Source organism: Aquihabitans sp. McL0605, assembly GCF_049993875.1.
Taxonomy (GTDB): Bacteria; Actinomycetota; Acidimicrobiia; order Acidimicrobiales; family Iamiaceae; genus Aquihabitans.
In genome coordinates this window covers 686252-916937 of sequence record NZ_CP188252.1, presented here as the reverse complement: position 1 = coordinate 916937, position 230686 = coordinate 686252, and the positions used below count along the sequence as shown (strand labels likewise).

At 72.2% G+C, this 230686-nt stretch carries 198 protein-coding genes and 1 tRNA gene (2 of these 199 cut by a window edge); 114 read left to right on the top strand and 85 right to left on the bottom strand.

The window, feature by feature from the left end; all coding sequences use genetic code 11:
* Together ACPPVX_RS04085 and ACPPVX_RS04080 are read left to right on the top strand one after the other, a co-directional pair.
* Window positions 1-253: the 3' end of an AMP-binding protein gene (locus ACPPVX_RS04085; protein ID WP_426573617.1), read on the top strand. It extends 1685 nt beyond the left edge of the window; 253 of the gene's 1938 nt are visible here — the last part of the coding sequence; its start codon lies beyond the left edge, outside the window; it ends in the stop codon at window positions 251-253.
* Between the two features lie 21 nt (window positions 254-274).
* The gene (locus ACPPVX_RS04080) at window positions 275-883 is read left to right on the top strand and encodes a GNAT family N-acetyltransferase (protein WP_426573616.1); all 609 of its coding nucleotides are present in this window, start codon (window positions 275-277) and stop codon (window positions 881-883) included.
* A 51-nt stretch (window positions 884-934) separates the two neighbouring features.
* On the opposite strand, the gene ACPPVX_RS04075 is transcribed toward ACPPVX_RS04080, so the two are convergent.
* Genes ACPPVX_RS04075 through ACPPVX_RS04065 form a run of 3 tightly spaced genes read right to left on the bottom strand, consistent with a single transcriptional unit; the run spans window position 935 to window position 4111 of the window.
* Window positions 935-2479: a sensor histidine kinase gene (locus ACPPVX_RS04075; RefSeq protein WP_426573615.1), complete on the bottom strand. Its 1545-nt coding sequence runs from the start codon at window positions 2477-2479 to the stop codon at window positions 935-937.
* 5 nt (window positions 2480-2484) lie between these two features.
* Window positions 2485-2943: a GtrA family protein gene (locus ACPPVX_RS04070; protein ID WP_426573614.1), complete on the bottom strand. Its 459-nt coding sequence runs from the start codon at window positions 2941-2943 to the stop codon at window positions 2485-2487.
* Window positions 2944-2947: 4 nt separating this feature from the next.
* The gene (locus ACPPVX_RS04065) at window positions 2948-4111 is read right to left on the bottom strand and encodes a glycosyltransferase (protein WP_426574987.1); all 1164 of its coding nucleotides are present in this window, start codon (window positions 4109-4111) and stop codon (window positions 2948-2950) included.
* Window positions 4112-4349: 238 nt separating this feature from the next.
* On the opposite strand from ACPPVX_RS04065, the gene ACPPVX_RS04060 reads away from it, so the two are divergent.
* The 8 genes from ACPPVX_RS04060 (at window position 4350) to ygiD (ending at window position 13921) form a co-directional block, all read left to right on the top strand.
* Window positions 4350-5078, top strand: a complete 729-nt coding sequence (locus tag ACPPVX_RS04060; RefSeq protein ID WP_426573613.1) for a response regulator transcription factor — start codon at window positions 4350-4352, stop codon at window positions 5076-5078.
* 317 nt (window positions 5079-5395) lie between these two features.
* Complete coding sequence (locus ACPPVX_RS04055) at window positions 5396-6313, top strand: type IV toxin-antitoxin system AbiEi family antitoxin domain-containing protein (protein ID WP_426573612.1); 918 nt, start codon at window positions 5396-5398, stop codon at window positions 6311-6313.
* 475 nt (window positions 6314-6788) lie between these two features.
* On the top strand, window positions 6789-7934 hold the full coding sequence (locus ACPPVX_RS04050; RefSeq protein ID WP_426573611.1) for a hypothetical protein: 1146 nt from the start codon (window positions 6789-6791) through the stop codon (window positions 7932-7934).
* Window positions 7935-8156: 222 nt separating this feature from the next.
* Window positions 8157-9503 carry an efflux RND transporter periplasmic adaptor subunit gene (locus ACPPVX_RS04045; RefSeq protein WP_426573610.1) on the top strand — a complete coding sequence of 449 codons (1347 nt, stop codon included), beginning with the start codon at window positions 8157-8159 and terminating at the stop codon, window positions 9501-9503.
* On the top strand, window positions 9500-10195 hold the full coding sequence (locus ACPPVX_RS04040; RefSeq protein WP_426573609.1) for an ABC transporter ATP-binding protein: 696 nt from the start codon (window positions 9500-9502) through the stop codon (window positions 10193-10195). Before ACPPVX_RS04045 ends, ACPPVX_RS04040 begins: the two co-directional genes overlap by 4 nt.
* Complete coding sequence (locus ACPPVX_RS04035) at window positions 10182-11414, top strand: ABC transporter permease (protein ID WP_426573608.1); 1233 nt, start codon at window positions 10182-10184, stop codon at window positions 11412-11414. Before ACPPVX_RS04040 ends, ACPPVX_RS04035 begins: the two co-directional genes overlap by 14 nt.
* 2 nt (window positions 11415-11416) lie before the next feature.
* Window positions 11417-13096 carry an HlyD family efflux transporter periplasmic adaptor subunit gene (locus tag ACPPVX_RS04030; protein ID WP_426573607.1) on the top strand — a complete coding sequence of 560 codons (1680 nt, stop codon included), beginning with the start codon at window positions 11417-11419 and terminating at the stop codon, window positions 13094-13096.
* Window positions 13097-13153: 57 nt separating this feature from the next.
* Window positions 13154-13921: a 4,5-DOPA dioxygenase extradiol gene (ygiD, locus tag ACPPVX_RS04025; protein WP_426574986.1), complete on the top strand. Its 768-nt coding sequence runs from the start codon at window positions 13154-13156 to the stop codon at window positions 13919-13921.
* Window positions 13922-13938: 17 nt separating this feature from the next.
* Here the strand turns inward: ygiD and ACPPVX_RS04020 are convergent, their stop codons facing one another.
* Window positions 13939-14217, bottom strand: coding sequence for a hypothetical protein (locus ACPPVX_RS04020; protein WP_426573606.1), 279 nt, complete (start codon window positions 14215-14217; stop codon window positions 13939-13941).
* A 65-nt stretch (window positions 14218-14282) separates the two neighbouring features.
* On the opposite strand from ACPPVX_RS04020, the gene ACPPVX_RS04015 reads away from it, so the two are divergent.
* The gene (locus tag ACPPVX_RS04015) at window positions 14283-16046 is read left to right on the top strand and encodes a DNA polymerase (RefSeq protein ID WP_426573605.1); all 1764 of its coding nucleotides are present in this window, start codon (window positions 14283-14285) and stop codon (window positions 16044-16046) included.
* 92 nt (window positions 16047-16138) lie between these two features.
* Here ACPPVX_RS04015 and ACPPVX_RS04010 read toward each other — a convergent pair whose 3' ends face one another.
* The gene (locus tag ACPPVX_RS04010) at window positions 16139-17707 is read right to left on the bottom strand and encodes a class I adenylate-forming enzyme family protein (protein WP_426573604.1); all 1569 of its coding nucleotides are present in this window, start codon (window positions 17705-17707) and stop codon (window positions 16139-16141) included.
* 575 nt (window positions 17708-18282) lie between these two features.
* Here ACPPVX_RS04010 and ACPPVX_RS04005 point away from each other — a divergent pair.
* The 15 genes from ACPPVX_RS04005 to ACPPVX_RS03935 all read left to right on the top strand — a co-directional run bounded on the left by ACPPVX_RS04005 (window position 18283) and on the right by ACPPVX_RS03935 (window position 38290).
* Complete coding sequence (locus ACPPVX_RS04005) at window positions 18283-20055, top strand: exosortase/archaeosortase family protein (RefSeq protein WP_426573603.1); 1773 nt, start codon at window positions 18283-18285, stop codon at window positions 20053-20055.
* 144 nt (window positions 20056-20199) lie between these two features.
* Complete coding sequence (locus ACPPVX_RS04000; RefSeq protein ID WP_426573602.1) at window positions 20200-20925, top strand: hypothetical protein; 726 nt, start codon at window positions 20200-20202, stop codon at window positions 20923-20925.
* Entirely contained in the window at window positions 20922-21866 is a 945-nt protein-coding gene (locus ACPPVX_RS03995) for a hypothetical protein (protein ID WP_426573601.1), read from the top strand. The genes ACPPVX_RS04000 and ACPPVX_RS03995 overlap by 4 nt, the downstream gene beginning before the upstream one ends.
* 16 nt (window positions 21867-21882) lie before the next feature.
* Entirely contained in the window at window positions 21883-23784 is a 1902-nt protein-coding gene (locus tag ACPPVX_RS03990) for a hypothetical protein (protein ID WP_426573600.1), read from the top strand.
* Window positions 23785-23794: 10 nt separating this feature from the next.
* Window positions 23795-26182, top strand: coding sequence for a glycosyltransferase family 2 protein (locus ACPPVX_RS03985; RefSeq protein ID WP_426573599.1), 2388 nt, complete (start codon window positions 23795-23797; stop codon window positions 26180-26182).
* A 154-nt stretch (window positions 26183-26336) separates the two neighbouring features.
* Window positions 26337-27140 carry a winged helix-turn-helix domain-containing protein gene (locus ACPPVX_RS03980; protein WP_426573598.1) on the top strand — a complete coding sequence of 268 codons (804 nt, stop codon included), beginning with the start codon at window positions 26337-26339 and terminating at the stop codon, window positions 27138-27140.
* Complete coding sequence (gene pstC / locus ACPPVX_RS03975) at window positions 27137-28111, top strand: phosphate ABC transporter permease subunit PstC (protein ID WP_426573597.1); 975 nt, start codon at window positions 27137-27139, stop codon at window positions 28109-28111. Before ACPPVX_RS03980 ends, pstC begins: the two co-directional genes overlap by 4 nt.
* A gap of 2 nt (window positions 28112-28113) precedes the next feature.
* Entirely contained in the window at window positions 28114-29634 is a 1521-nt protein-coding gene (gene pstA, locus ACPPVX_RS03970; protein WP_426573596.1) for a phosphate ABC transporter permease PstA, read from the top strand.
* A gap of 101 nt (window positions 29635-29735) precedes the next feature.
* Complete coding sequence (locus ACPPVX_RS03965) at window positions 29736-30557, top strand: phosphate ABC transporter ATP-binding protein (protein WP_426574985.1); 822 nt, start codon at window positions 29736-29738, stop codon at window positions 30555-30557.
* The gene (locus tag ACPPVX_RS03960) at window positions 30557-32146 is read left to right on the top strand and encodes a substrate-binding domain-containing protein (protein ID WP_426573595.1); all 1590 of its coding nucleotides are present in this window, start codon (window positions 30557-30559) and stop codon (window positions 32144-32146) included. Before ACPPVX_RS03965 ends, ACPPVX_RS03960 begins: the two co-directional genes overlap by 1 nt.
* Window positions 32146-33933: a hypothetical protein gene (locus tag ACPPVX_RS03955; RefSeq protein ID WP_426573594.1), complete on the top strand. Its 1788-nt coding sequence runs from the start codon at window positions 32146-32148 to the stop codon at window positions 33931-33933. Before ACPPVX_RS03960 ends, ACPPVX_RS03955 begins: the two co-directional genes overlap by 1 nt.
* On the top strand, window positions 33930-34856 hold the full coding sequence (locus tag ACPPVX_RS03950; RefSeq protein WP_426573593.1) for a sortase: 927 nt from the start codon (window positions 33930-33932) through the stop codon (window positions 34854-34856). Before ACPPVX_RS03955 ends, ACPPVX_RS03950 begins: the two co-directional genes overlap by 4 nt.
* A 192-nt stretch (window positions 34857-35048) precedes the next feature.
* Window positions 35049-35684 carry a hypothetical protein gene (locus ACPPVX_RS03945; protein WP_426573592.1) on the top strand — a complete coding sequence of 212 codons (636 nt, stop codon included), beginning with the start codon at window positions 35049-35051 and terminating at the stop codon, window positions 35682-35684.
* Between the two features lie 37 nt (window positions 35685-35721).
* Window positions 35722-37122, top strand: a complete 1401-nt coding sequence (locus ACPPVX_RS03940; RefSeq protein ID WP_426573591.1) for a hypothetical protein — start codon at window positions 35722-35724, stop codon at window positions 37120-37122.
* A 499-nt stretch (window positions 37123-37621) separates the two neighbouring features.
* On the top strand, window positions 37622-38290 hold the full coding sequence (locus ACPPVX_RS03935) for a nitroreductase family protein (protein WP_426573590.1): 669 nt from the start codon (window positions 37622-37624) through the stop codon (window positions 38288-38290).
* A gap of 133 nt (window positions 38291-38423) precedes the next feature.
* Here the strand turns inward: ACPPVX_RS03935 and ACPPVX_RS03930 are convergent, their stop codons facing one another.
* The 4 genes from ACPPVX_RS03930 to ACPPVX_RS03915 are packed head-to-tail and all read right to left on the bottom strand — an operon-like array spanning window position 38424 to window position 41717.
* Window positions 38424-38984 (bottom strand): hypothetical protein, encoded by a 561-nt coding sequence (locus ACPPVX_RS03930; protein WP_426573589.1) that lies wholly within the window; start codon window positions 38982-38984, stop codon window positions 38424-38426.
* 4 nt (window positions 38985-38988) lie between these two features.
* Window positions 38989-39762, bottom strand: coding sequence for an enoyl-CoA hydratase (locus ACPPVX_RS03925; protein ID WP_426573588.1), 774 nt, complete (start codon window positions 39760-39762; stop codon window positions 38989-38991).
* Window positions 39759-40808 carry an NAD-dependent epimerase/dehydratase family protein gene (locus ACPPVX_RS03920; protein ID WP_426573587.1) on the bottom strand — a complete coding sequence of 350 codons (1050 nt, stop codon included), beginning with the start codon at window positions 40806-40808 and terminating at the stop codon, window positions 39759-39761. Before ACPPVX_RS03920 ends, ACPPVX_RS03925 begins: the two co-directional genes overlap by 4 nt.
* A gap of 6 nt (window positions 40809-40814) precedes the next feature.
* The gene (locus tag ACPPVX_RS03915) at window positions 40815-41717 is read right to left on the bottom strand and encodes a lysophospholipid acyltransferase family protein (protein WP_426573586.1); all 903 of its coding nucleotides are present in this window, start codon (window positions 41715-41717) and stop codon (window positions 40815-40817) included.
* 83 nt (window positions 41718-41800) lie between these two features.
* Here ACPPVX_RS03915 and ACPPVX_RS03910 point away from each other — a divergent pair, with 83 nt between their 5' ends.
* Complete coding sequence (locus ACPPVX_RS03910) at window positions 41801-42463, top strand: SGNH/GDSL hydrolase family protein (protein WP_426573585.1); 663 nt, start codon at window positions 41801-41803, stop codon at window positions 42461-42463.
* A 15-nt stretch (window positions 42464-42478) separates the two neighbouring features.
* Here ACPPVX_RS03910 and ACPPVX_RS03905 read toward each other — a convergent pair whose 3' ends face one another.
* On the bottom strand, window positions 42479-43450 hold the full coding sequence (locus ACPPVX_RS03905) for a PD-(D/E)XK nuclease family protein (protein WP_426573584.1): 972 nt from the start codon (window positions 43448-43450) through the stop codon (window positions 42479-42481).
* A gap of 64 nt (window positions 43451-43514) precedes the next feature.
* On the opposite strand from ACPPVX_RS03905, the gene dinB reads away from it, so the two are divergent.
* The 4 genes from dinB (at window position 43515) to ACPPVX_RS03885 (ending at window position 45482) form a co-directional block, all read left to right on the top strand.
* Window positions 43515-44729 carry a DNA polymerase IV gene (dinB, locus tag ACPPVX_RS03900; protein ID WP_426573583.1) on the top strand — a complete coding sequence of 405 codons (1215 nt, stop codon included), beginning with the start codon at window positions 43515-43517 and terminating at the stop codon, window positions 44727-44729.
* Window positions 44730-44761: 32 nt separating this feature from the next.
* Complete coding sequence (locus tag ACPPVX_RS03895; protein ID WP_426573582.1) at window positions 44762-45085, top strand: hypothetical protein; 324 nt, start codon at window positions 44762-44764, stop codon at window positions 45083-45085.
* 20 nt (window positions 45086-45105) lie between these two features.
* Window positions 45106-45194, top strand: a tRNA-Leu gene (locus tag ACPPVX_RS03890).
* A gap of 84 nt (window positions 45195-45278) precedes the next feature.
* Window positions 45279-45482 (top strand): hypothetical protein, encoded by a 204-nt coding sequence (locus ACPPVX_RS03885; protein WP_426573581.1) that lies wholly within the window; start codon window positions 45279-45281, stop codon window positions 45480-45482.
* A 2-nt stretch (window positions 45483-45484) separates the two neighbouring features.
* Here ACPPVX_RS03885 and ACPPVX_RS03880 read toward each other — a convergent pair whose 3' ends face one another.
* Window positions 45485-45922 (bottom strand): GNAT family N-acetyltransferase, encoded by a 438-nt coding sequence (locus ACPPVX_RS03880; RefSeq protein ID WP_426573580.1) that lies wholly within the window; start codon window positions 45920-45922, stop codon window positions 45485-45487.
* Window positions 45923-46018: 96 nt separating this feature from the next.
* Between ACPPVX_RS03880 and ACPPVX_RS03875 the strand changes: the two genes are divergently transcribed.
* A complete protein-coding gene (locus ACPPVX_RS03875; protein ID WP_426573579.1) occupies window positions 46019-46492 on the top strand; it encodes a VOC family protein in 474 nt (157 codons plus the stop codon).
* Between the two features lie 99 nt (window positions 46493-46591).
* Window positions 46592-47152 carry a hypothetical protein gene (locus ACPPVX_RS03870; protein WP_426573578.1) on the top strand — a complete coding sequence of 187 codons (561 nt, stop codon included), beginning with the start codon at window positions 46592-46594 and terminating at the stop codon, window positions 47150-47152.
* Window position 47153: 1 nt separating this feature from the next.
* Here the strand turns inward: ACPPVX_RS03870 and ACPPVX_RS03865 are convergent, their stop codons facing one another.
* The gene (locus tag ACPPVX_RS03865) at window positions 47154-47894 is read right to left on the bottom strand and encodes a type 1 glutamine amidotransferase domain-containing protein (RefSeq protein ID WP_426573577.1); all 741 of its coding nucleotides are present in this window, start codon (window positions 47892-47894) and stop codon (window positions 47154-47156) included.
* Window positions 47891-48778, bottom strand: a complete 888-nt coding sequence (locus tag ACPPVX_RS03860) for an LLM class flavin-dependent oxidoreductase (RefSeq protein WP_426573576.1) — start codon at window positions 48776-48778, stop codon at window positions 47891-47893. The genes ACPPVX_RS03865 and ACPPVX_RS03860 overlap by 4 nt, the downstream gene beginning before the upstream one ends.
* A gap of 133 nt (window positions 48779-48911) precedes the next feature.
* On the opposite strand from ACPPVX_RS03860, the gene ACPPVX_RS03855 reads away from it, so the two are divergent.
* The 4 genes from ACPPVX_RS03855 to ACPPVX_RS03840 all read left to right on the top strand — a co-directional run bounded on the left by ACPPVX_RS03855 (window position 48912) and on the right by ACPPVX_RS03840 (window position 54039).
* The gene (locus ACPPVX_RS03855; RefSeq protein WP_426573575.1) at window positions 48912-49805 is read left to right on the top strand and encodes an aminoglycoside phosphotransferase family protein; all 894 of its coding nucleotides are present in this window, start codon (window positions 48912-48914) and stop codon (window positions 49803-49805) included.
* Window positions 49806-49833: 28 nt separating this feature from the next.
* Window positions 49834-50595, top strand: a complete 762-nt coding sequence (locus ACPPVX_RS03850; RefSeq protein ID WP_426573574.1) for a hypothetical protein — start codon at window positions 49834-49836, stop codon at window positions 50593-50595.
* Between the two features lie 259 nt (window positions 50596-50854).
* Entirely contained in the window at window positions 50855-53098 is a 2244-nt protein-coding gene (locus ACPPVX_RS03845) for a DUF4214 domain-containing protein (RefSeq protein ID WP_426573573.1), read from the top strand.
* Window positions 53099-53187: 89 nt separating this feature from the next.
* Window positions 53188-54039 carry a L,D-transpeptidase family protein gene (locus tag ACPPVX_RS03840; protein ID WP_426573572.1) on the top strand — a complete coding sequence of 284 codons (852 nt, stop codon included), beginning with the start codon at window positions 53188-53190 and terminating at the stop codon, window positions 54037-54039.
* Window positions 54040-54052: 13 nt separating this feature from the next.
* Here ACPPVX_RS03840 and ACPPVX_RS03835 read toward each other — a convergent pair whose 3' ends face one another.
* Window positions 54053-54925: an LLM class F420-dependent oxidoreductase gene (locus ACPPVX_RS03835; protein ID WP_426573571.1), complete on the bottom strand. Its 873-nt coding sequence runs from the start codon at window positions 54923-54925 to the stop codon at window positions 54053-54055.
* Between the two features lie 215 nt (window positions 54926-55140).
* On the opposite strand from ACPPVX_RS03835, the gene ACPPVX_RS03830 reads away from it, so the two are divergent.
* Both ACPPVX_RS03830 and ACPPVX_RS03825 read left to right on the top strand, forming a co-directional pair.
* Window positions 55141-55860 carry a septum formation family protein gene (locus ACPPVX_RS03830; protein ID WP_426573570.1) on the top strand — a complete coding sequence of 240 codons (720 nt, stop codon included), beginning with the start codon at window positions 55141-55143 and terminating at the stop codon, window positions 55858-55860.
* Between the two features lie 46 nt (window positions 55861-55906).
* On the top strand, window positions 55907-56581 hold the full coding sequence (locus ACPPVX_RS03825; protein WP_426573569.1) for a pyridoxamine 5'-phosphate oxidase family protein: 675 nt from the start codon (window positions 55907-55909) through the stop codon (window positions 56579-56581).
* Here the strand turns inward: ACPPVX_RS03825 and ACPPVX_RS03820 are convergent.
* Genes ACPPVX_RS03820 through ACPPVX_RS03810 form a run of 3 tightly spaced genes read right to left on the bottom strand, consistent with a single transcriptional unit; the run spans window position 56562 to window position 60253 of the window.
* Window positions 56562-58154, bottom strand: coding sequence for a M28 family peptidase (locus ACPPVX_RS03820; protein ID WP_426573568.1), 1593 nt, complete (start codon window positions 58152-58154; stop codon window positions 56562-56564). The two genes, ACPPVX_RS03825 and ACPPVX_RS03820, sit on opposite strands and share 20 nt — an antisense overlap.
* Window positions 58154-59701, bottom strand: a complete 1548-nt coding sequence (locus ACPPVX_RS03815) for an AMP-binding protein (RefSeq protein ID WP_426573567.1) — start codon at window positions 59699-59701, stop codon at window positions 58154-58156. Before ACPPVX_RS03815 ends, ACPPVX_RS03820 begins: the two co-directional genes overlap by 1 nt.
* A 42-nt stretch (window positions 59702-59743) precedes the next feature.
* Window positions 59744-60253 (bottom strand): hypothetical protein, encoded by a 510-nt coding sequence (locus ACPPVX_RS03810; RefSeq protein ID WP_426573566.1) that lies wholly within the window; start codon window positions 60251-60253, stop codon window positions 59744-59746.
* 41 nt (window positions 60254-60294) lie between these two features.
* On the opposite strand from ACPPVX_RS03810, the gene ACPPVX_RS03805 reads away from it, so the two are divergent.
* Window positions 60295-61191, top strand: a complete 897-nt coding sequence (locus ACPPVX_RS03805) for an LLM class F420-dependent oxidoreductase (RefSeq protein WP_426573565.1) — start codon at window positions 60295-60297, stop codon at window positions 61189-61191.
* Window positions 61192-61204: 13 nt separating this feature from the next.
* Here ACPPVX_RS03805 and ACPPVX_RS03800 read toward each other — a convergent pair whose 3' ends face one another.
* Window positions 61205-61504, bottom strand: coding sequence for a hypothetical protein (locus ACPPVX_RS03800; protein WP_426573564.1), 300 nt, complete (start codon window positions 61502-61504; stop codon window positions 61205-61207).
* Window positions 61505-61643: 139 nt separating this feature from the next.
* Between ACPPVX_RS03800 and ACPPVX_RS03795 the strand changes: the two genes are divergently transcribed.
* The 3 genes from ACPPVX_RS03795 to ACPPVX_RS03785 are packed head-to-tail and all read left to right on the top strand — an operon-like array spanning window position 61644 to window position 63945.
* The gene (locus tag ACPPVX_RS03795; RefSeq protein WP_426573563.1) at window positions 61644-62156 is read left to right on the top strand and encodes a DUF1330 domain-containing protein; all 513 of its coding nucleotides are present in this window, start codon (window positions 61644-61646) and stop codon (window positions 62154-62156) included.
* Window positions 62149-63087, top strand: coding sequence for an alpha/beta fold hydrolase (locus ACPPVX_RS03790; RefSeq protein ID WP_426573562.1), 939 nt, complete (start codon window positions 62149-62151; stop codon window positions 63085-63087). The genes ACPPVX_RS03795 and ACPPVX_RS03790 overlap by 8 nt, the downstream gene beginning before the upstream one ends.
* A 24-nt stretch (window positions 63088-63111) precedes the next feature.
* Window positions 63112-63945, top strand: coding sequence for an MBL fold metallo-hydrolase (locus ACPPVX_RS03785; protein WP_426573561.1), 834 nt, complete (start codon window positions 63112-63114; stop codon window positions 63943-63945).
* A 69-nt stretch (window positions 63946-64014) separates the two neighbouring features.
* Here ACPPVX_RS03785 and ACPPVX_RS03780 read toward each other — a convergent pair whose 3' ends face one another.
* Window positions 64015-64800: an SDR family NAD(P)-dependent oxidoreductase gene (locus ACPPVX_RS03780; protein WP_426573560.1), complete on the bottom strand. Its 786-nt coding sequence runs from the start codon at window positions 64798-64800 to the stop codon at window positions 64015-64017.
* A gap of 53 nt (window positions 64801-64853) precedes the next feature.
* Here ACPPVX_RS03780 and ACPPVX_RS03775 point away from each other — a divergent pair, with 53 nt between their 5' ends.
* Window positions 64854-65750, top strand: a complete 897-nt coding sequence (locus ACPPVX_RS03775) for a TIGR03619 family F420-dependent LLM class oxidoreductase (RefSeq protein WP_426573559.1) — start codon at window positions 64854-64856, stop codon at window positions 65748-65750.
* Between the two features lie 36 nt (window positions 65751-65786).
* On the opposite strand, the gene ACPPVX_RS03770 is transcribed toward ACPPVX_RS03775, so the two are convergent.
* From ACPPVX_RS03770 to ACPPVX_RS03750, 5 genes are read right to left on the bottom strand one after another with little or no spacing between them, the layout of a single operon-like run.
* Window positions 65787-66908, bottom strand: a complete 1122-nt coding sequence (locus tag ACPPVX_RS03770; RefSeq protein WP_426573558.1) for a serine hydrolase domain-containing protein — start codon at window positions 66906-66908, stop codon at window positions 65787-65789.
* A gap of 13 nt (window positions 66909-66921) precedes the next feature.
* Entirely contained in the window at window positions 66922-67977 is a 1056-nt protein-coding gene (locus ACPPVX_RS03765) for an endonuclease/exonuclease/phosphatase family protein (protein WP_426573557.1), read from the bottom strand.
* A 33-nt stretch (window positions 67978-68010) separates the two neighbouring features.
* Entirely contained in the window at window positions 68011-69576 is a 1566-nt protein-coding gene (locus ACPPVX_RS03760; protein WP_426573556.1) for an ATP-dependent DNA ligase, read from the bottom strand.
* A 47-nt stretch (window positions 69577-69623) separates the two neighbouring features.
* Window positions 69624-69902, bottom strand: coding sequence for a hypothetical protein (locus ACPPVX_RS03755; protein ID WP_426573555.1), 279 nt, complete (start codon window positions 69900-69902; stop codon window positions 69624-69626).
* Window positions 69903-69960: 58 nt separating this feature from the next.
* Window positions 69961-71685 (bottom strand): DUF4214 domain-containing protein, encoded by a 1725-nt coding sequence (locus ACPPVX_RS03750; RefSeq protein WP_426573554.1) that lies wholly within the window; start codon window positions 71683-71685, stop codon window positions 69961-69963.
* 141 nt (window positions 71686-71826) lie between these two features.
* Here ACPPVX_RS03750 and ACPPVX_RS03745 point away from each other — a divergent pair, with 141 nt between their 5' ends.
* Window positions 71827-73434, top strand: a complete 1608-nt coding sequence (locus ACPPVX_RS03745; RefSeq protein WP_426573553.1) for an ABC-F family ATP-binding cassette domain-containing protein — start codon at window positions 71827-71829, stop codon at window positions 73432-73434.
* A gap of 352 nt (window positions 73435-73786) precedes the next feature.
* Window positions 73787-74977, top strand: coding sequence for an acyl-CoA dehydrogenase family protein (locus ACPPVX_RS03740; protein WP_426573552.1), 1191 nt, complete (start codon window positions 73787-73789; stop codon window positions 74975-74977).
* A gap of 113 nt (window positions 74978-75090) precedes the next feature.
* Here the strand turns inward: ACPPVX_RS03740 and ACPPVX_RS03735 are convergent, their stop codons facing one another.
* The 3 genes from ACPPVX_RS03735 to ACPPVX_RS03725 form a co-directional block, all read right to left on the bottom strand.
* Window positions 75091-76473, bottom strand: a complete 1383-nt coding sequence (locus ACPPVX_RS03735; protein ID WP_426573551.1) for a phosphotransferase — start codon at window positions 76471-76473, stop codon at window positions 75091-75093.
* Between the two features lie 95 nt (window positions 76474-76568).
* Complete coding sequence (locus ACPPVX_RS03730; protein ID WP_426573550.1) at window positions 76569-77045, bottom strand: hypothetical protein; 477 nt, start codon at window positions 77043-77045, stop codon at window positions 76569-76571.
* Between the two features lie 6 nt (window positions 77046-77051).
* Window positions 77052-78692: a fumarate hydratase gene (locus tag ACPPVX_RS03725; RefSeq protein ID WP_426573549.1), complete on the bottom strand. Its 1641-nt coding sequence runs from the start codon at window positions 78690-78692 to the stop codon at window positions 77052-77054.
* Window positions 78693-78749: 57 nt separating this feature from the next.
* On the opposite strand from ACPPVX_RS03725, the gene ACPPVX_RS03720 reads away from it, so the two are divergent.
* On the top strand, window positions 78750-80168 hold the full coding sequence (locus ACPPVX_RS03720; protein ID WP_426573548.1) for a class II fumarate hydratase: 1419 nt from the start codon (window positions 78750-78752) through the stop codon (window positions 80166-80168).
* Between the two features lie 10 nt (window positions 80169-80178).
* Here ACPPVX_RS03720 and ACPPVX_RS03715 read toward each other — a convergent pair whose 3' ends face one another.
* Window positions 80179-80667, bottom strand: a complete 489-nt coding sequence (locus ACPPVX_RS03715; protein ID WP_426573547.1) for a hypothetical protein — start codon at window positions 80665-80667, stop codon at window positions 80179-80181.
* 106 nt (window positions 80668-80773) lie between these two features.
* On the opposite strand from ACPPVX_RS03715, the gene ACPPVX_RS03710 reads away from it, so the two are divergent.
* From ACPPVX_RS03710 to ACPPVX_RS03690, 5 genes are all read left to right on the top strand, one after another.
* Window positions 80774-81235 carry a hypothetical protein gene (locus ACPPVX_RS03710; RefSeq protein ID WP_426573546.1) on the top strand — a complete coding sequence of 154 codons (462 nt, stop codon included), beginning with the start codon at window positions 80774-80776 and terminating at the stop codon, window positions 81233-81235.
* 29 nt (window positions 81236-81264) lie between these two features.
* Window positions 81265-82059: a hypothetical protein gene (locus ACPPVX_RS03705; protein WP_426573545.1), complete on the top strand. Its 795-nt coding sequence runs from the start codon at window positions 81265-81267 to the stop codon at window positions 82057-82059.
* A gap of 212 nt (window positions 82060-82271) precedes the next feature.
* A complete protein-coding gene (locus tag ACPPVX_RS03700) occupies window positions 82272-83852 on the top strand; it encodes a PQQ-binding-like beta-propeller repeat protein (RefSeq protein WP_426573544.1) in 1581 nt (526 codons plus the stop codon).
* 22 nt (window positions 83853-83874) lie between these two features.
* The gene (locus ACPPVX_RS03695; protein WP_426573543.1) at window positions 83875-85086 is read left to right on the top strand and encodes a DUF885 domain-containing protein; all 1212 of its coding nucleotides are present in this window, start codon (window positions 83875-83877) and stop codon (window positions 85084-85086) included.
* A gap of 137 nt (window positions 85087-85223) precedes the next feature.
* Window positions 85224-86612 carry a pyridoxal phosphate-dependent decarboxylase family protein gene (locus tag ACPPVX_RS03690; RefSeq protein WP_426573542.1) on the top strand — a complete coding sequence of 463 codons (1389 nt, stop codon included), beginning with the start codon at window positions 85224-85226 and terminating at the stop codon, window positions 86610-86612.
* Between the two features lie 140 nt (window positions 86613-86752).
* On the opposite strand, the gene ACPPVX_RS03685 is transcribed toward ACPPVX_RS03690, so the two are convergent.
* On the bottom strand, window positions 86753-88201 hold the full coding sequence (locus ACPPVX_RS03685; RefSeq protein WP_426573541.1) for a hypothetical protein: 1449 nt from the start codon (window positions 88199-88201) through the stop codon (window positions 86753-86755).
* A gap of 169 nt (window positions 88202-88370) precedes the next feature.
* On the opposite strand from ACPPVX_RS03685, the gene ACPPVX_RS03680 reads away from it, so the two are divergent.
* The gene (locus ACPPVX_RS03680) at window positions 88371-89702 is read left to right on the top strand and encodes an alkyl sulfatase dimerization domain-containing protein (RefSeq protein WP_426573540.1); all 1332 of its coding nucleotides are present in this window, start codon (window positions 88371-88373) and stop codon (window positions 89700-89702) included.
* Between the two features lie 71 nt (window positions 89703-89773).
* Entirely contained in the window at window positions 89774-90652 is an 879-nt protein-coding gene (locus tag ACPPVX_RS03675) for a phosphotransferase (protein WP_426573539.1), read from the top strand.
* A gap of 68 nt (window positions 90653-90720) precedes the next feature.
* Here ACPPVX_RS03675 and soxR read toward each other — a convergent pair whose 3' ends face one another.
* Window positions 90721-91164 (bottom strand): redox-sensitive transcriptional activator SoxR, encoded by a 444-nt coding sequence (gene soxR / locus ACPPVX_RS03670; RefSeq protein ID WP_426573538.1) that lies wholly within the window; start codon window positions 91162-91164, stop codon window positions 90721-90723.
* 95 nt (window positions 91165-91259) lie between these two features.
* On the opposite strand from soxR, the gene ACPPVX_RS03665 reads away from it, so the two are divergent.
* Window positions 91260-92243 (top strand): zinc-binding dehydrogenase, encoded by a 984-nt coding sequence (locus tag ACPPVX_RS03665; protein ID WP_426573537.1) that lies wholly within the window; start codon window positions 91260-91262, stop codon window positions 92241-92243.
* A gap of 7 nt (window positions 92244-92250) precedes the next feature.
* On the opposite strand, the gene ACPPVX_RS03660 is transcribed toward ACPPVX_RS03665, so the two are convergent.
* Both ACPPVX_RS03660 and ACPPVX_RS03655 read right to left on the bottom strand, forming a co-directional pair.
* Window positions 92251-93093, bottom strand: a complete 843-nt coding sequence (locus tag ACPPVX_RS03660; RefSeq protein ID WP_426573536.1) for a M15 family metallopeptidase — start codon at window positions 93091-93093, stop codon at window positions 92251-92253.
* Window positions 93094-93354: 261 nt separating this feature from the next.
* The gene (locus tag ACPPVX_RS03655) at window positions 93355-94950 is read right to left on the bottom strand and encodes an acyl-CoA dehydrogenase family protein (RefSeq protein WP_426573535.1); all 1596 of its coding nucleotides are present in this window, start codon (window positions 94948-94950) and stop codon (window positions 93355-93357) included.
* A gap of 85 nt (window positions 94951-95035) precedes the next feature.
* Between ACPPVX_RS03655 and ACPPVX_RS03650 the strand changes: the two genes are divergently transcribed.
* Window positions 95036-95635 carry a hypothetical protein gene (locus ACPPVX_RS03650; protein ID WP_426573534.1) on the top strand — a complete coding sequence of 200 codons (600 nt, stop codon included), beginning with the start codon at window positions 95036-95038 and terminating at the stop codon, window positions 95633-95635.
* Window positions 95636-95644: 9 nt separating this feature from the next.
* On the opposite strand, the gene ACPPVX_RS03645 is transcribed toward ACPPVX_RS03650, so the two are convergent.
* Window positions 95645-98254, bottom strand: coding sequence for a putative bifunctional diguanylate cyclase/phosphodiesterase (locus tag ACPPVX_RS03645; protein WP_426573533.1), 2610 nt, complete (start codon window positions 98252-98254; stop codon window positions 95645-95647).
* 116 nt (window positions 98255-98370) lie between these two features.
* Between ACPPVX_RS03645 and ACPPVX_RS03640 the strand changes: the two genes are divergently transcribed.
* The 5 genes from ACPPVX_RS03640 (at window position 98371) to ACPPVX_RS03620 (ending at window position 103384) form a co-directional block, all read left to right on the top strand.
* Window positions 98371-98886: a MaoC family dehydratase gene (locus tag ACPPVX_RS03640; protein WP_426573532.1), complete on the top strand. Its 516-nt coding sequence runs from the start codon at window positions 98371-98373 to the stop codon at window positions 98884-98886.
* Window positions 98887-98954: 68 nt separating this feature from the next.
* A complete protein-coding gene (locus ACPPVX_RS03635; protein WP_426574984.1) occupies window positions 98955-99791 on the top strand; it encodes an EamA family transporter in 837 nt (278 codons plus the stop codon).
* Window positions 99792-99855: 64 nt separating this feature from the next.
* Complete coding sequence (locus ACPPVX_RS03630) at window positions 99856-100617, top strand: class I SAM-dependent methyltransferase (protein WP_426573531.1); 762 nt, start codon at window positions 99856-99858, stop codon at window positions 100615-100617.
* Window positions 100618-100773: 156 nt separating this feature from the next.
* Window positions 100774-101673, top strand: a complete 900-nt coding sequence (locus ACPPVX_RS03625; protein ID WP_426573530.1) for an A/G-specific adenine glycosylase — start codon at window positions 100774-100776, stop codon at window positions 101671-101673.
* A gap of 94 nt (window positions 101674-101767) precedes the next feature.
* Window positions 101768-103384, top strand: a complete 1617-nt coding sequence (locus ACPPVX_RS03620) for a hypothetical protein (RefSeq protein ID WP_426573529.1) — start codon at window positions 101768-101770, stop codon at window positions 103382-103384.
* Here the strand turns inward: ACPPVX_RS03620 and ACPPVX_RS03615 are convergent.
* The gene (locus tag ACPPVX_RS03615) at window positions 103374-104264 is read right to left on the bottom strand and encodes an alpha/beta fold hydrolase (RefSeq protein WP_426573528.1); all 891 of its coding nucleotides are present in this window, start codon (window positions 104262-104264) and stop codon (window positions 103374-103376) included. The two genes, ACPPVX_RS03620 and ACPPVX_RS03615, sit on opposite strands and share 11 nt — an antisense overlap.
* Window positions 104265-104397: 133 nt before the next feature.
* Here ACPPVX_RS03615 and ACPPVX_RS03610 point away from each other — a divergent pair, with 133 nt between their 5' ends.
* Both ACPPVX_RS03610 and ACPPVX_RS03605 read left to right on the top strand, forming a co-directional pair.
* Complete coding sequence (locus tag ACPPVX_RS03610; protein ID WP_426573527.1) at window positions 104398-105249, top strand: MBL fold metallo-hydrolase; 852 nt, start codon at window positions 104398-104400, stop codon at window positions 105247-105249.
* A 37-nt stretch (window positions 105250-105286) separates the two neighbouring features.
* The gene (locus tag ACPPVX_RS03605; RefSeq protein ID WP_426573526.1) at window positions 105287-105769 is read left to right on the top strand and encodes a flavin reductase family protein; all 483 of its coding nucleotides are present in this window, start codon (window positions 105287-105289) and stop codon (window positions 105767-105769) included.
* Window positions 105770-105787: 18 nt separating this feature from the next.
* Here the strand turns inward: ACPPVX_RS03605 and ACPPVX_RS03600 are convergent, their stop codons facing one another.
* Both ACPPVX_RS03600 and ACPPVX_RS03595 read right to left on the bottom strand, forming a co-directional pair.
* Window positions 105788-109096, bottom strand: a complete 3309-nt coding sequence (locus tag ACPPVX_RS03600; protein WP_426573525.1) for a DUF4214 domain-containing protein — start codon at window positions 109094-109096, stop codon at window positions 105788-105790.
* Between the two features lie 102 nt (window positions 109097-109198).
* Window positions 109199-111337: a S9 family peptidase gene (locus tag ACPPVX_RS03595; protein WP_426573524.1), complete on the bottom strand. Its 2139-nt coding sequence runs from the start codon at window positions 111335-111337 to the stop codon at window positions 109199-109201.
* A 35-nt stretch (window positions 111338-111372) separates the two neighbouring features.
* Here ACPPVX_RS03595 and ACPPVX_RS03590 point away from each other — a divergent pair, with 35 nt between their 5' ends.
* Window positions 111373-111891, top strand: coding sequence for a gamma carbonic anhydrase family protein (locus ACPPVX_RS03590; RefSeq protein WP_426573523.1), 519 nt, complete (start codon window positions 111373-111375; stop codon window positions 111889-111891).
* Window positions 111892-111929: 38 nt separating this feature from the next.
* On the opposite strand, the gene ACPPVX_RS03585 is transcribed toward ACPPVX_RS03590, so the two are convergent.
* Complete coding sequence (locus ACPPVX_RS03585; protein ID WP_426573522.1) at window positions 111930-114275, bottom strand: hypothetical protein; 2346 nt, start codon at window positions 114273-114275, stop codon at window positions 111930-111932.
* A 289-nt stretch (window positions 114276-114564) separates the two neighbouring features.
* Here ACPPVX_RS03585 and ACPPVX_RS03580 point away from each other — a divergent pair, with 289 nt between their 5' ends.
* From ACPPVX_RS03580 to ACPPVX_RS03570, 3 genes are all read left to right on the top strand, one after another.
* Window positions 114565-116367: an ABC transporter ATP-binding protein gene (locus ACPPVX_RS03580; protein ID WP_426573521.1), complete on the top strand. Its 1803-nt coding sequence runs from the start codon at window positions 114565-114567 to the stop codon at window positions 116365-116367.
* Entirely contained in the window at window positions 116367-118151 is a 1785-nt protein-coding gene (locus ACPPVX_RS03575) for an ABC transporter ATP-binding protein (RefSeq protein ID WP_426574983.1), read from the top strand. The genes ACPPVX_RS03580 and ACPPVX_RS03575 overlap by 1 nt, the downstream gene beginning before the upstream one ends.
* A gap of 101 nt (window positions 118152-118252) precedes the next feature.
* Window positions 118253-118933, top strand: coding sequence for an acyltransferase (locus ACPPVX_RS03570; RefSeq protein ID WP_426573520.1), 681 nt, complete (start codon window positions 118253-118255; stop codon window positions 118931-118933).
* 87 nt (window positions 118934-119020) lie between these two features.
* Here ACPPVX_RS03570 and ACPPVX_RS03565 read toward each other — a convergent pair whose 3' ends face one another.
* The 3 genes from ACPPVX_RS03565 to ACPPVX_RS03555 form a co-directional block, all read right to left on the bottom strand.
* Complete coding sequence (locus ACPPVX_RS03565; RefSeq protein WP_426573518.1) at window positions 119021-120079, bottom strand: hypothetical protein; 1059 nt, start codon at window positions 120077-120079, stop codon at window positions 119021-119023.
* 95 nt (window positions 120080-120174) lie between these two features.
* Window positions 120175-121152 (bottom strand): hypothetical protein, encoded by a 978-nt coding sequence (locus tag ACPPVX_RS03560; protein WP_426573517.1) that lies wholly within the window; start codon window positions 121150-121152, stop codon window positions 120175-120177.
* 119 nt (window positions 121153-121271) lie between these two features.
* Window positions 121272-122624, bottom strand: a complete 1353-nt coding sequence (locus tag ACPPVX_RS03555) for an aminotransferase class I/II-fold pyridoxal phosphate-dependent enzyme (protein ID WP_426573516.1) — start codon at window positions 122622-122624, stop codon at window positions 121272-121274.
* Between the two features lie 136 nt (window positions 122625-122760).
* Between ACPPVX_RS03555 and ACPPVX_RS03550 the strand changes: the two genes are divergently transcribed.
* The gene (locus tag ACPPVX_RS03550) at window positions 122761-124248 is read left to right on the top strand and encodes a CoA-acylating methylmalonate-semialdehyde dehydrogenase (RefSeq protein ID WP_426573515.1); all 1488 of its coding nucleotides are present in this window, start codon (window positions 122761-122763) and stop codon (window positions 124246-124248) included.
* 91 nt (window positions 124249-124339) lie between these two features.
* Here ACPPVX_RS03550 and ACPPVX_RS03545 read toward each other — a convergent pair whose 3' ends face one another.
* The 3 genes from ACPPVX_RS03545 to ACPPVX_RS03535 form a co-directional block, all read right to left on the bottom strand.
* A complete protein-coding gene (locus ACPPVX_RS03545; protein WP_426573514.1) occupies window positions 124340-125680 on the bottom strand; it encodes an aspartate aminotransferase family protein in 1341 nt (446 codons plus the stop codon).
* 153 nt (window positions 125681-125833) lie between these two features.
* Window positions 125834-126952 (bottom strand): Gfo/Idh/MocA family protein, encoded by a 1119-nt coding sequence (locus ACPPVX_RS03540; protein ID WP_426573513.1) that lies wholly within the window; start codon window positions 126950-126952, stop codon window positions 125834-125836.
* Window positions 126953-126989: 37 nt separating this feature from the next.
* Window positions 126990-131654, bottom strand: coding sequence for a fibronectin type III domain-containing protein (locus tag ACPPVX_RS03535; protein ID WP_426573512.1), 4665 nt, complete (start codon window positions 131652-131654; stop codon window positions 126990-126992).
* A 177-nt stretch (window positions 131655-131831) separates the two neighbouring features.
* On the opposite strand from ACPPVX_RS03535, the gene ACPPVX_RS03530 reads away from it, so the two are divergent.
* The 4 genes from ACPPVX_RS03530 (at window position 131832) to sufB (ending at window position 136768) form a co-directional block, all read left to right on the top strand.
* Window positions 131832-132770: an aldo/keto reductase gene (locus tag ACPPVX_RS03530; protein WP_426573510.1), complete on the top strand. Its 939-nt coding sequence runs from the start codon at window positions 131832-131834 to the stop codon at window positions 132768-132770.
* Window positions 132767-133837 (top strand): LLM class flavin-dependent oxidoreductase, encoded by a 1071-nt coding sequence (locus ACPPVX_RS03525; RefSeq protein WP_426573509.1) that lies wholly within the window; start codon window positions 132767-132769, stop codon window positions 133835-133837. Before ACPPVX_RS03530 ends, ACPPVX_RS03525 begins: the two co-directional genes overlap by 4 nt.
* Window positions 133838-133850: 13 nt before the next feature.
* Entirely contained in the window at window positions 133851-135245 is a 1395-nt protein-coding gene (locus tag ACPPVX_RS03520; protein ID WP_426573508.1) for a sulfatase family protein, read from the top strand.
* A gap of 125 nt (window positions 135246-135370) precedes the next feature.
* Window positions 135371-136768, top strand: coding sequence for a Fe-S cluster assembly protein SufB (sufB, locus tag ACPPVX_RS03515; protein ID WP_426573507.1), 1398 nt, complete (start codon window positions 135371-135373; stop codon window positions 136766-136768).
* Between the two features lie 27 nt (window positions 136769-136795).
* On the opposite strand, the gene ACPPVX_RS03510 is transcribed toward sufB, so the two are convergent.
* The 3 genes from ACPPVX_RS03510 to ACPPVX_RS03500 form a co-directional block, all read right to left on the bottom strand.
* Window positions 136796-137563 (bottom strand): MOSC domain-containing protein, encoded by a 768-nt coding sequence (locus tag ACPPVX_RS03510; protein ID WP_426573506.1) that lies wholly within the window; start codon window positions 137561-137563, stop codon window positions 136796-136798.
* Window positions 137564-137596: 33 nt separating this feature from the next.
* Complete coding sequence (gene coaA / locus ACPPVX_RS03505) at window positions 137597-138520, bottom strand: type I pantothenate kinase (protein WP_426573505.1); 924 nt, start codon at window positions 138518-138520, stop codon at window positions 137597-137599.
* Between the two features lie 61 nt (window positions 138521-138581).
* Window positions 138582-138959: a hypothetical protein gene (locus ACPPVX_RS03500; RefSeq protein ID WP_426573503.1), complete on the bottom strand. Its 378-nt coding sequence runs from the start codon at window positions 138957-138959 to the stop codon at window positions 138582-138584.
* A gap of 242 nt (window positions 138960-139201) precedes the next feature.
* Between ACPPVX_RS03500 and sufD the strand changes: the two genes are divergently transcribed.
* From sufD to ACPPVX_RS03445, 11 genes are all read left to right on the top strand, one after another.
* Window positions 139202-140278, top strand: coding sequence for a Fe-S cluster assembly protein SufD (gene sufD, locus ACPPVX_RS03495; RefSeq protein ID WP_426573502.1), 1077 nt, complete (start codon window positions 139202-139204; stop codon window positions 140276-140278).
* Window positions 140275-140610 carry a Rieske (2Fe-2S) protein gene (locus tag ACPPVX_RS03490; protein WP_426573501.1) on the top strand — a complete coding sequence of 112 codons (336 nt, stop codon included), beginning with the start codon at window positions 140275-140277 and terminating at the stop codon, window positions 140608-140610. The genes sufD and ACPPVX_RS03490 overlap by 4 nt, the downstream gene beginning before the upstream one ends.
* The gene (sufC, locus tag ACPPVX_RS03485; RefSeq protein WP_426573500.1) at window positions 140610-141407 is read left to right on the top strand and encodes a Fe-S cluster assembly ATPase SufC; all 798 of its coding nucleotides are present in this window, start codon (window positions 140610-140612) and stop codon (window positions 141405-141407) included. Before ACPPVX_RS03490 ends, sufC (ACPPVX_RS03485) begins: the two co-directional genes overlap by 1 nt.
* Before the next feature lie 43 nt (window positions 141408-141450).
* A complete protein-coding gene (locus ACPPVX_RS03480; protein WP_426573499.1) occupies window positions 141451-143505 on the top strand; it encodes a hypothetical protein in 2055 nt (684 codons plus the stop codon).
* Entirely contained in the window at window positions 143498-143761 is a 264-nt protein-coding gene (locus tag ACPPVX_RS03475; protein ID WP_426573498.1) for a 4a-hydroxytetrahydrobiopterin dehydratase, read from the top strand. The genes ACPPVX_RS03480 and ACPPVX_RS03475 overlap by 8 nt, the downstream gene beginning before the upstream one ends.
* 132 nt (window positions 143762-143893) lie before the next feature.
* Complete coding sequence (locus tag ACPPVX_RS03470; protein WP_426573497.1) at window positions 143894-146032, top strand: ABC transporter permease subunit; 2139 nt, start codon at window positions 143894-143896, stop codon at window positions 146030-146032.
* Window positions 146029-149064 carry an MFS transporter gene (locus ACPPVX_RS03465; protein ID WP_426573496.1) on the top strand — a complete coding sequence of 1012 codons (3036 nt, stop codon included), beginning with the start codon at window positions 146029-146031 and terminating at the stop codon, window positions 149062-149064. The genes ACPPVX_RS03470 and ACPPVX_RS03465 overlap by 4 nt, the downstream gene beginning before the upstream one ends.
* On the top strand, window positions 149061-150779 hold the full coding sequence (locus ACPPVX_RS03460; RefSeq protein WP_426573495.1) for a hypothetical protein: 1719 nt from the start codon (window positions 149061-149063) through the stop codon (window positions 150777-150779). Before ACPPVX_RS03465 ends, ACPPVX_RS03460 begins: the two co-directional genes overlap by 4 nt.
* Window positions 150780-150958: 179 nt before the next feature.
* Window positions 150959-151315: an arsenate reductase family protein gene (locus tag ACPPVX_RS03455; protein WP_426573494.1), complete on the top strand. Its 357-nt coding sequence runs from the start codon at window positions 150959-150961 to the stop codon at window positions 151313-151315.
* 76 nt (window positions 151316-151391) lie between these two features.
* Window positions 151392-151985, top strand: a complete 594-nt coding sequence (locus ACPPVX_RS03450) for a SigE family RNA polymerase sigma factor (protein ID WP_426573493.1) — start codon at window positions 151392-151394, stop codon at window positions 151983-151985.
* Window positions 151982-153139, top strand: a complete 1158-nt coding sequence (locus tag ACPPVX_RS03445; protein ID WP_426573492.1) for a hypothetical protein — start codon at window positions 151982-151984, stop codon at window positions 153137-153139. Before ACPPVX_RS03450 ends, ACPPVX_RS03445 begins: the two co-directional genes overlap by 4 nt.
* A 124-nt stretch (window positions 153140-153263) precedes the next feature.
* On the opposite strand, the gene lon is transcribed toward ACPPVX_RS03445, so the two are convergent.
* A complete protein-coding gene (gene lon / locus ACPPVX_RS03440) occupies window positions 153264-155678 on the bottom strand; it encodes an endopeptidase La (protein WP_426573491.1) in 2415 nt (804 codons plus the stop codon).
* 218 nt (window positions 155679-155896) lie between these two features.
* Between lon and ACPPVX_RS03435 the strand changes: the two genes are divergently transcribed.
* On the top strand, window positions 155897-157309 hold the full coding sequence (locus ACPPVX_RS03435; protein WP_426573490.1) for a DUF222 domain-containing protein: 1413 nt from the start codon (window positions 155897-155899) through the stop codon (window positions 157307-157309).
* 75 nt (window positions 157310-157384) lie between these two features.
* On the opposite strand, the gene ACPPVX_RS03430 is transcribed toward ACPPVX_RS03435, so the two are convergent.
* From ACPPVX_RS03430 to sufC (ACPPVX_RS03405), 6 genes are all read right to left on the bottom strand, one after another.
* The gene (locus ACPPVX_RS03430) at window positions 157385-158056 is read right to left on the bottom strand and encodes a hypothetical protein (RefSeq protein WP_426573489.1); all 672 of its coding nucleotides are present in this window, start codon (window positions 158054-158056) and stop codon (window positions 157385-157387) included.
* Window positions 158057-158240: 184 nt separating this feature from the next.
* Window positions 158241-158924, bottom strand: a complete 684-nt coding sequence (locus tag ACPPVX_RS03425) for an enoyl-CoA hydratase/isomerase family protein (protein WP_426573488.1) — start codon at window positions 158922-158924, stop codon at window positions 158241-158243.
* Between the two features lie 49 nt (window positions 158925-158973).
* On the bottom strand, window positions 158974-159354 hold the full coding sequence (locus ACPPVX_RS03420) for a VOC family protein (RefSeq protein ID WP_426573487.1): 381 nt from the start codon (window positions 159352-159354) through the stop codon (window positions 158974-158976).
* A 31-nt stretch (window positions 159355-159385) separates the two neighbouring features.
* Window positions 159386-159874, bottom strand: a complete 489-nt coding sequence (gene sufU / locus ACPPVX_RS03415) for a Fe-S cluster assembly sulfur transfer protein SufU (protein WP_426573486.1) — start codon at window positions 159872-159874, stop codon at window positions 159386-159388.
* 21 nt (window positions 159875-159895) lie between these two features.
* Complete coding sequence (locus tag ACPPVX_RS03410; protein WP_426573485.1) at window positions 159896-161140, bottom strand: aminotransferase class V-fold PLP-dependent enzyme; 1245 nt, start codon at window positions 161138-161140, stop codon at window positions 159896-159898.
* A gap of 10 nt (window positions 161141-161150) precedes the next feature.
* Entirely contained in the window at window positions 161151-161912 is a 762-nt protein-coding gene (sufC, locus tag ACPPVX_RS03405) for a Fe-S cluster assembly ATPase SufC (RefSeq protein WP_426573484.1), read from the bottom strand.
* Between the two features lie 176 nt (window positions 161913-162088).
* Here sufC (ACPPVX_RS03405) and msrA point away from each other — a divergent pair, with 176 nt between their 5' ends.
* Complete coding sequence (gene msrA, locus ACPPVX_RS03400) at window positions 162089-163216, top strand: peptide-methionine (S)-S-oxide reductase MsrA (RefSeq protein WP_426573483.1); 1128 nt, start codon at window positions 162089-162091, stop codon at window positions 163214-163216.
* A 191-nt stretch (window positions 163217-163407) separates the two neighbouring features.
* Here the strand turns inward: msrA and ACPPVX_RS03395 are convergent, their stop codons facing one another.
* Complete coding sequence (locus tag ACPPVX_RS03395) at window positions 163408-163830, bottom strand: hypothetical protein (protein WP_426573482.1); 423 nt, start codon at window positions 163828-163830, stop codon at window positions 163408-163410.
* Between the two features lie 125 nt (window positions 163831-163955).
* Between ACPPVX_RS03395 and ACPPVX_RS03390 the strand changes: the two genes are divergently transcribed.
* A complete protein-coding gene (locus tag ACPPVX_RS03390; protein WP_426573481.1) occupies window positions 163956-165662 on the top strand; it encodes a sigma-54-dependent Fis family transcriptional regulator in 1707 nt (568 codons plus the stop codon).
* A gap of 6 nt (window positions 165663-165668) precedes the next feature.
* On the opposite strand, the gene ACPPVX_RS03385 is transcribed toward ACPPVX_RS03390, so the two are convergent.
* The 5 genes from ACPPVX_RS03385 to ACPPVX_RS03365 all read right to left on the bottom strand — a co-directional run bounded on the left by ACPPVX_RS03385 (window position 165669) and on the right by ACPPVX_RS03365 (window position 169213).
* Window positions 165669-166094, bottom strand: coding sequence for a DUF779 domain-containing protein (locus ACPPVX_RS03385; protein ID WP_426573480.1), 426 nt, complete (start codon window positions 166092-166094; stop codon window positions 165669-165671).
* Window positions 166095-166123: 29 nt separating this feature from the next.
* Window positions 166124-167647, bottom strand: a complete 1524-nt coding sequence (gene adh / locus ACPPVX_RS03380; protein WP_426573479.1) for an aldehyde dehydrogenase — start codon at window positions 167645-167647, stop codon at window positions 166124-166126.
* Window positions 167648-167780: 133 nt separating this feature from the next.
* On the bottom strand, window positions 167781-168398 hold the full coding sequence (locus ACPPVX_RS03375) for an MBL fold metallo-hydrolase (RefSeq protein ID WP_426573478.1): 618 nt from the start codon (window positions 168396-168398) through the stop codon (window positions 167781-167783).
* A gap of 129 nt (window positions 168399-168527) precedes the next feature.
* On the bottom strand, window positions 168528-168932 hold the full coding sequence (locus tag ACPPVX_RS03370; RefSeq protein WP_426573477.1) for a type II toxin-antitoxin system VapC family toxin: 405 nt from the start codon (window positions 168930-168932) through the stop codon (window positions 168528-168530).
* Window positions 168929-169213, bottom strand: a complete 285-nt coding sequence (locus ACPPVX_RS03365; RefSeq protein ID WP_426573476.1) for a type II toxin-antitoxin system Phd/YefM family antitoxin — start codon at window positions 169211-169213, stop codon at window positions 168929-168931. Before ACPPVX_RS03365 ends, ACPPVX_RS03370 begins: the two co-directional genes overlap by 4 nt.
* A 100-nt stretch (window positions 169214-169313) precedes the next feature.
* On the opposite strand from ACPPVX_RS03365, the gene ACPPVX_RS03360 reads away from it, so the two are divergent.
* The 10 genes from ACPPVX_RS03360 (at window position 169314) to ACPPVX_RS03315 (ending at window position 178902) form a co-directional block, all read left to right on the top strand.
* The gene (locus ACPPVX_RS03360; RefSeq protein WP_426573475.1) at window positions 169314-170429 is read left to right on the top strand and encodes an acyl-CoA dehydrogenase family protein; all 1116 of its coding nucleotides are present in this window, start codon (window positions 169314-169316) and stop codon (window positions 170427-170429) included.
* A 158-nt stretch (window positions 170430-170587) separates the two neighbouring features.
* The gene (locus ACPPVX_RS03355; RefSeq protein WP_426573474.1) at window positions 170588-172000 is read left to right on the top strand and encodes a glucosaminidase domain-containing protein; all 1413 of its coding nucleotides are present in this window, start codon (window positions 170588-170590) and stop codon (window positions 171998-172000) included.
* Window positions 172001-172020: 20 nt separating this feature from the next.
* Window positions 172021-172473 (top strand): hypothetical protein, encoded by a 453-nt coding sequence (locus ACPPVX_RS03350; protein ID WP_426573473.1) that lies wholly within the window; start codon window positions 172021-172023, stop codon window positions 172471-172473.
* A gap of 44 nt (window positions 172474-172517) precedes the next feature.
* Entirely contained in the window at window positions 172518-172727 is a 210-nt protein-coding gene (locus ACPPVX_RS03345) for a hypothetical protein (RefSeq protein WP_426573472.1), read from the top strand.
* Window positions 172728-172730: 3 nt separating this feature from the next.
* Window positions 172731-173483, top strand: coding sequence for an alpha/beta hydrolase family protein (locus ACPPVX_RS03340; RefSeq protein ID WP_426573471.1), 753 nt, complete (start codon window positions 172731-172733; stop codon window positions 173481-173483).
* A gap of 107 nt (window positions 173484-173590) precedes the next feature.
* Window positions 173591-174052, top strand: coding sequence for a hypothetical protein (locus ACPPVX_RS03335; protein ID WP_426573470.1), 462 nt, complete (start codon window positions 173591-173593; stop codon window positions 174050-174052).
* A 91-nt stretch (window positions 174053-174143) separates the two neighbouring features.
* Window positions 174144-175763 (top strand): circularly permuted type 2 ATP-grasp protein, encoded by a 1620-nt coding sequence (locus tag ACPPVX_RS03330; RefSeq protein ID WP_426573469.1) that lies wholly within the window; start codon window positions 174144-174146, stop codon window positions 175761-175763.
* The gene (locus ACPPVX_RS03325) at window positions 175757-176731 is read left to right on the top strand and encodes an alpha-E domain-containing protein (protein WP_426573468.1); all 975 of its coding nucleotides are present in this window, start codon (window positions 175757-175759) and stop codon (window positions 176729-176731) included. The genes ACPPVX_RS03330 and ACPPVX_RS03325 overlap by 7 nt, the downstream gene beginning before the upstream one ends.
* A complete protein-coding gene (locus tag ACPPVX_RS03320; RefSeq protein WP_426573467.1) occupies window positions 176728-177573 on the top strand; it encodes a transglutaminase family protein in 846 nt (281 codons plus the stop codon). Before ACPPVX_RS03325 ends, ACPPVX_RS03320 begins: the two co-directional genes overlap by 4 nt.
* A gap of 24 nt (window positions 177574-177597) precedes the next feature.
* A complete protein-coding gene (locus ACPPVX_RS03315) occupies window positions 177598-178902 on the top strand; it encodes a cation:proton antiporter (RefSeq protein ID WP_426573466.1) in 1305 nt (434 codons plus the stop codon).
* A gap of 69 nt (window positions 178903-178971) precedes the next feature.
* On the opposite strand, the gene ACPPVX_RS03310 is transcribed toward ACPPVX_RS03315, so the two are convergent.
* The 4 genes from ACPPVX_RS03310 to ACPPVX_RS03295 are packed head-to-tail and all read right to left on the bottom strand — an operon-like array spanning window position 178972 to window position 181612.
* Window positions 178972-179451, bottom strand: a complete 480-nt coding sequence (locus ACPPVX_RS03310) for a cation:proton antiporter regulatory subunit (RefSeq protein ID WP_426573465.1) — start codon at window positions 179449-179451, stop codon at window positions 178972-178974.
* Between the two features lie 54 nt (window positions 179452-179505).
* Window positions 179506-179844, bottom strand: a complete 339-nt coding sequence (locus tag ACPPVX_RS03305) for a hypothetical protein (RefSeq protein ID WP_426573464.1) — start codon at window positions 179842-179844, stop codon at window positions 179506-179508.
* Window positions 179841-180401, bottom strand: a complete 561-nt coding sequence (locus tag ACPPVX_RS03300; RefSeq protein WP_426573463.1) for a GNAT family N-acetyltransferase — start codon at window positions 180399-180401, stop codon at window positions 179841-179843. Before ACPPVX_RS03300 ends, ACPPVX_RS03305 begins: the two co-directional genes overlap by 4 nt.
* Window positions 180398-181612 carry a family 1 glycosylhydrolase gene (locus ACPPVX_RS03295; protein ID WP_426573462.1) on the bottom strand — a complete coding sequence of 405 codons (1215 nt, stop codon included), beginning with the start codon at window positions 181610-181612 and terminating at the stop codon, window positions 180398-180400. Before ACPPVX_RS03295 ends, ACPPVX_RS03300 begins: the two co-directional genes overlap by 4 nt.
* 168 nt (window positions 181613-181780) lie before the next feature.
* Between ACPPVX_RS03295 and ACPPVX_RS03290 the strand changes: the two genes are divergently transcribed.
* A complete protein-coding gene (locus ACPPVX_RS03290; RefSeq protein ID WP_426573461.1) occupies window positions 181781-182770 on the top strand; it encodes a DUF389 domain-containing protein in 990 nt (329 codons plus the stop codon).
* 127 nt (window positions 182771-182897) lie between these two features.
* Window positions 182898-183527, top strand: coding sequence for a dihydrofolate reductase family protein (locus ACPPVX_RS03285; protein WP_426573460.1), 630 nt, complete (start codon window positions 182898-182900; stop codon window positions 183525-183527).
* 121 nt (window positions 183528-183648) lie between these two features.
* On the opposite strand, the gene ACPPVX_RS03280 is transcribed toward ACPPVX_RS03285, so the two are convergent.
* The 4 genes from ACPPVX_RS03280 to ACPPVX_RS03265 all read right to left on the bottom strand — a co-directional run bounded on the left by ACPPVX_RS03280 (window position 183649) and on the right by ACPPVX_RS03265 (window position 187220).
* Window positions 183649-184323, bottom strand: coding sequence for a PadR family transcriptional regulator (locus tag ACPPVX_RS03280; protein WP_426573459.1), 675 nt, complete (start codon window positions 184321-184323; stop codon window positions 183649-183651).
* A gap of 130 nt (window positions 184324-184453) precedes the next feature.
* Complete coding sequence (locus tag ACPPVX_RS03275) at window positions 184454-185431, bottom strand: aldo/keto reductase (RefSeq protein WP_426573458.1); 978 nt, start codon at window positions 185429-185431, stop codon at window positions 184454-184456.
* A gap of 74 nt (window positions 185432-185505) precedes the next feature.
* The gene (locus ACPPVX_RS03270) at window positions 185506-186363 is read right to left on the bottom strand and encodes an SDR family NAD(P)-dependent oxidoreductase (RefSeq protein WP_426573457.1); all 858 of its coding nucleotides are present in this window, start codon (window positions 186361-186363) and stop codon (window positions 185506-185508) included.
* Window positions 186360-187220 carry a helix-turn-helix domain-containing protein gene (locus tag ACPPVX_RS03265; RefSeq protein WP_426573456.1) on the bottom strand — a complete coding sequence of 287 codons (861 nt, stop codon included), beginning with the start codon at window positions 187218-187220 and terminating at the stop codon, window positions 186360-186362. The genes ACPPVX_RS03270 and ACPPVX_RS03265 overlap by 4 nt, the downstream gene beginning before the upstream one ends.
* A 245-nt stretch (window positions 187221-187465) precedes the next feature.
* On the opposite strand from ACPPVX_RS03265, the gene ACPPVX_RS03260 reads away from it, so the two are divergent.
* Genes ACPPVX_RS03260 through ACPPVX_RS03250 form a run of 3 tightly spaced genes read left to right on the top strand, consistent with a single transcriptional unit; the run spans window position 187466 to window position 189236 of the window.
* Complete coding sequence (locus ACPPVX_RS03260; RefSeq protein ID WP_426573455.1) at window positions 187466-187810, top strand: carboxymuconolactone decarboxylase family protein; 345 nt, start codon at window positions 187466-187468, stop codon at window positions 187808-187810.
* Window positions 187811-187812: 2 nt separating this feature from the next.
* Entirely contained in the window at window positions 187813-188832 is a 1020-nt protein-coding gene (locus tag ACPPVX_RS03255; RefSeq protein WP_426573454.1) for a zinc-dependent alcohol dehydrogenase family protein, read from the top strand.
* A 17-nt stretch (window positions 188833-188849) separates the two neighbouring features.
* Complete coding sequence (locus tag ACPPVX_RS03250; protein WP_426573453.1) at window positions 188850-189236, top strand: (R)-mandelonitrile lyase; 387 nt, start codon at window positions 188850-188852, stop codon at window positions 189234-189236.
* Between the two features lie 22 nt (window positions 189237-189258).
* On the opposite strand, the gene ACPPVX_RS03245 is transcribed toward ACPPVX_RS03250, so the two are convergent.
* From ACPPVX_RS03245 to aceE, 8 genes are all read right to left on the bottom strand, one after another.
* A complete protein-coding gene (locus tag ACPPVX_RS03245; protein ID WP_426573452.1) occupies window positions 189259-189852 on the bottom strand; it encodes an HhH-GPD-type base excision DNA repair protein in 594 nt (197 codons plus the stop codon).
* 111 nt (window positions 189853-189963) lie between these two features.
* On the bottom strand, window positions 189964-193824 hold the full coding sequence (locus ACPPVX_RS03240; protein WP_426573451.1) for a pentapeptide repeat-containing protein: 3861 nt from the start codon (window positions 193822-193824) through the stop codon (window positions 189964-189966).
* Between the two features lie 106 nt (window positions 193825-193930).
* A complete protein-coding gene (locus ACPPVX_RS03235) occupies window positions 193931-194881 on the bottom strand; it encodes a VWA domain-containing protein (protein WP_426573450.1) in 951 nt (316 codons plus the stop codon).
* Window positions 194882-194912: 31 nt separating this feature from the next.
* Window positions 194913-195869, bottom strand: a complete 957-nt coding sequence (locus tag ACPPVX_RS03230; protein ID WP_426573449.1) for a VWA domain-containing protein — start codon at window positions 195867-195869, stop codon at window positions 194913-194915.
* The gene (locus tag ACPPVX_RS03225) at window positions 195866-196771 is read right to left on the bottom strand and encodes a DUF58 domain-containing protein (protein ID WP_426573448.1); all 906 of its coding nucleotides are present in this window, start codon (window positions 196769-196771) and stop codon (window positions 195866-195868) included. The genes ACPPVX_RS03230 and ACPPVX_RS03225 overlap by 4 nt, the downstream gene beginning before the upstream one ends.
* Window positions 196768-197811 carry an AAA family ATPase gene (locus ACPPVX_RS03220; RefSeq protein WP_426573447.1) on the bottom strand — a complete coding sequence of 348 codons (1044 nt, stop codon included), beginning with the start codon at window positions 197809-197811 and terminating at the stop codon, window positions 196768-196770. Before ACPPVX_RS03220 ends, ACPPVX_RS03225 begins: the two co-directional genes overlap by 4 nt.
* A 212-nt stretch (window positions 197812-198023) precedes the next feature.
* On the bottom strand, window positions 198024-198329 hold the full coding sequence (locus ACPPVX_RS03215; RefSeq protein WP_426573446.1) for a hypothetical protein: 306 nt from the start codon (window positions 198327-198329) through the stop codon (window positions 198024-198026).
* A 108-nt stretch (window positions 198330-198437) separates the two neighbouring features.
* Complete coding sequence (gene aceE, locus ACPPVX_RS03210; RefSeq protein ID WP_426573445.1) at window positions 198438-201158, bottom strand: pyruvate dehydrogenase (acetyl-transferring), homodimeric type; 2721 nt, start codon at window positions 201156-201158, stop codon at window positions 198438-198440.
* A 90-nt stretch (window positions 201159-201248) separates the two neighbouring features.
* On the opposite strand from aceE, the gene ACPPVX_RS03205 reads away from it, so the two are divergent.
* The 4 genes from ACPPVX_RS03205 (at window position 201249) to ACPPVX_RS03190 (ending at window position 206635) form a co-directional block, all read left to right on the top strand.
* On the top strand, window positions 201249-202286 hold the full coding sequence (locus ACPPVX_RS03205; RefSeq protein ID WP_426573444.1) for a ribonuclease H family protein: 1038 nt from the start codon (window positions 201249-201251) through the stop codon (window positions 202284-202286).
* Window positions 202287-202442: 156 nt separating this feature from the next.
* A complete protein-coding gene (locus ACPPVX_RS03200) occupies window positions 202443-204254 on the top strand; it encodes a hydantoinase/oxoprolinase family protein (protein WP_426573443.1) in 1812 nt (603 codons plus the stop codon).
* Window positions 204254-205828: a hydantoinase B/oxoprolinase family protein gene (locus ACPPVX_RS03195; RefSeq protein WP_426573442.1), complete on the top strand. Its 1575-nt coding sequence runs from the start codon at window positions 204254-204256 to the stop codon at window positions 205826-205828. Before ACPPVX_RS03200 ends, ACPPVX_RS03195 begins: the two co-directional genes overlap by 1 nt.
* Before the next feature lie 6 nt (window positions 205829-205834).
* Window positions 205835-206635, top strand: coding sequence for a transglutaminase-like domain-containing protein (locus ACPPVX_RS03190; protein WP_426573441.1), 801 nt, complete (start codon window positions 205835-205837; stop codon window positions 206633-206635).
* 9 nt (window positions 206636-206644) lie between these two features.
* On the opposite strand, the gene ACPPVX_RS03185 is transcribed toward ACPPVX_RS03190, so the two are convergent.
* Complete coding sequence (locus tag ACPPVX_RS03185; protein ID WP_426573440.1) at window positions 206645-207502, bottom strand: L,D-transpeptidase; 858 nt, start codon at window positions 207500-207502, stop codon at window positions 206645-206647.
* A gap of 91 nt (window positions 207503-207593) precedes the next feature.
* Between ACPPVX_RS03185 and ACPPVX_RS03180 the strand changes: the two genes are divergently transcribed.
* Entirely contained in the window at window positions 207594-208376 is a 783-nt protein-coding gene (locus ACPPVX_RS03180) for an SDR family NAD(P)-dependent oxidoreductase (protein ID WP_426573439.1), read from the top strand.
* 6 nt (window positions 208377-208382) lie between these two features.
* On the opposite strand, the gene ACPPVX_RS03175 is transcribed toward ACPPVX_RS03180, so the two are convergent.
* From ACPPVX_RS03175 to ACPPVX_RS03160, 4 genes are all read right to left on the bottom strand, one after another.
* Window positions 208383-209060, bottom strand: a complete 678-nt coding sequence (locus ACPPVX_RS03175) for an HAD-IB family hydrolase (protein WP_426573438.1) — start codon at window positions 209058-209060, stop codon at window positions 208383-208385.
* A 47-nt stretch (window positions 209061-209107) separates the two neighbouring features.
* On the bottom strand, window positions 209108-210010 hold the full coding sequence (locus tag ACPPVX_RS03170; protein WP_426573437.1) for a TIGR01777 family oxidoreductase: 903 nt from the start codon (window positions 210008-210010) through the stop codon (window positions 209108-209110).
* A gap of 55 nt (window positions 210011-210065) precedes the next feature.
* Entirely contained in the window at window positions 210066-210587 is a 522-nt protein-coding gene (locus ACPPVX_RS03165; protein ID WP_426573436.1) for a hypothetical protein, read from the bottom strand.
* 92 nt (window positions 210588-210679) lie between these two features.
* Window positions 210680-212965 (bottom strand): DUF4012 domain-containing protein, encoded by a 2286-nt coding sequence (locus ACPPVX_RS03160; RefSeq protein ID WP_426573435.1) that lies wholly within the window; start codon window positions 212963-212965, stop codon window positions 210680-210682.
* A gap of 184 nt (window positions 212966-213149) precedes the next feature.
* Between ACPPVX_RS03160 and ACPPVX_RS03155 the strand changes: the two genes are divergently transcribed.
* The gene (locus tag ACPPVX_RS03155) at window positions 213150-214940 is read left to right on the top strand and encodes a polysaccharide biosynthesis protein (protein ID WP_426573434.1); all 1791 of its coding nucleotides are present in this window, start codon (window positions 213150-213152) and stop codon (window positions 214938-214940) included.
* Window positions 214941-214961: 21 nt separating this feature from the next.
* Here the strand turns inward: ACPPVX_RS03155 and ACPPVX_RS03150 are convergent, their stop codons facing one another.
* The 3 genes from ACPPVX_RS03150 to ACPPVX_RS03140 are packed head-to-tail and all read right to left on the bottom strand — an operon-like array spanning window position 214962 to window position 218556.
* Complete coding sequence (locus ACPPVX_RS03150; RefSeq protein WP_426573433.1) at window positions 214962-216323, bottom strand: FAD-binding protein; 1362 nt, start codon at window positions 216321-216323, stop codon at window positions 214962-214964.
* Window positions 216320-217225, bottom strand: a complete 906-nt coding sequence (locus tag ACPPVX_RS03145; RefSeq protein WP_426573432.1) for a decaprenyl-phosphate phosphoribosyltransferase — start codon at window positions 217223-217225, stop codon at window positions 216320-216322. The genes ACPPVX_RS03150 and ACPPVX_RS03145 overlap by 4 nt, the downstream gene beginning before the upstream one ends.
* Window positions 217226-217269: 44 nt before the next feature.
* Complete coding sequence (locus ACPPVX_RS03140) at window positions 217270-218556, bottom strand: nucleotide sugar dehydrogenase (RefSeq protein ID WP_426573431.1); 1287 nt, start codon at window positions 218554-218556, stop codon at window positions 217270-217272.
* 114 nt (window positions 218557-218670) lie between these two features.
* Here ACPPVX_RS03140 and ACPPVX_RS03135 point away from each other — a divergent pair, with 114 nt between their 5' ends.
* The 4 genes from ACPPVX_RS03135 to ACPPVX_RS03120 all read left to right on the top strand — a co-directional run bounded on the left by ACPPVX_RS03135 (window position 218671) and on the right by ACPPVX_RS03120 (window position 223643).
* A complete protein-coding gene (locus ACPPVX_RS03135; protein WP_426573430.1) occupies window positions 218671-220098 on the top strand; it encodes a gamma-aminobutyraldehyde dehydrogenase in 1428 nt (475 codons plus the stop codon).
* The gene (locus ACPPVX_RS03130) at window positions 220098-221300 is read left to right on the top strand and encodes a saccharopine dehydrogenase C-terminal domain-containing protein (RefSeq protein WP_426573429.1); all 1203 of its coding nucleotides are present in this window, start codon (window positions 220098-220100) and stop codon (window positions 221298-221300) included. The genes ACPPVX_RS03135 and ACPPVX_RS03130 overlap by 1 nt, the downstream gene beginning before the upstream one ends.
* A 23-nt stretch (window positions 221301-221323) precedes the next feature.
* Window positions 221324-222250 (top strand): homocysteine S-methyltransferase family protein, encoded by a 927-nt coding sequence (locus ACPPVX_RS03125; protein WP_426573428.1) that lies wholly within the window; start codon window positions 221324-221326, stop codon window positions 222248-222250.
* Between the two features lie 121 nt (window positions 222251-222371).
* Window positions 222372-223643, top strand: a complete 1272-nt coding sequence (locus ACPPVX_RS03120) for an HNH endonuclease (RefSeq protein WP_426573427.1) — start codon at window positions 222372-222374, stop codon at window positions 223641-223643.
* A 122-nt stretch (window positions 223644-223765) separates the two neighbouring features.
* On the opposite strand, the gene gabT is transcribed toward ACPPVX_RS03120, so the two are convergent.
* The gene (gene gabT / locus ACPPVX_RS03115) at window positions 223766-225133 is read right to left on the bottom strand and encodes a 4-aminobutyrate--2-oxoglutarate transaminase (RefSeq protein ID WP_426573426.1); all 1368 of its coding nucleotides are present in this window, start codon (window positions 225131-225133) and stop codon (window positions 223766-223768) included.
* 22 nt (window positions 225134-225155) lie between these two features.
* Window positions 225156-225923: an SDR family NAD(P)-dependent oxidoreductase gene (locus tag ACPPVX_RS03110; RefSeq protein WP_426573425.1), complete on the bottom strand. Its 768-nt coding sequence runs from the start codon at window positions 225921-225923 to the stop codon at window positions 225156-225158.
* 277 nt (window positions 225924-226200) lie between these two features.
* Between ACPPVX_RS03110 and ACPPVX_RS03105 the strand changes: the two genes are divergently transcribed.
* The 3 genes from ACPPVX_RS03105 to lpdA form a co-directional block, all read left to right on the top strand.
* Window positions 226201-227787 carry a sulfite oxidase gene (locus ACPPVX_RS03105; RefSeq protein WP_426573424.1) on the top strand — a complete coding sequence of 529 codons (1587 nt, stop codon included), beginning with the start codon at window positions 226201-226203 and terminating at the stop codon, window positions 227785-227787.
* A 63-nt stretch (window positions 227788-227850) separates the two neighbouring features.
* Entirely contained in the window at window positions 227851-229740 is a 1890-nt protein-coding gene (locus tag ACPPVX_RS03100) for a TIGR03767 family metallophosphoesterase (protein ID WP_426573423.1), read from the top strand.
* Between the two features lie 77 nt (window positions 229741-229817).
* On the top strand, window positions 229818-230686 hold the 5' portion of the coding sequence (gene lpdA, locus ACPPVX_RS03095; protein ID WP_426573422.1) for a dihydrolipoyl dehydrogenase. Its footprint extends 547 nt past the window's final position; only the first 869 of its 1416 coding nucleotides appear in the window; it begins with the start codon at window positions 229818-229820; its stop codon lies off the right edge, out of view.

Sequence of the window (230686 nt, the reverse complement as noted above, 5' to 3'; positions counted from 1 at the left end):
GTGCTACGTCGTGCTCGCCCCGGGCGCCACCGAGTCCGAGGAGCTGCGGGCGGAGCTCGTCACCACCGTCACCGAGGCGCTCGGCAAGAGCTTCAAGCCCAGCCAGATCCGGTTCACCGACGCCCTGCCCAAGACCCGCTCGGCCAAGGTGCTGCGCCGGGCCATCCGGGCCACCGCGCTCGGAGCCGACCCGGGCGACCTGTCATCGCTCGAAGATCCTGCAGCCGTCGTCGCCGTGCGCGACGCTCGCTGAGATCGAGGGGGAGGGAGCCACGTGGAGAGGACCAGCACGCTGTTCGGACGACGGGTGATGCTCCGGCCGCTCGTGCTCTCCGACTTCGCGGCGTGGCGGGAGGTGCGGACCCGAGGCGCCGACTGGCTGCTCAAGTGGGAGCCGCAGCGCCTGGCCCACCAGCCCGACACCACCCAGGACCGCGACGCGTTCGCCGTGCGGTGCAGCGCCCGCCAGCGCGAGCGCCAGCTCGGCAGCGGGTTCGGGTTCGGGATCTTCGTCGACGGCGTCTTCTGCGGCGAGATCAACCTCTCTTCCATCCAGCGGGGCCCGTTCCAGAACGCCTACGTGGGCTACTGGATCGACGAGAAGTGGGCGGGGCAGGGGATCATGCCCGAGTCGCTCATCGTGCTCGCCCGCTTCGCCTTCGAGGAGCTCCACCTCCACCGCATCCAGGTGTCGATCATCCCCCGCAACGCCCCCAGCCGGCGCGTCGTCGAGAAGCTCGAGCTCCGCAACGAGGGCATCGCCGTGCGGTACCTCGAGATCAACGGCGTGTGGGAGGACCACGTGCGCTACGCGCTCACCTCCGAGGAGTGGGAGCAGCGCCGCGACGACCTCGCCGCCGCCTGGCTCACCGGTCCCGCCTGACCGTCCCGCACGCCGGCCCGGTCTGACCGGTCCGGTCCGCCGGTCCGCCGCTCAGCGGCTGGGGCTCAGCGGCAGCTCGATCGTGAAGACGGCGCCGCCGTCGGGCGCGTTGGTGGCCGTGGCCTGACCGCCGTGCTCGGTGGCGATGCCCGCCACGATGCTGAGGCCGAGGCCGGAGCCCGCCCCCACCCGCGCCGAGTCGGCCTGCCAGAAGCGGTCGAACACGTGCTCCAGGGCCTCGTCGCTCAGGCCGGGGCCGTGGTCGCGGACCGTCACGGTGGCCCGGCGGGTGACGGTGTTGCCGGCCACGGTGACCTCGATGGCCGTGTCCTCGGAGGTGTGCTTCATGGCGTTGTTGACCAGGTTGACGATGGCGCGGTGCAGGTGGTCCTCGACCCCGCTCACCTCGACGGGCAGGGGCGCCTGGAAGGTGATGGGCCGCTCGGGGTGCAGGGCCGCCGCCGCGCTGCAGGCCTCGGACGCCAGGACCGTGAGGTCGACCGGGGCCGGATCGATCGTCCGGGGCTCGTCGAGGCGGGCGAGGAGCAGGAGGTCCTCGACCAGGGCCTTCATCCGGTCGGCGTCCTGCTCGATGCGGGCGAGCATCACCGGCAGGTCGAGGCGCTCGATGCCGCCCGCGTCGCCGGCGGCATCGGCCGCGGCGGCCAGGCGGAACAGCTCGGCGAAGCCCTGGATCGAGGTCAGCGGTGTGCGCAGCTCGTGCGAGGCGTCGGCCAGGAACTGCCGGAGGCGCTGCTCGGTGGCGTCCCGCTCGCGGAACGACTCCTCGATGCCGTCGAGCATGGTGTTGAGCGCCAGGCCCAGCTGGCCCACCTCGGTGTGGTCGTCGGCGGGCTCGACCCGTTCCGACAGGTCGCCGGCGGTGATGGTGGCCGCCGAGTCGGCCATCTCCTCGAGCGGTCGCAGGCCGCGGCGCAGCACGAACCAGGCCCCGGCACCGAGCGCGGTGAGCAGGAAGACGGCGGCGATCAGCTCGATGCGCACCAGCTGGGCCAGCGACGCCTCGAGCCCCTCGGTCCGCACGGCCACGATCACGGTCGCCCTCGTGACGGAACTGGGTGTGGTCGGGCTGGCCTCGCCGTTCCCGGTGGCACCCGGCGGGGTGCCCGGGTGCGTGGCCAGGACCCGCCACGCGCCCGACCCGTCGACCGAGCCCACATCGAAGTACTGCTCCTCGCCCGCCGGGACCTTGATCGTCTCGGGCAGATCGGGCCGGCCCGACTCGGTGACCGGCAGGCTGCACGCCACGATCGTCCCGTCCGAGGTGCGCAGCTCGGCGTAGGCGTCGAGCCCCTGGCCCGGGACGGCGCGCGACCCGAACCCGGGACCGGGATCGATGCCCGTCGTGCCGGTGCTCGTGACCCCGACCGGCGCGCACGTCTCGGGATCGATCTCGTACTGGGCGGCATCGCTGGCCAACCGGAACGACTGGCCCCGCGCGTTGGCCTGGAGGTCCTGGTCGAGCTGCTGCTCGAGCGCACGGCGGTACAGCGTGTACGTCGAAACGCCGAACACGGCCAAGCCGACCGTCGTCAGCAGCACCAGGGCGATCACCAGCCGGGTTCGAAGGGTCATGCGGGTCACGGGGACGGCAGCGGGACCGGCCGATCCTGCCCCACGCCGGCCCGGTCGGCGAACAGCACCCGGTCGAGGAGGACGAACTGGAGCAGCCACAAGATGCCGAAGGCGGCCAGGCTGGCGGCCTGGATCGCCATCGTGCGGTCGGCGCCCACCAGCCCGGCCTGGTCCGTCCACCGGCCGGCCAGGCTGACCGCCAGCGTGGACAGCACCAGGCCGGCCGCCGACATGGCGGCGAACGGGATCACCTCGGCGCCGATCGAGCTGGCACCGTGGCGCCGCCACACCCACCGGCGGTTCAGCTCGAACGAAGGCACGGTCCCCACCGCGGTGGCGGCGACGTTGGCCCAGCCGGGCGTCATCGTGTGCGTCGCCACCAGCACGCCGAGCACCAGCAGGCTCGTGCCCGTGGCGATGACCGAGACCAGGCCGTACCGCAGGAACCGGGCGAGGCGGCGCATCGGCTCAGCGGCCCATCGAGCGGCGCAGGCCGACGAAGCGGACGGCCGTGGCGAGGCCGTTGGCGACCGTCAGCGCCACCAGCAGGCCCAGGGTGGAGGTGACGCCGGCAGCGGCGGCGGCCGCCAGCGCCACCAGGTCGAGCGCGAGGGGGAGGGCCGACACGGCCATGGCACCGGTCCAGTGGCGGCGGCGCCCGCGGCGGCCGCGCTGGGAGAACGTCAGGCGGCGGTTGGCGGCGGTGTTGGCCACCGATGAGATCGCCAGGGCGGCGATGGCGGCCGCCACCGCACCGAGCGGCCCGTAGAACGCAGCGAACAAGACGGCGAAGAGCAGCGTGCTCACCACGCCGACCGACGCGAACCGCACCAGCTGGCTGCCGAGCTCGGTGGGCACGATGCGGTCATCGGCCAGCGCGGCGGGCTCGATCCAGCCCTGGTCGCGGCCGAAGCGGCGGAGCATGCGGCCCACGCCCCTCAGGTCGTCCGTGGCGGTGCGGAGGATGTCGACGCGGGAGTCGGGGTCGTCCACCCAGTCGACCGGGACCTCGTGGATGCGCAGGCCGTTGTGCTCGGCCAGCACCAGCAGTTCGGTGTCGAAGAACCAGCCCTCGTCCTCGATGAGCGGGAGGAGGGCCTGGGCCACGTCGCGGCGCACGGCCTTGAAGCCGCACTGCGCGTCGGAGAACCCGCTGTGGAGGGTCGTGCGCAGGATGAGGTTGTAGGTGCGGGAGATGGCCTCGCGCTTGGGGCCGCGGGTCACCCGGGAGCCGGCGGCCAGGCGCGTGCCGATGGCGACGTCGCTGTGGCCGCTGAGCAGCGGAGCCACCAGCGGGAGCAGCGCATCGAGGTCGGTCGAGAGGTCGACGTCCATGTACGCCACCACCGGCGCCGGGCTCTCGCGCCACGCTGCCCGCAGCGCCCGGCCGCGGCCCTTCTGCGCCAAGCGCATGGCCTGCACGTCGGCGAGGTCGGCGTGGAGGGCGGCCGCCCGCTCCCACGTGTCGTCCGTGCTGGCGTTGTCGACGATGGTGATGAGCCAGGGGAGGGGGAAGCGGTCGGCGAGGTAGTCGTGGAGCGCCCGGACCGAGCGCTCGACGCCGGCCGCCTCGTTGTGCACGGGCACCACGATCTCCACGGCCGCGGTCCGGCGCCGGTACTCCGACGCCATCAGGAACCGCTCGGCGGGCTCGGGCGCCCCGCCCGCGCCGGTCTCGGGCCCGGCCGGGTGCAGGGCGGTGGGGGCGGGCTCGGTGTCGAGCAGGGTGGCGTCGTCGGGGGCGAGGTGGGTGCTCATGGAGACGATCGTGCGGCGATCTGCTCCACGCCCTCTCCGTCGATGCTGGGAGTTCCCTGGGACATTCGCCCTGGTCCTTCCCCCCAGCGCGACCTGCCCGTACGGTGACGCCATGGCCTCCACGAACGTCGGACCCGACACCGACTCCACCGCGCCTCGCATCCTCGTGGTCGACGACGAGGAGCACATCACCGAGCTCCTCGCCATGGCCCTCGGCTACCAGGGCTTCGAGGTGGAGCGGGCCGCAACCGGGCGCGAGGCCCTCGACGCGGTCGGCCGCCGTTCCCCCGACCTCATCGTGCTCGACGTGATGCTCCCCGACCTCGACGGCTTCGAGGTGGCCCGCCGCCTCCGCCTCGACGAAGGAGCCGCCACCCGGGTCCCCGTCATCTTCCTCACCGCCAAGGACGCCACCCAGGACAAGGTCCAGGGCCTCCGGCTCGGCAGCGACGACTACGTCACCAAGCCCTTCAGCATCGAGGAGCTGATCGAGCGGGTGAAGGCGGTGCTGCGCCGCTCGTCGGGAGCCGGCGCCGGCGAGTCCAAGCTCACCTTCGCCGACCTCGAGCTCGACGAGGAGACCCGCGACGTCTGGCGCGACGGCCGCCTGATCGAGCTCACCCCCACCGAGTACAAGCTGCTGCGCTACCTCCTGGCCAACGCCCGCCGGGTCCTCACCCGCGATCAGATCCTCGAAGCGGTCTGGGACTACACCTTCGCCGGCAACGCCAGCGTCCTCGAGACCTACATCAGCTACCTCCGCCAGAAGATCGACGCCACCGAGCCCGCGCTGATCCACACGGTCCGCGGCGTCGGCTACTCCCTCCGCCTCCCCCGCTGACCCCGGCGCCCAGGTCCTCGGCCTGGTCCGAGCCCGGTCCCCGCCCCCGAACTTGTTGCAGCCACTGCTACCTGCGACATCCCTGGCAACAAGTTCGGGAGGGGACTCGGTGGCCGCCGGAACTTGTTGCAGCCATTGCTCGATGCGACATCCCTGGCAACAAGTTCGGGGAGGGGACCGGCGGCCGCCGGAACATGTTGCGGCCAGTGCTGCCTGCGACATCCCTGGCAACAAGTTCGGGGAGGGGACCGGCGAGATGGATCCTCATGGGTGGCACCCCGTTGCCCTGCGTCGACGCATAGTGGCACCATAATGTCATGAAAGATGCTGAAAGATACGTGGCGGGACGGGCGGCGCGGCAGCACGGCATCTTCACCTACAAGCAGGCGATGGATCTGGGTATGAGCGTGGGGGTCTTGCGTCGGCTCGTCGGCTCCGGTTGGTGCGAGCGCGCCCACCAGGGTGTGTACGTGGTCCGCGCCGCTCCACCCAGCGTTCACCAGCGAATCCTGCTGAGCGTGCTGGTCGCGGCGCCGGACGCGGCTGCCTCCCACCGGTCGGGCGGCCAGCTCTGGGCCGTACCCGGCTATGACGGTCGCATCCTCGAGGTCACCCGGCCCCACGGCCGATCGCAACGTACCGACCGAGGCCTGGTCCATGGATCTCTGTGGCTCCCTCCATCGCACGTCACCACCAGGTTCGGGATCGCGGTGACGACGCCCGCCCGCACGGCGTTCGACCTCGGTGGAGTGGTGCCAGCGAAGCGATTCGAGAGGGATGTCGACGATCTGATCCATCGCGGGCTCTGCACCGTTCGGCAGCTCCAGCAGGTGTTCTTCGCGCTGGCCAGGAGGGGTCGACGGGGCACGGTGGCGATGCGGCAGCGGTTGGAGGCGATGGGTGAGGGCTACATCGCCCCAGCGTCGGAGCTGGAGCGGCGAGCGCGCGAGCTGTTCGCCTCGGCGGGCCTGCCGTTGCCACGGTTCGAGGTGGAGGTGGGCGACTCCGAGTGGATCGGTCGGGTCGACTGCTTGTGGGAGGCCGAACGGGTGATCGTCGAGCTCGATGGCCATCGACACCACGGGTCACCGCTGCAGGCGGAGGCTGATCGGAAGCGCGACAACGAGCTCATGGCCAGCGGGTGGCGGGTGATCCGCGTCCGGTGGGACGATCTCAACGACCGACCCGCGCTCGTCGTCACCTGGATCCGGTCGGCCCTCGCGGCCGCCGGCTGACCCACCACCCACCCCAGGCACCGGCTGCTTGGCCACCGCCCGACGACACAAACTTGTTGCAGGGAGTGTCGAGGGGAGCACTGGCTGCAACAAGGTTCGTCAGTGGTGCGGGGCGGTGCGGCGGGGAGCGGGGAACTTGTTGCAGGGAGTGTCGAGGGGAGCACTGGCTGCAACAAGTTCGGGGGCGGAGAGGAGGGGGGTGGAGGTCGCCTGAACTTGGCGGGAGGTCTGCGTCGACGCGGAGGGTTCTCTGAGGGTTCGAGCGGAGAGTGCGGTCCACTTCGACCTGCAGGTGCGGGTCAGCACAAGGAGCGCTCCCACCATGTCCGACCCCACCAACCCGAGCGCCGAGCCTCCGGATCCCTCCGTCGAAGGCCGCGCCGGGCCGGCTCCCGTCTCCCCGTCCTCCCCAACCGAGCCCCCGGCGGCCGGTGGTGTGCCACCCTTCGCGCCACCGGCCGCGGGCGGTTCGTCGATGCCCTCGACCGTGCCGGACGACCCCGCCATCGCGTCGCCCCCCACCTCCTTGCCCCCCACCGCAGACGGTCCCCCCGCGGCGGGCAGCGCCCTCCCCCCGGTCGCGCCCGTCGCGGGCGCAGCGGCCGCGGGCGCGTTCACGGCCCTCCCGCCCACAGGCGCCACCCCCGGCGGCCCGCCGTTCGGTGGCCCGCCCACCGGCGACGGGCCGGGCGCGGCTCCGGCCGAGGACAAGCCGTCGCCCGGCTGGAAGGCCTGGGTGGCTGCGGGCGCGGTGGCCGCAGTCATCGCCGTCGGGGCCGGGTTCGTCCTGGGCCACGGGTCGTCGAGCTCGAACGCGTCGGCGAACGGCAACGTCGCCACCAACGGCGCCGCCGGCACCAACACCGGAGCGCCCGGCTACGGCGGCTTCGGCGGCCCGGGCGGGTTCGGCCGCGGCACCGTCGGCACGGTCAGCTCCAACGAGTCCGGCACGCTCGAGGTCAGCGGTACCGACGGCACCGTGACCACGGTCAAGACCACCGATGACACCACGGTGACGAGGTCCTCCGAGGGCAAGGTCAGCGATCTGGCCGAAGGCGACAACGTCGTGGTCATGGGGTCCACCTCCGGCAGCTCGGTGGCGGCGCAGCGCATCATCGACAGCGGTGACGTGGCCCCGACCGGCCGCGGCGGCTTCGGCGGCGGTACCCCACCTGAGGGCGCGCCGGGCGGCGGCACCGGCACGGGCGGCCAGGCGCCCAACGGGGCCACGCCTCCCACCGGCCAAGGCGGCCCGTCCGGCATGGGCGGCTTCACGTCGGGCACGATCACGAAGGTCGACGGCGGCACCATCACGGTGAAGTCGTCCGACGGCACAACCGTCACGGTGACCACCAGCAGCGACACGGTCGTCTCGATCACCGAGTTGATCAAGGTCAGCGACATCGCCAAGGGCGACACCGTCGTGGTCACCGGCGACACCTCCGGCGACGTCGTCACCGCCACCAACATCCGGGTCGGCGACTTCGAGCGCGGCGGGTTCGGCGCCGGTCCCGGCGGCAACGGGACCGGGACGGGCGGCGCCCCGGGCACCGGCAGCTCCGGCTCCGGTACCGGCTCGTCCTCGGGCGGTACGACCGGCGGATCCATCACCGGCACCTGATCACCACATCCTCGGAGCCCCGACCGCCCCGCCTGGTCGGGGCTCCGAACGGTTCCGAGCTGGGCGCCAGGGCACTGGGGAGCGCCCGGCGCCCGGCTCGAGGACCTTCCCCGCCTCCGGGTGGCCGTCGTCCGTCCGCTCCCCCCAGGTTCCCCTGGGCCCCCAGCGCGGCCCAGGCCCACCCCAGAACACGAAGCACATCCCGCATCCGAGGAGACCACGTTGCGATCGCTCGCACAGCAGATGAAGAAGCCCTGGGTGGTGATGCCCCTCGTGGCGTTGCTCGCCCTCGGAGGGTGGTTCGCCTTCCGTCCCGACGATGACGCGTCGGCCCAGAACACGGCGACCGACCGGGTGGTCACCGCCACGGAGGGGACGATGGCGAAGACCGTCTCCGCCGACGGCACCGTGGCCGCCGCCAAGACCGAGGACCTGAACTTCAGCGCGGCCGGCACGGTCACCGCGGTGAACGTGAAGGCCGGCGACGAGGTCAAGGCCGGCGACGTGCTCGCCGAGATCGACTCCGCCGCCCTCCAGGCCGACGTGAGCTCGGCCGAGTCCACCCTCGCCGATGCCCAGGCGAAGCTCTCCGACGACGAGGACGCCAGCGCCTCCGACGCCCAGATCGAGGCCGACCAGTCGAGCCTCACCTCGGCGCAGGACCAGCTCGACGCCGCCAACGAGGCCCTCGACGGCGCCAAGCTCGTGGCCACCATCGACGGCACGGTCGCATCGGTGGGTGTGACCACGGGCGAGGAGCTCAGCAGCGGGGGCAGCGGCGGCACCGACCAGACCGGGTCGGCCAGCGGCAGCGGCAACAGCGCCAGCTCGCTTCCGGCGAGCGGGGGAACCACCGGCAGCACCGGCAGCACCGGGTCGGGCAGCGACACCACCTCAGCGGCTGACATCTCGCTGGTCAGCACCGGCTCGTTCACCGTCGACCTCGGCTTCGGTGCCACCGACATCGCCAACATCAAGCCCGGTCAGGCGGCGTCGGTCACCATCTCCACCTCGTCGAGCTCCAGCAGCCGCGGCGGGTTCGGCGGCGGCTTCGGCGGGTTCGGGGGCTTCGGCCCACAGCAGCAGCAGCAGGGGTCGACCACCACGACCGCCGCGTCGAGTGCCGGGAGCCAGACCTCCGCTGCCGGCGGCTCCAGCGGAGGCGTGACCGGCGGCGTGCTGACCGTGGGCACCGTCGCCGACGCCAGCTCGGGCGTGGCGTCGTACCCGGTGACCATCGGGTTCAGCGACACCACGGGCGCGTTCAACGTGGGTGCCGACGTGACCGTCGCCATCACCTACGCCCAGGTCGACGACGCCGTGCAGGTCCCGGCCTTCGCCGTCACCACCAACACCGATGGCACGTCGAGCGTGAAGGTCCAGACGAGCAGCGGCACCGAGACCCGCACCGTCACGACCGGCCTCACCTCCGGGACGATGGTCCAGATCACCGACGGCCTCAAGGCCGGCGAGTCGGTCGTCATCGAGCTCCCCGGCCGCCTCGGCGGCACTGGCGGCGGGAACGCACCGACCGGCGGCCCGGCCCTGACGCCGGGCGGTGGCTCGTGAGCGCCGTCATCGAGCTGGTGGGCGTGGGCAAGACCTACGCCACCGGGTCGCTCGAGGTGCACGCCCTCCGAGACGTCTCGCTGACGATCGAGCAGGGCGAGTTCGTCGCCATCGTCGGGCCGTCGGGCTCGGGGAAGTCGACGCTCATGCACATCCTCGGGTGCCTCGACACGCCGACGGTGGGGACCTTCCGCCTGGCCGACGAGGACGTGGCCTCGCTCGACGAGGACCGCCTCGCCGACGTCCGCAACCGCCACATCGGGTTCGTGTTCCAGCAGTTCAACCTGCTGCCGTACCTGTCGGCGTGGCGCAACGTCGAGCTGCCGCTCGTGTACACGGGCACCGATCGGGCTGAGCGCCGCGACCGGGCGCTCGCGGCGCTGGCCCAGGTGGGCCTGGCCGACCGGGCCGACCACAAGCCGGGTGAGCTGTCCGGCGGCCAGCAGCAGCGCGTGGCCATCGCCCGCGCCCTGGTGACCGAGCCGGCGCTGATCCTCGCCGACGAGCCCACCGGCAACCTCGACTCCGCGTCGACCGCGGACGTGCTCGACCTGCTCGACGACCTGCACCGCCAGGGCCGCTCGATCATCCTGATCACCCACGAGCACGACGTGGCCGAGCGGGCCGAGCGGGTCATCCAGATCCACGACGGCCAGGTCCGCACGCTGGAGGCCATCGATGCACTGGCGTGACACCGTCCGCACCGCCACCGAGGCGGTGCGCACCCACCGCCTCCGCTCGGCGCTCACGATGCTCGGGATCCTGATCGGGATCACCGCGGTGATCCTCACCGTGGGCCTGGGCAACGGCGCCAAGGCCGACGTGCGCGACCAGATCAACGAGCTGGGCACCAACCTCCTCGTGGTCTCGCCCGGCAGCACCACCAGCAGCACCGGCGTGCGCGGCGGCTTCGGCTCGTCGTCGACGCTCACCGTCGAGGACGCCAAGGCGATCTCCGACGCCGACGCGGCTCCCGACGTGCAGGCCGTCGCCGCCACGGCGACCAGCTCGGTGTCGCTCACGAACGGCACCGCCAACTGGACGACGACGCTCACCGGCACGACCGAGTCGTGGAAGGAGGTGCGCTCGCGCGACGTGACCTCGGGCCGCTTCCTCACCGCGGCCGACGAGAAGGACGCCGCCGCCGTGGTGGTGCTCGGGCCCGACACGGCGTCGGAGCTGTTCACCACGGGCAACCCGGTCGGCCAGTACGTCACCTACGACGGCTCGAAGCTGAAGGTGATCGGCGTGCTCGAGGAGCTCAGCTCGTCGGACGAGACGTCGAACAACGACCTGGCCATCGTGCCGTCCTCCACGTACTCGGAGCGCCTGGTGGGCGGGTCGACCCGCGACTCGGTCAGCTCGATCTACGTGAAGGCCACCTCGTCGGCCTCGCTCTCGGCCGCCTACCAGGAGACCAACGCCATGCTCCTGAACCTGCACGGCATCACCAACGCCTCCGACGCCGACTTCTCCATCGCCACGCAGGAGTCGATCCTCAGCGCCGCCACCTCGGTCGACAAGACCATGACCGTGATGCTCGGCGGGATCGCGGTCATCTCGCTGCTCGTCGGCGGGATCGGCGTGATGAACATCATGCTGGTGTCGGTCACCGAGCGGATCCGAGAGATCGGCCTCCGCAAGGCGCTCGGCGCCCGCCCCCGCAGCATCCGCCGGCAGTTCCTGGTGGAGGCCTCGGTGCTCGGGTTCGCGGGCGGCGTGCTCGGCGTGCTGCTCGGCGTCCTCGGGGCGGTGGTGCTGCCGCACTTCACCGACACCCGGGTGATCCTCTCCCTCACGGCCTCCCTGGCCGCCATCGCCATGGCCATCGGCATCGGCGTGATCTTCGGGGTCTACCCCGCGTCGCGCGCCGCCCGGCTGGCCCCCATCGACGCCCTTCGGAGCGAGTGAGCATGCGTACCGTCTTCACCCCCAAGCGCCTGGTCGCGGGTGGCGTGGCCGTCGTGGTCCTGGTCGGCGCCGTCGCCGCCGCGAGCGCCCGGTCCGACACCAGCCCCAGCTACCGGACCGCGACGGCCAGCACCCAGCCGGTCGATCAGGTCCTGCACAGCGTCGCCACCGTCGAGCCGGTGTCCCAGGCCAGCGTGGCCTTCCCGGTGGCGGGCACGGTCGATGCCGTCAACGTGTCGGTGGGGGAGCAGGTCACCGTCGGGTCGCCGTTGGCGTCGCTCGACGTCGCCGACCTGGAGGTCACCGTCCACGAGAAGCAGGCTGCGCTCGATCAGGCCGACCTCACCCTCTCCCTGGCCCTGTCGGGTGAGGACGTCGGCTCGGTGTCCGGTGGGTCGCCGTCGAGCGGCGGGTTCGGTCGCCTGGCGGCCTCGGGCTCGTCCGCCGAGCTGAAGGCCGCCCAGCAGGCCGTGCTCGACGCCCAGCAGGCGGTCGACGACGCCGCCGCCGCCGCCCAGCTGGCCTTCGACGACGCCACCGCGGTGTGCTCCAGCGACGCGGTCGCCGGCGCCGTGGACGGCGGCACCACCACGACCACGGCGGCGAACGGCGACGACAGCGCCGCCTGCCTGACCGCCCTCCAAGCCGTGCTCGACGCCCAGGCCCAGGTGACCGCGGCGCAGGAGCAGCTCACCGACGCGGCCGACGCGCTCACCACGCTGCTCGACCAGCTGGCGACGGACGCGGGCACCACCACGACCACCACGCCGACCCAGCCCACCAACCCCGGCGGCGGCAGCGGCGGCGGGAGCACCTCCGGTGGCTCCGGTTCGGGCGGCTTCGGGTCGTCCGGCGGCTCGACGCCCAGCGGCTCGGGCTCGGGTGGGTCGGGCGGCGGCTCCAGCACGTCGTCGCCGTCGGCCGAGGACCTCATCGCCTACCAGAAGCACGTCGACGCCGCCGCCGACGAGCTGGCGGTGGCCCAGCAGGCCGTGGACCAGGCCGCCATCGTCAGCCCCATCGACGGCACGGTGGCCTCCGTGGACCTGGCCGTCGGCGACGCCGTCACGGCCGGCTCCTCCACCGCCACCATCGTGGTGGTCGGCCAGGGCGGCTACGAGGTGACCACGTCGATCAGCGTCAAGCACCTGCCCGACGTCAAGGTCGGCCAGGCCGCCACCGTCACCCCCGACGGCGATGAGCACGCGGTCGACGGAAAGGTGGTGCGCATCGGCGTCGCCCCCGAGTCGTCGAGCTCGACGTCGTACCTCGTGACCATCGCCCTCACCGGCGACACCAGCGCCATGGGCAACGGGTCGACGGCCTCGGTGGTGATCGTGACCTCCGCGGCCGACCGCGCGCTGGCCGTGCCGACCTCGGCCGTCACGGTCGACGGCGCCACGTCCACCGTGCAGGAGCTCGTCGACGGCAAGGTCAAGACCACCACCGTGAAGACCGGGGCGGTCGGCCAGACCTGGACCGAGATCACCAGCGGCCTGACGAAGGGCGACGTGGTGGTGCTCGCCGACATGGACGAGGCCCTCCCCGGCTCGGCCACCGATGGCTCGTCGTCGACCACCGGGAACCGGCAGCTCCCCGGCGGCGGGACCTTCACCTTCCCCGGCGGTGGCAGCGGCGGCCCGCCCAGCGGGCTCGGCGGCGGGACCCGGCCCGGAGGCTGACCCCCGGCGCGCGGGGCGTGGCACGCTGGACACGTGACCGCCCCCGCTCCCGCCCTGATGCCGGCCGCGTTCCTGGGCCACGGCAACCCGATGAACACGTTGGCCGACAACGCCTACACCCGATCGTGGTCGGCGTTCGGGGCCGGCGTCCCGCGGCCCCGGGCGATCCTCGTGGTGTCGGCCCACTGGTACATCAACGCCTCGGCGATCACGGCGATGGCACGGCCCCGCACGATCCACGACTTCTTCGGGTTCCCCGACGAGCTGTTCGCCGTGGAGTACCCGGCGCCGGGCTCCCCGGAGATCGCCGACGAGGTGGCCGAAGCCGTGAAGCCGATGTGGGTCGGGCTCGACCACGACAGCTGGGGCCTCGACCACGGCACCTGGTCGGTGCTCGTCCACGCCTTCCCGGCCGCCGACATCCCCGTCCTCCAGCTGTCGGTCGATGCCGGCAAGCCGATCGAGCACCACCTCCAGCTCGGCGCCGCCCTCGCCCCGCTGCGCGAGCAGGGGATCCTGGTCGTCGGCAGCGGCAACATCGTGCACAACCTGGGCATGATCGACTTCGGTCTGGGCGGGCAGGGCTTCGACTGGGCCCACCGCTACGACGACGCCGCCCGCGAGGTCCTCACCATCGACCCCGGTGCGGTGGCCAAGCTGCTCGAGCACCCCGACCACCGCCGGGCCGTGCCCACCCCCGACCACTTCCTACCGATGGTGTACCTGGCCGGCCTGGCCGCGGCCGCCGGCCAGCCGCTCGACGTGCTGATCGACGGCTACGACGCCGGCTCCCTGTCGATGACCTCGTACACCCTGGGCCTCTAGGCCGAGGGGGCCACGCGTCAGACGCCGTGGCGAAGCATCTTCCACATCGCCGGTGCATCGCGCAGGTGGCGGGCGATGGGGATGCCGATGACCAGGGCCAGCCCGGCCGTGATCACGGCGGCCCAGGGGTCGAAGTGGCGCACGAGCCCGACCACGGCGCTGACCACGATCAGCCCGTAGGCGAGCACCGCGATCCACCAGACGGTTGCAGCGAAGCGGGTGACCACCCGCCGGCGGAACCACAGCTCGGTGGACCCCGGTGGAGTGCGCTGCTCGGGGTCCACCGCATCCGCCATGCGAGCGACGCTAGCGAACGGCCGGTTCCCGAGGTCGCGGCGAGGCGGCACCGTAGGGTCGGGACGTGGATCCCCAGGCTGTCGTCGATCACCTCGTCGACGCCGGGGTGGGGCGGGGGAGCACCGTGGCGCTGGTGGTCGCGCCGGGCCGCGGGCTGGGTCTGGCCTGGGCGGACCGCTCGCTCGCCATCGAGACCGCGGCGCCGGCCGCCGCGGTCCAGGCGGTCGAGGATGCGGTCGCGCCGCGGTGGGCCGTGTGGTCCGCGGCGACCGCGGTGGCGCTGGCCGCCGACGGCGTGCGGCTGGTCAAGAGCTGGGATGCAGTGGCGGTGCACCGCCTGCTGTTCGGTGGGTGGCGAGCTGACCCGGGGCGGATCTGGGCGCGGCTCCACGGGCTGCCGACCTCGGAGATCCCGAGCGCCGGCCCGGTCGACCTGTTCAACCAGGGCGACGACGACCTCGACCCGGAGCAGCCGGTCCGCGCCGATGGCCACCTGAAGCCGGACTGGATCGATGGCGGCTGGGCGGCCTCGCCGGAGCGGATGGCGCGCTGGGCGGCCGTGCTGCTGGAGGTGGCACGCCTCCAGGACGCGGCGGTCGACGAGGTGGCGGCGCGGTCCGACCGGCCCATGGCCCGACGCACCGCCTTCGCCGAGTCGACGGCCGAGCTCCTGTGCGCGGAGCTGATGACCGACGGGCTCCCGATGGACCGCTCGGCCATGGAATCCCTGGTCAGCGCATATGTCGGCCCCCGGCCGCAGTCCGAGCGGGAGGCCGCCGACCTGCGGTCCCAGCGCGACGAGGTGGTCCTCCAGCACGTGCCGCAGGGGATCCGGTTCGACCTGCGCAGCCCCACCCAGGTGAAGTCGATGCTGCGGGTCGTCGGCGTCGAGGTGCCCGACACGCGGGCCTGGCGGCTCGAGGGCCTCCGCGACGTGCACCCCCTCGTCGACGCCCTCCTCACCTGGCGCAAGGCCGAGCGGGTGCAGACCACGTTCGGGTACGCGTGGCTCGACGAGAACCTCGGCGGCGACGGTCGGTTCCGGGGGGAGTGGTCCGGCTCCGACGGCGCCGCCGGGCGGATGACCGCGTCGGCCGGGCTCCACAACATGCCGGCCGACCTGCGCGGCGGGGTGGTGGCCGAGCCCGGCCACGTCTTCATCCGCGCCGATCTGGGCCAGATCGAGCCGCGGGTCCTGGCGTCGGTCTCGGGCGACGGGTCCCTGGCCGCCGCCACCCAGGCCGATGACCTCTACGCTCCGGTGGCCGTGGAGCTCGGCGTCGACCGGGCCACGGCCAAGGTGGCGGTCCTGGGTGCCATGTACGGCCAGACGACGGGGGAGGGGGCTCGCGCCCTGGTGGGTCTGCGCCGGTCGTACCCCGTCGCCATGGCGTACCTCGACGAGGCCGACCGGGCCGCGCAGGTGGGCACCGACCTCCGCACCTACGGCGGCCGCCTGGTCCGCATGGGCTCCGCCGCGCTGGGCGAGCCGGGCCAGCCCGGGTCGATGGGCGAGCGCGAGGCCCGCTCCCGGGCGGCGGCCCGAGGGCGCTACGGCCGCAACGCCATGGTCCAGGGCGCGGCCGCCGAGCTGTTCAAGGTGTGGGCCGTCACCGTGCGGGCGAGGGGCCGGGCCCTCGACGCCCACGTGGTGCTGTGCCTCCACGACGAGCTGCTCGTCCACGTCCCCACCGAGCACGCCGCCGACGCCGCCGCCCTGGTCGACGACGCCCTGCAGGAGGCCGCCGCCCGCTGGGCCCCCGACCGCACGGTCAGGTTCCTCGCCGAGACCAGCACCATCCGCACCTGGGCCGAAGCCAAGGCTTGACCCCCGCCCTCCCCGTCGACCTGGCACCGATCGCAGACTCCGGTGGCCGCAAAGGGTGCCGGGTTGGGAGGGGGTGAGCGGGGGCTGCGGGCTCAGGGCCAGGGCTTGGTGGCGTACTCCTCGCGGAGCTTGAACTTGAGGATCTTGCGGAGCGTCTCGTTGCGGGGGAGGGCGTCGACCACCTCGAGCTGCTCGGGGATCTTCTGGCGCATGAGCTGGGCCTCGGTGAGGGTGGCGACCATCTCGTCGAAGGTGAGGTCGTCGTCGGGCGACGCGTCGGGCACCCGCTCCACCACGGCGCAGACCCGCTCGCCGCGCTCGCGGTCGGGGAGGCCGATGACGGCGATGTCGCCGACCTTGGGGTGGGCGTAGAGGATGTTCTCGATCTCGGCGGCGGAGATGTTCTCGCCCTTGCGGATGATCACGTCCTTGAGGCGGCCGGTGAGGACGACGTGGCCGTCGGGGCGGATGTGGCCGAGGTCGCCGGTGCGGAACCAGCCGTCGTCGTCGAACGCGTCGGCGGTGGCCGCGGGGTCGGTGTAGCCGCCGAAGACCATGGGTCCCTTGAGCCGGACCTCGCCGTCAACGTCGGGGCCGCCGACCGAACCGTCCTCGGTGACGATGCGCATCTGCAGCCCGGTGACCGGCTTGCCCACCGTGTTGGCGAGCTGCTCGTCGGTGTCGTGCGGGGAGCCCTCGCAGATCATCGGGCACTCGGTCATGCCGTAGCCGTGGCAGGTCTTGACCCCGAACTCGCGCTTGATCTCGTCGTAGATCTCGGGCGGCATGGGGGCGCCGCCGCCCGACATCTTGCGGAGCGTGGGGATGATCGGGGTGGCCGGATCCTTGCGCTGCTCACCGAGGTACATCTGGTAGAACGCCGTGCCGCCGCCCACCATGGTGACGCCGTTGGCGGCGAGGACCGGGATGGCGGTGGCGGGCGCGAACGCCTCGAACAGCACCGCGCCGAAGCCGGCGAGGAGCATGGTGCCGAAGTAGTCGGGGCCGGCGATGTGGCTGAACGGGAAGGCGATCGAGCCGACGTCGTCAGGGCTCATATCGAGGGCGACGGCCAGACCGTTGGCGCCGGTGATGAGGGTGCGGTCGGTGTGGCGGACGCCCTTCGGATCGGACGTGGTGCCGGAGGTGAAGTACACCCAGCGGACCTCGTCGCCGTCGGTGGGCGCGGGCACATCGGCCAGGGTGGCCGGGTCGCCGTCGGGCAGGTCGGCGAACACGTCGATCACGACGGGCGGGGCGGGCAGGTCGGCGATGAGCTCGGTCACCATGGCGGTGAAGTCGAAGCCGTTCCACCGGCCCGGGACCAGCACGAACTCGGCCTCGGTGGCTCGGATCGCGTAGCCGACCTCCTTGTGGCGGTAGAAGTGGAGGATCGGGTTCTGGATGGCGCCGAGGCGGGCCAGGGCGAAGCTGGCGATCACCGTCTCGAAGCGGTTCGGCAGCTCCCAGGTGACCCGGCTGCCGGCCTTCACGCCGCGGGCGGCGAACCCGGCCGCGGCCCGCTCGGCCTGGTCGCGGAACTCCGCGCAGGTGAGCTTCCGGCCCGACTCGTCGATCAGCAGGACCGTGTCGGGCGTGGCGGCGGCGCGTCGCTCCACCAGCTCCCACAGCGTGGCGGCGTCGTCGAAGTTCTCGGTCACGTTCGTCCCCTGGCACGTCGTTTCTGATGGACCGTCAGGGAATCTAGGCGCCGGGCACGAGGTCCGCAGACCCTCCGGAACTTGTTGCCGCGGGTGTCGGATGGAGCGCTGGCTGCAACAAGTTCGGCTGGGGGCGGGCGCGGGCCCACTGCGAGGTCCGCCCACCGCCGGGAACTTGTTGCGGTGGCTGTCGAGGGGAGCAGTGGCTGCAACAAGTTCGTGGGGGTGGGGCGACGACACCGGAACTTGTTGCGGTGGGTGTCGAGGGGAGCAGTGGCTGCAACAAGTTCGTGGGGGTGGGGCGACGACACCGGAACTTGTTGCCGTGGGTGTCGAGGGGAGCACTGGCTGCAACAAGTTCGTGGAGGGGTGGGGCGGGGTGGGCGGTTACGGCTCGGGGTGGGTGGGGGTGACGGCTCGGGGTGGGTGGGCGAACGGGAGGCGAACGGTCGGCGAAATGACGCGGGATCGGCCCGATCGACGTTGACCGCGGCTGCGGTGCAGGTCATGGTCGGTGGGCGCGACCGACGCTCGGCGCGCAGATGGAGCACCGTGGCGCCCTGCCAGTACCGACGATGACCGCCCCCGTCGGCACCGTGAAGGCCCTGCTCCACACGGGAGATGCCGCCGATCGGGCGATGACCCACCACGTGCGCACGATCGCGGTGTGCCTGGTGGCGGTGGTCCTGGCGTTCCACTACTCGCTGTCCACGCTGGTGAAGACCCTCCAGGTCGACACGCCGCTGGCGTACCTCGGCCTGGTCCCCGCCATCTCGCTGGTGCTGATCGCCCGGCGGGCCCGGCGCGACACGTGGGAGCCGCCGATCCACGACCGGCAGGTCGACTACATCGTCGGCGTCCCGCTGCTGCTGGTGGCGCTGGCCATCAACCTGCTCCTGCCCGTGCGCCTGTCGGCGATGTTCTGGCTCTGGCGCATCGACCTGCTGGCGCTGCCCCTGTTCGCCAGCGGCGCCATCGTGCTGCTGTTCGGCGTGCGGACCCTGTGGCGCCTGCGGCTGCCGATGCTGTTCCTCTTCCTGGCGTGGCCGCTGCCCTACACGGCCGTGATCCTCCGCCAGATCGAGCTGTTCACGAGCACCACGCTGCTGGGGGTGCGGGCCGGGCTCCACGCCATGCCCGGTGTGGCCAGGCCGCTCCCCGGCGACGGCTCGCTCTTCCAGATCCAGCACGGCCAGGAGGGCTTCCCGGTCGGCGTGGCGTCGGCCTGCTCTGGCGTCAACGGCCTGGTGGGGTACGCCCTGGTCGGCGGGGCGTTCCTGTTCGAGCTGTCGGGCCGCTGGTGGCGGCGGGCGCTGTGGCTCCTCACCGGCCTGGCCCTCGTGTGGGTCCTCAACGTGGCCCGCATCCTGGGCATCTTCGTGGCCGGCCGGTACTGGGGCCAGGCGTTCGCCATCGACGCGCTCCACCCGGTGCTGGGCCTGATCCTGTTCAACGTGGCGGTCATCGCCATGCTCTGCCTGATGGGCCGCTTCGGGCTCAGCTTCGGGGCCGCCGGCACCTCTCTCGCCACCGATGCGGCGACGGCGACGGCGGCTGGAGCGGCCGGAGGTGGTGACCCAGCCGGTGCGGCCCCGCTCCCGCCGAGCCCCGTCCGGCCCCCGGTGGTGCCCCGCACCCGCATGGCGATCGCTGTGGTGCTGGTCATCGGGCTGTGCTGCGGGTTCGCCAACGCCGACCTCCGCAGCTACGACCTGGTCGCCAACCTCGACGGCTCGCCCCGGCTGACCGCGTACCAGGACCGTCCGGGCCACCCGTTCGGCTGGCGGTCGCGCAAGATCGCCGACTTCGGCTGGGGCCGCCAGTTCTTCGGCAAGGACTCCGACTGGGCCCGCTACGACCTGGCCTGGGACGGCATCTCGAAGACCGACTTCAAGACCCGGACCCACGTCACCGTCGACGTGGTGTCCACCACCGACGCCAGCCGCTTCCAGACCTACGGGATCGAGGCGTGCTACCAGTTCCACGGCTACCGGCTGCGGTCCCAGCGCACCGTCGACCTGGGCGGCCTGACCGCCCGGGTGCTGTCGTGGTCGAGCTCCACGCTCGACTCGACCTGGACCACCGTGTACTGGATGTGGCCGGTGAAGAGCCACCTCGGCACGCGCTACGAGCGGGTCGTGATGATGCTGAACGACGGCGCCGACGTCCGGCTGGCCGCCCAGGTGCCGGGTGCGGGGGCGGCCCGCTCGGCGAGCCTGAGCATCACGGATCGGCTCGGTGGCTCGCAGCAGAAGGCGGCCGACAAGCGCGTCGCCAAGATCCAGACCTTCCTGATCTCCTTGGCGGCCTCGACGGTGGCCCGCCAGCCCGCTGCCCCCACGTCCTGAGGGGCGGGCGCGGGTGGCGCGACCCGTCCTCGGCCTGGTCCCACGCGGTCCTGGAGGCGGAATCGGACAGGTTCATCGAGGACCCCGGGCGTGTTCACCGCTGGTTCACGTGACCGCCACCCGGCCCCTTTAGGTTCGCCGGCCATGGACCGAGGCTCCGAAGCTCCCACCTCGTCGCTGGCTCCCGTCCCTGCGTACCCGCGCCGGGCCGTCGAGCAGTACCTCGCCGACGCCCGTCGCGCCTGGGACGAGCTCCAGGTCGCCCTGGGCCGGGCCAAGGCCCGCCACGCCAGCGCGTCGACCGAGCTCCAGTCGGTCGACGAGAGCCACCGCCTGCTGGGGTCGATGCTGCTCGATGCCCAGCGCGACCTGTCCGCCCGCCGGGCCCACGCCGAGGAAGCCGCCATCCAGCTGCTGGCCAGCGCCGACCTCGAAGCCGCCCGGATCCTCAGCACCGCCCGTCGCCAGGCCGCCGAGCTGCTTGGCGAGCTGCGGCCCGACACCACCGGCATCGACCACGTGCTCGCGCCGCCCGCGCCGGCGGCTGGAAAGAAGGGCGACGACGACGAGCTCGACCCGCCGTGGCCGTCGGCCACGCCCATCGGGCTCCTGTCGCGCGACGAGCTCGCCGGCCTGCCCGTGGCCCCCGCCGAGGGTGAGGCGTCGGCGGCCGATGCCTTCGCCTCGCGCGCCGACCACGGTGATGTGGAGCTGTGGCCTGCCCGCCGCCCGGCGTCGGCTGCGCTCGACAGCCTGCGCTGGCGCCAGCGCCGCCGTCGCCAGTCCGGCGCCGACGAGTCGTACTTCAGCCAGCTCCGCGACGAGCTGCGCGCCGAGGGCACCCTCAACACCTGGTTCGAGCCGGCATGACCGGCACGGACGGCCTCGTCCTCCCCGTGCCCGAGCTGGTCGACGTCATCCCCGTCGAGCAGGCCGACGCGATCATCGCCGTCGCCCGGCAGGAGCTCGCCGACCTCAGCCACGAGGTCGACGCCGCGGTGCTGGCCGCCGACGCGGCCGAGCGCCACGCCGCGTCCCAGGGTGCCGACCCGGCCCTGGCGGGGCAGGCCGCCGAGCAGCTGCAGGCGTTCATCGAGCACCGCCGCGCCGAGACCGACGCCGAGCTGAAGCTGCTGCTCGACGAGGCGTCGGCCCAAGCCGGCGCCCGCATCGACGACGCTCGCGCCGAGGCCGACCGCATCACGGCCGATGCCCGCCGGGTGACCGCGGGCCCGTCGACGCCCCGGCCGCTCGCTCCGTCGTTCCTGGCCCAGCCGTTCGAGCCCGAACCGATCCTCCCGCGCCCGACCGATCCGCCGAAGGTGACCCCGTCGGCGGCGGCCCCGTCCGTGGTGCGGACGGCCCCGTTCGTCGAGAGCCCCCCGGCGATCTTCCCCGGTCACGTCTTCCTCGACGACGACATGCCTCCGGCGGTCCCCGATGACCCGGCGACCGCGGCGGCGTCGGTGCTCGCCGCCGCGCCGGGCCCGTCGGAGCCGCTGTGGCTGGAGTCGCCGCTTTTGGGTGCGAGCCGGGCCGCGTCGCCCGAGCCGGTCGCACCGCCCGAGGCGGTCGCACCGCCGGCCCCACCGGCACCCGCAGCACCGGTCGTGACACCCGCTGCGCCCGCCGCCGGGCCGGCCGCCGCGGTCCCAGAGGCGGTCGTGCCGCCAGGGGCCGTGGCGCCCGCGGCCGAGGCGCCGTCCCCGGCCCCCGCCAAGGCCCGCCTGGGATCGGTGCCGGTGTTCGCCGTGCTCCAGGTGGTGGGGCTGCTGGCGGTGCTGGTGATCCTGCTCGTGTTCGTCAACTGAGCCGGGCGACCGAAGCGTGGTCCTCCTCATCCTGATCGGCGTCGCGGGCGTCGCGCTCGTGGCTGCCGGCAACCTGCTCCTCGTCAGCGCCCGGGACCGTCCGGCCGCGGTCCCCGTGGCCGACGTCACCCGCACCGCCACCGGCGCGGCGGCGGGCGCGGCGTGGATCCCGCCGGCCTCGTGGGAGGGGACGGCCTCGCGCCGCACCGCCCGCCACCAGCGCTGGGCGGGCCGGGTGCTGCGCCGCCCGCCGGCGGGGATGGTCCTGTGGTTCGTCTGCTCGACCTTCTACGCGGCGGTGGGCGCCTACCTGGTGATCCACGCCGGGAGCATCGTCGGCGACGCCGAGTCCCGGGTGGCCGACGGCTTCTACGTCTTGTTCAGCCGCGACCCGCACGTGGCGGCGGTCGGGTTCGTGTGGAACCCGCTGCCGTCGTTCGCGGCGATGCCGTTCTTCGCGCTCAAGGGGATCTTCCCGGTCATGACCGAGCGGGCGTACGCCGGGTCGCTCATGTCGGCGCTGTTCATGGCCGGCGCGGTGGTGCAGGTCCGCGGCGCCGTCCGCGAGGCCGGTGCCCCCAAGGTCCTGCGGTGGGTGCTGGTGGGAGCGTTCGCGCTGAACCCGATGGTCGTGTACTACGGCGCCAACGGCATGAGCGAGGCGCCGTACGTCTTCTTCCTCGCCGTGTGCGTCCGGTACCTCGCTCGCTGGGTCCTGACCGGCCGGCTCACCCCGCTGGTCTGGTCGGGCATCGGGCTGGGTGCCTGCTACCTGGCCCGGTACGAGGCCGCGGTCGCCGCGGTGGGGGCCACCCTGGTCGTGCTCGGCGTGTCGTGGTGGCGGGCGCAGGGCCCGACCCGCCGCCGCACGTGGATCGCCCTGTCCGATGGGGCCGTGTTCGTCATCCCGTTCGTCGCCGCGTTCGTGGGCTGGGCGCTCACGAGCAAGGTGATCACCGGCTCCGCGTTCGAGTACCTCACGTCGCAGTACGGCAACACGTCGCAGGTGAAGACCGTCGGCGTCGACAACCTGCCGGGGCACGGCACGGGACTGCCGCTGCCGGTGTTCGTCGGGCTGCAGATGCTGTCGTTCGCCCCGTTGCTGCCGGTCCTGGTGGTCGCCGGCGTGCTGCACGCCCGGCGGTCCCGCGACCTGCGGATCCTCGTGCCGATCCTCGCCCTGGGAACGATCGCCGCGTTCATCTTCCTCACGTTCGTGAGCGGGACGACGTTCGGCTGGCTGCGCCTCCACCTGCCCTCCGCGGTGATGGCGACGCTGTGCATCGCCTACCTGTTCTCGCCGCCGACGCGGAGCGCGGGCATCCCCGCATCACCGGCGCGCCCCACCCGCGCCGGTGCCGCGTCGCGGCCGAAGCCCTCGACGGCCGGCCGCAAGGCGGGCAGCGGGATCGTCCTCGGCTGCCTGCTCGCGCTGGTGGCCATCCCGACCACGGCGTGGGCGATGACCGACCACCGCCTGGGGGTCGGCGAGGTGCCGCAGCTGCGCTGGGTGCTCCAGAAGGACGCGGCGATGAGCGAGGGCGATCGCAACACCAAGGCCATCGTCACCAGCTCGGGTGCCATCGCCGCCCAGATCGACGCCATGCACCTGCCGCCGGGCTCGGTGGTGGCCGACACGTTCACCCCGTGCGTCTCGTCGATGCTGATGCACTCGGACCACCCCCACCAGTTCGTGATCACCAGCGACCGCGACTTCCAGCCGGTGCTGGCCGATCCAGCGACGTTCAAGGCCCACTACCTGCTGATCCCGCCGCCCGAGGGCTACGGCGGTCTCGACGCCCTGACCCGCGCCTACCCGAACCTGTACCGGCAGGGGGCCAAGGGGGCCGAGCTCGTCCGCACCTTCGACGAGCCGGGCTGTCCGCAGCTGAGGCTGTACCAGGTGCTCGGCGCGTGAGGTCCCAGCCGTGACGATCATCCAGGTCCAGCCCGACGACGCCCTGGCGCGCCTCGAGGTCAGCCGCACCCGCCTCCAGCAGGCCGCCCCCGACCTGTCCGCCGAGCGGCTCATGCGCCGGCGCCAGTGGATCGTCCTGCTGGTCGTCGGGCTGCTGGCGCTGGTGTGCGTGGTGCTGGCCCCCAAGGCGACGGTCATCGTCGTCGTCGGCATCTGCACCGTCGTCTACCTGGCGACCGTCGTGCACCGCGTGGCCATGACGATCCTGTCGGCCCAGGGCGGGAGCATCGTCAGCGTGAGCGACGAGGAGGCGAGGGCCGTCCCCGACGCCGTCCTGCCCGTGTACACGGTGCTCGTCCCCGCCTTCCACGAGATGGAGGTCATCGACACGCTCCTCTCCAACCTGGGCGCGCTCGAGTACCCGGCGGACAAGCTCGACCTGAAGCTGCTGCTCGAGGCCGACGACACCGAGACCGTCGACCGGGCGATGCGCCACCCGCTGGCCGACGCCGTCGACATCGTGCTGGTCCCGCCGGGCGACCCGCGGACCAAGCCGAAGGCCCTCAACTACGGGCTCACCCTGGCCCGGGGCGAGCTCGTCACCATCTACGACGCGGAGGATGCGCCCGACCCGCTCCAGCTGCGCCGGGCCGTGGTGGCGTTCGACCGCTCCGAGGACGACGTGGCCTGCCTCCAGGCCCAGCTCACCTACCGGAACCCCGACCAGAACATCATCACCCGCTGGTTCACGGTCGAGTACCTGATGTGGTTCACGCTGTTCCTCCCGGGCCTGTCGAGGACCGACGCGCCGATCCCGCTCGGCGGCACGTCCAACCACATCCGACGGTCGGCGCTCGAGGGCCTGGGTGGGTGGGACCCCTACAACGTGACCGAGGACGCCGACCTCGGCGTGCGCCTCCACCGGGTCGGCTGGCGCTGCGCGGTGCTCGGATCGGTGACCTACGAAGAGGCCAACAGCGACTTCGTCAACTGGATGAAGCAGCGCAGCCGTTGGTACAAGGGCTACCTCCAGACGTGGCTGGTGCACCTGCGCCACCCGGTCCGCCTGTGGCGCGAGCTGGGCTGGTTCGGGTTCCTGCAGTTCAACCTGTTCGTCGGCGGGACGCCGATGCTGGCGCTGCTGAACCCGGTCTTCTGGTCGCTGACGATCCTGTGGTTCCTGGGCAAGTTCGACTTCATCCAGGCGATCTTCCCGGCCCCCGTGTACTACGCCGGCCTGATCTGCTGGGCCCTCGGGAACCTGTCGGTGCTCTACATCACCGTGCTGGCCGCCCGCCGCTCCGAGCGGCCGTCGCTCGTGCTGGCGGCGCTCCTCGTCCCGATCTACTGGGTGATGATGTCGCTCAGCGCGATCAAGGCGGCGATCCAGCTGATCTCGGCGCCCACCTTCTGGGAGAAGACCACCCACGGCCTCGACCAGGCGCAGGTGCGGACCGCGGCGCCGGCGGCCGCGATGACGGGAGCGGGCGCGCGGGCGGCCGGCGCTCCGGCCGCTCCGGGCCCCGCCCTCCCGGTCACCGAGCTGGCGCCGCCCGAGGGCGGGTGGGCTCCCGCGCTGGCAGTGGCCGAGGCCCGGTCCACCACCACGGCCACCCACCTCCAGGCGGCGGCCCGATCGCTGCGCCTGGTCGGTGTGCTCGCCATCGCCCTGGTGGTGTGGCTGCTCGCCGGCACCGCCCTGGCCGCCCGCATCGATGCCGGCGACCGGGCGGACCGCGCCGCCACCGCGGCCGCCGGTTCGGTTCGGCCGCCGCAGGCCGGTGACCCGGTGGCCCGGGTGACCGCCCCGCGCTCGGGGCTGTCGTTCACGGTCCTGCAGGGCACCGGCACCGGCTCGCTCGACCACGGGGTCGGCCACGCGCCGGCCTCCGCGCTGCCCGGCGGCCAGGGCAACTCGGTGCTGGTGGGCCACGCTCGGCTCGCCGGCGCTCCGCTCGGCGACCTCGATCAGCTCGAGGCCGGCGACGCGGTGAAGGTGCAGACCCCGTGGGGCCCGGCGGCCTACGAGGTCACGTCGGTCCGCACGGTGGGCGCCGACGAGCTCGATCTGCACGCGTCGGGCCCGACCCGCATGACGATCGTGACCGCGTCCGGCTCGGCGACGTTCCTGCAGGCGACGGCCACCATGACCGGGACGCCGACCGCGCCGATCCCCGCCGCCGAGAGCGGCTACCCGTCGGTGCCGGGCAGCAACGTCGCCGCCCTGCTGGTGGCCGTGATCTGGGGTGCGCTCGCGCTCGCGGCGTGGCAGGGCGGCCGCCTGCTGGCCCGCCGGTGGGGATCGGTGGCGGGTCTGCTGGTGGCCGCGCCCCTGATCGTCCTGGCCGTGATCCAGGCGTTCGCGGCCATCGGCCACGCCCTTCCCGCCACCCTCTGACCGCGATCCTCGATCAGCGCGGGATCGTTGGGAACCGGACGGCAACCGTTCCGGTGTCGGCCACCTGGCGTTCAGGTTCCACCGGTACGTTCCGCGCCGCGGCCGACGCGGGGTGCGGTCGCCTGGAGGGGAGCATCGGTTGCGGGTCCTGGTCGTGAGCGGTGATGCGCGCTTCGCGGGGTGGCTGACCACGACCCTGGGAGCCGCCGGGTGGACCGTCGAGACCCTCGTCTCGGCTGACGCCATCGGCGCGTCCGCCTCGTGGCCGCCCGAGATCGTCGTCACCGACCACCGGCCGTCGCAGCTCGCAGCCGCGTGGGTCGACGAGGTCCGGCGCGCCGGCGGCGTGGTCGTCGTCGTGACCACGAGGACGGTCGATGGCGAGCTGGAGGACGCGCTGGCGATCGGCGCCGACGGCTTCGTCCGCTGCCCGGTCGGGAGCCACGAGCTGGTCGCCCGGCTGCGGGCGGTCGCCCGTCGCCGGTCGCCGGTGGTGTCCCGGCCGGTCGTGGCGGTGTCGAGCATCACGCTCGGCACGCTGCAGCTCGACCGCCGCACCGGCGACCTGACCCTCGACGGCCTCGCCATGCACCTGCGGCGCAACGAGCTCGACATCCTCGAGGCCCTCATGGTCGCGGCGCCCGGCGTGGTGACCCGGGAGGAGCTGGCCCGCTCGGCGTTCGACGTCGACGCCGCCACCGCGTCGCTCGACATCGTCGTGCGCCGCATCCGCAGCCGGTTGGAGGCCCGCGAGGGCTGGCGCCGGCTCGACACCGTGCGCGGGGTCGGCTTCCGGCTGCTCGACCCGGCGCTGCGAACCGTGCCGGGCCAACCGCTCCCTCCGGTCGAGCTGGCCCCAGGTGCAGCCGCGACGGAGGATGGTCGCCCAGCGTTCACCTCCGCGTCGGCAGCGGGCCACGAATCGTTCGGTCCGCCCCGCGAGCGTGTCTCCCCGTGACCGGGGCGCTCGTCGACGAGGGGATGTTCCCCGACACCCCCTTCCGGCCGGAGGCCTCGCCCACGGCGCCCGACCGGGTCTTCCTGGCCCTGGCGACCATCGCCGCCTGCGTGAGCCTGGCCATCGTCCTCACCACGTTCGTCTTCCTGGTGAAGGAGTCCCGCCCGGCGTTCGCGCAGGCCGGCGTCTGGAACTTCTTCACCGACAGCATCTGGAACCCGGCGGCCGGCCGCTTCGGCGTGTTCGGCCTGATCATGGGCACGGTGATCATCGCCACGATCGCCATGATCCTGGCCGTGCCGTTCGCCATCGGCATGGCGCTGTTCATCAACGAGTTCGCGCCGTCGTGGCTGAGGCCGTCGCTGACCTCGATGATGGACCTGCTCGCCGCCCTGCCGAGCATCCTCTACGGGCTCTGGGCGTTCTTCGCGCTCCAGCCGAAGCTGACGCCCGTGGCCCGGTGGGGGACGAACCACCTCTCGGTCATCCCGTTCTTCCGGTTGTCCACCGAGGACGCGACCCTCACCAGCTCGAGCTTCGTGGCCGGCGTGGTGGTGGCGTTCATGATCATCCCGATCATCACGTCGGTGTCGCGCGACGTGATGGCGCAGGTCCCGCGCGAGCAGTGCGAGGGCGCCCTCGCCCTGGGCGGGACGCGGTGGGGGATGATCCGCGAGGTCATCTTGCCGTTCGGCCGCAGCGGCATCGTCGGGGCCGCGCTCCTCGGGTTCGGCCGGGCGCTCGGCGAGACCATCGCGGTCGCCCTGGTCGTCAGCCTGGTTTTCAAGGCCAACCCGCACATCCTCGAGCTCGGCGCCGGATCGATCGCCGCGCTCATCGCCACCCGCTTCGGCGAGGCCGACTCCATCGAGCGCAGCGGTCTCGTCGGTGCCGGCCTCGCCCTCTTCATCCTCACCTTCGTCGTGAACATCGGCGCCCGGCGGATCGTCGCTCGGACGAAGGTGGCCTGAGGGTGACCGACCTCCTCCCTCCGCCCCCACCCCCTCCGCCTCCCGCCGCCTTCGGGCCCGGCGGGGGCGCGGACGAGCCGACCGGTCGCGTCGACGCTGCGGTCCCTCCTCCCGCGGCGCCCGGCGCGACCGGTGGCGTCGGTCGCTCCGAGATCACCACCACGGCCCTGTCCGTCGCCGTCGCGGTGGTGGTCGGGGCCCTCGCCAAGGTGGTCATCGGGGTCGACAACCTGTTCGTCCTGGTGGCGCTGGCGTACGGCGCCTTCCTCGCCGTCTCGGTCGCGGGTGGCGGTTCCTTCGCCCGGTTCCGCGAGGGCCTTCCGGCCGACGGGGATCCGACCCCGCCGCCGCTCGCCCGCCAAGCCGTCCCGGTGGCGGCGCCGGTGTCGGGCGGGTTCGGAGCGCCGATCGACATCGACCTCATCGCGGAGGAGCTCCACCCGTACGCCCCCGAGGTGCCGGGCGTCCACGGTGACGACCCCGACGACGACGAGCCCCGGCCGGTCCACCTCCTGACCGACCGCGACGCCTGGCAGGCGGTCGGCGCCGCCGCGGGTGCGCTGGCGCTGGCGGGCACGGCCCGCGTGCTCCTCGACTGGTCGGGCGTGATGAGCACGCTCGTCTTCGCGTACCTCGTGTTCCTGGTCCTGTACTTCGCGCTGCTCTGGGACCACAGCGGCCAGGAGATCGCGGGCGACCGGGTCGTGACCGTGCTCGTCTGGTCCACGGGCTTCCTGGTGCTCGCCGGGCTGACCTGGATGCTCGGCCTGCTCCTGGTGAACGGCCTCCCTCGCCTGCGCCCGTCGTTCTTCACCGAGGACCTGAGCACGGTCGGGCCGAACGATCCGGGCGGCGGCGCGTTCCACGCGATCATCGGCACCCTCGAGCAGGTCGGCATCGCCGTGGTGATCGTGGTCCCGATCGCGGTGCTGACCGCCGTGTACCTCAACGAGCTCCACGGCCGGTTGTCGCCGATCATCCGGTTCGTGGTCGACGCCATGACCGGGCTGCCCAGCATCGTGGCCGGCCTCCTGGTCTTCACGGTGTGGGTCAACGGCCGCGGCTTCTCGGGCCTCGCCGGCTCCGCCGCCCTGGTCATCTTGATGCTGCCGACCGTCACCCGGACCTCCGAGGAGATCCTCAAGACCATCCCGGACTCGCTCCGGGAGGCATCGCTCGCCCTCGGCGCGCCGCAGTGGCGGGTGGTGCTGCGCGTGGTGGTGCCCACGGCCCTCACCGGTCTGGTCACCGCCATCATCCTGGGCGTCGCTCGAGCGATCGGCGAGACGGCCCCGATGCTGCTCACCGCGTTCGGTTCCGACTCCACCAACTACAACCCCACCGACGGCCCCCAATCAGACCTGCCGCTGTTCGTGTGGAAGCTCATCCGCCTGCCCAACAAGGTGCAGCAGCAGCGGGCGTGGACGGGCGCGCTGATCCTCGTCCTGCTCGTCCTGTTCCTCTTCATCACGGCCCGGGTCCTCGTGAACCGGGCCAACAAGCGGCTCGGGAGGGCCCGATGACCTCGATGACCGATGACCCCACCGCGTCCTATCCGCTCCCCCCGATGCCGTCCGGTGCCGCGCCGGCCCCGCACGAGAGCGGCTGGGTCCGCGACACCACGATGGCGGTGGACGCGCCGATCGACGACAGCCTCCTGCGCCGCAACGCCAACCCCGCCACCCTCGATGCCGTCCAGCTGAGCGCCTGGTTCGGGGCCCGCAAGGTGCTCGAGCGGTGCAGCCTCACCATGGAGGCCAAGAAGGTGACCGCGCTCATCGGCCCCTCGGGCTGCGGCAAGTCGACCTTCCTGCGGATCCTCAACCGCATGCACGAGACCATCCCCGGCGCCAAGATCGCCGGGCGCGTCGACATCGACGGCGTCGACATCTACGGCCGCGAGCTCAGCGCCACCGAGGTGCGCACCCGCATCGGGATGGTGTTCCAGAAGCCCAACCCGTTCCCGGCCATGACGATCCGCCAGAACGTGCTGGCCGGCCTGAAGCTCTCGGGCACCACGTCGGACCAGAAGGACCTGCTGGTCGAGGAGTCGCTCACCCGCGCCGGCCTCTGGACCGAGGTCAAGGACCGGCTCGACGAGGGCGGGACCACCCTGTCCGGAGGCCAGCAGCAGCGCCTCTGCATCGCCCGGGCCCTGGCGGTCGCCCCGCAGATCCTGCTGATGGACGAGCCCTGCTCCGCGCTCGACCCCATCTCCACCCGGGTGGTCGAGGAGACCATCACCGACCTGGCCGACGACATCACGATCGTGATCGTCACCCACAACATGCAGCAGGCCCAACGGGTCTCGGACAACTGCGCCTTCTTCCTGGTCGAGACCCAGAAGGAGCCGGGCCGGATCGTCGAGTCGGGCCCCACCACCGAGCTGTTCGAGCACCCGCGCGACCAGCGCACGCTCGACTACGTGACGGGACGGTTCGGCTGATGCGCATCGCCACCCACCTCCGGGCGCTCGTGCTGGCCGCCACGGTCGCCGCCCTCGTGGGCGCGACCGCCGGCCCGGCCCGGCCCGCGGCGGCCGACGGCTCGGCCATCAACGGCGGCGGCTCCGGCTTCGCCGCGCTGGAGATCGATCAGTGGCGGGCCGACACCGCCCGCAAGCCGTACTCGCTCAAGATCAACTACGTCTCGCAGGGGTCGAGCTTCGGCCGCGCCCAGTTCATCGCCGGCAACCTCGACTACGGCGTCTCGGACATCACGTTCCTGAGCTCGGAGCTGCCGCAGCTCCAGTCGAAGCGCTGCGGTGGCAAGGACCCGAACTCGTGCTTCGCGTACGTCCCCGTGAGCGCCGGCGGCCTCGGGCTCATGTACAACCTCCTCGACAACGCGGGGAAGCGCATCACCAACCTGCAGCTGACGCGGCGGGCCGCCTGCAAGGTCTTCACCGGGGCGATCCTCAAGTGGAACGACCCCGAGATCGTCGCCACCAACCCGCAGCTGACCACGTTCAACCGAGACATCGTGCCGATCATCCGGGGCGACGGCGCCGGTGAGAGCTACGTGCTCTCGCAGTTCTGCCAGGCGGTGGCGCCCGACGTGTGGAAGGCGTTCATCTCCGACCGGCTGGCGAAGGACCCGGCCAACGTGGCGCCCGACTTCAAGGCCGGCCAGCCGGTGTCGAACTGGCCGCAGGGCTGGGGTCGCGCCAACCCGGCCAACGCCGCCGACGGCGTGGCCAACACCGTGGCCGACGCCGGCACCGGCAAGAACGCCATCACCTACAGCGCCGCCGGCTACGCCAAGGTGCGCAACTTCCCGGTGGCGTCCATGCAGAACGCCGCCGGCGTCTACACCCAGCCCGACGAGGCCAACGTGACGGTGGCGCTCGGCTACGCCACGCCGAACGGCAACGGCACGTTCAAGCTCAACTTCTTGGGCTCGGACAAGCGGGCGTACTTCCCGTCGACGTACTCGTACGTGCTGGCCCAGACCACGGGCTTCGACGCCGGCAAGGGCACCACGCTGGCCCGGTTCCTCTGCTACGCGGTGAGCAAGGGCCAGGAGATCGCGCCGAGCCTGCGCTACGCCCGCCTCTCGGCCCCGATCGTCGACATCGCCATCGACGCCATCGTGCGCATCCCCGGGGCGCCGGCGAAGGCCGCGTGCCCCGTCGCGGGGTCGGCCGCGCCGCCGCCACCAGCCAGCGTCGACCCCGGCAACGCCAACCCCGGCAGCACGAACGACCCCGGCGGCACGGGCGGGACCGGCGGGTCCGGCGGGACGAACGGGACCGGTGGGACGGGCGGCACCGACGGGACCGGGGGGACCGGTGGGACCGGTGATGCCGGGACCAGCGGGGGAGCCGAGGGCGGCGCCGGCGGCGCCACCGCGACGACCGAGCCCGATCCGCTGGGCGGCGGCACGGGCAGCGAGTCCGCCGCGGGCCTCCCCGGTGGCGGGGCCACCACCGACCAGGGCACCGACTACTCGGGATCGATCTGGTTGATCGCCATCGGCGCCGTGCTGTGCACGATCGGCGGCGCCGTCGGCAGCCGCCTGCGGAGGACCGGCTGATGGCCGCGCCCACCCTCAGCCGCTGCGACCGCGCCGCCGCGCGGGTGCGGCCCTGGCTGCCGTCGCCGCGCCGAGCGGTCGGCGGGACCATCCTGCTCGCCCTCTCGCTGCTGCTCGTCACGGCGGGCTGGGCCGGGCAGGGCTCGGCCGAGACGGCGCCAGTGCCGCTGCAGCTCAAGGGCGAGGGCAGCTGGGGGCCGTACAAGGAGGTGGTCACATGGCAGGACGACCTGTACGGCGCCAAGAGCCCGGTCGACCTCGCCTACACCACCACGGCGTCGTACCAGGGCCGCCAGGACTTCCTTGCGGGCGGGCTCGACTACGTCATCTCCGGCGTGCCGTTCACCGCCGACGAGCTCGAGCAGGTGAAGGGGGGCGCCGCCGGCCTCATCGACGTCCCGATCCAGGTCGAGACCATGTCGATGCTCCTGGCGATCCCGCAGCCCGAGGGCTTCGAGACCGTCACGTACCCGTGCGACCCCTACGACCCCGACGTGCCCGACCCCGACGCGTGCATCGTGAAGAAGGCGTACACCGGTCCCGTCCGCATCCCGAACCGCAACATGGCGGCGATGCTGTTCAAGTACCCGGGCCCGGGTCAGATGCCGATGACCAGTTGGAACGACCCCGACGTGCTCGCCGCCATGGGCGTCGACAACTTCACGCTCGAGCCGCTCGCCGGCCCCGCCCCGATCGTGCGATCCGAGGCCTCGGCCAGCAACTACTTCATGCAGCTGTACGTGAAGACCGTGGCCCCCGACGTCTGGTCCGGGCTCGAGGCCCTCCACCCCGACGCCACGTGGGAGCCGCTGACCGAGCGGCTGCCCAAGGTCCTCACCGCCAGCCGCCAGGGCGTCGACCAGCAGGTGCTGCAGCTCGGCCTCGGCGCCGACCCGGCGTCGGGCTCCGTGTCGGGCTTCAGCAAGGGCATCGTCGCGCCGGTCCCGCCATCGGCGAAGGACGAGGTGGAGGAGGCGTTCCCCAACACGCAGCTCACCGACATCGAGCTGCAGAACGCGTCGAAGGAGTGGGTCGCGCCCACCCCCGCGTCGATCGACAAGGCCGTCGCCGCCGGCGGGGACACGCCCTTCTACGCCCTCACCAACCCGGCACCCGGCGCCTACCCGCTGGTCTGGGTGAACCACCTGTACGCGCCGGCCACCGGGCTCACCCCCGAGAAGACCGAGGCGCTCGCCACCACGATCCGCTACCTCGCCACCGACGGGCAGAAGGCAGGCGAGCCGTGGGGCGAGGGCCAGCTGTCGGCAGCGCTGGTGGCCAAGGCGCTGAAGGGCGCCGACGCCCTGGTGACCTCGAACTGCGTCGGCTCGGACCGCCGCACCGTCAAGAGCGCCGAGCCGGGCACCTACGCACCCGACCTGCCGGGGGTCGAGGCGGTCGGGGAGGTCCTCCACTGCGAGCGGGTCGGGGCGGCCCCCACGACCACCACCTCGACCACGACGCCGGTCCCCTACGACACGACGCCGTACGTGGATCCCGGGACGTCGTACGACCCGGGGTTCGGTGACCTCCCCGCCGACACGGGCACCGGGCCCGACGCGGGCGTCACCGACACCACCGCCCCCGCAGCGTCGACCACCGCGCCGGCCAAGACGACGACCACCGCGCCCGGGACGACCGCGCCGCCCGCCGCCGCGCTCCCGATGGCCGTGCCCTCCGGCAAGCCGGAGGGCTACGACCAGATGGCCGCGCTCCTCATGGGCGGCTCGCTGCCGCTCATGTTCGGCTCCGGGATCAAGCGCCTCTTCCTCGGGCTGTTCCTGTGACGCTGATCGAGACCCGGCCCGGCGCCGACCCGGGCCGCGCCGGATCGGCCGGATCGGCCGGCCCGGCCGCCCCGCCGCTCGAGCCCGACGGCCCGCCGGCCGAGTCGCCGGCGGAAGCCGCGATCGAGACGGGCTCGGCCGCGCTGCTGCGATCGCTCGTCGTGCTGCTGCTCATCGCCGTGGCCGTGACGGCGCTCTGGAAGGCGTTCAACCAGGTCGTGGCCCCCGGCTGGTACCGGACCCACCAGCACCACCTGGCCGCCGACCTGGCCCAGCCCCGGCCCGGCCTGGAGCCCGGCCAGGCCGCGGGCGTCGTCCAGATCCCGGGCATCGGCGCCAACCTCGTGGTGATCGAGGGCTCCGACCCGAACGAGCTGCGCGGCGCCCCCGGCCACCGCACCGGGACGCCGCTGCTCGCCAAGAAGGGCAACAGCATCATCGAGGGCCACCGGGACCGGTGGGGTGCACCGTTCGGCGACCTCGACAAGCTCGTGGAGCGCACGCGCATCGTCGCCATGAACCGCTCCGGCATCCCGATCGAGTACCGCGTCACCACCGTCAAGACGGTGAAGCGCGCCCAGCTGGCGCGCTACCTCGCCCCGTCGAGCGACTACCGCATCACGCTCATCACGCAGGCGGGCGGCTCGTTCTCGACCGACCGACTCGTCGTCCAGGCCGTCGCGGGCACCCCGTCGAAGGCCAAGGGCAAGGGCGAGGTGCCCGCGCTCGACCCGCCCGGCGGCTCGGCCCTGCCGGCGCTGCTGGCGCTGGTCCTGGGGACCGTCGGCGCCATCGCGGCCTACGTCGGGCTCCGCCGCGACCACCGGGCCTGGTCGGTCGCGATGGTGGTCGTCCCCCTGGTGATCGGGGCCGTCCTGGCCCTGCTCCTCCTGGTCGACGGGACCCTTCCGCCCCTGCTCTGATCCGGACGTCTCCGCAGGTCAGCGTGGCCGGAACCGGTCGGCTCCGGCGCGCCCGGGTGCATTGGGTGAACGTCCGTCGAACAGTCCCGGAACAGGTCTGGGGCGTCGTTGTCGCCGCCTTTTGGTCCTGTCTGAATGGTCCACGGCGCCACCCCGGCGCCGATGCTCACGTGCGACCAGAAAGGAAACCCGGTGCCCAAGACGCTCCGAGTTCTCGCCACCCTGGGAGGTGCCGCGGTCAGCCTCATGCTGATGGCGGGCCCCGCCTCGGCTGGCTCCGTTACCTCCCCCTCCTCGAACCCCTACACGGTCGCCGGCGACGCCACCGGCACCCCGCAGTCGTTCACCATCTCGGGCACCGGCTTCCCGGTCGGCTCGACCGTCTACGTCGAGCAGTGCGACGGCGTCGCCTCCACCACGTCGGGCTGGTCGCCCACCGACCACTGCGACCTCGGCACCTCGCCCGCCGGCAAGATCGCCGACGCGAGCGGCAACGTGACGTTCACGGCCAAGGACCCCAACTTCGGGTTCGTCCCCTTCAAGGGCCTCAGCCCGCAGGGCATCTTCTCCTGCGGCGCCTCCAGCGACACCGACCCCGGCGACGGCTACCCGTTCTTCAAGAACTGCCAGATCCGGCTGTCCACCTCGAACGGGGCCGTGACCTCGGATCAGACGCTCTTCACGATCAACCTGCCGAACGCCGAGACGCCTCCGCCGTCGACCCCGGAGGCCCCCTACGCCCTCCTCCTCCCGCTCGGCGGCGTCGCCGCCGCTGCCGGGTTCCTGACCATCCGCAACCGCCGGGCCTCGCACTCGGCGGCCGCCTGATCGCTCCCCGCACCGTACGAAAGGGAACAACCCCATCATGAAGAAGATCCACAAGCTGGCCATCGTGGCCGCGGCCGCCGGAGGGCTGCTGCTGTCGGTCACCCCCGCCAGCGCCACGCCCGGCCCGCCCTCGGGCTACGGCTTCGACGGCAAGGCCGACCTCGTCGTCGCCGGCGGCTCCGACACCACCTACCGGGCGATGGTCGGCCTCACCGACCTGTACAACTCGTCGCCCGGCTGCACCGTGTCGACGGCCGTCGGCCCCGACCTCAACAAGTGCGTCTACAGCGCCAACGCGGGCGACCCCGAGGACAAGAACTCCCAGGGGAACTACGACCGTGACACCGTCGCCCAGGCCAACCCCACCGGCTCGGGCGCAGGTGTGGCCTCGATGAACGGCTTCACCGGCACCGCCGGCTCGATCGCCTACGCCGGCTCCAGCGGCAACGTCGACTTCGCCCGCTCCTCCGGCGGTCCCAAGACCACCGGCGGCAACAACTCCACGGGCAACGAGCTCGACAGCGACACCTTCTGGGGCTACAGCCAGGACGGCATCGAGGTCATGGGCTTCGAGGCCCGTGGCACCCAGCTCAACTCCGCCGCCGCCCTGACACCTTCGGATCTCTACAAGATCTGGAACTGCGACTACACCCGCTGGAGCGACGTGCCCACCCTGGGCATCACCCTCAACAGCGCGACCGACGGCCCCATCGTCCCGTGGGGCCTGAACTCCAGCTCCGGCACGTACGGCACGTTCAACACGTACCTCCGGACCAACGGTGGTGCGGGTGCGACCTGGACCGTCAACGGCCAGGGCTGCGACCGGTTCCTCGGCACCGGCTCGTCGACCGCTCCGTTCGAGAACGACATCAAGCCGCTCTTCAACAACGTGGGCGCCGGCATCTCGACCGACGCCAACTCCACCAACAACCCCAACAACTGGATCTGGTTCGGCTCCTACGGCGAGCTGTCCACGTTCAACTACAAGAGCAACTACCAGTACCCGATCGGCACCGGCAACACGTGGAACGCCACGCCGGCCGCCATCAACGGCGTGCTGCCGAGCAGCTCCCGGATCCTGGCCAACACGTACCCGATCGGCCGGACGCTGTACCACGTCACCAAGAACACCGACGCTGACTGCCCCGGCTCGACCGGCTCCGGCGTGGCGTGCAACTTCACGGCCAACCCGGGTCCGACCCTGCCCAGCGGCACGGGCACGGACCTCAACGTGACGGGGGCATCGACCGGCAAGGGCGGCGCCGTGCGGGAGTTCACCCGCTGGCTGTGCCGCTCGGGCACCGCGGCCCAGTCCATCGACCCGTACACCGGCAAGAACTACTCCGGTGAGATCACCGGTGCCATCAACTCGGCCGGGTTCACCGTGGTCCCGGCTGCGCTGCGCACCGCGGGCTCGGCCTGCGCCGTGAAGTCCTGACCCCTCAGGGCTGACCATCGCTGGGTGGTTCGCACCACTCCACCCAGTCCACGAAGGGCCCCCGCTCCGGCGGGGGCCCTTCTGCGTCCTCCCCGCGCCGAGTCCCGCGCCCCGTCCCACCCATCCCCCCATCCCCCGGAACTTGTTGCCGTGGGTGTCGAGGGGAGCATTGGTCGCAACAAGTTCGGCTCGGGGTGGGCGCGGGCCCACTGCGAGGTCCGCCCACCGCCGGGAACTTGTTGCGGTGGCGGTCGAGGGGAGCAGTGGTTGCAACAAGTTCGGCTGGGGGTGGGCGCGGGCCCACTGCGAGGTCCGCCCACCGGCGGGAACTTGTTGCGGTGGCGGTCGAGGGGAGCAGTGGTTGCAACAAGTTCGGCTGGGGGTGGGCGCGGGCCCACTGCGAGGTCCGCCCACCGGCGGGAACTTGTTGCGGTGGCGGTCGAGGGGAGCAGTGGTTGCAACAAGTTCGGGTGCGGGCGCGTGGGGGTACGGTCGGCGCATGGAGCTGAGCGAGGTCATGCGGACGACGGCGTCGGTGCGGGCGTTCACCGACGAGCCCGTCCGGCCCGAGGACCTGCACCGGGTCCTCGACGACGCCCGGTTCGCCGGGAGCGGCGGCAACAAGCAGGGCTGGCACGTCACGGTGGTGCGAGACCCGGAGCTGCGCCGGAAGCTCGCCGCCCTGAGCGCCGCCAACTGGGCGCGCTACCTGGCCGAGTCGGCGGCGGGGTACCGCAGCTTCAACCCGATCGACCAGGCGCCCCCCGACCTGCCCGTCCCCGACGGCCTGCCCACCCACCCGATGCTCGACGCGATCGACACCGTCCCCGAGCTGCTCGTGGTCACGGTCGACCTGCAGGTCCTCGCCGTCACCGACCGAGACCTCGACCGGTTCTCCATCATCGGCGGCGGGTCGATCTACCCGTTCGTGCAGAACCTGCTGCTGGCCGCCCGCAACATCGGCCTGGCCGGCGTCCTCACCACGTTCCTCACCGCGTCCGAGCCCGAGGCGGGCCCGCTGATCGGCCTGCCGGAGCACCACGCCATCGTGGCGATGATCGGGCTCGGCCACCCGGTGCACCAGCCCACCAAGCTCAAGCGCAACCCGGTCGAGGCGTTCACCACCATCGACCGCGTCGACGGCCCCCCGCTCGCGCCCCCCACCTGACCCTGACCCTGGCCTCGGACCCGCGAATCCGCGAAGCCGCTCGAACCGACGAACGTTCTGTGATCGCCCGGAGGTCTGCCCGGGTCACCGCAGAAGGTTCGGCTCGAGGGCGCCGGAGAGCGGGAGGTCGGGGTCAGCCCCAGCTGGCGAGGTTGGCGATGCGGTAGAGGGTGAAGGCGCGGTCGAGGGTGGACGGGTCGTCGGGAGCGGTCTCGTCGAAGTTCCAGATGGCGTGGCGGCGCTCGCGGTCGCCGTGGCGCAGCACCACCTCGGTGGTGGGGTAGGCGCCGTCGAGGGCCACGTCGAGGTCGGCGGCGCCGACCTCGATCAGCGACGCCTGGGTGGCCGCGAGCAGCGTGACCTCGATCTGCTCGGCGTCGACGACGGCCTCCGGCCGGCAGCGGGCGATGGCCCGGTCGACCTGGAACCAGTACCCGTCGTCGCCCAGGTCGCCGATGCGGGTGGCGGCCAGCCGGTCCAGCGCCGGGTGCAGGGCGGGGTCGGCGAACCAGCCGGCGGCGCGCACCACCATCTCGTCGGCCCGCCGCGACGCGATCAGGTCGATGAGCGGCTCGATGACGCGGCGGTCGCGGTGCTCCGCGAGCGTGACCACGATCTCGTCGAGCTCGGCCGCGTCGACCTGGGGTGCCGCCCGGAGGCGCGCCGCGAGCTGGTCGAGGTCGGGGTGGTCCACGGGCTCAGCTGGTGCTGGAGATCTTGCGCTGGAGGGCAGCCAGCTTCTCGGCGAAGGCGGGCTGGCCCACCGACCACACCTGGTCGCCCAGCTCTCGGTCGACGGCGTGGACGTGGTCGGTGATCGACCCCATGTCGCCGATGGTGGCCTTGACCCGTTCGACCAGCTCCCGCGGCGCGGCGGCGGCCCGCCCTGCCAGCTCGATGGCGAGGGGCAGCAGCTCGTCGTCGGGGACGCAGCGCCACACCAGCCCGGTGCGCTCGGCCTCGGCACCCGACAGGACCTCGCCGAACAGCACGGTGGCAGCAGTGGTCTGGGGGCCGACGAGGTTGCGCATCATCCACGTGTGCCCGCCGCCGGGGTGGATGCCGAGCTGGAGGAAGCGGGTGTCGAAGCGGGAGGACGCGCCGGCCAGGCGCACGTCGCACGCCAGCGCCAGGTTCATGCCGGCGCCGACGGCCGCGCCGTTGACCGCGGCGATGGTGGGCAGCGGCGACCGGGCGAAGCGCAGGAACCCCTCGTAGACGGCGAGCAGGCCGTCGCGGTGCGAGCCGCCGTGGCCGCCGCCCAGGTGCGACAGGTCGGCGCCGGCGCAGAACGCGGTGCCGGCCCCGGTGACCACCAGCGCGCCGACCGAGGGATCGGCCTCGAGCTCGTCGACCACGGCGCAGACCTCGTCGCACATCGCCAGGTCGAACGCGTTGCGCCGGGCGGGCGCATCGAGCGTGACGACGCCCACCCCCTCGATGACCTCGCTGCGGATGGTGGGATCGCTCACGATGGTGGCCCGTCTCTCAGCACGGCGGGGGAGTGGCGGAAGAACTGCTCCACGTCCTCCTCGTAGCGGTAGTCGATGTCCTTGGTGTTCACGGTCTTGCGGAGCCGGAGCGCCTGCACGAACGCCTCGACGGCGCCGGCGGTCGTGTACTGGTACTGGAACCCGGCGTCCTTGAAGGCCCGGTTGTCGACGCCGCGGCCGTACTTGAGCAGCTCGATGACCTCGGGTGCGAAGTCGACGAGGCCGAGGCGCTGGAGGGGGTCGGTGGCCACGGCGATGCCGAACGGCGGCATCGGGATGCCCCGCTTGCCGACGATGGCGGTGACCTCGCTCCAGGGGAGCTGCCCGTCGCCGGCCACGTTGAAGATGCCGGGCACCTCCTGGTCGAGCGCGAACAGCAGCGCCGACACCACGTCGTCCTCGTGCACCAGCTGGAAGCGCGGGTCGTAGCCGGCGACCTTGGGCACGAACGGGAGGTTCAGCGCCTTGGTGAGCGGGGTGGTGATGTCGGGGCCGAGCACGTTGGAGAAGCGCAGCAGGCTGAGCACCACGTGCGGGTTGTCGCGGGCGAAGTCGCGGACGTAGCTCTCGACCTCGAGCAGGCTGCGCTCGACGCGGGTGCGGGCCGGGGCCACGCGCTTGTCGGTCTCGCGGAACCAGTAGGGGTCCTGCGGCGACGAGCCGTAGACGAGGGCGGCGGACTTCACGACCACCTTGCGCACCGTGCTGCCGGCGGCCGAGGCCGCGGCGAAGAGGTTCATGGTGCCGATGACGTTGATCTCGTGCATGGCCCGCGACGACATCGTGGTGGAGTCGACCACCAGGAACGTGTGGGCGATGGTGTCGACGCCGGTGGCCTTCACGATCCGCGACAGGATCGAGTAGTTCTCGTCGGACCGGACGTACTCGGTGCGCTCGAGCTTGACCTTGGGCTCGCGGGTGTCGAGCCCGATGATCACGTCGACGTCGGGGTCGGCCTCGAGGGCCTGGGCCACGCGTCCGCCCCAGAAGGTGGACAGCCCGGTGATGAGGACGCGCCGACCCATCGCGGCCTACCCGAACCAGACCGAGCGGCGCTGGCGCAGCATGTCGAACAGGGCCTCTTGGATCTGCTGGCGGATGGCCTCGGACTCGTCCATGATCCGGCTGCGCGAGTAGCGGGGCTGGTCGGGCTCGACGTCGGGGAACGTGACCGGGTCGAGCACCCGCAGCTTGAACTTGGCGGGGAAGTGGACGGCGGCACCGAGCGGGCCGAACGCCATGTTGGCGGTGATGGGGAAGTACGGCGCGCCGATCGCCTTGGCCACCGACGGCAGCTTGAACAGGATCGGCATGCTCTCCTCGGCGCCCACCACGGCGATGGGGACGATGGGCACGCCGGCCCGCATGGCGATCTCGACGAAGCCGCCGCGGCCGAAGCGCCGCAGCCGGTACCGCTCGTTGTAGGTCTTGCCCGGGCCCTTCGAGCCCTCCGGGAACACCAGCACGAGCTGCTGCTGCTCGCGCAGGAGGCGGTAGGCGTTGTCGGGGTGGGCCACCACGCCGCCGGTGCGGGCCCAGAGGGTGCCGACGACGGGGGTGCCCTTGAAGAAGTGGTCGGCGAGGCCGTAGACGGGCCGCTGGAGCTCGGTCTCGACGCCGTGCATGATCGTGGGGGCGTCGGAGGGGATGGCGCCGGCGTGGTTCGAGACCAGCAGGGCACCGCCTTCGGTGGGGATCTTGTCGAGCCCCTCCCACTCCGCCCGGAACCACTTGCGGTACATGGGGTCGTAGGCCTTGCGCACCCATTCGCGGACCCGCTCGGAGCGGCCCCACTCGTCGACGTCGCCGGTGCGCGGGTCGTGCGGGCCGTCCGGCTCGGCGTCGGCCAGCGGTGGCAGGCGCAGGGGCACGATCTCCGCCGTGGTGGTGCGGGTCTCCTGGTCGGAGCGTTCCGATCCCTCATCGACGGCCATAGGGGTCGAAGGCTAGTTCCCGCCTGGGGGACCGCTCTCCGGGGCGGCCCGGTGCCCGGTGACCTGCTGCGTAGTCTTGCCCGGTGCGGCCCCACCTCCTCCCCGTCGCGGCGGTGCTCGCCGCCGTCTTGGCCCTCGCGGCGTGCTCGTCCGGGGCCGACGCCAGCGGGCCCAGCACCTCCTCGACCACCAGCACCACGGTCGATGACGGCCCGCAGATCACGGTGCGCGTCGTCGCCGACAGCGAGGTGCCCGACGGCGTGTCGCGGTTGCTCGACCAGGAGCACGGCATCGAGGTGCAGTCGATGAGCTCCACCGACGGCGCCACCATGGCCGAGCTCGATCCCACGGTCGACGCTGCCCTCGCCGAGCAGCCCGACGTCCTCGTCTACTCCGGTGGCACCAACGACCTGAAGACCGGCCCGCTGCAGATGCTGTCGGGGGTCGAGGAGCGGCTGGGTCGCTGGAGCAAGGACGCGTGCGTGGTGATGGCGGTGCCGATCTTCCGCTACCAGCGCGGGACCGACGCCGAGGTGGCCGAGCGCACCAAGGGCACCCGCCTCCTCGAGCAGGGCGCAGCGGGCGCTGGCGCCGAGGTGGCGTCGTACCTCGACGTGTCGCTGGCCATGGACCGCAAGGGCGAGGACTTCTTCGCCGAGGGCCCCCTCGGTGATCTGCACCCCGGAGCGGCCGCCTATCCCGGCATCGCCGACGCCATCGCCGCCCAGGTGCGCGCCTGCGGCTGATCGCCCGGCGCGGCGTCAGACGTCGTCGACGGCGTCTTCCAGGTCGCCGTCGTCGGTGAGCCAGGTGCGACCCGTGGCGCAGCCCTCGAGGGCGACGCACCACCGGCAGCCGTAGCTGGGGCGGTACACCGGCTCGGTGGTGCCGGCCCGCAGGGCGGTCAGCCGCCGGGCGGCGTCGACCGTGCGGGCGACGGTGGCGTCGAGGATGGCCTCGGTGACGGGCTCGGTGCGGGCCTCGGCGAGGTCGAGGTAGAACGACGCCACCAGGCGGGGCGGGACGCCGAGGCGGATGGTGTCGAGCAGGGCGTAGAACCGCAGGTCGTCGCGGTGGATGGGGTTCGGTGCACCGGTCTTGAGGTCGATGATGACCTTGCCCGCCTGCATCCCCCGGGCCGTCCCGAGCGTGAGGTCGACCTTGCCGCGCAGCCGGATCCGGCCGCCGGCCAGGTCGACGATCTGGCTGCTCTCGGTGACCGGCCGCCACTTGGCCTCCAGCGGCGGGAAGCACTCGAAGAACTTGGCGACCCGGTCGCTCGCGGTGCTGCGCAGCTCGGCGCGGTCGCCCTCGGTGCAGGTCTGGAGGAAGTCGGTGAGCCAGTGGTCGGACCCGGCCAGGCTGGCCATGGCCTCGTCGACCAGGTCGAGGGGGAGGGGCTCGCCCGGCCAGTGGATGCCCAGCTCGACGGCCTTGTGGGCGATGGACCCGCGGGCGATGGGGACGGTGACGGTGAACGGCTCGTCAGCGGCATCCTCGGCCAGCAGCCGCACCTCGCAGCCGTGGACGCGCCCCAGGAGGTGCTTGGACAGGTTGAGGTCCTCGTCGGGCGCCAGGTCGCCGAGGACGTCGGTGAGGCCGGCCTCGAGGTCGGCTCGCAGCCGCCGCCCGAGGTCCTCGGGGAACGTGGGGCGCTCGGCGCCCGCCGCCCCCAGGTCCTGGAGGGTCCGCTGCTGGGCCGGCGTGAGCTCCGGAGGCGTGGCGGTCGGCATGGGGGCGCAGCGTAGGGCCGCGGGAGGCGTGACAGGTCGAGGATCGTGTGCGAACATGTGTTCGATGCGGTCCCGGGACAGTGCCTCGATCATCCACGCCGACCTGGACTCGTTCTATGCGTCCGTGGAGCAGCGCGACCACCCCCACCTGCGGGGCAAGCCGATCGTCGTGGGGGGCGGCGTGGTGCTCGCCGCCAGCTACGAGGCCAAGGCGTACGGGATCTTCACGCCGATGGGCGGCCGGGCCGCCCGCGCCCTGTGCCCGCAGCTGATCGAGGTGCCGCCCCGGTTCGACGCCTACCTCGAGGCCAGCAAGGCCGTGTTCGAGATCTTCCGCGAGACCACGCCCCTGGTCGAGGGCATCTCGATCGACGAGGCCTTCCTCGACGTCAGCGGCCTGCGCCGGATCGCCGGGTCACCCCGCGAGATCGCCGTCGAGCTGCGGCGCCGGGTCCGCACCGAGGTGGGCCTGGCCATCAGCGTGGGCATCGCCGGCACCAAGTTCCTGGCCAAGGTGGCCAGCGCGGTGGGCAAGCCCGACGGGCTGCTCGAGGTGCCCATCGGGACCGAGCTCGACTTCTTGCACCCGCTGCCCGTCGAGCGGCTGTGGGGCGTCGGGCCCAAGACCGCCGAGAAGCTCCACGCCCGGGGCATCACCCGCGTCAGCGAGGTAGCCGCCCTGGAGCGGGAGGCGCTCGTCGGCATGCTGGGCCGCGGGTCGGGCCACCACCTCCACGCGCTCGCGCACAACCAGGACCCGCGCCCGGTGGTCACCGGCCGCCGCATGCGGTCGATGGGTTCGCAGCAGGCGCTCGGCCGCGCCCGGCCCCGCAGCGCCGCCGACCTCGACGCCACCCTCATCGGGCTCGTCGACCGGGTGGCGCGGCGCCTGCGCGGGTCGCAGCGGGTCGGGCGCACCGTCATCCTGCGCCTCCGCTTCGGCGACTTCACCCGCATCTCCCGCTCGCACACCGTGCCCGAGGCCACCGACGAGACCATCGTGCTGCTGGAGGCGCTCCGGGGCCTGCTGCACGCCGAGCTGCCCCGGATCGCGACCGAGGGGATCACCCTGATCGGGATCTCGGTGTCCAACCTCGAAGACGCCCGAGCGGTCCAGCTGGCCCTCCCGTTCGGTGGCATCGACCGGCGCTCGCTCGACGCGGCCGTCGACCAGGTGCGCGACCGGTTCGGCTCCTCGGCGATCGGCCGCACGGCGCTGGTCCGGCGCGGGCTCAGCCGGGAGGCCCCGCGCCTGCCCGACCGGGCCGAGGCCAGCTGACTGTCAGACCCCCTGGGGAAGATGGCGGGGTCATGGAGAGCACATCGCTGCAGTTCGCCGCCACCGTCCGCACCCTGGGAGCCGCCATCCGGGCGCGCGGCCTGGTGGTGCCCGGCTTCCGGTCGCCACCCCGGCGGGCAGGGGCCGAGCGCACGCTGCGGTGGGCACCCGATGGCTCGGCCACGGTGGCGGTCGCGGTGAGGGGCCGGCCGTTCCAGGCGGTGGTGGCCGATCTGATCGAGGGCGTCGTCATCGTCAACCAGCTCGAGGGGATCGACGCCACCCGCCTCCGCACCGCCCTGTGGGAGGAGGTCGTCGCCTCGCACGCCGAAGCCGCCTGGCCGGGTGCCGCCTGACCTAGCTTCGTGCCCCACCCGCCCGGGTGGCGCAACTGGCAGACGCGGAGGGCTTAAACCCCTCTGGGACCTCGGTCCCGTGCGGGTTCGATCCCCGCCCCGGGCACCACGGCTGACCAGCGTCGTTCCGGTCGGCGTGAGATTTGGCGGTCCGGCGGCCTTCGGACCTGGTGTGCAGCGCAACGCGACGGAGATGAGCCAGCTGGTGCGGTGGATCTGGGGGGTGCGGCTGCCGGCGTCGATCGCGCTGGTCGCCCTGGCCGCAGCCCTCGGGGTGGTCATCGGCAGCAGCGAGTCCCGCGCCGCCGACGCCCTGCCCTGGGTGGGCGGCGCCATCGTCGTGCTGGCCACGGCCGGCCTCATCGCGGTCGAGGTCCGGCGGGCGCAAGACGCCTGAGGTCACACCGTCAGCGAGAACAGGGTGTCGGTGTCGTCGGCGCCCACGCAGGTGAACCCGCACGACCGGTAGAGGGCCAGGGCGCTGGTCCACGGGGTGTCGGCTCGCACCAGCACCTCCACCATCGCCCGGTCGCGGGCCCGGGCCACCAGCTCGTCCACCACGGCCCGGCCGAGCCCCTGCCGGCGGTGGCTGCGGTCCACCGACACGCGCCGGATCCGGCCGCGGTCCTCCGGCTCGGGAAGGAGCATCCCGACCGCCACGATGCGGCCGCCGTCGTCGGCCACCACCACCTCTGCACCGTGGGCCACGTGCGTCGCCCAGATGTCGTCGAGGTCGGGGTTGAACGAGTCGTCGTAGGCCTCGCCCCAGCGCTCCCTCATGCCGTCGAGCACGAGGGCCCGCACCGCGTCCTGATCGTCGGGGGTGAAGTTCCGCACGCCGAGATCTTGATCGGTGGGGACGGGTGGCGATGATTCGGGTTCCGTGGCACCGTCAGAACCCGTGAGCTGCGTCCGCCACCAAGGAGCCCGACCATGCCCCGCATCACCCCGAACCTCTGGTTCGACAGCCAGGGCCTCGAAGCCGCCGAGTACTACGTGTCGATCTTCCCCAACTCCAAGGTCACCGACATCACCTACTACGGACCGGCGGGGCCGGGCCCCGAGGGGACGGTGCTCACCGTGAACTTCGAGCTCGACGGCCAGCCCTACACCGCCATCAACGGCGGGCCGGCGTTCACGTTCGACGAGGCCATCTCCCTGCTCATCGACTGCGCCGACCAGCAGGAGGTCGACCGCTACTGGGACACCCTCATCCAGGGGGGCGAGGCCTCGCAGTGCGGTTGGCTGAAGGACAAGTTCGGTCTGTCGTGGCAGGTCTGCCCGGTCGGCATGGAGGCGGTCCTGAACGACCCCGATCCGGCCCGGGCCGAGCGCGCCATGCGGGCCATGCTCGGCATGCAGAAGGTCGACCTCGCCGCCATCCAGGCCGCGGCCGACGGCACCTGACCCACCCGAGCCGCGGGTGGAATACCCTGGGGCGGCACAGCAGGCGGACGGAAGGCGGCGGAAGATGCGGGTTCCAGCGATGGTGCAGGCGGATCCGACATGAGCTCGGTGACCGTGTTCGTCGACGACGCGGTGCGCGGCAACCTGCCGAGCGTCTGCGCCAAGACCGGTGCCCCGGCGCGCAAGGTCATGCGGATCGACCAGGACCTGACCGGCTCGCTCGGTGCGCTGTGGCTCCTCGTCTTCTTCGGTCCGCCCGGGTGGGTGCTGTTCGCCGTGCTGGCCGCCAGCCGGCGCCGCCAGCACCTGGTGGTGCGGGTGCCGTACGCCGACGAGATGATCCGCCGCTACCACGCCGCTCGCCGGCTCACCTTCCGGGTGGCGGCCGGCGCCGGTGCCCTCCTGGTCGCCGCGTTCGTCCTGCCGTTCCTGTTCAGCACGTTCCCTCAGGGCCTCGACCTGGCCGCGGGGCTGTTCGTCCTGTCGGGCGGTCTCGTGGCGGTGCTCGTGTGCTCGTGGCGCGCCCAGCGGTTGCTCGTGGGCGTCGATCTCGACGCGTCGGGGCGCTGGGTCACGCTGAAGCACGTCCACCCCGACTTCGCCGCGGCCTGCGAAGCCGTCGACCGCGGCACCCCGGTGGCCCGGCCGATCCCCCGGTAGGTCAGGCCGCCAGCTGCGCCAGCAGCTCCTTGGCCAGGAGGTAGGCGTCGCCCGGCCACCGGGCCGACACGTAGCGGCCGTCGACCACCACGAACGCCGCGGAGTCGTCGGTGGCCGTGCCGCGCTTCGACCCGAGCGGGCCGCGCTCGAAGGTGCCGTCGGGACCGAGCGCGGCGGTGACCTCGTCCTGCACGTAGGCGGGGTAGGTGCGGTAGTAGCGGCCGAGCCGCCAGGCGGTGAGGTAGTAGGCCAGCCGCTCCTGCCACTTGGTGAGGGAGGTGGTGCGGTGGCCGGCCAGGACGGACCGCCCGGTCCCGGGGTCGACCGACCGGGCCAGCACCAGTACCCCGTGGCAGATGGCGGCGACGGGCCGGTCCAGCGTCCAGAACGCCACCACCTGCTGCTGGAGCGCGTGGTTGCCGAGGTACTGCCGCATGCCGGGGGCGTGGCCGCCGGGCAGCAGCAGCGCGTCGAACGACGCCACGTCGAGGTCGCCCCACACCAGCGGTTCCCCGAACGCCGGATCGTCGAGCAGCGCCCGGTAGAAGGCCTTGGGCTCATCGTCGGCGCCGAGCCGGCCGAAGATCACCCCGTCGGCCAGCTTGGGGTCGCCCGCAGGCACCGCGCCCGTCTGGGTGGCGAACACCACCTGGTGGCCCGCGTCGGTGAGCAGCCGCCAGGGCACCGCCACCTCGGTGATGTCGAAGTCGTGGTCGGGCAGCGGCACGAGGACCGTGCTCACGGGGCCACCACGTCGGCGACGACGTCGGCGAAGCGCCGGATCTGATCGGGGTCGCTGTCGGCGGGCACCAGCACCACCTCGTCGCAGCCGGTGGCCTCCAGGTCGACCAGGAACCGGTGCAGCGCGGCCTCGTCGTGGAGGGGCATCTGGTCGGTGAGCCAGGCCGCCACCTTGGAGCCGAACACGTCGAGGTAGCGGCGGGCGAACGTGCCGAGCGTGTCGGGCGCGCCCGGGCCGAGGGCGGCGAACGATCCGGTCACCAGCCGCGGGCGCTCGGTGCGTCCAGCATCGCGCCACGCCTGCTCGGCGAGGCGGAAGGTGGCATCGGCCTCGGCGGGGTCGGCCGCCAGGGTGAAGCCGGTCAGGCCGTCGGCCCAGCGCGCCGCCCGGGCCAGCGACTTGGGGCCGGTGCCGCTGCACAGCAGGGGCGGCCCACCCGTCTGGACCGGGACCGGTCCGACCGAGGCGCCGTCGACCACCTCGCCCCCCGCCCAGAGGCGGCGCAGCTCGGCCACCGTGTCGTCGAGGCGCTGGAAGCGGCCGGCGAACGGCGAGCCCAGCGCGTCGTAGTCCTGCTCCCGGCCGCCCACGCCGACGGCGACCTCGACCCGCCCGTCCGACAGCACGTCGATCGACGCCAGCTCCTTGGCGAGCAGCGCGGGCGCGTGCCACGGCGCCACCACCACGTTGAAGCCGATGCGGACCCGGTCGGTCAGCGCCGCCGCGGCCGTGCAGAGCGTGAAGCCGTCGAGGTTGTCGAACGCCACGCGCTCGCCGGCCGAGATCGACGAGAACGGCCCGTCGTCGACCGCCCGGCACCACGCCCGGACGCGGTCCCGGTCGAGGTCGGGGGTCATCTGCGGGAAGGCCAAGCCGACGTCCATCGCCTGATCATCGCCCAACCCGGGAACCTCGTGTCGATCTGGTCCACCCGTGGACTGGGATCGACACGGAGCTCGCGGAGGGCGGGGGCAGACCGAGCGGGCGCCGCCGGCCGGGTCCTGGCAGGCTCCGGCGGTGGAGATCCCGGCGAACCTGCGGTGGCTCCGAGACCGCGACGACGGTCGGGCCTGGCTCGCCCTCCTCGGTGACCGGGTCCGCCACGCCGCCGAGACGTGGCAGCTGGAGCTCGGTCCCGCCTTCGCCGGTGCCCACGTCTCGTACGCCTGCGCGGCCCGCACCCCCGATGGGACCGAGGTGGTCCTCAAGGTCCAGTACCCGCACGAGGACTGCCGCACGGAGGCCGAGGCGCTGGCGGCCTGGGATGGCCGTGGCGCGGTCCGGCTGCTCGCCCACGATGCCGAGCGCTGGACCCTGCTCCTCGAGCGGTGCCGCCCCGGCACGGACCTCGGCCGGTCGCCGCTGGATGCCGACGCCACCATCGACGTGATGGCGGACCTCACCGAGGCGTCGTGGATCGTGCCTCCGGCCGGCCACACCCTGGCGACCCTGCAGGACCAGGCCCACCGCTGGCTGGCCGCCATGGAGCCGACGTGGGAGGAGCGCGGCCGGCCCTTCCCCCGGGCCCGCCTCGACCTGGCGATGGCGGGCCTCCGCGAGGTGGCCGACGACCAGGGCCCCCAGGTCATCATCAACCAGGACCTCCACGAGCAGAACGTCCTCGCCGCGGAGCGGGCGCCGTGGCTGGTGATCGACCCGAAGCCGCTCGTCGGCGAGCGGGCGCTGTCGCTGGCGCCGATCCTCCGCTCCCTCGGCTACTTCCACGGTCCCACCGCTGCGCTGGCGGCCCTGGATCCCGTCGCCGAGCGGCTGGGCCTCGATGTGGGGCGCGTCCTCCGCTGGACGGTCGGCCAGTCGGTCGCCTGGGGCATGGACCCGTCGTCGACGATCGATCCCCGCCAGGCCGAGACCGTCGACCGGCTGGCCGAGCGGCTCCGGTCGACGAGCTGACGGGGCGGACGGCCTACGGTCTGGCGCCATGGGCCGCCGTCACCTGTACCTGCACGAGACCATCGACATCGTGGGGCAGGGCCAGTACGACTACATGGCCCACTCGGGCAAGGAGCCCACCAACGTGATGCCCGACATGCTCACGCTGCAGGGCACGTTCTTCGTGTGCGCCATGGGCGGGGGCCGGTGGCCGCAGGTGATCAACATCTGGGACGTCGGCGAGGCGGGCTGGCAGGGCTGGGCGGCCAACGTCGACCGCCTCAACCTCAAGCGCCGCAACGCCTTCTACGGCGACTGGTGGGACGAAGCGTCCAAGTGGCGCACGGGCGGCTTCGACCGCCTGTGCGGCGGCGTGCCGGGCAGCCCCACCACGCCGGAGATCGCCGAGCGGGGCGTGAAGGGCACCCTGTTCGTGCACCAGGCGCTCCAGGTCCGCCCCGGCTCCGGCCTCGACTACCTGGCCGCGGTCGTGGAGGAGCAGGTGCCCGTCTGGCGCGACCACGGCCACGAGCCCACCGGCATCTACGAGGTCCTCGGCAACCAGCACGAGGTGGTGGTGGTGTGGGCCACGTCGATCGCCGCCCAGACCCGGCTGCGCGCCAGCCGCGACGCCGCCCGCGGCCTGAGCGACGAGGTCGAGGCCGACGACCGCCTGGTGGCGTGGGAGCGCACCGCCGCCACCTTCGTCACCGGCGGCGACACCCACCTCATGACCCCGCAGCCCGGCACCGTCTACGGCCCCGACGACTGGGATGAGGCCTCGCTCGACGACTGGCTCGAACCGGGCTGATCCCCGCCGGTCCGGGCCTGCCGGCGGTCGTCCGACGGGCCTTGAATCGGCTCCGTGCCGGCCGATGGGAGGTCGTGCGGAGCGTGTGTTGAAGACCGGAGTCGTGCTGGCGGGCGCGATCGTCGTCGCCGCCCTGGCGGGATCCGCCGTTCCTGCGGCGGCCCGGCCCGGACGCTCAGCCGCACCGCCAACCGCCGCATCGCCGGCGGGACGACGGGCGGCCGCGCCACCGGCCGACCTCCCCGCAACGCCGACCGGCGTGGCCATCGCTCCCGGCCCCGAGCGGGTCGTGCTCAGCTGGGACGCGCCCGCGGCCGACCCGGCCCTCCTGGCGTACCGCATCACCCTCAGCACCGGCCGGACCGTCTGGAAGGCGGCGCCGGCGACCGGCGTGACCGTCACCGGCCTCGCCGATGGCGCGGCCGTCTCGGCGACGGTCGCCGCGGTCGGCGCGGGCGGGGTCGGGTCGATCGCCACCACGGCCGCCGTGACCCCGGAGCCGGTGCCCGAGACGCTCGCCCAGCTCCCCTTGAACAGCTGGTACTACGACATGGCGGTCGCGCCCGACGGCTCGATCTACCTGTCGACCACCGACGCCATCGTCGTCCGCAGCCCGGCCGGCGCCATCACCACGGTCGTGCACGGCGATGCCGCGACGCCCGCGGCCGAGGGATCCGCGGCCCTCGAGACCGCGGTGAAGCCGCGCTCGATGGCCCTGGCTGCGAACGGCGACCTCTACTGGTTCGACAAGGTCACGATGACGATCCGGCGCCTCCACGCCGGCACCGTCGACACCATCGCCGGCGTTCCCGGGGTGCCGTCGCCATCGATGGCCACCGGGCCGGCCGTGGGTACGTCCGTCGGCGACTTCGTCTACGCCCTGGCCGTGAGCCCCGTCGACGGCGCGGTGCTCTTCGTCGACTACGAGTCCGACGTGGTCCGGCGGTTCACCATCGGCGGGACCATCGCCACCGTTGCGGGCGTCCGTCACAACCCCGGCGAAGGCGCCTTCTCGGGCGACGGCGGGCCCGCCGTCGAGGCCGACCTCGACTCGCCCCAGGGCGTCGCGGTCGACGGCACCGGCGCCGTGTACGTGGCGGACACGTTCAACCACCGCGTCCGCCGGTTCACGATCGGCGGCACGATCGACACGGTCGCCGGTGACGGCACGCACACGTTCTCCCACGACCCGGTCGCCCCGGCCACCCAGACCGGCGTGTACGCGCCGGCGGAGATCGACTGGGCGCCAGATCGGGGTCTGCTGGTCGACACGACCGGTCGCGAGCGGGTGCTGAAGGGCACCCAGCTGGCCCGGTTCGGCAGCGACGCCTTCGACGGCGCCCTGACGATGGGTGATCCCGACGCGCCGGTGCTCGGCCAGCCCGAGACCGGCGCGTTCATGGCCAACGGCGACGTGGTCGGCCTGGCGTGGACGGACGGGAAGCTGCTGGTCGCGGTGGACCAGCCGGTCGGCCCCGTCGAGGCCGGCACCATGCGGGGCACGCTGCGGTCGGTCGGCCCGTGGCTGCCGGCTCAGGACCCGACCGCACCGGGTGCACCGGTCGTCGCCCCCACGGCCCGGCCCGGAGCCGGTTCCGCCCGGGTCTCGTGGCTCCCGGCCTCGGACGGGGGGAGCCCGCTCACCTCGTACGTGGTGACGGCATCGCCCGGCGGGCCCAGCGTCACCGTGCCGGCGAGCGCCACGTCGGCGCTGGTCACCGGCCTGGAGCCGGGAGCGGCGGCCACGTTCACCGTGACCGCGGTGAACGCCGTCGGTACCGGCGACGCGTCGGCGGCGTCGAGCCCGGTCGTGGTGCGCTCGAGCGCGCCGTTCGCCGATTGGTCGGCGCTGATCGATCGGCAGTACCGGGACCTGGTCGCCCGCCCGTCCACCAGCACCGAGCGCTCGGCGTGGATGGTCCAGTTCGCCGCCGCCACCGCCGATGCGGGGGACCTCGCCGACGCGCTGCGCCGCTCTCCCGAGAGCGCGACCGACGTCGATCCGGTCATCCGGCTGTACCGGGCGTTCCTGGGCCGGACCCCCGACGCCGCCGGCCTGCAGTACTGGCTCGCTCGCAAGCGGGCGGTCGCGCCGGCCCGGAGGTGGTCGCTGACCCAGATGGCCACCGCGTTCACCGCGTCGCACGAGTTCACGGCGAAGTACGGGAAGCTCACCTCGCTGGCGTTCGTGACCCGGATCTACACCGACGTGCTGGGCCGCCCGGCCGATCCGTCGGGGGTGGCCTACTGGACCCAGCAGCTCACCTCGAAGCGAAAGACCCGCGCCCAAGTGATGGTGGGGTTCTCGGAGTCGTCCGAGTACCGCACGAAGCAGGCCCGCCCCACCGACGCGGCCGCCGCGCACGTGCTGCTCCTGGGCCGGGCGCCGAGCGCCGACGAGACCCTCGACTGGGTCTCCCGCGCCACGTCGGGGACCACCGACGCCGTGCTCCTGGGGGAGCTGCTCGCCTCTCCGGCCTACGCCGCCCGCATCACCGGGTGAGGCGCTGTCACCCGCACGGGGTGGGCCGAACGGCCTGACCTGGTGGTCCTGCCTGGGAACGGACATGGACGCTCTGCCAGACTCCTCCGATGCCTCCACTGCGCCGAACCCTGATCGCCGGGGCCGTGCTCGTCACCATGGTGGTGAGCGGCTGCTCGGGATCGGGCTCGCGCGACGTCTCGGCCGACGGCGGATCCACCACGCCGGCCGACGTGTCCACCACGACGGCGCCCACCACCTCGAGCACCACGTCGACCACCGCGGCGCCCACCACCACCACGACGACCGCCCCTCCGGTCGATCCCACCACCGTGGCCGAGCCGGCGGGCCAGCCGCTCAAGTCCGGCACCGTCGGCACCCGCACCAAGGCCGTGCAAGCGGCGCTCAAGGCCCAGCACTACGACCTGGGTGAGCCTGACGGGCGCTTCGGGCTGAACACCACCATGGCGGTGTGGGCCTTCCAGCAGCTCCACGGCCTCACTCCCGACGGCGTCGTCGGGCCCGAGACCGAGCTGAAGATCCTCGCCCAACCGGCTCAGTCCATGCTGCGCCCGAACCTCGGCCCCACCCACACCGAGGTCGACCTCACCAAGCAGGTCATGATCGTCTGGCGCGACGGCCAGCCCACGCTCATCACCCACGTCTCCACCGGTAGCGGCGTCGCCTACTGCGAGGACACCGAGGTGGGGAAGAACTGCGGCGACGCCGTCACCCCCACCGGCGTGTACCACTTCGGCCGCCGGGTCCCCGGCTGGCGCGACGCGCCGCTCGGCCGCCTCTACAACCCCGTGTACTTCAACGGCGGCATCGCGGTGCACGGCGCCGCGTCGATCCCGGCCCACCCGGCCAGCCACGGCTGCGTCCGGATCCCGATGAGCATCGCCGAGTACTTCCCCACGCTCGTCAACACCGGCGACACCATCGAGGTCTTCCGCAGCTGACCCCGCGCCCGGCTCAGGCCTTGGCGATGATGGCGTCGCCGAACGCGGCGTAGGCGGCGGGGGCCGACTCGGCGTCGAACGCCAGCGGCGGGATGACCAGGCGGTGGACGCCGATCGACGCCATGTGCTCGATCGCACCGATCGGGTCGGGACCGCCCAGGTCTCGCGAGCCGGCGGTGACCTCGATGGCCGCGGGGTCGCGGCCGGCCTCCTCGGCGGCCTGGCGCATCACCGAGACCAGGTGGGCGATCTGCTCGGGCGTGCCCTTGCCCGGGAAGAAGCCGTCGCCCAGCCGCCCGGCGCGGCGCGCCGCCACCTCGGTGTGGCCGCCGACCACGATGGGCACCGAGGCGCCCGCCGGCGCGGGCAGGCTGATGGCGCCGTGCCACACGTGGTAGCCGTCGTCGAGGTCGACCGGCTCGCCGGTCCACAGCGCCCGCATGGCGGCCACGTAGGCGTCGAGCCGCTTCCCGCGTCCGGCGAACGGCACGCCGAGGGCGGCGAACTCCTCCTCGAGCCAGCCCACGCCGACGCCGAGCCGGAGCCGGCCGCCGGACATGCGATCGAGGGTGGCCACCTCCTTGGCGAGGATGGCCGGGTTGCGCTGCGGGAGGATCACGATGCCGGTGCCGAGCAGCAGCGTCTCGGTGGCCGACGCGATGTACGCCAGCCACACGAGCGGGTCGGGCATCGGCACCGTCTCGCCGCCGGGCATCTTCCCGCTGCGGGCGTAGGGGTACGTGGACTCGTACCCGCTCGGCACCAGGACGTGCTCGATCGTCCACACCGAGTCGAAGCCGGCCGCCTCGATCGCCCGGGCGCAGGCGACCGCGACCGGCCCTTCCGCGAGTGGTCCACCGTTGGCGAAGGCAACTCCGAAGCGCATGGCGCCGACCGTAGCCCTCGACCGGAGTTGGTGGTCCCGAGCGCGATCGGTCTAGCGTGACCCCGGTCACGACCGGTGCGTCACTGAGATCGCTGGTTGTACGACTTGGCCCGACAGCCTGGCTGCCTCCAAGGGGGAAGGCGCCGCGTCGGGCCGGGTCGCGCCCCGACCCACGTCGGCCCGGGGGTGCCGGCCCGATGTGACAGGGTGCAGCGGTGGATCAGCAAGGACAGCAAGACGGCGGCAGTGGCGGCTACGGGACCACCCCACCGGGGTGGGTCCCGCCTCCCGGTCCTGCTCCGCAGCAGCCCGCACCCCCGCAGGCGCCGTACGCGCCGTACGCGGGGGCGTACCAGCCCCCGCCGCCCGGGCCCTACCCGGGTGCCCATCCGGGCCAGCCGGTGTGGGCGCCGCCCCAGAAGCGCAAGCGGTTCGGCTGGGGCAGCCTGATCGCCGCCTTCTTCGTCGGCGGCCTGCTCGCCACCGGCGTGATCATCGGCGTCCTGGCCCTGCTCGTGGTGGCCTTCGGCACGCCCGACACCATCGCCAACACCCACCCGGGCGCGGCGGAGGGAGCCGAGGTCGCGAAGGTCGGCGACTGCCTGCGGAACAGCCCCGAGACGGCGGTCGTCGCCGATCGCTCCCAGGTGATCGACTGCGACGGGCTCCACGGCTCCGAGGTCACCAGCGTCGTCGTCACACCGGGGGCGCGGAAGGCACCGGGCCACGACAACCTGGCGTCGTTCGCCGACGACGCGTGCGCCGTGGCGTTCGAGGACTACGTCGGCAGCAGCGTCGACGACTCCGGGCTCGACTACGCCGCGGTGGCTCCCGACGCGTCCGCGTGGGCTGCCGGCGATCGCCGGATCTGGTGCCTGGCCGACACCACCACCCTCGACGTGGGCGAGGGCTCGGTCCGCAACTCGCACCGCTGACGGAATCCACCCGTCCCCGGTCCGCCGCGGGTGCCAGCATCGGGCCATGACCGATGCCCCGTCCGACCCGCTCACCGAGACCGCCCGCACCAAGCTGCGCCGCCTCGCCGATCGGGGGAGCTTCGACCGGGCCACGGCCAACGCCATCATCGACGAGGCCTACCTCGCCCACGTGGGCTTCGTGGTCGACGGGGAGCCGCGGGTCCTGCCCATGACCTACGGCCGCGACGGCGATGTCCTGTACCTCCACGGCGCGGTCGGCAACGCCATGCTCCGGGCCGCATCGGGCGCCGAGGCCTGCGTCACCATCACGCTGCTCGACGGCCTGGTGCTCGCCCGGTCGGCGTTCCACCACTCCATGAACTACCGGTCGGTCGTGCTGCTCGGCCGGCCCGAGGTGGTCGAGGACGAGGATGCGAAGCGCCGCGCCTTCGATGTGATCGTCGAGCACGTGCTGCCGGGCCGCAGCCAGGTGGCGCGCGCCACCAGCGCGTCGGAGCTGCGCAAGACGCTGGTGCTGCGCATGCCCATCGACGAGGCCTCGGTGAAGACCCGCGCCGGGGGACCCGTCGACGACGACGACGACCTCGATCGGCCGGTGTGGGCCGGGGTGGTCCCGCTCACGCTGGAGCCCGGCGCCCCGCTCCACGACGCCCTGCAAGTCGACGACGCCGAGCTGGCGCAGCTCCTCCCGCCGGCCGTCACCCGGCCGACGGCTTGACCTCGGCGGCGCGCATCGCCTGCGCCGACGTGCCGGCGGTCGAGTCGATGATCCGGATCACCGCCCGAGTGATGGGGACCAGGTGCTCCTGGTCGATCTTGTCGAGCGTGTCCATCTCGTCGAACAGGTAGAAGGGCGCCTCCAGGAACTGGACGATCGGCACGCCCTCGGAGTGGTAGAACGCGCCGTCGGTGGGCGGCTGGGTGCCGAACGCATCGGGAGCGAGGAGCATCGACCGGTTCACGCCCTCGGCGGTGAGCGCGGCGCTGACGGCCGCCTCCAGCGGGGGGATCCGGCTGGTGAACCACCAGCGGGGGACGGGCCGGCCGGTGGGGGCGACCTTGCCGTCGATCTCGGCGAACTCCAGGGCGGCGTGCTCCAGGTGGACCTCGAGCACCACGTCGGCCAGCTCGTCGCGGTGGGCCTCGATGTAGGCGAGCATCCCTGCGCCACCGGACATGTGGCCGCCCTGGAGGATGAACAGCAGGCGGTGCGGGCGAGCGGCGCGCGGCTGGGCCGCCCAGTACGCGGCCTGGGCCAGGACGAGCGAGGTGCCGCTCGCGTCCTCGACCGCCGAAGCCCACGGGCCGTCGTGGTGGGAGCCGATCATCACCGTCTGGTCATCCGCGCCGGGCAGCTCGCCGATGATGTTGTGCGACGTGTGCTCCTTCGCCGTCGACTCGACGGCCACCTTCACCTGCACCGGTCCCGTGGCGAGCTGCTCGTGGAGCCAGGCGCCGTCGGAACCGCTGATCCAGAGGCCCGGGATGGGCCGCTCCTTGCCGTCGTAGGGCACGAAGTACCGGCACGAGTCGCCCGGGTAGTCGACGAGCGATCCGATGAACGCCGCCGCCCCGCCGGCGATGGCGGGCTCCATCACCTCGGTGAACGAGGTGGAGAACGGGACCAGGTGGGTGGCGCCCTCGAGCGTGCCGTCGGGGTCGATGGTCCGGCCGGTGGGGTCCTTCGGGGCGCTGCCGGCGGTGGCCAGCAGACCGGCGGGGATCGAGATGAGCGGGCTGTCGACGAGCGCCGCCTTGCCGTCGACGCCCTCGGGGGCAGCCGGGTCGAACGCCGCCAGCTCGAGCTCCAGGCCGTCGGTTGGGGCGGCGAAGGGCACGGGGAAGCCGGTGATCTGGCGCGCCGCGCCCGTGGCGGGCGTGGCCGTGAGCGACCAGGCCGACGGCTCCCACCGCAGCACGGTCACCGGCTCCGTGCGGACGTGGTCGAGGCCGATCGCCTGGAACCGGTCCTCGATCCAGCCCTCAGCCCAGGTGTCGGCGTCGTAGCCCGGGCGCCGCACCCCCTGCTCCACGATCTTCTCGATCCAGCCGTAGATCTGGTCCTGGTCGGGCACGTCGGCGGTCCGGATGGTGCCGCTCCCGGCGGCCGCGGCGGCGGTCGTGGTGGTGGTGGTCGTGGCCTTGGCGCCATCGCTGCCGTCGTCGCTGCACGCGGCCAGGCCGCCCAGCGCCAACGCGCCGGCGGTGGCCCCGCCGGCCGCCAGGAACCAGCGGCGGTCGACGCCGGGCGCCGGCGCGGCGTCGTCGTTCGTGGTCGTGGGGTCGGCCATCAGTTGATCTGGCGCTCGCGGCCCTCCCAGTAGGGCGCTCGGAGCTTGAACTTCTGCAGCTTGCCGGTGGCGGTGCGGGCCAGCTCGTCGCGGAACTCGATGCGCTTGGGCACCTTGTAGCCGGCGAGCTTGGTGCGGCAGTGGTCCCGCAGCTCGTCCTCGGTGGCGGACTCGCCCGGCGCCAGCACCACGAGGGCGAGGATCAGCTCGCCCCACTTCTCGTCGGGCACGCCGATCACGGCCACCTCGGCCACCGCGGGGTGCGAGAACAGCGCGTCCTCGGTCTCGATCGACGAGACGTTCTCGCCGCCCGAGATGATCACGTCCTTCTTGCGGTCGGAGATGGTGAGGTAGCCGTCGGCGATGGTCCCGCCGTCGCCGGTGTGGAACCAGCCGTCGACGATGGCGGCGGCGGTGGCGTCGGGCTGCTCCCAGTAGCTCTTGAGCACGTGGTTGCCCCGGGCGAGGATCTCGCCCTCCTGGTCGATCTCGACGGTGATGCCGAGGGCGGGTGCGCCGGCCCGCCCGAGCTTGGCGGCGCGCTCGGTCGGGGTGTCGTCGTCCCACTCGGCGCGGGTGCGGTTCATGGTGAGCAGGGGAGCGGTCTCGGTGAGCCCGTAGATCTGGATGAACTCCCAGCCCAGCTCGGTCTCGACCCGCTCGATCGTGCGGGTGGGCGGCGGGGCGCCGGCCACGATGATGCGCGTCCGCCCGGCCCCCGGGATCGGCCCGTCCCACGTGCCGGCGGCGTCGAGGATCATGTTCACGACGGCCGGCGCCCCGGCCATCACCGTCACCCCGTGCTCCTCGACGCGGCGCAGGATCTCGGCGCCGTCGATCTTGCGGATCACGATCTGCTCCACGCCCATGCCGGTCATGGCGTACGGCAGGCCCCACCCGTTGCAGTGGAACATCGGCAGCGTGTGGAGGTGGACGTCGCGGTCGCTGACCCCGGTCTGCCACCCGAAGGTGCTGGCGTTGAGCCACAGCGACCGGTGGGTCTGCTCCACCCCCTTGGGGCGGGCGGTGGTGCCGCTGGTGTAGTTGATGACCGCGGTGGCGTCCTCGTCGGGCTCCCACGGCTCCGGATCGACGCCGTCGAGGGATCCGTCGAGGCCGAACAGGGCGGCGTCGGCCTCGTCGCCGATCGTGAACCGGTGCGGCGCGGTGACCCCCGACAGCACGTCCTCGAGCTCCGGGTCGACCAGCAGGACCGACGCGCCGGAGTGCTCCACGATGTAGCGCACCTCCTCGGCCGCCAGCCGGAAGTTGACGGGGACGAGGATGCGGCCCGAGCCGCTCACCCCGAAGAACGACGTGAGGAGGCGGGCCGAGTTGTGCGACACGACCGCCACCCGCTCGCCCTGGCCGACGCCCAGCCGGTCGAGCGCGGCCGCCTGGTTGCGGGCCCGGCGGGCCATCTCCCGGTACGTGACGGTGCCCCACGACGGGCCCGGCTGGTCGGGCTCGTCCACGAAGGCGGTGCGGTCCGGGTAGACGGCGAGCGCCCGGGCCAAGAAGTCGGGGATGGTCAGCGGAACCTTCATGGCGCGAACCCTAGGCACGGCGCCGACGGTCTCGCTGGGGGGTCAGGCGGGTGGCGCCGGCTCCACGTTGCGGATGGCCTCGATGAGGCGCTGGGTGGCGGCGACCAGGTCGCCGCCGCCCTCCTTGTGGCCCCAGACCATGTCCCGCGGCACGTCGAGGCCCCGGACGCCCTCCTGCTGGAGCACGTGGTAGCGGGCTTGGTCCGGTCGGGGGAGGGACCCGTCGTCGTCGGCCAGGTGGTCGAGCCACTCGCGCTCGATCACGGCGAGCAGCCGCTCGGCGACGGCCGTGGCCGCGTCGTCGGTCGAGGCGTCGATGGTCTGCCCGCCGCTCGCGTGCATCAGCGTGGTGCCGTCGCCCAGGGCGACGAGGGTGAAGCCCTGCCGGTCGCCGGTGGGGAGGTCGATGACCACGCCCCACACGGTGGGGTGGGCGGGGCCGGGCGGGGTCAACCCCGCCTCGACCGAGGCGAGGGCGCGGGCGCGGCGGTCGACGTAGGGGTTCGCGCCGGTGCCCGATCCCTTGGTGGTGTCCTTGTTCCGGCGAAGCATCCGAGGAGCCTGGCACACCCGATGTCGGGTAGGAACGGGGGATGCGCATCGGGATCTTCGCCAGCGACGCCAACCTCACCACCCTGGTCGATCGGGCCAGAGAAGCGGAGGCCGACGGGTTCGACTCGTTCTGGCTCCCGCAGATCTTCGGGGTCGATGCCCTGAGCGCCCACACGCTGATCGGCGCCACCGTGCCCCGCATCGAGCTGGGCACCGCGGTGGTGCCCACCTATCCCCGCCACCCCATGGTGCTGGCCGGCCAGGCGCTCACGGTGTCGGCGGCCAGCGGTGGCCGGCTGACGCTGGGCATCGGCCTGTCGCACCAGCTCGTGGTCGAGGGCATGTGGGGCTACTCGTTCGACAAGCCGGTCCGGCACATGCGGGAGTACCTCTCCGCGCTGGTGCCGCTGTGCGCCGGTGAGAACGTGTCGTTCCAGGGCGAGACGCTCAGCGCCAACGGCGGGATCATGATCGAGGGGGCCAGCCCCGTGCCGGTGATGGTGGCGGCCCTGGGCCCCGCCATGCTCAAGCTCGCCGCCGAGCACACCGCCGGGACCATCACGTGGATGACCGGCCCCAAGACGCTGGCCGACCACACGGTCCCCACCCTGCTGAAGGCCGCCACCGAGGCCGGCACGGGCGAGATGCGCGTGGTCACCTCGCTGCCGATCGCGGTCACCACCGATGTCGACGGCGCCCGGGAGCGCGCCTCGCGGGTGTTCTCGATCTACAACCAGCTCCCCAGCTACCGGGCGATGCTCGACCGGGAGGGTGCCGACGGCCCGGCTGACGTGTCGCTGATCGGGAGCGAGGCCGAGGTGCTCGCCGGCGTCGAGCGGTTGCGCAGCGCCGGCGTCACCGACTTCGTGGCCAGCGAGTTCTCGGCCGACCCCGACGTGATCGCCGAGACCCGGGCCCTCCTGAGGTCGCTGCTCTAGGAGGCCTCGGCCGCTAGGAGGCGCCGGCCTCCAGGAAGCCGGCGTCGACGAAGACCTCGCGGGCGCGTGCGGCCTCCTCGGCCTTCACCAGGACCTTGCAGTCGGCGGGGTAGAGCTGCGAGGCCTCGCCGAGGTCGCCGGCGTCGAGCAGGTAGAGCGTGAGGCCTTCGTTCAGGAGCTCGGTGACGACGATCTGGACCTCGAACGCCTTCTGCGCGCCGAGATCGATGGTGACCGGCTCGGGGTGCTCCGCCAGCTCGGCGGCGGCCGCCTGGGCCTTCGCCTCGTCGTCGGGGTGGTTGAACAGGCCCATGGTGCGCTCCTCGGTGGCCGGAGATCCGCTCGCCGGCATCGCTTGGTGCGCTCACCTTACGGGTGACCCGCCCATCCGGTGACGACCGCCGGGCGGCTGACTATTGACAGTTGCTGTGCCACTACTTAGCGTCGGGGGCATGAGCGATGCTGCCTTCCCGACGCCCCCCTCCGATGCCGGCCAGGTGGCGGCCGAGCACCTGGCGGGCAAGGGCCACACCATGCCCGACGGCGAGCAGATGGCGGCCTACCTCGCCCCCATCGCCGACGGCACCGACGGCCCGGTCGTCATGCTCAACCTCAACAAGTACCGCGAGCGAGCTGCCTACGCCGACGGTCGCGACACGGCCGGCCGGTCCGGTCGCGAGGTGTACCTCGACTACGGGATCGTCGCCCAGCAGGCCCTCGGCCACGTCGGCGCCAAGATCCTGTGGGCCACCGAGGCCACCACCCCGCTGATCGGCTGCGAGCACGACGCCTACGACGAGGTCCTGGCCATCTGGTACCCGAACCGGGCCGCGTTCGTGGAGCTCACCAACTTCCCGGGCTACACCGAGGCGCTCCAGCACCGGGAGGCCGCCCTGGCCTGGTCCTCGCTCATCCCCTGCGTCGGGAGCGACGACGGCACCCTGAAGACGCCGTTCGATGTCTGAGCCGTTCACCAGCCCGTTCGACCGACCCGAGGTGGTGGCGGCCTCGGAGGCGTGGGCCGCGTCGGGCCGCTGGATCCCCGCGGGAGGCCACCAGGTCTGGTGCGCCCGCTTCGCCGCCACCACCGCCGTCGGCAACCCGCCGCTGCTGATCCTCCACGGGTTCCCCACCAGCGCCTACGACTGGAAGGCGGCGCTGCCGGCGCTGCGCGCCGAACGAGACGTGGTGGTCCTCGACGTGCAGGGCTTCGGTCTGTCCGACAAGCCCGACCACCGGTACTCGATCCGCGGCTACGCCGACGACGTCGAGGCGGTGATCGCGGCCGAGGCGCTCACCGAGGTCGACCTGGTGACCCACGACATGGGCGACACCGTCGGTGGCGAGATCCTGGCCCGCACCCTGGAGGGCACGTCGGCGCTCGCGGTCCGCCGGCGCGTGGTCACCAACGGATCGATCTACATCGACATGGCCCAGCTCACCCTCGGCCAGCAGGTGCTGCTCGGGCTGCCCGACGAGCGCAACGACCAGGTGGCCTCCGACGGCGGCACCGCCTTCCGCGCCGGGTTCGTGGGCACCTTCGCCCCCGACACGCGGATCGACGACGCCACCGAGCTCGACCTCGACGTGGTCGTCCACCAGGCGGCGCGCGCCGGCGGGTTGGCGATGCTGCCCCGGACCATCCGCTACATCGAGGACCGCCGCGCCGAGGAGCGCCGCTTCACCGGCGCGATCGAGGCCCACCCGGCGCCCGTCGGCCTGGTGTGGGGCGACCTCGACCCGGTCGCGGTGCACGCCATGGCCGAGCGCTTCAGCACCGTCCGCACGGATGCGCCGCTGATCACGCTCGACGGCGTCGGCCACTACCCCATGGTGGAGGCGCCCGACCGGCTCGCCGCCGCCGTCCTCCACCTGCTCGACACCCAGCTGGCCTGAGCGCCGTCACCCGAAGGAACCCGAATGACGATCGAGATCACCCTGCTCGGCACGGGCAGCCCGCTGCCCGATCCCAACCGCGCCGGGCCGTCCACCCTCGTGCGCGCCGGCGGCAAGACGTTCCTGTTCGACGCGGGCCGGGCCGTCGGCCTGCGCCTCGCGGCGGCCGGCGCCGCGTGGTCGATGCTCGACGCCGTCCTCCTGACCCACCTGCACAGCGACCACATCACCGACCTCAACGACGCCATCACCGGCCGCTGGGTGACGAGCCTGGCCCCCAACCCGCTGCCGATCATCGGGCCGGGTCACACCCAGATCGTGGTCGACGGGATCCTGGCGATGCTCGGCCCCGACATCGGGTACCGCATCGCCCACCACGAGGACATGACCGAGGGGCCGGAGCCGGTCGTGACGGAGTCGGCCGGCGGCGTGGTGCTCCACGATGCCGACGCCGACGTGCGCATCATCGCTGCGCCAACCGACCACAAGCCGGTGGAGCCCACGCTCGGCTACCGCATCGAGCACGCCGGCCAGGCCGTGGTGATCGGCGGCGACGGCGTGCCGTGCGCCGGCCTCGACGAGCTGTGCGCCGGTGCCGACGCCTACGTGCAGACCGTCCTGCGCGACGACCTGGTCAGCCAGATCCCGATCCAGCGCTTCCTCGACACGATCGACTACCACTCCACCGTGCGCCAGGCCGGCGAGACGGCAGCCCGCGCCGGCGTCAAGACGCTGGTGCTCACCCACCAGGTGCCCACCCCGGCCCCGGGCTCCGAGGCCGAGTGGATCGCCCTGGCCGCCGAGGCGTTCTCCGGCGAGATCGTCTTCGGCGACGACCTCACCGTCGTCACCGTCTGACCCTGGCCAAGCCCCCGGGTACCGACCCGACCCGTCGACCCGTCGAACGTTCGAGCGCGGCGGGGAGGGTCAGACGACGGTCCAGCCGCCGTCGACGGGGAGGGTCTGGCCGACCACGTAGGTGCTGGCGTCGGACGCCAGGAAGAGCAGGGCCCCGTCGAGCTCGTGCTCGGCGCCCTCGCGCCCGATCGGGGCGCCCCGCTTCACGAACGCCTCCGACGCCTCGTCGCCCCACATGACCTCGGTCATCTCGCTGCGGAACCACCCGGGGGCGATGCCGTTGACCCGCACGCCCTTGCGGGCCCACTGCGCACCCAGCTCGCGGGTGAGGTTCACCAGGCCGCCCTTCGACGCGCAGTACCCGGCCTGCTTCACCGGGGTGCCACCGATGAAGCCGAGGATCGACGACACGTTGACGATGGCGCCGCCACCGCTCGCCACCATGGGCTCGAACGCCAGCTGGCAGAGGCGGAACGGCCCGGTGAGGTTGACCGCCATCGTCCGCTCCCAGCTCTCGGGCGTCTCCTCCTCGGCGGGGCCGATCCACGAGGCGCCGGCGTTGTTCACCAAGATGTCGAGCCGCCCGCCACCGGCCTCGACGGCTGCGGCGATGAGGCGCTCGCAGTCGTCGGCGACGGCCACGTCGGTGGCGACCGGGACGATCCGCTCGCCCAGCTCGTCGGCCAGCTCCTGCAGCGACTCGGCCCGTCGGGCCGCCACCACCACGGTGGCGCCGGCCGCGTGCAGGACGCGGGCGAACCGGCGCCCGAGCCCGGCCGAGGCACCGGTCACGACGGCCACCTTCCCGTCGAGGCGGAAGGGTGCGTACGGGTCGAGAGCGGGGGAGGTCGACATGGCCCGGAGCGTACGCGGGCCGGGTTCGCCCGTGGCGCTGGCAGGCTGGGGCGATGAAGATCCGCATCGGGTTCGGGTTGGGGACGCACACGTCGGCCAACGAGGCAGGGTCGTTCGGCGAGCTGGTCGATGTGCTCGAGGAGCTGCGCTTCGATTCGCTGTGGCTGTCGGAGCGGCTCACCGGCGATGGGCCCGATCCGCTCACCGCGCTCGCGTTCGCCGCCGGGCGCACCCGCAAGCTCAAGCTCGGCACCGGCGTGCTCGTGCTGCCGGGCCGCAACCCCGTCGTCCTGGCCAAGGAGATGGCATCGCTCGACCGCTTGTCGGGCGGCCGGTTCCTGCCCGCCGTCGGCCTGGGCGCGCCCACGCCGGTCGAGCACCAGGCGTTCGGCGTCGACCGCAAGGACCGGGCCGCGTGGTTCGACGAGGCGATGGGCCTGATGCGCCGCCTCTGGACCGAGGACCACGTCACCCACCACGGCGAGCGCTTCCGGATCGAAGACGTCACCCTGCGCCCCAAGCCCATCCAGCAGCCCATCGACGTGTGGCTCGGCGGCCAGGCCCCCTCCGAGCTGCGCCGGGTCGGGCGGCTCGGCGACGGCTGGCTCCCGTCGTTCTGCACGGTCGACGACGTCGCCCGCGGCTGGGAGGTCGTCACCGCCACCGCCGCCGAGCACGATCGCACCATCGATCCCGAGCACCTCGGCGTGCTCGTCACCTACTCCTACCGGGCCATCCCCGATCGGGTGCGGGCGCTGCTGGCCGCCCGCCGGCCCGACCTCGACCCGGCCGACGTGATCCCCGTCGGCCTCGACGCGCTGCGCCAGCGCCTCACGCAGTTCATCGGGGTCGACGCGTCGAAGTTCGTCGTCGTGCCGCTCGAGGAGCCCGACGACTGGGGCACCGAGCTCAAGGCCATCGCCGACGCCGTCGGCGACCTCCAGAACTGACGCGCCGGGCCCGGGAGCCGTCAGACCCGGGAGCCGTCAGACCCGGGGGAAGCAGGCGGCGATCTCGGCCAGGTGGTGGTTGAGCGGCGTGGCGCCGGTGGCGCCCGACTTCCCCAAGCGGACCACGATCACGTCGCGGGCCGGGAAGGCGATGATGCGCTGGCCCTCGAAGCCGTGGGCGCCGAACGGCGTCTCGTCGAGGTCCCAGCTCCACCACTGGGCGCCGTGGATGACGTCGTCGTCCCACGACCGGGGCGCCCGGCTCCAGTCGATCCAGCCGTCGGGGACGATGCGGGCGCCGTCCCAGGCGCCGCCGCGCAGCGCCAGGAGCCCGAAGCGGCACCAGTCCTGGAGGGTGGCGAACACGTAGGACGATCCGATGAACGTGCCGGCGTCGTCGTAGCGGGCGATCGCCGAGCGCATGCCGATGGGGTCGAAGATGCGGTCGTGGAGGAACCGGTCCATGCCGTCGCGGTCGAGGCCGAGGGTGCGCTGGAGGTTGGCGGCGATCACGTTGGTGGTGCCCGAGGAGTAGGTGAACGCCTCGGGCGTCCCGGGCTCGGCGACGAGCGGGAAGCCGGCCGCGAACGCAGCCATGTCGGCCGACGGCTCGCCCCAGAGCATGGTGACGACATCGGGCAGCTCCGGCCCGCCGAGGTCGTAGTACTCCTCGGTCCACTGGAGGCCCGGGCGCATCGTGAGCAGGTGGTCCCAGGTGATCACCGCTCGGGGGTCGTCGGCTGCCGACATCCACTGCGGATCGCCGACCGGCCGGGCGATGTCGACGGCGCCATCGGCCACGGCCACGCCGACGGCCAGGCTGGTGATGCTCTTCGCCATCGACCAGCTGCGCAGCGTGTCGCCGGGCGCGACGGCCTCGGTGCGGATGTCGCCGTCGAGCGCCGCCAGGTCCTCGACCACGCGACGTCCGTAGCGCTCGAGCACCAGGCGTCCGCCGGCCACGACGGCGACCGCACCGGTCAGCCCGAGGGTGTCGTCGAGCTCCGACGCGAGGAGCGCGTCGACCAGCTGCTCGACGCGCGCCTCGTCGGCGCCGGCCTCGGTGGGCGTCTGGCGCTCCCACGCCTCGGTGGGCCAGGCGACCCCGGCGGGAGCTTCGGGGAGGGCGATGACGGGACGGTCTGGCGGCGGCTTCACGCCGCCGATGGTGTCACGCCCGCAGGTGCAGCGTCACCGACAGGGCCAGGTGGTCCGACAGCGATCCGGCCGGACCGCCCCGCGCGGGCCGCCCGGAGAACGCCCAGCGCCGCGGCCGCTCCACCTCGACGGCCAACCCGTCGGGCACCGACAGCCACAGGTAGTCGATGCGCTCCTTGCGCGAGCGTGGGGCCGTGGCCTCCGCCTCCGCCTCCGCCTCGTCGAGCACCTGGTCGGGCTCGTCGGGATCGGGCGGGAGCTCATCGGGGGAGGCGAACGTGCAGGTCGGCCCGCGGCCCACGCCGTGGTCGGCCCACACATCGGTGACCTGCAGCCGGCCCAGCCGGGTGGCGAGGTCGCGGTAGCGGTCCGCGGGGTCTGGGAGCGACGGGTCGGGGTCTCGGGCCTGCACGTTGAAGTCGCCGACGATCAGCAGCGGGCTCGCCGGGTCGTGCTCGCGCTCGGCGAACGCCACCAGCTCATCGACCTGCCGCATCCGCGCCGCGTGGTGGCGGGTGGCGTCTTCGGAGCCGGGCACGGGGAGCAGATCGCCGCCGGCGAACAGGTGGGTGGAGATGACCTCGACGGGCGGCAGGTCGGGATGCACCCGGACGGCCACGAACTGGGCGCCCTTGGTGGCGAACGTGTCGGAGTCGCGCAGGTCGCCGCCCGACCGGTAGCCGTGCTGCGCCGTCCGCACGAGCTGCACATCGGGTCCCACCAGGGTGGCCAGCCCGCTGCCGGTGAGCCGGGGCCGGCGGGCGCGTGGCCCTGCGACCAGCGTGGCCTCGGGCCAGCCGCGAGCCACCGCGTCCTGCTCGGATCGCTCGAAGCACTCGCTGAGCGCGGCCACGTCGAAGCGGCCCGCCAGCGCCTGCCCGACGAGGGGTGCCCGCTCCTCGACGTCGGGCGCGAACCACCCGTCGAGGCCCGGCAGCCGCGGGCCGGTGGTCCACAGGCGCGGGGCCAGGAGCCAGGTGTTCCAGAACGCCACCCGGACCGTGGCGGCCCGGTCTTCGGTGGGCGTGGCGGTGGCGGCCACGGGGGCGGCGGTGGGGTCGGTGGTCACCGGGCCGACGCTAACGAACCGGGTTCGGATCGGTCACCCCGCCCGCATGGCCTGGACCGTGGTGATGGGGTCGGCCTCCTCGGGGGGCTTGTCGTCTCGGTAGCGGACGACCCGGGCGAAGCGGAGGGCCACGCCGCCGGGGTACCGGGTGGAGCGCTGCACGCCGTCGAGGGCGATCTCGACCACCTGCTCGGGCTGCACCCACACGACGCCGGTCTGGGGGCCCGACCACTGGTCTTCGCGCTCGGCCAGCGCCAGGAACCGCTCGGTCTGCCATCGCAGCAGGTCGTCGGTGAGGCCCTTGAACGTCTTGCCCACCATCACGAACCCGTCTCGGGTGGTGGCCGGCGACCCGTCCACCGCCCGGGCCCCGAGGTGGAGGTTGGACAGCCAGCCGGTGCGGCGGCCGTGGCCCCACTCGACGGCCAGCACCACCAGGTCGAGGGTGTGGACCGGCTTCACCTTGCGCCACGCCTTGCCCCGGCGACCCGCCAGGTACGGCGAGCCGATCGCCTTGACCACCACGCCCTCGTGGCCCGACGCCAGCGCCGAGGCCAGGACCGCCTCGCCCGCGTCGGCCTGGTCGGTGACGGTGCCGGGGATGCAGGAGGCGCCGGTGAGGTCGGCCAGCAGCGGCCGCCGGACCGAGACCGGCTCATCGATCAGGTCCCGGCCGTCGAGGTGGACGAGGTCGAAGAAGAACGGTTGGACCGAGCCGGCGGCGGCCTCCACCGTGCCGGCGCCCTCGTCGGACCGGATGCCGCTGGCGGAGTCCTGGAACGCCACGGGCCGGCCCGACGCCGGGTCGACCACGAGCGCCTCGCCGTCGAGCACGAACGACGAGCCGGGGAACGTGCGCACCAGGTCGGCCACCTGGGGCAGCCGCTCGGTGATGTCGTTGAGGTTGCGGGTGTAGATCGTGACCTCGTCGCCCGCCCGGTGGACCTGGATGCGGATGCCGTCGAGTTTCCACTCCACCGCCGACTCGCCCAGCTCGGCGAGGGCCTCGGTGACCGATGCGGCGGTGGACGCCAGCATCGGCTGCACCGGCCGGCCCACCTCGAGGGCCACCGCTTCGACCGCCGCCCGGTCCTCGGTGAGGGCGATGCGGGCCACGGTGTCGAGCCGGCCGCCGAGCATGATCGCCCGCCGCACCACCGTGGCCGGGATCTCCGACGCGGTGGCGACGGCGTCGGTCATCACGCCGGCCAGCGCCCCCTGCCGGAGGCCGCCGCCCACCAGCTGGAACAGGAACGCCGACTCCTCGGCGGTGGCCCGGGCCAGCACCGCGCCGAGCAGCTCCTGCTTGCGCCCGGCCGAGCCGGTCCCAGCGGTGCCCGCCAGCACCGTGAGCACCTCGTCGATCTCGTCGATGGTCAGCGAGGGCTCGGCCGCCGGCGGCTGCTCGGCGCTGGCGATGGTGCGCCACCCCACGCCGATGCGGCCCTGGCGCGGCTCGCCGGTGAGGAACCCCACGGCCGGCTCGATCTCCTGCGGCTCCAACCGGCGCAGGAGCGCAGCCAGCGCGTCGCGCTTGTCCGAGCGTCCGGAGACGCCGGCGACCTGGGCCGATGTGGCCACCACCTCGACGAACAGCATGGGGTCGTTCTACCGCGCCCCCCTGACAGCGAGGCGAGCGGTCGGCGCTACAGGTAGCCCGTCGACGCCAGCTCGGCGCGCACCCGGGGCTCCTCGTCGGGGCGGACGTACAGGTGGCAGTGCTTGGGGAACAGGCTGCCGAGGCGGGGGTTCTCGCTCTGGGCCACCAGGTAGACGGACAGCCCGGCGCTCTTGAGCCGCTCGACCTCCATCTCGATCTCGAACTCCTTCTGGAGCCCGAGGTCGATCTCGACCGGTCGGACGTGCTCGTCCGTGGCCGTGCCGCCGTCGGGCCCCTCGTGCTCGTGCCGCTTGAACCAGCTCATCCGTCGCCCTCCGAAAGCTCGATGAACCGAGCGTAGGTCTTCCCGTGACCAGCGCCGCTCAGGGGAACCGCACCTGGGCGTGGCGCATGTACTCGCTGCTCGAAGCCAGGTCGACGGCCAGGGCCAGATCGCCCTTGGTGAGGATCTGATCCGCCCAGTAGACCCGCCCGGCCGGGTCGGGCGTTCGGCCGAGCAGGTCCTCGTAGAGGCGGGTGACCCGGGCGCGGCGGCTCTCGGGCGACTGGTAGAGCCGGAGCGCCACCGAGGTGCGCCCGTGCTGCGCGGTCTGCGAGACCCAGTAGGCCTTCCCAGCGGCGTCGGGGGCTCGGCCCAGGAGCTTCCCGTACAGGTCGGTCACCCAGCCGCCGGTCGTCCCGCCGCCCGCGCCCCGGAAGTACTCGTCCGAGGCGTAGAACGCCGCGGCGACCTGGGCGACGCTCCGCCGTCCACCCTGGATCTGCTCCACCCAGTGGGCGGTGCCCGAGGGGTCGCCGTGGCGGCCGAGGGTGTCCTGGTAGAGCTGGTCGACGACCGCTCCGATCCACTCGTCCGACCCGGCCAGGCGGTGCAGGAACGCCGGTCGCGTGGTGGCGTGCGCTGTCAGGGCGGCGGTGAGGTCGTCCTCCTCCGTGGGGGTCGGGGCGCGGTGGAGGAAGTCGTCGTAGGCCGCCTCGACGAACGCATGGTCCGGCGACCGGACCGTGATCGTGACCATCGGGATCCGGTCGCCGGAGGCGATCAGGCCGACCTGAGACACGACGTCGGTCGGGATGTACGAGAACGTGTCGGTCCCCTCGAACCCGGGAGCGGGGGTGTAGCTGAACGACCCATCGGTCTGAAGGTCGAGCGAGCCGTGCTCGGGCATGGTCTGGTCCCAGGGGAGGGCGTAGAGCCCCCGCCCGGTGTCGTTGAGCAGGACGCTGTGGGCCACGTCGACGTGCAGCACCTGATCACGGGTGACTCGGTAGGCGTCGTCGCCACCGGTCGGGACGGGGAGCGGACCGAACCCCTCGACGGTCACCGTGATCGTCTGGTCGCCGGCGGTGATGGTGGAGGTGTTGATCGGGGGCTGGCCGTTCGTGGCCGCGAAGGAGAAGTTCACCGAGCACGTCGCCCCCGGGGCGAGCGCCCCGCAGCCGTACGCCTGCATCGTGTACGGCGCACCGGGGTCGGTGATCGTGATGGGGTCGGTGGTGGTGCTCCCGAGGTTCTCGAGGGTGAGCGAGCGCACCGTCGGCGAGCTGCCCGGCTTGGTCGGGAGGAAGCGGATCTGGGTGTCGGTGGCGAAGAGGAACGGTCCGGCGGCGGGATGGGCGTCGGTCTTGGTGGTCCCGTGGACGTGCACCGCCGTGCTCCCGCCGGCCCATGCCACCGTGACGTCGGCGGTCGCCGTGCCGGGGGCCGTGGGGGCGAAGGCGATCTTGACGACGCACGACGCCCGCATCTGGAGCTTCGGTCGACCGTCGCAGTGCGGCGAGTTCGGATCGTTCACGATCGAGAACGGGCTCGAAGCCGGCGCCGACGCGGTGAGCCCGGTGGCGGCGGCCGTCCCGGTGTCGAAGATGAAGGCCTCCACCGTGCTGGTGTCGCCGATCGCGGTCGGGGGGAGCTCCAGCTGGTCGTTGTACGCCCACATGTCGACCTTCGGCGGCCACGGTGCCGGCTCCGCGCCCGCCGGGCCGGCCGGCGCCACGAGCACGGTGGCGGCGGCGCACACGCCGAGGACGACGACCAGGGCACCGGCCGACCGTCGGGCCCGGGCCAGGACGTTCTCGATCATCATCAGCTCCTGCGGGCACGAGGGAGCAGACCCGCCACCCGGTCACGTCGGCACCGGGGCCGAGATGTTGAGGCCGGGCGCCCGCCGCCTTACCACGCCAACCGATGGTGGCATCGAAGGCCAGGTCTGGCACCCTGGACGGCCGTGTTGCAGGTATCGAACCTCCGGGTCGATGTGGGTGGTGTCACCCTCATCGACGGCGTGACGTTCACCGTGCGCGCCGGTGAGAAGGTCGGCCTGGTGGGCCGCAACGGCGCCGGCAAGACCAGCATGCTCAAGGTCATCGGCGGGGCCAACGACGCGTCCGGCGGCTCCGTCCGCTACGACGGCGGCCTCGGGTACCTGCCGCAGGACCCCCGGCTCGACATGGTCCCCGACGACGTCACCGCCCTGCGCCACGTGCTCAGCGGCCGCGGGTTCGACGAGGCCCTCGAGCGCATCGAGAAGCTCCAGGTGGCCATGGAGGGCGATCCCTCCACCCGCAACATCGAGCGCTACACCCGGGCCCTCGAGCGGTTCCGCATGGACGGCGGCTACTCGGCCGAGTCCGAGGTGCGCCGCCTCGCCGCGGGCATCGGCCTGGCCGACGAGAAGCTCGACCTGCCGCTCGGCGCCCTCTCGGGTGGCCAGCGCCGCCGGGTCGAGGTGGTGCGCATCCTCTTCGCCGGCTCCGACGTGCTGCTCCTCGACGAGCCCACCAACCACCTCGACGCCGACGCCAAGATCTGGATGCTCGACTTCCTGGCCGGCTACCGCGGCGCGCTCATCGTGATCAGCCACGACCTCGACCTGCTCGACGAGGCCATCACCCGCGTCATCCACCTCGACCGCGGCGCCGACACGGCCACCGGCACCATGCACGAGTACAAGGGCACCTACACGCAGTACACCAACGCCCGAGAGGCCGACGAGGTGCGGCTGGCGAAGGAGATCGCCATGCAGGCGAAGGAGATCGACCGCCTGCAGAACATCGTCGACCGCTTCGGCGCCAAGGCCACCAAGGCGTCGATGGCCCACAGCCTCGAGAAGCGCATCGACCGGCTCAAGGAGAACGGCCCCACGTCCCAGCGGGCCCGCAAGACCCTCAAGCTCCGCCTCCCGGCGCCTCCCCACAGCGCCAAGACCGTGCTCGAGGCCGAGGGCCTGGCGGTCAGCTACCCCGGCCTCGACGTGTTCGAGGACGTCACGTTCGACGCGGGCCGCGGGGATCGGGTCCTGGTCATGGGCCTCAACGGCGCCGGCAAGACCTCGCTGCTGCGGGTCCTCGCCGACGTCACCGAGCCGCTGCTCGGCACGGTCAAGTGGGGGATGGGCGTGTCGGTCGGGTACTACGCCCAGGAGCACGAGGGCATCCGCTCGGGCGCCAGCCTCGTGCAGCACATGCAGGAGGCCACCGGCGGCATGGGCGACGGCGAGATCCGGGGCCTGCTCGGCATGTTCGGCCTGGTGGGCGACAAGGTCTGGCAGGACGCCTCCACGCTCAGCGGTGGCGAGAAGACCAAGCTGGCCTTGGCGCAGCTGGTGGGCGGCAAGCACAACGTGCTGCTCCTCGACGAGCCCACCAACAACCTCGACCCCGGCTCGCGCACCGCGGTGGCCGACGCGCTCAGCAGCTGGGGCGGCACCCTCATCGTGGTCAGCCACGACGCCGAGTTCGTCGAGGCCCTCAACCCCGACCGCGCCCTGCTCATGCCCGACGGCAACGTCGACCACTGGCACGACGACTTCCTCGAGCTCGTCACCCTCGCCTGACGCCTACCCGGGCAGGCGGACGGGTGGTGACGGTGGTGGAGAACGACGGAGGGAGGCGCCCGAAGACGCCTCCCTCACGCACGTACTGGTAGCACCAGCCCGATGTTGTCGTACCGGTGGGACGAGCCCCGGCCATCGTGCTGGCGGGTGGCTAGCGGGTAATCGCCAGTCGCCCAGGCAGCCGCACTAGCGGCCAGCCACCTCCGAAGTCCCATGAGAACTGTCGTTGATGTGGACCACCTCCTTTCTTCGGTCCCGCCATCCAACCACCGGCGATCCGCCTTGCCAACCGATTATCGGAGGAGTTCGCGAACACGAAACACGGACCGCCCGCCGACCGTATGGTCATCCCATGCCCGGCTTCGAGGTCCCCGACCACGTCCGTCCCATCCGAGACCAGGTCCTGGCCTTCGTGACCGAGCGGGTGGAGCCGGCCGAGCCGGTGCTCCACGAGGGCGGTCCCGAGGCCGCGGCCGTGCTGGCCGACCTCCAGGCCCAGGCCAAGGCCGAGGGCCTGTGGGCGCTCGGCCACCCAACTGAGCTGGGCGGGGGCGGGATGCCGTTCGCCGACTACGTCTACGTCAACGAGGTGCAGGGCCGCAGCGAGTACGGGCAGCTGGCGTTGGGCACCTTCACGCTCCAGGACTCGCTGATGCTCCACGCCCACGCCAGCGAGTCGCAGCGCACTCGCTGGCTCGAGCCCCTGGTGGCCGCCGAGATCTGGCCCAGCTTCGCCATGACCGAGCCGGAGGTGGCGTCGTCGGACCCCACCCAGCTCCAGACCACCGGCACGCTCGACGGCGACGAGTGGGTGATCTCCGGGCACAAGTGGTTCACCACCGGGGCCAACCGGGCGGCGTACACCACGGTCATGTGCCGGACCGAGCCCGACGCGCCCGACCACTCGGCCTTCTCGATGATCATCGTCCCGACCGACACCCCCGGCTACACGATCGTGCGGGAGACCCCGGTCCTGGGCATCCGGGGCGGCCACTGCGAGGTGGTCTACGACGACGTGCGCGTCCCCGCCGACCACCTGCTGGGCGAGCGGGGGAGGGGCTTCGTGATCGCCCAGGAGCGCCTCGGCCCCGGCCGGATCTTCCACGCCATGCGCTGGCTCGGCCAGGCCCAGCGGGCCTTCGACCTGATGTGCGACCGCCTGGTCTCCCGGGGGGCCTTCGGGTCACCGCTGGCGTCGAAGCAGCTGATGCAGCAGCACGTGTTCGACAGCTACGCCCAGATCCAGGCCTGTCGTCTGCTCACCCTCCACGCCGCCGCGGCGGTCGACCGGGGCGGCGACGCCCGCATCGAGATCGGCGCGGTGAAGGTGGTCGGCGCCAGGATGCTCCACGACGTGATCGACCGGGCCGTGCAGGCCTACGGCGCCGCCGGCCTCACCGACGACACCCCGCTCAGCCACATGTACCGGGCCGCCCGCTTCGCCCGCATCTACGACGGCCCCGACGAGGTCCACATCCAGTCGGTCGCCCGTCGCCTCCTCAAGACCTACCGCGACGGCGGCACCTGGTCCTACGCCGGCTGACCCTCCGCCCGCAGCACCCTCACCGCAGCCCCCAGACGCCCGCTCTCTCTCCCCCCCGCCGGGAACGCGGCACCCTTGACGGACCGGGGTGGCCGGGATCGGTGCCGGGTTCGTCAGGCGGTGGCGGGCTGATCGGCGGGGTGCAGCCAGCGGGGGTTGGCGACGCGGAGGCGGTCGACGACGGCGGCACGCAGCTCCGCGAGCTGCGTGGCATCGAGATCGTGGCCCGACCGGACAGCGGCGGCGAGGTCGGCCTCGTCGTCGGCGCTCAGCCGCGACGTGGGCCGGGCCTGGAGCTCGCGCTCCACGATGCCGAGCGCGTTGGTGGCCACCTTGAGCTGGAACGCGGCGGCGCCCTCCAGCTCGGGAGCCACCACGTCGGCCAGGTGGGCCCGGACCGCCTCGACCAGCTCGGCTGCGGTCGGCCGGCCGTGCGCGTCGGCACCGCTGCCGGTCACATCGGGCGCCGCCGGTCCCGGAGCCGACGCGTCGGGACCAGGCGCGTCGGGGGCGGACACCTCGAGCAGGTCGAGCAGGTCGTACTCGGTCTCGCAGACGCGGCGGCCGATGGTGGCCAGCTCCACCGAGCGGACGTGGCCGTCGAGGTGACGGCGAGCCTGGACGGCGCAGATCAGCCCCCAGGTCAACGTGCCAGCGGTGATCCACCACCGCACCTCGTCGGCCGACACGGGGGTGCCGGTGGCGGTGGCGTAGGCGCTCAGCAGGTCGTCGAGCGGGCCTACGCCGCCCACCTCGCCATCGCCACCGAAGCGCCAGGCCCGCACGCACAGCCAGCCCAGGTCCTCGAGCGGGTCGCCCAGGTGGGCGAGCTCCCAGTCGAGCACCGCCTGGAGCCCGGTCTCGTCGACGAGCAGGTTGCCGATGCGGAAGTCGCCGTGCACCACCCGCTCGGGTCGGGGCGGCGGGCGGTGGTCGTGCAGCCAGCGCAGGGCCAGCTCGAAGGCGGGGCGGGCTTCGCCGACCAGGTCGAGGCCGTCGCGCAGGCGGCCGAGCGTGTCGACGGGTACGAGCCCCGGCACGGTGGCGGGATCGATCGCGTGGATGGCGGCCAGGGCGCGACCGCACTGCCCGGGCAGGAGCGAGCGGGCGGCGGCGAAGCGGTCCTGGCGGACGATGCGGGGCCCGAGCGCCTCGCCGTCGACGTGCGCGGTGATGCGGGCTGCCCCGAGCGCCGCCGCGCAGCCGGCGGCGTCCACCACGACCGGCGGCACCGGCACCCCGGCGCGGGCGGCCGCGGCCAGCAGGGCATCTTCGGCCGCCAGCGATGGCCCGGCCATGGTGGCCCCGCCCCGGACCCGCTGGAGGATCAGGCGGCGGCGCTCGGACCCGGCCGTCGCGGTGAACGCCCAGGTCTCCCGCGACGCCCCGCCCGACAGTCGCCGAAGGTCCTCGACCGTGACCGGGTCGGCCATCCCCGAAGCGCGCAACGCCCGGGCCAGCCCCGCAGCCAGGTCGGTGTCGGAGTCGGAGGCCACGACGGGACCCTACGAGCGAACTCGGCACCGTTCACGGACACCGTCGTCGTCGGGGAACCGTGCCGGGTTCGGCAGGAGTGGGGTGGGGAGAGGGGTCAGCGCTCGCGGTTCATGGCGGCGCGGAGGGCCTCGACGGCGCTGTGGGGGTCTTCGACCTGGACGATGAGGTGGCGGTAGGTCTCGTCGTGCAGTTCGATGACCAGCACCTCCTTGGCGGGGCCGGTCATCCAGAGCGCCTTCTCGCCGTGGGCGCGGAACGTGCCGGCGGTCATGATCCCGGGGAGGTTGGTGCCGGGCACCTTGAACCCCTTGTGCAGGTCCTTGCGCTGGGACACGCCGACGTCGACCACCGAGGTGACGGGCACGTTGACCCCCTTGCTCAGCGCCCAGAGCCGGACGAGGCCGACGGGCCGCACGAGCAGGCGGTCATCGGGCGTGACGCCCACCGCCGCCAGGTTGGGCCCGGCGTACGCGGTGGCGATGATCCCGCCGAGGACGGCGAGCACCAGCGCGACCACCCAGCTCCACCAGGGCGGCCACATCAAGCCGAGGACCATCGCCGTCGAGAGCACGGAGGCTCAGCCCTTGGCGCCGAGGGCGACCGGGGTGGTGACCTGGGCGAAGAAGTCGTTGCCCTTGTCGTCGACGACGATGAAGGCGGGGAAGTCCTCGACCTCGATGCGCCACACCGCCTCCATCCCGAACTCGGGGTACTCGAGCACCTCGACCTTGCGGATGCAGTCCTGGGCCAGGCGGGCGGCCGGCCCGCCGATGGAGCCGAGGTAGAAGCCGCCGTGGGCCTTGCAGGCGTCGGTGACCTGCTGCGAGCGGTTGCCCTTGGCCAGCATCACCAGCGAGCCGCCGGCGGCCTGGAACTTCTCGACGTAGCTGTCCATGCGGCCGGCCGTGGTGGGCCCGAACGACCCCGAGGCGTAGCCCGCGGGGGTCTTGGCCGGGCCGGCGTAGTACACGGGGTGGTCGCGGAGGTACTGGGGCATCTCGCCGCCGGCGTCGAGCACCTCGGCGATCTTGGCGTGGGCGATGTCTCGGGCCACCACCACGGTGCCGGTGAGCGACAGGCGGGTCTTCACGGGGTAGCGGCTGAGCTCGGCGCGGATCTCGTCCATGGGCCGGTTGAGGTCGATCTGCACCACGTCGCCGCCGAGCTCGTCGGAGGTGACGTCGGGGAGGAACTGGGCGGGGTGCCGCTCGAGCTCCTCGAGGAACACGCCCTCGGTGGTGATCTTGCCGAGCGCCTGGCGGTCGGCGGAGCACGACACGGCGATGCCGACGGGGCAGGAGGCGCCGTGGCGGGGGAGCCGGATGACCCGGACGTCGTGGCAGAAGTACTTGCCGCCGAACTGGGCGCCGATGCCGAAGTCCTGGGTGAGCTTCAGCACCTCGGCCTCCATCTCGAGGTCTCGGAAGCCGTGGCCGCCCATGGAGCCCTCGGTGGGGAGGGTGTCGAGGTAGCGGGTGGAGGCGAGCTTGGCGGTCTCGACGGCGAACTCGGCCGACGTGCCGCCGATGACCACGGCCAGGTGGTACGGCGGGCAGGCCGACGTGCCGAGCAGGCGGAGCTTGTCGTTCAGGAAGGCGATGAGGCTCTTGGGGTTGAGCAGGGCCTTGGTCTCCTGGAACAGGAAGCTCTTGTTGGCCGACCCGCCGCCCTTGGCCATGAAGATGAACTTGTAGGCGTCGCCGTCGACGGCCGAGATCTTGATCTCGCCGGGGAGGTTGGTGCCGGTGTTCTTCTCCTCCCAGAGGGTCAGCGGCGCCATCTGCGAGTACCGCAGGTTGTCCTTCTGGTAGGTGTCGAACACGCCGCGGGCCAAGGCGGCCTCGTCGCCGCCGCCGGTGAGGACGAACTGGCCCTTCTTGCCCTTGATGATGGCGGTGCCGGTGTCCTGGCACATGGGGAGCACGCCGCCGGCGGAGATGTTGGCGTTCTTCAGCAGGTCGAGCGCCACGAACCGGTCGTTCGGCGACGCCTCGGGGTCGTCGAGGATGCGGCGGAGCTGGGCCAGGTGCCCGGAGCGGAGGTAGTGGGCGATGTCGTGCATCGCCTCGGCGGCGAGCGCGGTGAGGACCTGCGGCTCGACGGTCAGGAACGTGTGGCCGGCGGCCTCGACGGTGGACACGCCGTCGACGTCGAGCTTGCGGTACGTGGTGGCGTCGGGCCCGAGGGGCAGGAGCTCGGTGTACGTGAAGTCAGTCATCGGAGGCAACGGTACGGCCCCTGCCCCGATGCAGGCCATCCGAGGTAGACCAGGGACATGGCTGCGAGCGACGGGTTCCGGACCGAGCACGACTCGATGGGGGAGGTGCAGGTGCCCGCGCTGGCGCTCTGGGGCGCGCAGACCCAGCGGGCGGTCGACAACTTCCCGATCTCCGGGCGGCCCATCGACCGGCGGCTGATCCGCGCCCTTGCCCTGGTGAAGGCGGAGGCCGCTGCGGTCAACGCCAAGAACAAGGAGGTCCCCGCGGTCGACGAGAAGCTGGGCGACGCCATCCGCAAGGCCGCCGAGCTGGTCGCCACCGGCACCCACGACGACCAGTTCCCCGTCGACGTGTTCCAGACGGGCTCGGGCACGTCGTCCAACATGAACGCCAACGAGGTGATCGCCCGCCTGGCCGACCTGAGCCTGGGCGCCGGGGGGAAGTCGAAGGTCAGCCCCAACGACCACGTGAACGCCAGCCAGTCGTCGAACGACGTGTTCCCCACCGCCATCCACCTGGCCGCCACCGAGGCGGTGGTGGTCGACCTGATCCCGGCCCTCGAGCACCTCGGCACCGCGCTGCGAGCCAAGGCCGAGGAGTTCGATCAGGTGGTGAAGGCGGGGCGGACGCACCTCATGGACGCGGTGCCGATCACGCTGGGCCAGGAGTTCGGTGGCTACGCCACCCAGGTCGCCCAGGCGGTCCGCCGCCTCCGCAGTGCGCTGCCGCGGCTGGGCGAGCTGCCCATCGGCGGCACCGCGGTCGGCACGGGCATCAACGCGCCGCCCACGTTCGGGGCCGATGTCGTCAAGCGCCTCGCCAAGCGCACCGGCCTGCCGCTCACCGAGGCCCACGACCACATCGCCGCCCAGTCGTCGCGCGACGCGCTGGTGGAGATGTCGGGGCAGGTGCGGACCGTGGCCGTGGCGCTCATCAAGATCGCCAACGACCTGCGCTGGATGGCCAGCGGCCCTCGCACCGGCCTGGCCGAGATCCACCTGCCCGATCTGCAGCCCGGGTCGTCGATCATGCCGGGCAAGGTCAACCCGGTGCTGTGCGAGGCCGTCACCCAGGTGGGCGCCCAGGTCATCGGCAACGACGCCGCCGTCGCCTTCTCGGGGAGCCAGGGCAACTTCGAGCTCAACGTCTTCATGCCGGTGATGGCCCGCAACCTGCTCGAGTCGATCGAGCTGCTGGCCAACGTCAGCGTCCTGTTCGCCGACCGGTGCATCGACGGGATCACCGCCGACGAGGAGCGGTGCCGGGCCAACGCCGAATCGTCACCGGCCATCGCCACGTCCCTGAACCCGTTCCTGGGCTACGAGCGCACGGCGCAGCTCATCAAGGAGAGCCAGAAGACGGGCACGCCCATCCGCGATCTGGTGGCGGCCACCGGGGAGCTGTCCACCGAGGAGCTCGACCGGGCGCTCGACGCCCTGGCGCTGACGAGAGGTGGCGTGGCCCGCAAGGGGTGACGCCGGGGGCTCAACCCTGGGCGGAGGAGCCCGGGAACGGTCCGGGGTCGCCGTTGCCCGGCAGGTTGGGGTGGCTCCACGAGTTGACCTTGCCGACCAGCTGGCCCAGGTGCTCCCACTCCGGCGGGCTCCACCCCTGGGCGATGCCCACGATGGCGAGGTCCTGGCGGATGTAGGCCAGGGCGGGGAGGCGCTGCAGGTCGAGCGCCTTCACCAGCTCCCGGTCGGGATCGGCGAACGTGAGGAACTCGTCGGCCCACGGACCGAGGAACCGCTTGGCGTCCCGCTCATCGGCGGTGACGGTCCAGGCGACCCGGCAGTCGGCGCCGCGGAAGTTGGCCAGGACCCGGCCCGCGGTCTCCAGCAGCCAGGCGCTCTCCTGCGTGTACGGGTCGAGCACCACGGTGAGCAACTGGAAGGTGGTGGTCCACTCGGCGATCGTCCGGGTCTCCCCGCCGATCGCTGTGAGCTTGGTGTCTTCTGCAACCTGCGTGACCACGGCGGGAACGGTAGTAGGTGCGCCTCGCCCGAAGCAGATTCGGGGTCGCCTCGCCCTGGTCACCGGCCGGGGTAGGTTCTCGCCGGAACCAACACGGAGGCACACGATGTTCGCGCTCGTCCCGGTCAACACCTTCGGCTACAAGCTGATGCTGCTGCTCCACATCCTGTCGGTGATCGTGGCGTTCGCCCCGGCGTTCGTCTGGCCGTTCGCCTCCGTGAAGCTCAAGAAGGAGGGCAAGCCGGTCGGTCCCGCCATCGGTGCGCTCGCCGCCGGCAACACCGCCAAGATCCACGGTCCGGCGCTGGTGCTGGTGGGCCTGTTCGGGTTCGGCCTCGTCGGGATGAGCGACAAGCTGTTCAAGTTCGACCAGTCCTGGGTGATGGCCGCCGTGGTGGTCTGGTTCCTGATGCTCGGCATCATCTTCGGGCTGATGCTCCCGGCCGAGAAGAAGTCGGCGGCCGGCGACGAGAGCGCCGACAAGCTCGTGTCGATGGCCGGCGGGATCATGCACCTGCTGCTCCTGGTGATGCTCTTCCTCATGATCTGGAAGCCCGGCTTCCCCTGATCCCCGGTGATCGCCGGTAGCGTCGGCTCGTGCACCCGATCGAGCGGCTGCGGTTCGTAGCTCGAGCCACCGGCGCGCCTCCCGACGAGGTGGTGCGCGAAGCGGCGGCATCGCTGGCGCTGTTCGCCGACGACCCGGTCTCGCTGGTCACGGCGTGCCGGCGCCTCATCGACCGCCACCCCGCCAACGGGCCGATCTGGTGGCTGTGCGCCCGCACGCTGCTGGCGGCCGACCCGGCCGACGAGGTGTGGCGCTGCCACAGCGAGCTCTCCTCGGACCCGACCATCGACGAGCTCACCCACGCCCTCCCCGCCGACGCCAGCGTCGCCGTGGTGGGCTGGCCCGAGCGGCTGGGTGAGGTGCTCGCCCGTCGCGGCGACCTGCAGGTGCGGGTGATCGATGTCGACGGCGACGGGCCCGGCTTCGTCCGCATGCTCGAGCGTCTCGATGTGGAGGCGGTCGACATCGCCGTCGCCGGGCTGGCCGCGGGCGTGGCCACCGCCGACCTGATGCTGCTCGATTCGTCGGCCATCGGCCCTGAGGTCGCGCTGGTCGAGCCGGGCAGCTGGGCTGCGGCCTCGGTGGCCCGCACGTCGGGCGTGCCGGTGTGGCTGGTGGCCGGGCGCGGGCGCGTGGTCCCGAAGGGCCTCTGGCCGGCGCTCAGCCGGCGGCTGGGCGGGGCGGCCACCCCGCCCTGGGACCTGGGCCGAGACCTGCTGCCGCTGGGGCTGGTCGACCGCGTCGCCGGGTCCCGGGGTCTCGTCGACGTCGGGGAGGCACTGGCTACGGTGGACACACCAGACGTGGCCGAGCTGCGTCGCTGAGGTGGGAAGCGGAGGGTTCGGTGGCCGGGAGCGGGACCTGCACAGCGTGCCGCGCGGAGCTGCCCGCGCCGGATGCCCTCGGGCTGATCACCTGCCCGAGCTGCGGCCGCGTCACCAAGATCGACGCCGCGCCGGAACCACCGTCGCCGCCGCCGCCGGCGGCTGAGCCGCCATCGTCAGCCCCGCTGAGCGGCTGGCCGGCGCCGCCGGTGATGGCTCCGATGCCCGGCGGGCAGTGGTCGCCGCCGGCGCCCGTGGCGGGGGCACCCGTTGCTGCGCCCCCGCCCAAGGCGCCGGGCCGCAAGCGCTCGTCGTCGTCATCGTCGGGTGCGGGCCGCTGGCTCGGGTGCGCCATCCCCACGGTCATCGTCGGCATCGTGGGGCTCATCGTCGTGAGCTCGTTGCGGAGCTGCGACACGTCGGGGGTGAAGGACCGGATCGCCAGCAGCTTCGACGCCAACCCCTCGCTCATCACCCTGAGCGGCAGCGCCACCCTCCTGCCCGGGGGCGCCGACCCCGAGGCCGTCGTCGTGCAGCAGGACTCCGAGGGCGGCACCACCACCCGCCGCCTCGCCCGCATCGCCTTCCGCGGTGGCGGGTCGAACCTGATCTGGAAGAGCGAGCCGCTCGACCCCAACACCTACCGCGCCGAGATCGCGGTGGTGGGCGACACCATGTTCGCCGCGAGCGAGGACCACCTCATGGCGCTCGACGCCGCCACGGGCACGACCGAATGGACCGCCACGCTCCACGACAAGGTCACGACCGGGTGCGACAGCTGCTTCGCCGCCGTCGACGGCCGGCTCATCGTGCGCACCACCGACGCCTACGTCACCGCGTACGGGCCGAAGTCGGCGGAGAGCCTCTGGTCGAAGCGCCTCAACGCCACCAACGGCTCGATCTCGGTGGTCGGCGACCGGCTGTTCGTGGTCGACGACCCGGAGGACTCCTCCGAGCTCACCCCGGTCGCGCTCGTCGACCCGGCCAACGGCCGCACCCTCCACACCACCAAGCCCACGTGCCGGTCCGGCGAGGCCGGCGAGTGGGACGTCGAGCTGTCACCGGGCGACCCGGTCCGGGCGGTGCCGGGCAGCGACGACGTGCTGGCGGCGTTCGGCTTCGGCGACGGTTGCGTGGTGCGGTGGAGCCCCGAGACCGGGGAGGAGGTCTGGAACACGCGGCTCAACGGCCTCAGCTCGTTCGACCAGCACGATGTGGTGGTCGGCAAGAGCGACGTGGTCGTGGCCAACAGCAGCGGCGCCCTCGTCACGATGCGCATGTCCGACGGGACGCCGCAGCTCCTCCCGGTGCCGGCCGATGTGCGGGCCACCCCGAACCTCATCGTGGGCCGCACCCTGGTGGCCGACACCGCCACCACCCGGGGCACGGCCAAGGGCGGCCTGATCGCCTGGAACCTCTTGACCGGCGAGCGCCTCTGGGCCCAGTCGTCACTCGGCACCGCACAACCCGTGTCCGACGACGGCCACCACAACGCCGACGCCCTGTTCGACGGCGCGCCCCGCTCGCTGCTCGTGCGCACGGCCGCCGGGGTGAACGTGTTCGTCTTCGAGGGATCGGCGCGCACCTTCACCGTGGCGCCGCTCGATCTCGACACCGGCGACCTGGGCACCAAGGTCCGGCGGGCGTTCGCCACGAGGTACGACTCGGGCACGCCCTCGCTGACCATCGAGGGGACGCACGGCGATCAGCTGGTGGCGTCGGTCGACCAGCTGATCCAGGCGATCCCGGTGTCGGGCAAGGGCGAGATCGCCACGTACCCCTCGAAGGACTGACGGGCACCGGTACCGTGCCGGGATGGCCGTGAGCACCTCCGACGGAACCGACACCGACCAGCCCGTGGGGCGGTACCTCGAGGTCGGGCTGCGGCTCGGCCGCCACCTCGACGGCATGGTCGACGCCTACTACGGGCCCGAGGCGCTCACCCGCCGGGTTGACGACGAACCGCTGCGGCCCCTCCCCGCGCTGGTCGACGACGTGCGCGGCCTGGTGGCCGACCTCGACGCCGGCCAGGGAGACCTCGACGCCACCCGCCGGCGCTGGCTGCGCGCCCAGGCCGCCGGGCTGCACACCGCGGCCCGGAAGCTGGCGGGGGAGCCCGTCGCGTTCGTCGACGAGGTGGAGCAGTGCTACGGCGTGCGGCCCGAGATGGTCGACCACGAGGTGCTGGCCGACGCCCACCGCCGCCTCGACGAGGTGCTGCCCGGGACCGGCCCGCTGCCGGGCCGCTACGACGCGTGGCGCACCTCGCACATCATGACCCCCGAGCAGCTCACCGCCGCCGTCCACACCTTGGCCGAGGCGTTCCGCGATCGCACCGCCACCGCGTTCGGCCTGCCCGAGGGCGAGCACATCACCTTCGAGCTCGTGACCGACGAGCCCTGGTCGGGCTTCAACTACTACGAGGGCGGCCTGCAGAGCCGGGTGGCCATCAACACCGACCTGCCCGTGTCGTCCACCGCCATCGGCCACCTGATCGCCCACGAGGCCTACCCCGGGCACCACACCGAGCACTGCCGCAAGGAGGTCGGCCTGGTCCGCCAGCGCCAGCAGCTCGAGGAGTCGATCTTCCTCGTGGGCACCCCGCAGTGCCTCCTGGCCGAGGGCCTGGCCGACCTGGCGCTCGAGGTGCTGCTGGGCGATCACCCCCAGCCGCAGCTCGCCGAGCTGCTGCACCCCCTGGGCATCCGCTACGACACCGAGGTCGTCACCGCCGTGGCCGAGGCGGGCGAGGCGCTGAGCGCCGTGCGGGGCAACGCAGCGCTGCTGCTCCACGACCGCGGCGCCAGCGAAGACGACGCCATCGAGGAGCTGTCGCGCTGGGCGCTGCTCCCGCGGGAGCGGGCCGCCAAGTCGGTGTCGTTCCTCACGCACCCCACCTGGCGCGCTTACATCTTCTGCTACGTGGCCGGGCTGCCCCTGTGCCGGGGCTGGGTCGAGGGTGATCCGGCGCGCTTCGAACGCCTGCTCACGGAGCAGTTCGTCCCCGCCGACCTCGACGCCGCCTGACGCCATCGTCACCATCGGAGCGCACCCGTGTGCCAAGTGACCTACCGTGGTCACTTGGCAAGCGGGGCGACGTGGGGCAGAGTGGAGCTCATATCCGAGCTATCACTCGGATAACGGACGGTGGGAGAGAGATCGAGATGAGCAGCTACCCCTACAAGGATCGATTCCCCATCAACCGCGGCCTGCCGCCCAAGGGGCGCCCCCGCGAGGAGATCCTGGCCGAGATGGCCGCCCTCGCCCACGAGGAGGACGCCTCCTGGGAAGGCGGGCGCGTCTCGGGGACGATGTACTGCGGCGACCACGACCACTACGACTTCCTCAACGACGTGTTCGGCCTCTACGCCCACGTCAACATCCTCCAGCGCGACATCACGCCCAGTGCCACCCGCTACGAGGGCGAGGTCATCGCCATGGCGCTCGACCTGTTCCACGCCGACGCCGTGACCGACGGCGAGCCGGCCGGTCTGGTCACCAGCGGTGGCACCGGCAGCATCTGCCACGCCGTCCTCGCCTACCGCGAGATGGCCCGCGAGCGCGGCGTCGTCCAGCCCAACTTCATCAAGCCCGAGACCGGCCACCCCGCGTTCGACAAGGCGTGCCACCTCTTCGGCGTCGAGATGCGCCACGCTCCGGTCGACCCGGTCACGCACCAGGCCGACGTCGCCTGGATCAAGGACAACATCGACGACCAGACCATCGGCTTCATGGGCTCGGCCTGCAACTACGGCTACGGCATCATCGATCCCATCGAGGAGATGTCGAACCTCGCGGTCCAGACCGGCATCCCGCTGCACATCGACGCCTGCTTGGGTGGGTTCATCCTCCCGTTCGGCCAGGAGCTCGGCTACGACATCCCGGTCTTCGACTTCCGCCTCCCCGGCGTCACGAGCATGTCGGCCGACACCCACAAGTACGGCTACGCCTTCAAGGGCACCTCGACCTGCCTGTTCCGCGACAAGAAGTGGCGCAACTCGCAGTACTTCTTCCTCACCGATTGGAGCGGCGGAAAGTACACGTCGCCCGGCATGGACGGGTCCCGCTCCGGTGGCCTCCTCGCCGCCACGTGGGCCTCGATGGTCCAGCTCGGCCGCGAGGGCTACATGGGCTACGCCAAGAAGATCTTCGAGACCTCCTTCGCCATGCAGGACGCCGTGCGCTCGCACCCCGAGCTCCAGCTCATGGGGAACCCCACGTTCCTGTTCAGCTTCACCAGCGACGAGTTCGACATCTACCACGTCAACGACTTCATGCGGCCGAAGGGCTGGCGCTTCAACGGCCAGCAGTACCCCAACGCCCTGCACATGGCGGTCACCCGGCCCCAGACCCAGGACGGCGTGGTCGAAGCCTTCGCCAACGACCTGGCCGGGGCCGTCGAGTACGCCAAGGAGAAGGGCCACGAGCCCGCCGCCTCCGGTGCCATCTACGGCGGCGTCGCCGGCGGCATGAACGACGAGGCCGACGAGTTCATCAAGATGGTCATGGCCAGCATGCTCGACGAGCAGCAGTCCCTCCCGCCCCTCGACTGACGGATCCAAGCCGCTCCTACCGGAGCTGCCACCCGCGCGAACGTACGACGAGCACCCTGCCGGCAGCAGCTGGCAGGGTGCTCGTGGGTTCTGGGTGCTGCCGCGGGCCTCGGCGGGGTCAGTCGACGATCAGGCGGAGGTCAGTCGTCGCTTCGGCGTTGGCGTCGGCGGTGCTCGAGCTCGGCCAGCTCCTGCTTCGTCAGGTACCTCGGGGGTCCGTTGCGCTTCGGGGGTGGGGCGGGCTGCGGCGGGGCCGGGCCGACGGGCACCTTGGTGCCGTGGCGCACGACGGGCGCGGGGGCGCCGTCGGGCTTGCGCAGGTACAGCCGGCCGTCGCCCTGATCCCGCCACAGGTGCCAGCCGCCCTCGTGGACGAGGTGGTGGTGGTGCTTGCAGAGCAGGCACAGGTTGGCGAGGAGGGTGGGCCCGTCGAGCTCGTGCTGCCAGAGGTGGTGGGCCTCGCACCACTCGAACGGTGCTTGGCAGCCGGGGAACACGCATCCCATGTCGATCTTCTTCAGCGCCTTGCGCTGCGTGGCGGTGGCATCGCGCAGGATGTCGGTGATGCCCACCACCTCGATGCGCCCATCGAGCGCCAGCTTCGTGAGGATGGCGGTGATCCGGCTGGTGCACAGCAGCCGTTCGAGCGAGGAGCGGGCGATCGGCGTGCCATCGGCCAGCTGGCAGCGGCGGGTGGCGCCATCCGCTGCATCCTCGACGGGCACGCCGGCCAGCGTGCGGGCGTCGGCTTCGACGGAGACGGAGGGGCGGGGCTCGCCGTGCCGGGTCTGGCCCGGCCGGCGGCCGCGCATGATGAGCTCGTGGTTGCATGCGGCCCGGCGCTGCGCAGCAGTCATGCCGTCATCGGCGCGGTACACGCCTGCCGCGAACTTGGCGTCGATCTCGTCCTTGACGGCGCCATCGATCTCGGCGCCCGACACGGGGTCGTAGTCGGAGTCGCCGAACCACCGGCCGTCGAGCGACCGTGACGAGTACCAGGAGTTCCCGGTGCGCGGGTCTTCTTCGGTCACGTCGTCCGGGTCGTCGCCGCCTGCTTCGGCCTGCTCGGCATCACGGGTGGCCTCAGCGATGGCCGACCACCGCGCGAGGTGCACGGCCGCGGCGGCAACCGTCATGGGGGTGATGGCTTCGACCAGGTCGGTCTCGGCCTCGCGGAACAGGCCGGGGTGGATGTCTCTGGCCTTCAGCAGCGCGATCACCTTGGCCGTGCCGATCTCGCCGGCCTGCCACGCCGCCTCGACGTGGGGACACGAGCGGAGGTCCCGAGCCGTGTGCGTGATCCCGCTGCACCTGGTCCTCGACAGCTCGGTGCGGGTCTGCATCCACCCGGCTGCAGACCTGGCGCCGTCGCCGGCCCACACGGTGTTGGCATCGAACACGCCGACCTCGCGGGCGAGCGCGGCGTCGAGCTGACCGGCCACCCCAGCGAGGAGCAGCACGCGTTCCCGCTTCAGCGCGTCGGGAAGCTCCGTCGGATCGGATCCGACGATGTCGGCCACCGCTCGCAGCCGCGTCGCCAGCGACGGTCCCGGATCTTCCGGGCGATGGTCTCGTGGGGGCGGGGTCATGGGTTCAGGGTAGATCGAACACACGTTCGATCCAACGTCAACGGGTGAAAGATCCTGAAATGTCCGGTTTGAGGCCGAAGGGCGCCGACGGATGCCTCTGGTGGGGGGTGCAGCGCGGTCGGGGAAGGGGGCGGCGCGGAGGGGTCGCGGGCTGGGGTAGACCAGCGCCATGGGGACGTCCTCGGAGCTGCTGGACCTGTCGTCGGCGATCGTGGACGCGTGGTCCACACCGGGCGGGCCGCCGCCGGGGGCGGTGGAGGGCCCGACCAACCGGGTCACCAACGAGCTGACGGAGATCGACGACGGGCTGTCGTTCATCGAGTCGTTCTCCAACATCGTCACGTTCCGGACCGACGAGGGGCTGGTGCTGTTCGACGCGTCGTCGGCGTTCACGGGCCGGGGCTGCACGGCGTCGCTGCGGGCCTGGGCCGACGACCCGATCCACACGCTCGTGTACACGCACGGCCACGTCGACCACGTCGGCGGCAGCGGCTTCCTCCTCGACGACGCCGAGCGGCGCGGCCACGAGGCGCCGGCGGTGGTGGGCCACGAGAACGTCGCCGCCCGGTTCCAGCGCTACCGCTACACCGACGGCTGGAACAAGGCCATCAACGCCCGCCAGTTCGGCCCCGGCTTCGGCGGTGGCACGGTGGGCAAGGACGGCCAGCCGCGCCCGTTCCTGCCCGACCAGACGCTGGAGTGCACCGAGACCTACGAGGACGACCTGGCCCTGTCGATCGGGGGCCTCGACCTCGAGCTGCGCCACGCACGCGGCGAGACCGACGACCACACCTGGGCCTGGATCCCGGCGCACCGCGCCGTGGCGGTGGGCGACTTCGTGGCGTGGGTGTTCCCCAACGCCGGCAACCCGCAGAAGGTGCAGCGCTACCCCGGCGAGTGGGCCGCCGCCCTCCGCCAGATGATGGCGCTCGAGCCCGAGCTGCTGCTGCCCGCCCACGGCCTGGCCGTCGCCGGCGTGGACCGCGTGGCCACGGTGCTGGGGGACCTGGCCACCGCCCTGGAGCACCTGGTGGCCGACGTGGTCGACGCCATGAACCAGGGCGCCACCCTCGACGAGATCGTCCTGTCGGTCCACGTCGACGAGGACCTGATCCGCCGGCCGTGGCTCCGCCCGATCTACGACGAGCCCGAGTTCGTCGTGCGCAACACCTACCGCCTCTACGGCGGCTGGTGGGACGGCGATCCCGCCCACCTCAAGCCCCCGCCGGCGGCATCGCTGGCGCGGGAGATCGCCGACCTGGCCGGTGGCCCGGACCTGCTCGCCACCCGCGCCCAAGCCCTGGCCGACGTGGGCGACCACCGCCTGGCCTGCCAGCTGATCGAGCTGGCCGCCCAGGCGTCCGACGACCCGGGCATCTGGCGGCTCCGGTCCCAGCTGTACCTGGCCCGCGCCGAGCACGAGTCCAGCCTGATGGCCAAGGGCGTCTACACCGAGGCCGCCCGCGCCGGCGACGACCACGCCGCCACCCTGGAGCCGTGACCGGCGGGACCCGGCTGACGCGCTTGACCTGGGTGACCTCGCGACCTGATCGCGCCGGTAGCGTGCGGGCGATGGAGGAGGAGCGAGGGGATCCGCGCTGGCGCGCCGCGCTGGAGGTGCTCGATCGCCTGAACTCGTCGTCGAGCCCCACCACCGTGGTGCGCGAGGGGCTGTCGCTGCTCGTCCGCCAGGACGACGTGCTCGTGCGGGTGCGGCCTCGAAACGAGGAGCCGGTCGCGGCCCGCGAGGTCGAGGTGGCCCGGGCGCTGCTGGCCGCGGAGGTGCCGGTGGCCGCGCTGGTGGGCGGCGTCGGCCAGCCGTGGCTGGTCGAGGGCTGCGTGGTGACCGCGTGGCGGTGGTGCGAGACGGTGGGCACGGCGTCGCCGGCGCACCTGGGCCACCTCGCCCGGACGCTGCGCGAGAGCACGGTCGGCACCCACGCCTTCGACGTCCCGCGCTTCGACCCGCTGACCGCCATCCGCAATGCCGTGGCGGGCGCCCCGATCGGCGACGAGCAGGGCGACTTCGTCCGCCGTCGGGTGCAGGACCTCACGGCCGACTGGGCGCGCATCGCGGATCGCGATCCGGCGGGCACCGCGGTGGTCCACGGCGACCTGCACGCCGACAACGTGCTGCTCACGGCCGACGGTCCGCTGCTGACCGACCTCGAGCTGGCGGGATCGGGCCCCTGTTCGTACGACACCGCGCCCGCGGTGGTGATGGTCGAGCGCTACGGCGACGCCCGGTCGTCGCTCCACGAGTTCATCGACGCGCAGGATCACGATCCGCGCTCGTGGCACGGCTTCACGACGTGCCTGGCGGTCTACGAGCTGTGGGTCACCGCCTGGGCGGTCGGGGTGCGCGACCGCTCGCCCCGGCTGGCGGAGGAGGCGGCCATCCGGGTCCGCTGCCTGCGCGACGGCGCCTGCGAGCCCTGGCACCTCCACTGACCCCTTGACCTGCTGACCCGTTGACCGAACCGGTCGACGGCGCGCCCGGTCAGGCCGGTCCGGTCCGGTCAGGCGGTCGGGCGGGGGAGGAGGTAGCGCGCCCCTGGCCCGAAGGCGCCGGCGCGGTCGTCGGGGTTGGCGAGGGCGCACACCGACAGCGACAGGCACCCGCAGCCGATGCAGCGGTCGAGGCGGTCGCGCAAGCCGGTGAGCAGGGCGATCTGGGCGTCGAGCCGGGGCCGCCACGAGGCGGAGAGCCGCTCCCAGTCCTTGGCCGTGGGCGTGCGGCTCGACGGGAGCGACGACAGCGCCGCGCCGATCTCGTCGAGGGAGAGCCCGACCTGCTGGGCCACCCGGATGAACGAGACCCGGCGGAGCGCATCGCGGTGGTAGCGGCGCTGGCCGCCGGCGGTCCGCTCGCTGGCCAGCAGGCCCTGGTCCTCGTAGTACCGCAGCGCCGAGTGGGCGACCCCGGCCCGTTCGCTCAGCTCGCCGATCGTCAGCTCGTCCACCCGGCCAGGGTACCTCCTTGACCTCAAGTGAACTTGAGGTCCTACCGTCCCGTCGGTCGCTCCGCCCGGGAGCGGCCGCGATCAGGGAGAAGCCCGTGCACGCCATCCGACTCCACGAGTTCGGCCCCGCCCACAACCTCCGCTACGAGGAGGTGCCCACGCCCGACGCCGGGCCCGGCCAGGTCCGCATCGCCGTCGGCGCGGCCGGCGTGCACCTGGTCGACACGACCATCCGCGAGGGCCGCAGCGGCGGCCCGTTCCCGCTGCCCGACCTGCCGATGACGCCGGGCCGGGAGGTGGCGGGCGTGGTCGACCAGGTCGGACCGGGGGCCGACCCGGCCCTGCTGGGGCGCCGCGTCGTGGCGCACCTCGGCATCGCCAGCGGCGGCTACGCCGAGCGCGCGGTCACCGGGTTCGCGGCGCTGCAGGACATCCCCGACGGCGCCACCGATGAGCAGGCCGTCGCCATGATCGGCACCGGCCGCACGACCATGGGCATCTTGGAGCAGTCGGACCTGACGGCCGACGACGTGGTGCTGGTCACCGCCGCCGCCGGCGGCATCGGCAGCCTGCTCGTGCAGGCTGGGCGCCAGGCCGGGGCCACGGTCGTCGGCGTGGCCGGCGGTCCGGAGAAGGCGGCGCTGGTGGCCGGCCTCGGCGCCGACGTCGCCATCGACTACCTCCAGCCCGACTGGGTCGACCAGGTGCGCGACGGCCTCGGCGGCCGAGGTGTGACGCTGGCGTTCGACAGCATCGGGGGCGACACCAGCACGGCGATCCTCGGCCTCATGGCGCCGGGCGGGCGGATCCGGGTGTACGGCTGGTCCGCCGGCGAGTACAGCGCCATCCCCGCCGAGCTCCTCGAGCAGCACCAGGTCACCTCGGCCGTGGTGCTCGGGGCGCCGATGATGGAGCGGCCCGGTGGCATCCGAGGCCTGGAGGCGGCGTCGCTCGCCGCGCTGGCGGCCGGTCGCCTCGTACCGGTGATCAACGAGCCGTTCGCCCTGCGCGACGCGGCCAAGGCCCACGAGGCGATCGTGTCCCGAGCCACCGTCGGCAAGGTCGTGCTGATCCCCTGAGGGTCGGCTACACCGCTCGCAGGTACTCGTCGAGGGTGAGCCCGTCCTCGGTGACCTCCCGAGCGGCCTCGACGCCCACGTACCGCAGGTGCCACGGCTCGGCGGTGTAGCCGGTCACCAGCTCCTTGCCCTTGGGGTAGCGGACGAGGAACCCGAACTCCGAGGCGTGCTGGGCCAGCCAGGCGGCCTGGGGCTCCTCGGCGAAGCAGGGCTCGGCCGGGCACGATCCGTCGGCTCCGGTCACGTCGATGGCCAGCCCGGTCTGGTGCTCGCTGTGGCCGGGCTGGGCGCTGAAGGTGCGGGCCGCCGCCTCCCCCTCCTTCGCCACGTAGGCGTCGTACACGTCCTTCTGCGCCTGCTCGGACCGGTACGCCGACACGCCGATGATCGGCACCCCGGCGCGGGCGGCGGCCAGCGCCAGCTGGTCGATGGCTGTGGCCGCCTCCGGGCGGAGCATCCGCTTCGGGTTGGGCCCGGAGAACGCGAACGTCAGCGCCGGGGCCACCAGGGCCGGCGGGGCCCAGCCCGACGGCAGGTTGCGGCCGCGGTCGACCAGCACGAGCAGCGACGCCGGATCGGGCGTGGTCCCCAGCGGGGGAGCGGCCGCGGGCCGACGCGCCACGGAGGTGGTGGTGGAGGCGGCCGGGTGGCCCGACGTGGTGGTGGCGGCGGCTGCGGCCTCCGGGCGGGCCGGGTCGCCCGATCCGTGGCTCCGCACGGCCCAGACGGCGGCCACGAGCAGCGCGGCGATCGCCAGGGCGGCCCCGCCGGCGATGAGCCGGTGCTGGCGGATGCGGCGCTGGGCTTCGACGCGGCGAGCCTGGTGGACGCGCTCGCCGAGGCGCGCCATCCGCTCCTCCTCCACCGGCCCGGTCGTCACAGCCCTCCAGCCTCCCAGGCGAGCGCCGATCCCGCGAGGTCGCCTTCGAGGATCACCGACCGACCGGTGACGCACGCGTGGTTCGCCGCAGGCGCGAGAGCCCGAGCGGCTCGCGGCCGACGACGGAGGCAGCTAGAGCGGGAAGGCACGGAGAGACGGGGCGCGGCGGTGCATCGGGCGCGCGGCAGAAGGTGCGCGGCGAGATCGCGAGGAAGGTCGGGGACGAGGCCGTCAGGCCTCGGACACGAGCTTCTTCGCGATCACCTTCAGGCACAGGGTCTCGTCGGCGCCTTCGAAGATGCTCAGCACGCGGGCGTCGACGAAGTAGCGGCTGACGTCGTACTCCTCGGCGTAACCCATGCCGCCGTGGATCTGCATGGCTTCGCGGGTGACCCACTCCGCGGCCTTGCAGACGTAGGCCTTGACCATGGAGGCCTCGGCCTGGCCCTCGCCCTTGGCCATGAGCTTGGACACGACGTAGGAGAACTGGCGGCTGGCCTGGATGACCACGGCCATGCGGCCGAGCTTGGCCTTGGTGAGCTGGTAGTCGCCGACGGGCGAGCCGAAGACCACCCGGTCCTGGCCGTACTGGCGGGCGGCCTCGTAGGCGGCCTGCATGACGCCGATGGCCCGGGCGGCGGTCTGGAGCCGGCCGTTCTCGAAGCCGGCCATCTGGTAGTAGAAGCCGCGGCCCAGGCCGCCGTCCATGCCGATCAGGTTCTCGGCGGGCACGAACCAGTCCTCGAGGGCGACCTCGTAGGAGTGCATGCCGCGGTAGCCGATCGTGTCGATCGGGCGGCCTTCCATCTTGCCGCCACCCGCCGCGCCGCCCTCGGCCCGCTGGACCAGCTCGAACCCGTGGCTGTCGCCGCGGTCCTTGGGGACGATGAACATCGACAGGCCGCGGTGGCCCTTGGAGCGGTCGGGGTCGGTGCGGGCGAGGACGAGCAGCACGTCGGCGCGGGCGCCGAAGGTGCACCAGGTCTTGACGCCGTTGAGCAGCCAGCCGCCCTCGGTGGGGGTGGCGGTGACCTTGACGCCGGCCACGTCGGAGCCGAAGTCGGGCTCGGTGACGGCGACGGCGTTCATGACCTCGGCGGCGGCCAGCTTGGGCAGCCACTCGTGCTTCTGCTCCTCGGTGCCGCCGGCGATGAGGGCCCGGGCGAGGATCTCGGGGCGGGTGATGAGCGAGCCGCCGGCGCCGAGCGAGCCGCGGCTCAGCTCCTCGGTGGAGACCACCATGCCGATGTACTCGCCCTCGCCGCCCTCGCCGTAGCCGCCGTACTCGGCGGGGATCGACAGGCCGAAGGCGCCCATCTCGGCGAGGCCCTCGATGATGTCCTCGGGGATGTCGCCGTTGGTGCGGTGGATGTGCTCGGCGATGGGGGCCAGCTTCTGGTCGGCGAAGCGGCGGAACGTGTCCTGCACCATCTCGAAGTCGCCGTCGAGGTGACGGGGACCGGGATCGGTGATGCCGGCCAGGAACTCAGCCGCCCGGTAGGTGCCGATGAACCCGCGGGCGCCGTCGAGGGCGCCGGGCTCGATGCCGAACTCGGCCTCGCGGCCGAACACCTTGCCCGCCAGGTCGGCGACGGCGTCGGCGGCGAAGGCGCAGGCGATGCTGCCCTCGGTGTCGCCCTTGGCGCCGTAGTCGAGCAGGCCCTTGGCCATGGCGACGGCGGAGGCGGCGTGGGCCAGGTCGTAGGCCAGGACCTGGTTGGTGTCGATGCCGCCAGGAGCGGCGGCGAGGGCCTTGACCCCCGAATCGACGACCTGCGAGGCGAGGTCGATCACGGTGGCGGCGGCGGCGAGATCCGGGGCAGTCATGGCTGCGATCGTACCGATGACCCTTGCTGCGGCTCACATCCGGGGGCGCCTTGTCGTAGGCTTCCGGCAGCGGAGGGGGACGAGGGTGGCGAAGCTCGGGGGAAGGTCGCGGCTGGGAGCCGTCGTGGTCGGCGTGATCGTCGTGGTCGGTGCCGGCGCGGTGGTGGCCCGATCGGCGATGGAGGACCAGGCGAAGGCCAAGGTGCGCGACGTCGCCGTCGGCACCTGGCGGTGCGAGGAGCACTTCGAGGGCGAGCTCCAGTCCGTGTACGTGATGGGGATCGCCTCGGATGGCCGCATCGGCTGGACCGAGCAGGTCCCCGAGGACGACCAGCCCGTGGGCACGGGGAAGATGCCGACGCGCCTCGCGGAGCGCGGCGCGTGGACCGTCGACGGCCTGACGGTCGAGCTGACGATCCCGATGTTGTTCCCGGCGGAGCGGGGTGACGAGCCGTTCGCGATGGACGCCACGTTCACCTACACCGGCGACGCCGATCCCCCGGCCACCGTCGAGATCGTCGATCACCTGTCGGGGCAGACCACGGCGGCGCGCTGGTCGGCGGACATCGCCGACGACGAGGCCACCTTCGTGGAGGTCGAGCGGGCGAACGGCGAGCCCGGGGTCATGGACTACGCCTGCGCTCGCCGATCGAGCGACGAGCCCGAGCTGGTGAGGCAGGGCTGAGACGAGCGGTCAGGCGGACTCGCCGGGGAAGACCATGGCCTCGGTGTACCCGTCGAGCCACTTGAGCAGGTGGTCGAGCGGGAGCGGCTCGGCCAGGTGGAAGCCCTGCGCCAGGTCGCAGCCGAGGCGGCGCAGCAGGACGAGGTCGTCGGCGTGCTCGACGCCTTCGGCCACCACCTTGAGCCCCAGGTTGTGGCCGAGGTCGATCATCGAGCGCACGATCGTGAACTCCTCGGACCGGCGGTGCATCTCGGTCACGAAGGAGCGGTCGATCTTGACCTCCTGGAGCGGCAGGTCGCGCAGGTAGGTGAGCGACGAGTAGCCGGTGCCGAAGTCGTCGATCGCCGTGCCGACGCCCAGGTCGCCCAGCTGGGTGAAGATCTCCTGCGCCAGGCTCGGGTCGTCCATCAGCTCGGTCTCGGTGAGCTCGAGCACCAGATCGGCGGCGGGGACCTCGGAGATGGACAGCTCCTGGGCCACGTACGGCACCAGCTCCGGGTCGTAGAGGTTGCGCACGGACAGGTTGACGGCGAGCCCGATCGGGTGGCCGGCGGCGCGCCACCGGGCGGCGGCGATGAGCCCCTCGCGCAGGACCCATCGGGTGAGGGGCTGGATGGCGCCCGACAGCTCCGCCAGCTCGATGAACTGGTCCGGGTTGATGCGGCCGAGGCGGGGGTGGTTCCAGCGGATCAGCGCCTCGGCGCGGACCGGGCGCCCGGTGCGCAGATCGACGCAGGGCTGGAAGTGCAGCTCGAACTGGTCGAGCGCGACCGCGTCCGGGAGATCGCCGATGAGGGTCAGGCGCTCCACGCTCGAGCGGTCGTGCTCGGCGGCGTACACCGCGGACCCGGTGCCCGAGCGCTTGGCGTTGTACATGGCGACGTCGGCGCGCTGGATGAGCGTCGGCACGTCGTCGGCGTGCTGCGGGAACAGGGCGATGCCGATGGAGGCGTTGGACTGGAGGCGCACGTCGTCCATCAGGAACGGCACCGCCAGCGTGTCGCGGATGCGGGCGGCCACCTCCCGGGCGCTGGCCTCGGTGACCTCGCCCGAGAGGACGAGGGCGAACTCGTCGCCGCCGAGGCGGGCGACGAGGGCGTGGTCGAACTCGCGGGTGAGGCGGTCGCCGATGCCGCGCAGGAGCTGGTCGCCGACGTGGTGGCCGAGGGCGTCGTTGACCTCCTTGAACTGGTCGAGGTCCATCACCAGCAGGGCGACCTGCTCGTCGCGGCCCGGGGCGTCGCGGACCGCCCGGTGGAGCTCCTGGTCGAACAGGCGCCGGTTGGGCAGGCCGGTGAGGCCGTCGTAGAGCGCCTGGCGCCGGAGCGCCTCGGAGGCGGCGACGGCATCGGTGATGTCCTGGAGCGACATCGCGACCGAGCGGTCGGGGAGCGGGAACGCCCGCAGGGTGACCACCCGCTGCTCGCCACCGACGGGCTGCACGATGAGGTCGTCGACGCGCAGCGGCACCCCGCGGTCGACCACGCCGGCGAGGCGGTCGCGCAGCCGAGACCCGACGAGCGCGGGGAACGCATCCTCCACGGAACTGCCGATCAGGGCGTAGAGGTCCCGCCGCATCAGCCGCTCGGCGGCCGGGTTGGCGGCACGGAGGCGCAGGACCTCGCCCTCGTCGTCGCTCTCCTCGAGGCGCAGCACGATGAGCGCCTGGTCGATGCGATCGACGATGTCGGCGTACTGGTTGACGCGGTGCTCGATCTGGACGCGATCGGAGATGTCGATGCTCATGCCCTGGAGCGCGGTGGGCGCACCGGCGCCGTCGACCGAGACGGTGACGCGATCGTGCAGGTGGACCCAGCGGCCGTCGCTGGCCCGGAACCGGTAGCTGACCTCGTGGTCGATGCCCAGGGCGACGGCCCGGCCGACGGCCCCGGTGGTGGCATCGGCATCGGCCGGGTGGAGGTGCGCCAGCCAGAACCCCGGCTGGAGCCACTCGTCCTGGGTCCAGCCGAGCATGGTGGTGGCCCGCTGGTTCACGAACGTGAAGCGGTCGTCGGCGGGGTTGCGCACCCACAAGATGGCATCGAGGTTGTCGACCACGGTGTTGAGGCGCCGCCGGACGCGGTCCTCGACGGCGGCGAGCTGGCCGACCGCGGTGGCGATCATCAGCGAGGCGATCGCGAACCCGCCGATCAGCAGGCCGGCCTCGGGCAGCGGGTCCTGGGTGTTGATGAGGACCAGGCCCACCACGCCCAGTGCGCTGCACAGCAGCGCGGGACCGAGGCCCGACACGCACGCGGCGAGCGAGACCACCGCCAGCATCACCAGCACGGCCGGGACGGCGATCTCGGTCGAGAGGGCGGGGAACACCAGCACGCCCAGCATGTCGGTGAGGTGCATCCAGATCGGGGCCTGGCCGGTGCGCTTGGCGTGGTGGTGGGCGAAGGCGTTGGCGCTGAAGCCGACCGCGATGATCAGCACCGGCATGTACTCGGGGAGCGAGCCGAACACGACCGCGCCGATCGCGAGCGCGGCGATGCCCGCGTAGCGCTGGAGGAAGAGCGGGTGGAGGAAGCCGTCCTCGCCGATGTCGACCAGCGGCCGCCGGAGCTCCCGCACGGATTCGGTGATCGTCTCCTTCACCCCTGACCGATCACCCATCGGCGCCATCCTCGCACCTGGGCCCCTGGTGCCCCATGTCGGGATGGGGGGCGGCCGAGGGCAGTTGCTACGGTCGATCTGCCCCCAAGCACGATCGATCGCGTCGAGGAGACCCTGTGACCAGCTACGAACGCCCCTTCGGCCGCAACTTCGAGGACTTCGAGGTCGGCGACGTCTACCGGCACTGGCCCGGGAAGACCATCACCGAGTACGACGACCACCTGTTCTGCATGATCACGATGAACCACCACCCGCTCCACACCAACGACTGGTACGCCGAGCGCTCGCCCCAGGGCAAGAACGTGGTGGTGGGCAACCTCGTGTACTCCCTGGTGCTGGGCATGAGCGTCCCCGACGTGTCGGGTGCCGCGGTGGCCAACCTCGAGGTCGAGACGCTGAAGCACTCCAAGCCCACGTTCCACGGCGACACCATCTATGCCGAGACCCGCGTCCTCGACAAGAAGCTCACCTCGAAGGGTGACCGCGGCATCGTGTCGGTCGAGACCAAGGGCCTCAACCAGCGCGGCGAAGAGGTCTGCTACTTCAAGCGCAAGGTCATGGTCTGGACCAACGAGGCGGCCCCCGGTCGCGAGCGGCCCTACCAAGACGCCGACATCTGGTCCGAGGACTGACCATCGAGCGCCGGCTCGCTCCGGCAGAGGAGCACCGCTACCAGCCGGTGCTGCTGCTCCTGGGGTCGATGCTGTCGCTCCAGTTCGGCGCCGCGATCGCCCACCACCTGTTCGACGACGTCGGTGCGGCGGGGGCATCGGCACTGCGCCTCGGGCTCGCTGCCGTCGTCCTGGTCGCCTGGGGCCGTCCTGCCGTCCGGTCGTGGTCAGGGGACCACCGGCGCTCGGTCCTGCTGCTCGGCGTGGCCCTGGCGGTCATGAACTTCGCGTTCTACGAGGCGGTCGACCGGCTGCCCCTGGGTGCGGCCATCACCATCGAGTTCCTGGGGCCGCTCGGCTTGGCGGTCGCCCTGACCCGGCGGCGGCGCGACCTGCTGTGGGTCGTGCTCGCGCTGGGCGGGGTGCTGGTGCTCGGCCTCGGCCAGCACGGCACGGCGGCCGGGTCGCTCGACCCGTGGGGCGTGGTGGCGGCGCTGGTGGCGGCCACGTTCTGGGCGGCCTACATCGTGGCCGGGTCGCGCCTGGCCACCACGGAGCCGGGTGTCGCCAGCCTCGCCGGCGCGTGCGTGGTCGCATCGGTGCTGGTCGTCCCGATCGGCGTGGCCTCCGCCGGTCGCGCCCTCCTCGACGTGCGGGTGCTGGCGCTGGGCCTGGTCATGGCGGTGCTGGCGTCGGTGGTCCCGTACTCGTTCGAGCTCCGGGCGCTCGAGCGCATGAACAAGCGCACGTTCAGCATCCTCGTGGCCCTGGAGCCGGCCATCGGTGCCATCGTCGGGCTGGTGCTCCTCGACCAGCACCTCGGTGCGGTGTCCGTGGTCGGGGTGGCCCTGGTGGTGGCGGCGGGCATCGGCGCCACGGCCACCGCGCCCGTCGGCGCCCCCGCGCTCCTGCCCGAGTCGGCCTGAGCGGCCTCGGCCTGAGCGGCTTCGGCCTGGGCGGGCGTACCATCGTCGGCCGGGAGGTCGGATCATGGGCATCAACGACGTGGCGGCATCGGGCTTCGGGGCGGGGGCCGACGCGTACGAGCAGGGTCGTCCGGGCTACGCCGACGACGTGGTCGCCTGGCTGGTGGAGCACCTCGGCATCGAGCGCGGCGCCACGGTCATCGACCTCGCGGCGGGGACCGGCAAGCTGACGCGGATGCTCATGCGTCCGGGGGTGGAGATCCTCGCGGTCGAGCCGGTGGAGGCCATGCGGGCCAAGCTGGCCCAGACCTGCCCCGGCGTGAGGACGTTCGACGGCACCGCCGAGCGGCTGCCCTTCGAGGACGCGTCGGTCGATGCGGTCACCGTCGCCCAGGCGTTCCACTGGTTCGACCCGGGACCCGCCCTCGCCGAGATCGCCCGGGTGCTGAAGCCGGACGGCCGCCTCGGGATCGTGTTCAACGAGCGCGACACCCGCGAGCCGTGGGTGGCCGACCTGTCGAGGCTGATCCGCTGGGACGAGCGGGAGCGGTGGCGGGTGCCGTACACGGTCGAGGTCGACTGGGCCGCCACCGTCGCCGAGCACGGCCCGCAGTTCGAGGCGGCCGAGCGGTACGACTCGGCCTTCCACCAGGCGATGGACCCCGACACGCTCGTCGCCCGCGTGCTCTCGACGTCGTACATCGCCATGCTCCCGGCGGCCGACCGCGAGGAGCTGGCCGCCAAGGTGCGCGAGCTCGCCGCCCCCCTGGGCGACCGCTTCGACCTCCCGTACGTCACCGTCGCCTACGCCGCCCGCCTCCGCTGACCCCGCCCTCCGCTGGTCGATCTTCCCCCGCATGCGTCGACGATCGACCACCGTCTGGCCCGCCCGGATCCTTCTGGTCGATCTTCCCCCTCCTCGGGGGATGATCGACCAGAGAACGAGGGGGCCGGGGATGGGCGAGCGGTGAGCCGGCGAGGCGTGAGTGGCGGTCGGTTGGCGCGGGAGGGGGCGCTGCTGGCGTGGTTCGGGGCGCGGCAGCGGGACCTGCCGTGGCGGCGGACCCGGGACCCGTGGTCGATCCTCGTCGCCGAGCTGATGCTGCAGCAGACCCAGGTGGCCCGGGTGCTGCCCAGGTACGAGGCGTTCCTCGCCCAGTGGCCGACGGCGACGGCGTGCGCGGCGGCCCCGGTCGGCGACATCGTCACGGCCTGGGCCGGTCTCGGGTACAACCGGCGGGCGGTCAACCTCCACCGGTGCGCGCGGGCGGTGGTGGCCGACCACGACGGCGCCCTGCCGGTCACGCTCGACGGGCTCCTGGCGCTTCCGGGCATCGGCCCGTACACGGCCCGGGCGGTGCTCGCGTTCGCCCACGAGAGCGACCAGGTGGGCGTGCTCGACACCAACGCGGCCCGCGTCCTGGCGCGGTGGGAGGGGCGATCGCTCAAGCCGAAGGAGGCCCAGGCCGCGGCCGACGGGGCGGTGCCGGCCGGGCAGGGCTGGGCGTGGAACCAGGCGATGCTCGACCTGGGCGCGACGATCTGCCGGCCGCGGCGGCCCGGCCGGTCCGGTGGGCCGCGGTGCGACGATTGCCCCGCGATGCCGTGGTGCACGTGGGCGGTCGACGGGCGCCCGGAGCCCGATCCCGCCGTCGGCTCGGCGGGGGTGTCGGGCGGCCAGTCGGTGTTCGAAGGCTCCGACCGGCAGGGGCGCGGCCGCCTGGTCGACGCCCTGCGCATCGCTCCCGTCGAGCCCGCGCACCTGGCGGCGGCGATGGGCTGGCCCGACGATCCCGCCCGCGCCGAGCGGGTGGCCCGCACGCTGGTCGCCGACGGCCTGGCGGTCGCCGACGCCGACCGCACCCTCCGCCTGCCGGGCTGACCGGGGGGCGAACGCGCGCCGGCCCGCAGGGTGGGTACGGTTCCGCAGATCCAGGGCGTGCGGGACGTCCACGGTGCACTGGCGAGGAGCAGCGATGGACGGGTCGAACGATCGACGCACCCGGGTCTCGGCCGCGGGTGCGGTGGGTGCCGGCGCGGTGGCGGTGGCGGGCCTCCTGGTGTGGATCGCCACCCGCTCGGGCCCAGGGGTCACCAACGACTCGGTGGCCTACCTGGCCACCGCCCAGCACCTGGCCCACGAGGGCCGGCTCACCAACTTCGACGGGCAGCGGCTCTCGATCTTCCCGCCGGGCTACTCGACGGTGGTCGCGGCGATGCTCCGCGCCGGCATCCCCACCCAGCTGTCGATCCAGGTGCTCGGCATCGCCACCGCCATGTTCGTGGTGGCGGCCGCGCGGCGGCTGGGCCGGGAGCTCGGCCTGACACCGATGGCCGCGTCGCTCGCCGCGCTCTTCGTCGCGGTCAACACCGGGCTCGTCCTCGTGCACGCCATGGCGTGGAGCGAGCCGCTGTTCGTGTCGGCGACGCTGGTCGCGCTCATCGCCCTCACCCGGCTCCACCGAGTCCGCCGCCTCGAGGTCCGCACGGTGGCGGTGCTGGCCCTGGCGACGGGCCTCGCGGGGGTCACGCGGTACACGGGGATCGTGCTGGTGGGAGTGATCGGTGCGGTGGTCCTGGCCGACCACTGGCACCGGGGACGGCTGCGGGCGATCCGCTCGGCGGCCGTGGTGTCGGCCCTGTGCTCGTGGGGGATCGCCGCGGTGATCGCCGTCAACGTGACCGACGGCCGCCCGCCCATGGGCCAGCGCGGCGGCGGGGCCACCTTCACGTTCGGCGAGACGATGACGCAGCTCGCCACGTCGATCGGGCGCTACGCCTTGGGCGGCCAGGCGTCGGAGGGCGCGATGCGGACGGTCGGGTGGCTGGCCCTCGTGGGCGTCGTGGCCCTCGGCATCCGCACGGCGGCCCACCTCGCCCGCGGCCCCGGTGCGGTGTGGGCGGCCGCCGGTGCACCCGTCGCCGCCTACGTCTCCGCGTACGTGGCGTTCCTCGTGGTGAGCGAGATGACCACGATGCTCAACCAGGTCGATGCCCGCCTGCTGGCGCCGGTCTTCGCGCCCACGGTGGTGCTGCTCGCCCTCCCCGTCGAGCGGGCCGTGGCGGCCTGGAGGGCTCGGCCGGCGGACGAGCGGGCCCTGGGGCGGCCCCGACCGGCCCTGGCTGCGGTCGCGCTCGTCGCCCTGGCGGCCCTGCTCGGGTCGACGGCGGCCGAGACGACGGCGTGGTCGTCGAAGGCGGGCACCACCGGCATCCGGCTCAACGCGGTGCGCAAGCGGCGAGCGCCCTGGGTCGACGTGGTGAAGGCGCTGCCCCGCGACGCGGCCGTGGTGGCCGACGACCCGTACTCCGTCCGCTGGCTCGGCACCCACGAGCCGGTGACGCCGATCCCCGGGCGGGCGTTCTACGCGTGGGTGCCGTTCCGGCCGCGCCTGCTCGAGGTGCGGCAGTTCGTCACCGATCACGGCGGCGGCTACCTGGTGCTGACCGAGGGGCCCAACGAAGAGGTCGTCCAGTCGATGCGGTGGGTGGGCCTCGACGTGCAGCCCTACCGCGTGGAGCCGGGCCTCGAGGTGTACAGGCTGGCGCCGCCGACCGAGCTCGGGCCCGGCGGCCAGGGCGTCACGCCGTGAGGAAGTCGACGATCAGCCGGTTGACCGCCTCTGGCTGCTCCACCTGCAGGAAGTGGCCGGCGTCGGGCACCAGCTCGTAGCGCGAGCCCTCGGCCGGGAGCGACGTCAGCACGCCGTCGTCGATCAGCTCGGCGCCCATGCAGCCGTCGTCGGCCCCGTGCAGGTACAGCGCCGGCATCGTGAGGGGGAGGGCGCCCGCCGCCTCGATCTGGTCGTACTCGGGGCTGCGAGCGCCGGCGCCGAGCGTGGCCCGGTAGTAGCCGAGCGCGGCGGCGAGGTTGGCGGGGTCTCGCATGCAGTCCTTGGCCTGGGCGGCGAAGGTGCTGCCGTCGAAGCCCGGCGACCAGTCCTGCCACAGCCGGTCGATGAACGCGAGGTCGTCCATGGGGACGGCGAGGTCGGACAGCGGCGACTGGAAGAAGAACATGTACCAGGACCGCTGGAGCTGGTCGTAGGAGAAGAAGGCCTGGGCGACGGTGGCGGCCGGCGGCACCGCGGCCACCACCACCCGCTTCCACCGCTCCGGCGCGTGGCCGGCGGCGGCGTAGCTGGCGAGAGCGCCCCAATCGTGGCCGATCAGGACCGCGTCGGCGTCGCCGCCCAGCGCTTGGTGCAGGGCGATGGCGTCGCTGGCGATCGCGCCCGGCTGGTAGAGGCCGTCCGCGGGGACGGCGGTGGGCGCGTAGCCGCGCAGGAAGGGGGCCACCGCCCGGTAGCCGGCGGCCGCCAGCTCGGGCAGGAGGTGGCGCCACGACCAGGCCGAATCGGGGAAGCCGTGGAGGCACAGCGCGAGCGGGCCCTCGCCCGCGGCGAGGTAGCCGAACGTGAGGCCGTTGGCCTCGATCGAGCCTTCGGTGATGGCGGGGGGTGCGGCAGGCATGGCCGGGACCATAACGGGGTACCAACACCGAGCGACGGGACCCTGACGGCACTGTGCATTGCGTCACAGTTGGGGCCGCTGGGTGGCCGGTTGGCTACCGTTCGCAACCATCAGGGGCAGCAGGAGTCAAGGCATGGTGAACGTCACGTTCTGGGGAGTCCGGGGATCCACCCCCTGCCCTTGCGACGCCAACAAGCGCTACGGCGGCAACACCGCCTGCGTGAGCGTGCAGGCCCCCGGCCAAGACCCCATCCTCTTCGACCTGGGCACCGGCCTCCGGTTCTTCGGCGAGCTCCTCCCTGCCGACGAGCCGTTCCGCGGCATCGCCCTCGTCACGCACCTCCACTGGGACCACGTGCAGGGCCTCCCGTTCTTCACGCCGATCAACCGACCGGGCGCATCGCTCACCGTCTGCGGGCGCAACGACGAGGGCACCCTGCAGGAGGCGTTCGACGACTTCATGCGCCCGCCCTACTTCCCGGTCCGGGCGGCAGACCTGTGCGGCGAGATCACCTTCCGCGACGTCGACGACGAGTCGTTCGACTTCGGCCGGGCCCGCATCACCGCCCGCAACGTGCCCCACACCGGCGCCACCAACGGCTACCGGGTGGAGCTCGACGGGTTCACCATCGCCTACATCAGCGACCACCAGCAGCCCATCGGCACCGACGCCGTGGAGCCCTCGGTGCTCGACCTGTGCCGCGATGCCGACCTGGTGATCCACGACGCCCAGTACGAGCCCCACGAGTTCGCCGCCAAGTCCGACTGGGGCCACTGCACCGTCGAGTACGCGGTGCGGGTGGCGGCGGAGGCCGGCGCCAAGCGCCTGGCGCTGTTCCACCACGACCCGTCGCACGGCGACGAGGTCATCGACCGCCTCCTGCTCGATGCCCGCGGGTTCGCCCAGGGCACCTCGGTGGGCGAGGTCATCGCGGCCGCCGAGGGGACCACGGTCTCGTTCAGCCTGGCTCCGGCCACCGCCTAACCTGACGGGCCATCCCCGTCACCCGCCAGGAGCCCCCATGACCGAGCCCGCGTTCGACAGCGCCCGTTTCCGCCAGGTGCTGGGGCACTTCCCCACGGGGGTCTCGGTGGTCGCGGCGTTCAACGAGGGCGCGCCCGTCGGCATGGCCATCGGTTCGTTCTTCTCGATCTCGCTCGACCCGCCGTTGGTCGGCTTCTGTGCCGGCAAGGGCTCGTCCACGTGGCCCAAGCTCCGCGAGGCCGGGAGGTTCTGCGTGAGCATCCTCGGCGACGACCAGGAGGAGGTCTCCCGTCGCTTCGCCTCCAAGGAGGCCGACAAGTTCGCCGGCCTGGCCTGGGACCACTCGCCCCTCGGCTCGCCCCGCCTCGGCGGCGCGCTGGCCTGGATCGACTGCACCACCGAAGCCATCCACGACGCCGGCGACCACGAGATCGTGGTGGGCGCGGTCACCGACCTCGCCGTGGCCGCCGAGGGCCACCCGCTGATCTTCTTCCGCGGCGGCTACAGCCACCTCGCCTGATCGGGCGCCCGCCTGGGGTCAGCGGTCGAAGTACTCCGAGCCGGCGGTGACGCCGATGCCGACGTCGACCTCGGTCTTGCCCTTCGCCAGCTGCGCCACCCAGTCGTTGGCCTGCGCCGTGGTGGCCTCGTGGCGCAAGAAGCGCAGGTAGATGTCGCTGACGACCTTGCGCCGGCCCTCGGGCTCCGACACGAACTGGAGCGCCACCTTGTTGCGGCTGATCGTCGCCAGGCGGCCGGTCCAGTAGCTGACGCCAGCGGCGTCGGGTGCGCGGCGGAACACGTCGCGGTAGAGGTGCTGGACGAAGACGCTCTTGGAGCTGGTCGCCTGCAACCAGTACGACCGGCTGGCGAGGACCGAGATGCGCGTGTCCTCGGCGGTGGCGGTGCCGGCCTGGTACTTGGCGGCCCAGCCCTGGAGCTCGGTGCTGGTGCCGTGGCGCCCGATGTACTGCACGTAGGGGCGGTCGGCGACCCGGCGCAGCGCTTCGGGCTCGGTCAGGAACGCCCGGCCGATCGTGGTGCGGGGCGTGCCCCCGTCGAGGCGGCCCGCCCAGTAGCCGAGACCGCCGGCATCGGGGGTGCGGCCGAGCGCGTCGGCGTACAGGTGGCACACGAAGCGCCTCGTCGCGCTCGACCCGGCGGAGCACCCGGCCAGGAGGTGGTTGGCCTGCACGGTCCCGGTGGCGGACCCGTCGGTGATGGCCACGTGGGTGGTGGAGGTGAGCTGGAGGGTGAACGCCTTGTCGATCTCGTCGGCCTGGTTGCCGACGATGGGGATGGCGATGGTCCCCGTGACCTGCCCGGCCGGGATGGTGACGGTGCCCGACGCGGCGGTGAAGTCGTCGACCGGGACGGCCGTGCCCTTGACCGTCTGGTACGAGACGGTGACGGCGACCGGCCTCGCCTCCGACAGGTGGACCGTGAACGTCATCGGTGCCGTGCCGGAGCCGGGCCGGGTCAGCGAGGCGTCGTCGACCGAGACGCCGGGGCCTCCGCAGACGGTCGGGTCGGGGTCGCTGCCGTTCGGCTGCTGCGTGATGGTGACGATCCCGGTGGCGGTGTCGTCGCCCCGGTAGGGATCGGGCAGCCCGTCGGTCGGGGTCCGGATCGTGGCACCGAAGGACGTCGGCCAGGGCCGCGTCATGCCGTACGGGTCGACGTAGGTGGTGAGGGTCTTGGTCACATCGCCGCGGACGCACAGGGTCGCCGACGCGCCCGGGGCGAGCGAACCGACCGCCCAGGAGCTCCCGGTGACCGTCCCCTGCGCCGGCTCCACGACGGGCTGGGCGACGGCGCTCTCGGTGCTGGGCAGCTCGATCGGCACGACCAGCCCGAGGACCGGGTCGGAGCCCTGGTTGGTGACCTCGAGCTCGGTGGCGACCTCGTCGCCCAGCGCCGCCACGCTGCGGTTCGAGCGGGCGCTCATCCGCAGGTCCATGATGGGCCCGCAGGGCGAGAACTGGCTGGTGCCGTTGGTGGCCTGGGTGGTGGTGGCCGTCACCACGTTGCCCACGGTGGGGGCGGTGACTGATCCGGTGAATGCCTTGACCACGTTCCCGCCCGGGTACGGCACCGAGATCGTGCCGAGGTACTCCTTCGCCTCGCCCGTGTGGGTCGCCGACGGGCAGACGTCGCTGGCGTACACGTCGACCAGCAGCGGGCCGGCCTGGTCGGAGCGGACCGTGCCGGCCAGCTCGACGGCCCCGGCGCCAGGGGTGATGGAGGTGATCTTGGGATCGATCTGGTCGCCGTTGGCAGCGTGGTCGGGCTCGTGCTGGAACAGGTCGATGCTCAGGTCGTCGTTGCCGAAGATCCGGTTGCCGCGCATGCTGACGCCGACCAGGGGCGTGTCGGCCTGGTACAGGTGCACACCGCTCCCGGGGCTGTTCGCGATGGTGTTCGCCTCACCGGGCGCCACGCCACCGATCTGGCCCGGGCCGGTGCTGGATCCGTCGATCAGGATGTTGTCGTCGCCGTTGGGGATCGCTCGGGTGCCCGTGGCGTCGGTCCCGATGTGGTTGCCGAGGATCCGGTAGCCGGTCTGGTCGATCTGGATGCCGCGGCCGTTGTTCCCGGAGATGACGTTGCCCTCGCCGGGGCCGGTCCCGCCGATGAGCGTGCCCGTCGTGGCGACGCCGCTGTAGCCCGACATGAGCTCGATGGCCGAGTCCTGGCTGCCGGCCCCACCGTTGGGGAGGGCGGTGGTGCCGGTGATGTCGGTCCCGATGAGGTTGCCCTGGACCGTGGCGGCGACGGACAGCTGGATCGCGTCGAAGCGGTTGCCGGAGATGAGGTTGCCGGCACCGGGCGCGCCGCCGCCGATGAGCGGCACGGCGGAACCGGCCCGCGCCCCGCTGGATGCATCGCCGTCGATGCCCCCGTTGTTCGGTATGGCGGTGGTGCCGGTGGGGTCGGTGCCGAGGAGGTTGCCCTGGATCGTGATCCCGGCGCCGTTGTCGGTGAAGCGGATGCCGATGGCGGCCTGGGCGACGACGTTCCCCGCACCCGGGGTGGTGCCGCCGACCAGGGCGTGCACGTTCGGCTCGATGGCGATCCCGTAGACGGGATCGCCATCGGGCTTCGGACCGACGCGGTTCCCCTGGATGGTGACCTGGTTCGACGAGTGGTCGTCGGTCGTGTCCTTCACGACGATCGACTGCTCCTGCGTGTTGACGACGTTGCCCTCGCCGGCCGCGGGGCCGCCGATCTGGACGTCGTCGGCGGCCGCCACGATCCCGTACAGGCCGTTGTGGGGGTAGGCGCGGTGGATGCCGTCGGTGCCGATCTCGTTGCCGTAGATCCGGGCGTGGTCGGCGCCGGCCGGGAGGCTGAGGGCGTTGTCGCAGCCGTCGATCTCGAGGGCGCGGATGGTGGTGCTCGGAGCGGTGACCGTGAGCCCGTCGGCTACCGCCGGAGCGTCGTCGCAGGTGATGCGCACCAACGGGCCGCCGGCCACCGTGTAGCCGGGAGCAGTGGAGCCGTCGATGGTGACGGGCCGGGAGATGGCCGGGAACTTGGTGACCGGGCGGATCGAACCGGTCGCGGCGAAGGTGATGGTGACGGTTGCCGCGCCGGGCGTGGCGTCGGCCTCCTGGATGGCGGCGCGGAGGGTGCAGGTGGCCGTGGCGGTGGCGCAGGTCCCGTCGCCGGGGGCCGCATCCGCGCCGTCGCCCGTGCTGGTGACGGTGAGGGGTGCGGGCGCAGCCGATGCCGGGGTGGCGTCGAGCCAGAGCACCCCCGAGGCCACCAGGGCGACCGCGAGGACCGCCGGGACGGGCCGGCGGGCTCGCCGCCTCCCAACGGTGGTCTGATCGCGATGGTGCATCGTGTCGCCTTCTGCCGTGGCCCCTGCCCTGTGACGCCAGCCTGACAGATGTCCGGGTCTGGCCGCCTGACCTCCTCGAGCACGGCGGGGCAGGTCAGGCCGTCAGGTGGTGGGGGTCTCGAGCTCGGTGAGGATGAAGGCCAGGGTGAAGGCCTCTTCCTTCCAGGCGTCGTAGCGGCCCGTGGGGCCGCCGTGGCCGGCGCCCAGCTCCACCTTGAACACCACCGGGCGGCCATCCGAGTCGACGGTGCCGGCGCCGTGGCCCTGGTCGCGCAGGCGGGCCACCCACTTGGCGGGCTCGTGGAAGCCGACCCGTGGGTCGTTGAGGCCGGCGGTGGCCAGGACCGCCGGGTACTCGCCGTCGGCGGCGGGCGCCACGTTCTCGTAGGGCGCGTACGCCTTCATCCAGCCGTAGGCCTCGGTGGTGTGGAGCGGATCGCCCCACTCGTCCCACTCGATCACGGTGAGGGGGAGCGAGGGGTCGAGCATCGTGGTGAGCGGGTCGACGAACGGCACCTCGGCCACCACGGCGCGGAACAGCGATGGGGCCAGGTTGGTGATCGCGCCCATGAGCAGCCCGCCGGCGCTCCCGCCGCGCGCCGCGAGCATGGAGGGGGCGGTGCGACCGGTGTCGACGAGGTGCTGGGCGCAGGCGACGAAGTCGGAGAACGAGTTGCGCTTGAAGGCGAACTTGCCGTCCTCGTACCAGTTGCGGCCCAGCTCTCCGCCGCCGCGCACGTGGGCGATGGCGAACACCACGCCGCGGTCGAGCAGCGAGAGCCGGGCGATCGAGAACCACGGGTCCATGCTGATCTCGTAGGCGCCGTACCCGTAGAGCAGGCACGGCGCGGGCCCGTCGGCCGGCACGGCGGCGGGCTTCCAGACCAGGGAGATCGGCACCTGCGTGCCGTCGGCCGCGGTGGCCCACTCGCGCGCCGACGAGTACTCCCCGGCGTCGAAGCCGTCGAGGACGGCGAGCTGCTTGCGGACGGTGCGCGCTCCGGTGGCCAGGTCCTGGTCGATCACCGCGGGCGGCCGGGTGAGCGACTGGTAGCTGAACCGGTAGGTGGTGCTGGTGAACGTGGGGTTGGCGCCGGGGCTGATCGTGCCGACGATGTCGTCGGTCTCGAACGCGGTGGTCTGGCCGGTGGCGATGTCGAGCAACCAGATGGCGGTGAGCCCGTCGGTGCGACCGTGGACGATGGCGTGGCCGGCGAAGGTCTCGGCCCCGGCGATGCGGGTGCCGGGCTGGTGGGGGAGGACCACCTCCCAGTCGGAGCGGGGCGCGGTGGTGATCCCGTCGAGGGGGGCGCGCCACAGGGCGAAGTCGTCGGCGCCGCCGTGGTTGCTGGTGATGTAGAGCCCGGCGGGGTGGTGGGCGATCGAGTACTCCACGCCCTCCTCGCGGACGGCGACGACCACGGCCTCGCCGTCGGGCCGGTGGGCGTCGATGAGCCAGCTCTCGCTGGTGATGGCGCTGCCGGCGCTGATGACCACCACGTCGCCCGAGCGCGAGGCGCCGACCGACACGTGGAACCGCTCGTCGTCGTCCCGGAACACCTCGGGATCGGCGGACGGTTCGGTGCCGACCTGGTGGCGCAGCACCCGGTCGGGGCGGTGGGCGTCGTCCTGGAGCGTGTACCAGCAGGTGGCCGAGTCGGCCGCCCAGGCGAAGCCGTAGGACACGTCGGGCACGGTCTCGTCGCTCTCGGCGCCGGTGCGCAGGTCGCGGAACCTCAGGGCGTGCTTCTCGTCGCCCTCCCGGTCGATGGCGTAGGCCAGCCAGTTGCCGTCGGGGCTCACGTCGAGCACGCCGAGGCCGAGGTACTCGCCCTCGGCAGCCAGCTCGTTGGGGTCGAGCACCACCTGCTCGGCCGCCGGGTCCTCCACCCAGCCCGTCGTGGTGCCGTCGTCGGGCCGGCGGCAGTGGATGGGGTAGCTCTTCCCCTCCTCGGTGCGCGTGAGGTACCACCATGCGCCGTCGCGCACGGGCACGGACAGGTCGGTCTCCTGGGTGCGGCGCTTGATCTCGTCGAAGATCGCCTGGCGCAGCGGCTCCTGCCCGGCGGTCACCGCGTCGGTCCACGCGTTCTCGGCCACCAGGTGCGGCAGCGTCTCCGGATCGTCCGGGTCGAGCAGCCAGGCGTAGGGATCGACGACCGTGTCGTCGTGGAAGGTGCGCTCGGTGGGGCGCTGGGCCGGGCGGGGAGGGAGCGTGGGCGTGGGGGCTGGGTCGGTCACGTGGTGAGGCTACGGGCACCCGGTACCCTCCGCGGATGCCCGTCTACGCGCTCGGACTCCAGGTCCCGAACATCCATCCCGATGCCTACATCGCTCCCGAGGCCGTGATCATCGGGTCGGTCACCATCGGCGCGGAGAGCTCGATCTGGCCGGGTGCGGTGCTGCGCGGCGACGACGGCGACATCTTCATCGGCGCCCGGACCTCCATCCAGGACGGTGCCGTCCTCCACACCACCCCGTCGTTCCCCACCACCGTGGGCGACGAGTGCGTCGTCGGCCACCTGGCGCACCTCGAGGGCTGCATCGTCCACGACGCCGCCCTGGTGGGCTCGGGGTCGGTCGTGCTGCACCGTGCCGTCGTCGAGACGGGTGCGCTCGTGGGCGCCGGGGCCGTGGTCTCGGGTGGCACCGTCGTCCCGACGGGGTCGATGGCGCTCGGCATCCCGGCGAAGATCCGTCCGGACTGCGTCACCCCCGACATGATCTCGCTGGGCATGCAGTCCTACGTCGACCGGGGCCGCCGCTACCGGGCCGAGCTCCGGCGCATCGACTGACCCCACCTCGGCGGGAGACCGCCGAGGTCAGCGTGCCCCTAGAGCGTGGCGGCGCCGTCCGTCTCGAACACGGTGATGATCCCATTCTCGGCCTCGCGCCGCGCCCACTTGGCGATGGTGGCGTCGCTCGTGAGCAGCACCACCTGCGTGCGGGTCGAGAGGCGGACCACCATGTCGAGCAGCTTGAACAGCTCGCTGGGATCCACGCCCACCAGGGCGTCGTCGATGATCAGCGGGAGGGCCTCTTCGTTGGGGCCGATCCACGTCGTGCGGGCGATGCGGTCGGCGAGCCGCCGGCGCACGGCGGCGGGGCCGTCGGAGAGGGTCGCCAGCTCGCCCTCGAGCATGCGGACGCGCTCGGCGGCGACGCCCGTGCGGCGATCCACGTCACCCAGGTCGGGCATCCGCTCCGACGCGATCTGCTCGGCGAGCAGCCGCCGGCGGTCCTTGAGGGCCGCCAGGTCCTGCGGGGCCTCGGTCGGGTCGGGCGTGAGGTCCCAGCTGAGGCGGCGGCGGGCGCCGACCTCGTCGGACAGCCGAGCGATCTCGGCCTCGAGGTCGTCGCGGCCGCGGCTGTCGGTGGCGGCCAGGCGGCGGCGGCGGGCCGACTCCACCGAGACGATGGCGCGGTCGAGGCGGCCGGCCAGGTCGCCGTCGTCGAAGCCGAGCCGGCAGAGGAGGGCGTCGAGGTCGATGCCCGCGGTGGTGGCCACCGCGGTGAGCTCCTGGAGCTCCACGACCTGGCGGGCGTAGCGGCCGGCGCTGGCTCGCTGCTCCAGCACCCCGCGGATCTGCGATGGGGCCAGGTCGAACGCCCCGTCGTCGGGGAGGCCGAAGCCGTCGAGGCCGCGGGTGAGCTCGTGGCGGGCGGCGACCTCCTGGCTCATCGAGGCGGCGAGCGCGTCGCGTGCGACCTGCTCGCGGGCGGCGCGGGCCTTGGGGTCGATGGCGTCGGCGTAGGCGAGGATCGCGTCCTTGCGCTCGGTCGCCGCCTCCAGGCTGGTCCGGGAGCTGATCTCCTCCCAGTCGAGCCGGGTGCTGGAGCGCAGGTCGAGCGCGGCGCTCAGGCCCTTGCGGTCGGTGGGCTGCATGACGTCGTCGATGCGGCGGAGGTGCAGGCCGAGCCACGAGCCGGCGTCGGCGTGGGTGAGGGCCTGCGCCTCGGCGTGCTCGGCGGCGGCGAGCTCCTTGCGGGGGATGACCAGGAGCCAGACGCCCATGGCCACGGCGCCGATCAGCAAGATGGCGCCGACGATCACCGAGATGGCCTGTCCGGCCAGCAGGGCGGCCACCGCCAGGGTCGACGCGCCCAGGATCCCCGGGCGGAAGCGGCGCTCCACCTCGCGCTGGCAGCGGACCACCTCGTGGTGGGCCACCTCGATCTCCGACTCCACCTCGGGGTCGGTGTCGTCGGCGTGGCTCTCCAGCTCGGCCTCGTACAGGCTCTGGGCCTTCACGGCGGCGGCGTGCGCCTGCCACAGGCGGTCCTGGTCGAGCTGGGCCAGCTCGTAGACGATGCCGTCCGCTGGGTCCGCGGGCTGCTGGTCGGCGGCCTTGATGGCGTCGACGCAGACCCGGTGGATCTCCACCGCGGCTTCGAGCGTGGCGACGCGGTCGTCCAGGTCGACGGGGAGCGCGTCCGGGGTGGCGGCCACGCGGGCCAGGTCGGCGTCGCTCACCGGGGGCAGGGGCCCCACCTGGACCCCGAGCTCGGTGGCGGCGGTGCTGGCCTCGGCCCACGCCTCTCCGGTGGTCCGCAGGTCCTCGACCGCGGCGAGCAGCCGGGCGTCGGCGGCCTCGGCATCGACGTCCTCGGGGCGATCGAGCGAGGCCAGCTCGGCGCGCAGCTCGTCGAGCTGGTTGCGGAGGCCGATCCACTCCCAGCGGTCGATCTCGTCGGGCGTGCGCTGGATCTCGTCGTCGAGCTCGGCGAGGTGCTGCTGCCAGGTCTCGATCTCGATGACGTAGGTGGTGACCTCGCGGTGCTCGGCCTCCAGCTGCTCCACGGCGGCGCGGGCGCTGATCAGGTCGGCTTCGATCGATTCCTCGGTGCGGTGCTCGCCGAGCCCGAGGTCCTCCTCGCGGAGCGTCACCAGATCGGCGATGACCGTGGGATCGGAGCCGAGGAGCTGGCTGAGCGACGGCGCGGCCACGCCGTTGTCCGCGTAGGTGGCGCCGATCCGGTCGGCGTAGACGCGCCGGCCCGCCTGGTCGATGAAGATCACCGAGGCGTTGGGCACCCGCCCGGCCATGGCGTCCACCAGCGTGGTGAGCATCGAGGTGCGTTCATCGGTGGCCAGGCCGGCGATGACCGTGACCCGGGGCCCGAACTGGATGCAGAAGTTGTCACTCGGTCCGAAGAGGACCAGCTGTTCGAGTCGCACGGGACGGCCTCTGCCCGAGGCGTTGGCCTGGGGTCGGTGTTTGGGGGGATGGCACCGGTGCTCACCGAGACCCGGTGGTCAGGGGATGCTGACCCCCTGGTATCGGCAGAAGGGCCGCTCGGGTTGAGCGCGTTTCCTTGCGCTCACCGTGCAGAAAGGATGCGATCCGCTGAGGGGACCGCCGGTACCCTTGACCCGGCGGTCAAGGCCCTCGGAGCACACCATCAGTCGACGATCCAACGCAGAGGCGAACCCGGTCAGCGCGGGCTGGCGACTCATCGGTCGCCAGATGTGGGCGCAGCGCTGGGGCATCGCAGCCGGAGCCCTGGCCGGGCTGGCCTGGACGGTGGCCAAGGTCTCCGTGCCCACGCTCGTGGCCAAGGCCATCGACCTGGGCATCCAGCCGGGCGATACGTCGGAGATCTCGCACTACGCCCGGCTCATCGCCGTGGCCGGCGCGTTCACCGCGTTCTTCACCGGCATCCGCCGATACCTCGCCTTCAGGGAAGCCCGCAAGACCGAGGCGGTCCTGCGCGACCGGCTGTTCGCCCACCTCCAGCGCCTGCACTTCGCCTTCCACGACGGCCAGCAGACCGGCCAGCTGATGAGCCGGGCCAACAACGACCTCCAGCAGATCCAGAACGCGGTGGTGCTGGTGCCGCTGACCATCGCCAACATCGCCACCGTGGCCGCCGTGCTGGTGATCCTGGTGCGCGTCGACCCGGTGCTCACCGTGCTCGCCCTCGGTTCGCTGCCGGCCGTCAACGTGCTGGCCAAGCGGTTCGCCACCAAGCTCCAGCCCACCATGACCGGCGTCCAGCAGGAGTCGGCGGAGCTGTCGGCGGTGGTCGAGGAGACGGTCACCGGCATCCGCGTGGTCAAGGGGTTCGCCGCCGAGGACACGCAGGCCGCCCGCCTCTCGTCGGAGGCCGACGACCTCTACGAGGTGTCGATGGAGGCCGCCAAGATCCGTTCGGTCTACTGGCCGGCGCTCGAGCTCCTGCCCAGCATCGGGCTGATCATGGTGCTCGCCTACGGCGGCCACCAGGTGATCGAGGGCCAGCTCGAGCTGGGCGCCCTGGTGGCGTTCAACGCCTACGTGGTCCTCCTGGTGTGGCCCTTGCGCATGCTCGGCTGGATCGTCGCCATGTCCCAGCGGGCGGCGGCGTCGGCCCAGCGGGTGCACGAGATCCTCGCCACCGAGCCGCTCGTGGTCGATCCTGTGAAGCCCGAGCCGCTGCCGTCCACGGGTGGCGACGTGCGGTTCCAGCAGGTGTCGTTCCACTACGAGGGCAACGACCACCTGGTGCTCGACGGGTTCGACCTGCACATCCCGGCCGGCCAGTCGGTGGCGCTCGTCGGCGCCACCGCCAGCGGCAAGTCCACCACCGCCAAGCTGATCAGCCGCTTCTACGACGTGAGCGAAGGTGCCGTGCTCCTCGACGGCATCGACGTCCGCCAGGTGCTGCTGTCGGAGCTGCGCGGAGCGGTCGGCCTGGTGTTCGAGGAGACCTTCCTCTTCTCCGACACGATCGCGGCCAACATCGCGTTCGCCGATGCCGATGCGTCCATCGCCGACATCGAGCGCGCCGCTCGCCTGGCCGGGGCCCACGAGTTCATCGGCGGGCTGTCCCACGGGTACGACACCGAGATCGGCGAGCGCGGCTTCTCGCTGTCGGGCGGCCAGCGCCAGCGCATCGCCATCGCCCGCGCCATCCTCGCCGACCCGCGGGTGCTGATCCTCGACGACGCCACCTCGGCGGTCGACCCCACCAAGGAGCACGAGATCCGCGACGCGCTCGCCGAGGTGATGCGCGACCGCACCACCATCGTGATCGCCCACCGGCCCGCCACCATCGCCCTGGCCGAGCGGGTCGTGCTGATCGGCGACGGCAAGGTGGTGGCCGACGGCACGCACGAGGGGCTGCTGCGCACCAGCGAGGCCTACCGGGTGGTCCTGGCGTCGGCGGCGGCCGACGAGGAGCAGGCCCGCCACGCCGCGCTGGGCGATGCGGCCGATGCGGCCGAAGCGGCCGACGCCGAGGCGGCTCGGCGGGCCGGCTCCGATGCCGAGGAGGTGGTGTCGCCGTGATGCCCATGGCGGCGGTCGACGACGACGCCAAGCTCGACCGGCGAGAGGCGGCCAAGGTGATGCGCCGCGCCGCCAAGATGCTCGGCGCCTACCGGCGCGACGTCATCGGCGCCGGGCTCCTCGTCACCGTGTCGACGTTGGCGGTGCTGGCCGGGCCGTTCCTGCTGAAGGTGGGCATCGACCGCGGCATCACGCCCAAGGACCCCATGGTCCTGAACCTCGCGGTGGTCGCCTACATCGTGGTGGCCGTCGTCGCCTACCTCGCCAGCCGCACCCAGGTGCTGTACATCAGCCGCGCCGGTGAGGGCTTCCTCCGAGACCTGCGCAACCGGGTGTTCGACCACCTGCTCAAGCTGTCGATGCCGTTCTACGACCGCGAGAAGGCCGGCGTGGTCATCAGCCGGATGACCTCCGACGTCGATTCGCTGCAGGAGCTGGTCCAGCAGGGCCTGCTGCAGCTCCTGGCCAGCCTGCTGCTCATCTTCGGGTCGATCGTCGTGCTGGCCATCGTGTCGTGGCAGCTGCTCCTCGTCTGCCTGATCCCCGTGCCGTTCGTGGTGATCGCGTCGGTGAAGTTCCAGCGCGACTCCAACGAGGCGTACCTCACCGTGCGCGACCGGATCGGCCTCACCCTGTCGTCGCTGCAGGAAGGCATCAGCGGGGTCCGGGTCATCCAGGCCTACGGCCGCGAGGACCTGGAGATCGACCGCTTCCAGACCCGCAACAACAGCCTCTACCGCGCCCACATGAAGTCGGTCTTCGTGCAGGCCTGGTACCTGCCGGTGATCGAGGGCGCGGCCATCGGCTGCACCGCGCTGGTGGTGGCGATCGGCGGGAGGATGGTGGTCGACGGTTCGGCCACGGTGGGCACCGTCGCCTTCTTCGTGCTCACGCTGTCCAACCTCTTCGAGCCGCTCCAGCAGCTGTCCCAGCTGTTCAACACGGTGCAGTCGTCAGGCGCCGCCCTGCACAAGCTGTTCGACCTGCTCGACACGCCGATCGATCTCGAGGAGCGCGCCGGGGCGGTGCCGCTGCCCGACCACGGCGAGCTGCGCGTCGAGGGGGTCACGTTCGGGTACGCCGGCGGTGATCCGGTCCTCTCCGACGTCGACCTGGTCCTGCCCGTCGGCGAGAAGCTCGCGCTGGTCGGGCCCACCGGCGCCGGGAAGTCCACCCTGGCGAAGCTGATGGCCCGCCTCTACGACCCCACGGCCGGCCGGGTCACCTTCGCCGGCATCGACCTGCGCGACGCCCAGCTCAAGTCGCTGCGCACCCAGATCACCGTGGTGCCCCAGGAGGGCTTCCTCTTCGCCGGGACCATCCGGAACAACGTGCGCATCGGCCGGCCCGATGCCACCGACCAGGAGGTCGAGGACGCGCTCGAGTCGCTCGGGCTCCTCGCCCGGTTCCAGTCGCAGGCCGACGGGCTCGACACCGAGGTCAACGAGCGCGGCTCCAGCCTCTCGGCGGGGGAGCGCCAGCTCGTGTCGCTGGCGCGGGCGGCGCTGGCCGATCCGGCGGTCCTCGTGCTCGACGAGGCCACCTCGTCGCTCGACCCGGGCACCGAGGTCCTGGTGGAACGGGCGCTCGAGCGGCTGGTGAAGGGGCGGACCGTCATCGTGATCGCCCACCGCCTGTCCACTGCGGAGCGCTCCGACCGGGTGGGCGTGGTGGCCGGCGGCAAGCTCGAGGAGCTCGGCACCCACGCGGAGCTGGTGGGCCAGGGCGGCCGCTACGCCCAGCTGTACGAGAGCTGGGTCCACGGTCTGGCCGCCTCGGGCTGACCCGGCTCACCCGGCGCGGTCGCTCCGAGGAGCCAACTACGCTCCCTGCGCGTGGGGACGTGCTGCCACGGCAGCACCGGCGGGTGAGGAGGGCAGGATCCATGGCGCAGGCGAGCGGCCCTCGGCCCGGTCTCGGTTCGGTGGTCAAGCGCCACGTGCGCTGGCTCCGTCGGTCGCCGATGCCCGTCCGCGACGCGGCCCAGGTCGGGTTCGCCCTGGTGTTCCGCCGGCGCGGTCACCTCGTGGCCTCCACGGTGCGCTACCGAGGGGCCCGGAGGGTGGTGCACGACGGGCCGTTCTACTTCGGCATCTTGTGCAACCGGCTCTTCCACGCACCGGGAGATCGGGGCGCGCTGCTGATCCACGACGCGGGCACCCTGGTCATCGGTGCCGATGTGAAGATCGCCGCCTCGGCTCGCATCACCGTCGGCGGCCACCTGGCCATCGGCAGCCACACGCGGATCAACCACGGCGCGAAGATCCTGGCCAACACCGTCGTGACGATCGGTGAGGGCGTCGCGATGGGGCCGGAGTGCCTGATCCTCGACGACGACCTGCACGACCTCACCGTGGCCGGGGTGCCCCGCACCAAGCGCGCCGCCATCACCGTGGCCGACCGGGTCTGGATCGGCAGCCGCTGCACCCTGTTGAAGGGGACGGAGATCGGGGAGGGATCGATCATCGCCGCAGGGTCGGTCGTGACCGGCGTGATCCCGGCCGGCGTCGTGGCCGGCGGGTCCCCGGCGCGCGTGCTGGCCACCGCGGCATCCTGGACGCCCTGATCTCCTGGGGCACCAGTGGGGGTCGGGCCCTGCCCGACCCCCACCAGCCCCCCTCCCCCCACTCCCCCCGGGATGTGGCCTCCTCGCTCAGGTGGTCCTCGACGAGCGCCCCGCCCGCTTCCGGGGGCCGACGAGGACCAGACCGACCGCCACCAGCAGCAGCCCGGCGAGCGCGAGGCCGATCACGTTGAGGCCGGTCCGGGCCAGGGCGCTGGACGGGGACGGCTCCGCCGGCGCCGCGGTGGTCACGGCTCCGGTGGCCACCGGAGCCGGCGCCGGGTCACCCTGGGCCGCCTGGACGACCGGGGTGGCCGGGGTGGCCGGAGTGACCGGATCGACCGGGGTCACCGGGCCGGTCGGACCGACCGGATCCACGGGCGCCTCGGGCACCCCCGGGTCGACGCAGCTGCTGGCGCTGGTGCTGAGGACGCCGACCGTGAGGCCGCAGACATCGATCGGGATCGCGATGGCCCCGTCATCGCCGGGTGCGGTCGGAGCGCAGGTCGCCGACGTGGTCCCGACGATGCCGACCGAGGTCCCGCAGACATCGACGGGGACGTCCAGGCCCACCCCGAGGATCCCTCCGATCGTGGAGCCTCCCCGACCTGCGGGGGCAGGGGGCGGCGTGCACCTGGCCGACGTGGTGCTCACGATGGCCACGGAGGTGCCGCAGACATCGACGGGCACGGTGCCGGCGACGTCGATCAGCGAACCCGAGCCCGAGCTGGTGCCTGAGCTGGTGCCCGTGGACGAACCCGTGGTCGGGGTCGCGGTGCCGGTCGCCGGCGTCGGTGCCGCCGTGGAGCAGCTCGACGATCCCGAGGCCAGGACCGAGACCGTGGTGCCGCACAGGTCGACGGGGATCGCCACGTCTGCGTCGACGAGCTGCGGGCCCGGGGCCGGCGGGGTCGAGGTGGCCGGCGGGGGAGCCGGTGGGGTGGCGGGCGCGCCGCACGAGGCGGTGCTGGCGCTGAGGACGGCAACGGTGGTGCCGCACAGGTCGACCGGGACGGTGAGGTCCAGATCGATGAGGGGGTGGTCGGTGGCCGGAGCGGCCGAAGCAGGTGACGGAGCGACGACGCTGAGCAGCCAGAGGCCGAGGGCGACCAGGGCAAGGCGCAGCACCGTGCGGAGCAGTGTGTTCACGGGTTCCTCCAAGGAAGGTTGGATCGACCGGCGCGTCGATCTGACGCAGCCGGGTGTTCGATGACCTGGGCACGCGGAGGTGCCTGGAGGAACGGTCAGTCGGGCGCGACCGGCGGGTCGTCGCTGGGGGCGCGCACGCAGGAGCGGTGCGGCTGGTCGACGACGTTGGCCGTGGTCCCGGCGCTGCCATCGGCGGAGCTGCCGAGGAACGCGGAGAGCACGGGGGATGTCCCGGTTGCGATGGCGGCGTGGCTCGCACAGCCCGCCAGGTCGACGTCGGGGACGCCGATCGGCCGGTCAGGCGCCGACGGCGTCGAAGGGGCCACCGGCAAGGGGGTGGCGGCGGTGGCGGTGATCGCCTGCCGGGCGGGGGCCCCGGATGCCGTCGCACCGTGGGGATCGGAGGCGGTGCCCGGCACCGCGGCAGCGGTCGACGGGCGCTCGGCGGGGGAGCCAGGGGCTGCGCCCGATCGGGTGGTGGCCGTGCCCGTCCCGGGGCGGACCGGAGGGAGGTCGGTCTCGATCACGCGGGTGATCGTGCCGAATCCGGGATCGGGCACGGCCGGCTCACCGGGCAGGCCGGGGGTGTCGGGGACACCGGGCCGTCCGGGGAGGTCGGGGGCGGGGTTCGCCGGAGGCGGCGATGCGATGGCGCCGGTGGCGGTGGTGACGACCGAGGCGACGGTGACGACCGTGGGGTGGACGACCCCGTCCACGACGGGATCGGTCACGGTGGCGATGGGGCCGGTGACGGTGGTCACGAGCGGGTCGACCGTGGCGCTGACCCCGTCGAGCGTCGAGGTCAGCACGCCGCCGGTGTGGGGATCGACCAGGCCGACGACGGGGGCGAGGGGCCCGCTGCTGCTCAGGAGGTCACCGACCGGACCGGTGGACGGCGCGGGGGTGGGGGCACCGGCGGCGGGCGCCGCGGTGCGGGCGTCGGCGCCCGCGCTCCACAGCAGGAGGATGGCGCCGCCCACGAGGGCGGCGGCGAGCAGGCGCAGGACGGGGGAGATCGATGCGGCGGGCCGCCCTCGGACCTCTCGCTCGTTCGCACCCGCTCGTGCCCGCATGGCGTTCCTCACCGCTTCCGCTCACGATCAGCAGGTTCCCTACCCCGATGGGGTGAGGGCTAAACCGCTTTCTGTGGGGATTCCACCGCTGAGGGTGAGCTGAGGTCCAAGAGCCCAGGTCAGCGGGTGCGCGTCGACCAGGTCTGCTCCGGGCCGGATGCGGCCGCCACCTGGCCGGCGACGGTGCCGATCGCGTCGATGCCGCCGGTGATCAGCCCCACGGTGACGCGCAGGTGGTCGGGGTGCGGGCGCACGGAGAAGGGGGTCCCGGGGGCCACGCCGATGCCCTGGGCGGCCAGCTCGATCGCCGCCGAGCGCTCGTCGTCGACCGGGACCCACAGGTTGATGCCGTCGGTGCCGAGCGTCTCGATGCCGTGGTCGCGGAGCGCCCCGGCGAACGCCGCTCGCCGCTCGCCGTAGGCCCGCCGGGCCGCGTCGACCTGCTTGATGGTCTTGGTGTCCTTGAGCATGGCGACCAGCACCGACTGGAGGATGCGGCTGCTCCAACCGGGGCCGAGCAGCCGCCGGGTGGCCACCGCGTCGATGACCTCGGCGTTGCCGCCGATGGCCGCCAGCCGCAGGTCGGGGCCGTGGCTCTTGGAGAAGCTGCGGACGTGGAGGGTCTGCGCCGGCAGCCACGCGCCCACGCTGACCAGGTCTCCCGACGCGATGTCGCCGGAGTGGTCGTCCTCGAGCACCACGGCGCCGGTGCCCGCCAGCGCCCGGGCCACGGCCCGCGCCCGCTTGGCCGTCATGCTGATGCCGGTGGGGTTCTGGGCTCGAGGCTGGAGGAAGACCATCGTCGGCTTCTGCTCCAGGGCCGCCTTCAGCCCGGCGAGCGAGATGCCCTCGTCGTCGAGGTCGACGCCGATCACCTCGGCGCCGAGCTGCTCGAGGAGATCGAGCACGGGTGGGAACGTGGGGTGCTCGACGACCACGCGGTCGCCGAGCCGCACGACGGCGTGGGCGATCCGGTCGATCGCGTCCATGGCGCCGTCGACCACGGTGATGGCTTCGGGGGCGAACGGCCAGGTGTCGCGGAGGATCTCCTCGAGCTCGGGCAGGACGGGGTTGTCGAGGTAGGAGCTGGTGAGGTGGTGGCGGTCGAGGCGGGCGATCGCGGGCCCGACGTCGGGCAGGAGCGCCGGGTCGGGGGTGCCCGACGAGAGGTCGAGGGCGAAGTGGCCGGGGCCCTCGGTGACCCTGCGGTACCGGTGGCCGGCGCCGGGCGTGGGGACCTGCCGCACGAACGTGCCGTTGCGGCCCCTGGGCTCGATGGCGCCCACCGCGGCGAGCGTCCGCCATGCCTCGGAGACCGTGGTGGGCGACACGTCGAGCTCCTGGGCCAGGGCGCGGACGGTGGGGAGGCGGGTCCCGACGGGCAGCTGGCCCGACGAGATCAGGCGGCCGATGCCGGCGGCGATCCCTTGGGCGTTGCGGGTCTCGATGGCAGCAGCCAGGGCGGCGGGCACGGGGTCTCCTACGGCAGGGACGGGGAACAGGCGGTCATTGTACGGTAACAAATGGCGGATTGTACGGCCGTGATTGTGTCATTACTGTGGGCGAGGTCTGCCGTACCGCCGACCGGCGCGGCCTGAAGGGAACCACGTGAAGCGCATCAGCCATTGGGTCGACGGCAAGGTCATCGAGGGCACCTCGGGTCGCCAGGGCGTGGTCTGGAACCCGGCCACCGGGGTCCAGCAGGCCGCGGTCGACCTGGCGTCCACCGCCGAGCTCGATGCTGCGGTCGCCGTCGCCAAGGCCGCCCAGCCGGCGTGGCGGGCCACCGGCCTGTCGCGCCGGGCCGAGATCATGTTCCGCTTCCGCGACCTGATCGATGCCAACCGCAAGGAGATCGCCTCGCTCGTCACCGCCGAGCACGGCAAGGTGCTGTCCGACGCCCTGGGCGAGGTGGCCCGAGGCCTCGAGAACGTGGAGTACGCCACGGGCATCCCCAACCTGCTCAAGGGCGGGTTCACCGAGCAGGCCGCCACCGGCGTCGACGTGTACTCCATCCGCCAGCCCCTCGGCGTGGTGGCCGGCATCACGCCGTTCAACTTCCCCGCCATGGTCCCGCTGTGGATGCTCGCCAACGCCATCGCGTGCGGCAACACCTTCATCCTCAAGCCGTCGGAGAAGGATCCGTCCACCGCGCTCTTCCTGGCCGAGCTCTTCGCCCAGGCCGGGCTGCCGGCCGGCGTGTTCAACGTGGTCAACGGGGACAAGGAGGCCGTCGACGCCATCTTGCACAACCCCGACATCGCCGCCGTGAGCTTCGTCGGCAGCACCCCGATCGCCCGGTACATCTACGAGACCGGCACCCAGCAGGGCAAGCGGGTCCAGGCCCTCGGCGGCGCCAAGAACCACATGCTCGTGCTGCCCGACGCCGACCTCGACATGGCGGCCGACGCCGTCGTCAGCGCCGCCTACGGCTCGGCGGGCGAACGGTGCATGGCCCTGTCGGTCATCTTGGCGATGGACTCGGTCGCCGACCAGCTGATCGCCAAGGTCACCGAGCGCATCCCCGCCATCACCGTCGGCCCCGGCACCGAGCCCGACTCCGAGATGGGCCCGCTCATCACCGCCGAGCACCGCGACAAGGTGGCCGGCTACGTGGCCGGTGCCTCCGCCGAAGGGGCCACGGTGGTGGTCGACGGCACCACCGACCTGCCCGGCGGCGACGGCTTCTTCCTGAAGCCCAGCCTGATCGACGACGTGAAGCCCGGCATGGCCTGCTACGACGAGGAGATCTTCGGCCCGGTCCTGGCCGTCACCCGCATCTCGTCGTACGACGAGGGCCTGCAGCTCATCAACGACAACCCCTTCGGCAACGGTGTCGCCCTGTTCACCCGCGACGGTGGCGTGGCCCGCCAGTTCCAGTTCGACGTGCAGGTCGGCATGGTCGGCATCAACGTCCCGATCCCGGTGCCCGTCAGCTACTACAGCTTCGGCGGCTGGAAGGCCTCGCTGTTCGGCGATCAGCACATGTACGGGCCCGAGGGCATCAACTTCTTCACGCGGTCGAAGGTGGTCACCAGCCGGTGGCCCGACCCGGCCACCTCCAGCGTCGACCTCGGGTTCCCCGAGAACCGCTGACCAGAGCTCGCCTCCCGCTCAACCCTCCCCCCGGGCGGGTAGGCGACGAGGAGGGAAGGGGCCTTCCACCCGGCCCCTCCCTCCTCACCCGTCAGCTCACGTGGGCATCGGCCAGGGTGAGGGCGTCGTCGAGGACGCTCACGCCGTGGCGGAAGTCGTCGTCGCTGATCACCAGCGGCGGGACCACGTGGATGCGGTTGAAGTGGGCGAACACCAGCAGGCCCTGCTTGCGGCAGGCAGCCACCACCTCGGCCACCGGTGCCGCCGCGGCCCCGGCGGCGTTGAACGGCACCAGCTGCTCGCGGGTGGTGCGGTCCTTGACCAGCTCGATCGCCCAGAACAGGCCGAGGCCGCGCACGTCGCCGATCGACGGGTGCCGGTCGGCCAGCTCGCGCAGCACCGGCCCGGCCACCTGGTCGCCCATGGTGCGGGCCCGTTCGACCAGGCCCTCCTCCTCGAAGATCCGGATGCTGGCCACGGCCGAGGCGCAGGCCAGCGGGTGGCCGCTGTAGGTCAGGCCCCCGGGGTACGGGCGATCACCGAAGGTGTCGGCGACGGCTCGGGAGATGACCACGCCGCCGAGGGGCACGTAGCCGCTGTTGACCCCCTTGGCGAAGCAGATCAGGTCGGGCTCCACGTCCCAGTGCTGGATCGAGAACCACTCGCCGCAGCGCCCGAACCCGGCCATGACCTCGTCGGCGATCAACAGGATCCCGTGCTGGTCGCAGAGCTCGCGCACGCCGGCGAGGTAGCCGGGCGGCGGGACGAGGATGCCGTTGGTGCCGACGACCGGCTCGAGGATGATGGCGGCCACGGTCTGCGGGCCCTCGACCATCAGCGTGTCGGCGAGGTGCTGGAGTGCCCGCTGCGTCTCCTCCTCGGGCGATGTGGAGTTGAACGCCGAGCGGTAGGGGTACGGGCCCCAGAAGTGGACGACGCCGGGGAGCGATGGCTCGCTCGGCCAACGGCGGGGGTCGCCCGTGAGGCTGATCGAGCCCGCGGTGGCGCCGTGGTAGCTGCGGTACATGGCGAGCACCTTGTGGCGCCCGGTGTGGAGCTTCGCCATGCGGATGGCGTTCTCGTTGGCCTCGGCGCCGCCGTTGGTGAAGAACACCATGTCGAGGTCCCCACCGGCCTTCTCGGTGATGAGGCGGGCGGCCTCGCTGCGCGCCTCGTTGGCGTGGAACGGGGCGATGGTCGCCAGCTTGTCGGCCTGGTCCTTGATGGCGGCGATGAGCTTCGGGTGCTGGTGGCCGATGTTGACGTTCATCAGCTGGCTGGAGAAGTCGAGGTAGCGGGTGCCGCCCTCGTCCCAGATCCAGGAGCCCTCGCCGCCGGCGATCACCAGCGGGTTCAGGGCGTTCTGCGCCGACCACGAGTGGAACACGTGGGCGCGGTCGTCTCGGTACGCGGGGGAGGGGGCGTCGCTCATGGCGGCCATGGTACGCGCCCGTTCCCGATCGATACAGGTCGAGTGGCACAGAACGGTGTTTGTACCAGGTACAAACCCCGACCTCCTCCGGACCTGGCACCGATCAGGGTCACGGACGTCCTCGATCCGTGCCGAGCTCGAGGGGGAGGGCGATCAGGCGGTGGGATCGGCGAGGACGTCGGCGAGGGCGACCGCCGTGCCCGACTCGATCGACCGATGGGCGGCCACGCCCATGGCCACGCTGAGGAGCCCGTCGTCGAGGCCGACGCCCGGTGCGGCGCCCGACCGGATCGCGGCGAGGAGGTCGAGGTGCTCGAGGTAGCTGGACCCGTGGTGGAAGCCCTCGTAGGCGACCCGCGGGTCGTGGACCACGTCGGTCCGGATGCCGGCGCGCCCGACGCGGCGCAGCCCCACCCGCACGGTCGCATCGGGGAGGAAGGCCTCGACCTTGCCGAGGGGGCCGACGACCGACAGCTCCTCTTGGTGCTCGCTGGCCTCGGCGAACATGCACAGGTCGAGGAGGGCCCGGGCGCCGCCCTCGTAGTCGACGATCACGAAGGCGTTGTCCAAGATGTCGGGCGCCTCGCCGTCGTAGCGCTCGTCGAGGTGGTTCACGTCCTGGGCGCCCGATGCGAGGACCCGCACCGGTCGGTCGCCGGTGATGTGGTTCATGAGGTCGAAGAAGTGGCAGCACTTCTCGACGAGGGTGCCGCCGGTGTTGCGGTTGAACCGGTTCCAGTCGCCGACCTTCTCGAGGAACGGGAACCGGTGCTCGCGGATGGCGACCATCGTGGGCGGGCCGATCGTGCCGGCGTGGACGGTCTCGAGGAGGCGGGCCACCGGCGGCATGTACCGGTACTCGAGCCCCACCCAGATCACGGCGTCGCAGCCGCGTGCCCGGCGGGCCTCGGCGGCGGCGAGCACGGCGCGGCAGTCGGCGACGGTGGTGCACAGCGGCTTCTCCACCAGCAGGTGCAGGTCGGTGGCGAGCACGTCGTCGAGGATGGCCCGGTGGGTCATGTTCGGGGTGGAGATGATCACCGCGTCGACCAGCCCGGAGGCGAGCAGGTCGCGGTGGTCCTCGAACTCGGTGATCTGGTTCCGGCCCTCGTCCATGGCGATGGTGAACTCGCGGCTCGGCCGGTTGGTGTCGGCGATCGCGGTGACCGCGGCACCGGGCACGTGGTGGAGGTTCCACAGGTGCTCGAGCCCCATCATCCCGGACCCGATGATCCCGTAGCGGACGATGTCAGAGGGCGCGGCCGTGCTCACCTACCGAGCCTGCCACCCGACCGGTGGACTCGCTCCCTCAGCTCACGTGGTCGGCGTACTCGGCGCTCAGCCGGATGTGCTCGATGAGGGCGTCTTGCGACAGGACCTGCCAGGTGGACAGCTCGACCTTGGTGGGCGAGCGATCGACCATGCCGGCGAAGATCTCGACCACGGTGACGGCGGCCGCGCTGGAGCCGCGGTACTCCCTCGACTCCGAGAAGTCGATCATCAGCTGGGCTCGGGAGGTGCCGTTGGCGAGCCGGCCGACCCAGTACTTCCGGCCGGCGGCGTCGGGCGCGCGGCCGAGGACGTTGCGGTACACGAGGTCCACGAACCCGCCCGACGAGAGCGAGCCGTAGGTGTGCTTGAACTCGTTCGACGCCGCGAACGAGGCGGAGATCTGCAGCAGGGTGGTTCCGGAACGCCGCTTGGTGGTCCAGTACTCGAGACCGCTGTGGTCAGGGATGCGTCCCAGGTACGCCCAGTAGAGCCGCGCGGTCGGGGCCATCACCGGGGCATACCAGGGATTGCCCAGGAGCCCCTCGATGCAGGCCTCGGGCGTGTTCACGCCGTTGGCGAGGATGGTGGCCTCGGCGGCGCGGGAGGCGGTCGTCCCCGGTGAGCCCGTGAACGACTTGAACTGGTAGGCGACGAACGCATCCCAGGTGGCGAACGGCTCCATGGGCGCGCCGTAGGGGATCACGGGCTCGGTGTGTTCCGATGCCGCGCCGGGACCGCCGGCGTTCACGGCTGCGACCGTGAACGTGTAGCTCACGTGCTTGATGAGCCCGTTGATGTCAGTGCCCGTGGCGACGGTGGGCAGCATCTGCGTCGGCTGGGCGACTCCGTTCTTGTACGGCGTCACGGCATACCCGGTGATCGGGCTGCCACCGTCAGAAGCCGGGGTGTGCCAGGTCAGGTGGGCTCCGGCGAGTCCGGGTTCCGCCAGGACCGCCGTCGGCGCTGACGCCCCGGTGAACGGGATCGCGCCGTTGCTCACCGGTGACGGGGAACCGGTGCCGAGCGCGTTCGTGGCCGCAACGGTCACGAACCTGGTGGTACCGGCGGGCAGCCCGCTGATGATCGCATCGGTGGCCACCGGACTCGTGGTGCAGGTGGTCGATCCGGCTGGCATCGCCGGGTCGGTCGAGCTGCAGACTTCGTACCCGGTGATCGGGCTGCCACCGGTCTGGGTCGGCCCGTGCCATGCCACGGTGAGGGCGTCCTTGGCCGGCGAGGCCGTGACGGACGCGGGCGCCCCAGGGGTGGACACCGGGGTGGTCACCGTCTTCGCGGCCGATCTTGCACCGCCGCCAGCCGCGTTGAGCGCGTGGACGGTGACGTTGTAGGTGGTTCCGCCTTCGACCGTGTCCAGCGTCAGGCTGGGGGTCGTGCCACCGGTTGCACAGCGCTCGCGCTGCTGCGGATCGGCGGCGTCCTGGGCGCACAGCTGGTAGCCGGTGATAGGGGAGCCACCGTCGGCCGCAGGAGCGGTCCAGCTGGCGCTGATCGCCAGGCGGCTGGCGGTCGCCGTGAGGCCGGTCGGCGCGTCGGGTGCCGCGAACGGGGTGGCTCCGGTGGTCGGCGCGGACCACACCCCGACGCCCGCCGCGTTCTCGGCGGCCACCTTGAAGTAGTAGGTCACGTGCGGGGTGAGCCCCCCGACCGAGCGCACGGTCGCGCTCGTGCCCGTGCGGGTACAGGTGGCGGACGCGGTGGGAACCAGGGGATCGGTGGAGGTGCACACGGTGTAGGAGGTCACCACGAGACCGCCGTCCACCGCGGGCGCCAACCACTGAAGTGCGGCCCGGCTCGGGCCCGCGGCGGCGGTGACGGCGGTCGGTGCGTCGGGCGCGGTCGGGATGGTCACCGGTGTGCTCGCCGGCGACGAGGGGCCGGTCCCTTCGCCGTTGGTGGCCCTCACGCTCAGGGTCACGATCGAGGCCGGGAGGAGTCCGGAGATCGTGCAGCTGTGCATGGTCGTGGTCGTGCAGGTCGCGCCGCCGGGGGCCGCCGTTGCGGTGAAGCCGGTGATGGTGAGCCCTCCGTCGTCGACCGGATCCGACCAGTAGGCGACGACTCCGCCCACCGTGGGGTACGCCTCGGGGGCCGGCGGTGCCCCTGGCACCGTTGGGAGCACGACCTGGAACGACGTCGGTTGCGACGAACCCCAGGCCGTCGTGATGACGACCTGGTGGGTCCCCGGTGCGAGGTCGGGGATGCCGATCCTCACCGACGTTGCGGTGGCGTTCGAGAACGTGACGGGGCTGCCATCGATCGCCACGCCGGTCAGCGTGCCGAGCCCCGTGCCCGTCAGGACGGCGGTGGTGCTCTTGTGGACCGGGCCCGCGACGCTGGCGACGGTGGGCACGAGGGTGCGGACCACCAGGTGGTTGCCCTCGACGGTGAACAGCCGGTCGCCCGCTGCGTTCAGCCCGGTTGCCGAGGCCGTCCCGCCGAACTGGTGGGACGCGGTCGGGATGCCCGCCCGATCGACCGTCGTCCCGACCGCGATGACTCCGCCATGGCCGGCGGAGTAGGCGGATGGCCCGTTGCCGGCGTAGACGACGCCATCGGGGATGAGGTCGGAGAGCCGGAACTCGAACCCGCTCGAGTCGTACACGCGCCCGGTGGCCACCACCGAGGTGAGTGGAGGGTGGGGCGTGATGGCCTGGCCGAAGGTGTCGGTGTGGGCGATGGTCGTGAGGGTCCCGCCCGCCGCGTCGAACAGGGTGGTCGGCTGGTCAGAGCTGTTCCGTCCGCTCGCGGTGAACTCGTCGGGAGCACCCTGGACGCTTCGCAGGAGCGGGTCGTAGAGGGACCCGGGGGTCGAGGTGATGGCGCCGGTCGCGGGGTCGAGCGCGGCCAGGGTCGCCCCCGGGGTGGTGCCGTCGACGAACCAGATCCGGCCCCCTGCTCCCGCGATCGACCCGCTGGTCGGTCGCCCGAGCGGCCACCGTCCGGTGACGGTCAGTGCGGTCCAATCGATCCGGGCCACCTCGTCATCCTCCAGGAGGCTGACGTACAGCTCGCCGTCGAGCGTGGTCAGGTCCGCCGCGCCGTCGAGGCCGCGGATGCGGGCGATGAGCAGGCCGCCGGGGTCGAAGATCGAGACCTCGGTCCCGCCGGCGACGGCGAACCGGCCGCTCGCGGGGTCGACGACCAGAGCGGAGGCCTCGGTGGAGTCGATCGTGGTGCGGACCAGCTCGGCGCTGCCGGTCTTGGGCCGTGAGAGGCTCACATCGAGGGGGAGGAGGTCGTTGGGGACCAGTTCGATGCCCTTGATCGCCTGGTCCGGCGCCGTCCCCGTCGGGTCGTGGACCGTCATCGAGTACGTCGTGGCGTAGCCGACTCCGGCGAACGCGTAGGAGCCGTCGGCGGCGCTGGTCGTGTGCAGCGGCGCGCTGAGCGCGCCTCCGCTCAGCGTCACGGCCGCACCCGCGACGGGCGTGGTCTCGCTGCGAACGGTCCCGCTCAGGCCGCCCCCCGTGTTGGCCTGGACCTGGATCGTGGTCGACGCGTCGCCGGTCGGACCGTGCAGCAGGAGCGACTGGGATCCGAGCGGCACCCCCGACGGCATGGTGACGGTCACGCTGGCAGGCTCGACCGAGGTGGGGGTCACGGCGATCCCGCCGATCGACGCAGAGGTCGTGCCGCCGAGCGCCGTGCCGGTGACGGTCACCGTGGCCGGCACGTTCTGCACCACGGTCGAAGGCGACGCGGTGGCGATCGCCGGCCGGAGGTCGATCAATCGGATCGTGCTGGAACTCGCCCCGAGGAGGTAGGCGGTGTCACCGTCGGGCGAGGTCGTGAACGCCTTCGGGTTGGCGGCGCCCGAGAGCGGGATCTGTGCGATCGGGCTCTGCGCACCGACCCGGTAGACCACGACTCCGACGAACGTGGTCCCCACGAGCTCTCCGCCGTGGCCGGGCGACCAAGTGATGGTGGAGGGAGCGTCGGCGGTGGGGTACGACGCTCCCGTCGGCGCGAGGGTCGAAGCGTCATACGCGTCGAAGCGGGAGAGATAGCTGACCCCGTACACCTTCGAACCGGTCCCGTCGACGGCGACGTCGTTGTTGTACGCCACCGAGTGGCTCGAAGCGAGTTGGGCGTAGGGGGTCGTCGCCGAGATCCGGTAGACCCCGGACGAGCCGCGCTGCACGATGAGGAGATCGGTCGTCGACGTGCCGAGCCGCCGCGCGGTCGGTCCGTAGTAGCTCCCGACCATGGTGAAGCCCGAGGTCGCGAGGTCGAACCGGCCGATCCCCGCCCATTCGGTCCCCCCGCGTCCGATCCAAGCTGCGTTGCCGATGATGGTCAGGCTGTCGCCGAGGGTGTGTCCGACCGTGTAGCGCTTGGTGACCGTCATCGAGACGGGATCGATCTTCGCGATCACGCCATCGGTGGACTGGTTCACCCAGATCGCACCCTGGGTCGCGTCGATCCCCCAGGCGCCGTAGACGTCGGGGACCGTGCTCAACAGGGTGCCATCAGGTGCCAGGACGGCAACGGCGTCATCGCCCGACACGAACACGCGGCCGGTGCCGGGGTCGACGACCATGGCTCGTGCCGTCATGAACGGCGAGGTGGTGGTCGGCGCGCTGGCGTTCGCGGCGCCGGTGGGCAGCATCACCGCCAGCAGGGTCGAGATGAGGAGGATCGCGGTTGCGACGAACCGGTCCCGTGCCGTCCGTGGTGTCATCCGCCGTGCTCCCTCAGTGCCGTTTCGCCCACGCAGCGATGACCGCGCATCGTAGTCACGATGCGCGGTCGTTCTGGCGCGGAGCGTGTCGAAGCTCGTGGGCGCCCGCGGGCGCGACCTCCATGCCGAGCGGGCTCACCTTCCTGGTCTGCCACCCGACCGGTACGATCCGCAGCCGTGCCTGATGACCTGGACCTGCCCTCTCTCGTCGACGCCGGAGCCCGGACGCTCGCGTTCGGCGACGACGACGATGCCGACCTCGAGGTCGGGCCGCTCGCGTTCGGGTGCTGGCGGTTCGCCGGCGCCGACGTGGCCGACGCCCAGGAGCTGATCGAGACGGCGCTCGACCTCGACATGAACCTGGTCGACACGGCCGACATCTACGGCCGGGGCCACGGCGGGGGCGGCTTCGGCGAGGCCGAGGAGCTGCTCGGCCAGGTGCTCGCCGCGGCTCCCGAGCTGCGCGACCGGATGGTGCTCGCCACGAAGGGCGGCATCTGCGCCGGCGTGCCGTACGACAGCTCGCCGGCCTACCTCGAGCAGGCGTGCGACGCGTCGCTGCGGCGGCTCGGCGTCGACGTGATCGACCTCTACCAGGTCCACCGTCCCGACCTCTTCACGCACCCGCTCGACGTCGCCGAGACGCTCGACGGGCTGGTCGAGGCGGGCAAGGTGCGCACGATCGGCATCTCCAACCACACGCCGGCGCAGACCAAGGCGATCATGGCGTACCTCGAGGCGCCCCTGGTGTCGACGCAGCCCGAGTACTCGGCGGCGCACCTCCAGCCGCTGCGCGACGGCACCTTCGACCTCGCCATGGAGGAGGGCCTCGCGGTGCTGGCGTGGAGCCCGCTCGCCGGCGGCGACCTCGCCACCGGCCAAGGGATCCGTCACGAGCTGCTCGCCGTGCTCGATGAGCTGGCCGCGCGCGAAGGCGTCGACCGGGCCACGCTCGCCCTGGCGTTCGTCCTGTGCGCGCCGTCGAGCCCGGTCGCCATCGTGGGCACCCAGCAGGTCGACCGGCTGCGGCAGGCCAAGCAGGCCCTGGAGGTCCACCTCGACCGCATCGACTGCTACCGCATCATCGAGGCGTCCGAGGGCGTGCCGCACCCGTGACCGCGGCGTCGCCGCCGGAGGTCGCCTGGTTCGGCGCCCTGTGCGACGACGACTACGACCTTCTCGGTGTGGCCGACCCGGCCCTGGCGTCGAGCTGGGACCACTGCCGCGACATCGCGCTGGCGGCCGAGCGCAACGGGTTCGACTCGATCCTGATGCCGTCGGGCTACGCGCTCGGCATCGATCCGGTGGCCTTCACCGCGGCGGTGGCCCCGATGCTCGAACGCATCTGCCCGCTGGTCGCGGTGCGCCTCGGTGAGCTGTGGGTGCCGCAGCTCGCCCGGCAGCTCGCCACCCTCGACCAGATCCTCGGCGGCCGCCTGCTGGTCAACATCATCTCCAGCGACCTGCCCGGCCAGGCCCTGGAGTCGGCGCCGCGCTACCGCCGCACGCTCGAGACGATGACCGTGCTGCGCCGGCTCCTCCGGGGCGAGGCGGTGGCGTTCCACGGCGAGTTCCTCGACCTGGAGCTCGATCCGCCGCGCCTCACCGCCGGTTCGGGAACGTGTCCGCCCTTCTACTTCGGCGGGTTGTCACCGGCCGCCCGAGACGTGGCCGCGGCGGCCGCCGACGTGTTCCTCATGTGGCCCGACACCGTCGCCGCCACCGCAGCCGTGATCGACGATCTGCGGGGCCGGGCCGCGGCCCACGGCCGCACGCTGCGGTACGGCTTCCGGGTCCACGTCATCGTGCGCGAGACCGAGGCCGAGGCGCGGGCGGCGGCCCGCCGGCTGGTGTCGATGCTCGATGCCGACACCGGCGAGGCCATCCGCAGCCGGTCGCTCGACACCGGGTCGGCCGGCGTGGCCCGCCAGGGCGAGCTGCGCGAGGGCGCCGACGACGAGGGCTACGCCGAGGACCACCTGTGGACCGGCATCGGCCGCGCCCGGTCGGGGGCCGGGGCCGCCATCGTCGGCGACCCCGATCAGGTGCGGGCCAAGCTCGACGCGTACCGGGCGGTCGGCATCGACGCCTTCATCCTCAGCGGCTACCCCCACCTCGACGAGTGCGACCGGTTCGGTCGCCTCGTCCTCGACCGCTACCCGCACGCCCCGCTGCCGCGCTGACCGAGGAGCACCCGTGACCGACCCGTCCGACCGCCGTCCCAACATCGTCCTCATCAACTGCGACGACCTCGGGTACGGCGACCTCGGCTGCTACGGCTCGACCGCCAACCGCACGCCGGCCATCGACGCGCTGGCGGGCCGCGGCATCCGGTTCGACAGCTTCTACATGGCGTCGCCGGTCTGCTCGCCGTCCCGGGCCGCCATGCTCACCGGGTGCTACCCGCCCCGCATCGGGTTCGGGTCGCTCGACGGCATCCCCGTCCTGTTCCCCGGCCAGGACCTCGGGCTGCCGGCCAGCGAGGTCACCATCGCCGACGTGCTCCGCGCCGCCGGCTACCGGACGCAGATGATCGGGAAGTGGCACGTCGGCGACCAGCCCGGCTTCTTGCCCACCGACCACGGCTTCGACCACTACCTCGGCCTGCCCTACAGCAACGACATGGGTCGCCAGGTCCCCATGGACGCACCGGCCGACGGGGTCGAGCCCTACTACCTCCCGCCCCTGCCCCTGCTGCTCGACGACGACGTGATCGAGCAGCAGCCCGATCAGGCCGGCCTCACCGAGCGCTACGTCACCGAGGCCGTGCGCTTCCTGCGCGACGCTCGCGACGACCCCTTCTTCCTGTACCTGGCCCACATGTACGTGCACGTGCCGATCTACGTGCAGGAGCGCTTCGCCCGGCAGTCCACCAACGGCCCGTACGGCGCCGCGGTCGAGTCCATCGACTGGTCGACCTCGGTGATCGTCCGCGAGCTGGAGCAGCTGGGCCTGACCGACGACACCATCGTGATCTTCACCAGCGACAACGGCTCCCGCGGCGTCGACGGCGGCAGCAACGCTCCGCTCCGAGGCGCCAAGACCACCACCTGGGAGGGCGGCATGCGCGTGCCGTTCATCGTGTCGTGGCCCGGTCGGATCGCCCCCGGGCAGGCCACCGGCGAGGTCGCCACGGCGATGGACCTGCTGCCCACGCTCGCCGGCCTGGGCGGAGCCGAGGTGCCCGCCGATCGCACGATCGACGGCCGCGACCTCAGCGCCGTGCTCCTCGACGGGGGCCCGTCACCCCACGAGGTGTTCCTCTACTACTGGATGGACGACCTCGAAGCGGTCCGCGTCGGCCGGTGGAAGCTCCACCTCGCCAAGCACGGCACCGAGCGCGTCGAGCTGTACGACCTCGACGCCGACCCGGGGGAGCGCGACGACGTGCTCGCGGCCCATCCCGACGTCGTCGCCGAGCTCATGGTCCACGTGGAGCAGGCCCGGTCCTCGCTGGGCGACGCCCTGACCGGCGAGCCCGGATCCGATCGCCGTCCCATCGGCCGTGCGCCCCACCCGGTCCCGCTCACCACCTACGACCCCGACCACCCCTACTACCTGGCCGAGTACGACCTCTCCGACCGCGGCTGACACCCCCGTTCCGTGGGATCAGCGGGGGAGCCCGGAACTCGCCTCGCCTGGGGTGGGCGCTGGACCGGGTAATTGCTACCATCGGCGTAGGAGAAATTCGCCAGTACTCCACGAAGGAACCAGCGATGGCAGTCACCGATCTCGACCTCGGCAAGTACAAGCTCGGGTGGTCAGACGCCGAGGACTACGTCTTCAAGCCCAAGCGAGGGCTCAACACCGACATCGTCAACGAGATGTCGTGGATGAAGGGCGAGCCCGACTGGATGCTCACCAAGCGCATGAAGAGCCTCAAGGCCTTCGAGCGCCGGCCCATGCCCAACTGGGGCGGCGACATGTCGGAGATCTTCTTCGACGAGATCTTCTATTACATCAAGCCCACCAACGCGCAGGTCGACGAGTGGGAAGAGCTGCCCGACGCCATCAAGAACACCTACGAGAAGCTGGGCATCCCGGAAGCCGAGCGCAAGTACCTCGCCGGCGTCACCGCCCAGTACGAGTCCGAGGTGGTGTTCCACCGCAACCGTGAAGACCTCGAGCGCCTCGGCGTCATCTTCTGCGACATGGACACCGCCCTGCGCGAGTACCCCGAGCTGGTCAAGCAGTACTTCGGCACGGTCATCCCGCCCAACGACAACAAGTTCTCCGCGCTCAACACGGCCGTGTGGTCGGGTGGCTCGTTCATCTACGTCCCGCCGGGCGTCAAGGTCGACATGCCGCTGCAGGCCTACTTCCGGATCAACGCCGAGAACATGGGCCAGTTCGAGCGCACCCTGATCATCGCCGACGAGGGCTCCGAGGTGCACTACATCGAAGGCTGCTCGGCGCCCACCTACACGTCGGACTCCCTGCACTCCGCGGTGGTCGAGATCATCGTGAAGCCCTCGGCCCGCGTCACCTACACCACCATCCAGAACTGGTCGAACAACGTCTTCAACCTGGTCACCAAGCGGGCCCGGGTCGAGGCCGAGGGCCACATGGAGTGGATCGACGGCAACATCGGCAGCCGCCTCACCATGAAGTACCCGGCCGTCTGGCTCGTGGGCCCCAAGGCCTCGGGCGAGGTGCTCTCGGTGGCCTACGCCGGCGCCGGCCAGCACCAGGACACCGGCTCCAAGATGGTCCACGCCGCGCCGGAGACCACCTCCAAGATCGTGAGCAAGTCCATCTCGAAGGACGGCGGCCGCACCAGCTACCGCGGCCTGATCCGGGTCGAGGACGACGCCTACGGCTGCAAGAGCCACGTCCAGTGCGACGCGCTCATCCTCGATGATCTGTCGGTCTCCGACACCTACCCCTACATGGAGGTCGGTGCTCGAGACGCGGTGATCGGCCACGAGGCCACCGTCTCCAAGGTGGCCGACGAGCAGCTCTTCTACCTGATGAGCCGCGGCCTGTCGGAAGACCAGGCGATGGGCATGGTGGTCAACGGGTTCATCGAGCCCGTCACCAAGACGCTCCCCATGGAGTACGCCGTCGAGTGGTCCCGCCTGATCGAGCTCCAGATGGAGGGCTCGGTCGGCTGACCCGCCCCCGGCGGGGCTCCCCGCCGGTCAGGTCAGGGCCACCGGATCGCCGGTGGCCACGTCACCGGGCTCGGCGACGGAGCAGTAGAGGCCGAGGTGGTTGGGGAACGACTCGTTCAGCTCACCCATCGCCTTGAACAGACCGGGCTCCCGCTCGATGCCGCCCGGCTGGGCGCGCAGCGGCATGGCGCAGCGCACCGTGGGGGAGTCGACCGACAGGGTCACGCCGCCCACCGCCAGCCGGCGGCCCACCCACTCCTGTTCGGCGAACGGGGGAAGGTCCACATCGAGGACCAGGTTGGGGCGGAAGCGCCGGACGTCCCAGTCGAGGTCGGGCCGAGCGGCCGCGCAGCCGGCCAACGTGGCGAGGGTGACGACGTGGACCGGCGCCAGGTCGAGGAACGAGCCGGGCGGGGCCGGGATCTCGTAGTACTCGGCCGTGTCGTCGGGCGGGTCGAACGTCATCTCGTACGAGCGCTCACCGGCCTCGTCGAGCGAGGCCAGGTGCACGGGGCGACCGAGCCAACTGCCGAGGACCTCGTCGACCGCGGGGTCGTCGAGCAGGAGCACCTGGCCATCGGGGAACGTCACGCGCTCGTCGGTGGCGGACCCCTGCAGCAGCGCCGCCAGCCGCTTGGCCGAGAGCAGGTGCCCGGTCTCGGTGTCGATGACCGCGTGCTCCCGGTCCCCCCGGACGCCCGGAGCCTCGATGGAGACCCGTGCTGCGGGGAAGCCCTGGAGCGACTTGACCGGGTAGCGCCAGCACGCAGCCACGGAACCGATGGGGGAGCTCATGGGCCATGGCTACCACCGCGATCGAGGGCTCGGTCAGATCCGACGCAGGCGGACCTCGTCGACGTGGTGGTCGCCGCCCTTGCGCAGCACGACATCGGCCCGGTCCCGGGTGGGCTCGATGTTGGCGACGAGGTTGCGCTCGTTGATGTCCTTCCAGATCTGGAGGGCCGTCTCGGTGGCCTCCTCGTCGCTCAGCTCGGCGTAGCGCTGGAAGTACGAGTCGGGGCGCTGGAAGACGGTGGCGCGCAGCGTGTGGAACCGCTCGACGTACCAGCGGCGCACGTCGGTCACGTCGGCGTCGACGTAGATCGACAGGTCGAAGAAGTCGGACACGAAGGCGGTGGTGCCCCGGCTCACCTGGAGCACGTTGAGGCCCTCGACGATCAAGATGTCGGGCGTGCGGACCACGACGTCGTGCTCGCTGGGCAGCACGTCGTAGGTCAGGTGCGAGTAGGTGGGGGCCCGCACCTCCTCGGCGCCGGACTTCACGCCCTGCAGGAACTCGAGCAGGCGCCGGACGTCGTAGCTCTCGGGGAAGCCCTTGCGGGTGAGCAGGCCGCGCTTCTGGAGCTCGGCGTTGGGGAACAGGAACCCGTCGGTGGTGACGAGGTCGACTCGCGGGTGGTCGGTCCAGCGGGCCAGGAGCGCCTGGAGCACGCGGGCCGTGGTGCTCTTGCCCACCGCGACGCTGCCGGCCACGCCGATGACGTAGGGGACCCGGTCGGAGGTGCGGTCGAGGAACACCTGGGTGGCGTCCTGGCGGCCCCGGACCGCGGCCACGTGGAGGTTCACGAGGCGCGAGAGCGGGAGGTACACCGACTCCACCTCGTCGAGGTCGAGCGCCTCGTTGAGGCCGCGCAGCTCGTCGAGGTCGGCGGCGGTCAGCGTGAGGGGCGTGGCCGCCCGACGGGAGCGCCACTGATCACGGGTGAAGGTCTCGTACAGGGCGTTGTCCACGACGAGGGGGAGGCTACGGAGCCGGTGACCCCGCAGGCCAAACCTGGTGGTGGGCTACGGGTCAGCTGTGCTTGGGCTTGCGGCGGAAGAGCCGGCCGAGCTTGCCGGTGACGCCGGGCTTCTGGTCGAGGGCCCGTTGGCCGTCGACCTCGGCGCGGATGCGGGGACCGGCCGCGTTCACGATGTCCTCGGCCTCATCGAGCAGGGCGGCGATGTCGTCGCCGCGGTCGTCGAGGCCGGGCGGCTCGGCCGGCGTGGGCGGCGTGACCAGCGTGCCGTGGGCCCAGTTCACGTCGGCCAGGCGCTTCTGGTACGCCTGGCACTGGTCGGGGCAGCGCCACGGCGCCTCGGGGGCCAGATCGAGATCGCACTTGCGAACCGTCTCGCCGTTCCCGTACGTGCGGGACTCGAAGAACTTGCAGTCTTGCCTCATTGGCATGGCCGCAGTCTGCCAGGGGTGGTGGCTGATCTGCGTGCACCGGTAGGATGGACCGCTGGCCGAACGGGTGCTCCCACCCAGGCGGCCAGCCCAGACATCCCTCCGAGCAAAGGCCCGTTCCCCTGAGCGCTTTCACTGTTGATGCGGCCACGGCGCTGGCCGGACCGGAGTGGCTGCGGGCTCGTCGGGCAGGCGCCGCGCAGGGCTTCGCCGACGCCGAGCTGCCGAGCGCCGAAGAAGAGGTGTGGCGCTACAGCCGCGTCGGCGAGCTGGCCCTCGACACGTTCACGCCCACCGCCGACGCCGTCGCCACCGACGTGCCCGTGCCGCAGGAGTGGATCGACAAGGGCGTGTCCATCGCCCGGGCGGCCGACCTCACCGACGGCACCTCGGGGCTCGGCTCGGTCGCCGCCGGCGGCCCCGACGTGTTCGCCACGCTCAACGACGCCTTCAGCGTCGACCCCATCGTCATCACCGTGCCCCGAGGGGTCCGCCTCACCGAGCCGCTCATCGTCGGCACGCACCTCTCGGGCGAGCACGCCATCGGGTTCCCCCGCCTGGTCGTGCTGGTGGGTGAAGCGGCCGAAGCCATCGTGATCGAGCGCACCACCTCGTCGGCCGACACCGTCTTGTCGGTGCCGCTCACCGAGCTGCGCGTCGAGCGGGGCGGCCGCCTCGACTTCGTGGCCATCCAGCAGCTGGGCGAGCAGGCCTGGCAGGTCGGATCCCTCGTCGCCGACGTCGGCCAGGAGGCGCACCTGCGGGTGGGGCTCGTCGGCCTCGGCGGCGCCTACGCCCGCCTCCGCACCGACTGCACCCTGTCGGGCCGCGGCGGCACCGGCGACCTCCTCGCCGCCTACTTCGGCGATGGCGACCAGACGCTCGACTTCCGCACCTTCCAGCACCACAACGCCCCCGACACCACCTCCAACCTGCTCTTCAAGGGGGCGGTCGGGGGCCACAGCCGGTCCGTCTACACCGGCCTCATCCGGGTCGACAAGGAAGCGCGCGGCACCAACGCCTTCCAGACCAACCGCAACGTCAAGCTCTCCGAGCACGCGTGGGCCGAGTCGGTGCCCAACCTCGAGATCGAGACGAACGACGTCCGGTGCAGCCACGCCTCCACGGTGGGCCCGGTCGATCCCGAGCAGCGCTTCTACCTCGAGAGCCGCGGGGTGCCGCCCACCATCGCCGACCGCTTGATCGTGGCCGGGTTCTTCGACGAGGTCGTCCGCCAGCTGCCCGATGCCGCGCTCGTGGCCGAGGTCACCCTGCGCATCGCCGAGAAGCTCGACCGGGTCGCCGAGGACCTCCGATGACGGCGCACCCCATCGCGCCGCTCGCGGCGCTGACCGATGGCGAGGCCCAGCGCTTCGACGTCGACGACCACCGCGTCGCCGTCGTGCGGATCGGGTCCGACGTGTACGTGATCGGTGACGTCTGCACCCACCAGGACATCTCGCTGTCCGAGGGCGAGGTCGACGCCAAGACCTGCCACATCGAGTGCTGGAAGCACGGCAGCTCCTTCTCGCTGGTCACCGGCGAGCCCGATGTGCTGCCGGCCACGCGGGCGGTGCCGGTGTACCGGGCGTGGGTCGACGAGCACGACGAGGTGTTCGTCGAGATCGACGACGCCGAAGGGACCAACTGATGTCTGAACTGGTGATCGAAGGCCTGCGGGCCGGCGTCGACGGCAAGGAGATCCTCAAGGGGATCGATCTCGTCGTGCGCTCCGGCGAGGTGCACGCCGTCATGGGCCCCAACGGCTCGGGCAAGTCCACCCTCTCGCACGTGATCATGGGCCGGCCCGGCTACCAGGTCATCGGGGGCTCCATCACGCTCGACGGGGTCGACGTGCTGGCCATGGACACCTGGGAGCGGGCGCAGGCGGGCCTGTTCCTCGCGCTGCAGTACCCCACCGAGGTGCCCGGCGTGTCGGTCGAGGCGGTGCTCGAAGCGGCGTTCGCCGCCGGCGGCAAGGACACCTCCACGGTGGCTGCGGCCGTCCTCACCGAGGCCGGGCGCATCGGGTTCGCCGAGCGGTTCCTGGGCCGAGACCTCAACGTCGACCTCTCGGGCGGCGAGAAGAAGCGCAACGAGACGCTGCAGCTGGGCGTCCTCGCACCCAAGATCGCCATCCTCGACGAGCTCGACTCCGGGCTCGACGTCGATGCGCTGCGGGCCTGCTCGCGCCGCGTCGAGCAGGCCACCACCGAGACCGGTCTCGGGGTGCTGGCCATCACCCACTACACGCGGCTGCTCAACGAGCTGAAGCCCGACGTGGTCCACATCCTGGCCAAGGGCGCCATCGTGAAGACCGGCGGTCCCGAGCTGGCCGACGAGCTCGAGCGAGACGGCTACGCCGCCTACCTGCCCGAGGGCGAGAAGGCACCCGCCGAGGCAAATCCCCTTGCCGACCCGTTTGGTCCTGGCCCCTTCGGCGCCTGAGGCTGCCCCCCTCACCCCTGGGGTCCGCCACTACAGTCGCCGGGTGCACCGACTGCGAGACCTCGCGGCCCGGCAGCGGTGGCTCGTCCTGGCGATTGCCCTGGCCCTGGTGGCCCCGTTCGCGGCCAGCGTCATCAACAGCGCCCGCGTCGACTGGACGCCGAGCAACGACGAGGCGCTGATCGCCCTGCGCGTCCACGAGGTCTTCAGCGCGCACCCGCCCCTCACCGGCCAGCCGAGCACCGCCAGCCACTACGTCAAGGACGATCCGCCGCCGCGCCACCCGGGCCCGATCGAGTTCTACCTGCTGGCGCCCACGGTGAAGCTGCTCGGCTCCGACCTCGGCATGCCGATCGGGGTCGGCATCATCAACGCCGGCTCGGTGCTGATCGCCGCGTGGGTGGTGTTCCGCCGAGGCGGGGTGATGGCCGGGCTGCTCGGATCGGTGGTGATCTCGTCGCTCGCCTGGTCAGAGGGGCCGGCCCTGTTGACCGATCCGATCAGCTCGAACGCCGGCGGGATCCCGATGCTGGCGCTGGCCGCCCTGGCGTGGGCCATCGTCGACGGCGACATCAGGCTGCTGCCCCTGACCGCGCTCGTCTTGGCCTACGTGGCCCAGCAGCACCTGGCGGTCCTCGGCGTGGCCCTGGGCATCTCGCTCTACATCGGGCTGGGGGTGCTGCTCAGCGTCGTGGCCTGGCTCCGCTGGCGGCGCACCCGTGCGGGCACCGATCCGCCCACCGACCCCGTCGACGCCGCGATCGCCGGGGTGCCGGAGACCACGGCGCCGGTCGTCGACGACAGCGTGCCCGACCCGGTCGGGCCCCTGCCGTGGATCCTGGGCGCCGTGGGCGTGTCGCTCGTGGCGTGGCTGCCCGTGCTCATCGACCAGCTGTGGGGGTCGGGCAACATCTCGCGCATGGGCCGGTTCGCCCAGTCCTCCGAGCGAGAGGTCCAGGGCTTCTGGTCCGGGGTGCACCAAGGGCTGCGGGCCCTGGGCGCGCCGCCGCTGGTGCTGCGCACCCGCCTGTCCGGCGTCGACATGTTCGCCCCGCTGAGCAAGGCGGCCATCGCCGGCTCGCTGCTCGTCATCGTCGCCCTGGTGGCCATCGCCGTGCTCGACCGCCGGCGCAACCGGTCTCGCGCCACGCTGGCCGTCACCGCGCTGGTGACCGCGCTCATCGGCGCGTACAACGGCACCAACGTCCCCGCCTCGCTCGAGGCCCAGCGCATCAACTTCTACCGCTGGATGTTCGTGACGAGCGTGCTGGCCTGGATCGCGCTGCTCTGGGCGCTCGGCTCGTGGCTGGCTCGGCGTCGGGCGGTGGCCGAGCGGTCGCCGCAGCTGCGCCCGATCGTGGCCGGCGTCGCGCTGGTGGCCATCGCCCTCATCCCGGTGGCGAGCATCGGGTTCGCCGGGCCGCGGGTGCGGCGAGACCAGGCCCTGTTCGACTTCGAGCACACGATGAACGCCAAGGTGGCCGAGGCCACCAAGGGCAAGCGCCGGGTCCTGGTCATCCCGCTGGGGGCGTCCGCCGTGCTGGCCACCGCGCCACCCGTGGCGCTCGAGCTGGTGGAGCAGGGGCACGTGCTCGGGGTCCCGCGCAACCAGGACGAGGGCTACGGCGACCGCAACGTGGAGAAGGGCGACTACGACGCCGCCGTGGTGATCGTCTCGGCCACGGACCCGATCGACCCCCTGCCAGGGAAGCTGGTCGCCCGGCTCGACCTCGACCCCGCTCGGGCCGCTCGCGCCGAGGCGGCCGACCAGATCCGGGGGCAGGATGTGGTCGTGTCACCCAACGCCGATGAGGTGCTCCGCGGCCTCCACGGAGAGGACGGCCTGCTCCAGAACGACGGCCAGCGCGCCTTCGTCGCCCAGGTGCTCGCCAGCCTGGCCGACGATCCCGAGGAGGCCCTGCGCAGCCCGGTCGTGCTGGAAGCGCTGAAGGCCGGGTACTTCACCTCGCCGGTGATCGACCCCGACCTGCTCGACGAGCTGATCGCCAACCCCGCGCAGAACTCGTGGAAGGACTCGATCATCGAGGCCTGGGTGCTCACCCCCGAGCAACTGAAGGAGTTCCGGAACCATGACTGATGCATCCGCAGCACCCGACATCCCCGCCGGCTGGGATCTGGTCGACGGCCACCTGCACCGCGAGCTCGAGTTCGCCGACTTCGCCGAGGCGTTCGCGTTCATGCGGCGGGTTGCGGTCGAGGCCGAGCGCCTCGACCACCACCCCGACTGGTCCAACTCGTGGAACCGGGTCGTGATCGACCTCATGAGCCACGACGTGGGCCACCTCACCGCTCGCGACACCGCCCTCGCCGACGCCATCAGCGCCTGCCTCTGACCCCCGCCCGATCTCGCCCGGGGTCGGGCGCACGCCGAGACGGGCGAACAACTTGCATGTAGGGTGCAAGGACTTTGCCGGACAGGGGTCGTCCGGGATCTGTCGTCAGCACAGGGGAATCGACTGTCGCCCATGAGTCGCCGCCGCGGCCTGGATCTCCAGGTCCCTTCCGCACTCCGACCGCTCGGGCCGTACGTGCCGGCCCTCGCGATCCTGGTGCTGCAGCTGGTGGTGTTCCCGATGGGGATCGGCACGTGGGCGCTGGGCGTGGTGGTCGGCCTGCTCACGGCCCTGGTGGCGCTCGGGCTGGCCCTCATCTACCGGGCGAACCGCATCCTCAACTTCGCACAGGGCGATCTCGGGACCATCCCCACCACGCTGTCGGTCGGGCTGATCGCCGTGTCCGGCCTGCCGTACCTGCTGGGCGTGGTCCTCGGACTGGCCGCCGCCATCGTGCTGGGCGCGGTGATCGAGCTGGCGATCGTGCGGCGGTTCCACCGGGCGCCGCGGCTGCTGCTCACCGTCGCCACGATCGGCCTGTCGCAGCTGCTCATCGTGTGCGGCCTGCTGATGCCCCGGCTGTGGCACAAGAAGATCTTCACCGACCAGACCCTGCCCGATCCGTTCCAGGCGCACCTCAGCATCGGGAGCCAGATCTTCGGCGGGAGCGAGATCACGGCGATGATCGTCGCGCCGCTGCTGCTGGTCGGCCTGGCCCTGTTCCTGCGCGGCACCGACGTCGGCATCGCGGTGCGGGCGAGCGCCGAGCGCACCGATCGCGCCGCGCTGCTCGGCATCCCGGTCCGGCGCCTCCAGACCCTGGTCTGGTCGGTCGCGGCGGTGCTGTCGTTCGCCGGCGTCTTCCTGCACGTGTCGATCTTCGGGTTCAGCGCGGCCAGCGCCCTGAGCCCGCAGGCCCTGGTGTTCGCCATGGCGGCGCTGATCATCGGCCGCATGGACCACCTGCCGGCCATCACGCTCTCGGCGGTGGCGCTCGAGATCCTCGATCAGGGCGTCGTGGCCAAGTACCCCGCGCAGGAGGGCCGCAGCTACCTGGTGCTCGCCGCCGTGCTGCTCGTCGTGCTGCTCACCCGACGGGTGTCGATCCGCCGCTCCGACATCGACACCGCGTCGTCGTGGACCTCGGCCGACGAGGTCCGGCCGATCCCGATCGAGCTGGCCCGCCTCCGCCTGGTCCGCTGGTCGCGGGTGCTGCTGCCGGTGGCCGCGGTGGCCATCGCCGCGGTGCTGCCGCTCGTGCTGGCGCCGAGCCAGGAGCTCAAGGCGTCCACGGTGCTGGTGTTCGCCCTCATCACGCTGTCGGTGGTGGTGCTCACGGGGTGGGGAGGGCAGATCTCGCTCGGCCAGATGTCGTTCGTGGCCGTGGGGGCCGTGGTGGGCGCCATCTCCTCGGCCACGTGGCACATCGACCTGAGCCTGGCGCTCATCCTCGCCGGCCTGGCCGGCGCCGTGGTGGCGGTGGTCGTCGGGCTCCCCGCGCTGCGCCTGTCCGGCCTGTACCTCGCGGTCACCACGCTCACGTTCTCGCTGGCCTGCTCCAACTACCTGCTCAACCGCAAGGAGCAGAGCTGGATCCCGCGCGGCGACGTGACCCCCCGCCTGCTGTTCCGGCACTTCGACCTGGGCACCGAGGCGGCCATGTACGAGTTCGTGCTCGTCGTCGTCGTCCTCGCGTTCCTCGCGGTCGCCGGGATCCGTCACAGCCGGACCGGTCGGGTCCTGCTCGCCGTCCGTGACAACGAGCGCGGCGCAGCCGCCTATTCGGTGTCGGTCGTGCGGGCCAAGCTCCTCGGCTTCGCCCTGTCCGGCTTCCTCGCGGCGGTGGCCGGGTGCCTGCTGGTCCACGTGAACGGCGCCTACGACGAGAAGCCGTTCGTGGTGGCCGGGAGCCTCGGGGTGTTCACCGCGGCCGTCGTCGGTGGCATCGGCTCGCTCGCCGGTGCGGTGATCGGCTCGCTGTTCCTCAACGGCGGCCAGTGGTTCCTGCCGGCGCCGTGGCAGCTGCTGCCCTCGGCGCTGGGCGTGCTGGTCGTGCTGCTGGTGCTGCCGGGCGGGCTCGGCAACCTGGTGTACCGCCTGCGCGACGCCGGCCTGCGCTCGCTGGCCCGGCGGCGGGGGATCGTGGTGGCGAGCCTCTTGGCCGATGAGGGCGGCGACGACCTGCCCGAGGCCATCCGGGTGGCCATGCCGGAGCGGCCGGCGGGGCTCGACGGCTCGGCCGTCGACGAGCCGGTGGGGGTCGACTCGTGAGCACCGCCACCGCCCCCGTCGAGCCGGCCGACGATCCGGCGCCCGCGCCTGCCGCCACCGGCTCGCGCTGGCGGCCCGACTGGCTGGGCGCCGCCGGCTGGTACCCGCTGCTGATCCTGTTCGGGCTCAACATGGCCGACGAGCTCGACCGCAGCGCGTACCTGGTGCTGCTGCCCGAGATCCGCGACAGCTTCCACCTGTCCAACACCGGCATCTTGTCGGTGGTGGCGCTGGCGGCCGCGGTGGCCCTGCTGCTCACGGTCCCCATCGCCCACCTCGCCGACCGTTCCAACCGGGTCTACATCGCGCTCATCGGTGCGGCGGTCTGGGGGGCGTTCTCGTTCGGGACCGGCCTGGCCACCACGGTGCTGATCCTCGTGATCATGCGGTCGGGCGCCGCCATCGGCCAGGGCGTCGTGTTCCCCACGCACAACAGCCTGCTGGCCGACTACTACCCGATCTCCAGCCGCCCGCGGATCTACTCGATCCACCGCGCCGCCAACAGCATCGGCATCGTGCTCGGCCTGCTCATCGGCGCCGGGCTGGGCACGCTCTTCGGTTGGCGGGCACCGTTCCTGGTGTTCGCGGTGCCGACGTTCCTCCTGGTGATCCTGGGGCTCCGCCTGCGCGATCCGGGCCGCGGCCACTTCGAGCGCGAGGCCGCCGACCTCGGGGTCGACACCACGCTCGAGGAGCCGCCCCCGTCGTTCGCCGAGGCCATCCGCATGGTGTGGACCATCCGCAGCCTGCGCCGCATCTTCACCGCGCTGCCGTTCCTGGCCGCGTCGATCGTGGGCTTCGGGTCGCTCGCCGCGCTGCAGTACGCCGAGACGTTCGACCTCACCGAGTGGCAGCGGGCGTGGGCCAACATCCCCGTGCAGTTCGTCGAGATCGCCGGCATCGTCATCGGGGCCCGGCTGACCACCAAGGCCCTGGGCAAGGGCGCCTCGGAGATCTTCAAGGCGCTGGCCTACGCCTCGGCGCTCGCCGCGGTCATGGCACTGGTGTTCGCCACCGCCGCCAACGTGTTCGTCGCCATCGCCGCCCACTGCCTGATCGCCGGCGCCCTCGTGATCGTCGGGCCGGGCGTGCTGGCGTCGCTCTCGCTGGCCATCCCGCCGCGGGCCCGTTCGATGGGCTTCTCCATCGGGGCGCTGTTCGTGCTGCCCGGCCTGGTCGTCATCCCGCTCGTCGGCTGGATGGGCGACACGTGGGGCTTCCGCTGGGGCATGGTGCTGATGGCGCCCGTGTTCCTGATCGGCGGCCTGCTCATCGCCTCGGTCGGCCGGGTGATCGATGACGACATCGCCCAGGTGTGGACGGGCGCTGCCACGCGGGCCCAGATGCTCGAGGACCGGGCCCAGGGCAAGCTCCCGCTGCTCACCGTGCGCAAGGTGCAGGTGGCCTACGGCGACGTGCGGGTCCTGTTCGGGGTCGACATCGACGTGGCCGAGGGCGAGATCATCGCCCTGCTCGGCACCAACGGCGCCGGCAAGTCCACGCTGCTCAAGGCCATCTGCGGGGTGGCCCCAGCCGATCGTGGGGCCGTCGTGTTCGACGGGCGCGACATCACCCACGCCCCGCCCGACGAGATCGCCCCCCTCGGCATCGCCATGGTGCCGGGCGGCCAGGGCGTGTTCCCGTCGCTCACCGTCACGGAGAACCTGCGGGCCGCCGGCTGGATGCTGCGCCGCGACAGCGCGCTGCGCTCGGAGCGGGTCGCCGAGGCGCTCGCCCTGTTCCCCATCCTCCAGCAGCGGATGGACGACCCCGCGGCCGACCTGTCCGGCGGCCAGCAGCAGATGCTGGCGCTGGCGATGGCCTTCCTCACCCGGCCGAAGCTGCTCATGATCGACGAGCTGTCGCTCGGCCTGGCTCCGGTGGTGGTGGAGCAGCTGCTCGACGTGGTCCGCAGCCTCCGCGACCAGGGCACCACGATCATCCTGGTCGAGCAGTCGGTCAACGTCGCCCTCACGGTCGCCGACACCGCCTACTTCATGGAGAAGGGCGAGATCCGCTTCCACGGGCCCACCGCCGACCTGCTCGACCGCCCCGACGTGCTGCGCTCGGTCTTCCTCCAGGGCGCGGCGGCGGGCCTCGGCGACCAGCACGGCGCGCCGTCGGCCCCGGTGCCGGTGAAGCTCAACGGCGCGCTGGGGGCTGCGTTCGCGTCGGAGCCCGTCGCCGACGAGGACCACCCCGGCAGCGGGCCGGGCCTCACGGTCGATGGCCTGTCGGTGTCGTTCGGCGGCATCCGGGCGGTCGACGACGTCACGTTCTCGGTGGCCCCGCGCGAGGTGGTCGGCCTGATCGGGCCCAACGGCGCGGGCAAGACCACGTTGCTCGACCTCATCTCCGGCTTCCTGCCGGCCGATGGCGGTCAGGTCCAGCTCGGCGCCACCGACCTCACCGGGCTCAGCCCCGATCGGCGGGCCCTACTGGGGCTCGGGCGCAGCTTCCAGGACTCGCGGCTGTTCCCCTCGCTCACCGTCGAAGACACCCTCATGGTGGCGCTGGAGCGCTGGCTCGACGTGCGCGATCCGCTCAACGCCGCCTTCCGCCTGCCGCCGTTCGTCGACAGCGAGACCGCCGCCCACCACCGGGTCGACGAGCTGATCGAGCTGCTCGGGCTCGAGGCGTTCCGCACCAAGTTCATCGGCGAGCTGTCCACCGGCTCGCGCCGGGTGGTCGACCTCGGCTGCGTCCTGGCCCACCGTCCGTCGGTCGTCCTGCTCGACGAGCCGTCGTCGGGCATCGCCCAGCGAGAGGCCGAGGCGATGGGCCCGCTGCTGCTGCGCATCCGCGACGCGCTCGACGCCAGCCTCATCGTGATCGAGCACGACATGACCCTCATCTCGTCGGTCTCGGACCGACTCGTCGCCCTCGACCAGGGCCGCCTCATCACCATCGGCACGCCCGCCGAGGTGCTGGCGCACCCCGACGTGGTCGAGTCGTACCTGGGCGGCGATCGAGCCGTCATCAGCCGTTCCGGTCCTGCCTCGGCAGCCGGTGCCACCACGGAGCCCTCATGACCCCTCCCACCGCCACCCCTCCTCCCCGCCGCTCGCTCGTGGCGAGGTTCGGGCCGCTGGTCGTCGTCCTCGTCGCCATCGGCCTGGTCGCCGCCCTGTCGTCCACGGGCCGCAACGAGTCGGTCAGCGCCAAGGGTGCGCCCGCATCGGGCAGCCAGACCGGCAGCGCCAACGCCCAGCTGCCCGTCTACTACCAAGACGCCAAGGCCGAAGGCGACCTCGACCAGTACGACTTCGGCCCCAAGTGCGACCCGGCCACCGGTCGCATGAAGGTCCCGTCGCTGTACGCGCCGCCGTGCGCCGCGGCCCGTCCCGACGTGAAGCCCAACGTCAGCCCCCAAGGGGTGACCGCCACCCAGATCACCGTCGTGGTCTACGTGCCGGCCGACGACGACCTGGCCGCCAGCCTCCAGGGCCAGCTCGACACCAAGGCCGACACCGCCACCACCACCAAGAACGTCATCGACATGTTCGCCAACACCTACGAGACGTGGGGCCGCAAGATCAAGGTGGTCAAGCTCAAGGGCTCGGGCTCCGACGAGACCTCGGCCCGGGCCGACGCGGTGAAGGTGGCCGAGGAGATCAAGGCCTTCGCCTCGGTGGGCGGCCCGGCCCAGGAGTCGGCCTACGCCGAGGAGCTGGCCAAGCGCGGCGTGGTGTGCGTGTCGTGCGGCCTGTCGATGCCCGACTCCACCTACCAGAAGTACAAGCCCTACCTGTGGGGCAACCTCCAGACCCCAGAGCAGTACCTGCTCAACCTGGGCGACTTCATCATCGAGCGCCTGCTCGGCAAGAAGGCCGAGTTCGCCGGCAGCCCCGAGCTCCGGTCGCAGACCAGGAACTTCGGCGTGGTCCACTTCGAGCAGGATCCGCCGGTGTTCAGCGGAGTCGAAGCCGCGGTCGACAAGTCGGGGAAGGCACGCGGGTACGACCCCGCGGTCAACCTCACCTACCAGCTGGTGATCCCCGACCTGCCGGAGAAGGCGCGCGTCCTGATCTCCCGGCTCAAGGAGGCCAAGGTCACCTCCGTCGTGTTCCTGGGCGACCCGGTCATGCCGATCTACCTCACCAAGGCGGCCACCGACCAGAACTACTTCCCCGAGTGGATCATCACCGGCACCGTGCTCACCGACACCACCGTCTTCGGTCGGGAGTACGACCAGAAGCAGTGGGCCCACGCCTTCGGCGTCTCGAGCCTCCCGGCCCGCGTCCCCCAGAACAAGACCGACGCCTGGACCACCTACCAGTGGTACTGGGGCGCGAAGCCACCTGCCGCCAAGACCGTCGCGGTGATCACCGAGCCGATCCGCACGCTGATGACCGGCATCCACATGGCCGGGCCGCACCTCACGCCCGAGACGTTCCGCGACGGCCTGTTCGCCTACCCGCCCACCGGTGGCTATCCCACCGCGCCGCGGATCTCGTTCGGCGACCACGACCTGTTCCAGAACCCCGACTTCACCGCGGTCGACGACATGGGCGTGATCTGGTGGAACCCCGACCTGCGCGGCCCCGACGAGCAGGGCAAGGTCGACAAGGGGATGATGATGGCGGCCGACGGCGGCAAGCGGTACCTCCCCGGCGAGATGCCGCACACCCCGGCCAACGTCTTCGACCCCAAGGGGGCGGTGGCGCTCTACCCCGAGGTCCCTGCCGACGCCAAGCCGCCGCAGTACCCGCCGCCGTGCCCCGGCGGCTGCAAGCCCACCCTCTAGCCAGCCACCCACCCCCGCCCACCCCACGGCTTTTCTGGTCGATCTTCCCCCGAGCAGGGGGAAGATCGACCAGCGCTCGGCGCCCCTGGGATCTTCTGGTCGATGCTCCACCGTGGAGGGGGAAGATCGACCAGCGTTTGGCGGGGCAGCGGGGGACGGGCGCTCGGTAGGGTCGGGCCATGGCCGATGTGACCCTCTTCCACAACCCGAACTGCTCCACGTCGCGGCACGCGCTCGACGAGGTCAACGCGGCAGGCGTCGACACCGATGTGGTGCAGTACATCAAGGACCCGCTGACCGCGGCGGAGCTCCTCGACCTGATCGACAAGCTCGAGGACCCGCCCGCCGACCTGGTCCGCAAGGACGGCTTCTTCAAGGACCAGGGCCTGGTCGAGGGCGACTACACCGACCCGCAGGCGGTGGCGACGCTGCTCGAGCAGTACCCGCGGCTCATGCAGCGCCCGGTCCTGGTCAAGGGCGACACCGCCATCATCGGCCGTCCCAAGGACCGCGTCGCCGAGTTCCTCAAGGACTGAGCGCGACGGAGATCTCCGCCGCCGGGTAAACCCTGGAGGTGGCCTGCGGCGTGTAGCGGGCATGGAGATCAGCCGAGTGGACGATCCAACGACCACCGGGGCCCCGCCCCCACCCCTCGATCCGGAGCCAGACCCGCACCGCGACCTGCCGCTGGTGTTCGAGATCGGGCACGGTCGGACGTACGCGTTCGACGCCGTGTTCCGCGCCGACCACCGTGCCATCGTCGCCCTGGTGTGGGCGCTCTCGGGCAGCCGGGCCGTCGCCGAGGAGATCACGCAGGAGGCGTTCCTCAAGGCGCACGTCCGCTGGGATCGGATCGGCCGGTACGACAACCCGGGCGCATGGGTGCGTCGGGTGGCGATCAACCTGGCCACGTCGAACCGCCGGCGGGGCCAGGCCGAGGAGCGGGCCCTCGGGCGGATCGGCGGCGTGAGCGAGGCGGCCGACCGCACCGCGGATGTGGTGGGGGCCGACCGCTTCTGGTCGGCCGTGCGCACCCTGCCCGAGCGCCAGCAGGCGGTGGTGGCGCTGCACTACCTGGAGGACCGGTCCGTCGTCGACGTGGCCGAGGTGCTCGGCATCGCCGAGGGGACCGTGAAGGCCCATCTCCACAAGGCCCGGGCGGCACTCGCCGCCCGGCTCGTGATCGACCCGGAGGACGCACGATGAACGACGACCGCATCGACACCCTGGCCCGTGGGGCCGCCGCCGATCTGCACCGCCAGGTCGACGAGATCGACACGGAGGCGGCGCTCACCGCCTTCCACCGCACGGCCGGCGGCGGCCGGCACCGGGCCCGGCGGCTGGTGACCGGCCGGCGGTCGCTCACCCTGGTGGCGGCCGCGGTGCTCGTGGTGGGCGTGCTGGCGCTGGCCGCCGGCGCCTTCCGCGGGGGTGACCGCTCGCAGCGGGTGGGCACGGTGCCCGCGGAGCCCGTCGACCCGCAGTCCTACGGTCCGCTGCTCGGCACGCTCCACGGCCTCGACGCCCCCGCCCTCACGGCGAGGGTCTACGGCCCCGCCGCGCTCGAGGACCGCTCCGAGGTGGCCGTCGCCATCACGGGCGGGCTCCCGGGTCAGGACTACCTCGTCACCCAGTGCGCGGTGGGCGATCCCGACTACACCCCGGTCGTCAACTGCGGTCCGGGCCAGCACCTGATCCTCGATCACGACGGCACCGGGGTGGGCGTGGTGGAGGCGTGGACCGTGTTCGACGGGCAGGGCGCCCCGTACCGCAACGACTGCCGGGCGGTCGCCTGCGAGCTCCAGATCTCAGCCCTCATCGGGCCCGGCCAACCCGACGAAGGCCGGCCGGGCACGAAGTTCGCCGAGCAGCCCGAGATCTCCGAGGCGCTGAGCCGGTCGCCCTGGATCCCGATCCACTTCGCCGACGATGCCGGGGCCCCGCCCCTGCCGGCGATCACGGCCACGTTCCTCGAGCGGACCGGTGAGGGCACCCGGGTGCGGATCGAGGGCACCGAGCTGAAGCCGGGCCGAGCCTCGATCGTGGTCGATGGGTTCTTCGAGCAGCCCACCGGGTTCCGGCGCCACCTGTCGGGCGTGGGCCCGACGGAGATCGCCCGCGCTGACGTGGCCGACGACGGCGCCCTCTCGATGGAGGTGACCCTGCCCGATGCCATCACCGAGACCGGCGAGCACGTGGTCAACGGGGTGGTGCAGGACCCGGAGGTCCTGGCCTGTGGGGTCGGCACCTCGTACTGCACGGTCCAGGTCCTCCCGCTCGAACGCGGCCCCGACCCCGCCTCCGGCTCCGCCCGCCTCCCGCTCGTCGCCCAGCCGGTCCGCTATCCCGAAGGGCCCTGACCGGGACCCCTGACGCGACTTCGGGTCACGCAGCCACCTCAGCGGTGGGCGCGTGACCCGAGTCGGTTGGTGGGGCCGGTCGACAGGGGGTTCGAGTGGCCCCGGGGTTGGGGGGATGGGTGGGTCAGGCGGCGGCGGCCTGGTCGACGGTGTCGGCGACGGGGGTGGGCTCGAGGGCCCAGCCGATGACCTCGTCGACGGTCTTGGCGAAGTGGATCTCCAAGTCGTCTCGGATGGCCTCGGGCACGTCGTCGATGTCGGGCTCGTTGCGCAGCGGGAGGATCACCTCGCGGATGCCGACCCGGTGGGCCGCCATCACCTTCTGCTTGACCCCGCCGATCGGCAGGACGTGACCCTGGAGGGTGACCTCACCGGTCATCGCCACCGTGCTCTTGACCGGTCGGCCCGTGAAGAGGCTGACCAGCGCGGTGCTCATGGCGATGCCCGCTGAGGGGCCGTCCTTGGGCGTGGCGCCGGCGGGGAAGTGCACGTGCACCGCCCGGCGGTCGGCGCCCTCGGGGATGCCGAGGTGCTCGCGGTTGGCCCGGACGTAGGAGAGGGCGATGCGAGCCGACTCCTTCATGACGTCGCCCAGCTGGCCGGTGACCAGCAGGTCGGACCGCTCGTCGTCGCCCTTGTCGGCAGGCAGCGCGGTGGCCTCGACGAAGAGGACGTCGCCGCCCGCTCCCGTGACCGCCAGCCCCGTCACCACGCCGGGCACCGAGGTGCGGTCGGCGATGTCGGTGTCGTGGAAGCGGTCGCGGCCGAGCAGCTCGGCCACCTTGGCCTCGTCGACCAGGACGGGCTCCGACTCGTTGGTGGCCACCTGGGCCGCCACCTTGCGGAGGACCTTGGCGAGCGCACGCTCCAGGGAGCGGACGCCGGCTTCACGGGTGTGGGCCCGGACGACCCGCCGCAGCGCGTCCTCCGTGATGGTCACCTCGTCGGGCCGGATGCCGGCCCGCTCCAGCTGGCGAGCCAGCAGGTGGTCGCGGGCGATGGCGACCTTCTCGTCTTCGGTGTAGCCGTCGAGGCTCACGATCTCCATGCGGTCGAGCAGGGGACCGGGGATGGTGTCGAGCTGGTTGGCCGTGGCGATGAAGATCACGTCGGACAGGTCGAGGTCGACCTCGAGGTAGTGGTCGCGGAACGAGTGGTTCTGCGCCGGGTCGAGCACCTCGAGGAGGGCGGCCGACGGGTCGCCCCGCCAGTCGTTGCCCACCTTGTCGATCTCGTCGAGGAGGACGACGGGGTTCATGGTCTTGGCCTCGGTCATGGCCCGGACCAGCCGGCCGGGGCGGGCACCGACGTAGGTGCGTCGGTGGCCGCGGATCTCGGCCTCGTCGCGCACGCCGCCCAGGGCGACCCGCACGAAGCTGCGGCCGAGCGCCCGGGCGATGGACTCGCCCAAGCTGGTCTTGCCGACGCCGGGAGGCCCGACGAGGGTGAGGATGGTGCCCTGGCGGACCGGGGCAGGAGCCTCGGCGTCGGGGTCGGCGGTGATGGCCGCCTCGGCGGCCCGCTCGGCCCGGAGCTTGCGCACGGCGAGCTCCTCGACGATGCGGTCCTTGACCTCTTCGAGGCCGGTGTGGTCGGCGTCGAGCACCGCACGGGCGTTGCTCAGCTCGAGGTTGTCGGTGGAGCTGTTGCCCCACGGGATCTCCAGCACCGTGTCGAGCCAGGTGATGATCCAGCCGTGCTCGGGCGACTGCTCGGAGCTGCGCTCCAGCTTGTCGATCTCTCGCTCGGCGGCCACCCGGACGTCGTCGGGCAGGTCGCGCTCGGCCAGCTTCTCGCGGTAGGCGTCGGGACCCTGGGCGGCGTCGCCGCCCTCGCTGTCGCCCAGCTCCTTGCGGATGGCGGCCAGCTGCTGGCGCAGGATGAACTCGCGCTGGTTCTTCTCCAGCCCGTCGCTCACCTCGGCGCGGATCTTCTCCTGCAGGGAGTGCTCGGCGAGGGCCTCCTTGACCCAGCTGAGGACCCGGCGGACCCGCTCGGTCACGTCGACGGTCTCGAGCAGCTCGATCTTGCGCTCGAGCGACAGGTCGGGCCACCAGCCGGCGGCGTCGGCCAGGGCGTCGGGCTCGTCGAGGCCGCGGAGGATCTCGGCCAGCCGACGGCCGCCGATCTCCTCGAACAGCTCGCGGAAGCCGGCGCGCAGCTCGGAGCCGAGCTCCCTGGCTTCGTCGGTGACCTCGGGGTGGACGGGCTCGGCCTGGAGCCACAGGACGGTGCCGGTCCCGGCGACGCCGGTCCGCAGCAGGGCCCGCTCGTGGGCCCGGACGACCAGGGCGTCGACCCCGGAGGGCAGCTGGCCGGTGGACTCGATGGTGGCGATGGTGCCGACGACGGCGTGGCGGCCGTCGAGGCGGGGGACGAGCAGGAGCCGGTTGTCGTCTCCCGTGGCCTCGACCGCGGCCTTGGCCTCGTCGGATTCGAGGGCGATGGTGAGCACCATGCCGGGGAGCACCACGCCGTTGGGCAGGGGCAGCACCGGCAGGGTCAGCAGCTCGGTCGAGGGGGTGGTGGTATCAGCCATGGGAGGCTCCTCAGGTCTTGCGGGACCCGAACAACCGTACCGGCGAACTTGCTATTCCCACCATCAACTTTCCTGAGATGGCGGGAATAAACCCTGCTCAATGGTACCGACGTTCCCTCGCGTTGACACCTGGCCTGATGGCTCGCGTCAAATCGGACATCTACTGAAAGAGGTTGAAAGGGCTCCTGGCTGTCAGACCCCCTAGGGATGATGGACCCATGCCCGCCACCTCCATCACTGCGACCGCTGCGGAGGTGCTGGCGCGGTTGGACGAGGTGATGGCGGCGGTGGCAGGGCTGGCGTTGGTGCCGGGTGATGTGAGCGAGGCGTTGGCGTTGGCTCGCGGGGTGGAGCGGGCGGGGCGGCGGATGGTGGCGTTGCAGGTGGGGGTGGTGCAGGCGATCGAGGATGGTGGCCTTCATCGTCTCGATGGGCATGCGACGCCGGCGGTGATGGTGCGGCATGCGGCGAACGTGTCGAATCGGGAGGCGAAGCGGCGGGCGCGGGCGGGCCGGGCGTTGCGGGATCTGCCGTCGGTGGCCAGTGGCTTTGCGGCGGGGTCGATCGGGGTGTGCCAGGTGCAGCGGATCGCGTTGGTGCATGCGAACAAGCGGGTGCGGGCCCGGTTCGTGGCGCTCGATGCGCAGGTGGCGGTGCTGGCGCAGCGGTTGCCGTACGTGGAGCTGGATCGGCGGTTGACGAACTGGGTGCTGGCCGCCGACGAGGACGGCACCGCGGATCGGAGTCGTCGCAACCACGAAGACCGCGATGTTCGGGTGACGGACAACTACGACACGTCGTGGACCGTGCTGGGGTCGTTCGGGTCGCTCGATGGGGCGCAGCTGCACGCGATCTTGTGTGCGTTCATCGATGCCGAGCACCAGGCCGATTGGGCCGAAGCCCGCGCCCGGTACGGCGATGCGACGACGGCCGAGCACCTGGGCCGCACCGACGCGCAGCGCCGTGCCGATGCGATGACGCGGATCTTCCGCATCGCGGCGGATGCGTGGGCGGCGGCGCCGGGCGGCTCCGCGATCGACGTCAACATCGTGATCGACGAGGAGACGTTCGAACGGCACCTCCGCCGCGCAGCGGGAGCAGAGGTCGAGCCCCGCCTCGACCTCGACCTCGCGCCCCAGCCCGGCGACCCCGACCACCCCGACCTCGGCCCCACCCCCAATGCCGAGCCCGCGGCCGCGCCCCACGCGCCGGTAGCGCCGGTGGCGACCGGGTCGGGGTCGACGTACCGGTGCGAGACGCTCGACGGGCACCCCATCGACCCGTCCCAAGCGGTCGCCCACGCCCTGCTCGCCCGGGTTCGCCGGGTCGTGTTCGACGCCCGCGGCGTCGTCATCGACCTCGGCGAGCGCCAGCGCCTCTTCACCGGCTCCGCCCGCCTCGCCGTCCAGCTCGCCCACACCCACTGCTACTGGCCCGGCTGCCAGGTCCCCGCCACCGCCTGCCAGGCAGACCACCTCTTCGGCTGGCAGGGCGGCGGCCCAACCAGCCCCGGAAACGGGGCACCCCTCTGCGGGCGGCACAACCGGTACAAAGAACACGGCTTCACCGTCCGCCCCGACCAACGCGGCCGCCTACACACCCACCGCCCCGACGGCACCCGCATCCACTGACCCCGACGCGGGCGCGGTGGCGCGCCCCGTAGGTGCTTGTGGTCCAGCTCGGCCGGGTGGACGGCTGCGAACGGATCAGGACGGCACGACCCGCAGTGCTGACGAGTCCCAGGATTCCGTCTCACCCCCGGCCAGTCGTACGAAGACCTCAGCGTGGCCGGGCTCGCCTGCCCGGGGAGAGAGGCCAACCACCGTCCCGAGGGACTCGCCCCTTGCCGCGACACGAGCGCCCACGACCAGCTGGGGATCGAAGACGGCATCGGTCGGCTCCTCGGCGACACCGGCAGCGTGCAGCAGCGAGGCGACGCGGTCGGCGGATTCGGTCACGTCGATGCGGTGACGACGGCCATCGGTCCGGTGGAGGACCAGGGTGACCACGTTCCCCCGCAGCGGCAGGATCTCGGCGGCGGACACGTCGACCCACGGGATCCGCAACACGACCGCTGGGGTGGTTCGGTCCGCTACGACGTTGATGGTCATCGCGGTGGCATCCGCGGAGAACACGCCGTTGGCGAGCCGGCCGCCGCTGAGCTCTCCGACTCCAATGGTGGTCGCTGTCCGGTGGTTGAGGTCGGGCAGCTCCTGGTCGGATGTGAGCTGGAGGAAGCAGGGCGCCGCAAGGATGGCCCCAGCGGCTTCGATGCGGCTCATCTGCAGGCGCCGACTCCTCCGCACCAGCACCAGGATCGCCACCACCATCAGCGATGCCATGGCGAGCAGGACCAAGGTGCCCTGAACGCCCAGCACGCGAGCTCCTCGAGTGACACCGGCGAGCCCTAGCAACGATGGCAGGCCCCTGGTCAGGACACGCCGCTGCCGTCGGGTCCGTTCGGTCGGCTGGTAGGCCACCTTGGCCGCGCTCCTCGTCCTCAAGGTCGTGCCGGTACGAGCGTCATTCGACGAGTCTTGCCGTTGCCGTGCGGAAGGTTCGTCAGAGGTCGAGGGTGGGGGTGGCCGGGTCGATCGCCATCGCCGCGATCGATTTGGCCTTGGTGGACAGGAGCGCCTCGCGGGAGGCATCCGCGATCCGCCCGGCCCACTCCACGGCCGCCGCGGCCAGGTCTGCCGGTGCGGTCACCGCGCTGACGAGGCCGATCCTCAGGGCCTCGGCCGCATCGACCGAGCGACCGGTCATCGCCAGGTCCCGGGCGTGGCCGCCGCCGACGATGTGCAGCAGCGGCCGGAACACGATCGGTGCCCACTGGTGCTCGGGGTGGGCGAAGCGGGCCTCGGTGGAGGCCAGGCGGATGTCGCAGAGGCAGGCGAGGTCGAAGCCGCCCGCGAGCGCGGCGCCGTTGACGGCGGCGATCGTGGGCAGCGGGAACCGCAGGACCGTGTGGTGGAAGCGGTCGCTCGACGCCCACAGCGCGGCCTGGTGCTCGGGGGAGGCGTCGCCGAACTCGCTCAGGTCGAAGCCGGCGCTGAACACCGTGCCGGCGCCCGTGAGGATGACGACCTTCAGCTCGGGATCGTCGGCCAGCTCGTCGAGCGCGTCGCTCACCGCATCGCGCAGCGCGATCGACAGCGCGTTCTTCTTCTCGGGCCGGTTCAGCGTGACCCGCGCGACGGGCCCGTCCCGCTCGACCCGCAGGATCTCATCGCCCGTGGTGGCCATGACCCGAGTCTTGCGTCGATGCCGGCCCACGGCCAGGGTGGCCCCGGATTCACCCCTCCAGCTGGTGGGCGAGGTCGTGGCGGGGTTGGTAGAGCATCATCGAGCCCGCACCCGGGATCTCGATCGAGGTGACCCGGCCGAAGCCCGCCTCCTGCGTCTCGGCGTCGACCGTCACGCCCTTGGCGCGCAGCTCGGCGACCGTGGCCTCGAGGTCGGCGCACATGAGCGACAGCTGGTGGTGGGGCGTGGCCGGCCCCGTCTCGCCCTCCTGGCCTGCGGTGGGGTGCACCCCGAGCTCGCTGGGAGGTGACTTGAAGATGAGCCACCCACCGCCGGCATCGAGCGACGGCCACTCGAGCACGTCCCGGAAGAACGCTCGTGTGGCCTCAGGGTCGTCGGAGTAGACGATCGCGTGCATCCCATCGATCATGGGGCGACCGTACCAACCGGCGACCGCTCGATCAGGCGTCGGCGGTGGCTTGGAGGATGCCCTCGGCGAGCGTGTTCCAGGCGAGGGTGGCGCACTTGATGCGGACCGGGAACTTCACGACGCCGCGCAGGGCTTCGAGGTCTCCCAGCTTCACGTCCTCCGGGATCTCGACGTCGTCGTCGGCGGCGTCGCCGTAGGCGTCGAGCGAGCTCTCGTGGATGCTCATCATGGCCTTGAAGGCGTGGGTGAGCGCCTCGATCTCGGCGACCGTCTTGCCCTTCACCGCAGCCGACATCATCGACGCCGACGACTGGCTGATGGAGCAGCCGGTGCCGCCGATGCGGATGTCTTCGACCACGCCGGCGTCGTCGAGGTCGAGGTAGACCACGATCTCGTCGCCGCACAGGGGGTTGAAGCCCTCGGTGCGCGTGGCGGGAGGCGCGTCGAGCTCGCCCCGGTTCCGGGGGTTGCGGTAGTGGTCGAGGATGATCTCGCGGTAGAGATCCTCGAGTCCTGGCATGGTCGGCCTTCCGGGGTTAGTTCAGAACGAGAAGAAGCTTTGCGCGTCGGCCAGGGCATCGGCCAACGCATCGACGTCGTCGGTGTCGTTGTAGACGTAGAACGAGGCCCGAGCGGTGGCTCCGACGCCGAGCGCCTTCATCAGGGGCTTGGCGCAGTGGTGGCCGGGGCGGACGCACACGGCGTGCTCGTCGAGCACCTGCGCCAGGTCGTGGGGGTGGATGCCCTCCATGGCCATGCTCAAGACGCCGCCGCGCATGGCGGGCTCGGCGGGGCCGTGGATGGTGAGCTGGTCGCCGAACCGCTCGGTGAGCGTGCGCAGGGCGTAGGCGGTGATCGACACCTCGTGCTCGCGCACGGCGTCCATGCCCAGGGCGTCGAGGTAGTCGATCGCCGCGTGGAGGCCGATGATCTCGGCCACCGGCGGGGTGCCGGCCTCGAACTTGGCGGGCAGCGCAGCCGGGACGAACCCGTCGAGCGTGACGTTGAGGATCATGCCGCCGCCGCCGAGGAAGGTGGGCATGGCCTCGAGCAGCTCTTCGCGGCCCCACAGCACGCCGATGCCGGTGGGCCCGAGCATCTTGTGGCCGGAGAACGCGGCGAAGTCGACGCCCGTCTCGGCCAGGTCGGTGGGGAGGTGGGGGACGTACTGGCAGGCGTCGAGGCAGACCAGCGCGCCGGCGGCGTGGGCCTTGGCGGTGAGCTCGGCGATGGGGGTGATGGTGCCGGCGACGTTCGACATGGCGGTGAGGCCGAACAGCTTCACGCCGTCGAGCAGGGTGTCGATGTCGGTGAGGTCGAGCTGGGCGTCGGGGGTGAGCGGGATCCAGCGGATCTCGAAGCCCTTCTCGGCCTGGAGCTGGAACCAGGGGACGATGTTGGCGTGGTGCTCGAGCTGCGTGAGCAGCACGGCGTCGCCGGGGCCGAGGTTGGCCCGGCCCCACGACTGGGCGACCAGGTTGAGCGACTCGGTGGCGTTCTTGGTGAAGATGACCTCGGTCTCGGGGTTGGTGGCCCCGATGAACTGCCCGACGCGGACCCGGGAGGCCTCGAGCGCGTTGGTGGCGGCCTCGGCGATCTCGTAGACGCCGCGGTGCACGTTGGCGTTGATGGTCTCGTAGTAGGTGGTCATCGCATCGATGACGACCTGCGGCTTCTGGGACGACGCCGCCGAGTCGAGGAAGCGGATCGGCTTGCCCTTGAGCTCGCGCTGCAGGAGCGGGAAGTCTGCTTTGACCTTCTGGGGGTCGAACGGATCGATGGTCATGAGGCTCCCATCATGGTGCGACCGGCAACCGCCAGGCTTCGTAGCCTTCGGTCTCGAGCTTGGTGGCCAGCTCCATGCCGCCCGACGCCTCGATGCGGCCGTCGATCAGCAGGTGGACGTGGGTGGGCTGCAGCTCGTCGAGGAGCCGCTGGTAGTGCGTGACCACGAGCAGGCCGAGCTCCGGGCGGTCCTTCTGGACCTCGCGGACGCCTTCGGCGACCACGCGGAGGGCGTCGATGTCGAGGCCGGAGTCGGTCTCGTCGAGGATGGCCATCTCAGGCTCGAGGATGGCCATCTGCAGGATCTCGTTGCGCTTCTTCTCGCCGCCGGAGAAGCCCTCGTTGAGGTAGCGGTCGGCGAACGCCGGGTCCATGTCGAGGCGCTCCATCCACTCCATGATCGCCAGGCGCAGCTCCAGGACCGAGAGGTCGAAGCCCTTGCGGGCCGACAGGGCCTGGCGGAGGAAGTTGATGACCGACACGCCCGGGATGGCCTGCGGGTACTGGAAGGCCAAGAACAGGCCCGACTTGCCGCGGTCGTCGGGGCCCCAGTCGGTGATGTCGTCGCCCTTGAAGCGGATGCGGCCGCTGGTGATCTGGTACTCCGGGCTGCCGAGCAGGCTGCTGGCGAGGGTGGACTTGCCCGAGCCGTTGGGCCCCATCAGGGCGTGGATCTCGCCGACCCCGATGGAGAGGCTGACGCCCTTCAGGATCTCGTTGCCATCTGCACTGACGTGCAGGTCCTCGATTTCGAACAGCGGAGCGTCGGACATGGCGGTCAGTGTATTAGCACTACGCGGATAGTGGTAATGCCAGGCGGTGTTTCTCGGCACATCTGACGAACCGGTGAACGGGCCGGGCGCCGGGACCAAAACCAGGTGGCAGGCTGTTGAGTGGACTGTCCGAGACGTCCTCCCGACGTCCGCCGAGGTGCCCAGGAGGTACCGACATGCTGTTCTCCCGTTCGAAGCCCGACATGGTGACCCCCGAGACGGCCCTGCCCGACCACGACGAGCCCACGTTCGACATCAGCGGCGTCCACGCCGTGAACGGCCACTCCATGGTCCCGCCGTGGCCTGAGGGCACCGAGGTCGCCGTGTTCGCGATGGGTTGCTTCTGGGGCGCCGAGCGCATCTTCTGGCGCCTGCCCGGGGTGTTCTCCACCGCGGTCGGCTACGCCGGCGGGTTCACCCGCAACCCCACCTACAACGAGACCTGCACGGGCCGGACCGGTCACACCGAGGCCGTCCTGGTCGTCTACGACCCCGAGCAGATCTCCTACCGCCGCCTCCTCGAGGTGTTCTTCACCGAGCACGACCCCACCCAGGTCAACGGGCAGGGCAACGACCACGGCACCCAGTACCGCTCGGCGGTCTACGTGACCACCGACGAGCAGCTGGCCGAGGCCACCGCGGGCTTCGAGGTGTTCGGCGATGCCCTGGCCAAGGCGGGCAAGCGGCCCATCGCCACCGAGCTGGCTCCCGCCGGCGAGTTCTTCTACGCCGAGGAGTACCACCAGCAGTACCTGCACAAGAACCCGGGTGGCTACTGCGGCCTCCAGGGCACCGGTGTGGTGTGCCAGCTCCCCGGTCCGATCGCGGACCTGGGGGTCGACCTCGACGCCGCCGCGGTGTCCAAGGTGGTCGACGCGGCCGAGGTGGATCCCAAGCTGAAGCCCGTCCCCGAGTCCGATGACGAGTGGAAGCAGCGCCTCACCCCCGCCCAGTACCAGGTGCTGCGCGAGGCGGGCACCGAGCGGGCCTTCGCCGGCGCCTACACCGATGTCGAGGAGCCCGGGCTGTACCGCTGCATGGCGTGCGGCAACCCGCTCTACACCAGCGACACCAAGTTCCACAGCGGCAGCGGGTGGCCGAGCTTCACCGAGGCCGTGTCGCCCACCGCCATCGAGCTGATCGACGACTCCTCGCACGGCATGGTCCGCACCGAGGTCCGGTGCGGCCGGTGCCACAGCCACCTGGGCCACGTCTTCCCCGACGGTCCCCGAGACAAGGGCGGCCTGCGGTTCTGCATGAACAGCTGTGCCCTCGACCTCGACCAAGAGCCCGCCGAGGCCTGACCAGCGTCATCGTCGAGCGGACGGGGCCGCACCTTCGGGTGCGGCCCCCTTCGCGTCAGCGCTTGCGTGCGGGGCGCGGGTGCACCGAAAGATTCCGGACGTCCGGTATGTTTCATGGCCGATGGCCTCTCCGAGCAACGACGATCGCTGGCTCCACCCCTGGGCCCGCCCCCTCACCTCGCGACGGTGCCTCACGCGTCGCGAAGGTCTTCCTTCCACGTTCGGAAGCGGCTGTGGTGTTCGGTGGGGCCGCGGCCGGATCCGGTGCCGTCGGGGAAGAGGTCGAACGTGAACTGCACCGTGAGGTCATCGGCCCGCCCCACCCAGTAGCGGGCATCGGCACCCTTGGCGGGGCCGGAGCGCCACAGCAGCCACGGGCCGATGCGGCGAAGGTAGCGCGCGGTCGAACCGGTGGTGGGCGCCGGGAGGTCGTCGGCCAGGGCGAGCAGCTCGGACGGCGCCTCGAGCCACGCCGTGGCTGGGATCGACCGGTCCCGGGTGGGGGTGTCGGGCAGGTCGGCGGTGTGGACGGGCCGGTCGTCGATCGGGCGGAGCTCTGCCGGCGTGGGCTTCACCTCGCGGCGGGAGGGAGCAGCGGCATCGTCGTCGGTCACCCGCCGATGCTCCCACGCCGCGGCGGCTGTGTCGGCCTGTCCTGTTCTGGGACACGCCGGCGCACCCGGACCGAACCCGCCGTAGCCTTGTGATCGTCGTCACGTCACCGGCCGAGGGGGCTCGTGTGGGCACACGCAGGGGATCCGCAGCGGCACCGTCGCCCCGCCCGGAGATCGCCGCGTCCTGGGCCCGGTCGTCGCGATCGGGCGTCGAGGGCGATCATCTGGCGCCCCCGGCCGCGCCCGGCGCCGATCCGCTCGGCCGCCTCGCCACCCTGGCCGCCCCCGTCCTCGACCGGCTGAGCGACACGCTCGCCGAGACCCGCACCACCGTGGTGCTCACCGACGCTCGCGCCGGGATCTTGGACCGCCGCGCCGGCTCGTCGCGCCTCCACGACCAGCTCGACGGGCTGGGGATCGTGCCCGGCTACTCGTACGCCGAGGACGTGGTCGGCACCAACGGCATGGGGACCGCGGCCGAGGAGCGGCGCGCGGTCCGGGTCGTCGGCGACGAGCACTTCAACGAAGCGCTGCGGTCGCTCACGTGCGTGGGCGTGCCGATCGAGCACCCGGTCACCGGTCGGCTGGAGGGCGTGCTCGACCTCACCTGCTTCAACGAGGACGCCGGTCCGTGGATGACTCCGCTGGTGGCCGAGGCCGTCGCCGGGGTCCGGGCCATGCTCGAGGCCCAGGCGACGGCGGGGGAGCGGGCCCTGCTGGCCGCGTTCCTGCGGGCCTCGCAGCGCGGCTCGGACGCCATCGTCTCGCTGAGCGACTCGTTCGTCCTCACCAACCCGGCCGCGGCCCGCCTCCTCGATGGCGCCGACCACGCGCCGCTGTGGGAGATCGGGGCCGACGCGGTGTCGTCGCGGTCAGCCCCGGTCCGAGAGCTCCGCCTCACCGGCGGGGCCGTGGTGCGCGCCTCGTTCGAGGTCGTCGAGCTGGGCGACCGGCCGGTCGGTGCGGTGGTCCGCCTCACCGAGGCCCGTGGTGATCGCTCGGGCCCCAAGCCGCGCCGGACGGCGCCGGCGGCATCGGTGGCGCCCTCGACCGAGTCCTCCACCACGGCCCGGTTGGTGGCCGAGGTCCGAGCGGCCGTAGACGCGGGCGAGCAGACTTTGCTGCGCGGCCCCGCCGGGTCGGGCAAGTTCACGGTCGCCCAGATGGCCGTCGGCGATGCGGGCACGATCGTGTTCGACGCCGGGCGAGCCGTGGTCGACGGCGCCCGCCAGTGGCTCACGGCCGTCGACGCCGCGCTGGCGGGCGGCGGCGTGGTGATCATCCGCCACGTCGACGTCCTCGCCGCCGATGCCGCGTCGGGTCTCGCCGCCATCCTCGATGCGGCGCCGGCCACGGCGCGCGTGGTGGCCACCGGCGACGCCACCCAGGCCTTGGTCGATCGCTTCGGCCACCTCACCAAGGTCCCCGGGCTGGGGGAGCGGTCCGAGGAGCTGCCGGCCCTGGTCCGGTCGATGATGGGACGGTTGGTGCCCACCGGCGCGGTCCGGGTGGCGCCCGAGGTGGTCCAGGCGCTGGGCCGCGTCGACCTGCCCGGCAACCTCCGCCAGCTCGAGGCGATGCTCCACCGCGTGGCCGTCTCCCGGCGGTCCGGCACGATCACGCTCGACGACCTCCCGCCCGAGGTGCGCGCCGCGACGCACCGCCCGCACCTCACCGCCATGGAGCAGCACGAGTGCGAGGCCATCGCCGAGGCGCTCAGCGACGCCGACGGCAACAAGGTGGTGGCCGCCCAGGCCCTCGGCATCTCCCGCTCCACCCTCTACCGCAAGCTCGAGGCGTACGGCCTCCAGCTCGACCGCCGCGCCTGGTAGCGACGGTCAGATCTGGTCGCCGTGCACGACGGGGGCGCGGTGGGGGTGCTCCTCGTCGGTGAAGAGCCGGGACCGGGTCAAGAAGCGCATGCCCTCGGGCGTCTCGAGCGAGAACCCGCCGCCTCGACCGGGCACCACGTCGATGGTGAGGTGGGTGTGCTGCCAGTACTCGAACTGCGACTGGCTCATCCAGAACCCGACCGGCTGGTCGAGCCCGTCGATGGCGACCTCGCCGAGGCGGACGTCGCCGGAGCCGACCAAGAAGTCGCCCTCCGGGTAGCACATGGGCGAGGAACCGTCGCAGCAGCCACCGGACTGGTGGAACATCACGGGGCCGTGGATCACGGTGAGGCGGCGGACCAGGTCCGCCGCCTCCTCCGTGAACGCCACCCGCTCGACGACCCGGTCCGCAGGGGTGGGAGCTGCAGCCATGGGTCGATCCTTCTTCCGGGGAGGGAGGGTTAGAAGAAGCCGAGCTTCTGGGGGGCGTAGGAGACCAGCAGGTTCTTGGTCTGCTGGTAGTGATCGAGCATCATCTTGTGGTTCTCACGTCCGATGCCCGACTGCTTGTAGCCGCCGAAGGCGGCGTGGGCGGGGTACAGGTGGTAGCTGTTGCACCACACCCGGCCGGCCTGGATGGCCCGACCGGCGCGGTACTGGGTGTTGACGTCCCGGGTCCACAGGCCGGCGCCCAGCCCGTAGAGCGTGTCGTTGGCGATCTCGATGGCGTCGTCGTACCCGTCGAACTTCGTGACGGCGACGACGGGCCCGAAGATCTCCTCCTGGAAGATCCGCATCTTGTTGTTGCCCTCGAACACCGTGGGCTCGACGTAGTAGCCGCCGCTGAGCGACCCGCCGAGGTCGGAGCGCTGGCCGCCGGTGAGGATGGTGGCGCCTTCCTTGGTGCCGATGTCGATGTAGCTCATGATCTTCTCGAGCTGGTCGTTGCTCGCCTGGGCGCCGATCATCGTGTCCATGTCGAGCGGGTTGCCCTGGACGACGGCCTTGGTGCGGGCCAAGGCGTCGCCCAGGAACTTGTCGTAGATCTTGGCGTCGATGAGCGCCCGGCTCGGGCAGGTGCAGACCTCGCCCTGGTTGAGGGCGAACATGGTGAAGCCCTCGAGCGCCTTGTCGTAGAAGTCGTCGTCCTCGGCGGCCACGTCGGCGAAGAAGAGGTTCGGGCTCTTGCCGCCGAGCTCCAGGGTGACGGGGATCAGGTTCTGGCTGGCGTACTGCATGATCAGCCGGCCGGTGGTGGTCTCACCGGTGAAGGCCACCTTGGCCACCCGGCTGCTCGACGCCAGCGGCTTGCCGGCCTCGGTGCCGAAGCCCTGCACCACGTTGAGCACGCCGGCAGGGAGGAGGTCGCCGACGAGGTCGAGGAAGACGTTGATCGAGGCGGGGGTCTGCTCGGCCGGCTTGAGCACGACGGCGTTGCCCGCCGCCAGCGCCGGGGCCAGCTTCCACACGGCCATCAGGATCGGGAAGTTCCACGGGATGATCTGGGCCACGACGCCCAGGGGCTCGTGGAAGTGGTACGCCATCGTGTCGTCGTCGATCGTGGCGATGGAGCCCTCCTGGCCCCGGATCGCCCCGGCGAAGTACCGGAAGTGGTCGATGGCGAGGGGGATGTCGGCGGCGAGGCACTCGCGGACGGGCTTGCCGTTGTCCCAGCTCTCCGCCACGGCCAGGACCTCGAGGTTCTGCTCCATGCGGTCGGCGATCTTGTTCAAGATGTTGGCCCGCTCGGCCGGCGAGGTGCGGCCCCAGGCGGGTGCGGCGGCGTGGGCGGCGTCGAGCGCCTTCTCCACGTCGTCGGCGGTGCCGCGAGCCACCTCGGTGAAGGTCTCGCCGTTCACCGGCGACGGGTTCTCGAACCACTGGCCCTTGGCGGGGTCGACCCACTCGCCACCGATGTAGTGGCCGTAGCGGTCCTGGTAGCTGACGACGGCCCCGTCGGAACCGGGGTTGGCGTACGTGGTCATGCTGTCTCCTCATCGACTCGTGCGCGGGGTGCGCACGCCCCTGTCTGATGAGGTCAGTGTCCGCCCGGACGGGTGTCCGTGGGTGTCCCGATGTGACACACGCCCGGCGGCGCGGCGCCCTTGCGAGCGACGGTCACCAGCCGCGGTCGACCCACTCCTGGAGGCTGGGTGACTCGGCGCCGAGCGTGGTGCTGTCGCCGTGGCCGGGCAGGACCAGCGTGTCGGCGGCGAACGGGGAGAACAGCCGGTCCTCGATCGAGCGGATGATGGTGGGGAAGTCGCCGCCCTCGAACTTGGTGTTGCCGGGCCCGCCCGGGAAGAGCGTGTCGCCGCTGAACAGCACGGGCTTGCCGGTGATCTTGAAGCACATCGATCCGGGGGTGTGGCCGGGGGTCAGGATGGTCTCGAGCCGCAGCCGGCCCACCTCGATCACGGACCGGTCGTCGAGGATCTCGTCGTAGCTCGGGAGCATGGCCGCATCGGCGGCGGTGACGTGCACCGAGTAGCCGGCGTCGCGCAGCTGCGGGACCGCCTGGATGTGGTCCCAGTGGCCGTGGGTCTCGAGCACCTGGCCGACGTTGAGGGCCTGGCACAGCTCGAGCAGCCGCTCGTGCTCGTTGGCGGCATCGAGGAGCACGGCCTCACCGGTCTGGCGGCAGCGCAGCACGTAGACGTTGTTCTCGAACGAGCCGACGACGACCATGTGGATCTCGGCGTCGGTGTCCGACCAGATGAGCGTGTCGGTGTCCATGCGGTAAGTGTGCCAGGACAAGCCACTGCCCCGACCGGTGGTCGGGGCAGGGGTCTGCAATGTCAGGTTGCACGACATCCATCGGCATGCCTTGCAACCAGGTTGAGGAGTTCGTGGAAGGCGGACCGGTCACGAGGAGATGACGTCGAGCCCCATGGCGAGCGCCACCGGGATCTGCCGGGGATCGAACGTGAGGAAGGTGGTGGGCCGCGGCAGCCGGTCGGCGGCGGCCAGGTGCAGCGCATCGACGGTGCGCAGCGGCTGCTCCCGGGTGAGCTCGGCCGCCCGGTCGAGGCAGCGCTGGTCGACGGGCACGACGTGGATCCGCTCCCAGTCGTCGCGCAGGGCCCGCCGGACCCGGTCGCCGTCGGTGGCGACGTCGCACACCCGGTCCACCATGCCGAGCGCCTCGGCCTGGGCCAGCGCCGAGGCGCACCACACGGGGTCGGCGGCCATGGCCTCCAGCACCACGGCGCGGTGGGGACCCGAGAGGTAGCGGCCGATGAGGGCCGACGTGTCGAGGGCGATGGTCATGCGCCGCGCACCTCGCGCAGGGCCCGGTCGAGGCGGCCGCCCGTCCAGTTGTCGACGCGGGTGCCCGGGTCGCCAGGGCGATCGCCGCGCCGCGCCGGCTCGACGAGCCCCCGCGCGACGAGGTCGTCGATGGTCACCTGGGTGCCCTCCGGCTCCACGGGGCCGAGCTGGGCGACGGGCCGCCCGGCGATGGTGATGACGATCCGCTCGCCCGAGCCGGCCCGGCGGACCAGCGAGGTGAGCCGGCCGCGGAGCTCCCGGATGCCCAAGCCGTCGTCCATCGCACGGAGTGTACGCGTGTGTACGCACTGCGGCGAGCGCGGACCGCGGCCCGTGCACCAGAGTCACGTGACCAGATCACCTTCCACCCAAGGGGAAACCGTGAACTTCGCGTTCAACGAGGAGCAGGAAGAGCTCCGCAAGACCGTCCGCCAGTTCCTCGAGGCCAAGTCGCCCGAGTCCGCCGTCCGCGAGCAGATGGACACCGAGGCCGGCTACGACGCCGCCGTGTGGCAGCAGATGGGCGAGCAGCTCGGCCTGCAGGGCCTGGTCATCCCCGAGGAGTTCGGTGGCTCGGGCTACGGCTACATCGAGCTCGTCGTCATCCTCGAGGAGATGGGCCGCTCGCTGCTGTGCGCCCCCTTCTTCTCCTCCGTCGTGCTCGCCGCCAACACCCTCATCCACTCGGGTGACGACCAGGCCAAGGCCGACCTCCTCCCGGGCATCGCCACCGGCGAGACCATCGCCACCCTCGCGTTCACCGAGGAGAACGGTCGCTGGGACGAGGCCGGGATCACGGCCACGGCCACCCAGGACGGCGACACCTGGAAGCTCAACGGCACCAAGATGTACGTGCTCGACGGCCACACCGCCTCGCTGCTGCTCGTCGCCGCCCGCACCGACGCCGGCGTGAGCATCTTCGCTGTCGACGGCGAAGGCGCCGGCGTGACCCGCACCGCGCTGTCCACCATGGACCAGACCCGCAAGCAGGCCAAGGTCGAGCTCAACGACGCCACCGGCCGCCTCATCGGCACCGACGGTGCCGGCTGGACCGTCCTCGAGCAGGTCCTCGACCTCGCCGCCGTGGCGCTCGCGGCCGAGCAGGTCGGCGGGGCCCAGGCGTGCCTCGACATGGCCGTCCAGTACGCCAAGGACCGGGTGCAGTTCGGTCGCCCGATCGGCTCGTTCCAGGCCATCAAGCACAAGTGCGCCGACATGCTGCTCGAGGTCGAGTCGGCCAAGTCCGCCGCCTACTACGCCGGCTGGGCCGCCTCGGAGCTCAACGACGAGCTGCCCTCGGTCGCCTCGCTGGCCAAGGCGTACTGCTCGGAGGCGTACTTCCACGCTGCGGCCGAGAACATCCAGATCCACGGTGGCATCGGCTTCACCTGGGAGCACCCGGCGCACCTGTACTTCAAGCGGGCCAAGTCGTCCGAGCTGCTCTTCGGTGACCCCACCTACCACCGCGAGCTGCTGGCGCAGCGCATCGGGATCTGATCCGCACACGCTCCGCACGGCGGGGTGCGTCCATGGCCGGAAGGTGGCCGTGGGCGCACCCCGTCCGCCGTTTTGGGTGAACGAACCGGAGGTGTCGAGTGCCGCACGTCACGAACCCGTAACCTTGCCGAGCCACCCATGGCCGTTCCCTCGTCTTCATGAAGTGCTCCATCGTGCCGATAGCTGAAGCAATGCACCGCGACGCCTTCCGCTCCGCCCCCTCGCGCGCCGCGTCCCGGCGGGCGTGGGTCGTGGTCGCGTCGGCGGCGATCGTGCTCGGCCTCGTGGGCGGACCGGCGGCAGCCCAGGACGCACCCACCACCACGACGGCACCCGTCGACATCGATGCTCCGAAGACCGCGGCCGAGCTGCTCGACGCCAAGGCGGCCCTCGACGAGACCCTGGCGCTGGCGCCCACCGACCCGCCGCCCCCGGCCTCGCCCGACGATCCGTTCCAGGCCGTCGTCGATGCCAAGGAGCACCTCGACGCCACCGCCCTGGCCCGCATGGACGTCACCGCCCGCTCCAACGACGCCAACGGCAAGGCCCTCGTGGCCGCCCAGCAGCTCCAGCTGGCGAAGGCCAAGGAGGCGGCGGCGGTCAAGGTCCGCACCGCCGCCATCAAGAAGCTGTCGGGCGAGCGCGACCGGCTCTCCGACCTCACCGTGCGGGCCTACGTCACCGGCGGCGACGTCGATGTCGACCAGTACCGGGCGTTCATCGAGGGCGACACCACCGATCCGGCGGCGGGCCGGCAGATCATGTTCGGCCAGGTCCTCGACCGGCAGAAGCAGGTCACCGAGCAGGCCCACGAGCGCCTCGACAAGGCCCGGGCCAAGGTCAAGGCGGTCCGGGTGATCGTGGTCGCCGCCGAGCAGAAGGCGGTCGAGCTGCTCGGCATCGCGTCGGAGCTCACCCGCCGCCGCGCTGCGGCCGAGCAGGACAACCTCGAGGCGCTGGCCGCGTCGCAGGCCGCCGACAAGGTGCTGCGCACCGCCGCCCTCCAGCCCTCGACCCTCGTGCCCGAGGGCGTGCCGCTGATCGGCCTGCCCCGCCTGTCCGCCGAAGACCTGGCCGGCTGGTTCGAGCAGAGCCACTACAAGCCCCGGGTGACCACCCCGATCACCGACTACGCCGCCTGGTTCATCGCGGACGGCAGGGCCGAGGGCATCCGCGGCGACATCGCGTTCGCCCAGGCGGTGCTCGAGACCGGCGGCTTCACCAACACCGACAGCGTGATGGCCAACAACTTCTCGGGCATCGGCCACTACGACAACGTGCCGCTCGGGTTCATCTTCCCCTCGCCGCGGATCGGCGTCCGGGCGCAGATCCAGCTGCTCAAGAGCTACGCGGTCAAGAAGCCGCACTACGCCAACCCGCTCGTCGACAAGCGGCTGCACGGCCCGGCCGGCTGCTGCCAGACCTGGGGCGACCTCACCCGCAAGTGGGCCACCAGCCCCACCTACGGCACCGCGGTGATGCTCATCTACTCGAGCATCGTCGACTACGCGCTCAAGCGCCGGGCGCTCGGCGTGGGCTTCGACGACCCCGCGGTGGCGCCCGCCAACTAGCCCAGCGGTACCCTGCCCGGGTGCTGTGGCTGTTCGCCCTGTTGGGCTTGGTGATCATCATCGTGATCGGGCTGGTGGTGCTCGGTCGCGAGACCGCTCGGCTGGCGGCATCGGCCCGCCCGGCCGTGTTCGACATGACCGAGGCGGTGGAGTTCATCGCCGACCGGCTGCCGGCCGAGACCCAGGCCCGGATCTCGCACGAGGACGTCCGCTGGGTGCTGATGGCCGATGCCGACCTGCTCGAGGAGGCCACGGCCGACGAGGAGCCGGTCGACGACGATGACGACTCCGTCGACGCCCTCGACGAGATCGAGGTGGTCGACGAAGATGCCGCCGTGGCGCGGATCCTGGCGCTCGCCGACTCGTCGGGCCGAGACCTGGCCGACGAGGACGTGGTGGCCGTCCTCGACGCCCGCATGGCCTACCTCGAGGCCATCGGCGCCATCGGTCCCGAGGCCGACGCTCCCACCTGAGCCACGGTTCCCGTCGTCCGACCTGGTCGCGTACCGTGGGCGCCATGTCCCGTCCCACCAAGTTCGAACACTTCCAGTACGTCGGCGACAAGCGCAGCCAGGTGGTCTACGACCTCGACACGGCGCCGGCCGAGATCATCGACGAGCTCATGGACGCCGGCACCTACCTGGCCTTCGGGCCCGACACGCTCACCGAGGCGCGCAACCGGGGCTACAAGCCCCACGCGTCAGCGGTCGCTGCCGCCGACGAGTAGCGGGTGGAACTGGAGATCCTCTCCGGTGCCGCCCGGTTGGCCTGCTACCTCGCCAACCCGCCGGTCGCCGATGCGGGTCCACCCACCTTGGTGCTGTGCCACGGCTATCCGTCCACCGCGCTCGGCGCGGCCGACACCAACCGGTCGTACCCCGAGCTCGCCGACCGCATCGCCAACGAGGGCTGGCGCGTCCTGACGTTCGCGTTCCGGGGTTGCGGCCGGTCGAGCGGCGACTTCTCGCTCGACGGCTGGCTGCAGGACGTGCTCTCGGTGGCCGACCACCTGCACGCCATGGGCGACACGCGCGGCGTGTGGCTCGCCGGCTTCGGCACCGGTGGCGCTCTGTGCATCGCGGCGGCCGCACGCCGGCCTGAGGTCAAGGGCGTGGCCGCGCTCGGCGCGCCGGCCGACTTCAAGGACTGGGCCAACCACCCCCGCCGCCTGGTGCAGCACGCCCGCGACATCGGGGCCATCCACCACGACGACTACCCGCCGAACACCGACGTCTGGGCCCGGGGCCTCCACGACATCAAGCCCGCCGACGACGCGTCGGAGGTGGCGCCCCGCCCGCTCCTCGTGCTCCACGGATCCGATGACGAATCGGTACCGGTCTTCGATGCGCGGGTGCTCGGCGACAGCCACGGTGATGCGGAGCTGAGGATCATCACCGGCGCGGCGCACGACCTGCGCCACGATCCTCGTGCCGTGGCGATCCTCCTCGGCTGGCTCGATCGGGAGCGCCACCGCTCGGGCTGAAGGTCTGCACCTCGCCCGAACGACGATTCAAGTCGGGGCTGGGGGTGCCGATACCTTTGGCAGTGGCCGGAGTAGCGTCGGGCCTTCGCTTCCACCTTGGAGACCGAGTGTCCGACAGCAGTGATGCCATCGTGATCGACGATGGCGAAGAATGCCCTGGTCTGCTCAACGAGCTCCGGAGCCTCGGCACGCTGGGTCAGATGTGGACGCTCACCGTGGTCGTCCTGTGCCTGGCGCGGGCCGTCATCGTGTGGCCGATGCTGGCCGAGCACGGCATCAACCCCTGGTGGTTCCTGGTGCTCGACGTCGGCACCGCACCGTTCTACGGCGTCGGCCAGGCGATGGGCGTGAAGATCCTCCGCGACGACTCCCGCCCGCTGCGCCACGCCTTGCCGTGGATCGGCATGGTCCTGTTCTCGTTCCTGGCGCCCTACGCCTACGTGCTGCGGTCCGCCGGTGAGCTGCCGCACTACGTCGTCTGGGGGGTCGTCGCCTGGATCGCCATCTTCGGTGCGCTCACCATCCGCCGCATGGCCCGTGACGTGCGCATGGAGGCCGTCGCGGGTTGATCAGCGGTTCCCGTGACGACCGGCCTCCGGTTCACGTACCGTTCATCATGTCCACACGAGCGGGAAATCGGCTGCGGCGAGGCTCCCCGGCGTGAGCGACCTCTTCGACGACTACGACGCCGGGTCGATCCGTCGCACCTACGACGAGATGTTCGACCGCTTCGGTCGGGTGCGCGACACCTACAAGGGCGTGCACGACACGCTCGAGCCGCAGTCCACCGCTGACCTGGCGGTCCGGGCCGACGGCCTCAGCCGCGCCTACCGCGATCGCGGCGTCACGTTCGCCCTGTCGGGCCAGGAGCGTCCCTTCCCGCTCGACCTCGTGCCCCGCGTGCTGTCCGCCGACGAGTGGCGGCGCCTCGAGGCCGGGATCCGCCAGCGGGTGCGGGCCCTCGAAGCCTTCCTGGCCGACGTCTACGGCCCGGGCGAGGCGTTCGCCGACAAGGTGGTGCCCCGCAAGCTGGTCCACTCGTCACCGCACTTCCACCGCCAGGTCCACGGCATCGAGCCCGCCGGCGGCGTGCGCATCCACGTCTCGGGCGTCGACGTCATCCGCGACGACCACGGCGAGTTCCGCGTGCTCGAGGACAACCTGCGCAGCCCGTCGGGCGTGTCGTACGTCATGGAGAACCGGCGGGTGATGGCCCGGGTGTTCCCCGACCTGTTCGGCACCCACTCGGTCGCCCCGGTCGACGACTACCCCCGGCACCTGCTGCGGGGCCTGCGGTCCACGGCCCCGGTGCGCGCCGCCGATCCGCGGATCGTCGTGCTCACGCCCGGCGTCCACAACTCCGCCTACTTCGAGCACGCCCTGCTGGCCCGGCTCATGGGCGTGGATCTCGTCGAGGGCCGAGATCTGGTGTGCCGCGACGACGTCACCTACGTGCGCACCACCACGGGCGACGAGCGCGTCGACGTTATCTACCGCCGCATCGACGACGAGTTCCTCGACCCGGTCCAGTTCCGCCCCGACTCCGTGCTGGGCTGCGCCGGTCTGGTGCACTCGGCGCGCGCCGGCAACCTCACCATCGCCAACGCGGTGGGCAATGGCGTGGCCGACGACAAGCTGATCTACAGCTACGTGCCCGATTTCATCGAGTACTACCTCGGCGAGCCGCCCCTGCTCCGCAACGTCGAGACCTACCGCCTGGGCGAGGACGACGTGCGGGAGTTCGTGCTCGACCGCCTCGACCAGATGGTGGTGAAGCCGGTCGACGCCTCGGGCGGCTACGGCCTGGTGTTCGGGCCCGATGCGTCCGACGAGGAGCTCGAGGACTGCCGCCAGAACATCATCGGCGATCCCCGCGGCTACATCGCCCAGCCGGTGGTCTCGCTGTCCACCGGTCCCACCCTCATCGACGGCCGGCTGCGGCCCCGCCACCTCGACCTGCGGCCGTTCGCGGTCAACGACGGCGAGAAGGTGTGGGTGCTGCCCGGCGGCCTCACCCGGGTGGCCCTGCCCGAGAACAGCCTCGTCGTGAACTCCAGCCAGGGCGGTGGCTCCAAGGACACGTGGGTGCTCGCCGACGAGCACACGAACTACGGCCTCGACATGGGCGTCCCCGTCCCGGTGGCTGCCCGGCCGTCGGTCCCGGTGCCGCTGCAGTTCGGCCCGGCCGACGACCACGAGCGCCACCACCAGCAGCAGCTGCAGCAGCAGCAGGCCCCCGAGCGGGCCGACGCCGACGACGAGGTCGAGATCCCATGCTGAGCCGCATCGCCGAAGCGCTGTACTGGATGGGCCGCTACCTCGAGCGGGCCGACGACACCGCCCGCCTGCTCGACGTCTACGTCCACCGGATGGTGGTCCAGGTGAACGACGAGCGCGTCGGTGCGTCGCTGCTCGCCGCCATGGGCCTCGATCCCTCGGAGCTGGCCCGGATCGACGACGAGAGCGACGGGCCCATCGACCTGTGGCAGGCCACCGAGATGCTGGCCTACGACGCCGACAACCCCAGCTCGGTCGTCGGGTCGTTGCGCCTCGCTCGTGAGAACGCCCGTGGCCTGCGCGAGATCCTGGCCACCGAGGTGTGGGAGGCGCTGAACCGCACCTACCACGAGCTCGACAACCACGTCCGCGCCGCCCGCACGCTCGGCCCCCACCTCCTGTTCCAGTGGGTCCGGGACCGGGTCGCGCTGGTCGGCGGGCTCACCGACACGGTGCTGCTCCACGACGACGGCTGGCGGTTCCTGACCATCGGCCGCTGCCTCGAGCGCGTCGACATGACCGCCCGACTCTTGGGGGCGGTGCCGCCCTCGGCCGACGCGTCGCGCTGGAGCGGCGTGCTGGTCTCGTGCGGGGCCAACGACGCCTTCCTGCGGACCTACGGGGGCGACATCGACCAGGCCAAGGCGCTCAGCATCTTGCTGCTCGATCCCGACTTCCCCCGGTCGGTCAACTACGCGCTCGCCCAGGCCGAGCAGTGCCTCGAGCAGGTGGAGGGGGCCACCGGCCCGAGCGGCCGCCGCCAGGCCCAGCCGCAGATCAGCGCCGCCGCCCGCGAGGTGGGGCGGATCCGCAGCGAGCTCACCTACACCGATCCGGCGGTCCTCGCCGCCGACCTCCACGACACCGTGGTCCGCCTCCAGGCCGCCTGCGCCTACGCCAGCGAGCTGGTCACCCAGCGCTACTTCCAGCGCGCCAGCTTCATCGAGTGGAACGTGGACCGCCCGGCATGACGTGGCGGCTGCAGGTCACCCACACCACCAAGTACACGTACTCGGCGCCGGTCGCCCAGTCGTACAACGAGGCGCGGCTCGAGCCGCGCAGCGACCGGCACCAGGCCGTGCTGGCCAGCCGGGTCGAGGTCGATCCGTCCACCCGGGTGGTCCGCCACGTCGACTACTGGGGCTCCGTGGTCCACCACTTCGACGTGCAGGTGCCGCACCAGGGACTCACCGTGGTCGGCCGGGCCACGGTGGAGACCGGCACGGAGCTGGCCCAGCCGGGCGAGGCCACATGGGAGGAGCTGCGCGACCCGTCGATCACCGATCAGTTCGAGGAGCTGCTGATCCCCACCCAGGCGGTCACGTGGGATGACGAGATCGCGTCGGTGGCCGCCGAGCTGGCCGCCGCCCACGACACCCCGGCGGCCGCCGCCGAGGGTGCAGCGGCCTGGGTCAACGACCGGCTCGAGTACCGGCGGGGGAGCACCGGCGTGCAGACCACGTCGCCCGAGGTGCTGGCGGCCGGATCCGGCGTGTGCCAGGACTTCGCCCACGTGAACCTGGCGCTGCTGCGGGCCATGGGGATCCCCTCGTGGTACGTGTCGGGCTACCTGCACCCCGATCCCAAGGCCGAGATCGACGATGTGATCGTGGGCGAGAGCCACGCCTGGGTGGCGGCGTTCACCGGCACCGTCTGGCCGCTCGACCCCACCAGCTTGAACCCGGTGGCCGAGCGCCACATCCGGGTGGCGGCCGGTCGCGACTACCACGACGTCGCCCCGTTCCGGGGCATCTACGCGGGCCGAGCCGATCAGGAGCTCGAGGTCACGGTGGAGCTGGTCCGCAAGGCCTGACGTGGGCACGGCTACGGTCGGCGCGTGAACGTCGGCCTGCTCGTCGCGGTGGGCGCCCTGGTGTTCTTCTGGTCGGTGGTGGCCGGCCGGGTCGAGCGCCTCGACGTCACCGGCCCGATCGTGTTCGTGCTCGCGGGCATGGTGCTCGGCAACGGCCCGCTGCGGACGGTCGACATCTCGGTGGGGACGACCACGATGCACGTCGTCGCCGAGGTCACGCTGGTGCTGGTGCTGTTCGCCGACGCGTCCCGGGTGAACCTCGACGACCTGAGGCGCAGCAGCGGGCTGCCGATCCGCCTGCTCGCCATCGGGCTCCCGTTGACGTTCGCACTCGGGTTCGCCCTGGCGGCGGTGGTGTTCACCGACCTGCCGTGGGAGCTGGCCGCGCTGCTCGGCGCCGTCCTGGCGCCGACCGATGCGGCGCTGAGCGCCGCGATCGTGTCCGACGAGTCGCTCCCGCAGGGCATCCGGCGGGCGATCAACGTCGAGAGCGGGCTCAACGACGGGATCGCCACGCCCGCGGTGACCACGTTCATCGCGAGCGCAGCGGTCGCGATCGGGGCGGGTGCGCTGCACGACACCGCGTCGGCCGCTGGGACGGCCGCGGTGGTCGACATCGTGGGCGGCGCCGCGATCGGTGCGGCCATCGGCTTCGGGGGTGGCCGGGTCATCGTGGCGGCGCGGGCCAGGGGCTGGATCGTCCCCGGGGGTCGTCAGGTGGCGGTGCTGATGCTGGCGGCGCTGTCGTTCGGGGTCTCCCGCGAGCTCGATGTGAACTACTTCGTGGCCGCGTTCGTGGCGGGCATGGCGTTCCGGGCGGCATCGGGGGTCGATGACGCGGAGGCGACCGAGCTCCCGGAGCTGCTGGGTCGGGTCCTGTCGCTCGCCGTGTGGTTCGTGTTCGGCGCTGCGCTGGTGGTCGACGAGCTCAAGCTCGTCGACTGGCGCATCGCCGTGTACGCCGTGCTGAGCCTGACGGTGGTGCGGATGGTGCCGGTGGCGATCAGCATGATCGGGTCGGGTACGGGTCGGCCGGCGACCCTGTTCATCGGCTGGTTCGGACCGCGCGGCCTGGCGTCGGTCGTGTTCGGCCTGCTCATCGTCGAGGAGCTGCCCACCGCCGATCCCGGGGTGCAGACGATCCTGGCCGTCATCTCGCTCACGGTCCTGTTGAGCGTGCTGGCGCACGGCCTCAGCGGTCGGCCCCTGTCGCAGTGGATGGCGCGCCAGTCCGCCGGTCCTCCCGCGCACGCGGAAGGAGGGCCGATCCGACCGACGGCTCCCTTCGGCCGCCACCACCACCGGCAGGATCACCACCGGCACCCGTGAGCCCCCATCGAGGTTGTTGAGGCGGGCGGCACCGATGGCGGCGGCGAGCGAGAGGCAGCTCTCGTCCCATCAGGAGCCCTCCACGAGGAACCGCTCGAACGCGGCGCGCTCGCCGGGCCGGCCCACGATGACCAGGTCGTCGCCGGCTTCGAGCACCTGCCCTGGACCGGGGTCGACGATGGGGACCGAACCGCGGAGGACAGCGACGATGGTGGTGCCCGTCCGCTTCCGCACGGCCACCTGGTCGATGGTGAGGCCGACGACCCACGCACCGTGGGGGATGGTGGCCCAGTCGAACGCGATGCCGCCCTGCACGTCGGCCGTGCGCTCGATCAGCTCGGGCGGCATGGAGAAGTGGCCCGATGCCAAGGCGCCGAGCGCCCGGGCGTCGGTGGGGGCGAGCACCGTGATGGCGCCCGGGCGGTGGTGGATCTCGACGGTGCCGTCGCGGCGGCGGACGACGGTGACCGGGTCACCATCGTCGTCGGTGAGGTCGAGGCGGTGCCCGATCCCGGGCAGGGGCAGGAGGGGAGAGGAGGTGGAGGCCATGGGGCGCGTCCTTGTGGAAGGGCGCGCCTGGTGGCAGGCGCGCGGTGAACGGGGCTACGGGTGCGCGAGCCCCGCGGGCGGCCCGCGGTCGTATCGGCCGGACCACGAGGTCCGGGCCCGGACGACCGTGCCCTCCGCCGCATCCACACGGCGGGCGACCAGGATCACGAGCAGCGCCGCGAACGCGCTGACCCACCACAGCGGCGCGGGCCGGACGTGGGCGCCGCGGTGGACGACCGCGGCGGCCGGCGACGCCGAGCGGGGCGTGAGCACCGCGGCACCGTCGCGGTGGCCGGTGTCGGCGTGCTGGGCGGCGGCGGTGATGCCGATGACCGAGACGACGACCAGACCCACCGCGGCCAGCCAGCGGGCGGCCTGACTCGTGCGGGTCATGGCTCCATCGTACCGGGAGGGGTGGCCGGCTCTCCTGCGGTTTGCAGGACCATGAGGACCAGCGTGGCCTCGGGGAGCCAGGGCGGTTCGGCCACGCCGACCTCGCTCCAGCCCCGGCGCCGGTAGAGGTCGATCACGTCTTCGTGGAACGAGACGACGTCGAGGACGGGGATCCGCCCCTCGCCCTGGATCCACGCGGTGGCGGTGTCGAGGAGCGCGGCGCCGATCCCCTCGCCGCGGAGCGTGCGGTCGACGAACAGGACCGAGATGCAGGCCAGCTGCTCGCAGGGGGCGCCGGTGGCCGCCATCCAGCCGCTCGCGATGCCGTCGTCGACGTCATCGACCACGCCTACGACCGATACGTGGCCGACCGGGCGGTCGGGCTCGTCGGCGAGCACCGCCGTCCAGGCCTGCTCCTCCCCGCGCCGGACGATGAACTCCTCGATCGGCCCCGACCACGGCCACCGGATCGGGTACGCCGACTCGACCGCCTGCGCCGCGAGCACCTCGCCCAGCACCGGCAGGTCGTCCGGGGTGCGCGGCCGGACGTGGATCACGCCCGCCCTCGCGCCGCCAACGCCGCGTAGGCCTGCGCGACGGGACGGGCGCGCCGGTCGGCATCGAACAGCCCGACCTCGGTCACGGTGCCGATGGGCACGGTGAGGGCGGTGTCCCAGTCGAACTGGTCGCCGCGGCTGTACCAGCAGATCCCCCGGACCGGCAGCCCGCGGCGCGTCATGGTCGCTAGCGACGCGGTCAGCGCCTCGAGCCACTCGGTGCCCTGCTCCACAGGCAGGCCGAGGTTGGAGGTCTCCGACACCCAGAACGGGACCCGGTAGCGGTCGAACCAGGCCGTGGCCTCGGCCTCGTACGCGGCGACGCGGTCGCCGATCGAGAGCGGCCGAGCCGCCATCGTGCCGTGCGGCGCCACGCTGACCGGGTAGATGTCGTGGCCGGCGATGATCCGATCGGCCGGGACGACACCCACCAGGCCGGTGATCCGTTCCTGGACCGCCTCGGTGGCCACGTCGGTGAACCGGGCGCCGACGCCCCGAGGGGCGACGCCGAGGTGGAGGTCCCAGACGAGCTGCTGGAGGTCGCGGGCATCGGTGGCGGCCCGGATGCCGCCCTCGTCGGCCGGGTCGGCGAGCTCGCAGCCGAACCCCTCCGAGCCGATCCACCAGCCGTCGCGATCGGCGCGGATGCGGCGCAGCGCCTCGAGGTTGGCGGTGACGATGTTGGCGAGCGCAACGAAGTAGTCGTCCTCGGTGGCCCTCCGGTCGTTCCACATGCCCAGGCGCGCCGAGAACAGGGCGGTGATGCCCGGCTCGTTGACCGGCGTGAACCACACCGGCTCGGGGTAGCGGGCGAGGAAGGCGTCGACGTACCGACCGAAGCCCTCGACCCAGTCGGGCTCGCAGAACCCGCCGTAGTGGTCGGGGAGCCCGAAGTGGCAGAGATCGATCACGGGGATGAGATCGTGCCGACGGCAGGCGTCGAGGGCTCGGTCCCACAGCGCCCAGTCGTAGACGCCGGGTGCGGGCTCGGCCAGGCGCCACGGCATGCCGTAGCGCCACACCTGCACGCCGAGCGCAGCCACGTCGGCGAGGTCTCGGTCGAGGTGCTCGAGGTGCCCGCTCGCCCGGTACTCGTCGACGCGGACCGTGCGCCCCTCGTGGAGCACCAGCGGGTCGGAGCCCTCCTCGCCGCACGAGACGGCGAACGCTGGGAAGTCCACGACCGGGTTCGGGGGTGTGGCGCCGGTCATCGGGTCACCCTATGCGGGCCGCCTCGGGCTCGGCGCCCCCTCTACCCTGGGCCGATGCCCGATCCCATCGTGCCCGAGGAGGTGCGCGCCGAGCGCCTGCCGGAGGCCCGGGCGTCGCTCGCTCCGGCCCTCTAGCCAGCAGATCGACCCCGCGAAGGAGCCAGCCCCATGCCCAGCGCGAACGAAGCCGACATGGTCCGGATGCGCGACCAGCTGTTCTTCGAAGGGGATGACGTCAGCCGGCGTCTGAGCCGCTTCTGGATGCTGCTCGTGCTGGCCGGGGTGATCGCCTCGGCCGGTGTCGTCTCGAACTCCACGGCCACCGTGATCGGAGCGATGATCGTCGCCCCGCTGATGGTCCCGATCCTCGGCGTGGTGGTCGCGGTCGTCCTCGGCGACCGCGACAACCTGCTGCGGTGCCTCGGGCTGGTGGTCCTGGGGGCGGCGGCGGTCGTGGCGATCGGGTACCTCGTCGGGCTGTGCGTCGAGGCGCCGGTGACGGCGGCGACCAACCCGCAGGTCGCCTCGCGGGTGGCGCCCACGCTCATCGAGCTGGTCGCGGCGCTGGCGACGGGCGCGGTCGGCTCGATCGCCCTGGCCCGTGACGACATCTCCGACACCCTCCCCGGCGTGGCGATCGCCATCTCGCTCGTCCCACCGCTGGCCGTGGTCGGCCTCACGCTCGAGTCCGGCGTCGCGCGGGAGTCGCTCGGGGCGCTGGTGCTGTTCGTCGCCAACGTGAGCGCCATCTTGGCCAGCGGGCTCGTGGTGATGGCCGTGTTCCGGGTCCACCGCCTGGCCGTCGCCCCGGCGGACGAGCGGCGGCGCGTGCACCGCGTGCGGGCTGCGGTCGTGATCGCCGTCGCCCTGGTCGCCATCGCCATCCCCCTGGGTCTTGCGTCGGCCCGCATCAACACGAACCGGACCAGGGAGTCGACGGTGTCGAAGGTGGCGGCGAGCTGGGCTGACGGGCAGGGCTGGGAGATCATCTCGGTGAGCACCGAGCCCGCCGGGACCGTCATCCGTGCGGCGGGGCCCCTCCCCGAGCCGGACACCGCCGCGCTGAAGCAGGACCTCATCGCTGCGGGGCTGGAGAACCAGCGGATCCGGATCGAGCTGGTGCCGAGCAACACCGTCGTGCTGACGAGCGGCGGCTGAGGGGCCGGGAGCAGATCTCCTGGTTCGCGGAGGAGCTCGCCGCGATCATGTCGATCCGGGCGATCCCGTTCGTGGTCATGGCAGAGGATCGCATCGGGCGGTCCCCACCGTGCAGGAGGAAGACACCATGGGCAAGCTCATCGTGACCGAGTTCGTGACCCTCGATGGGGTGGCGCAAGCCCCCGGAGGGCCTGAGGAGGACACATCCGGCGGGTTCACCCAGGGCGGGTGGCAGGCGCCCCTGATGAACCCGGAGGGCGGCGCTGCCGTCTTCGAGCAGGCGAGGAGCATGGATGCCCTGCTCATCGGGCGGCGGACCTACGAGATCTTCGCCGGCTACTGGCCCGGTGCTCCCGAGGAGATCCCGTTCACCGGCCTGCTCAACGGGGTCCCCAAGTACGTGGCCAGCCGCACCCTCACCGGCCCGCTGGACTGGAAGGGCTCGACCGTCGTCAGCGACCCGATCGTCGACGGCGTCAACGCCCTCAAGGAGCGCCACGAGGAGATCCACGTCATCGGCAGCCTCGACCTCGTGCAGTCGCTGCTGCGCCACGGCCTCGTCGACCGGTTGGAGCTGTGGCTCTACCCGATCCTGCTGGGAAGCGGGAAGCGGGTGTTCGCCGACGGGACCGCGCCCAGCTCCCTGCGGCTGGTCGAGTCGGCGTCGTTCCCCAACGGCGTGGTGCAGGTCGCCTACGAGACCGCCGGAACCCCGAGCTACGGCGACATGGGCGCAGAGAAGCCGATGATCTCCTGAGGGCCGCCGGCGCGGCTCAGTCGATGATGGCCGGGTCGCGAGGGTGGGGGGCGGGGGCGACCTCGGCCGAGCGGGCCAGGTCGAGGTCGTCCGGAGCGGGCTCGTGCCGCTCCGCCCGGCACTACGCGAGGGTGCGATCGGCGCGCTGACGACCTTTGCGGATCGCCAGCTCGAGCGTCTGGTCGGTCTGCGCGCCGTGCGTGCGGGCGGGGATCATCGGGTCGGGCCAGTCCTTCGTGTGCTGCAGCGCCCAGGTGGCGAACTGCTCGATGGTGGCGAAGTGGTCGACGCAGAACACGTTGGCCATGGCGAACAGGTGCCGGCGCTCGGGGTAGATCGTGTCCGGGTCGTCGAGCAGCGCCTGTGCGTGGCCGACGAACATCGCCCGTGAGGCGCTCGCCTGCTCGGCCATGGTGCGGAGGTTGGCGTGGAAGTCCTCGATCGTCGCGCCGTCGGCGAACATCATCCTGACCATGCCCTCGAACTGGAGCATGGGCGGACCGCACGGCGTGGTGTGCCACTCGGTCAGGGCCTGCCGGCCGGCATCGGTGATCGAGTACAGCGTGCGCTCGCGACCGCGCTTCGCTCCCTTCCTGGCCGGGGCGATGACCTCGCTGCGAGCCGACGCCAGCCCGTCCTCGACCAGGCGCTTGGGGACGTTGTAGTACTGCCGGCTGACACGGGACCAGAGCGAGTCGATGCCCTTGTCGAGCTGGTCGGCGAGCTCATAGGCGGTCCAGTCCCGGGCCGTCAGCAGGCCCAGGATCAGGTACGACGTCGGTGTGCGCTTGGCCACGGCTGGTCTCCCCTGCAGTGCGGTCCGCCCGAAGGTCGGACGACCATCCTCCCGCACCGGGCTGGGCCCGGCGGCATGGTCCCCGCACGGCTCCTGCTGAGGCGGCGACTGCGGTCCCCCAGCGGCGGGGTCAGCGCTCGATCAGCCGCATCTGCTGCTCGTTGTGGTGGTCGCCGGCGGCGGGGGAGACGTTGGTGAGCTGGTCGATCTGGTCGGCGGTGAGCTCGATGCGGTCGGCGCCGGTGTTCTCCTCGACACGGCTGACGCGCTTGGTCCCGGGGATGGGAGCGATGTCGTCGCCCTGGCTCAGCACCCACGCGAGGGCGACCTGGGCCGGCGTGGCGCCGACCTCGGCAGCGATGGCCTCGACCTCGGCGACGGCGCGGAGGTTCTGCTCGAAGTTCTCGCCGGTGAAGCGGGGGTTGTTCCTCCGACCGTCGGTCTCGTCGAAGTCGTCGGTGCTGCGGATGGCCCCGGTGAGGAACCCGCGGCCGAGGGGCGAGTAGGCGACGAGGCCGATGCCGAGCTCGCGCAGCACGGGCAGGACCTTGGGCTCGGGGTCCCGGGTCCACAGCGAGTACTCGGATTGCAGGGCGGTGATGGGGTGGACGGCGTGGGCGCGGCGGATGGTGTCGGGTCCGGCTTCGGACAGCCCGATGTGGAGGACCTTGCCCTCGGCCACCAGCTCGGCGAGCGCTCCGATGGTCTCCTCGATGGGGGTGTTCGGGTCGACGCGGTGCTGGTAGCAGAGGTCGATGTGGTCGGTGCCGAGGCGCTGGAGGGAGCCTTCGACGGCGGTGCGGACGTTGGCTGCGCTGCTGTCGAGGTTCCAGGGGCCGCCGCCGGCGTGGGAGACGAGCCCGAACTTCGTGGCGAGGACGACCTGGTCGCGTCGGTCCTTGATGGCTTCGCCGACGAGGCTCTCGTTGGTGAAGGGGCCGTAGATCTCGGCGGTGTCGACGAGGGTGACGCCGAGGTCGAGGGCGCGGTGGATGGTGCGGATGGACTCGGCGTCGTCGGTGCCCGCTCCGCTGTAGGCGGTGGACATGCCCATGGCGCCGAGGCCGATGCGGCCGACGTCGAGGCTCCCGAGGTGGATGTGCTTCATGGTGGGTCCTTTCCGGCCGGGTCTCCGGTCGGGTCAGTGGGGGAGGAGGGGTCCGGCGCTGGCCGGAAGCGGCTTCAGCGCTCCAGGGGCTGGTCGACCGACAGCGAGGCGGACAGCTCGCGGTAGGCGTCGATGTCGGCTTGGAGGTCGGCGATCTTCCGCTCGGCCAGCGCGAGCGCGTCCTCACCGGCGACGAACCGGGTCGGTGGAGGGTGCGCGTCGGTGAGGGCGATCAGTGCCGCGGCAAGCTTGACCGGGTCTCCGGACTGTTGGCCGTCTTGGGCCTGCCACCACTGCTTCTGGGCGGCGCTGCGCTCGGCGTAGTCGGCGACGGTGACGTCGGGCCAGATGAGCGATTCGGGGCTGGCGAGACCGGTTCGGAACCAGCCCGGATTGACGATGGTGACGTGGATGCCGAACGGCTCGACCTCATGGCGCAGGGCTCCCATCCATCCCTCGAGCCCGAACTTCGACGCGGCGTAGACCGACGAGTACGGGAAGCCGACGAGGCCGGCACCGGACGAGATCGCGATGAGGTGTCCGGAGCCCTGGGCGCGCATGACCGGGAGGACGGCTCGGGTCACGTTCATGGGGCCGACGAGGTTGGTGGCCAGCTGGGCGTCGACCTGGGCGGGGGACATCTCCTCGAAGAACCCCTTGAAGGAGCTCCCGGCGTTGTTGATGAGGATGTCGATGCGGCCGAACCGTTCCATCGCCGCATCCACCGCAGCGGTGGCCTCGTCGACGTCGGTGACATCGAGGCGGACAGCGAGCAGGCGGTCGGTCTGGGCATGGGCGGTCTCGATGGCGGTGGGGTTGCGGCCGGTGGCGACGACCGCGTGGCCTGCGGCGAGCGCGGCGGTGGTGAAGGCCTCGCCCATCCCACGGCTGGCGCCGGTGATGAACCACACCTTGGTGGGATCGGGGCTCATGGGGCTCCTGAGGGGGATGGGGCGCCGGCTCGCCGGGCCAGGGCTCCGAGGGCCTGCTGGGCGGGTGATCCGGGGTCGGCGGTGTAGGCGATGATCGTCTGGCCGGGGTCGGCGGGGAGGGTGAGGGCCTCGTAGGACAGGGTGAGGTCGCCGACGAGCGGGTGGTGGAACGGCTGGGTCCCGGATCGGTAGGCGCGGACGTCGTGGGAGGACCACCGGGCGCGGAACTCGTCGCTGCGGGTCGACAGCTCACCGACGAGGTCGGACAGGTCTCGGTCGTAGGCATCGCGGCCGGCGGCGGCGCGCAAGCTGCCGACGGCGTCGAGGGCGATGCGGTCCCAGTCGAGGTAGAAGTCGCGTGACCGGGGGTTCAGGAACACGAACCGGGCCAGGTTCACGGGCCGAGCCGTGTCGACGAAGGCGTCGGAGTAGAGGGCGTAGCCGAGCCCGTTGGCGGTCAGGATGTCGAGGCGGTCGTTGCGGACGAACGCAGCAGCTTCGGTCATCGTGTCCAGCACCCGCTGCACCCCAGGGCGAACCCGTTCAGGAGCCGTGCGTCGGTGAGCGGGTCGCGACTTCACGGCGCGGACGAGGTCGATGAGGTGGTCGCGCTCGGTGTCGTCGAGATGGAGGGCCCGGGCGATGGCGTCGAGGACGGCCTCGGAGACGCCTCGGACCGCACCTCGTTCGATCTGGATGTAGTACTCGACGCTGATCCCGGCGAGGAGAGCGACCTCCTCTCGGCGGAGTCCGCTCACGCGCCGCCGTCGGCCGTAGGCGCTGAGCCCTGCCTGCTCGGGGGTGATGCGTGATCGACGGGTGATGAGGAACTCCCGGATGTCGTTCTTCGCAGCCACCTCGCCAGGGTACGGGGACCCTGCGCCGGGAGGGAGGGGTTGCCAGTACCCCTGATAGCCCCGCGCTCCCTCGGTGGTTCCGGCGGGCGCACAGTGGGAACCGTGAAGACATCGACGCTCCAGACCCAGACGTGGGCGACGGCGGCGATCACCGCGTCCCGCCCCGCCACCGCCAGCACCTTCTACGCCTCGACCACCCACAGCCCTGCCCGATGACCACATCGGCCCCGACCCAAGGAGCAGCCATGCCCACCACCGACCCCGAACCGTCGGGCGCCCAGAAGATGTTCGGCGACTTCGCCCCCGCCCTCGTCGGGTACACCGACGACGTGCTGTTCGGCGACGCTTGGGAGCGCACCGAGCTGGCGAAGCGAGATCGCAGCCTGGCAACCGTCGCCGCGCTCGTCACGCTCGGCAACACCGACCAGCTCGTGTTCCACCTCGACTTCGCCAAGCAGAACGGCCTCACCGAGGCCGAGCTGATCGAGGCCATCACCCACCTGGCGTTCTACGCCGGGTGGCCCAAGGCCATGGCCGCGATGGCCGTCGCCAGAGACGTGTTCCGCCCGACGGCACGCGGAGAGGGCTGATCATGCGAGGAGCCATCCTCCACGGACCCGGCGACATCCGGGTCGAACAGCGAGACGACCCGACGATCGTCGATCCCACCGACGCCATCATCCGCCTGTCCGCCACCTGCGTGTGCGGCTCGGACCTGTGGCCCTACCGCGGCACCGATGTCGGCGACGGCCCCGCCCCGATGGGCCACGAGTACGTCGGCATCGTCGAAGCCGTCGGCGCAGAGGTGCGCACCATCCGACCCGGCCAGTTCGTCATCGGCTCGTTCTTCGCGTCGGACAACACGTGCGAGATCTGCCAGAGCGGCTACCAGAGCTCGTGCGTCCACCGGGAGCCCTTGGGCGCCATCGGCACCCAAGCCGAGTACGCCCGGATCCCGCTCGCCGACGGCACCCTCGTCGCCACCCCCGACCTTCCCCCCGATGACCTGATCCCCAGCTACCTCGCCGCCTCCGACGTGCTCGGCACCGGTTGGTACGGAGCCGTCGCCGCCGAGGTCGGCCCCGGCAAGACCGTCGCGGTGGTGGGCGACGGGGCCGTCGGCCTCCTCGGCGTGCTCGCTTCCCAGCAGCTCGGCGCCGAGCGGATCATCGTCATGAGCCGCAACCCCGCGCGCCAGCAGCTCGCCTGGGACCTCGGGGCGACCGACATCGTCGAGGAACGAGGCGACGAAGGCGCCGAGCGCATCCAGGACCTCACCCGCGGGCTCGGCGCCCACTCGACCATCGAAGCGGTCGGCACCCGCGAGTCGATGCTCCAAGCCATCGGAGCCACCCGAGCCGGCGGCCACATCGGCTACGTCGGCGTCACCCACGGCGAGCTCCCTGGCGACCAGCTGTTCTTCAGCGCCACCCACCTCCACGGCGGCCCCGCCCCCGTCCGACGGTTCCTCCCTGACCTCATCGAGCTCATCGCCGACCGCACCATCGACCCCGGCCGCGTCTTCGACCTCACGCTGCCCCTCGACCAAGCCGCCGAGGGCTACGCCGCCATGGACGAGCGCCGGGCCATCAAGACCCTCCTCACCCTCTGACCACGAACGGAACCACCATGAACGTGCAAGAACGCCCGCCAACCGCCAAGGGACCCGAGGACTGGTTCACCGGAGACGTCTGGATCGACCCCGTCGCCCAAGGCCAAGGCGACACCCCCATGTCGGTCGGATCCGTGCACTTCACCCCCTGCGCCCGAACTGGCTGGCACCACCACACCATCGGCCAGACCCTCTACGTCACCGAAGGCGAAGGCCGCTTCCAGTCCCGCGGCACCCCGGTCATCGCCATCCGACCCGGTGACGTCATCCGCATCGCCGGCAACGAGGAGCACTGGCACGGCGCCGCCACCGACCACTTCATGACCCACCTCGCCATCACCGAAGGCGAAACCATCTGGGCCGACCCCGTGACCGACACGGACTACGCGGCGACCCCGAGCTGAGGCGTCGAAGCCGACGACCGGGCTACATGGAGAACTCGGACTTGGACTTCTTGGCGGCCTTCTGGGCCTTCTTCCAGGCCTGGACCTCGCGGAGCTTGGGCATGGAGTCGACATCGGCGGCGGAGCGGGGCTGGGTGTCGCTGAAGGCGCCGGCGGCGGTCTTCCAGCCGCGGGGCTTCACGTCGAAGCGCTTGGCGAGGAGGGCCACGAAGATCTGGGACTTCTCGGTGGCGAACCCGGGCAGGCTCGACACCCGCTTGTAGAGGGTCTCGCCCGACTTGGCCGTGGTCCAGATCGCCGCGGTGTCGCCGTCGTACTCGTCGACGATGACCTTGGCGATCCCGTGGGCCCGGCGCGCCATGGCCGCGGGGTACCGGTGCACGGCGGGCTTGCGGCAGAACACCTCGACCACGTCCTCCTCGGACATCTCGGCGATGCCGGCGGGGGACCAGCGGTCACCGAGGCGCTCCTTGATGACGATGGGCGACTTGAACGCCCAGGTCATCGGGACCTGCTGGTCGAGCAGCATCCCGTAGAGCAGTGCCAGCGGATCGTGCGCCAGCAGCTCGTTGGCGTCGTCGTCGAACGTGATCGGGAAGGACTCGGGAGCGGGCACGCGGTCGAGGCTAGCGACGGTTCTCGCGGGCGGCGGGTGGATGGCGCCTGCGTGCGCGGGCTGGAAGCCCGCCGTCTCAGGGGGAGACGTCCGCGGTGAGCGCGGCCGCTCTCAGCGACAGGGCTGGTCGGCCTCGTTCAGGGTGCCGTCCGGGCACGTCGTGTTGCCCCAGCCCGCCCAGCCCCAGTAGGTGCCCGTCACTGTCGCTCCGGTGAGGTTGGCGGAGTGGAAGTCGGCGCTCTCGAAGGAGGCGTAGGTGAGGTCCGCGTAGCTCAGGTCGGTTCCGAAGAAGATGGCGCGGTCCGCAACCGCTCGGAAGGACGCGTGCTTCAGCACGGCGCCGCTCCAGTTGGAGCCCTGCGCCAAGGCTCTGTCGAAGTTGGCGTACGACGCGTCGACGTCGTTGAGGGTCGCCTCGGTCATCGCACTGTGGTGCAGGTCTGCGTAGCTCAGGTCCGCCCCGGCGAGGTGGATGAAGTCGAGGTTCGAGTTCGAGAGGTCCGCGCCGCTCAGGTTGGCTCCGTTCAGATTGGCACGTTCGAGCCGCACGCCGCTGAGTTGGGCGTGGTTCAGGTCGGCGCCGTGCAGGTCGAAGGATGTGAGGTCCACGGAGGACGGCACGAATGCGTAGGGGCCGATCAGCGTCGCCGGGAGCTGGAACCACCCGGCGGGCAGAGCAGCCGGCGTGCCACTGGAACGCCAGGACCGAAGGCCCTTGAAGGTGGCGCCGGTGAAGTCGGCCCCACCGATCTCCGCCGTGAACAGATCGGAGCCGCTGAGGTCGGCGTTGCGGAAGTTCGCTCCGGTGAGCCGTGCACCGGACAGTGCGAAGTTGGAGAGGTCTGCACCCGACAGGTCGGCACCGGACAGGTCCACGGCGGGCCCCGCGAGGTGACCGTTGACCATTCGATAGGGGCCAAGGACCGCTGGCGTCCCGAGCAGACCGCTCGACTTGAACAGCTTGAAGTTCCCACCGGTCAGATCGGCGCCCTGGAACATGACACCGGTCGCGGAGGTCTCGACGAGGACCGCGTTGGTGAGGTCGGCGTCCGTGAGGTCGAGGTTGGTGAGCGTGGAGTTCGAGAAGTACACGCCGGAGAGGTTCGCCCCCTGCAGGTTCAAGCCCGACAACTTGGTGTCCCGCATGGAGCAGCCGTGCAGGTCCATGCCCGACAGCTCGAGGTTGGCGAGCACGGCACCGTCGATGCCGCATCGCACGCCGAGGAGCCAGCCGCTGTGGAGCCGCCATCCGTCCGGGAGCGAGGCCGGGATCCCCGTGATCCCGCCGGACACGTTGCCTTCGAGCGTGGCGGCCGACAGCGACGTCCCGGTGAGGTTGGAGCCCGCGAGCTGGGTGCCGGTGAGGTCGAGATCGGTCAGGTCGTATCCGGAGAGGTCGAGGCCCCTCAGGTCGACACCGGGGGCGAACAAGTAGCCGTGTCGCACTGCTGCGCGGGCCGGAAGGGTTGCGGGCTGGCCGATGAGGCCGCCGGAGAGCAGGCCGTCCGCGTCGATCCCCGATAGGCGCGCACCGGTCACGGTCGCGCCGTTCAGGGTCACGCACCGCCCGAGGTTGGCGGAGCAGCGAAGGCTCGATCCGGCGAGGTCGGCGTTGCGGAGGTCCGCACCGGCGAGGCTCGCCCCGGCGAGGTCCGCTCCGCTGAGGTCCCGCCCAGCCAGGTCGGACCCGGAGAGGTCGACCCCGGGACACAGGAAGTAGCCGTCGCTGAACCGGCACCAGCTGGGGAGGCCGATCGGCGTGCCGGAGATGCCGCCGGACCGGACGAGCGAGAAGCCGACACCGATGAACGGGTAGCCGAGCGAGATGCTGAGGTCGGTGCCACTCATGTTGGCGTTGTGGAAGTTCGAGCCGGCCACGTACCCGTCGTGGAAGCTTGCGCCGGCGAGGTTCGCCCCTTCGAAGTTCACCTCCCACGCGCTCTTGACCTCCGCGCCGGCGAGGTTCGCTCCTGTGAGGTCGACCTGGTGGAGGCCAGGAACCTTCGCACCGGAAAGGTTCGCTCCCGTGAGGTCGACCTGGTGGAGGTCGCGTCGGCCGGTCAGATCGCAGCCGGACCAGTCGACCCCTGGGCGCGGCTTGCTGGCGCAGCGGGCGACGGGGTGGATCGTGATGGTGACCGTGGCCGGATCTGACGTGTCCCGGCCATCTGACACGTCGTAGGTGAACGAGTCGGTGCCGCTGAAGGTGCTGGCCGGGGTGTACGAGTACGAGCCGTCGGCGCCGAGTGCCAGCTCCCCATCGGAGACGTCGTCCACGAGGTGCGCCGTGAGCGCGTCGCCGTCAGCGTCGGTGTCGTTGGCCAAGACGCCGGGTGCGGCCATGGTCAAGACCTCCCACTGGTCGACCGTTGCGGCATCGCTCGTCGCCTCAGGGACGTGGTTCACCGGGTCGGTGGTGCCGTTGATGGTGACGGTGACCGTGGTGCTGTCGGTGCCGCCGTGGCCGTCGCTCACGTGGTAGGTGAACGCATCGGTCAGGTGCTCGCCGTCGTTCAGGGCGTTCACCTCGGAGTTCGTGTCGTCGAGCACGAAGGCGTACGAGCCGTTCGCGTTGAGCACCAGGATCCCGTGGCTCAACGTGTGGGTGCCGGGATTGGTGACGGTCAGCGCGTCACCGTCGGGGTCGGTGTCGTTGCCCAGCACGTCGGCGAACACCGGGTTCGGCGCCGTGTCCTCCTTGATGGCGACGACATCGGCCGTGGCGACCGGCGCCCGGTTCGGGTGGACCGCGCGCAGCGTCGCGGTCGTCGATGCGTAGTCGAGCTGCCAGAACGGGTCGTCGCCCGCGGGCAGCTCGGCGCTGGCGAACGTGCCGGTGACCGTGCCGGCGCTGACCGCCTGCACGGCGTCGCCCGCTGCGGGCACGTAGCCGTCGACCAGATCGGTGGTGAGGCCGATTGCGGCCAGCCCGGCGGTCCCGCCGATGGCGAGCTGGTCATGGCCGGTGCCGGGGCTCGCTCCGGCGATGTCGATGGCAAGGGTCGTCCCCGTCGACGCGCTGAGGTCGCCGGTCACCGTGAGCGTGCCGGTCCCACCGTCCGCTGGGACCCCGGGAGCGATGGTCACCACGCCGGTCACATCGCCATCGATCGTGCCCGAACCGGTGAGCCGTCCCGCGGTGAGGTCGGCGGCCCCGTCGCCGCCGTCCACCGAGAGCGTGGCGCCCGTGCCCAGCGCCGTCGTCGCGGGCGTGGGGAGGCCGGGCCGCTGTTCGTACGTGTCCGCCTCCAACGTGATGCCGTCCTCGATGGTCACGGACCCGAAGTTGTAGGCCCCGGCGTGGATGGCCGTGGGGGACTCCACGTCGAGCAGCCCCGTGATGAAGAGCCGGGGATCGATGATCGAGCGGCACCCGTCGCTCCCGATGCTCGAGTCGGGGCCGGTCGCGGTGAGCGTGCCCATGACGCCCAGGACCGAGTCGCCGCACATCGAGATCGCACCGCCGGTCCAATCGACGGCGTTGCGCAGGTAGAGGGTGCGGCTGCCCAGGAGGGCGACATCGTCGGCGAGGGTCATCGGCGTCGCCGCCGACACATCGGTGCGGCCGGTCCCGGCCATCGTCCCACCGGTCCAGTCGAGCGCTCCGACCTCGACCAGCCCAGCACCGTCGAGCGTCCCGGCGAGCTCCAGGTCCGCGACCCGGGAGCCCTCGGTGCCGGTCACCGTGAGGGTGGAGCCCGCCGGGACGGCGATGGCACCCTTCACATCTGCCGATCCGATGGTTGCGTCGCCGTCGACGACGATGGATGCAGTCTCCGGTGCACAGATCCGGTCAGCAGCCGTGGGAACGGCGCCGGCTTCCCAGTTGGCGGGCGTGGAGAACGCACCCCCGACCGGCCCCACCCACCTGCCGGTGCACTCTGGCCCGGGCTCGCACGACGTCAGGAACGCCGCCGAGCCGAGCCCGACCACCAACGAGAACCCGAACGACGCCACACGACGCGACCACACGATGCCTGCTCCTCCGCCCACCCAGTGAGCCGCCACCCTCGAGACGATGTCCGCTCAACATACTGCATCATGCAGTATGTTGAGCGGAGCGTCGGGCAGCCGCTGGTCAGGTCAGCCGGGGCGTCCAGGCCATGGTGCCGATCAGCGTGAGCGACAGGAGCAGGGCGCCGGCGAGCGCCAGCGGGACGGTCAGCTCCTGGTCCTCGGTGCCCGCGGCGATGGTGGTCCCGATCTTGCCGTAGACGTCGGACAGCTCGCCGCTGGACGAGGCGGTGTAGTCGGTGCCGCCCGTGGCGGCGGAGACCGCGGCGATGGCGGTGGTGTCGGCGCCGGCGTCCATGGTCTTGCCGTCGACCACGATCGTGGCGTTGGGCGTGCCGTAGGCGATGGTGAACACGGGCACCTTGGCGTCGACGGCGTCGGCCGTGGCATCGGCCAGGGTCCGGCCGCTGGAGCTGTCGCCGTCGGCCAGCAGGATGATCGCCTTGTAGGGATCGGTGGTGGTGGGGTTGGCGGTGGCGTCGGCCTTGATCACGTCGACGGCAGTGGCGAGGCCGTCGCCGGCAGCGGTGCCGTTGGCCGCCTTCAGCCCATCGATGGCGGCCAGCAGCTCGGCCCGGTCGGTGGTGGGCGAGGCGAGGGTGTGGGTCTTGGCGTCGAAGGTCACCAGGCCGATGCGGTACCCCTCGGGCGCGGACTGCACGAACTCCTTGGCGGCCGCCTGGGCCGCGGCGAGCCGGTTGGGCGCCACGTCGGTGGCGGTCATCGACTTCGACACGTCCATCGCCAGCATCACCACGGCTTCCTTGCGCTGGACGTCGACGGCGTGGGCCGGGCGGGCGAGCCCCACGACGAGCGCAGCCATCGCGAGGAGCAGGCCGGCGGCGGTGAGGTGCCGGCGCCAGCCCGGCCAGCGGGGCGCGACCGATTCGACGAGCGCCAGGTCGGGGTGGCGCACGGCGGGGGCGGTGCGGCGCACCTGGGCCACCACGTACAGCACGCCGAGCACGGCGACCGCGGCCAGCAGCCAGAGGCGGTCGGGGGCGATGAGGGTCATGAGGATCTCCTTGGGCACGGCGCCGAGGCGGTCACAGCGGCCGGGCCGAGGTGAAGATGGCGATGCCGCCGGCCAGCAGCAGCAGGAGGAACGCTCCGCCGATGAACGCCCGGCCCACCTCACGGGGGACGGTCTCGTAGCCGATGGTGGTCTGGATGTGGGCGTAGACGTCGTGCAGCTCACCGGCGCTGGTGGCCTCGAAGGAGGTCCCTCCGGTGGTCTTGGCGACGGCCGCCATGGTGGCGGGGTCGGCCGGGACGCCGACGGTCTGGCCGTCGATCGTGATGGTCCCGGTCGGGGTGCCGTAGGCGATCGTGCTCACGGGGACCTTGGCCTCGGCCGCCGAGGCAGCGGCGGCGTCGACCGACCGGCCGACGGTCTCGACGCCGTCCGACAGCAAGACGATGGCGGCGGGAACCGAGCCGCCGGTCTTGGAGGACTCGTCGGTGAGGGCGGCTTTCACCGCGTCGAGCGAGGTGTAGACGCCTTCGCCGGTGGCGGTGCGCTCGTTGACCGTGAGGCTGGCGATGGCGCCGTCGACCGACTCGTGGTCGGTGGTGGGTGAGACCAGGAGCCGGGCGTCGGAGTCGAACGCCACGAGGCCGACCTCGATGCCGGGAGGCAGCTCGTCGACGAAGTTCTTGGCGCCGGCGATGGCCGCCTGGATGCGGGTCGGGGAGATGTCGGTGGCGTTCATCGACAGCGAGGTGTCGATCGCGAGCACGACGACGCCCTTCTCCCGGGGCACGCGCTCCTGGCGGGTCGGCTGGGCGACGGCCACCAGGGTGAGGGCGAGGGCGCCCATCGCCAGGGCGGGCGCGACGTGGCGGACGGGACCGGGACGGTCGGGGGCGAGGCGGTCGTACAGCTCGGGGTTCGTGTAGCGGGCGACGCTGCGCGCTCGCAGGCGGAGCACGGCGATGTACCCGGCCGCGAGGGCCACGACGCCGAGGAGGAGCCAGAGGCGTTCGGCATGGAGGAAGCTCATCGGCGCCGCCTCCTCGAGGCCACGTGGCGGACCACGTCGCGGAGCCAGTCCCGATCGGTCGACACCTGGAGGCGGGTCGCCCGGGAGCGGCGGAGCCGTTCGTCGATGCCGGCCCGGCGCTCCGCAGCCGCCGCGGCGTAGCGCTCCCGGAACCGCTTGCTCGAGGTCTGGACCTCGCGGCGGGCGCCGGTCTCGGGGTCGACGAGGGCGAGCACGCCGACGGCGGGCAGCTCGTCCTCACGCGGGTCGGTGAGGTGGGCGACCACCACGTCGTGGCGGGCGCTCAGCGCTCGCAGCTCCTGCGGCCAGTCCGACGTGTCGAGCAGATCGCTGACCACCACGACCAGGCCGCGGCGCCGGGCGAGCAGCCGCACCTTGCGCATGGCGTCGGCCAGCGTGGCGGCCTCACCGCCGGTGCGGTCGCGGCGCTGGAGCCGCAGCACCAGGTCGAGGACCGCTGAGCGGCCGGCGCGGGGCGGGACCACGCGGGTGCCCTGGCCGTCGTAGACGACCGCGCCGATCCGGTTGCCGGCGCGCACGACGAGGAACCCGAACGCCCCGACGACCGAGGCAGCCAGGTCGCGCTTCTCGTGGTCGGCCGTGCCGTAGTCGAGGCTGGCGCTGCCGTCGATCACGAACCAGGTCTCGAGCTCGCGCTCGGCGATCGTGTTGCGGACGTGCACGGCGCCGGACCGGGCGGTGAGGTTCCAGTCGATCCGGCGGACGTCGTCGCCCGGCTGGTAGAGCCGGCCCTCGCCGCCCTCGCTGCCGGGGCCGACCGCCAGCGACTGGTGGTCGCCGTGGATCAGCCCGTCGAGCTTGCGGTTGATGGTCAGCTCGAGCTGGCGCAGCGACCGCTCGGCCGACGTGACCTCGGCGACGGCGCCGGGCGCCGGGCTCATGCGGCCCACACGCCCTGGTCGTCGGCGCTGACGTCCTGGCTGGGCGTCACCCGCGGGGCGAGCACCGTGCCGACGATGCGCTCCACGACGGCCTCGACGGGCACGTCGTCGGCGATGGCGTCGAACGACAGGAGGATGCGGTGGCGCAGCACGTCGCGGGCCACGTCGAAGACGTCGCGCGGGATGGCGTAGGTCCGGCCCCGCATGAGGGCGAGGGCCCGGGCGCCGGCGAGCAGGCCGAGCGTGGCTCGCGGGCTGGCGCCGTGGGCGATCACCGGCGCCAGCTCGGGGAGGCCGTGCTGGGCCGGCTCCCGGGTGGCGAGCACGAGGCGGACGGCGTAGTCGAGCACGGCATCGTGGACGAACACGTCTTCGGCGGCGGCCTGGAGGTGGAGCACATCGGCCTCGGCCAGGACCGGGCGGGCGACGGGTCGGTGCGAGGCCATGCGCCGGGCGATCTCCGCTTCCTCGCGGTGGTTCGGGTACTCGACCAGGACCTTCATGAGGAACCGGTCCCGCTGGGCCTCGGGCAGCGGGTAGACGCCGTCGCTCTCGATCGGGTTCTGGGTGGCGAGGACGAGGAACGGGTCGGGCACCGGGTGGGTGACGCCGCCGATCGACACGTGGCGCTCGGCCATGACCTCGAGGAGGGCGGACTGGACCTTGGCCGGGGCCCGGTTGATCTCGTCGGCGAGCACGACGTTGGCGAACACCGGGCCCAGCTCCACGTCGAACGCCTCCTGGGAAGGCCGGTAGACGCGGGTGCCGACGAGGTCGGCGGGCACCAGGTCGGGGGTGAACTGGATGCGGTTGAACGACCCGCCGATGATGATCGCCATCGTCTCGGCGGCGAGCGTCTTGGCCAGGCCGGGGGCACCTTCGAGGAGGCAGTGGCCGCGGGCCAGCCAGCAGACGAACAGGCGCTCCAGCATGCGGTCCTGGCCGACCAGGATCCGCTTGGCCTCGAACAGCGCGGCCTCGAGCGCCTCCTGCTCGGGGGTGAGGTGGTGGCGGGCGGGGGACGGGTGGGTCTCGGTCATGGGTGCTCCTGAGGGCCGTCGCAGCGGTGCGGCGTGGGATCGTGCCGGCCATCCTCTCGGTTCAGGTTGAAAGGCTCCCTAAGGACGGGCCGTGAGGTTCCTGGGAATCTTGCCGCCCTGACGTGGGTGCGAGCAGTGCGGCGGTCGGGACGCGGCACGGCCCGCCCCGTGTCGGAGGGGGCGGGCCGCGTCGGTCGGGTCGAGCCGGAGGCTCAGGTGCTGGTGTTGGAGGACGAGCTGGTGGAGCCGCCCGAGGTGCTCGGCGTCTCGGGCGTCGTCTGGCCCGGAGAGGTGGTGCCACCCCCGCTGGCGCCCTTGTCGTGGTCGCAACCCCCCTGCATGTCGCCCCCAGCGCGCGGCGCGGTGCCGTTGGGAGGCGCCTCCGGCGACGGGCCGGGCTGCACGGTGGTGGTGGGGGTGCTGCCGCTGTCCTGGGCGCCGGCGACGGTGTAGCCACCGAACGCCAACGCGCCGACGAGGCCGGCGGCGGCCACGTACTTCGTGAGGGGAGTGCTCATGGGTGTGCTCCTGGGTGGGTGGTGGGGCACGGTCCACCCAAGACCGGGCACCTCAGAGCGGTCCCCGAGCCGCCTCACAACTGGCTGGCAACGGGGACGTTCGCCTGGTCAGGGGAGCCAGGGCGCGGGGTCTTCGGTCTCGATGCCGTAGCGGGCGATGGCCTTGGTGACCAGCGCCGGGTCGATCTGGCCGTCGGCCGCCAGGGCGCTCAGCGTGGCGATGACCACGTGGCCGGCGTCGACCTCGAAGAAGCGGCGCAGGGCCTCGCGGGTGTCGGACCGGCCGAAGCCGTCGGTGCCGAGCGAGGTGTAGGTGCGCTCGGCCGGCACCCAGCGGGCGATCTGGTCGGGGACGGCCCGCACGAAGTCGGTGACGGCGACGATCGGTCCGGTGGACGAGGCCAGGAGCTCGGTGACGCGGGGGACCCGCGGCTCGTCGGTGGGGTGCAGCCGGTTCCAGCGGTCGGTCTCCATGGCCTGCTCGCGGAGGCGCTTGTACGACGTGGCGCTCCACAGCTCGGCGGCGACCCCCCAGTGCTCGGCCAGCTCGTCGACCGCCTCGCGCGCGGCGCCCTGGGCCGGACCGGAGAACACGACCGTGGCCCGGACGCTGGCCGTCTTCGACTCCTGGGCCGGCTTCCAGCGGTACAGGCCCTCGATGATGCCGGCCTCGATGCCCTCGGCCATCGGCGGCATCACGTAGTTCTCGTTGTGGAGCGTGATGTAGAAGAAGACGTCCTCGGGATCGGGGCCGTACATGCGCTCGATGCCGTGGCGGATGATCTCGGCCGTCTCGTAGGCGAAGGCGGGGTCGTAGGCCTCGCAGGTGGGGACGGTGGAGGCCAGCACGAGGCTGTGGCCGTCCTGGTGCTGGAGGCCCTCGCCCAGCAGCGTGGTGCGCCCGGCGGTGGCTCCCAGGAGGAAGCCCCGGGCCCGGGCGTCGGCTGCGGCCCAGATCAGGTCGCCCACCCGCTGGAAGCCGAACATCGAATAGAAGATGAAGAACGGGACCATCGGGACGCCGCGGGTGGCGTAGGACGTGGCCGCCGCGGTCCACGACGCCATCGAGCCCGCCTCGGTGATGCCCTCCTCGAGCAGCTGGCCATCGATCGACTCGTGGTACGAGAGCAGGAGCGCGTGGTCGACCGGCTGGTACTTCTGGCCTTGGGCGGCGTAGATGCCGAACTCCTTGAACAGCGAGTCCATGCCGAACGTGCGGGCCTCGTCGGGGATGATCGGCACCACGCGGGGGCCGAACCCCTTGTCTCGGGCGAAGGCCCGCAGCAGGCGGGTGAAGGCGGTGGTGGTGGAGGCCGCCTTCTTGCCGGAGCCGCCCCGGAACTCGTCGAACACCTGGTCGTCGGGGAGGGTGATGGGCTTGGTGTCGCGCACCACCCGGCGGGGCAGGGACCCGCCGAGCTTGCGGCGCTGGGCCATGAGGTAGCTGTGGGCAGGCGACCCGTCGGGCGGGCGGAAGTACGGCGGCTCCTCGCCGTCGGCCAGGGCCGATTCGGGGATCTCCTCCTCGAGGTGGAGGCGGATGCGCAGGTCCCGGAGCTGCTTGTTGGAGAGCTTCTTGATCTGGTGGGTGGCGTTGCGGCCCTCGACGTCGGCACCGAGCGTCCAGCCCTTCACCGTCTTGGCCAGGATCACCGTGGGAGCGCCGCGCTGCTCGGTGGCGGCCTGGTAGGCGGCGTAGAGCTTGCGGTAGTCGTGACCGCCGCGGGGGAGCCAGCGCAGCTCGTCGTCGCTGAGGTGCTCGACCATCTTGCGCAGGCGGGGGTCGGGGCCGAAGAAGTGGTCGCGGATGTAGGAGCCGTCCTCGACCGTGAAGCGCTGGAACTCGCCGTCGACCGTGTCGTTCATCTTCTGCACGAGCAGGCCGTCGACGTCGTTGTGGATGAGCTCGTCCCACGCCGAGCCCCACACCACCTTGATCACGTTCCAGCCGGCACCGCGGAACACGCCCTCGAGCTCCTGGATGACCTTGCCGTTGCCGCGCACGGGCCCGTCGAGGCGCTGGAGGTTGCAGTTGATGACCCACGTGAGGTTGTCGAGCCCGTCGCGGCCGGCCAGGGAGATGGCGCCGAGCGTCTCGGGCTCGTCGCACTCGCCGTCCCCCAGGAAGCACCACACCCGGGTGCTGGACGTGTCGTCGAGGCGGCGGTGGTGGAGGTAGCGGTTGAACCGGGCGTGGTAGATCGAGTTGATGGGGCCGAGGCCCATCGACACCGTGGGGAACTCCCAGAAGTCGGGCATGAGGCGGGGGTGGGGGTAGCTCGACAGGCCGACCCCGCCGATCTCGCGGCGGAAGTTGTCGAGCTGCTCGGTGGTGAGCCGGCCCTCGAGGAACGCCCGGGCGTAGATGCCGGGGGCGGCGTGGCCCTGCACGTAGATCGAGTCGCCGCTGTTGCCGTCGTCCTTGCCGCGCCAGAAGTGGTTGAAGCCCACGTCGTAGAGCGAGGCCGACGAGGCGAACGTGGCGAGGTGGCCGCCGATGCCCTCGGCCGCCTTGTTGGCCTTGACCACCATCACGGCGGCGTTCCAGCGGATGAAGGCCCGGATGCGCTGCTCGAGGGCGAAGTCGCCGGGGAACCAGTAGCGGCTCTGCTCTTCGACGAGCGGGATCGTGTTCACGTAGGGGGTCCGGACCTGCTCGGGGACGTGCAGTCCGATGTCGCTGCTGTGGGCGAGGAGCCGCTGGATCAGGTACTCCGCCCGCCCCGTGCCGTGCTGCGACGTGACCGCGTCGAGCGATTCGAGCCATTCGCGGGTCTCCGCCGGGTCGGCGTCGTACAGCTGGTCCACGAATGCGTCATCGATGCCCATCCAGCCATGGTGCCGCGTCGCCCGCGCGTTCGCACGCACCCGGGCGAACCTTCCTCCAGCGTTCACGGACCGGTGGGCCACACTGGGTGGATGGGTGGCGACGAACGACTGCGGGTGTACACGGACGGGGCGTGCAGCGGGAACCCCGGCCCTGGTGGTTGGGCCTGGGCGTCGTCGCCCGAGCACTACGGCAGCGGCGGCGACGCGGCCACCACCAACAACAAGATGGAGCTCACCGCCGTGCTGCGCGCCATCGAGGCCAACCCGGGCCCGCTCACGGTCGTCATGGACTCCACGTACGTGAAGGACGGGCTGGAGAAGTGGTCGGTCAACTGGATCCGCAACGGGTGGATGACCAAGGGCAAGGAGCCCGTGAAGAACCGCGAGATCTGGGAGCCGCTGATCGCGGCCCGCGACGCGCGGAAGCACGAGATCGCCTTCGAGTGGGTCAAGGGCCACTCCGGCGACCGGATGAACGATCTCGTCGACGAGCTCGCCGTCGTGGAGCGCGACCGCTTCCGGGCGTCGGTCGGGGGCACCATCGCCGGCGACCCGGGCGGCGGAGGCAAGATCTCCGACCTCCCGCCGGCCGAGCAGCGCGCCGAGCGCCGCCGCCGCGACAGCCGCATCCCCGATGGCCACCTGCTGCTCGCCGTGGGCATGACGCCCGACGGGCTCGGCGGCTGGGAGGCCAACCCCACCGCCGACCGGGTGCGCGGCCACCTGCGCGAGATCTTCGAGGGGCAGGAGCACCTCCACCATGACCTGCGGATCCTCACCGGCCTGCGCCCCGGTGCCGAGCTGTTGGCGGCCGAGGCGGCCATCGCCGCCGATGTCCCCTACGTGGCGGTGCTCGCCTTCCCCGAACAGGACCGGAACCTCAGCCCGGCCTCGCGGGCCCGCTTCGCCGACCTGGTGGGCCGGGCCGAGCGGGTGGTGCAGCTCGAGCGCAAGAGCCCCAAGGACAAGGACGAGTTCGTGAAGGCGATGCGCCGACGGGACGTGTGGCTCACCACCGCCGCCGACGAGGCCGTGCTGGTGTGGGACGAGCAGGACGACCGGTTCGACCGTTTCCACGCCGACCTCGACGCCCGGCTCGGCGCCGACCTGCTGGTCCTGCACCCCTGACCAGCGCGACCGGACAGATCGGGTGGCGCCGCTAGCTTCGTGGGGGTGAGCCCCCGTCAACTTCGCATCTTCGCCATCGTGCTCTGCTCGGTCCTGGTGCTGGGCGTCCTGGCCGGGCTGATCGCGCCCCTCCTCGCCTAGGGCCGGCGGTCGGCGATGCGCATCGGGGTCGACACCGGAGGCACGTTCACGGACGTGGTGGCCGCCGACGGCACCATCGCCAAGGTGCCCTCGACGCCGCACGACCCGGGGGAGGCGGTGCGCTCGGGCGCCGCGGCGGTGCTGCCCCAAGGCGTCGACCGGCCGGTCTCGTTGGCCCACGGCACCACGGTCGCCACCAACGCCCTGCTCGAGCGGCGGGGCGGCCGGGTGGCGCTGGTGACCGGCGAGGGGTTCGCCGACGTGATCGAGATCGGCCGCCAGGACCGGCCGTCGCTCTACGACCCGTGGGCCGACCGGCCCGAGCCGCTGGTCGCCCGCGAGGACCGGTTGGAGGTGCCCGGGCGGCTGGCCGCCGATGGCACCGAGCTGGTGCCGCTCGACCCTGCCGACGTACCGGAGATCCCGGAGGGGGTCGACGCGGTGGCGGTCTGCTTGCTGCACAGCGATCTCAACGCCGGCCACGAGCGGGACGTGCGCGGCGAGCTGGTGCAGCGGGGGTTCGAGGTGTCGGCCTCGATGGACGTGTCGCCGGAGTTCCGCGAGTACGAGCGGACCGTCACCACGGTCGTCAACGCCTACCTCCTCCCGACGTGCCGGGCCTACCTCGAAGGTCTGGCCGGTGCCGCCGACTCGGTCGGGATCATGACCTCGGCCGGCGGGCTCACCGATGTGGAGGGTGCGGCCCGGTTCCCGGTGAGCCTCCTGCTGTCGGGGCCCGCGGGCGGGGTGCTGGCCGGATCCGCGGCCGCGCGGGCCAGCGGGTTCCCCGACGCCGTCACCTTCGACATGGGCGGCACGAGCACCGACGTCTGCCTGGTCCAGGGCGGGGTGCCGGAGCCGGCGGGGGAGCGGACCGTGGCGGGCCTCCCGATCCGCCGGCCGTCGCTCGACGTGCACACCATCGGGGCCGGGGGAGGGTCGATCGCTCGGATCGATGCCGGTGGTGCCCTGGCCGTCGGGCCGCGCAGCGCCGGGGCCGTGCCCGGTCCGGCCTGCTACGGCCATGGCGGCACCGAGCCCACCGTCACCGATGCCGACCTGGTGGCCGGCCGCCTCCCCGATGGGGTGGCGCTGCCGGGCATCGGCGTCCTCGATCGCAGCGCGGCCGTTGACGCGCTCCGCGCCGCGGGCGTCGCCGCCGATGACGTGATCACGGTCGTGGACGCGGCCATGGAGGAGGCCGTCCGGGCCGTGTCCGTCGCCCGAGGTGTCGATCCTGCGGGCCTGGCGCTCGTGGCGTTCGGCGGGGCCGGTCCGCTCCACGCCTGTGCGGTGGCCGACGCGCTCGGCATGGCGGCGGTCGTGGTGCCGGCCCGTGCTGGCGTGCTCTCCGCCCTCGGCTGCCTGGCCGCGCCGATGCAGTCAGACAGGGTCCGGAGCTGGGCGTCGGGCACCGATCTGCGCGGCCTCGGCGACGCGATCGCCTCCCTGCTCACCGAGGTCAGCGCGGTCGCACCCGGAGACCAGGGGACCGGAGGCGCCGAGCTCAGCTCGTCGGTCGATTGCCGCTACGAGGGGCAGTCCCACGAGATCCGGGTCGCTCGGCCCGAGGACTTCCCGGCCGCGCACGAGCGCCGCAACGGCTACGTCCGGCCGGGGACGCCCATCGAGGTGGTCGCCGTGCGGGTGACGTGCCGCGAGCCGTCGGTGGTGCAGCTCGAGGACCTGCCCCCGGTCGGGCGGGTGGCGGCGGTCGGGCCCGCGGTGATCGCCGAGGCCGACTGCACCATCTGGGTGCCTCCGGGCTGGCGAGCCGATCCCCACCCCGTCACCAGCGCGTTCATCATCACCCGGGTGGCCCGCTGATGGCGGCCCCGCTCACGCCCGCTGAGCTGGCCGTGCTGATCGCCCGGTTCACGGGCATCGCCCACGAGATGGGTGAGGTGCTGCGCCGGGGGGCGTTCAGCCCCAACATCAAGGAGCGCGCCGACTGCTCCGCCGCCCTGTTCACCGCCGATGGCACCCTGCTGGTCCAGGCCGAGCACATCCCGGTCCACCTCGGGTCGATGCCCGCGTCGGTGGCGGCTGCCATCGCCGCGATGGGCGACCAGGTGGGGCCCGACGACCAGGTGATCCTGAACGATCCGTTCGACGGCGGCACCCACCTCAACGACGTCACGCTCGTGGCCCCGGTCGATGAGGGCGGCCGCCGGATCGGGTGGGTGGCCAACCGTGCGCACCACGCCGACCTCGGCGGCACGGCGCCCGGCTCCATGCCGGCCGGGGCCACCCACATCGACGAGGAGGGCCTGCGCCTGCCGCCGACGATCCTCACCCCCGAGGTGGCGGCCGCGATGGCCGCGGCCAGCCGGACCCCCGACGAGCGCGCCGGCGACCTCGCCGCCCAGGTGGGCGCCAACCGGCTTGGGGCGCAGCGGTTCGCTGCGCTGGGCGCGGCCGGGCTCGACGACCTGGTGGCGTACGGCGAGCGCCGGATGCGCGCCGCCCTGGCCGGGCTGCCCGACGGCTCGTGGACGTTCACCGACGTGCTCGACAGCTTCGGCCCCGAGCCCGAGCAGCAGCAGCCGACCACCATCACCGTGCGGGTGACCATCGCCGGCGACGCGATCGCCTTCGACTTCACCGGCACCGATCCCCAGCGCCACGGCAACGTCAACGCGGTCGAGGCGGTCACGGTGAGCGCCGTGGCGTGGGCCCTGCGCTCGGTGCTCGACCCCACCATCCCGGCCAACGGTGGCGCCCTGCGCACCGTGGAGGTGGTGGCCCCGGCCGGCACGGTGGTGGCAGCTCGCTACCCGGCCGCGGTGGGGGCGGGCAACGTCGAGGTCAGCCAGCGCGTCGCCGACGTGTGCCTGGGCGCCCTGGCCCAGGTGGTTCCCCAGCGGGTGCCGGCGGCATCGCAGGGGACGATGAACAACCTGCTGCTCGGCGGCACCGGCTGGGTGTCCTACGAGACCATCGGCGGTGGTCAGGGCGGCCGGCCGCCCCGCCCGGCCGGCGGCTCGCCCGTGCCCGGGATGAGCGGCGTCCACACCGCCATGACCAACACCCGCAACACGCCGATCGAGGCGTTCGAGCGGGCGTTCCCGGTCCGCGTGCGGAAGTACCGGCTGCGACGGGGGAGCGGTGGGGAAGGGGCCGCCCCGGGCGGCGAGGGCATCGAACGAGACGTCGAGGTGCTCGAGGCGGTGACCCTGTCCCTGATCACCGAGCGGCGCGTCAGCCGGCCGTGGGGGCTCGCCGGCGGCGGTCCCGGAGCCCCGGGCGAGAACTGGCTGCTGCCGGCCGGCGACGAAGCGAGGGCCCGCCGCCTCCCCGACAAGTGCACCCTGGAGCTCGCCGCCGGAGACGTGATCCGCATGCTCACCCCAGGTGGGGGCGGTTGGGGTCAGGGGGCCGGTCGGGGCGACGTGGGATAGTGGCGGATGGATCGCTCGGTCTCGTGCCGCTTCGACGCCCGGCTCGACGGCACCTCCGACATCATCGTGTCGGTGGCCGTGGCGGCCGACACCCCGCTCGCGTCCGAATCGATGGCGGTGACCCTCGATGGAGCCCCCGTCGCCGTCCACGAGGTCCTCGACCAGCACGGCACGCGGCTGCACGTCGCCCCGGCGCTCGGTCCCGGCCGCCTCGACGTGGCCTACGCCGCCTCGATCTCCGGCACCGCGGCGGCCCCATCGGTCGATGAGATGGACCTGGTCCGCTACGTCCGGCCCAGCCGCTACTGCGAGTCCGATCGCCTGGCCCCGTTCGCCCGGGCCGAGTTCGGGTCGCAGCGCGGTCCGGACCTGCTCGATGCGGTCTCGAGCTGGGTCGGCATGCGCATCGCCTACATCGCGGGGTCGAGCCGTCCCACCGACGGCGCCGTGGCCACGCTCCTGGCCGGTCAGGGCGTGTGCCGGGACTTCGCCCACCTGGTGGTGGCGATCCTGCGCAGCTGCGACACCCCGGCCCGCCTGGCCGCGGTCTACGCCCCGGGCCTGCAGCCCATGGACTTCCACGCCGTGGCCGAGGCCTACGTCGATGGCCGTTGGGTGGTGGTCGATGCCACCTGCCTGGCGCCGCGCCCCGCGATGGTCCGCATCGCCACGGGCCGCGACGCCGCCGACACTGCGTTCCTCACGTCGACGGGCGACCGGGTCGACATGGGCTGGCTCGACGTGATGGCCATCACCGACGGCCCGCTGCCCGACGACGACCTGACCCGGCCCGTCCACCTCGGCTGAGGACGGCGCCTACCCGGTGATGAAGACCGGGACCCCGAGCGGGAGCGCCAGGTCGACCATCGCCTTGACGTCGTCGTTCTTCAGCCGGACGCAGCCGTGGGAGACGGCCTGGCCGATCAGGTCGGGGTGGTCGGTGCCGTGGATCCCGACCTGGCCGTCGCCGGTGCCGAACTCGCTGAGCGTGTCGGAGTGCAGGGCCAGGCCGAACGCGTAGGGCCCGTACGAGCCCCCCGGGTTGGTGTTGGCGATCAGCTCGGTGACGTAGGTGCCGTTCTGCGGCGTGGGGTTCTCGGCGGTGCCGATGGCGACGGTGGTGGTGAACACGCCCAAGTCGTCCTTCTCGACGCGCAGGGTGCGGCCCTTCAGGTCGACGAAGACGCGGAACGGCGTCTTGGTCACGGTGACCGACGAGATCGGCACCCAACCGGTCGACCCGTTCGGCCGGGTGGGCAGGGCCACGCGGTACCACCCGGGTGCCTCGGTGGTGGCTCCGGGGGAGGCGTCGCCGACGATGGCGAACGTGGTGGGGGCACCAGCGGTGGTCTTGGCCCCGATGGCGAGCTTCTCGGCCTGCTTGGACGGCGTGGCGTACACCTGCGGGTCGCCGGCCGGGGTGGCGATCCAGCCCAGCAGGTCCTCCGGGCCGAGCGTCCCGTCGTCGGGGGTGATCGCCTCGGTGGTGGAGGTGGTGGCCACCGACGTCGACGGGTGCGCCGGGATGCTCGGGGGCAGCGAGCCCAGGGAGGCCCGTTCCCCGGCGCACGAGCCGAGCAGGGTGACGCCGGCGACGATGGCCACGATGCACGCGACGGCGGCCGTCCAGGCGGGGAGCGGGCGTCGCTCGCGGGGTTCGATCGTCGTGGGCACCGGCGGCGAGGGTACTCGGTGGGCGGAGCCCGCTTCGGGCGGGAGGCACCGGTTTCACCACTTGACCGATCAGTCAATACAGTTCGCACCCATGGAGATCAACGGCATCAGCGCAATCGTCACGGGTGGGGCATCGGGTCTCGGCGAGGCCACCTCCCGCCACCTCGCCTCCCTCGGGGCCAAGGTCGTGGTCGCAGACCTCGACCGCCAGCAGGAGAAGGGCGACGCCCTCGCCAAGGAGATCGGCGGGGTGTTCGTGGCGTGCGACGTCACCAAGACCGACGAGATCATCGCTGCGGTCGAGGCCGCCAAGGAGCTCGGACCGCTGAAGGCGCTGGTCAACTGCGCCGGCATCGGCTGGGCCTCCCGCACCATCGGCCGCGACGGCGAGTACAGCTCGGCTCACGACCTGGGCTTCTTCCGCAAGGTCGTCGAGATCAACCTCATCGGCACCTTCGACTGCATCCGCATCGCCGCCACGGCCATGTCGCAGAACGAGCCCGACGAGTTCGGTGAGCGCGGCGCCATCGTCAACACCGCCTCGGTCGCGGCCGAGGACGGCCAGATCGGCCAGGCCTCGTACTCCGCCTCCAAGGGCGGCGTGGTCGGCATGACCCTCCCCATCGCCCGCGACCTGTCCGCATCGGGCATCCGGGTCAACACCATCCTCCCCGGCCTCATCGACACGCCCATCTACGGCGAGGGCGAGGGCGCCGATGCGTTCAAGGCCAAGCTCGAGGTCGGCGTGCTCTTCCCGAAGCGCCTCGGCCAGGCCAGCGAGTTCGCCTCGCTCACCGCCGAGCTGCTCAGCAACAGCTACATGAACGCCGAGTCGATCCGCATCGACGGCGGCATCCGCATGCAGCCCAAGTGAGCTGACTCAGCCCACCTGAGGGTTCGCCACACGACCGCCTGCGCCTTCGGGCCGGGCGGTCGTGTCGCGCTTGCGGCCGGCCACCCACACGGGCACGTCGGCCATGGCCAGCAGCTCGGTGTCGCCGCTGGAGTTCCCGTAGGCCCACAGCATCTCCGGCTGGTCGTCGCCGAGCCAGCGGCGCAGGCGCACCGCCTTCTCCGGCCCGCGCACGTTGGGCCCCTGGAGCTCACCCGTCAGCACCCCCGCGTCATCGGCCTCGAGCTCGACCGCGATCACGTGGTCGAAGCCAGCGTCGGCGGCGAAGGGCTCGAGGTAGGTGCGGAGCCCGGCGGACACGATGACCAGCTCGTGGCCGGCTTCTCGGTGCCAGCGCACCTGCTCCACCATCTCCGGACGCAGGCGGCGGGTGAGGGTGGCGGCGTACTTCTGGCCCTGCGAGGCCAGCCAGTCGGCGCGGCGGTCGGCGTAGAGCTCCCGGAGCAGGGCCGCCTTGCCCGCGTCACGAGGGTGGACGGCCCCGTGGGTGCGTCCGGTGCGCGCCCGCAGCGCGGTGGGGGCCACCCGGCCGAGCGCACGGATGAACGCGCCGGGCCCGCAGGACGTGGCCAGGAAGGGTACGAGCGTGTCCCGCCGGGTCAGGGTGCCGTCGAAGTCGAAGGCGGCGATGCGTCGGCCGGTCATGGTCTGGTCACCCTAGGAGGGCCGCCCCGGGTGGAGGTGCATCGGCGTCAGGAGCCCGACAGGACGGACGCGAGCGCCTCATCGAGCGACGGGTGCTCGAAGGTGAACCCGGCGCTGACGAGGGCCGTCGGCTCGACGCGGGCCGAGGAGAACAGCAGCGATTCGACGAGGGGCCCGATCCCGGCCGGGACGTGGCGCACGAAGCGGGGGATGGTCAAGAACGTGGGTCGGTGCACGGCGGCGCCGAGCGCCTTGGTGAACGCGGCGTTGGTCACCGGGTTCGGTGCCGTCAGGTTCACGGGGCCCGAGACCGAGTCGGTGTCGAGCGCGAACCGGATGGCCCGGACCTCGTCGTCCAGCGAGATCCACGACATCCACTGCGTCCCCCGGCCCGCCTTGCCGCCGAGGCCGAGCCGGTAGATCGGGAGCTGCTTGGCGAGGGCCCCGCCGTCGCGGTCGAGGACGATCCCGGTGCGCAGGTGCGCCACCCGGACCCCAGCGTCGGCCGCGGGCGCCGTCGCGCCCTCCCAGGCCGTGCAGATGCCGGCCAGGAAGTCGTCGCCGGGCCCCGACGCCTCGGTGAGCACCTCGTCGCCCCGATCGCCGTAGTACCCGATGGCCGAGCCGCTCACCAGGACGGCGGGCGGCCGGTCGAGCCCGGCGATCGCGGTGGCGAGGAGGCTGGTGCCCTGCTCGCGGCTGTCGCGGATGCGGGCGCGCTGCTTGGCGGTCCAGGGCCCGGCGGCGATCCCGGCCCCGGCGAGGTGCACGACGGCGTCGAGGCCCTCGAGCCCCTCGGCATCGATCGTTCCCTTGGCGGGATCCCACACCACGGTGCCGGCGCGGCCCGCGGTGCGCACCACGGGGACGACCCGGTGGCCGTCAGCGCGGAGCGAGCCGGCGAGCGCCGTCCCGATGAGCCCGGATGAGCCGGTGATGGCGATGTCCATGGCTCACGTGTACCCGCCCGACCCCAGGTGCAACCGGGGCGGGGCGGAGCCGAGATCAGGCCCGGGCGAGGTTCCGGCGGGACTTGGTGGCGATGAGGAAGATGCCGCCCAGCGTGAGCAGCCCGGCCCCGACGAGGCCCAGGCCGGTCAGGTCGGAGCCCGTGCGGACGATCGTGCCGCCGGAGCCGCTGCCAGTACCGCTCGGCGTGGTGGTGGTGGCGGAGACGACGTCGATGGTCTCGCTCCCCACCACGGTGTCTCCACAGGTGGAGGTGACGGTGTAGGTGCCGACGGGCGTTCCATCGGGGATGTTGAACTCCACCGTGAACTCACCGTTTGCATCGGCGACGACCGTCGTCTGGAAGATCACATCGCCCAAGGCGCGGGTGGCGGTGGTGTCACCCTCGGTCATCGTGATCGTCACGGTGGCCCCTGGCGCACAGCCTTGGCCGCTGACCGAGACCGCCCCGCCCGGCTCCACCTGGCCAGGATTGACCGTGTAGTCGTACTGGGCGGCAGCCGGCGCTGCGAACAACGCGACCAGCACTGCGGCACCGATGAGCATCCTGCGAAACATGTGGTCGATTCCCTCCCCAGCATCCCCGCACAGAAGCGGCAAGGACATGATCGGCAGGTTAGCGCACCGGTTGAGGGTGGTCGCGCTCCTTCTCAGGAGCCGGTCCTGCTGACGGCCGCGTGCAGGTGGGTCGGCTGGGTGACCGGCTCGTCGTGGAGCAGCGAGATCTCGTGCCCCTTCGAGCCCTCCAGCGTGCCGTGCTGCACCCCGAGCGTCACCGAGAACCGGTCCGGGTTGGCGATGGGTTGGGGCAGGAGCGTGAGCCGGTAGCCGTCGGTGAGGTCGACCCCGCCCACCAGCTCGACCTCGATCACCACGGTGCCTCCCGGCGGGATCCTCACGAGCGGGGTGTCCCACGCCCGCAGGCCCGCCTCGCTGCTGGGGCCGAGCTTGGTGGCCTTGCCGTCGATCGTGGCCGAGGTGACGCTGTTCGGGGTGTAGATCGTCACCCAGCTGAGGTTGGTGCCGGGTGGAACGCCCCGCGTGTTGCCCACGACGGCGGGGGGCAGGTCGACCGAAGGCACGTCGTTGTGCAGCTCGATGCGGAGCTTCGCCGTGAGCTTTCCCGTGGCGGCATCGACCGTGGGGAGGTAGGTGATCGTGCGGTGGAGGTACGCGTCGACCTTGTTGTTGCCCGTGTTCTGCTGGACCACCGAGAGACCGTCCGCGCCGGTGGGCACGGCCAGGCTGCCGTCGGCACCGAGCCGCTCGAACACCGCCTGCTCGGCCCGGTCGGGCGACCACAGCCGGAGGTGGCCGGAGCGGGCGGCCGGGCTCAGGGTCTCGGAGAGCGCGCGCGGTGCCGGCAGGCGCGACGCGGTCAGCTTCTCGAAGGTGAGCCGGGTGGCCTCGGTCAAGATGTCGCCCCGCTCGGATTCGTCGGGGAGCTGCACGTACTGCGACCTGGTGAGCACCTCGACGGCGTTGTCGGCGGTCAGCGGCTCGACGAGGCCCGGGACGTTGATGGGGCCGGTGAGCTTCAGCAGGGCGGCGAGGCCGGTCGGGTCGACGGCGATCACACCATCGACCTCGGACCCGCCGGCCTGCGGATAGAGGTCCTTCAGGACCTGGGCGTCGCTCGGGAAGTCCGGGGAGAACGTGACGTCCTGGACGAACTCCTCGGGATGGAACCGTCCGTAGCGCCGCACGTAGTCGGCGGGGCCGCGGAGGGTGCGGTTCCCCTTGTTCGGGCCGTCGATGAGGTCCACGATGCGGCCGCTCCGAGGCATCGTGACCTTGCCCTGGTCCATCAGCAGCTCGGCGTAGTTGCCGACGAACCCGCCCGAGCCGCGCAGCTCGGCGGGCTGCTGGAAGACGACCAGGTAGCGGCGCGGGCCATCGGCCCCGAACAGGTCGGGCGTCACCGCGAGGAGGGACGACGCGAGGTCGGCGTCGCGGCGGGCCCCCGTGATGTCGGTGTTGAACTTGGTGATCTGATCCCGGAGGGGCGGGAGCAGGGCATCCGAGTCGACGTCGGAGAGCGACCGCTGGGCGTGGGCCAAGGTGGCGTCCATCCGCGCCGCGGGTGCGGCCAGGGCCTGCACCTGTGGGAGGTCGAGGTGACCGTCGTACTGCAGCTTGTCGTAGTCGGCCGTGGCCAGCAGGTCGTCGGCCGATGCGCTGATGCGCTCGCCCTGGTCGATCGTGGTGCGCACGGCGACCAGGTGCTGCGACAGGCCTGGGACGAGACGGGCTCCCGTGGTCAGGGGGCCGTTCACCCGGCTCGACGCCTGGTGGAAGTCGTGCGCCGCCCCGGTCAGGTGCGCCTGAGCCGACGGGGCGTCGCCATCTCGCGCCTGATCCAGCGCCGCTCGGGCGGCGCTGCCCCCGGATCGCACCTGGGTCGAGGCCAGGGCGACCGCGAGCCCGCTCCCGACCGTGACGAGCACGATCGCGGCGGCGGTGACCGCCAAGCCCCAGCCGGCGACCTGCCGCTTCCTCGACCGCATGTGGGGGAAGCCCGAGGCGACCAGCAGCACCGCAGCCGCCCCGACGGCGAGCGGAGCGAACGAGGTGGTGCCCGGTGGGTAGCGGAGCGCGGCGTTGAGGAGGACGCCGATGGCGATGGCGCCCAGCGCGCGCGAGCGGCGCGCCTGCCGGCTGGCCGCGACGACGAGGCCCAGGCCGACCAGGGCGAGGGCCAGCGACGCCCCTCGGGCGGGCACGACGATGAGCGCGGCGGCCGCCAGCCAGGCCCAGCGCCGACCGTGCGAGCCGACGTAGGTGACGAACGCCACGACCACGGCCCGCTCGACCGCATCGACGAGGGGCAGGCCCGTCATCGTGGCCGGGGCGAACCAGGCGGCGACGGCGGCGAGGAGGGCGTAGGGCGCCGGTCCGCTGAGGCGGACGCTAGGGGTGGGTCCCGGTTGGGTCATGGCTCCGAGTGCACCTCTGGCCAGGCCGCGGGGTGCATGATGGACGAGTGCGAGTCGATGACAGTAGTGTCGTTGTTGTCGACCCATGACAATCGGCGCCTCGGGGGGAGGGTTCTTGACGGTCATGAACAACGGCGTGCGGGAACTGCTCCTGCAGCCTGCGAGCAGTAACACGAGAAGGCGCTTGCAGGTCATTGCCGACCTTGCTGCCGTCGCGGTGGCGATGATCATCGCCACCGCCCTCCGCTACGAGTTCGACATCCCGCAGCGCGAGTTCGCCACGGTGCTCCTGTTCGCCGGCTTCTCCGCGCTCGTCTTCGGGGTGTTGGGGGGCTCGCGCGGCCTCTACTCGGGCCGGTGGGCGTTCGGCTCGTTCGAGGAGGTGTCGGCGCTGGTGTCGACGATCGTCCTCGCCACCTCCATCCTCGTGCTCGCCGCGCTGGTGCTGCCGAGGGGCCCGCACGGTCGCTCCATCCCGCTTTCGGTGCCCCTGATCGCCAGCACCATCATGCTGGCGTTCAGCGCCGGCGTCCGGTACGTGTGGCGCCTCTTCTACGACCGGCGGCTGCGCCCGCGGAGCGAGGGCCTCGAGCGCGTGGTGGTCATCGGCGCGGGCGAAGGTGGTCAGCAGATCATCAACGCCATGGTGCGCAACCCTTCCGGGCGATACCTGCCCGTGGCCCTGATCGACGACGATCCCACCAAGCGCAACCTCCGCATCCGCAACGTGCCCGTGACCGGCACCCGGTCCGACCTCGGCAGCACGGCGGCCCGCCACGATGCCCACCTGGCCCTGCTGGCCATCCCGACCGCCGATTCGGCGCTGATCCGGGTCTACGCCGACCTGGCCCGGGAGCACGGCCTGCGGCTCCTGGTGCTGCCGTCCGCCAGCGAGCTCTACGGGGCCGAGCTCGGCACCTCCGACATCCGGCCCGTCACCCACGCCGACCTCTTGGGCCGCCACGAGGTCGACACCGACATCGAGGCCATCGCCAGCTACGTCACGGGCAAGCGCGTGCTCGTCACCGGCGCCGGCGGCTCCATCGGGTCGGAGCTCTCCCGCCAGCTGTACCGGTTCGCGCCGGCCAGCCTGGTCCTGCTCGACCGCGACGAGTCGGCGCTGCACTCGGTGCAGCTGTCGATCGAGGGCCGGGCGCTGCTGGACAGCCGCAACCTGGTCGTCTGCGACATCCGCGATGCCGACCGGGTCACCCAGATCTTCGAGGAGCACCGACCCGAGGTGGTGTTCCACGCCGCCGCCCTCAAGCACCTGCCGCTGCTGGAGATGCACCCGGCCGAGGCGCTCAAGACCAACGTGTGGGGCACCCAGGTGCTGGTCGATGCCGCGCTGGCCACCGGGGTCGAGCGGTTCGTGAACATCTCCACCGACAAGGCCGCCGATCCGTGCAGCGTGCTGGGCTACTCGAAGCGCCTGGCCGAGCGGCTCACCGCCGCCGCGGCCAGCCGAGGCGACGGCGTGTACCTGAGCGTCCGGTTCGGCAACGTGCTCGGCAGCCGGGGCTCGGTCCTGACCGCCTTCGCCAAGCAGATCGAGGACGGAGGCCCCGTCACCGTCACCGACCCCGAGGTCACCCGGTACTTCATGACCGTCGAAGAGGCCGTCCAGCTGGTCATCCAGGCGGGCGCGGTCGGCCGCGACGCCGAGGCGCTCGTCCTCGACATGGGCGATCCGGTGAAGATCGACGATGTGGCCAAGCGGCTCATCGCCGAGTCCGACCGCCCCATCGAGATCGTCTACACGGGGCTCCGGCCGGGCGAGAAGCTCCACGAGGTCCTCTTCGGTGCCGAGGAGCTCGGATCGTCGCCGATCCACCACCGCATCTCGCACGTGGCGGTCCCTCCGCTGTCGACCAAGCAGCTGCCGGTGCCCCGGGCGCGGGCCTCTGATGCCGAGACGCTCGCCATGCTGCGCGACGCCGTCGACTTCGTCGACATCCGGTCGGCCGCGAGCTGATCCCGCCGGCCGGCCCCGCCTTCAGGTGAGGTGCAGGCGCCGGGCGAGGTCGCTGCGGAGCCGCTGCTGCGGATCGGCGCGGTGGCGCACGGCCCGCCACTCGTCGAGCCGGGGGTACATCGCGGGGAGGAGCTCGGGGCGGAGGCGGCTGTCCTTCGCCAGGTAGATGCGGCCGCCGGCCGCCGCCACCTGCTCGTCGAGGCGGTCGAGCAGGGGGCCGAGGTGGCTCCCACCCACGGCGGGCACGTCGAAGGCGAGGGTCCAGCCCTCGATCGGGAACGACAGCGGTCCGGGGTTGGCCGGACCCATCCGCTTCAGCACGGCCAGGAACGACGGGCAACCCGACCGGGTCAGCTCACCGATGATCGAGCGCAGTTCCTCGGTGGCATCGATCGGGATCACGAACTGCCACTGGAGCAGGCCGTCGGCCCCGTACAGCCGGTTCCAGCTGTCGACCGCGTCGAGGGGGTGGAAGAACTGGCTGATGCTCTGGAGCTCGTCGCGGCGGCGAACGGGGGCCTTGCGGTACCAGACCTCGTTGAAGGCCCGGACCGTGACCGGGTTGATCAGGTGGGGAGGGACCAGCGAGGGTGCCGTCGCCCGCGTCGACGACCGGAACGCGAGCGGGTCGCGCTGCTGCTTGGCCGACAGCTGGTCGAGTGCTGCGAACCGGCCCCGGCCGAGGATGGAGCGCCCCATGGCGCCGCCCTTGGCCATGAGATCGATCCACGCGACGGAGTAGTGGTAGTCGTCGTCGCCGCTGATCATGAGGTCGAGGGTGGTGTCGAGGTCTGGGGTGCGGTCGGTGTCGACCGTCAGGAGGCTGGTCTCGATGCGGCTCAGCCGGAACGTGGCGTCGAGGATGATGCCGGTGAGCCCCATGCCGCCGGCGGTGGCCCAGAACAGGTCAGCGTGGGACTCGGGCGTGATCCGGAGCCGTCCGTCGGCCGGTGTGACGATGGTGATGGCCTCGACGGCGTCGCACCACGACCCGGAGGTGTGGTGGTTCTTGCCGTGGATGTCGGAGGCGATGGCCCCGCCGATCGTGACCTGGCGCGTGCCGGGCGTGACCGGCACGAACCACCCCAGGGGGACGAGCCACCGCATCAGCGCATCGAGGCTGGTGCCGGCGTCGGCGGTCACCACGCCGTGGGCCAGGTCGAGGTCTCGGATGCCGGCCACGTGGGTGGTGTCGACGACCAGGCCGCCCGCGTTCTGGGCGGGGTCGCCGTAGGAGCGGCCGAGCCCTCGGGCGATGAGGCCGCGCGGTGCGTCGAGCTCGAGGCTGGCCGCCAGCTCGTCGACGTCGACGGGAACCTCGACCTGGGAGGTGGTGTGGGCGGTGTTGGCCCAGCCTGCGAGCGAGCGCCGTTCGCGCTTCATGTCGTGTAGACGCCCAGGGCGAAGACCAGGAGCCAGACGGCACCCATGGCGAGCAGGGGACGGTCGCCGAGCACCACGTCCTCGGGTGCGCCCCCCTGGCCCGTGTCGAGCAGGAGCGAGTAGCGCAGCACCGCCAGGGCGAACGGCACGATGGACAGCTCGAACCACGGCACGCTGGCGTCGGACACCCCGGCCTTCTCGAACGCCCACAGGCAGTAGCCGACGAGCATCACGCTGGTGCAGACGGTCTGCAGCTGGGCGAGGTACTGCTTGGGGTAGACGCCGAGCGTGGGGCGGAACTCGGCGGCCTCGTCGCCCATCTCGTCGGCTTCGGCCCGCCGCTTCCCGACCACCATGAAGAGCGATCCGAACGAGGCGACGATGAAGAACCAGTCGGAGATGGGGACGTCGACGGCGGCGGCTCCCGCGATGGCCCGCAGCACGAACCCCGCCGCGACCCCGACGATGTCGAGCACCGCCACGTGCTTCATCCAGAGGCTGTAGGTGGTGGTGATGGCGACGTAGGCGCTGATCACCACGGCGAGGTGCCAGTTGACCAGGAGCGCAGCCAGCACCGAGGCGATGATGGCGGCGACGCCGATGGCCCGGGCCGTCCCCAGCGGGATCTCGCCGGCGGCGATCGGGCGGAACCGCTTGGTGGGGTGGAGCCGGTCGGCGTCGATGTCGGCGGCATCGTTGAGGTAGTAGGTGCCGGAGGCGGCCAGGCAGAAGCACGCGAACGCGGCGAGCGTCTGGGCCAGCGCCTTCGGCTCATCGATCACCCCGGCCGCGGCGGGTGCCGCGAAGACCAGCAGGTTCTTGACCCATTGCTTGGGTCGGGCCTCGACGAGGAGCGCCCGCCCGAACGGGCGCGCCTCCGAGGTCATCTGCTGGTCGGGCATCGGGCGATCTTAGGAGAGGACCTGGCCCGGAAAGGGCCAGGTCGTCACAGGTGCTCGACCGTGGGGCCGGTCATGCACCGCCGGGTGTCGAGCACGTACGAAGCGTTCGCAGCCACCATCTCGAGGTCGAACGCATCGTGGTCGACGAGCACGACCACGGCGTCGGCCCGGGCGATCTCCGCCTCGGTGAGCTCGACGTGCTCGGCGGTGCCGGCCGCGTGGCTGCGGGCCGGATCGACGTGGGGATCGCAGACCGCGAGGTCGGCCTGGAGCTCCGACAGGAGCTCGACCACTCGGGTGCTGGGCGACTCGCGATCGTCGCCGGTGTTCCGCTTGTACGCCAGACCCAGGACGAGGACGCGCCGGCCCTTGACCGACAGCTCCCGGTCGTTCAGGGCCGCGACCAGGCGCCGGATGACGTAGTCGGGCATGTGCTCGTTGACGTCGTTGGCCAGCTCGACGAACCGGAAGGTCTGGCCGAGCGACTGCTTCACGCGCCACGACAGGTACGACGGGTCGATGGGGAGGCAGTGGCCGCCGACGCCCGGACCGGGGCGGAACGGCATGAACCCGAACGGCTTGGTCTCGGCGGCGTCGATGGCCTCCCAGACATCGATCCCCAGATCCCGGGCGAACATGGCGAGCTCGTTGACCAGGGCGATGTTGACGTGCCGGAAGGTGTTCTCCAGGAGCTTGGTGAGCTCGGCCTCCTTGGGCGACCGCACGGGCACGGTGCGCACGACGATGTCGTCGTAGAAGCCCTGCACCCGGGCCAGGCTGGCGGCGTCGATGCCCGACACGACCTTGGGCGTGGTCTCCAGCGTGAACGTGGCGTTGCCGGGGTCGATCCGCTCGGGCGAGTAGCCGGCCTGGAAGTCGACGCCGGCGGTGAGCCCGCTGGCCTGCTCGAGGATGGGGAGCATCAGCTCCTCGGTGGTGCCCGGGTACGTGGTCGACTCCAGGATCACGCAGGCGCCGGCGGTCAGGTAGGCGCCCAGCTCCGCGGCCGATGCCTCGATGTAGCCCAGGTCGGGCGAGCCGTTGCGCAGCGGGGTGGGCACGGAGATCACGGCGATGTCGAAGCCCGCCAGGTCGGAGGCGTCGGCGCTCGGGTGGAAGCGCCCCGAGGCGAGCACGCCTTGGAGCCGGGCATCGGGGATGTCCTCGATGAAGGAGACCCCGGTCGCCAACATGTCGATCCGCGCCTTGTCGAGGTCGTACCCGACCACGTCGTAGCCCTGCTCAGCGGCACGGACGGCGAGGGGCAGGCCGACGTAGCCCTGCCCGACGACCACCACGCGCGTGGTCGTGGTCGTTGCGGATTCACTCATGGTCATCAGGCTCCCCTGGCCGCTGATCGGGGGCAAACGGTAACACCGTGGACCCGGCTGCTTCGGGAGCGGGGCAGGGGTACAGTCCGGCTCCTCGGCCCCATGGAGGTAGACGTGTCCCCTCGAGCACTGCGCAACCTGGTCGGAGGCGCGGCGTCCGACGCTGCCGACGGCGCCACGATCGATCTCGTCGATCCCTCCACGGGCGAGGTGTTCGCCACCTCCCCGCGCTCCGGTGCCGCCGATGTCGACGCCGCGTGCACCACCGCCGCGGCCGCGTTCGAGTCGTGGAGGGACACCACCCCCGGAGAGCGGCAGCTGGCGCTGCTCAAGTTCGCCGACCTGGTCGAGGCCCACGCCGACGAGCTGGTGGCACTCGAGTCCGAGAACACCGGCAAGCCCCTGGGGCTCACCTCATCCGAGGAGATCCCTCCGATGGTCGACCAGATCCGCTTCTTCGCGGGGGCGGCCCGCGTGCTCAACGGCGCGTCGGCTGGTGAGTACATGGCCGGCCACACCTCGTGGATCCGTCGGGAGCCCATCGGCGTGTGCGCGCAGGTCACCCCGTGGAACTACCCGATGATGATGGCGATCTGGAAGATCGCCCCGGCCCTGGCCGCCGGCAACACGGTCGTGCTGAAGCCGTCCGACACCACCCCGGTCTCCACCCTCAAGCTCGCCGAGCTGGCGGCCGAGGTGCTTCCCGAGGGCGTCCTCAACGTGATCTGCGGCGACCGCACCACGGGTGCCGCGCTCATCTCGCACAAGATCCCGCAGATGGTGTCGATCACCGGCTCGGTGCGCGCCGGCATGGAGGTGATGCGCAGCGCCGCCGACGATCTCAAGAACGTGCACCTCGAGCTGGGCGGCAAGGCCCCGGTGCTGGTGTTCGACGATGCCGACGTGGAGGCCGCGGCCGAGGCCATCGCCATCGCCGGGTACTTCAACGCCGGCCAGGACTGCACCGCCGCCACCCGCGTCATCGCGTCGGCCGGCATCCACGACGAGCTGGCCGCTGCCCTGGCCGCCCAGGCCGCCGCCCAGACGACGGGGCCGCCGTCGAACCCCGAGGCCGACTACGGACCGCTCAACAACGCCAACCAGCTCGAGCGGGTGAGCGGGATCGTGGGCCGGGCCCCGGGCCACGCCGAGCTGCTGGCCGGCGGCTCCCAGGTGGGCGACAAGGGCTACTTCTACGCCCCCACGGTGGTCAGCGGCCTCCAGCAGGACGACGAGCTGATCCAGAGCGAGATCTTCGGCCCGGTGATCACCGTCCAGCGCTTCACCGACGAGGACGAGGCCCTGCGCTTCGCCAACGGCGTCGAGTACGGCCTGGCCTCGAGCGTGTTCACCACCGACCACGCCCGGGCGCTGCGGGTGTCGCGCCGGCTCGACTTCGGCTGCGTGTGGATCAACACCCACATCCCGCTGGTGGCCGAGATGCCCCACGGCGGCTTCAAGCACTCCGGCACCGGCAAGGACCTGTCCATGTACGGCTTCGAGGACTACACCCGCATCAAGCACGTCATGTCGGCGTTCTGATGAAGATCCTGCTGGTGGGGGCAGGGGGTGTGGGGTCGGCGTTCGCCAAGATCGCGGCTCGCCGCGACTTCGTCGAGGCCCTGGTGGTCGCCGACATCGACGCTGGCCGCGCCGCCGAAGCGGCCTCCGCGTTCGGCCCTCGGGCCAAGGGCATCGCGCTCGACGCGTCCGACGCCACCGCCGTCGAGGCGGTGCTGCGGGGCGAAGCCTGCACGGTGCTCATGAACGCCGCCGACCCCCGCTTCGTGATGCCCCTGTTCGACGCCGCCCTCGCGGCGGGCGCCGACTACATGGACATGGCGATGTCGCTGTCGCAGCCGCACCCCGACCACCCCTACTCGGAGACGGGCGTGAAGCTCGGCGACGAGCAGTTCGCCCAGGCCGCCGACTGGGAGGCGGCCGGCCGCCTCGCCCTGGTGGGCATGGGCGTCGAGCCCGGCCTCTCCGATGTGTTCGCCCGCTACGCCGCCGACGTGCTGTTCGACGACATCGACGAGGTGGGTGTGCGCGACGGCGCCAACCTGGTGGTCGCCGGCTACGACTTCGCCCCCACGTTCAGCATCTGGACCACCATTGAGGAGTGCCTCAACCCGCCGGTGATCTGGGAGGCCGACCGCGGCTGGTACACCACCGAGCCCTTCAGCGGCGCCGAGGTGTTCGACTTCCCCGAGGGCATCGGACCGGTCGAGTGCGTCAACGTCGAGCACGAGGAGGTGCTCCTCATCCCGCGCTGGGTCACGTGCAAGCGCTCCACGTTCAAGTACGGCCTGGGCGATGAGTTCATCGAGGTGCTCCGCACGCTCCACAAGCTCGGGCTCGACTCCACGTCGCCGGTGGCGGTGAAGGGCGGCTCCGTGTCGCCCCGAGATGTGGTGGCGGCCTGCCTCCCGAACCCCGCCACGCTCGGCGACAAGATGACCGGCAAGACCTGTGCCGGCACCTGGGTCACCGGCACCGGCAAGGACGGCCACGCGCTGTCGACGTACCTGTACCACGTGGTCGACAACGAGTGGACCATGGAGGAGTACGGCTCGCAGGCCGTCGTCTGGCAGACCGCGGTGAACCCGGTGGTGGCCTTGGAGCTGGTGGCCAACGGCACGTGGAGCGGCGCCGGCGTGCTGGGCCCCGAGGCGTTCGACAGCGTCCCGTTCCTCGATCTCCTCACCGAGTACGGCAGCCCTTGGGGCCGCAAGGACCTCTGACCGACCCACCCTGGGAGCACGTTATGGCGATCGATGTGAGCCTGCCCCACACCTCCGGCCGGGTGTTCCTCACCGATGGCGGCCTGGAGACGGATCTCATCTTCCTCCGCGGCATCGATCTGCCGGAGTTCGCCAGCTTCCCGCTGCTCGACGACCCCGCCCAGACCGCGGTCCTCCGGGACTACTTCGTCGACTACCTCCGCCTGGCCGCCGGGTCCGGCCTCGGCCTCGTGCTCGAGTCGCCGACCTGGCGGGCGAGCAGCGAGTGGGGCGAGATCCTCGGCTACGACGCGGACCGGCTGGCCGACGTCAACCGACGAGCCGTCGAGCTGCTGATCGATCTGCGCTCGAGCGAGGGGAGCGGCGACGTGGTCGTGAGCGGGTGCATCGGGCCGCGGGGCGACGCGTACGTCGACCTCGGGTCGATGACCCCGGAGGAGGCCGAGGCGTACCACGGGGTGCAGGTGGGTGTGCTGGCCGACGCCGGTGCCGACATCGTCAGCGCGATCACCCTCACCAACACCGCCGAGGCCATCGGGGTGGTCCGGGCCGCCCAAGCTCGGGCGGTGCCGGCCGTGATCGGGTTCACGGTCGAGCTCGACGGGAGGCTTCCCACCGGCATGGCGCTGGCCGACGCGATGGCCGAGGTCGACGCGGCGACCGATGCGGGCGCGGCGTACTTCATGATCAACTGCGCCCATCCCGACCACTTCGCGAGCACGCTCGCGGCCGACGGTGCCACGCTGCCGCGCCTCGGCGGGGTGAAGGCCAACGCCTCCCGCAGGAGCCACGCGGAGCTCGACGACAGCACCGAGTTGGACATCGGCGAGCCGGCCGAGTTCGGGTCGCAGCTCGCCGATCTGCACGCGCGCCACCCGAACATCACCGTCCTGGGAGGCTGCTGCGGCACCGACATCCGCCACCTGGCCGCCGTCGCGAACGCGCTCTGAGTGGCCCGCCGTCTGCGCTCGGCTTGCGCTGACGGTTTCGAGAGAATCGGACATGGAAGGATCTGAAAAGATCTGGAAGTGGTGGTTGTGTGATCAGTGAGGTGGACCTAGGATCGAACACATGTTCGATGATCGGCGGATCGACGAGGTGACAGCGGCTCGACGGGCCCGGGCCCATGACCTCGTCGACCGCGCCCTCGGGATCGACCCGGCCACCGCCACCGGCCCGGAGCTGACCGCAGCGATCGAGGCCCGCTCCGAGCTCGCCGCCGTGGTCGACGGGGCCGTGGTGGCCGCCATCCCGCAGTGGGAGGCCTCGCTCGACTGGGCGGCCGACGGCTGCTCCTCGCCAGTGGTCGCCGTCGTGAACCGGACGGGTGCCCACCGCTCGTCCGCTGCGGCGTTGAGGCGCACCGGGCTCGACGTGGCCGCGATGCCGCACGTGTCGGCCGCGGCTCGAGCGGGCCGGGTGCCGCTGTCGCACCTGCACCTGCTGGCCCGTGCCCGCCGCGACGAGGTCGCCGAGGTCTTCGATCGCGATGAGGCGCAGCTCGTGGCCGAAGCCGAGGCGCGCACGGCCGACTCGCTGTCCGCCTGGCTGAGGGCCTGGCGGTACGGGGCCCTCGAAGAGCTCGGCCGCAACGAGCCGGACAGCCCGCCCGACCACGCGTCAGAAGCCGACACGGCGCGGATCGTCACCGGGTTCGCCGGCCGGGGCCTGGTCACCATCGACCTCTCCGCCGTGTCGCTCGCCATGTGGGTCGAGGCCATCGAAGCCCGCATCGAGACCTGGCGCCGCGCCGGCGCGCTCACCGAAGACACCCGCACCTGGGAGGAGCTCGTCGCCGCCGCCCTCGACGACCTCATCGCCGACGGTTCCGCGTCGTCCCGGCGCGGGCAGGCCCGCCCCCTCCTCATCGTCCTCGCCAAGCTGGGCGAGCTCTTCGACCGCGCCGACATCCCCGCCGAGCAGCGCGAAGCCTGGACGGCGCGCATCGTCGGCGGCGGCCCCATCGGCCAAGCGGCCCTGCGCGAGCTCATGGAGCAGGCCGACCTCCAGCTGGTGGTGACCGACGACGACGGCGAGCCGCTGTACGTCGGACGGGCCCGGCGCCTCGCCACCGCCGCCATGCTGGTGGCCCTGATCGCCCGGTCGGGTGGCACGTGCGAGTTCCCCGGTTGCCACGCCCGCCACCACCGCTCCCACGCCCACCACATCTCGTGGTGGCGCCACGGCGGCCCGACCGACATCTCGAACCTTGCGCTGCTCTGCCCCCACCACCACCGGCTCGTCCACCGTGGTTGGGAGATGACCCGAGGCCCCACGGGACTGGTCTTCCGCAGACCCGACGGCACCACCGTCGATCCACCACCCTTCCGACAAGCCGCCTGACTCGACGCGCCCGGAGCGGTCAGGCGAGGACGAGGGCGGGCGTACTCGGTCGTGCTGTCAGCCCAGACCAGGAAGGGGGGTCCGGGTCACGGACACGGAGGCGGCTCGATGACCGGCTCAGGTCAGCGGGTGGAAGCGAGGGCTTCGGAGACGACGTCGAGGCCTTCGTGGAGCAGGTGCTCGCTGATGACCAGGGGCGGCAGGAAGCGGATGACGTTGCCGTAGGTGCCGGCGGACAGGGTGACGACGCCCTGCGAGTGGCAGATGGCGAGGACGGCGCGGACCCGCTCGGGGTCGGGCTGGGTGGTGCCGGGCTTCACCAGCTCGATGGCCTGCATCATCCCGCGCCCGCGGACCTCGCCGATGCCCCGGTCGCGCGACTTCATGGCGTCGAGGCGGGTGCGCATCGCGGCGCCCAGCTGCTGGGCCTGGACGATGAGGCCGCTGCTCTCGAGCAGGTCGATGGTGGCCAGCGCCGCCGCGCAGGCGACCGGGTTGCCGCCGTAGGTGCCGCCCAGGCCGCCGCTGTGCACGGCATCCATGACGTCGGCCCGGCCGGTGACCGCGGCGAGCGGCAGGCCGCCGGCGATGCCCTTGGCCGTGGTGATGAGGTCGGGGACGATGCCCTCGTGCTCGCACGCGAACCAGGCGCCCGTTCGACCGAAGCCGGTCTGGATCTCGTCGGCGATGAACAGGATCCCGCTCTCGTTGCAGAACTCGACGAGCGCCGGGAGGTAGCCGGTGCCCGGGACGATGAACCCGCCCTCGCCCTGGATCGGCTCCACCAGGACGGCCGCGACGGTGTCGGCCCCGATCTCGGTGCGGATGTGGTCGATGGCCGCGGCCGCCGCCTCGGCCCCGGAGTCGACCCCGCCGGAGCGGTACGGGTACGACATCGGCACCCGGTAGATGTCGGGGGCGAAGGGCCCGAAGCCGGCCTTGTAGGGCATCGACTTGGCCGTGAGGGCCATCGTGAGGTTGGTGCGGCCGTGGTAGGCGTGCTCCATCACCACGATGGCGGTGCGGCCGGTGGCGTGGCGGGCGATCTTCACCGCGTTCTCCACCGCCTCGGCGCCGGAGTTGAACAGCGCCGACTTCTTGGCGTGGTCGCCCGGGGTGAGCCGGTTGAGGTGCTCGCACACCGCCACGTACCCCTCGTAGGGCGTGATCATGAAGCAGGTGTGGGTGAAGGCGGCGGCCTGGGCGGCCACCGCCTGGGCGACGGCGGGCGCGGCGTTGCCGACGTTGACCACCGCGATGCCCGAGCCGAGGTCGATGAGGGAGTTGCCGTCGGAGTCGACGAGCACCCCGCCGCCGGCGGCGACCACCTCGATGGGCAGCGTGCTGCCGATGCCCGATGCCACCGCGGCCACGCGGCGGGCGTGGAGCGCCAGCGCCTTGGGCCCCGGGATCTCGGTCACCAGCCGACGCTCCTGCGGGAGCGAGGGACCTCCGACGACGGGAACCACACCAGCAGCGAGATCGGTCATGGGGAGATTCTGCCGGACGGCGTCAGCGTTGCGCAGCGAGCTTCCGCCACACTGGGCGGGGGAGCACCTTGAGGACGCCGAAGACGTAGCGCAGCTTGGCCGGCGACCACACCGTGTGCGCCCCGCGCCGCAGCCCCGAGACGATGTCCTTGGCGACGGCCTCGGCGGTGGTGGCCATGGGGCCGTCCTCCATGCCCTCGGTCATCGAGGTGCGCACGAAGCCGGGGCGGACGGCCATCACGGAGGCGCCCGAGCCGTGGAGGCGGTCGCCCAGGCCCTGGGTGAACGCGTCGAGCCCGGCCTTGGTGGAGCCGTAGACGAAGTTGTCGGCGCGGGCGCGCTCGCCGGCCACCGAAGTGATGACGGCGAGGGTGCCGTGGCCCTGGGTCTTGAGCTGGTTGGCCACCGCGAGGCCGGCGGACACGGCGCCGGCGTAGTTGACGATGGCGGCCTGGGCGGCGCCGGTCGGGTCGTCGTCGAACGAGTCCTGGTCGCCGAGCACGCCGAACGCCAAGATCACGAGGTCGAGGTCGGGGTGGTCGGCCCAGATGGCGTCGATGATCGCCTCGTGCGAGGCGGTGTCGGCGGCGTCGAACGTCACCAGGTCGACCGTGGTGACCCCGGCTGCCCGCAGGTCTTCGCCGACCGGCTGCAGCTTCGCCGTGTCGCGGCCGGCCAGCACCACGGTGCGGGTGCGCTCCTTGGCCAGCTCCTTGACGGTGGCGACCGCGATGTCGGAGCCACCTCCGAGGACGAGGACGGATTCGAGGGCGCCGAGCGCGTCTCGCATGGGTGGGCTCCTTCAGGGGACGAACCGCCGACGGCGGCGTCCAAGTGTCGCACGGCGGCTGGGGCCGGTCCGCGACCGCTCGGTACGCTGGGCGGCCCATGAGCACCCGCAAGCTGATCCTGGCCGCACTCCTCTGCGGCATGGCCATCCTCGTGGCCTTCACCGTGCAGATCATCATGCTCTCGGGCAGCTCCTGACCCCGGCCCGACCCTTACGGATCTCGGAACCTTCTCTCGGTGACCCGTCCGGCGCGCTGACGGCTCCGTACCGTGGTGCCATGAGCGTCGACGCCGCAGCCCCACAGGTGGCACCTGCCCCTGAGCAGGAGGGCATCGGCTGGCGCGGCGCCGTCGCCGGTGCGCTCGGCGCGGCCACGGCGCTGGCGGTCATCGAGGTCCTGAGCCTCCTCGACTCGACTGGCGATTCGGTCACCGAGGCCACGGGCAACAGCTTCATCGATGCGTTCGCGGCGTCGCTCAAGGAGATCGCCGTCCAGTGGTTCGGCACGAACGACAAGGCGGCCCTGCTCATCGGCACCGCCGTCATCTCGATGCTGATCGGCGCTGCGCTGGGCACCCAGGCCCTCACCCGTCCTCTCACCGTCTACGTCGGCTTCGGCGCGTTCGCGGCGCTGGGCATCGTCACCTCCCTCGACGATCCGCTCGCCTCGCCCGTGGTCTCGATCCTGTCCTCCGTGCTGGGCGCGCTGGCGGGCGTCGGGGTCACGATCGGGCTGTCACGCCGCTGGCTCGCCGCCGAGCACCGGGAGGAGCAGGCGCCGGTCGCCGCCGCGGGCCTGGCCCGCCGCACGGTCGTCGTCGACGGCAGCATCGCCGCCGCGGCGCTGCTGTTCGGCGTGGGCATCGCCCGCTCGATCAAGGCGTCGGCGCGCGAGGTGGCGTCGAGGGTCACCGTGGCCCTGCCCCGGGCGACGCCGAAGGTCAGGGTCCCGGCCGCCACGCTCGACAAGGGCGCCGAGCAGATCACCGGCATCAGCCCCTACGTGACGCCCACCAAGGACTTCTACCGGATCGACACCCTGTTCCGGGCGCCGGTGGTGAACGAGGCGAACTGGAAGCTCACGATCGGCGGGATGGTGCAGCGCGAGCTCACGTTCACGTACGACGAGCTCCTCGCTCGACCGCTCGTGGAGGTGCCGATCACCATGCAGTGCGTGTCGAACGAGGTCGGTGGCGACCTGATCGGCACGGCGCGCTGGACCGGCATCCCGCTGGCGAAGCTGCTCGAGGAGGCCGGTGTCGATGCCAAGGCCGAGCAGGTGATCGGCGAGTCGGTGGACGGGTTCACCGCCGGGTTCCCCGTCGAGGTGGCGCTCGACGGGCGCGACGCCATGCTCGTCCTCGGCATGAACGGCCGCACCCTGCCCGCCGAGCACGGGTTTCCCGCTCGGCTGGTCGTCCCCGGCCTGTACGGGTACGTGTCGGCCACCAAGTGGCTCAAGGAGATCCGGCTGACCACGTGGGACGAGGAGGGCTACTGGATCCCCCGCGGCTGGTCGCGCCTCGGGCCGATCAAGACCAGCTCGCGCATCGATGTGCCGGCGGGCGGCTCGGTCGCCGCCGGTCGCCAGGCGATCGCCGGCGTGGCATGGGCTCCCCACCGGGGCATCGACCGGGTCGAGGTCCAGGTCGATCACGGCCCGTGGCAGCGCGCCACCCTCGGCCCCACGGCCTCCGACGACACCTGGGTGCAGTGGTGGCTGGACTGGGACGCACCTTCGGGTGATCACCGGATCCGGGTCCGGGCCACCGACGGCACGGGCAAGACCCAGACGGCCCAGTGGGCCTCGCCCGAGCCCGACGGGGCCACCGGCTACCACTCGATCGGCGTGACGGTCGAGTAGCGGCGGGGCCGAGTTCCCGATAAGCAGTGCTCCGGGCAGGGGACGGCTCGAGGGGGATGGGGCATGGGTCGAGGGATGTCGCGCCGGCGGTTCCTCGCCGGATCGGCGGGAGCGGCGACGGCAGCATCGATCGCGGGCTGGACGCCGCGCCTGTGGGCCGAGGCGCAGCGCCGGTCGCTGGGTGCAGCCATCGATCCCGCCGGGACCACCCTGGCGTTGACCATCGTGGCCAGCGGCAACGGGCCCTACCGGACCACCGCCGAAGGACCGGCCGAACCGACCCTCGTGCGCGCCGAGCTCCAAGCGCCCTCACCGGGGCGGGAGGACCGGCGCACGGTGCTGGCCGCGTTCGTGCACTTCACCGACCAGCACCTCATCGACGCCCAGTGCCCCGGGCGGGTGGAGTTCCTCGACCCGGTCCACCCGCTGTTCCAGTCGGCGTTCCGGCCGCAGGAGCTGCTCACCACCCAGGTGGCGACGTCCATGGTCGAACGGGTCAACCAGCTCGGTCGCGGGCCGATCACGGGTCGGACCTTCGACTGCGTGGTGTGCACCGGGGACAACGTCGACAACCAGCAGCGCAACGAGATGGAGTGGTTCCTGACCATCCTCGACGGAGGCGCGGTCACCCCCGACAGCGGCGCGATCGGCACCTACGAGGGCGTGCAGGACGCGGTCGACGTGCGGGCGATGTGGTGGCACCCCGACGCCGGCATCGCCGACAGCTACAAGGCGAACCAGGGCTACCCCGACGTGCCCGGCCTGCTCACCCGGGCCATCGCCCCGTTCTCGTCGCCCGGCCTCGACGTGCCGTGGTTCTCCGTCTACGGCAACCACGACTGCAACATCCAGGGCAACGCCGCCCGCTCCGACGCCATCGACGAGATCTTCACCGGCGACCGCAAGATGTCGGGGCTCAAGGCCGGCGAGGACGCCATCCCGTTCATCCTGCGGGTCATGGGCGACAGCCCGTCGGTGCTCGCCGACCTCACCTCCGGGGCCCTCCCGTACCGGACGGTCACGGCCGATCCCGGGCGTCGCACCGCCACCGTGGACGACTGGATCCAGGCCCACCTCGATTCGCCCACCGGCCACCACGGCTACGGCGCCGCCGACCTCACCGCGGACCGCCTCTACTACGAGTTCCCGCTGGCGCCCGGGGTGGTGGGCATCGCGCTCGACTCCACCAACCACGCCGGCGGGCCCAACGGCTCGGGCGGCTCCATCGGCGCCGGGCAGGCCGCCTGGCTCGAGCAGCGCCTCGCCGTCCACCACGCCCGGCACCTGGCCCCCGACGGCACCGAGGTGCGCAGCGGGGGCGACGACCAGCTGGTGATCGTGTTCAGCCACCACACGCCCGACACGATGGACGCCACCGACCGGGATCCCGCCCACCCCCAGGAGCGGCGCGTGCTCGGCGCCGAGGTGGTGTCGATCCTGGTGCGGTACCCGAACGTCGTCGCCTGGGTGAACGGCCACACCCACACGAACGGCATCACCCCGCGCCGCCACCCCCAGGGCCTGGCGAGCGGGTTCTGGGAGATCTGCACGGCCAGCCACGTCGACTGGCCCCAGCAGGCCCGGGTGATCGAGCTCGTCGACAACGCCGACGGCACCCTGTCCATCTTCGGCACGATGATCGAGCACCTGGCGCCGGCCACGGTCGACCGGCAGGGCGGAGACGTCCTGGCCCTGGCCGGCCTGTCGCGCGAGCTCGGGTTGAACGACGCCAACGCCGGTCCGGCGTCGAAGCCCGGCGCGGTGGCCGACCGCAACGTGGAGCTGGTCCTGCCGACGCCGTTCCTCGATCCTGCCGTCGCTCCCGCCACCAGCTCGACCACCAGCTCGACCACCACGAGCACCACCGCCCCGGGTGCGGCGGGCCCCTCCGGAGGGGCTCCCGCGGGGCAGCCAGCGGTGCCGGTGGAGGGCAGCGCGTCGTACACGGGATGACCACGGAATGGAGGGTGGTCCGGGGTCGGTAGGCTGCCCGCCGAACAACTCTCTCCGTGCCATCCCAGAGGAATCCCGTGAGCGACGCCCCGCCCGACACCCACTTCGACCTGATCGTCATCGGCGGTGGTCCGGCGGGTTACGCCGCCGCCCTCTACGGCTCGGCCGCAGGTCTCAACATCGCCGTGGTCGAGATGGACAAGGTCGGAGGCACCTGCCTCCACCGGGGCTGCATCCCGGCCAAGGAGCTGCTCGAGACGGCCCACGTCTTCCGCACCGTCGGCCACGCGTCGCAGTTCGGCGTGGAGAGCTCGGCCCCCACGCTCGACTTCACCACCACCATGGCCCGCAAGCAGCAGGTGGTCGACACCCTCTTCAACGGCCTGTCCGGCCTGCTGAAGAACCGCAAGGTCACCGTGTTCAACGGCACCGGCACCCTCCAGGCCGACCGCAGCGTGCTGGTCAGCACCCCCGAGGGCGAGAGCACCACCGTCACCGGCGACAGCGTGATCCTGGCCGCCGGCTCGGTGCCGCGGACCATCCCCGGCTTCGACGTCGACGGCCGCGTCGTGCTCACCTCCGACGAGGTGTTCGAGCTCGATGCCCTGCCCCGGAAGGTCGCCGTGATCGGCGGCGGCGCCATCGGCTGCGAGTTCGCCTCGATGCTGAGCGACCTCGGCAGCGAGGTCACCATCCTCGAGGCCCTCCCGCAGATCCTCCCCGGCGTCGACAAGGACGTCGTCAACGTCGTCCGCCGCTCGTTCAAGGGCCGCGGGATCGACGTCCGCACCGGCACCAAGGTGCTGGGCCAGACCCCCGGATCCACCGGCACCACCATCGAGCTCGAAGGCCAGGACCCGCTCAACGTCGACGCCGTCATCGTGTCCATCGGGCGCCGGCCGCTGTCCGACAGCCTGGGCCTGCTCGGCACCGGTGTCGTGGTCGA

Excerpts from the sequence above, each read along its gene's own strand:
- ACPPVX_RS03275 (WP_426573458.1), bottom strand. The coding sequence starts at position 185,431 with ATGAAGCACATCCACCTCGGGAGCCTCGACGTCGGCCGCATCGGCCTC.
- ACPPVX_RS04060 (WP_426573613.1), top strand. The coding sequence starts at position 4,350 with ATGGCCTCCACGAACGTCGGACCCGACACCGACTCCACCGCGCCTCGC.
- ACPPVX_RS03425 (WP_426573488.1), bottom strand. The coding sequence starts at position 158,924 with ATGGCCACCACGGGCGATGAGATCCTGCGGGTCGAGCGGGACGGGCCC.
- ACPPVX_RS04030 (WP_426573607.1), top strand. The coding sequence starts at position 11,417 with ATGCGTACCGTCTTCACCCCCAAGCGCCTGGTCGCGGGTGGCGTGGCC.
- ACPPVX_RS03850 (WP_426573574.1), top strand. The coding sequence starts at position 49,834 with ATGGGCCGCCGTCACCTGTACCTGCACGAGACCATCGACATCGTGGGG.
- ACPPVX_RS03610 (WP_426573527.1), top strand. The coding sequence starts at position 104,398 with ATGGTGAACGTCACGTTCTGGGGAGTCCGGGGATCCACCCCCTGCCCT.
- ACPPVX_RS03285 (WP_426573460.1), top strand. The coding sequence starts at position 182,898 with ATGGGCAAGCTCATCGTGACCGAGTTCGTGACCCTCGATGGGGTGGCG.
- ACPPVX_RS03820 (WP_426573568.1), bottom strand. The coding sequence starts at position 58,154 with ATGGCCGACCCCACGACCACGAACGACGACGCCGCGCCGGCGCCCGGC.
- ACPPVX_RS03700 (WP_426573544.1), top strand. The coding sequence starts at position 82,272 with ATGGCTCCGATGCCCGGCGGGCAGTGGTCGCCGCCGGCGCCCGTGGCG.
- ACPPVX_RS03170 (WP_426573437.1), bottom strand. The coding sequence starts at position 210,010 with ATGGACATCGCCATCACCGGCTCATCCGGGCTCATCGGGACGGCGCTC.
- sufC (WP_426573484.1), bottom strand. The coding sequence starts at position 161,912 with ATGTCCGACGCTCCGCTGTTCGAAATCGAGGACCTGCACGTCAGTGCA.
- ACPPVX_RS03860 (WP_426573576.1), bottom strand. The coding sequence starts at position 48,778 with ATGGACGTCGGCTTGGCCTTCCCGCAGATGACCCCCGACCTCGACCGG.
- ACPPVX_RS03660 (WP_426573536.1), bottom strand. The coding sequence starts at position 93,093 with ATGGCGCGCCTCGGCGAGCGCGTCCACCAGGCTCGCCGCGTCGAAGCC.
- msrA (WP_426573483.1), top strand. The coding sequence starts at position 162,089 with ATGCTGTTCTCCCGTTCGAAGCCCGACATGGTGACCCCCGAGACGGCC.
- ACPPVX_RS03455 (WP_426573494.1), top strand. The coding sequence starts at position 150,959 with ATGGCCGATGTGACCCTCTTCCACAACCCGAACTGCTCCACGTCGCGG.
- ACPPVX_RS03775 (WP_426573559.1), top strand. The coding sequence starts at position 64,854 with ATGAAGATCCGCATCGGGTTCGGGTTGGGGACGCACACGTCGGCCAAC.
- ACPPVX_RS03785 (WP_426573561.1), top strand. The coding sequence starts at position 63,112 with ATGACGATCGAGATCACCCTGCTCGGCACGGGCAGCCCGCTGCCCGAT.
- ACPPVX_RS03225 (WP_426573448.1), bottom strand. The coding sequence starts at position 196,771 with ATGAGCCCGGCGCCCGGCGCCGTCGCCGAGGTCACGTCGGCCGAGCGG.
- ACPPVX_RS03810 (WP_426573566.1), bottom strand. The coding sequence starts at position 60,253 with ATGCTTCGCCGGAACAAGGACACCACCAAGGGATCGGGCACCGGCGCG.
- ACPPVX_RS03290 (WP_426573461.1), top strand. The coding sequence starts at position 181,781 with ATGCCCAGCGCGAACGAAGCCGACATGGTCCGGATGCGCGACCAGCTG.
- ACPPVX_RS03270 (WP_426573457.1), bottom strand. The coding sequence starts at position 186,363 with ATGAGCCCCGATCCCACCAAGGTGTGGTTCATCACCGGCGCCAGCCGT.
- ACPPVX_RS03345 (WP_426573472.1), top strand. The coding sequence starts at position 172,518 with ATGTCCCGTCCCACCAAGTTCGAACACTTCCAGTACGTCGGCGACAAG.
- ACPPVX_RS03100 (WP_426573423.1), top strand. The coding sequence starts at position 227,851 with ATGGGTCGAGGGATGTCGCGCCGGCGGTTCCTCGCCGGATCGGCGGGA.
- ACPPVX_RS03180 (WP_426573439.1), top strand. The coding sequence starts at position 207,594 with ATGGAGATCAACGGCATCAGCGCAATCGTCACGGGTGGGGCATCGGGT.
- ACPPVX_RS03205 (WP_426573444.1), top strand. The coding sequence starts at position 201,249 with ATGGGTGGCGACGAACGACTGCGGGTGTACACGGACGGGGCGTGCAGC.
- ACPPVX_RS03755 (WP_426573555.1), bottom strand. The coding sequence starts at position 69,902 with ATGAGCTGGTTCAAGCGGCACGAGCACGAGGGGCCCGACGGCGGCACG.
- ACPPVX_RS03250 (WP_426573453.1), top strand. The coding sequence starts at position 188,850 with ATGAACGTGCAAGAACGCCCGCCAACCGCCAAGGGACCCGAGGACTGG.
- ACPPVX_RS03875 (WP_426573579.1), top strand. The coding sequence starts at position 46,019 with ATGCCCCGCATCACCCCGAACCTCTGGTTCGACAGCCAGGGCCTCGAA.
- ACPPVX_RS03445 (WP_426573492.1), top strand. The coding sequence starts at position 151,982 with ATGAACGACGACCGCATCGACACCCTGGCCCGTGGGGCCGCCGCCGAT.
- ACPPVX_RS03905 (WP_426573584.1), bottom strand. The coding sequence starts at position 43,450 with ATGCCGACCGCCACGCCTCCGGAGCTCACGCCGGCCCAGCAGCGGACC.
- ACPPVX_RS03370 (WP_426573477.1), bottom strand. The coding sequence starts at position 168,932 with ATGACCATCGCCCTCGACACGTCGGCCCTCATCGGCCGCTACCTCTCG.
- ACPPVX_RS03915 (WP_426573586.1), bottom strand. The coding sequence starts at position 41,717 with ATGGCCGTCGATGAGGGATCGGAACGCTCCGACCAGGAGACCCGCACC.
- ACPPVX_RS03325 (WP_426573468.1), top strand. The coding sequence starts at position 175,757 with ATGCTGAGCCGCATCGCCGAAGCGCTGTACTGGATGGGCCGCTACCTC.
- ACPPVX_RS03840 (WP_426573572.1), top strand. The coding sequence starts at position 53,188 with ATGCCTCCACTGCGCCGAACCCTGATCGCCGGGGCCGTGCTCGTCACC.
- ACPPVX_RS03410 (WP_426573485.1), bottom strand. The coding sequence starts at position 161,140 with ATGACCATCGATCCGTTCGACCCCCAGAAGGTCAAAGCAGACTTCCCG.
- ACPPVX_RS03645 (WP_426573533.1), bottom strand. The coding sequence starts at position 98,254 with ATGGGTGATCGGTCAGGGGTGAAGGAGACGATCACCGAATCCGTGCGG.
- ACPPVX_RS03870 (WP_426573578.1), top strand. The coding sequence starts at position 46,592 with ATGAGCTCGGTGACCGTGTTCGTCGACGACGCGGTGCGCGGCAACCTG.
- ACPPVX_RS03220 (WP_426573447.1), bottom strand. The coding sequence starts at position 197,811 with ATGACCGAGACCCACCCGTCCCCCGCCCGCCACCACCTCACCCCCGAG.
- ACPPVX_RS03190 (WP_426573441.1), top strand. The coding sequence starts at position 205,835 with ATGGATCGCTCGGTCTCGTGCCGCTTCGACGCCCGGCTCGACGGCACC.
- ACPPVX_RS03215 (WP_426573446.1), bottom strand. The coding sequence starts at position 198,329 with ATGAGCACTCCCCTCACGAAGTACGTGGCCGCCGCCGGCCTCGTCGGC.
- ACPPVX_RS03600 (WP_426573525.1), bottom strand. The coding sequence starts at position 109,096 with ATGCACCATCGCGATCAGACCACCGTTGGGAGGCGGCGAGCCCGCCGG.
- ACPPVX_RS03255 (WP_426573454.1), top strand. The coding sequence starts at position 187,813 with ATGCGAGGAGCCATCCTCCACGGACCCGGCGACATCCGGGTCGAACAG.
- ACPPVX_RS03320 (WP_426573467.1), top strand. The coding sequence starts at position 176,728 with ATGACGTGGCGGCTGCAGGTCACCCACACCACCAAGTACACGTACTCG.
- ACPPVX_RS04020 (WP_426573606.1), bottom strand. The coding sequence starts at position 14,217 with ATGGCGGATGCGGTGGACCCCGAGCAGCGCACTCCACCGGGGTCCACC.
- ACPPVX_RS04055 (WP_426573612.1), top strand. The coding sequence starts at position 5,396 with ATGAAAGATGCTGAAAGATACGTGGCGGGACGGGCGGCGCGGCAGCAC.
- ACPPVX_RS03385 (WP_426573480.1), bottom strand. The coding sequence starts at position 166,094 with ATGGCTGCAGCTCCCACCCCTGCGGACCGGGTCGTCGAGCGGGTGGCG.
- ACPPVX_RS03720 (WP_426573548.1), top strand. The coding sequence starts at position 78,750 with ATGGCTGCGAGCGACGGGTTCCGGACCGAGCACGACTCGATGGGGGAG.
- ACPPVX_RS03460 (WP_426573495.1), top strand. The coding sequence starts at position 149,061 with ATGACCCCTCCCACCGCCACCCCTCCTCCCCGCCGCTCGCTCGTGGCG.
- ACPPVX_RS03655 (WP_426573535.1), bottom strand. The coding sequence starts at position 94,950 with ATGACTGCCCCGGATCTCGCCGCCGCCGCCACCGTGATCGACCTCGCC.
- ACPPVX_RS03885 (WP_426573581.1), top strand. The coding sequence starts at position 45,279 with ATGAGCCAGCTGGTGCGGTGGATCTGGGGGGTGCGGCTGCCGGCGTCG.
- ygiD (WP_426574986.1), top strand. The coding sequence starts at position 13,154 with ATGCCGGCCGCGTTCCTGGGCCACGGCAACCCGATGAACACGTTGGCC.
- ACPPVX_RS03470 (WP_426573497.1), top strand. The coding sequence starts at position 143,894 with ATGAGTCGCCGCCGCGGCCTGGATCTCCAGGTCCCTTCCGCACTCCGA.
- ACPPVX_RS03420 (WP_426573487.1), bottom strand. The coding sequence starts at position 159,354 with ATGATCGATGGGATGCACGCGATCGTCTACTCCGACGACCCTGAGGCC.
- ACPPVX_RS03725 (WP_426573549.1), bottom strand. The coding sequence starts at position 78,692 with ATGACTGACTTCACGTACACCGAGCTCCTGCCCCTCGGGCCCGACGCC.
- aceE (WP_426573445.1), bottom strand. The coding sequence starts at position 201,158 with ATGGGCATCGATGACGCATTCGTGGACCAGCTGTACGACGCCGACCCG.
- ACPPVX_RS03165 (WP_426573436.1), bottom strand. The coding sequence starts at position 210,587 with ATGTTTCGCAGGATGCTCATCGGTGCCGCAGTGCTGGTCGCGTTGTTC.
- ACPPVX_RS03145 (WP_426573432.1), bottom strand. The coding sequence starts at position 217,225 with ATGCCCGACCAGCAGATGACCTCGGAGGCGCGCCCGTTCGGGCGGGCG.
- ACPPVX_RS03940 (WP_426573591.1), top strand. The coding sequence starts at position 35,722 with ATGAAGAAGATCCACAAGCTGGCCATCGTGGCCGCGGCCGCCGGAGGG.
- ACPPVX_RS03260 (WP_426573455.1), top strand. The coding sequence starts at position 187,466 with ATGCCCACCACCGACCCCGAACCGTCGGGCGCCCAGAAGATGTTCGGC.
- ACPPVX_RS04075 (WP_426573615.1), bottom strand. The coding sequence starts at position 2,479 with ATGACCCTTCGAACCCGGCTGGTGATCGCCCTGGTGCTGCTGACGACG.
- ACPPVX_RS03435 (WP_426573490.1), top strand. The coding sequence starts at position 155,897 with ATGCCCGCCACCTCCATCACTGCGACCGCTGCGGAGGTGCTGGCGCGG.
- ACPPVX_RS03935 (WP_426573590.1), top strand. The coding sequence starts at position 37,622 with ATGGAGCTGAGCGAGGTCATGCGGACGACGGCGTCGGTGCGGGCGTTC.
- dinB (WP_426573583.1), top strand. The coding sequence starts at position 43,515 with ATGCGGTCCCGGGACAGTGCCTCGATCATCCACGCCGACCTGGACTCG.
- ACPPVX_RS03955 (WP_426573594.1), top strand. The coding sequence starts at position 32,146 with ATGGCCGCGCCCACCCTCAGCCGCTGCGACCGCGCCGCCGCGCGGGTG.
- sufU (WP_426573486.1), bottom strand. The coding sequence starts at position 159,874 with ATGCCAGGACTCGAGGATCTCTACCGCGAGATCATCCTCGACCACTAC.
- ACPPVX_RS03760 (WP_426573556.1), bottom strand. The coding sequence starts at position 69,576 with ATGCTGTTCGTCGAGGTGGTGGCCACATCGGCCCAGGTCGCCGGCGTC.
- ACPPVX_RS03230 (WP_426573449.1), bottom strand. The coding sequence starts at position 195,869 with ATGAGCTTCCTCCATGCCGAACGCCTCTGGCTCCTCCTCGGCGTCGTG.
- ACPPVX_RS03160 (WP_426573435.1), bottom strand. The coding sequence starts at position 212,965 with ATGACCCAACCGGGACCCACCCCTAGCGTCCGCCTCAGCGGACCGGCG.
- ACPPVX_RS03500 (WP_426573503.1), bottom strand. The coding sequence starts at position 138,959 with ATGCCAATGAGGCAAGACTGCAAGTTCTTCGAGTCCCGCACGTACGGG.
- ACPPVX_RS03200 (WP_426573443.1), top strand. The coding sequence starts at position 202,443 with ATGCGCATCGGGGTCGACACCGGAGGCACGTTCACGGACGTGGTGGCC.
- ACPPVX_RS03800 (WP_426573564.1), bottom strand. The coding sequence starts at position 61,504 with ATGGGCCTGTTCAACCACCCCGACGACGAGGCGAAGGCCCAGGCGGCC.
- ACPPVX_RS03960 (WP_426573595.1), top strand. The coding sequence starts at position 30,557 with ATGCGCATCGCCACCCACCTCCGGGCGCTCGTGCTGGCCGCCACGGTC.
- ACPPVX_RS03310 (WP_426573465.1), bottom strand. The coding sequence starts at position 179,451 with ATGGCCTCCACCTCCTCTCCCCTCCTGCCCCTGCCCGGGATCGGGCAC.
- ACPPVX_RS03305 (WP_426573464.1), bottom strand. The coding sequence starts at position 179,844 with ATGACCCGCACGAGTCAGGCCGCCCGCTGGCTGGCCGCGGTGGGTCTG.
- ACPPVX_RS03805 (WP_426573565.1), top strand. The coding sequence starts at position 60,295 with ATGCGCATCGGGATCTTCGCCAGCGACGCCAACCTCACCACCCTGGTC.
- ACPPVX_RS03235 (WP_426573450.1), bottom strand. The coding sequence starts at position 194,881 with ATGACCCTCATCGCCCCCGACCGCCTCTGGCTGCTGGCCGCGGTCGCC.
- ACPPVX_RS03635 (WP_426574984.1), top strand. The coding sequence starts at position 98,955 with ATGCTGTCGCTCCAGTTCGGCGCCGCGATCGCCCACCACCTGTTCGAC.
- ACPPVX_RS03130 (WP_426573429.1), top strand. The coding sequence starts at position 220,098 with ATGAAGATCCTGCTGGTGGGGGCAGGGGGTGTGGGGTCGGCGTTCGCC.
- ACPPVX_RS03375 (WP_426573478.1), bottom strand. The coding sequence starts at position 168,398 with ATGGACACCGACACGCTCATCTGGTCGGACACCGACGCCGAGATCCAC.
- ACPPVX_RS03175 (WP_426573438.1), bottom strand. The coding sequence starts at position 209,060 with ATGACCGGCCGACGCATCGCCGCCTTCGACTTCGACGGCACCCTGACC.
- ACPPVX_RS03895 (WP_426573582.1), top strand. The coding sequence starts at position 44,762 with ATGGAGAGCACATCGCTGCAGTTCGCCGCCACCGTCCGCACCCTGGGA.
- ACPPVX_RS03835 (WP_426573571.1), bottom strand. The coding sequence starts at position 54,925 with ATGCGCTTCGGAGTTGCCTTCGCCAACGGTGGACCACTCGCGGAAGGG.
- ACPPVX_RS04035 (WP_426573608.1), top strand. The coding sequence starts at position 10,182 with ATGCACTGGCGTGACACCGTCCGCACCGCCACCGAGGCGGTGCGCACC.
- ACPPVX_RS03120 (WP_426573427.1), top strand. The coding sequence starts at position 222,372 with ATGTTCGATGATCGGCGGATCGACGAGGTGACAGCGGCTCGACGGGCC.
- ACPPVX_RS03105 (WP_426573424.1), top strand. The coding sequence starts at position 226,201 with ATGAGCGTCGACGCCGCAGCCCCACAGGTGGCACCTGCCCCTGAGCAG.
- sufC (WP_426573500.1), top strand. The coding sequence starts at position 140,610 with ATGTCTGAACTGGTGATCGAAGGCCTGCGGGCCGGCGTCGACGGCAAG.
- sufB (WP_426573507.1), top strand. The coding sequence starts at position 135,371 with ATGGCAGTCACCGATCTCGACCTCGGCAAGTACAAGCTCGGGTGGTCA.
- ACPPVX_RS03535 (WP_426573512.1), bottom strand. The coding sequence starts at position 131,654 with ATGACACCACGGACGGCACGGGACCGGTTCGTCGCAACCGCGATCCTC.
- ACPPVX_RS03965 (WP_426574985.1), top strand. The coding sequence starts at position 29,736 with ATGGCGGTGGACGCGCCGATCGACGACAGCCTCCTGCGCCGCAACGCC.
- ACPPVX_RS03815 (WP_426573567.1), bottom strand. The coding sequence starts at position 59,701 with ATGAAGGTTCCGCTGACCATCCCCGACTTCTTGGCCCGGGCGCTCGCC.
- ACPPVX_RS03680 (WP_426573540.1), top strand. The coding sequence starts at position 88,371 with ATGGGGACGTCCTCGGAGCTGCTGGACCTGTCGTCGGCGATCGTGGAC.
- ACPPVX_RS03545 (WP_426573514.1), bottom strand. The coding sequence starts at position 125,680 with ATGAGCGACGCCCCCTCCCCCGCGTACCGAGACGACCGCGCCCACGTG.
- ACPPVX_RS03125 (WP_426573428.1), top strand. The coding sequence starts at position 221,324 with ATGGCGATCGATGTGAGCCTGCCCCACACCTCCGGCCGGGTGTTCCTC.
- ACPPVX_RS03150 (WP_426573433.1), bottom strand. The coding sequence starts at position 216,323 with ATGAAGCGCGAACGGCGCTCGCTCGCAGGCTGGGCCAACACCGCCCAC.
- ACPPVX_RS03695 (WP_426573543.1), top strand. The coding sequence starts at position 83,875 with ATGGCCGTGAGCACCTCCGACGGAACCGACACCGACCAGCCCGTGGGG.
- lon (WP_426573491.1), bottom strand. The coding sequence starts at position 155,678 with ATGGCTGATACCACCACCCCCTCGACCGAGCTGCTGACCCTGCCGGTG.
- ACPPVX_RS03780 (WP_426573560.1), bottom strand. The coding sequence starts at position 64,800 with ATGTCGACCTCCCCCGCTCTCGACCCGTACGCACCCTTCCGCCTCGAC.
- gabT (WP_426573426.1), bottom strand. The coding sequence starts at position 225,133 with ATGACCGATCTCGCTGCTGGTGTGGTTCCCGTCGTCGGAGGTCCCTCG.
- ACPPVX_RS03510 (WP_426573506.1), bottom strand. The coding sequence starts at position 137,563 with ATGAGCTCCCCCATCGGTTCCGTGGCTGCGTGCTGGCGCTACCCGGTC.
- adh (WP_426573479.1), bottom strand. The coding sequence starts at position 167,647 with ATGACCACGTACGCCAACCCCGGTTCCGACGGGGCCGTCGTCAGCTAC.
- ACPPVX_RS03675 (WP_426573539.1), top strand. The coding sequence starts at position 89,774 with ATGGAGGAGGAGCGAGGGGATCCGCGCTGGCGCGCCGCGCTGGAGGTG.
- ACPPVX_RS03140 (WP_426573431.1), bottom strand. The coding sequence starts at position 218,556 with ATGAGTGAATCCGCAACGACCACGACCACGCGCGTGGTGGTCGTCGGG.
- ACPPVX_RS03590 (WP_426573523.1), top strand. The coding sequence starts at position 111,373 with ATGCCCGTCTACGCGCTCGGACTCCAGGTCCCGAACATCCATCCCGAT.
- ACPPVX_RS04000 (WP_426573602.1), top strand. The coding sequence starts at position 20,200 with ATGGACCGAGGCTCCGAAGCTCCCACCTCGTCGCTGGCTCCCGTCCCT.
- ACPPVX_RS03110 (WP_426573425.1), bottom strand. The coding sequence starts at position 225,923 with ATGCGAGACGCGCTCGGCGCCCTCGAATCCGTCCTCGTCCTCGGAGGT.
- ACPPVX_RS03825 (WP_426573569.1), top strand. The coding sequence starts at position 55,907 with ATGACCGATGCCCCGTCCGACCCGCTCACCGAGACCGCCCGCACCAAG.
- ACPPVX_RS03995 (WP_426573601.1), top strand. The coding sequence starts at position 20,922 with ATGACCGGCACGGACGGCCTCGTCCTCCCCGTGCCCGAGCTGGTCGAC.
- ACPPVX_RS03195 (WP_426573442.1), top strand. The coding sequence starts at position 204,254 with ATGGCGGCCCCGCTCACGCCCGCTGAGCTGGCCGTGCTGATCGCCCGG.
- ACPPVX_RS04070 (WP_426573614.1), bottom strand. The coding sequence starts at position 2,943 with ATGCGCCGCCTCGCCCGGTTCCTGCGGTACGGCCTGGTCTCGGTCATC.
- ACPPVX_RS03685 (WP_426573541.1), bottom strand. The coding sequence starts at position 88,201 with ATGACCCCGCCCCCACGAGACCATCGCCCGGAAGATCCGGGACCGTCG.
- ACPPVX_RS03365 (WP_426573476.1), bottom strand. The coding sequence starts at position 169,213 with ATGGACGACGGCTTGGGCATCCGGGAGCTCCGCGGCCGGCTCACCTCG.
- ACPPVX_RS03490 (WP_426573501.1), top strand. The coding sequence starts at position 140,275 with ATGACGGCGCACCCCATCGCGCCGCTCGCGGCGCTGACCGATGGCGAG.
- ACPPVX_RS03570 (WP_426573520.1), top strand. The coding sequence starts at position 118,253 with ATGGCGCAGGCGAGCGGCCCTCGGCCCGGTCTCGGTTCGGTGGTCAAG.
- ACPPVX_RS03795 (WP_426573563.1), top strand. The coding sequence starts at position 61,644 with ATGAGCGATGCTGCCTTCCCGACGCCCCCCTCCGATGCCGGCCAGGTG.
- ACPPVX_RS03580 (WP_426573521.1), top strand. The coding sequence starts at position 114,565 with ATGTGGGCGCAGCGCTGGGGCATCGCAGCCGGAGCCCTGGCCGGGCTG.
- ACPPVX_RS04050 (WP_426573611.1), top strand. The coding sequence starts at position 6,789 with ATGCCCTCGACCGTGCCGGACGACCCCGCCATCGCGTCGCCCCCCACC.
- ACPPVX_RS03605 (WP_426573526.1), top strand. The coding sequence starts at position 105,287 with ATGACCGAGCCCGCGTTCGACAGCGCCCGTTTCCGCCAGGTGCTGGGG.
- ACPPVX_RS03560 (WP_426573517.1), bottom strand. The coding sequence starts at position 121,152 with ATGCGGGCACGAGCGGGTGCGAACGAGCGAGAGGTCCGAGGGCGGCCC.
- ACPPVX_RS03740 (WP_426573552.1), top strand. The coding sequence starts at position 73,787 with ATGCCCGGCTTCGAGGTCCCCGACCACGTCCGTCCCATCCGAGACCAG.
- ACPPVX_RS03355 (WP_426573474.1), top strand. The coding sequence starts at position 170,588 with ATGAAGTGCTCCATCGTGCCGATAGCTGAAGCAATGCACCGCGACGCC.
- ACPPVX_RS03620 (WP_426573529.1), top strand. The coding sequence starts at position 101,768 with ATGGACGGGTCGAACGATCGACGCACCCGGGTCTCGGCCGCGGGTGCG.
- ACPPVX_RS03630 (WP_426573531.1), top strand. The coding sequence starts at position 99,856 with ATGGGCATCAACGACGTGGCGGCATCGGGCTTCGGGGCGGGGGCCGAC.
- ACPPVX_RS03575 (WP_426574983.1), top strand. The coding sequence starts at position 116,367 with ATGCCCATGGCGGCGGTCGACGACGACGCCAAGCTCGACCGGCGAGAG.
- ACPPVX_RS04065 (WP_426574987.1), bottom strand. The coding sequence starts at position 4,111 with ATGGCGTCGGAGTACCGGCGCCGGACCGCGGCCGTGGAGATCGTGGTG.
- ACPPVX_RS03750 (WP_426573554.1), bottom strand. The coding sequence starts at position 71,685 with ATGATGATCGAGAACGTCCTGGCCCGGGCCCGACGGTCGGCCGGTGCC.
- ACPPVX_RS03920 (WP_426573587.1), bottom strand. The coding sequence starts at position 40,808 with ATGGGTCGGCGCGTCCTCATCACCGGGCTGTCCACCTTCTGGGGCGGA.
- ACPPVX_RS03475 (WP_426573498.1), top strand. The coding sequence starts at position 143,498 with ATGACTGATGCATCCGCAGCACCCGACATCCCCGCCGGCTGGGATCTG.
- ACPPVX_RS03615 (WP_426573528.1), bottom strand. The coding sequence starts at position 104,264 with ATGCCTGCCGCACCCCCCGCCATCACCGAAGGCTCGATCGAGGCCAAC.
- ACPPVX_RS04005 (WP_426573603.1), top strand. The coding sequence starts at position 18,283 with ATGACCGCCCCCGTCGGCACCGTGAAGGCCCTGCTCCACACGGGAGAT.
- ACPPVX_RS03790 (WP_426573562.1), top strand. The coding sequence starts at position 62,149 with ATGTCTGAGCCGTTCACCAGCCCGTTCGACCGACCCGAGGTGGTGGCG.
- ACPPVX_RS03690 (WP_426573542.1), top strand. The coding sequence starts at position 85,224 with ATGAGCAGCTACCCCTACAAGGATCGATTCCCCATCAACCGCGGCCTG.
- ACPPVX_RS03295 (WP_426573462.1), bottom strand. The coding sequence starts at position 181,612 with ATGACCGGCGCCACACCCCCGAACCCGGTCGTGGACTTCCCAGCGTTC.
- ACPPVX_RS03710 (WP_426573546.1), top strand. The coding sequence starts at position 80,774 with ATGTTCGCGCTCGTCCCGGTCAACACCTTCGGCTACAAGCTGATGCTG.